At 71.9% G+C, this 223,633-nt stretch carries 211 protein-coding genes, 1 tRNA gene, 1 other RNA gene and 6 pseudogenes (1 of these 219 only partly in view); 109 read left to right on the top strand and 110 right to left on the bottom strand.

Going from position 1 to position 223,633, the window contains the following annotated elements; genetic code table 11:
* Nucleotides 1-449, bottom strand: the start of a protein-coding gene (fasR, locus tag ACWEQO_RS03195) for a fatty acid biosynthesis transcriptional regulator FasR (RefSeq protein WP_361448028.1). 757 nt of this gene lie to the left of the window's left edge; the window shows 449 of its 1,206 coding nt (coding positions 1-449); the start codon lies at nt 447-449; the stop codon falls past the left edge of the window.
* Nucleotides 450-519: 70 nt separating this feature from the next.
* On the opposite strand from fasR, the gene ACWEQO_RS03190 reads away from it, so the two are divergent.
* The 4 genes from ACWEQO_RS03190 to ACWEQO_RS03175 all read left to right on the top strand — a co-directional run bounded on the left by ACWEQO_RS03190 (nt 520) and on the right by ACWEQO_RS03175 (nt 3,517).
* Nucleotides 520-1,179, top strand: coding sequence for a pirin family protein (locus tag ACWEQO_RS03190; RefSeq protein ID WP_452978307.1), 660 nt, complete (start codon nt 520-522; stop codon nt 1,177-1,179).
* An 870-nt stretch (nt 1,180-2,049) separates the two neighbouring features.
* Nucleotides 2,050-2,532 (top strand): GNAT family N-acetyltransferase, encoded by a 483-nt coding sequence (locus tag ACWEQO_RS03185; RefSeq protein ID WP_361448034.1) that lies wholly within the window; start codon nt 2,050-2,052, stop codon nt 2,530-2,532.
* Between the two features lie 66 nt (nt 2,533-2,598).
* Nucleotides 2,599-2,871 (top strand): hypothetical protein, encoded by a 273-nt coding sequence (locus tag ACWEQO_RS03180; RefSeq protein ID WP_361448037.1) that lies wholly within the window; start codon nt 2,599-2,601, stop codon nt 2,869-2,871.
* Between the two features lie 424 nt (nt 2,872-3,295).
* Complete coding sequence (locus tag ACWEQO_RS03175) at nt 3,296-3,517, top strand: hypothetical protein (RefSeq protein WP_361448040.1); 222 nt, start codon at nt 3,296-3,298, stop codon at nt 3,515-3,517.
* 316 nt (nt 3,518-3,833) lie between these two features.
* Here ACWEQO_RS03175 and ACWEQO_RS03170 read toward each other — a convergent pair whose 3' ends face one another.
* Together ACWEQO_RS03170 and ACWEQO_RS03165 are read right to left on the bottom strand one after the other, a co-directional pair.
* The gene (locus ACWEQO_RS03170) at nt 3,834-4,049 is read right to left on the bottom strand and encodes a DUF397 domain-containing protein (RefSeq protein ID WP_452978301.1); all 216 of its coding nucleotides are present in this window, start codon (nt 4,047-4,049) and stop codon (nt 3,834-3,836) included.
* A complete protein-coding gene (locus ACWEQO_RS03165) occupies nt 4,009-4,857 on the bottom strand; it encodes a helix-turn-helix domain-containing protein (RefSeq protein ID WP_452978298.1) in 849 nt (282 codons plus the stop codon). Before ACWEQO_RS03165 ends, ACWEQO_RS03170 begins: the two co-directional genes overlap by 41 nt.
* 83 nt (nt 4,858-4,940) lie before the next feature.
* Here ACWEQO_RS03165 and ACWEQO_RS03160 point away from each other — a divergent pair, with 83 nt between their 5' ends.
* Nucleotides 4,941-5,384, top strand: coding sequence for an ATP-binding protein (locus tag ACWEQO_RS03160; protein WP_452978295.1), 444 nt, complete (start codon nt 4,941-4,943; stop codon nt 5,382-5,384).
* 238 nt (nt 5,385-5,622) lie between these two features.
* On the opposite strand, the gene ACWEQO_RS03155 is transcribed toward ACWEQO_RS03160, so the two are convergent.
* Nucleotides 5,623-5,934 carry a hypothetical protein gene (locus ACWEQO_RS03155; RefSeq protein WP_452978292.1) on the bottom strand — a complete coding sequence of 104 codons (312 nt, stop codon included), beginning with the start codon at nt 5,932-5,934 and terminating at the stop codon, nt 5,623-5,625.
* Between the two features lie 161 nt (nt 5,935-6,095).
* Nucleotides 6,096-7,667 (bottom strand): S8 family peptidase, encoded by a 1,572-nt coding sequence (locus ACWEQO_RS03150; protein WP_452978289.1) that lies wholly within the window; start codon nt 7,665-7,667, stop codon nt 6,096-6,098.
* A gap of 803 nt (nt 7,668-8,470) precedes the next feature.
* On the opposite strand from ACWEQO_RS03150, the pseudogene ACWEQO_RS03145 reads away from it, so the two are divergent.
* Nucleotides 8,471-8,725: pseudogene (locus tag ACWEQO_RS03145) on the top strand (monooxygenase); the annotation flags it as partial.
* A gap of 196 nt (nt 8,726-8,921) precedes the next feature.
* Here the strand turns inward: ACWEQO_RS03145 and ACWEQO_RS03140 are convergent.
* The 3 genes from ACWEQO_RS03140 to ACWEQO_RS03130 all read right to left on the bottom strand — a co-directional run bounded on the left by ACWEQO_RS03140 (nt 8,922) and on the right by ACWEQO_RS03130 (nt 10,938).
* Entirely contained in the window at nt 8,922-9,479 is a 558-nt protein-coding gene (locus ACWEQO_RS03140; protein ID WP_452978286.1) for a multidrug transporter, read from the bottom strand.
* Nucleotides 9,480-9,631: 152 nt separating this feature from the next.
* Complete coding sequence (locus ACWEQO_RS03135) at nt 9,632-10,453, bottom strand: serine hydrolase domain-containing protein (RefSeq protein ID WP_452978284.1); 822 nt, start codon at nt 10,451-10,453, stop codon at nt 9,632-9,634.
* A gap of 17 nt (nt 10,454-10,470) precedes the next feature.
* Nucleotides 10,471-10,938, bottom strand: coding sequence for a GNAT family N-acetyltransferase (locus tag ACWEQO_RS03130; protein WP_452978281.1), 468 nt, complete (start codon nt 10,936-10,938; stop codon nt 10,471-10,473).
* A 95-nt stretch (nt 10,939-11,033) separates the two neighbouring features.
* Here ACWEQO_RS03130 and ACWEQO_RS03125 point away from each other — a divergent pair, with 95 nt between their 5' ends.
* The 4 genes from ACWEQO_RS03125 (at nt 11,034) to ACWEQO_RS03110 (ending at nt 17,528) form a co-directional block, all read left to right on the top strand.
* A complete protein-coding gene (locus ACWEQO_RS03125; protein WP_361448067.1) occupies nt 11,034-11,489 on the top strand; it encodes a MerR family transcriptional regulator in 456 nt (151 codons plus the stop codon).
* 138 nt (nt 11,490-11,627) lie between these two features.
* Complete coding sequence (locus tag ACWEQO_RS03120) at nt 11,628-12,614, top strand: hypothetical protein (protein ID WP_452978276.1); 987 nt, start codon at nt 11,628-11,630, stop codon at nt 12,612-12,614.
* 43 nt (nt 12,615-12,657) lie between these two features.
* Nucleotides 12,658-14,520 carry an HSP90 family protein gene (locus ACWEQO_RS03115; protein ID WP_452978273.1) on the top strand — a complete coding sequence of 621 codons (1,863 nt, stop codon included), beginning with the start codon at nt 12,658-12,660 and terminating at the stop codon, nt 14,518-14,520.
* Nucleotides 14,521-14,522: 2 nt separating this feature from the next.
* Nucleotides 14,523-17,528, top strand: coding sequence for a hypothetical protein (locus ACWEQO_RS03110; RefSeq protein WP_452978270.1), 3,006 nt, complete (start codon nt 14,523-14,525; stop codon nt 17,526-17,528).
* A 108-nt stretch (nt 17,529-17,636) separates the two neighbouring features.
* On the opposite strand, the gene ACWEQO_RS03105 is transcribed toward ACWEQO_RS03110, so the two are convergent.
* From ACWEQO_RS03105 to ACWEQO_RS03095, 3 genes are all read right to left on the bottom strand, one after another.
* Nucleotides 17,637-18,074, bottom strand: a complete 438-nt coding sequence (locus ACWEQO_RS03105) for a VOC family protein (RefSeq protein ID WP_361448079.1) — start codon at nt 18,072-18,074, stop codon at nt 17,637-17,639.
* A 118-nt stretch (nt 18,075-18,192) separates the two neighbouring features.
* Nucleotides 18,193-19,041 carry a DUF4429 domain-containing protein gene (locus ACWEQO_RS03100; protein ID WP_361448082.1) on the bottom strand — a complete coding sequence of 283 codons (849 nt, stop codon included), beginning with the start codon at nt 19,039-19,041 and terminating at the stop codon, nt 18,193-18,195.
* A 67-nt stretch (nt 19,042-19,108) separates the two neighbouring features.
* The gene (locus ACWEQO_RS03095; protein ID WP_361448085.1) at nt 19,109-20,326 is read right to left on the bottom strand and encodes an alpha/beta hydrolase; all 1,218 of its coding nucleotides are present in this window, start codon (nt 20,324-20,326) and stop codon (nt 19,109-19,111) included.
* A gap of 407 nt (nt 20,327-20,733) precedes the next feature.
* On the opposite strand from ACWEQO_RS03095, the gene ACWEQO_RS03090 reads away from it, so the two are divergent.
* Nucleotides 20,734-21,039 (top strand): small hydrophobic protein, encoded by a 306-nt coding sequence (locus ACWEQO_RS03090; RefSeq protein WP_361448088.1) that lies wholly within the window; start codon nt 20,734-20,736, stop codon nt 21,037-21,039.
* Nucleotides 21,040-21,132: 93 nt separating this feature from the next.
* Here the strand turns inward: ACWEQO_RS03090 and aceE are convergent, their stop codons facing one another.
* Nucleotides 21,133-23,880, bottom strand: a complete 2,748-nt coding sequence (gene aceE / locus ACWEQO_RS03085) for a pyruvate dehydrogenase (acetyl-transferring), homodimeric type (protein WP_452978264.1) — start codon at nt 23,878-23,880, stop codon at nt 21,133-21,135.
* A 413-nt stretch (nt 23,881-24,293) separates the two neighbouring features.
* On the opposite strand from aceE, the gene ACWEQO_RS03080 reads away from it, so the two are divergent.
* The 6 genes from ACWEQO_RS03080 to ACWEQO_RS03055 all read left to right on the top strand — a co-directional run bounded on the left by ACWEQO_RS03080 (nt 24,294) and on the right by ACWEQO_RS03055 (nt 28,879).
* Nucleotides 24,294-24,731 (top strand): DUF3052 domain-containing protein, encoded by a 438-nt coding sequence (locus ACWEQO_RS03080; protein WP_361448093.1) that lies wholly within the window; start codon nt 24,294-24,296, stop codon nt 24,729-24,731.
* 169 nt (nt 24,732-24,900) lie between these two features.
* On the top strand, nt 24,901-25,359 hold the full coding sequence (locus tag ACWEQO_RS03075; protein WP_361448096.1) for a peroxiredoxin: 459 nt from the start codon (nt 24,901-24,903) through the stop codon (nt 25,357-25,359).
* 132 nt (nt 25,360-25,491) lie between these two features.
* Nucleotides 25,492-26,067, top strand: coding sequence for a TerD family protein (locus tag ACWEQO_RS03070; RefSeq protein WP_361448099.1), 576 nt, complete (start codon nt 25,492-25,494; stop codon nt 26,065-26,067).
* A gap of 133 nt (nt 26,068-26,200) precedes the next feature.
* A complete protein-coding gene (locus ACWEQO_RS03065; RefSeq protein ID WP_361448101.1) occupies nt 26,201-26,776 on the top strand; it encodes a TerD family protein in 576 nt (191 codons plus the stop codon).
* Between the two features lie 76 nt (nt 26,777-26,852).
* A complete protein-coding gene (locus ACWEQO_RS03060) occupies nt 26,853-27,989 on the top strand; it encodes a DUF475 domain-containing protein (RefSeq protein ID WP_361448104.1) in 1,137 nt (378 codons plus the stop codon).
* Nucleotides 27,990-28,141: 152 nt separating this feature from the next.
* Nucleotides 28,142-28,879, top strand: a complete 738-nt coding sequence (locus ACWEQO_RS03055; protein ID WP_361448107.1) for a TerD family protein — start codon at nt 28,142-28,144, stop codon at nt 28,877-28,879.
* 39 nt (nt 28,880-28,918) lie between these two features.
* Here ACWEQO_RS03055 and ACWEQO_RS03050 read toward each other — a convergent pair whose 3' ends face one another.
* Entirely contained in the window at nt 28,919-29,842 is a 924-nt protein-coding gene (locus tag ACWEQO_RS03050; RefSeq protein WP_361448110.1) for a TerD family protein, read from the bottom strand.
* A 184-nt stretch (nt 29,843-30,026) separates the two neighbouring features.
* On the opposite strand from ACWEQO_RS03050, the gene ACWEQO_RS03045 reads away from it, so the two are divergent.
* The 3 genes from ACWEQO_RS03045 (at nt 30,027) to ACWEQO_RS03035 (ending at nt 34,662) form a co-directional block, all read left to right on the top strand.
* Nucleotides 30,027-31,193, top strand: coding sequence for an HpcH/HpaI aldolase/citrate lyase family protein (locus ACWEQO_RS03045; protein ID WP_452978257.1), 1,167 nt, complete (start codon nt 30,027-30,029; stop codon nt 31,191-31,193).
* A gap of 89 nt (nt 31,194-31,282) precedes the next feature.
* The gene (locus ACWEQO_RS03040; RefSeq protein WP_452978254.1) at nt 31,283-33,850 is read left to right on the top strand and encodes a phosphoribosyltransferase; all 2,568 of its coding nucleotides are present in this window, start codon (nt 31,283-31,285) and stop codon (nt 33,848-33,850) included.
* Entirely contained in the window at nt 33,850-34,662 is an 813-nt protein-coding gene (locus ACWEQO_RS03035; RefSeq protein ID WP_452978251.1) for an HAD family hydrolase, read from the top strand. The genes ACWEQO_RS03040 and ACWEQO_RS03035 overlap by 1 nt, the downstream gene beginning before the upstream one ends.
* Nucleotides 34,663-34,727: 65 nt before the next feature.
* On the opposite strand, the gene ACWEQO_RS03030 is transcribed toward ACWEQO_RS03035, so the two are convergent.
* Nucleotides 34,728-34,955, bottom strand: a complete 228-nt coding sequence (locus ACWEQO_RS03030; RefSeq protein WP_361448122.1) for an FmdB family zinc ribbon protein — start codon at nt 34,953-34,955, stop codon at nt 34,728-34,730.
* 65 nt (nt 34,956-35,020) lie between these two features.
* Nucleotides 35,021-36,463 carry a hypothetical protein gene (locus ACWEQO_RS03025; RefSeq protein WP_452978248.1) on the bottom strand — a complete coding sequence of 481 codons (1,443 nt, stop codon included), beginning with the start codon at nt 36,461-36,463 and terminating at the stop codon, nt 35,021-35,023.
* Between the two features lie 184 nt (nt 36,464-36,647).
* Between ACWEQO_RS03025 and ACWEQO_RS03020 the strand changes: the two genes are divergently transcribed.
* Both ACWEQO_RS03020 and ACWEQO_RS03015 read left to right on the top strand, forming a co-directional pair.
* Nucleotides 36,648-36,719, top strand: a tRNA-Val gene (locus ACWEQO_RS03020).
* A gap of 149 nt (nt 36,720-36,868) precedes the next feature.
* A complete protein-coding gene (locus ACWEQO_RS03015) occupies nt 36,869-37,102 on the top strand; it encodes a DUF2277 domain-containing protein (protein WP_361448128.1) in 234 nt (77 codons plus the stop codon).
* Between the two features lie 43 nt (nt 37,103-37,145).
* Here ACWEQO_RS03015 and ACWEQO_RS03010 read toward each other — a convergent pair whose 3' ends face one another.
* From ACWEQO_RS03010 to ACWEQO_RS03000, 3 genes are all read right to left on the bottom strand, one after another.
* Nucleotides 37,146-37,748, bottom strand: a complete 603-nt coding sequence (locus ACWEQO_RS03010) for a DedA family protein (RefSeq protein ID WP_361448131.1) — start codon at nt 37,746-37,748, stop codon at nt 37,146-37,148.
* A gap of 291 nt (nt 37,749-38,039) precedes the next feature.
* Nucleotides 38,040-39,770, bottom strand: a complete 1,731-nt coding sequence (locus ACWEQO_RS03005) for an alkaline phosphatase D family protein (protein ID WP_452978245.1) — start codon at nt 39,768-39,770, stop codon at nt 38,040-38,042.
* A gap of 66 nt (nt 39,771-39,836) precedes the next feature.
* Entirely contained in the window at nt 39,837-40,481 is a 645-nt protein-coding gene (locus tag ACWEQO_RS03000; RefSeq protein WP_452978242.1) for an HNH endonuclease family protein, read from the bottom strand.
* 423 nt (nt 40,482-40,904) lie between these two features.
* Between ACWEQO_RS03000 and ACWEQO_RS02995 the strand changes: the two genes are divergently transcribed.
* Together ACWEQO_RS02995 and ACWEQO_RS02990 are read left to right on the top strand one after the other, a co-directional pair.
* Entirely contained in the window at nt 40,905-41,486 is a 582-nt protein-coding gene (locus ACWEQO_RS02995; RefSeq protein ID WP_452978484.1) for a TMEM165/GDT1 family protein, read from the top strand.
* 268 nt (nt 41,487-41,754) lie between these two features.
* Nucleotides 41,755-42,429 (top strand): HAD-IA family hydrolase, encoded by a 675-nt coding sequence (locus ACWEQO_RS02990; RefSeq protein WP_452978239.1) that lies wholly within the window; start codon nt 41,755-41,757, stop codon nt 42,427-42,429.
* Nucleotides 42,430-42,451: 22 nt separating this feature from the next.
* Here the strand turns inward: ACWEQO_RS02990 and ACWEQO_RS02985 are convergent, their stop codons facing one another.
* Nucleotides 42,452-43,684 (bottom strand): peptidoglycan-binding protein, encoded by a 1,233-nt coding sequence (locus ACWEQO_RS02985; protein ID WP_452978236.1) that lies wholly within the window; start codon nt 43,682-43,684, stop codon nt 42,452-42,454.
* A gap of 171 nt (nt 43,685-43,855) precedes the next feature.
* Here ACWEQO_RS02985 and ACWEQO_RS02980 point away from each other — a divergent pair, with 171 nt between their 5' ends.
* Nucleotides 43,856-45,997, top strand: coding sequence for a DHA2 family efflux MFS transporter permease subunit (locus tag ACWEQO_RS02980; protein ID WP_452978233.1), 2,142 nt, complete (start codon nt 43,856-43,858; stop codon nt 45,995-45,997).
* A 73-nt stretch (nt 45,998-46,070) separates the two neighbouring features.
* Here the strand turns inward: ACWEQO_RS02980 and ACWEQO_RS02975 are convergent, their stop codons facing one another.
* Nucleotides 46,071-46,562, bottom strand: a complete 492-nt coding sequence (locus ACWEQO_RS02975; RefSeq protein WP_452978230.1) for a GNAT family N-acetyltransferase — start codon at nt 46,560-46,562, stop codon at nt 46,071-46,073.
* Nucleotides 46,563-46,686: 124 nt separating this feature from the next.
* Here ACWEQO_RS02975 and ACWEQO_RS02970 point away from each other — a divergent pair, with 124 nt between their 5' ends.
* Both ACWEQO_RS02970 and ACWEQO_RS02965 read left to right on the top strand, forming a co-directional pair.
* Nucleotides 46,687-47,382 carry a hypothetical protein gene (locus ACWEQO_RS02970; protein WP_452978228.1) on the top strand — a complete coding sequence of 232 codons (696 nt, stop codon included), beginning with the start codon at nt 46,687-46,689 and terminating at the stop codon, nt 47,380-47,382.
* Nucleotides 47,383-47,387: 5 nt separating this feature from the next.
* Nucleotides 47,388-47,846: a hypothetical protein gene (locus tag ACWEQO_RS02965; RefSeq protein WP_452978225.1), complete on the top strand. Its 459-nt coding sequence runs from the start codon at nt 47,388-47,390 to the stop codon at nt 47,844-47,846.
* Between the two features lie 70 nt (nt 47,847-47,916).
* Here ACWEQO_RS02965 and ACWEQO_RS02960 read toward each other — a convergent pair whose 3' ends face one another.
* Nucleotides 47,917-48,354 carry a DnaJ family domain-containing protein gene (locus tag ACWEQO_RS02960; RefSeq protein ID WP_452978222.1) on the bottom strand — a complete coding sequence of 146 codons (438 nt, stop codon included), beginning with the start codon at nt 48,352-48,354 and terminating at the stop codon, nt 47,917-47,919.
* A 147-nt stretch (nt 48,355-48,501) separates the two neighbouring features.
* Here ACWEQO_RS02960 and ACWEQO_RS02955 point away from each other — a divergent pair, with 147 nt between their 5' ends.
* The 3 genes from ACWEQO_RS02955 (at nt 48,502) to ACWEQO_RS02945 (ending at nt 51,802) form a co-directional block, all read left to right on the top strand.
* Nucleotides 48,502-48,894, top strand: a complete 393-nt coding sequence (locus tag ACWEQO_RS02955) for an FHA domain-containing protein (protein WP_361448158.1) — start codon at nt 48,502-48,504, stop codon at nt 48,892-48,894.
* Between the two features lie 478 nt (nt 48,895-49,372).
* Nucleotides 49,373-51,469 (top strand): bifunctional glycosyltransferase 87/phosphatase PAP2 family protein, encoded by a 2,097-nt coding sequence (locus ACWEQO_RS02950; protein WP_452978219.1) that lies wholly within the window; start codon nt 49,373-49,375, stop codon nt 51,467-51,469.
* Between the two features lie 60 nt (nt 51,470-51,529).
* Complete coding sequence (locus tag ACWEQO_RS02945) at nt 51,530-51,802, top strand: hypothetical protein (RefSeq protein ID WP_361448164.1); 273 nt, start codon at nt 51,530-51,532, stop codon at nt 51,800-51,802.
* Between the two features lie 142 nt (nt 51,803-51,944).
* Here ACWEQO_RS02945 and ACWEQO_RS02940 read toward each other — a convergent pair whose 3' ends face one another.
* The 7 genes from ACWEQO_RS02940 to ACWEQO_RS02910 form a co-directional block, all read right to left on the bottom strand.
* The gene (locus tag ACWEQO_RS02940; RefSeq protein ID WP_361448167.1) at nt 51,945-52,361 is read right to left on the bottom strand and encodes an aggregation-promoting factor C-terminal-like domain-containing protein; all 417 of its coding nucleotides are present in this window, start codon (nt 52,359-52,361) and stop codon (nt 51,945-51,947) included.
* 359 nt (nt 52,362-52,720) lie between these two features.
* Nucleotides 52,721-53,572: an ECF transporter S component gene (locus ACWEQO_RS02935; protein ID WP_361448170.1), complete on the bottom strand. Its 852-nt coding sequence runs from the start codon at nt 53,570-53,572 to the stop codon at nt 52,721-52,723.
* A complete protein-coding gene (locus ACWEQO_RS02930) occupies nt 53,569-55,233 on the bottom strand; it encodes an ABC transporter ATP-binding protein (protein ID WP_361448173.1) in 1,665 nt (554 codons plus the stop codon). The genes ACWEQO_RS02935 and ACWEQO_RS02930 overlap by 4 nt, the downstream gene beginning before the upstream one ends.
* The gene (locus ACWEQO_RS02925) at nt 55,230-56,396 is read right to left on the bottom strand and encodes an energy-coupling factor transporter transmembrane component T (protein ID WP_452978215.1); all 1,167 of its coding nucleotides are present in this window, start codon (nt 56,394-56,396) and stop codon (nt 55,230-55,232) included. Before ACWEQO_RS02925 ends, ACWEQO_RS02930 begins: the two co-directional genes overlap by 4 nt.
* Complete coding sequence (locus ACWEQO_RS02920; RefSeq protein ID WP_361448176.1) at nt 56,389-57,048, bottom strand: SCO2322 family protein; 660 nt, start codon at nt 57,046-57,048, stop codon at nt 56,389-56,391. Before ACWEQO_RS02920 ends, ACWEQO_RS02925 begins: the two co-directional genes overlap by 8 nt.
* Nucleotides 57,045-58,307 (bottom strand): prenyltransferase/squalene oxidase repeat-containing protein, encoded by a 1,263-nt coding sequence (locus ACWEQO_RS02915; protein ID WP_452978211.1) that lies wholly within the window; start codon nt 58,305-58,307, stop codon nt 57,045-57,047. The genes ACWEQO_RS02920 and ACWEQO_RS02915 overlap by 4 nt, the downstream gene beginning before the upstream one ends.
* A gap of 811 nt (nt 58,308-59,118) precedes the next feature.
* Complete coding sequence (locus tag ACWEQO_RS02910) at nt 59,119-59,865, bottom strand: TetR family transcriptional regulator (protein ID WP_361448182.1); 747 nt, start codon at nt 59,863-59,865, stop codon at nt 59,119-59,121.
* Nucleotides 59,866-60,073: 208 nt separating this feature from the next.
* On the opposite strand from ACWEQO_RS02910, the gene ACWEQO_RS02905 reads away from it, so the two are divergent.
* From ACWEQO_RS02905 to ACWEQO_RS02895, 3 genes are read left to right on the top strand one after another with little or no spacing between them, the layout of a single operon-like run.
* Entirely contained in the window at nt 60,074-61,552 is a 1,479-nt protein-coding gene (locus ACWEQO_RS02905) for a glycosyltransferase family 4 protein (RefSeq protein ID WP_452978207.1), read from the top strand.
* Nucleotides 61,546-62,334 carry a class I SAM-dependent methyltransferase gene (locus tag ACWEQO_RS02900; RefSeq protein ID WP_361448188.1) on the top strand — a complete coding sequence of 263 codons (789 nt, stop codon included), beginning with the start codon at nt 61,546-61,548 and terminating at the stop codon, nt 62,332-62,334. The genes ACWEQO_RS02905 and ACWEQO_RS02900 overlap by 7 nt, the downstream gene beginning before the upstream one ends.
* Complete coding sequence (locus tag ACWEQO_RS02895) at nt 62,331-63,407, top strand: prenyltransferase (RefSeq protein WP_452978203.1); 1,077 nt, start codon at nt 62,331-62,333, stop codon at nt 63,405-63,407. The genes ACWEQO_RS02900 and ACWEQO_RS02895 overlap by 4 nt, the downstream gene beginning before the upstream one ends.
* 109 nt (nt 63,408-63,516) lie before the next feature.
* Here the strand turns inward: ACWEQO_RS02895 and ACWEQO_RS02890 are convergent, their stop codons facing one another.
* From ACWEQO_RS02890 to ACWEQO_RS02875, 4 genes are all read right to left on the bottom strand, one after another.
* Entirely contained in the window at nt 63,517-63,840 is a 324-nt protein-coding gene (locus ACWEQO_RS02890) for a hypothetical protein (protein WP_452978200.1), read from the bottom strand.
* Nucleotides 63,841-63,972: 132 nt separating this feature from the next.
* Nucleotides 63,973-64,773 (bottom strand): hypothetical protein, encoded by an 801-nt coding sequence (locus tag ACWEQO_RS02885; protein WP_452978197.1) that lies wholly within the window; start codon nt 64,771-64,773, stop codon nt 63,973-63,975.
* Nucleotides 64,774-64,915: 142 nt separating this feature from the next.
* Complete coding sequence (locus ACWEQO_RS02880; RefSeq protein WP_452978194.1) at nt 64,916-65,923, bottom strand: N-acetylmuramoyl-L-alanine amidase; 1,008 nt, start codon at nt 65,921-65,923, stop codon at nt 64,916-64,918.
* Between the two features lie 67 nt (nt 65,924-65,990).
* Nucleotides 65,991-66,641, bottom strand: a complete 651-nt coding sequence (locus tag ACWEQO_RS02875) for a class I SAM-dependent methyltransferase (protein WP_452978481.1) — start codon at nt 66,639-66,641, stop codon at nt 65,991-65,993.
* 207 nt (nt 66,642-66,848) lie between these two features.
* Between ACWEQO_RS02875 and ACWEQO_RS02870 the strand changes: the two genes are divergently transcribed.
* Nucleotides 66,849-68,285 (top strand): MFS transporter, encoded by a 1,437-nt coding sequence (locus ACWEQO_RS02870; protein ID WP_452978191.1) that lies wholly within the window; start codon nt 66,849-66,851, stop codon nt 68,283-68,285.
* 244 nt (nt 68,286-68,529) lie between these two features.
* Entirely contained in the window at nt 68,530-69,273 is a 744-nt protein-coding gene (locus ACWEQO_RS02865; protein WP_452978188.1) for a class I SAM-dependent methyltransferase, read from the top strand.
* Here the strand turns inward: ACWEQO_RS02865 and ACWEQO_RS02860 are convergent.
* Complete coding sequence (locus tag ACWEQO_RS02860; protein ID WP_452978478.1) at nt 69,217-69,807, bottom strand: response regulator; 591 nt, start codon at nt 69,805-69,807, stop codon at nt 69,217-69,219. The genes ACWEQO_RS02865 and ACWEQO_RS02860 overlap by 57 nt on opposite strands.
* A gap of 95 nt (nt 69,808-69,902) precedes the next feature.
* Here ACWEQO_RS02860 and ACWEQO_RS02855 point away from each other — a divergent pair.
* A pseudogene (locus ACWEQO_RS02855) lies at nt 69,903-69,998 on the top strand (3-alpha,7-alpha,12-alpha-trihydroxy-5-beta-cholest-24-enoyl-CoA hydratase); the annotation flags it as partial.
* Nucleotides 69,999-70,286: 288 nt separating this feature from the next.
* Here ACWEQO_RS02855 and ACWEQO_RS02850 read toward each other — a convergent pair.
* Together ACWEQO_RS02850 and ACWEQO_RS02845 are read right to left on the bottom strand one after the other, a co-directional pair.
* Nucleotides 70,287-70,454, bottom strand: a complete 168-nt coding sequence (locus ACWEQO_RS02850) for a hypothetical protein (protein ID WP_452978185.1) — start codon at nt 70,452-70,454, stop codon at nt 70,287-70,289.
* 95 nt (nt 70,455-70,549) lie between these two features.
* On the bottom strand, nt 70,550-71,851 hold the full coding sequence (locus ACWEQO_RS02845) for a hypothetical protein (RefSeq protein ID WP_452978182.1): 1,302 nt from the start codon (nt 71,849-71,851) through the stop codon (nt 70,550-70,552).
* A 197-nt stretch (nt 71,852-72,048) separates the two neighbouring features.
* On the opposite strand from ACWEQO_RS02845, the gene ACWEQO_RS02840 reads away from it, so the two are divergent.
* The 3 genes from ACWEQO_RS02840 to ACWEQO_RS02830 are packed head-to-tail and all read left to right on the top strand — an operon-like array spanning nt 72,049 to nt 75,035.
* On the top strand, nt 72,049-72,966 hold the full coding sequence (locus ACWEQO_RS02840) for a Nif3-like dinuclear metal center hexameric protein (protein WP_452978179.1): 918 nt from the start codon (nt 72,049-72,051) through the stop codon (nt 72,964-72,966).
* A complete protein-coding gene (locus tag ACWEQO_RS02835; RefSeq protein WP_452978475.1) occupies nt 72,963-73,706 on the top strand; it encodes a zinc ribbon domain-containing protein in 744 nt (247 codons plus the stop codon). Before ACWEQO_RS02840 ends, ACWEQO_RS02835 begins: the two co-directional genes overlap by 4 nt.
* Nucleotides 73,707-73,718: 12 nt before the next feature.
* Nucleotides 73,719-75,035, top strand: a complete 1,317-nt coding sequence (locus tag ACWEQO_RS02830) for a bifunctional RNase H/acid phosphatase (RefSeq protein WP_452978176.1) — start codon at nt 73,719-73,721, stop codon at nt 75,033-75,035.
* Here the strand turns inward: ACWEQO_RS02830 and eda are convergent.
* From eda to ACWEQO_RS02810, 4 genes are all read right to left on the bottom strand, one after another.
* On the bottom strand, nt 75,010-75,687 hold the full coding sequence (eda, locus tag ACWEQO_RS02825) for a bifunctional 4-hydroxy-2-oxoglutarate aldolase/2-dehydro-3-deoxy-phosphogluconate aldolase (RefSeq protein WP_452978173.1): 678 nt from the start codon (nt 75,685-75,687) through the stop codon (nt 75,010-75,012). The genes ACWEQO_RS02830 and eda overlap by 26 nt on opposite strands.
* 72 nt (nt 75,688-75,759) lie before the next feature.
* The gene (yaaA, locus tag ACWEQO_RS02820; protein ID WP_452978170.1) at nt 75,760-76,542 is read right to left on the bottom strand and encodes a peroxide stress protein YaaA; all 783 of its coding nucleotides are present in this window, start codon (nt 76,540-76,542) and stop codon (nt 75,760-75,762) included.
* Nucleotides 76,543-76,591: 49 nt separating this feature from the next.
* The gene (locus tag ACWEQO_RS02815) at nt 76,592-77,191 is read right to left on the bottom strand and encodes a hypothetical protein (RefSeq protein WP_452978167.1); all 600 of its coding nucleotides are present in this window, start codon (nt 77,189-77,191) and stop codon (nt 76,592-76,594) included.
* Nucleotides 77,188-77,946 carry a MerR family transcriptional regulator gene (locus tag ACWEQO_RS02810; protein WP_452978164.1) on the bottom strand — a complete coding sequence of 253 codons (759 nt, stop codon included), beginning with the start codon at nt 77,944-77,946 and terminating at the stop codon, nt 77,188-77,190. The genes ACWEQO_RS02815 and ACWEQO_RS02810 overlap by 4 nt, the downstream gene beginning before the upstream one ends.
* Nucleotides 77,947-78,110: 164 nt before the next feature.
* On the opposite strand from ACWEQO_RS02810, the gene ACWEQO_RS02805 reads away from it, so the two are divergent.
* Nucleotides 78,111-78,689 (top strand): Uma2 family endonuclease, encoded by a 579-nt coding sequence (locus ACWEQO_RS02805; RefSeq protein WP_452978161.1) that lies wholly within the window; start codon nt 78,111-78,113, stop codon nt 78,687-78,689.
* Nucleotides 78,690-78,902: 213 nt separating this feature from the next.
* On the opposite strand, the gene ACWEQO_RS02800 is transcribed toward ACWEQO_RS02805, so the two are convergent.
* The 3 genes from ACWEQO_RS02800 to ACWEQO_RS02790 form a co-directional block, all read right to left on the bottom strand.
* On the bottom strand, nt 78,903-79,070 hold the full coding sequence (locus ACWEQO_RS02800; protein ID WP_452978158.1) for a hypothetical protein: 168 nt from the start codon (nt 79,068-79,070) through the stop codon (nt 78,903-78,905).
* 43 nt (nt 79,071-79,113) lie between these two features.
* Nucleotides 79,114-79,581: a hypothetical protein gene (locus tag ACWEQO_RS02795; RefSeq protein WP_452978155.1), complete on the bottom strand. Its 468-nt coding sequence runs from the start codon at nt 79,579-79,581 to the stop codon at nt 79,114-79,116.
* 86 nt (nt 79,582-79,667) lie between these two features.
* The gene (locus ACWEQO_RS02790; protein ID WP_452978152.1) at nt 79,668-80,768 is read right to left on the bottom strand and encodes a helix-turn-helix domain-containing protein; all 1,101 of its coding nucleotides are present in this window, start codon (nt 80,766-80,768) and stop codon (nt 79,668-79,670) included.
* A gap of 191 nt (nt 80,769-80,959) precedes the next feature.
* Between ACWEQO_RS02790 and ACWEQO_RS02785 the strand changes: the two genes are divergently transcribed.
* The 3 genes and pseudogenes from ACWEQO_RS02785 to rnpB all read left to right on the top strand — a co-directional run bounded on the left by ACWEQO_RS02785 (nt 80,960) and on the right by rnpB (nt 83,111).
* Nucleotides 80,960-81,793: an AraC family transcriptional regulator gene (locus tag ACWEQO_RS02785; protein WP_452978149.1), complete on the top strand. Its 834-nt coding sequence runs from the start codon at nt 80,960-80,962 to the stop codon at nt 81,791-81,793.
* A gap of 19 nt (nt 81,794-81,812) precedes the next feature.
* Nucleotides 81,813-82,640: pseudogene (locus ACWEQO_RS02780) on the top strand (DMT family transporter); the annotation flags it as partial.
* Nucleotides 82,641-82,707: 67 nt separating this feature from the next.
* Nucleotides 82,708-83,111: RNase P RNA component class A (rnpB, locus tag ACWEQO_RS02775), an RNA gene on the top strand.
* A gap of 122 nt (nt 83,112-83,233) precedes the next feature.
* On the opposite strand, the gene ACWEQO_RS02770 is transcribed toward rnpB, so the two are convergent.
* Nucleotides 83,234-84,076 (bottom strand): hypothetical protein, encoded by an 843-nt coding sequence (locus ACWEQO_RS02770; protein WP_452978146.1) that lies wholly within the window; start codon nt 84,074-84,076, stop codon nt 83,234-83,236.
* Nucleotides 84,077-84,207: 131 nt separating this feature from the next.
* Nucleotides 84,208-85,356 (bottom strand): M50 family metallopeptidase, encoded by a 1,149-nt coding sequence (locus ACWEQO_RS02765; protein WP_361448313.1) that lies wholly within the window; start codon nt 85,354-85,356, stop codon nt 84,208-84,210.
* Between the two features lie 229 nt (nt 85,357-85,585).
* Here ACWEQO_RS02765 and ACWEQO_RS02760 point away from each other — a divergent pair, with 229 nt between their 5' ends.
* Complete coding sequence (locus tag ACWEQO_RS02760; RefSeq protein WP_361448316.1) at nt 85,586-85,882, top strand: hypothetical protein; 297 nt, start codon at nt 85,586-85,588, stop codon at nt 85,880-85,882.
* A 1,361-nt stretch (nt 85,883-87,243) separates the two neighbouring features.
* Complete coding sequence (locus ACWEQO_RS02755) at nt 87,244-87,783, top strand: manganese efflux pump MntP (RefSeq protein WP_452978141.1); 540 nt, start codon at nt 87,244-87,246, stop codon at nt 87,781-87,783.
* Here the strand turns inward: ACWEQO_RS02755 and pqqE are convergent.
* The 11 genes from pqqE to ACWEQO_RS02700 all read right to left on the bottom strand — a co-directional run bounded on the left by pqqE (nt 87,743) and on the right by ACWEQO_RS02700 (nt 98,784).
* The gene (gene pqqE / locus ACWEQO_RS02750; RefSeq protein WP_361448322.1) at nt 87,743-88,873 is read right to left on the bottom strand and encodes a pyrroloquinoline quinone biosynthesis protein PqqE; all 1,131 of its coding nucleotides are present in this window, start codon (nt 88,871-88,873) and stop codon (nt 87,743-87,745) included. The two genes, ACWEQO_RS02755 and pqqE, sit on opposite strands and share 41 nt — an antisense overlap.
* Nucleotides 88,866-89,195 carry a pyrroloquinoline quinone biosynthesis peptide chaperone PqqD gene (gene pqqD, locus ACWEQO_RS02745; RefSeq protein ID WP_452978137.1) on the bottom strand — a complete coding sequence of 110 codons (330 nt, stop codon included), beginning with the start codon at nt 89,193-89,195 and terminating at the stop codon, nt 88,866-88,868. The genes pqqE and pqqD overlap by 8 nt, the downstream gene beginning before the upstream one ends.
* 5 nt (nt 89,196-89,200) lie before the next feature.
* Nucleotides 89,201-89,911, bottom strand: coding sequence for a pyrroloquinoline-quinone synthase PqqC (pqqC, locus tag ACWEQO_RS02740; protein WP_452978134.1), 711 nt, complete (start codon nt 89,909-89,911; stop codon nt 89,201-89,203).
* A 4-nt stretch (nt 89,912-89,915) separates the two neighbouring features.
* On the bottom strand, nt 89,916-90,803 hold the full coding sequence (pqqB, locus tag ACWEQO_RS02735) for a pyrroloquinoline quinone biosynthesis protein PqqB (RefSeq protein ID WP_452978131.1): 888 nt from the start codon (nt 90,801-90,803) through the stop codon (nt 89,916-89,918).
* A 105-nt stretch (nt 90,804-90,908) separates the two neighbouring features.
* Nucleotides 90,909-91,007, bottom strand: coding sequence for a pyrroloquinoline quinone precursor peptide PqqA (pqqA, locus tag ACWEQO_RS02730; protein WP_109382866.1), 99 nt, complete (start codon nt 91,005-91,007; stop codon nt 90,909-90,911).
* A gap of 47 nt (nt 91,008-91,054) precedes the next feature.
* Nucleotides 91,055-92,755 (bottom strand): PQQ-dependent dehydrogenase, methanol/ethanol family, encoded by a 1,701-nt coding sequence (locus tag ACWEQO_RS02725; RefSeq protein ID WP_452978128.1) that lies wholly within the window; start codon nt 92,753-92,755, stop codon nt 91,055-91,057.
* A gap of 12 nt (nt 92,756-92,767) precedes the next feature.
* On the bottom strand, nt 92,768-93,229 hold the full coding sequence (locus tag ACWEQO_RS02720; RefSeq protein ID WP_279336313.1) for an MSMEG_3727 family PQQ-associated protein: 462 nt from the start codon (nt 93,227-93,229) through the stop codon (nt 92,768-92,770).
* A gap of 419 nt (nt 93,230-93,648) precedes the next feature.
* Nucleotides 93,649-95,940 carry a catalase/peroxidase HPI gene (gene katG, locus ACWEQO_RS02715; RefSeq protein ID WP_452978125.1) on the bottom strand — a complete coding sequence of 764 codons (2,292 nt, stop codon included), beginning with the start codon at nt 95,938-95,940 and terminating at the stop codon, nt 93,649-93,651.
* Nucleotides 95,941-95,978: 38 nt separating this feature from the next.
* Nucleotides 95,979-97,373 (bottom strand): LytTR family transcriptional regulator DNA-binding domain-containing protein, encoded by a 1,395-nt coding sequence (locus ACWEQO_RS02710; RefSeq protein ID WP_452978122.1) that lies wholly within the window; start codon nt 97,371-97,373, stop codon nt 95,979-95,981.
* A 502-nt stretch (nt 97,374-97,875) separates the two neighbouring features.
* On the bottom strand, nt 97,876-98,271 hold the full coding sequence (locus tag ACWEQO_RS02705) for a DUF2267 domain-containing protein (RefSeq protein WP_361448345.1): 396 nt from the start codon (nt 98,269-98,271) through the stop codon (nt 97,876-97,878).
* A gap of 90 nt (nt 98,272-98,361) precedes the next feature.
* Nucleotides 98,362-98,784, bottom strand: a complete 423-nt coding sequence (locus ACWEQO_RS02700) for an Hsp20/alpha crystallin family protein (RefSeq protein WP_452978472.1) — start codon at nt 98,782-98,784, stop codon at nt 98,362-98,364.
* A gap of 356 nt (nt 98,785-99,140) precedes the next feature.
* Here ACWEQO_RS02700 and ACWEQO_RS02695 point away from each other — a divergent pair, with 356 nt between their 5' ends.
* The gene (locus ACWEQO_RS02695; RefSeq protein ID WP_452978119.1) at nt 99,141-99,422 is read left to right on the top strand and encodes a type II toxin-antitoxin system Phd/YefM family antitoxin; all 282 of its coding nucleotides are present in this window, start codon (nt 99,141-99,143) and stop codon (nt 99,420-99,422) included.
* Nucleotides 99,423-99,426: 4 nt separating this feature from the next.
* Nucleotides 99,427-99,708, top strand: coding sequence for a type II toxin-antitoxin system RelE family toxin (locus tag ACWEQO_RS02690; RefSeq protein ID WP_361448351.1), 282 nt, complete (start codon nt 99,427-99,429; stop codon nt 99,706-99,708).
* A 653-nt stretch (nt 99,709-100,361) separates the two neighbouring features.
* On the opposite strand, the gene ACWEQO_RS02685 is transcribed toward ACWEQO_RS02690, so the two are convergent.
* Entirely contained in the window at nt 100,362-100,577 is a 216-nt protein-coding gene (locus ACWEQO_RS02685; protein WP_452978115.1) for a DUF397 domain-containing protein, read from the bottom strand.
* On the bottom strand, nt 100,574-101,518 hold the full coding sequence (locus ACWEQO_RS02680) for a helix-turn-helix domain-containing protein (RefSeq protein WP_452978112.1): 945 nt from the start codon (nt 101,516-101,518) through the stop codon (nt 100,574-100,576). Before ACWEQO_RS02680 ends, ACWEQO_RS02685 begins: the two co-directional genes overlap by 4 nt.
* A 147-nt stretch (nt 101,519-101,665) precedes the next feature.
* Between ACWEQO_RS02680 and ACWEQO_RS02675 the strand changes: the two genes are divergently transcribed.
* Nucleotides 101,666-102,244, top strand: coding sequence for an ATP-binding protein (locus ACWEQO_RS02675; protein WP_452978109.1), 579 nt, complete (start codon nt 101,666-101,668; stop codon nt 102,242-102,244).
* A gap of 115 nt (nt 102,245-102,359) precedes the next feature.
* Here ACWEQO_RS02675 and cutA read toward each other — a convergent pair whose 3' ends face one another.
* Nucleotides 102,360-102,683: a divalent-cation tolerance protein CutA gene (cutA, locus tag ACWEQO_RS02670; protein WP_361448363.1), complete on the bottom strand. Its 324-nt coding sequence runs from the start codon at nt 102,681-102,683 to the stop codon at nt 102,360-102,362.
* 405 nt (nt 102,684-103,088) lie between these two features.
* Here cutA and ACWEQO_RS02665 point away from each other — a divergent pair, with 405 nt between their 5' ends.
* Complete coding sequence (locus ACWEQO_RS02665) at nt 103,089-104,084, top strand: polysaccharide deacetylase family protein (protein WP_452978105.1); 996 nt, start codon at nt 103,089-103,091, stop codon at nt 104,082-104,084.
* Between the two features lie 249 nt (nt 104,085-104,333).
* Nucleotides 104,334-104,900, top strand: a complete 567-nt coding sequence (locus ACWEQO_RS02660) for a GNAT family N-acetyltransferase (RefSeq protein ID WP_452978102.1) — start codon at nt 104,334-104,336, stop codon at nt 104,898-104,900.
* 37 nt (nt 104,901-104,937) lie between these two features.
* Here the strand turns inward: ACWEQO_RS02660 and ACWEQO_RS02655 are convergent, their stop codons facing one another.
* Both ACWEQO_RS02655 and ACWEQO_RS02650 read right to left on the bottom strand, forming a co-directional pair.
* The gene (locus ACWEQO_RS02655; protein ID WP_452978099.1) at nt 104,938-105,744 is read right to left on the bottom strand and encodes a thioesterase family protein; all 807 of its coding nucleotides are present in this window, start codon (nt 105,742-105,744) and stop codon (nt 104,938-104,940) included.
* A gap of 84 nt (nt 105,745-105,828) precedes the next feature.
* Nucleotides 105,829-106,608: an IclR family transcriptional regulator domain-containing protein gene (locus ACWEQO_RS02650; RefSeq protein WP_452978096.1), complete on the bottom strand. Its 780-nt coding sequence runs from the start codon at nt 106,606-106,608 to the stop codon at nt 105,829-105,831.
* A 276-nt stretch (nt 106,609-106,884) separates the two neighbouring features.
* Here ACWEQO_RS02650 and ACWEQO_RS02645 point away from each other — a divergent pair, with 276 nt between their 5' ends.
* From ACWEQO_RS02645 to ACWEQO_RS02625, 5 genes are all read left to right on the top strand, one after another.
* The gene (locus tag ACWEQO_RS02645) at nt 106,885-107,850 is read left to right on the top strand and encodes an ABC transporter substrate-binding protein (protein ID WP_452978093.1); all 966 of its coding nucleotides are present in this window, start codon (nt 106,885-106,887) and stop codon (nt 107,848-107,850) included.
* Between the two features lie 26 nt (nt 107,851-107,876).
* Nucleotides 107,877-108,680: an ABC transporter permease gene (locus ACWEQO_RS02640; RefSeq protein ID WP_452978469.1), complete on the top strand. Its 804-nt coding sequence runs from the start codon at nt 107,877-107,879 to the stop codon at nt 108,678-108,680.
* On the top strand, nt 108,677-109,468 hold the full coding sequence (locus ACWEQO_RS02635; protein ID WP_361448381.1) for an ABC transporter permease: 792 nt from the start codon (nt 108,677-108,679) through the stop codon (nt 109,466-109,468). Before ACWEQO_RS02640 ends, ACWEQO_RS02635 begins: the two co-directional genes overlap by 4 nt.
* Nucleotides 109,469-109,506: 38 nt before the next feature.
* On the top strand, nt 109,507-110,355 hold the full coding sequence (locus tag ACWEQO_RS02630) for an ABC transporter ATP-binding protein (RefSeq protein ID WP_452978466.1): 849 nt from the start codon (nt 109,507-109,509) through the stop codon (nt 110,353-110,355).
* Between the two features lie 488 nt (nt 110,356-110,843).
* Nucleotides 110,844-112,196, top strand: a complete 1,353-nt coding sequence (locus ACWEQO_RS02625) for an MFS transporter (protein WP_452978463.1) — start codon at nt 110,844-110,846, stop codon at nt 112,194-112,196.
* A 75-nt stretch (nt 112,197-112,271) separates the two neighbouring features.
* On the opposite strand, the gene ACWEQO_RS02620 is transcribed toward ACWEQO_RS02625, so the two are convergent.
* Nucleotides 112,272-112,871: a TetR/AcrR family transcriptional regulator gene (locus ACWEQO_RS02620; protein WP_361448384.1), complete on the bottom strand. Its 600-nt coding sequence runs from the start codon at nt 112,869-112,871 to the stop codon at nt 112,272-112,274.
* Between the two features lie 118 nt (nt 112,872-112,989).
* On the opposite strand from ACWEQO_RS02620, the gene ACWEQO_RS02615 reads away from it, so the two are divergent.
* Complete coding sequence (locus ACWEQO_RS02615; RefSeq protein ID WP_452978089.1) at nt 112,990-113,811, top strand: SDR family NAD(P)-dependent oxidoreductase; 822 nt, start codon at nt 112,990-112,992, stop codon at nt 113,809-113,811.
* Between the two features lie 207 nt (nt 113,812-114,018).
* A complete protein-coding gene (locus ACWEQO_RS02610) occupies nt 114,019-114,396 on the top strand; it encodes a VOC family protein (RefSeq protein ID WP_361448390.1) in 378 nt (125 codons plus the stop codon).
* A 648-nt stretch (nt 114,397-115,044) separates the two neighbouring features.
* Here ACWEQO_RS02610 and ACWEQO_RS02605 read toward each other — a convergent pair.
* Nucleotides 115,045-115,515, bottom strand: coding sequence for an ATP-binding protein (locus ACWEQO_RS02605; protein WP_452978086.1), 471 nt, complete (start codon nt 115,513-115,515; stop codon nt 115,045-115,047).
* Nucleotides 115,516-115,811: 296 nt separating this feature from the next.
* Between ACWEQO_RS02605 and ACWEQO_RS02600 the strand changes: the two genes are divergently transcribed.
* The 4 genes from ACWEQO_RS02600 (at nt 115,812) to ACWEQO_RS02585 (ending at nt 118,669) form a co-directional block, all read left to right on the top strand.
* Entirely contained in the window at nt 115,812-116,876 is a 1,065-nt protein-coding gene (locus ACWEQO_RS02600) for a hypothetical protein (RefSeq protein WP_452978083.1), read from the top strand.
* A 187-nt stretch (nt 116,877-117,063) separates the two neighbouring features.
* Nucleotides 117,064-117,315 carry a hypothetical protein gene (locus ACWEQO_RS02595; RefSeq protein ID WP_452978080.1) on the top strand — a complete coding sequence of 84 codons (252 nt, stop codon included), beginning with the start codon at nt 117,064-117,066 and terminating at the stop codon, nt 117,313-117,315.
* Nucleotides 117,316-117,608: 293 nt separating this feature from the next.
* Nucleotides 117,609-118,478 carry a helix-turn-helix domain-containing protein gene (locus tag ACWEQO_RS02590; protein ID WP_452978077.1) on the top strand — a complete coding sequence of 290 codons (870 nt, stop codon included), beginning with the start codon at nt 117,609-117,611 and terminating at the stop codon, nt 118,476-118,478.
* Nucleotides 118,475-118,669 carry a DUF397 domain-containing protein gene (locus ACWEQO_RS02585; protein ID WP_452978074.1) on the top strand — a complete coding sequence of 65 codons (195 nt, stop codon included), beginning with the start codon at nt 118,475-118,477 and terminating at the stop codon, nt 118,667-118,669. The genes ACWEQO_RS02590 and ACWEQO_RS02585 overlap by 4 nt, the downstream gene beginning before the upstream one ends.
* Before the next feature lie 76 nt (nt 118,670-118,745).
* Here the strand turns inward: ACWEQO_RS02585 and ACWEQO_RS02580 are convergent, their stop codons facing one another.
* Entirely contained in the window at nt 118,746-119,006 is a 261-nt protein-coding gene (locus ACWEQO_RS02580; protein WP_361448405.1) for a hypothetical protein, read from the bottom strand.
* 542 nt (nt 119,007-119,548) lie between these two features.
* Between ACWEQO_RS02580 and ACWEQO_RS02575 the strand changes: the two genes are divergently transcribed.
* On the top strand, nt 119,549-120,289 hold the full coding sequence (locus ACWEQO_RS02575; protein WP_452978071.1) for a lytic polysaccharide monooxygenase: 741 nt from the start codon (nt 119,549-119,551) through the stop codon (nt 120,287-120,289).
* Between the two features lie 94 nt (nt 120,290-120,383).
* Here ACWEQO_RS02575 and ACWEQO_RS02570 read toward each other — a convergent pair whose 3' ends face one another.
* The 6 genes from ACWEQO_RS02570 to ACWEQO_RS02545 all read right to left on the bottom strand — a co-directional run bounded on the left by ACWEQO_RS02570 (nt 120,384) and on the right by ACWEQO_RS02545 (nt 126,166).
* Nucleotides 120,384-120,797 carry a MazG-like family protein gene (locus ACWEQO_RS02570; RefSeq protein ID WP_361448411.1) on the bottom strand — a complete coding sequence of 138 codons (414 nt, stop codon included), beginning with the start codon at nt 120,795-120,797 and terminating at the stop codon, nt 120,384-120,386.
* A 76-nt stretch (nt 120,798-120,873) separates the two neighbouring features.
* A complete protein-coding gene (locus ACWEQO_RS02565) occupies nt 120,874-121,995 on the bottom strand; it encodes a PP2C family protein-serine/threonine phosphatase (RefSeq protein ID WP_452978068.1) in 1,122 nt (373 codons plus the stop codon).
* A 308-nt stretch (nt 121,996-122,303) separates the two neighbouring features.
* Nucleotides 122,304-123,338, bottom strand: coding sequence for an SPFH domain-containing protein (locus tag ACWEQO_RS02560; protein WP_361448416.1), 1,035 nt, complete (start codon nt 123,336-123,338; stop codon nt 122,304-122,306).
* A gap of 4 nt (nt 123,339-123,342) precedes the next feature.
* Nucleotides 123,343-123,774: an NfeD family protein gene (locus ACWEQO_RS02555; RefSeq protein ID WP_452978063.1), complete on the bottom strand. Its 432-nt coding sequence runs from the start codon at nt 123,772-123,774 to the stop codon at nt 123,343-123,345.
* A gap of 454 nt (nt 123,775-124,228) precedes the next feature.
* Complete coding sequence (locus tag ACWEQO_RS02550) at nt 124,229-124,771, bottom strand: DoxX family protein (protein ID WP_361448421.1); 543 nt, start codon at nt 124,769-124,771, stop codon at nt 124,229-124,231.
* A gap of 393 nt (nt 124,772-125,164) precedes the next feature.
* The gene (locus tag ACWEQO_RS02545; RefSeq protein ID WP_452978059.1) at nt 125,165-126,166 is read right to left on the bottom strand and encodes a Gfo/Idh/MocA family protein; all 1,002 of its coding nucleotides are present in this window, start codon (nt 126,164-126,166) and stop codon (nt 125,165-125,167) included.
* 140 nt (nt 126,167-126,306) lie between these two features.
* Here ACWEQO_RS02545 and ACWEQO_RS02540 point away from each other — a divergent pair, with 140 nt between their 5' ends.
* From ACWEQO_RS02540 to ACWEQO_RS02530, 3 genes are all read left to right on the top strand, one after another.
* Nucleotides 126,307-127,671, top strand: a complete 1,365-nt coding sequence (locus tag ACWEQO_RS02540; RefSeq protein WP_452978056.1) for a multidrug effflux MFS transporter — start codon at nt 126,307-126,309, stop codon at nt 127,669-127,671.
* A complete protein-coding gene (locus ACWEQO_RS02535; RefSeq protein ID WP_452978053.1) occupies nt 127,623-128,801 on the top strand; it encodes a serine hydrolase domain-containing protein in 1,179 nt (392 codons plus the stop codon). The genes ACWEQO_RS02540 and ACWEQO_RS02535 overlap by 49 nt, the downstream gene beginning before the upstream one ends.
* 109 nt (nt 128,802-128,910) lie before the next feature.
* Nucleotides 128,911-129,885, top strand: coding sequence for a small ribosomal subunit Rsm22 family protein (locus tag ACWEQO_RS02530; protein WP_452978460.1), 975 nt, complete (start codon nt 128,911-128,913; stop codon nt 129,883-129,885).
* 9 nt (nt 129,886-129,894) lie between these two features.
* Here the strand turns inward: ACWEQO_RS02530 and ACWEQO_RS02525 are convergent, their stop codons facing one another.
* A complete protein-coding gene (locus ACWEQO_RS02525) occupies nt 129,895-130,140 on the bottom strand; it encodes a DUF6243 family protein (protein ID WP_361448430.1) in 246 nt (81 codons plus the stop codon).
* A 120-nt stretch (nt 130,141-130,260) separates the two neighbouring features.
* On the opposite strand from ACWEQO_RS02525, the gene ACWEQO_RS02520 reads away from it, so the two are divergent.
* Nucleotides 130,261-130,896: a TetR/AcrR family transcriptional regulator gene (locus tag ACWEQO_RS02520; protein WP_452978050.1), complete on the top strand. Its 636-nt coding sequence runs from the start codon at nt 130,261-130,263 to the stop codon at nt 130,894-130,896.
* A 195-nt stretch (nt 130,897-131,091) separates the two neighbouring features.
* Entirely contained in the window at nt 131,092-131,829 is a 738-nt protein-coding gene (locus ACWEQO_RS02515) for a bifunctional DNA primase/polymerase (protein ID WP_452978048.1), read from the top strand.
* A gap of 29 nt (nt 131,830-131,858) precedes the next feature.
* On the opposite strand, the gene ACWEQO_RS02510 is transcribed toward ACWEQO_RS02515, so the two are convergent.
* From ACWEQO_RS02510 to ACWEQO_RS02490, 5 genes and pseudogenes are all read right to left on the bottom strand, one after another.
* Nucleotides 131,859-132,884: a hypothetical protein gene (locus ACWEQO_RS02510; RefSeq protein WP_452978045.1), complete on the bottom strand. Its 1,026-nt coding sequence runs from the start codon at nt 132,882-132,884 to the stop codon at nt 131,859-131,861.
* Nucleotides 132,850-132,978, bottom strand: a pseudogene (locus ACWEQO_RS02505) (iron transporter); the annotation flags it as partial. The pseudogene ACWEQO_RS02505 and the gene ACWEQO_RS02510, both read right to left, overlap by 35 nt.
* 53 nt (nt 132,979-133,031) lie before the next feature.
* Complete coding sequence (locus ACWEQO_RS02500; RefSeq protein ID WP_452978043.1) at nt 133,032-133,853, bottom strand: heme ABC transporter ATP-binding protein; 822 nt, start codon at nt 133,851-133,853, stop codon at nt 133,032-133,034.
* Complete coding sequence (locus ACWEQO_RS02495; protein WP_452978040.1) at nt 133,850-134,977, bottom strand: FecCD family ABC transporter permease; 1,128 nt, start codon at nt 134,975-134,977, stop codon at nt 133,850-133,852. Before ACWEQO_RS02495 ends, ACWEQO_RS02500 begins: the two co-directional genes overlap by 4 nt.
* On the bottom strand, nt 134,974-136,041 hold the full coding sequence (locus ACWEQO_RS02490) for a heme/hemin ABC transporter substrate-binding protein (protein ID WP_452978457.1): 1,068 nt from the start codon (nt 136,039-136,041) through the stop codon (nt 134,974-134,976). Before ACWEQO_RS02490 ends, ACWEQO_RS02495 begins: the two co-directional genes overlap by 4 nt.
* A gap of 110 nt (nt 136,042-136,151) precedes the next feature.
* On the opposite strand from ACWEQO_RS02490, the gene ACWEQO_RS02485 reads away from it, so the two are divergent.
* The 3 genes from ACWEQO_RS02485 (at nt 136,152) to ACWEQO_RS02475 (ending at nt 140,061) form a co-directional block, all read left to right on the top strand.
* A complete protein-coding gene (locus ACWEQO_RS02485) occupies nt 136,152-137,612 on the top strand; it encodes an HtaA domain-containing protein (protein WP_452978037.1) in 1,461 nt (486 codons plus the stop codon).
* Between the two features lie 128 nt (nt 137,613-137,740).
* Nucleotides 137,741-139,327: an HtaA domain-containing protein gene (locus ACWEQO_RS02480; RefSeq protein ID WP_452978034.1), complete on the top strand. Its 1,587-nt coding sequence runs from the start codon at nt 137,741-137,743 to the stop codon at nt 139,325-139,327.
* Between the two features lie 89 nt (nt 139,328-139,416).
* Nucleotides 139,417-140,061, top strand: a complete 645-nt coding sequence (locus ACWEQO_RS02475) for a PhzF family phenazine biosynthesis protein (protein ID WP_452978031.1) — start codon at nt 139,417-139,419, stop codon at nt 140,059-140,061.
* An 8-nt stretch (nt 140,062-140,069) separates the two neighbouring features.
* Here the strand turns inward: ACWEQO_RS02475 and ACWEQO_RS02470 are convergent.
* Nucleotides 140,070-140,546 (bottom strand): annotated as a pseudogene (locus tag ACWEQO_RS02470) (MFS transporter); the annotation flags it as partial.
* 125 nt (nt 140,547-140,671) lie between these two features.
* Complete coding sequence (locus ACWEQO_RS02465) at nt 140,672-141,973, bottom strand: DUF1479 domain-containing protein (protein ID WP_452978028.1); 1,302 nt, start codon at nt 141,971-141,973, stop codon at nt 140,672-140,674.
* A 90-nt stretch (nt 141,974-142,063) separates the two neighbouring features.
* Between ACWEQO_RS02465 and ACWEQO_RS02460 the strand changes: the two genes are divergently transcribed.
* Entirely contained in the window at nt 142,064-143,206 is a 1,143-nt protein-coding gene (locus ACWEQO_RS02460; RefSeq protein ID WP_452978025.1) for an ROK family transcriptional regulator, read from the top strand.
* A gap of 272 nt (nt 143,207-143,478) precedes the next feature.
* Nucleotides 143,479-143,838 carry a hypothetical protein gene (locus tag ACWEQO_RS02455; protein ID WP_452978022.1) on the top strand — a complete coding sequence of 120 codons (360 nt, stop codon included), beginning with the start codon at nt 143,479-143,481 and terminating at the stop codon, nt 143,836-143,838.
* 33 nt (nt 143,839-143,871) lie between these two features.
* Here ACWEQO_RS02455 and ACWEQO_RS02450 read toward each other — a convergent pair whose 3' ends face one another.
* Entirely contained in the window at nt 143,872-145,023 is a 1,152-nt protein-coding gene (locus tag ACWEQO_RS02450; protein WP_452978019.1) for a serine hydrolase domain-containing protein, read from the bottom strand.
* Nucleotides 145,024-145,399: 376 nt separating this feature from the next.
* Between ACWEQO_RS02450 and ACWEQO_RS02445 the strand changes: the two genes are divergently transcribed.
* Both ACWEQO_RS02445 and ACWEQO_RS02440 read left to right on the top strand, forming a co-directional pair.
* A complete protein-coding gene (locus ACWEQO_RS02445) occupies nt 145,400-145,618 on the top strand; it encodes a hypothetical protein (RefSeq protein ID WP_361448463.1) in 219 nt (72 codons plus the stop codon).
* Nucleotides 145,619-145,727: 109 nt separating this feature from the next.
* Entirely contained in the window at nt 145,728-146,222 is a 495-nt protein-coding gene (locus ACWEQO_RS02440; RefSeq protein ID WP_452978016.1) for a GNAT family N-acetyltransferase, read from the top strand.
* A gap of 83 nt (nt 146,223-146,305) precedes the next feature.
* On the opposite strand, the gene ACWEQO_RS02435 is transcribed toward ACWEQO_RS02440, so the two are convergent.
* The gene (locus ACWEQO_RS02435) at nt 146,306-146,926 is read right to left on the bottom strand and encodes an HAD-IA family hydrolase (protein ID WP_452978014.1); all 621 of its coding nucleotides are present in this window, start codon (nt 146,924-146,926) and stop codon (nt 146,306-146,308) included.
* A 148-nt stretch (nt 146,927-147,074) separates the two neighbouring features.
* Here ACWEQO_RS02435 and ACWEQO_RS02430 point away from each other — a divergent pair, with 148 nt between their 5' ends.
* Complete coding sequence (locus tag ACWEQO_RS02430; RefSeq protein ID WP_452978011.1) at nt 147,075-147,371, top strand: hypothetical protein; 297 nt, start codon at nt 147,075-147,077, stop codon at nt 147,369-147,371.
* A gap of 104 nt (nt 147,372-147,475) precedes the next feature.
* Nucleotides 147,476-148,018: a DUF1707 SHOCT-like domain-containing protein gene (locus tag ACWEQO_RS02425; RefSeq protein WP_452978008.1), complete on the top strand. Its 543-nt coding sequence runs from the start codon at nt 147,476-147,478 to the stop codon at nt 148,016-148,018.
* A gap of 372 nt (nt 148,019-148,390) precedes the next feature.
* Here the strand turns inward: ACWEQO_RS02425 and ACWEQO_RS02420 are convergent, their stop codons facing one another.
* From ACWEQO_RS02420 to ACWEQO_RS02410, 3 genes are all read right to left on the bottom strand, one after another.
* Entirely contained in the window at nt 148,391-149,332 is a 942-nt protein-coding gene (locus tag ACWEQO_RS02420) for an aminoglycoside phosphotransferase family protein (protein ID WP_452978005.1), read from the bottom strand.
* An 88-nt stretch (nt 149,333-149,420) separates the two neighbouring features.
* Entirely contained in the window at nt 149,421-149,624 is a 204-nt protein-coding gene (locus ACWEQO_RS02415) for a DUF397 domain-containing protein (protein ID WP_452978002.1), read from the bottom strand.
* Nucleotides 149,621-150,505 carry a helix-turn-helix domain-containing protein gene (locus ACWEQO_RS02410; protein WP_452977999.1) on the bottom strand — a complete coding sequence of 295 codons (885 nt, stop codon included), beginning with the start codon at nt 150,503-150,505 and terminating at the stop codon, nt 149,621-149,623. The genes ACWEQO_RS02415 and ACWEQO_RS02410 overlap by 4 nt, the downstream gene beginning before the upstream one ends.
* A gap of 191 nt (nt 150,506-150,696) precedes the next feature.
* Here ACWEQO_RS02410 and ACWEQO_RS02405 point away from each other — a divergent pair, with 191 nt between their 5' ends.
* The 3 genes from ACWEQO_RS02405 to ACWEQO_RS02395 are packed head-to-tail and all read left to right on the top strand — an operon-like array spanning nt 150,697 to nt 153,126.
* Entirely contained in the window at nt 150,697-151,320 is a 624-nt protein-coding gene (locus ACWEQO_RS02405) for an ATP-binding protein (protein WP_452977997.1), read from the top strand.
* A gap of 44 nt (nt 151,321-151,364) precedes the next feature.
* Nucleotides 151,365-152,549 carry an AAA family ATPase gene (locus tag ACWEQO_RS02400; protein ID WP_452977994.1) on the top strand — a complete coding sequence of 395 codons (1,185 nt, stop codon included), beginning with the start codon at nt 151,365-151,367 and terminating at the stop codon, nt 152,547-152,549.
* Nucleotides 152,539-153,126, top strand: coding sequence for a DUF4276 family protein (locus ACWEQO_RS02395; protein ID WP_452977991.1), 588 nt, complete (start codon nt 152,539-152,541; stop codon nt 153,124-153,126). The genes ACWEQO_RS02400 and ACWEQO_RS02395 overlap by 11 nt, the downstream gene beginning before the upstream one ends.
* 13 nt (nt 153,127-153,139) lie before the next feature.
* Here ACWEQO_RS02395 and ACWEQO_RS02390 read toward each other — a convergent pair whose 3' ends face one another.
* Together ACWEQO_RS02390 and map are read right to left on the bottom strand one after the other, a co-directional pair.
* A complete protein-coding gene (locus tag ACWEQO_RS02390) occupies nt 153,140-153,808 on the bottom strand; it encodes a biliverdin-producing heme oxygenase (RefSeq protein WP_452977988.1) in 669 nt (222 codons plus the stop codon).
* A 143-nt stretch (nt 153,809-153,951) separates the two neighbouring features.
* Entirely contained in the window at nt 153,952-154,809 is an 858-nt protein-coding gene (gene map, locus ACWEQO_RS02385; RefSeq protein ID WP_361448472.1) for a type I methionyl aminopeptidase, read from the bottom strand.
* Nucleotides 154,810-154,869: 60 nt separating this feature from the next.
* Between map and ACWEQO_RS02380 the strand changes: the two genes are divergently transcribed.
* Nucleotides 154,870-155,109: a hypothetical protein gene (locus tag ACWEQO_RS02380; protein ID WP_452977984.1), complete on the top strand. Its 240-nt coding sequence runs from the start codon at nt 154,870-154,872 to the stop codon at nt 155,107-155,109.
* 26 nt (nt 155,110-155,135) lie between these two features.
* Here ACWEQO_RS02380 and ACWEQO_RS02375 read toward each other — a convergent pair whose 3' ends face one another.
* Nucleotides 155,136-155,735, bottom strand: a complete 600-nt coding sequence (locus tag ACWEQO_RS02375; RefSeq protein WP_452977981.1) for a hypothetical protein — start codon at nt 155,733-155,735, stop codon at nt 155,136-155,138.
* Between the two features lie 140 nt (nt 155,736-155,875).
* Here ACWEQO_RS02375 and npdG point away from each other — a divergent pair, with 140 nt between their 5' ends.
* The gene (gene npdG, locus ACWEQO_RS02370; RefSeq protein WP_452977978.1) at nt 155,876-156,610 is read left to right on the top strand and encodes an NADPH-dependent F420 reductase; all 735 of its coding nucleotides are present in this window, start codon (nt 155,876-155,878) and stop codon (nt 156,608-156,610) included.
* Nucleotides 156,611-156,666: 56 nt separating this feature from the next.
* Nucleotides 156,667-156,885 (top strand): hypothetical protein, encoded by a 219-nt coding sequence (locus ACWEQO_RS02365; RefSeq protein WP_361448484.1) that lies wholly within the window; start codon nt 156,667-156,669, stop codon nt 156,883-156,885.
* Nucleotides 156,886-157,118: 233 nt separating this feature from the next.
* On the opposite strand, the pseudogene ACWEQO_RS02360 reads toward ACWEQO_RS02365, so the two are convergent.
* Nucleotides 157,119-157,241: pseudogene (locus tag ACWEQO_RS02360) on the bottom strand (site-2 protease family protein); the annotation flags it as partial.
* 703 nt (nt 157,242-157,944) lie between these two features.
* On the opposite strand from ACWEQO_RS02360, the gene ACWEQO_RS02355 reads away from it, so the two are divergent.
* Complete coding sequence (locus ACWEQO_RS02355) at nt 157,945-161,271, top strand: AfsR/SARP family transcriptional regulator (protein ID WP_452977975.1); 3,327 nt, start codon at nt 157,945-157,947, stop codon at nt 161,269-161,271.
* 261 nt (nt 161,272-161,532) lie between these two features.
* On the opposite strand, the gene ACWEQO_RS02350 is transcribed toward ACWEQO_RS02355, so the two are convergent.
* From ACWEQO_RS02350 to panB, 3 genes are all read right to left on the bottom strand, one after another.
* Nucleotides 161,533-162,408, bottom strand: a complete 876-nt coding sequence (locus ACWEQO_RS02350; RefSeq protein ID WP_361448492.1) for an ABC transporter permease — start codon at nt 162,406-162,408, stop codon at nt 161,533-161,535.
* Nucleotides 162,405-163,439, bottom strand: a complete 1,035-nt coding sequence (locus tag ACWEQO_RS02345) for an ATP-binding cassette domain-containing protein (protein ID WP_361448495.1) — start codon at nt 163,437-163,439, stop codon at nt 162,405-162,407. The genes ACWEQO_RS02350 and ACWEQO_RS02345 overlap by 4 nt, the downstream gene beginning before the upstream one ends.
* A gap of 241 nt (nt 163,440-163,680) precedes the next feature.
* Complete coding sequence (panB, locus tag ACWEQO_RS02340; RefSeq protein WP_361448498.1) at nt 163,681-164,556, bottom strand: 3-methyl-2-oxobutanoate hydroxymethyltransferase; 876 nt, start codon at nt 164,554-164,556, stop codon at nt 163,681-163,683.
* 244 nt (nt 164,557-164,800) lie between these two features.
* Between panB and ACWEQO_RS02335 the strand changes: the two genes are divergently transcribed.
* From ACWEQO_RS02335 to ACWEQO_RS02320, 4 genes are all read left to right on the top strand, one after another.
* On the top strand, nt 164,801-166,390 hold the full coding sequence (locus tag ACWEQO_RS02335; protein ID WP_361448501.1) for an MFS transporter: 1,590 nt from the start codon (nt 164,801-164,803) through the stop codon (nt 166,388-166,390).
* Between the two features lie 102 nt (nt 166,391-166,492).
* The gene (locus ACWEQO_RS02330) at nt 166,493-167,140 is read left to right on the top strand and encodes a TetR/AcrR family transcriptional regulator (RefSeq protein ID WP_452977970.1); all 648 of its coding nucleotides are present in this window, start codon (nt 166,493-166,495) and stop codon (nt 167,138-167,140) included.
* A gap of 231 nt (nt 167,141-167,371) precedes the next feature.
* The gene (locus ACWEQO_RS02325; RefSeq protein ID WP_361448507.1) at nt 167,372-168,424 is read left to right on the top strand and encodes an endonuclease/exonuclease/phosphatase family protein; all 1,053 of its coding nucleotides are present in this window, start codon (nt 167,372-167,374) and stop codon (nt 168,422-168,424) included.
* A gap of 152 nt (nt 168,425-168,576) precedes the next feature.
* Nucleotides 168,577-169,857, top strand: a complete 1,281-nt coding sequence (locus ACWEQO_RS02320; RefSeq protein ID WP_452977966.1) for an MFS transporter — start codon at nt 168,577-168,579, stop codon at nt 169,855-169,857.
* On the opposite strand, the gene ACWEQO_RS02315 is transcribed toward ACWEQO_RS02320, so the two are convergent.
* Entirely contained in the window at nt 169,766-171,589 is a 1,824-nt protein-coding gene (locus tag ACWEQO_RS02315; RefSeq protein WP_452977963.1) for an NAD+ synthase, read from the bottom strand. The genes ACWEQO_RS02320 and ACWEQO_RS02315 overlap by 92 nt on opposite strands.
* 148 nt (nt 171,590-171,737) lie before the next feature.
* On the opposite strand from ACWEQO_RS02315, the gene ACWEQO_RS02310 reads away from it, so the two are divergent.
* On the top strand, nt 171,738-172,193 hold the full coding sequence (locus tag ACWEQO_RS02310) for an RrF2 family transcriptional regulator (protein WP_361448516.1): 456 nt from the start codon (nt 171,738-171,740) through the stop codon (nt 172,191-172,193).
* Nucleotides 172,194-172,248: 55 nt separating this feature from the next.
* Here the strand turns inward: ACWEQO_RS02310 and ACWEQO_RS02305 are convergent, their stop codons facing one another.
* Nucleotides 172,249-173,439: a globin domain-containing protein gene (locus ACWEQO_RS02305; RefSeq protein ID WP_452977960.1), complete on the bottom strand. Its 1,191-nt coding sequence runs from the start codon at nt 173,437-173,439 to the stop codon at nt 172,249-172,251.
* A gap of 351 nt (nt 173,440-173,790) precedes the next feature.
* Between ACWEQO_RS02305 and ACWEQO_RS02300 the strand changes: the two genes are divergently transcribed.
* A complete protein-coding gene (locus ACWEQO_RS02300) occupies nt 173,791-175,152 on the top strand; it encodes a glutamine synthetase family protein (RefSeq protein ID WP_452977957.1) in 1,362 nt (453 codons plus the stop codon).
* 39 nt (nt 175,153-175,191) lie between these two features.
* On the opposite strand, the gene ACWEQO_RS02295 is transcribed toward ACWEQO_RS02300, so the two are convergent.
* Both ACWEQO_RS02295 and ACWEQO_RS02290 read right to left on the bottom strand, forming a co-directional pair.
* Nucleotides 175,192-175,410 carry a DUF397 domain-containing protein gene (locus ACWEQO_RS02295; RefSeq protein ID WP_452977954.1) on the bottom strand — a complete coding sequence of 73 codons (219 nt, stop codon included), beginning with the start codon at nt 175,408-175,410 and terminating at the stop codon, nt 175,192-175,194.
* A complete protein-coding gene (locus ACWEQO_RS02290; RefSeq protein ID WP_452977951.1) occupies nt 175,407-176,282 on the bottom strand; it encodes a helix-turn-helix domain-containing protein in 876 nt (291 codons plus the stop codon). Before ACWEQO_RS02290 ends, ACWEQO_RS02295 begins: the two co-directional genes overlap by 4 nt.
* Before the next feature lie 231 nt (nt 176,283-176,513).
* Between ACWEQO_RS02290 and ACWEQO_RS02285 the strand changes: the two genes are divergently transcribed.
* Both ACWEQO_RS02285 and ACWEQO_RS02280 read left to right on the top strand, forming a co-directional pair.
* Nucleotides 176,514-176,888 (top strand): type II toxin-antitoxin system RelE/ParE family toxin, encoded by a 375-nt coding sequence (locus ACWEQO_RS02285; protein WP_452977948.1) that lies wholly within the window; start codon nt 176,514-176,516, stop codon nt 176,886-176,888.
* The gene (locus tag ACWEQO_RS02280) at nt 176,885-177,253 is read left to right on the top strand and encodes a helix-turn-helix domain-containing protein (RefSeq protein WP_452977945.1); all 369 of its coding nucleotides are present in this window, start codon (nt 176,885-176,887) and stop codon (nt 177,251-177,253) included. Before ACWEQO_RS02285 ends, ACWEQO_RS02280 begins: the two co-directional genes overlap by 4 nt.
* 203 nt (nt 177,254-177,456) lie before the next feature.
* On the opposite strand, the gene ACWEQO_RS02275 is transcribed toward ACWEQO_RS02280, so the two are convergent.
* A complete protein-coding gene (locus tag ACWEQO_RS02275; protein WP_452977942.1) occupies nt 177,457-178,395 on the bottom strand; it encodes a TauD/TfdA dioxygenase family protein in 939 nt (312 codons plus the stop codon).
* A gap of 698 nt (nt 178,396-179,093) precedes the next feature.
* Here ACWEQO_RS02275 and ACWEQO_RS02270 point away from each other — a divergent pair.
* A complete protein-coding gene (locus ACWEQO_RS02270; protein WP_452977939.1) occupies nt 179,094-179,825 on the top strand; it encodes a response regulator transcription factor in 732 nt (243 codons plus the stop codon).
* An 8-nt stretch (nt 179,826-179,833) separates the two neighbouring features.
* On the opposite strand, the gene ACWEQO_RS02265 is transcribed toward ACWEQO_RS02270, so the two are convergent.
* The gene (locus tag ACWEQO_RS02265; protein ID WP_452977936.1) at nt 179,834-182,410 is read right to left on the bottom strand and encodes a LuxR C-terminal-related transcriptional regulator; all 2,577 of its coding nucleotides are present in this window, start codon (nt 182,408-182,410) and stop codon (nt 179,834-179,836) included.
* A complete protein-coding gene (locus ACWEQO_RS02260; protein ID WP_452977934.1) occupies nt 182,407-184,830 on the bottom strand; it encodes a LuxR C-terminal-related transcriptional regulator in 2,424 nt (807 codons plus the stop codon). Before ACWEQO_RS02260 ends, ACWEQO_RS02265 begins: the two co-directional genes overlap by 4 nt.
* Before the next feature lie 673 nt (nt 184,831-185,503).
* Here ACWEQO_RS02260 and ACWEQO_RS02255 point away from each other — a divergent pair.
* From ACWEQO_RS02255 to ACWEQO_RS02240, 4 genes are all read left to right on the top strand, one after another.
* The gene (locus tag ACWEQO_RS02255; RefSeq protein WP_452978454.1) at nt 185,504-186,076 is read left to right on the top strand and encodes a thiocillin family RiPP; all 573 of its coding nucleotides are present in this window, start codon (nt 185,504-185,506) and stop codon (nt 186,074-186,076) included.
* Nucleotides 186,077-186,188: 112 nt separating this feature from the next.
* Nucleotides 186,189-187,961, top strand: coding sequence for a LuxR C-terminal-related transcriptional regulator (locus ACWEQO_RS02250; protein WP_452978451.1), 1,773 nt, complete (start codon nt 186,189-186,191; stop codon nt 187,959-187,961).
* Nucleotides 187,962-188,333: 372 nt separating this feature from the next.
* Complete coding sequence (locus ACWEQO_RS02245) at nt 188,334-189,176, top strand: PAS domain-containing protein (RefSeq protein ID WP_361448546.1); 843 nt, start codon at nt 188,334-188,336, stop codon at nt 189,174-189,176.
* Between the two features lie 71 nt (nt 189,177-189,247).
* A complete protein-coding gene (locus ACWEQO_RS02240; protein WP_361448549.1) occupies nt 189,248-189,988 on the top strand; it encodes a response regulator transcription factor in 741 nt (246 codons plus the stop codon).
* A 57-nt stretch (nt 189,989-190,045) separates the two neighbouring features.
* On the opposite strand, the gene ACWEQO_RS02235 is transcribed toward ACWEQO_RS02240, so the two are convergent.
* Complete coding sequence (locus tag ACWEQO_RS02235; RefSeq protein ID WP_452977929.1) at nt 190,046-190,510, bottom strand: VOC family protein; 465 nt, start codon at nt 190,508-190,510, stop codon at nt 190,046-190,048.
* A 251-nt stretch (nt 190,511-190,761) separates the two neighbouring features.
* On the opposite strand from ACWEQO_RS02235, the gene ACWEQO_RS02230 reads away from it, so the two are divergent.
* Nucleotides 190,762-193,764, top strand: a complete 3,003-nt coding sequence (locus tag ACWEQO_RS02230) for a bifunctional [glutamine synthetase] adenylyltransferase/[glutamine synthetase]-adenylyl-L-tyrosine phosphorylase (protein WP_452977926.1) — start codon at nt 190,762-190,764, stop codon at nt 193,762-193,764.
* Here the strand turns inward: ACWEQO_RS02230 and ACWEQO_RS02225 are convergent.
* Together ACWEQO_RS02225 and ACWEQO_RS02220 are read right to left on the bottom strand one after the other, a co-directional pair.
* Nucleotides 193,761-194,780 carry a phosphatase PAP2 family protein gene (locus tag ACWEQO_RS02225; RefSeq protein WP_452977923.1) on the bottom strand — a complete coding sequence of 340 codons (1,020 nt, stop codon included), beginning with the start codon at nt 194,778-194,780 and terminating at the stop codon, nt 193,761-193,763. The genes ACWEQO_RS02230 and ACWEQO_RS02225 overlap by 4 nt on opposite strands.
* Before the next feature lie 121 nt (nt 194,781-194,901).
* Nucleotides 194,902-195,936, bottom strand: coding sequence for a LacI family DNA-binding transcriptional regulator (locus ACWEQO_RS02220; protein WP_361448561.1), 1,035 nt, complete (start codon nt 195,934-195,936; stop codon nt 194,902-194,904).
* 488 nt (nt 195,937-196,424) lie between these two features.
* Here ACWEQO_RS02220 and ACWEQO_RS02215 point away from each other — a divergent pair, with 488 nt between their 5' ends.
* From ACWEQO_RS02215 to ACWEQO_RS02185, 7 genes are all read left to right on the top strand, one after another.
* Nucleotides 196,425-197,696: an extracellular solute-binding protein gene (locus ACWEQO_RS02215; RefSeq protein WP_452977920.1), complete on the top strand. Its 1,272-nt coding sequence runs from the start codon at nt 196,425-196,427 to the stop codon at nt 197,694-197,696.
* Nucleotides 197,697-197,790: 94 nt separating this feature from the next.
* A complete protein-coding gene (locus tag ACWEQO_RS02210; RefSeq protein WP_452977917.1) occupies nt 197,791-198,795 on the top strand; it encodes a carbohydrate ABC transporter permease in 1,005 nt (334 codons plus the stop codon).
* Between the two features lie 13 nt (nt 198,796-198,808).
* Entirely contained in the window at nt 198,809-199,720 is a 912-nt protein-coding gene (locus ACWEQO_RS02205; protein WP_452977914.1) for a sugar ABC transporter permease, read from the top strand.
* A 149-nt stretch (nt 199,721-199,869) separates the two neighbouring features.
* Complete coding sequence (locus ACWEQO_RS02200; protein WP_452977911.1) at nt 199,870-201,576, top strand: glycoside hydrolase family 13 protein; 1,707 nt, start codon at nt 199,870-199,872, stop codon at nt 201,574-201,576.
* Between the two features lie 400 nt (nt 201,577-201,976).
* Nucleotides 201,977-203,350: an alpha-amylase gene (locus tag ACWEQO_RS02195; RefSeq protein ID WP_452977908.1), complete on the top strand. Its 1,374-nt coding sequence runs from the start codon at nt 201,977-201,979 to the stop codon at nt 203,348-203,350.
* 204 nt (nt 203,351-203,554) lie between these two features.
* Nucleotides 203,555-208,969, top strand: coding sequence for a pullulanase-type alpha-1,6-glucosidase (gene pulA, locus ACWEQO_RS02190; protein WP_452977905.1), 5,415 nt, complete (start codon nt 203,555-203,557; stop codon nt 208,967-208,969).
* A gap of 53 nt (nt 208,970-209,022) precedes the next feature.
* The gene (locus ACWEQO_RS02185) at nt 209,023-209,385 is read left to right on the top strand and encodes a 5-carboxymethyl-2-hydroxymuconate Delta-isomerase (protein WP_361448597.1); all 363 of its coding nucleotides are present in this window, start codon (nt 209,023-209,025) and stop codon (nt 209,383-209,385) included.
* Nucleotides 209,386-209,439: 54 nt separating this feature from the next.
* Here ACWEQO_RS02185 and ACWEQO_RS02180 read toward each other — a convergent pair whose 3' ends face one another.
* Nucleotides 209,440-210,135 (bottom strand): TetR/AcrR family transcriptional regulator, encoded by a 696-nt coding sequence (locus tag ACWEQO_RS02180; RefSeq protein ID WP_361448600.1) that lies wholly within the window; start codon nt 210,133-210,135, stop codon nt 209,440-209,442.
* A gap of 63 nt (nt 210,136-210,198) precedes the next feature.
* Nucleotides 210,199-212,169, bottom strand: coding sequence for a hypothetical protein (locus tag ACWEQO_RS02175; RefSeq protein WP_452977900.1), 1,971 nt, complete (start codon nt 212,167-212,169; stop codon nt 210,199-210,201).
* A 169-nt stretch (nt 212,170-212,338) separates the two neighbouring features.
* Between ACWEQO_RS02175 and ACWEQO_RS02170 the strand changes: the two genes are divergently transcribed.
* Nucleotides 212,339-212,782 carry a hypothetical protein gene (locus tag ACWEQO_RS02170; RefSeq protein WP_361448606.1) on the top strand — a complete coding sequence of 148 codons (444 nt, stop codon included), beginning with the start codon at nt 212,339-212,341 and terminating at the stop codon, nt 212,780-212,782.
* Between the two features lie 132 nt (nt 212,783-212,914).
* Here the strand turns inward: ACWEQO_RS02170 and ACWEQO_RS02165 are convergent, their stop codons facing one another.
* From ACWEQO_RS02165 to ACWEQO_RS02135, 7 genes are all read right to left on the bottom strand, one after another.
* Nucleotides 212,915-214,483: a DUF1996 domain-containing protein gene (locus ACWEQO_RS02165; RefSeq protein WP_452977897.1), complete on the bottom strand. Its 1,569-nt coding sequence runs from the start codon at nt 214,481-214,483 to the stop codon at nt 212,915-212,917.
* A gap of 349 nt (nt 214,484-214,832) precedes the next feature.
* On the bottom strand, nt 214,833-215,486 hold the full coding sequence (locus ACWEQO_RS02160) for a response regulator transcription factor (protein ID WP_361448612.1): 654 nt from the start codon (nt 215,484-215,486) through the stop codon (nt 214,833-214,835).
* Nucleotides 215,471-216,754, bottom strand: coding sequence for a sensor domain-containing protein (locus tag ACWEQO_RS02155; RefSeq protein WP_452977894.1), 1,284 nt, complete (start codon nt 216,752-216,754; stop codon nt 215,471-215,473). Before ACWEQO_RS02155 ends, ACWEQO_RS02160 begins: the two co-directional genes overlap by 16 nt.
* A 97-nt stretch (nt 216,755-216,851) precedes the next feature.
* Nucleotides 216,852-217,880: an NAD-dependent epimerase/dehydratase family protein gene (locus ACWEQO_RS02150; protein WP_452977892.1), complete on the bottom strand. Its 1,029-nt coding sequence runs from the start codon at nt 217,878-217,880 to the stop codon at nt 216,852-216,854.
* 79 nt (nt 217,881-217,959) lie between these two features.
* On the bottom strand, nt 217,960-218,616 hold the full coding sequence (locus ACWEQO_RS02145; RefSeq protein WP_452977889.1) for a winged helix-turn-helix domain-containing protein: 657 nt from the start codon (nt 218,614-218,616) through the stop codon (nt 217,960-217,962).
* Between the two features lie 513 nt (nt 218,617-219,129).
* The gene (locus tag ACWEQO_RS02140; RefSeq protein WP_452977886.1) at nt 219,130-219,810 is read right to left on the bottom strand and encodes a hypothetical protein; all 681 of its coding nucleotides are present in this window, start codon (nt 219,808-219,810) and stop codon (nt 219,130-219,132) included.
* A 121-nt stretch (nt 219,811-219,931) separates the two neighbouring features.
* Nucleotides 219,932-220,306 (bottom strand): ArsC/Spx/MgsR family protein, encoded by a 375-nt coding sequence (locus ACWEQO_RS02135; protein ID WP_452977883.1) that lies wholly within the window; start codon nt 220,304-220,306, stop codon nt 219,932-219,934.
* A 240-nt stretch (nt 220,307-220,546) separates the two neighbouring features.
* On the opposite strand from ACWEQO_RS02135, the gene ACWEQO_RS02130 reads away from it, so the two are divergent.
* Nucleotides 220,547-220,861: a hypothetical protein gene (locus ACWEQO_RS02130; protein ID WP_361448627.1), complete on the top strand. Its 315-nt coding sequence runs from the start codon at nt 220,547-220,549 to the stop codon at nt 220,859-220,861.
* A 47-nt stretch (nt 220,862-220,908) separates the two neighbouring features.
* Here ACWEQO_RS02130 and ACWEQO_RS02125 read toward each other — a convergent pair whose 3' ends face one another.
* Both ACWEQO_RS02125 and ACWEQO_RS02120 read right to left on the bottom strand, forming a co-directional pair.
* Nucleotides 220,909-221,181, bottom strand: a complete 273-nt coding sequence (locus tag ACWEQO_RS02125; protein ID WP_361448630.1) for an SCO2583/SCO2584 N-terminal domain-containing protein — start codon at nt 221,179-221,181, stop codon at nt 220,909-220,911.
* Between the two features lie 265 nt (nt 221,182-221,446).
* On the bottom strand, nt 221,447-221,710 hold the full coding sequence (locus ACWEQO_RS02120; protein ID WP_452977880.1) for a hypothetical protein: 264 nt from the start codon (nt 221,708-221,710) through the stop codon (nt 221,447-221,449).
* 184 nt (nt 221,711-221,894) lie between these two features.
* Here ACWEQO_RS02120 and ACWEQO_RS02115 point away from each other — a divergent pair, with 184 nt between their 5' ends.
* The 3 genes from ACWEQO_RS02115 to ACWEQO_RS02105 are packed head-to-tail and all read left to right on the top strand — an operon-like array spanning nt 221,895 to nt 223,587.
* Nucleotides 221,895-222,398 (top strand): hypothetical protein, encoded by a 504-nt coding sequence (locus ACWEQO_RS02115; RefSeq protein ID WP_452977877.1) that lies wholly within the window; start codon nt 221,895-221,897, stop codon nt 222,396-222,398.
* The gene (locus tag ACWEQO_RS02110; protein ID WP_452977874.1) at nt 222,395-222,787 is read left to right on the top strand and encodes a DUF6907 domain-containing protein; all 393 of its coding nucleotides are present in this window, start codon (nt 222,395-222,397) and stop codon (nt 222,785-222,787) included. The genes ACWEQO_RS02115 and ACWEQO_RS02110 overlap by 4 nt, the downstream gene beginning before the upstream one ends.
* Nucleotides 222,784-223,587, top strand: a complete 804-nt coding sequence (locus ACWEQO_RS02105) for a hypothetical protein (RefSeq protein WP_452977871.1) — start codon at nt 222,784-222,786, stop codon at nt 223,585-223,587. Before ACWEQO_RS02110 ends, ACWEQO_RS02105 begins: the two co-directional genes overlap by 4 nt.
* Nucleotides 223,588-223,633: the final 46 nt, after the last annotated feature.

The raw sequence follows: 223,633 nt of genomic DNA, 5'->3' as shown, positions 1-223,633 counted from the left end.
TACACCTGGGCGGTGGCGAAGGCGATCTCCCGCGCGTACACGAGGAGCGCCTCGCGCAGCACCGCCTCGTCGCCCGGCGCCGCCACCTCGTCGATGGCGGACTCCATGACCTCGATGGTGGTGCGCACCATCTCCACGGTCTGCCGCAGCGTGATGGCCCGGGTCAGCTCGCGCGGCGCGGTGCCGAAGACGTCGGTGGAGATGGCCTGCGGGGCGTCGGGGCGCCGGAACCACTCGGTGAAGGCGGCGATGCCCGCCTGCGCGACCAGCCCGATCCAGGAACGGTTCTCCGGGGGCATGGCCCGGTACCAGGGCAGCGTCTCGTCCATCCGCGTGATCGCCTGCGCCGCCAGGCTGCCGGACGACTGCTCCAGCCTCTTCAGCGTCGCGGCGTGCGCGTGGACGGGGCGTGCTACGGCGTCGTGGGTACTGGTCTCGGGTTCGGGCACGTGGACAAGACTGCCTTATCCGGACGGGTGAACGGGCCGGGGGTCCACGGGGCAGGTCTACGGTGGACCGGTGATATACGTACGGCGTGCGCACGAGCGCTACCGGGGCGGCGATCCGGCGGCCGGGATCGAGACCCGGCACGCCTTCTCCTTCGGCCCCCACTACGACCCCGACCACCTCCGCTTCGGCCAGGTCATCGCCTGCAACGAGGAGCACCTGGCCCCCGGCGCCGGCTTCGACGAGCACCCGCACAGCCACACCGAGATCGTCACCTGGGTCGTCTCCGGCGAGCTGACCCACCGCGACTCCACCGGCCGCGAGAGCGTGGTCCGCCCCGGCGACCTGCAACGCCTGAGCGCCGCCTCCGGCGTCCGCCACGTGGAACGCAACGCCGGCCCCGAACCCCTGACCTTCCTCCAGATGTGGCTGACCCCGCTGGAGCCCGGCGGCGACCCCTTCTACGAGATCGTCCCCGGCATGACCGACTCCACCCCGTACGCCCTCCCGGAGGCCGGCGCCACGTTCCACGTCCGCCGCCTCGCGGCAGGCGGGCGAACCGCGATCCCGGACGCCGCGTACGTGTACGCCCACGTCGTACGCGGCGAGGTGACCCTGAACGGCGAACCCCTCACCCCGGGCGACGCGGCCCGCATCACGGACGCGGAAGGCATCGAAGCGGTCGCGGAGACCGCATCGGAACTCCTGCTGTGGGAGATGCGCCCGACGTGACCGCCCCGACGCTCACCGAAGCGCAGAGAAAGTCACACACCCCTCGAGGGTGAGCAGAGTTAGTTACACCTAGGCGTAACTAACTCTGCGAAACCGCGTGATCATCTCCGCACGGATCCGACTGAACAGCTTGCCGTGCTCTCGGACGCGGAGCCTCGTGCCCTGGAGCCGATCCGGCCCCAGAGGGCACCTCGGCCTCCGAGGTGCTGGGCCTGCCGGTGTGGTGTGGTTGAAAGCGTGAGCAGTTGGCGGGCAACTGTCACTTGAGCGCTCAAATGAGCGGGGTGTGGACAGTTAGGGTCGAAGTGCTCACGCTTTTCGAGTTGCTCCATGCAGTCGGCGGGGGCCCGCTGATGGGGAGTGACGAATGCTGCGCGTCAGTTCGAACTCTCCTGCCGTCTGTTGATCCGAAACTCAAAGAGTTCCATCCGAGGTTGTAGTGAACGTGCGGGCCGCCGAGGTGGCCAGCGAGCGGGTTGCCCGTGCGGCTCGCGATGGGGGTGCACCGCTTGGCGCTCCAGGTGCGGCCGGTGTCCTGGTCGGAGCGGATGCCGACCTGGTCGGTGGCTTGGGTGGCGATGGCGAGGTGGGTCTGCTCGTAGTCCTCGCGGCGTCCGGTGTAGCGCTGAAGCGGACGCCACTGCTTGTACTCGGCACGTGCAGGGCCGGCGCGCGGGCCGCCGCCCAGGGCGGGGCGAGTTCTTCGAGGAACTCCCCGAAATGTGCGCGGGAGACACGGGACAGGGCAGGATGGGTACGAGCCGTACGGTCCCAGGTCAGCTTCACAACTCGCCCAGCCTGTAAAGCCCTTTGCATGTCACGGCCGACTCACTCCCGTCCTTCCCCCCCCAGGTCGTTAGGGTCGGGTTCATGGCTTCCACAGATATCTCCCTGCGTCCCGTGCACCCCAGCGATCTGCCTGTGTTCTTCCGGCACATGAGCGACCCCGAGTCGAATCGGATGGCCGCCTTCACCGCCGAGGACCCGACGGACCGGGCCCACTTCGACGCACATTGGAAGCGCATCCTCGCCTCGCCCGACGTCGTCACCCGTACCGTGCTCGCGGACGGCGATGTGGTCGGGCACGCGGCCGTGTACGGCGAGCCGGGCGAGCGGGAGGTCACATATTTCATCGATCGCTACTACTGGGGGCGGGGCATCGCGACCGCGGCACTGCGGGGGCTGCTCGCCGAGGTCTCCGAACGCCCGCTGTTCGCCCGGGCGGCGGCGGACAACACCGGATCGGTGCGGGTCCTGGAGAAGTGCGGCTTCGAGGTCGTCGGCGAGGACCGGGGCTTCGCGAACGCGCGGGGAGCGGAGATCGACGAGCTGGTGCTGCGGTTGGATGGATAATTTTCCCCACCCCCGTAAACGTGTTGGTCGAATTAGCGATATAGCCAAGTGGACAGTTGGTATGGGATGAATCAGGTCGACCTGATTGAACTCGCGGGGCGTGTCTCTTCCGAGATGCACGTGGGGAGTGTTGTTTTCTCCGGGATCATGTTCCCTGTGGGGCTCGTTATCGCCTGCAACATCGCGCAGATGGCGGATCGAGTGTTCCTGTTCCTGGCGGGCGTGCTACCCGGTCCTGTGGAGAGGGCTACTCCGGGGTCGCTCCGGTTCGCCGCCGGTAGTGTGGCATTCCTGTCTCTGATCGGTTTGGTGGTCGAGATTCGTATGGGTCTCACCTGACGCGGGGCACAGGACGGCCCATCGACAAGAAGGTGTTCCTCAATCGCTCTTGGAACGTGCGGGTCGAACAGGGGTCCTGAGCGGGCGATCTTCTGGTGGCGCGGGCATGAAGGCAAGGCTTCTCGGTAGCTCGGAGGTGCGAATCAAACCGAGCAGCACGGGGGAGGCCCTGTTGTCCTTGTTGTGCGCGTCCACGCCCGCTGGCTTCAACCTGGATCCACAGCCCGACCGTCACGCGGTGGATCCAGGCTGAGGTGGGTGGCGGAGCTGGCATCGAGGGGGGAGTGGAAACGGGCATCAAATACACCTGGGGATGCTCGCTGCGGCTCCGTTGCAGCTGAGGAAGAACCTTGTGCCGCCGGGCCAGGACTAATTTCCTCTCGGGCCGACGGCCTCCGATTCAGGCGCAGAAAGGTAGTTTTTCATGTTTATTGTTCCCCTGCTCCTTGGACTTGCTTGTCTTGCCTTTGGCCTGGCGCTGGCCAAAAACCATCGTGGGTTCCGGGACCGACTGGTGGCATCGCCCGTCAACTTGGCCTTGGGTGATGACAAGGTTCCAGGAACGTTCAAGGCTGTCGGTGTGATGGCGGCCATCCTGGGGGTCTTCATGACGACCTTCGGAGTGATCTTTGCAATCTTCTCGTAGGCCTATTTGTCCATTGAGCCGCTCGTGAACGGAGATGGGTGAGCACATGGAAGTATTGAGCCGGAACTGATGGGTTTCCTGCCCGGCACAGCGCCGACCGTCACGAGCACCACGGCGATCACCATGATGCCGAGCCCGATGAACAGCAGGTGCGAGGCGTGCCGCCGGTGCGCAGCCAGGACGTGGCGAGTGGTCCCGAAGTCCACCGCCACTGCAGGGACCTTCGGGACCCGTACCTCGGACGTCACAACCCCTCCCTGGAGAAGCGACCGCACAGCGTGGCGCTGCCCGGCCACGCTTCAGAAGAGATGGATGTTCAGGCGTGCCGTGTCGGTCGACGCAGGCCGCCGACGAACGCCTGCCAGGCAAGGGCGCCGACCGTGACGATCGGACCGGCCGGGTTCTTGCTGTCACGCACCGGGACGGCACCGTCGAGGCAGCCGTCGGCCACCTCAACGCACTCGCCACCGGTGTTGCCGCTGTAGCTGGACTTACGCCACTGGCTGTTCCTCGGGCTGGGAGCGGTGTCCATAGCGTTCCTCCATCAGGCGGGCGATCAGTTCCGCCGAATCCTCCAGCGAGAGGGCGGCGGCCTGAACGCGAGCGTAACGGAGGGCTGCTTCCTTGACAGTCTCGGGATTGGCCGTCATATGGCCGGAGATAAGGTCTTCGGTGTAGACGATGTCGGGGTCGTCCTCGAAGCGCATGGCGGTGAACGAACCAGCCAAGCTAGCGTGTTCACCAACCTTGTTCGGTAGCACCTGCACATGCATCCACCGGTGGCCGGTGAACTCCAACAGGTGGGCCAGTTGCTGACGCATGACCTCCTGGCCGCCGATCGGCCGGAGCAGCACTGCCTCGTCCAGTACCAGCCAGGTGAGCGGTGGCTGTTCACGCTCCAGAATCCGCTGGCGTTCCACGCGGGCCGCCACGAGGCCTTCCAGGTCGTCCGCCATGCCGGTAGCGAGTACTGCTCGTGCGTAGTCCTCTGTTTGCAACAGGCCATGGACCAACTGCGCCTGGTATGTGGAGATGTACGCCGCCTTCGCCTCCATTTCCGCGTACGGCTGGAACCACGTGGGCAGTTGGCTGCGCAGGACCAGACCGATCAGGCGGGAGAACAACCCGTCCGTGCCGAGGGCGGCGTCCACGCGTTCGGAGAAGTCGCGGGTGGGGATCTTCTTCGTGGTCTCGATCTGGCAGATCAACGAGCCCGTGCAAAAGATGATCTCGCCGAGTTGACCCTGCTTGAGGCCGTGGGCCTCGCGCTGGCGGCGCAGTTCCCAGCCGTAGTAGTCGAGCGGGGACGCGGTGGGATCGAGCGTCTGGATGTTGGCCACGGTGGTGCCTCCGGCCTGAAACGCCTCTCGGCGTTGATTTCGGTGCGTAGTCGAGCGTATGCAGTAAGTCGCAATCTGGTGGGGTGAATCAGACAACTGGTCCGCGTGCAGCGGACTTCGAGACGCACTACCGGGCCGAGTTCGCGTTGGGTGAGCACTCGGTCCGGCATCTGCGCCGCATCCTGCGGCTCTACCTCAAGGGCTCGGGCCTGCTGGAGGTGGCCGACGCGGCCGAACTCGCGGTGTCGGAACTCCTCGCCAACGTCATCCGGCACGTACCCGGCCGCCGTTGCGGCATCTGCTTCCTTCTGCAGCCCGGCGGCGTGCGGGTGGAGGTCTCCGACAGGTGTCCGAGACTGCCTGTTCCGGGAGCGGGGGACACGCTTGCCGAGGGCGGGCGCGGACTGCTGCTCGTCGGGGCGGTGACCGATCGGTGGGGTGTGACGCCGCATCCCGCCGACGGCGGCAAGACCGTGTGGTTCGAGTGCGGTCGCAGTCCCGCACCCCGACCGACACCGCGCCCGTGAAGGGGTGTGGCGGTGGTGCAGGAGGCCTCGCAGCGAGGTCTTCCAGCCGGGGGTGCCGATCCGGGAGCGGTGAGCCTGCTTCGGTGAGGGGTGTCCGGCGCGGGTTCCGGCGTCGGCGGTCGGGCGCTTGGTGGGCGCGTAACTCAAAGAAAACTTTAGTTCTGTGCGTAGCTGTGGCAGGTAACTGAAGTGCTCTGTGCAGTTTCATGATCGACCAAGGCTGCCCCGCCGTAACGTGTCAGAACCCCGCCATGGACTTGTCGAGCACTCCACCCAGCGCACCGTAGATACTGCATCGGGCAGAGTGTCCTGCTCTGCGGCGGAGGCCGAACCCCAGGGCGAACGAGCACGCGAAGAGTCCGCCGAGGACCGCGGTCATGGCCGGGTCGTAGACGAAGTGCACGAAGCATGCGATGCCGACCCAGAGCAGGATCGGCAGGAGCGAGCCACGCAGCACCGCCCGGAACCTGAGCTGTACCGCACCCGGGGGCAGTACGCGTTCGTTCCACACCTCGATGTGGTTCCTGGTCCCGCAGTGCTCAGGCTGCATGCCGGTCAGGCTAATCGGGCGTGGACCCGGTCGCGGTTCTCACGTACGACGGTGAATCCGGCCGATCGGTGGCTGAGGTGTACGGCGTCATCTCGGGCAGACAGAGGCCCCGCCCCCGGCGCGGTGGACCGTGCCGGGGGCGGGGCGGGAGGGCTGGGAGGTCAGAACGTCAGGCCCCAGCTGTTGATGTAGCCGGTGTCGCCGGAGTAGCTGTCCGTGACCCGGAGCTTCCACGTGCCGTTGGCCGTCTCCGAGGAGGCGTTCACGGTGTAGGTGGTGTTGATGTTGTCCGTGGAGCCGCCGGTGCCGGACGACTTGAGGGTGTAGACCGAGCCGTCGGGCGCGACCAGCTGGACCGTCAGGTCACCTATGTAGGTGTGGACGATGTTCACCGGCACCTGCAGGGCCGACGGGGCGTTGCCGGAGACACCGGTGACGGTGATCGGGGACTCGACGGTCGACCGGTCGCTGATCGTGTAGTCCGTGGAGTTGGTGAAGGTCTTGCCGGACGGCGGAGGGGTGGTGTCGCCGCTGCCGACGTACAGCAGGCGGTTCGGGGAACCGGTGCCCGGGTTCGTGACGGCGCCGGAGACGGAGCCCGCGACCAGCGCGGAGGCGACCTGCGCGGGGGTGGCGGACCGGTTGGCCGCGAGGTACAGCGCCGCGGCGCCCGCGACGTGCGGGGTGGCCATCGAGGTGCCGGAGATGGAGTTGGTGGCGCTGTCGCCGGTGTGCCAGGCGGAGGTGATGGACGAGCCCGGGGCGAAGATGTCCAGGTTCGAGCCGTAGTTGGAGTAACTGGCGCGGGCGTCCGTGCTGGTGGTGGCGCCGACGGTGATCGCCTCGGCCACCCGGGCCGGCGAGCCGGTCGCGGTGGTGGACTCGTTGCCCGCGGCGACGGCGAAGGTGACGCCGGCGGAGATGGCGTTGCGCACCGCGTTGTCCAGCGTGGTGCTGGCACCACCGCCGAGCGACATGTTGGCGACGGCCGGGAGGACCGCGTTGGCGGCGACCCAGTCGACGCCCTTGATCACACCGGCGGTGGTGCCGGAGCCGTTGTTGTCGAGGACCCGGACGCCGACGATGGAGGCCTTCTTGGCGACACCGTAGGCACTGCCCGCGACGGTGCCCGCGACATGGGTGCCGTGGCCGTTGCCGTCCTGGGCGACGTTGTCGTTGTCGACGGCGTCGTAGCCGTTGCGGGCGCGGCCGCCGAAGTCGCTGTGGGAGATGCGGACGCCGGTGTCGATGATGTAGGCGGTGACGCCCTGGCCGGCCGAGTCCGGGTAGGTGTACGAGCTGTTCAGCGGCAGTGCGGTCTGGTCGATCCGGTCCAGGCCCCAGGACGGCGGGTTGGTCTGCGTCGCCTGGGTGGTGACGGTGCGGTTCTGCTCGACCAGCGCGACCGACGGGTCGGCGGCCAGCTTGGCGGCCTCGGCCTCGGTGGCCTCGACGGTGTAGCCGTTGACGGCCTCGCGGAAGGTGTGCTCGACCTCGGCGCCGTACTTCTTCGCGACGCCCTTGCCCTGGGCGGAGCCGGCCTCGGTGCTCGGCTTGAGGGTGACGATGTAGCTGTCCTCGACCGCGTTCGGCGCGTCCGCGTAGGCGATCGTCCCGACGGGCTCGGCGGCGCTCGCGGGGAGAGCGGTGAAGAGGCCGCCGGTGAGCGCGGCCGCGGTGACGGAGCAGATTCCGACGAGCGTTCTCCGCTTGGTGTTTCGCATCACTGCCATCTGGGGGGTTCCTTCTCGACAGGTGGGGAGTGGGGTGGGGGGAGGTGCGCCGGGTGGGGCACACGAAGCGAACGCCTGTGCCGGTTCTTCCTCCGGACAGGAATAGGTCAGGTTCATGCCAAACGCGGACGCTGTGGCCGTGTCTGCTTTTCCCTGTCGCCAGCCGAAAGATTGAACGCTCTACGCGGATTGCACAAGAGGTTCCAGCACGCCTTAACTTCCGTGCCACAAACGGGGAGTGACACAAGGTCACCAAACACCCCAGATGCGTTGGGTAAACGAGATCACTGTCACACCGGGCCTCGCGGAATCGTGCCGATGTCTTCCGGCGGCCTCTCCGAAGGTGCCTGCCGTTCGCCCTCGTGCCTTGGAGACCTGCTGTTCGACACCACGTGGGGGAGGGCCGAGCTGCGTTTGAGCCATTCCGGTTCACCCGGAGCCCGTGCGTGGAACTGGCGCTGTCATGTTGCACAGGGTGTTCCCATGGGCCGTGCCCCCGGGAGCCCTCTGCCCAGGCCGGTGATACGACCCGCGGGGCACGTTCGCCTCCGGCCTCCACGCGTTACGGCCCGGACCGGCGACTTTCGGCCGTGTGCCGACCGGACGGCTCGTCTCCCCCGCTGCGGCTACCGCTTCCGAGCTCACGCCGGCCCCTTGGGCCGTCCCGGCCTCGTCCGCCGCGAGCCCCGTCGAGGGTGAGCGCGGGCTGTTGCTCGTCGAGGCGGTGACCGATCGGTGGGGTGTGACGCCGTCTCCCACCGGTGGTGGCAAGACCGTGTGGTTCGAGTGCGACGTGAAGCCCGGCCGCCGCCCTCGTCGAACCGTCGCGCGAGGCCGAGGACGCCTGGCTCGCCGCCCTGGCGAAGGACGCCCCCGACCACGAGTGGTTCCCCGCCGAGTGCACCCCCGGTCACTGCAACCGCGCAGGCCGCGGCCGCCCCAACGAACCCGCCGCCCACCCCCACGGCGCCCACGCCTTCCACCGGCTCCTGAGGCGCTGGCGCGAGGACTCGATGAGCGAGATCCTCCAGCCGAGGACACCGGCTCGGGACCGGTAGGCCGGCTCCGGTGAGGGGTGCCCGGCGCGGATTCCGGCGCCGACAGCCGGGCCCTTGGCGGTCGCGCGACTCAAAGAAACCTTGGTTCTGTGCTGAGTCCCGTAGCAAACCCGAAGGAGGCCGTCCAACAGACCGTCGGAGGGCTCGAGCAGTGCCGCGGTATCGGCCGCGAGCGCGGCGGTCACGCGCAGCACACTCAATGCCTGGCTCTCACCCCATGTGCGCCGGAGGTGCGGTGCTGTCGCCGGACACGTGTCACAGAGTGGACCCGCAAGTCCTCGGACAAGTGTGATCTGCGCAGACGCCGACTGCGCAGCAGCCTGCGCCAGTCCGCCCGGGTGTCGTGCATCAGTTGCAAGTGGAAGTAGTTGACGTACTCGGCCAGAGCCAGCGCATACAGGACCAGGCCCGGTATCCATGCCGCTCCGGGCTGTCCTGCCACGGAGGTGGCGATCACCACGAGTCCGACGGCCAGACCCGCCGCACACACCGGACGCAGCCGACGGAACACAGCGATCAGCGGCGGCCGGGGCAGCGCGTCACGCAGTTGACGCAGTTTCACCGCCCAGTATCCGGCACCCACGACCAGATGCCCGGTCACCAGCACGTACCCGGCTGTGTTCGCCGCGCTGGCCGGGGCGTCGAGGGACACGAACACGACCCAGCCGATCAGAGCCGTGTTCACCAGTTCCAGGGTGGCCAGGGTGCGCAGCCGGGTCGTGAGCGCCGCCCGGGAGCGGATCATGGACGTCATGTCCCCCAGGATGGCGTACGCACCCGGCCGGAGGATCGACGATCTTGACGGCTCGGTCACGTACGAGCTGCCGTCCATGAACGGGAAGGCGCCTTGCGTGCCTGCCGCGGATCACGGGGTGGTCGTTCGAGGTGTCTGGCGTCCAGCGATGTTCAGCCGCGCAGCTCCGCCAGCACCGCGTCCGTGAAGGGCGGCCAGGCCTCCACCGCCCAGGGGCCGAAGGCGCGGTCGGTGAGGGCGGCGCAGGCCACCCCCGCCGCCGGGTCGATCCACAGGAACGTGCCCGACTGGCCGAAGTGGCCGAAGGTGCCCGGTGAAGACGAAGCGCCCGTCCAGTGGGGGGACTTGGAGTCGCGAATCTCGAAGCCGAGGCCCCAGTCGTTGGGGTTCTGGTGGCCGTAGCCCGGCAGGACGCCCTTGGTGCCCGGGTACTGGACGGTCATCGCCTCGGCGACGGTGCGCGGGTCCAGGAGGCGCGGGGTCTGGGTCTCGGCGGCGAAGCGCAGGAGGTCGTCCACCGTGGAGACGGCGTCCTTCGCCGGGGAGCCCTCCAGCGACGTCGACGTCATCCCCAGCGGCTCCAGCACGGCCTGCCGCAGGTACTCGGCGAACGGGATCTCCGTCGCCTTCGTGACGTGGTCGCCGAGCTGCTCGAACCCGGCGTTCGAGTACAGGCGGCGCTCGCCGGGGGCGGAGGTCACCCGGTGCTCGTCGAAGGCGAGGCCCGAGGTGTGGGCGAGGAGGTGGCGGACCGTGGAGCCGGAGGGGCCTGCCGGCTCGTCCAGCTCGATCGCGCCCTCCTCGTACGCCACGAGCACCGCGTAGGCGGCGAGCGGCTTGGTGACCGAGGCGAGCGGGAAGCGGTGTCCGGCCGGTCCGTGGGTGCCCAGGACGGTGCCGTCCGCCCGGACGACACCCGCCGCGGCGGTGGGAACCGGCCAGTTCTCGATCAACGCGAGGCTCTTCAACGACATGCGTCGAGCCTAAGCGCTCAGAGCCGCAGCTCCAGCAACGGGTCCGGCCTGCGCATGAAGCCCAGGGAGGCGTACAGCGGCTCGGCCTGCGCGGACGCGGTGAGGCGGATGCGGCGGGCGCCCCGCTCGCGGAACCACTGGAGCAGCGCCTCCATGCAGGCGCGCGCGTGGCCCCGGCGGCGGGCGTCCGGGTCGGTGGCGACGCTGAACACGTAGCCGTCGATGCCGTGCGGGTTGTGCGCGCCGCCGATGCGGTAGTCGATCGTGCCGGCCGCCAGCGTCGCCAGCCCGGGCCGGTCCGGGTGGTCCACCACGAAGGCCGCGAAGGTGCCGTCCGTCTCGGCCAGCCTGGCGCGCAGCACGGGCAGGGAGTCGGCGTGCCAGTCCGTGGAGGGGGAGGCCTGGGGCATCGAGTCGATCATCACCTGGCGCAACCGCAGTACCTCTTCCGCGTCCCCGGGCACCGCGCGGCGTACGAGAGTCATGCCGCCATGCTATTCAGCGGGTGCGCCCGCCCTCACGCCGTTTCGCACCGGCCACGGTTGCCTGGAGTGCGCTCCAGGGATCTAGCGTGGGGTGCATGACGGTGACGGAGACCATGGGCGAGGGCACGGGGGCCAGGGCCGACATCTGTGCCGGTCCGGCGCGGGGCGAGCGGCGGGCGGACGGCCGGGACACGTACACGATCAGCGAGGTCGCCGCCCTGACCGGGCTGTCGGCCCACACCCTGCGCTGGTACGAGCGCATCGGCCTGATGCCGCACATCGACCGGTCGCACACCGGTCAGCGCCGCTACAGCAACCGCGACCTCGACTGGCTGGCCCTCGTCGGCAAGCTCCGCCTGACCGGTATGCCGGTCGCGGACATGGTCCGGTACGCGGAACTGGTGCGGGAGGGCGACCACACCTACGGCGACCGCCTCGCACTGCTCACGACGACCCGCGAGGACGTGCTCGCCCGGATCGCGGAACTCCAGGGCACCCTCGCCGTACTCGACCGGAAGATCAGCTTCTACGCGGACGCCGGACGGGAGTAGCCCTTCCGGGGGCCTGTACCCCGCCGCCCCCGCGCCCCGCCGGCCCCGTGAAGTGCTGGTGAAAAAGCCGTGGAAGCGATGTCGGTGGGGCCGTTTATGCTGCACCGATTGATCACGCGGGGCCAGGGAGGGCGCGGCATGTTCGGCAAGCTGTTCGGCAGGGGCGGGGAGAGACCGGCGGGGGCGGGTCCGTACGCCCTTCCGGTCCCGCGCAAGAAGAACGGGATGTACACGCTGCGCGCGCTCGGGGACACCCGTGTACTCGCGCTGGTGGAGGCGGCCGACGCGGGTGAGTGGGAGGCGGTGAAGGAGGCGCTGGCCCCCTTCGACCTCGGCCGCGACCACCACGTCCTCGGTGAACTGGCCGAGCTGGACGGTGTGGAGGAGTGGATCGGCCGCGCCGTCGAGGAGGACAAGGAGCACCGGGCGGAGGCGCTGCTGATATCCGGGGCGCGCCACGTCGTCTGGGGCTGGGAGGCGCGTACCTCAGCGCGTGCCGTGGACGTCTCGCGGGAGCAGTGGCAGGTCTTCCACGAGCGGCTCCGTGTCGCCGAGGAGCAGCTGTTCGAGGCCGCGGAGCTGCGGCCGGAGTGGGTCGCACCGTGGCGTCGCCTCCTCACCTCCGGTCGCGGTATGTCGCTGGGCGACGCCGTCAACGAGACCCGGTTCGACGCCGCCCTGCGTCGCGAGCCGCTGGACCTGGAGATCCACCTCGAGCGGCTGTCGCAGTTGCAGCCCCGCTGGGGCGGCGAGCAGGGGCAGGCCCTGGCGTTCGCCCGCGAGGCGTTCGCCCGTGCGCCCGAGGGGCATCGCCTCGGCTGTGTGATCGCCATGGCGCACATCGAGGACTGGGTCGAGTCGGACGACGGGGACTGCCTCGAGACCCCGGAGATCCAGGCGGAGTTGCGGGAGGCGGCCGACCGCAGCATCCTGCATCCCGCCTACACCTGGCGTCCGGGCTGGCAGCACGACTTCAACATGTTCGCCATGGCCCTGTCGCTGGCCGGTGAGAGCCACACGGTCCGGCGCGTCTTCCTGACGCTCGACGGCGCCTACACCAGCTGGCCCTGGACCTACTTCGCGGAGCCCGAGAAGCAGTTCGCCCGCCGTCAGCGCCGCGCCTGAGCCCGCACCCGCCCCTCTCGAACTCCTCACCCGGGACTGCCCGATGACTCTGCACGACACTGACACCGCCACCGGCCCGGCCGGCGCTGACCGCACCTTCCAGGTGGATCTGCGCGGCCTCGTCGATCTCCTCTCCCATCACCTCTACTCCAGCCCCCGCGTCTACCTGCGCGAACTGATGCAGAACGCGGTGGATGCGCTGACCGCTCGGCACGGCCTCGAACCCGCCGCCCCCGACGAGGCCTTCGGCATCCGCCTGTACGCCGACGGTTCGGTGGTACGCGTCGAGGACGACGGCGTCGGTCTCACCGAGGCCGACGTGCACACCTTCCTCGCCACGATCGGCCGCAGCAGCAAGCGCGCCGAGCAACTCGTCGAGCAACGCGGTGACTTCATCGGCCAGTTCGGCATCGGTCTGCTCTCCTGCTTCCTGGTCGCGGACGAGATCCACGTGCTGAGCCGGTCCGCCCGCACCCCCGACGCGCCCGCCGTGGAGTGGCGGGGGCGCGGCGACGGCAGCTACACCGTCCGTACCCTGCCCGCCTCCGCCCGGCCCCGGCCCGGCACCACCGTCACGCTGACGCCGCGCGCCGACGCGGCCGAGTGGACCCGTCCGGCCCGAGTGCAGTCCCTCGCCCGGCACTTCGGCTCGCTACTGCGCCACCCGGTGACCTTCGACGACGGCACAGGCGGCATAAACGGCCCGGGCACGCCGGTCAACCCCGAGGCGGCGCCCTGGGCGCGTACGTACCCGACGCCGGGCGCCCGTGCCCGCGCGCTGGCCGCGTACGGCGAGGAGGTCTTCGGGTTCACCCCGCTGGACACCATCGAGCTGGACCTGCCGGCCGTGGGCCTGAAGGGCATCGCGTGCGTGCTGCCCGAGGCGGTGCCGGCCGGGCGGCGCCACGGCCACCGGGTGCACGTCAAGGGCATGCTGCTGTCCGAGCAGGCCGAGGAGATCCTGCCCGAGTGGGCGTTCTTCGTCCGCTGCGTCGTCGACGCCGAGAGCCTGCGCCCGACCGCGTCCCGCGAGTCCCTGTACGAGGACGACACCCTCACCGCGGTCCGCGACGCCCTCGCCGAACGGCTGCGCGCGTGGATCGCCCGGGCCGCCGCCAGCGACCCGGAGCTGCTCGGCCGGTTCCTCCAGACCCATCACCTGGCCGTGAAGTCGCTCGCGGTGCACGACGACGAGATCCTGCGGATGCTGCTGCCCTGGCTGCCGTTCGAGACCACCGACGGGCACTCCACCCTCGACGAGTTCGCGCGCACCCACCGCACCGTGCTGGTGACGTCGAGCGTGGAGGAGTTCCGGCAGGTCGCTGCGATCGCCTCGGCGGCCGGGCTCGGCGTCGTCAACGGCGGCTACACCTACGACCGCGAACTGGTGCACCGGCTGCCCGAGATCAGGCCCGAGGTCACCGTCGCCGACCTCGACCCGGCGACCCTCACCGCCCACCTCGACCCCGTCGACCGGGAGACGGAGCTGGCCGCCGCGGCCTACCTCGCCCTGGCCCGCGACGCCCTCGCCGTCTTCGACTGCGACGTGGCGCTGCGCACCTTCCAGCCCGCCTCCGCCCCCGCCCTCCTCGTCGACAGCCGTGAGGCCCGGCACGAGCGCACCCGCTCCCAGCTCGCCCGCGAGCAGGAGGGCGGCCTGTGGGGCGACATCCTCGGCGCCCTGCGCCAGGAGGCGCCGCGGGCCCAGCTGATCCTCAACCAGCTCAACCCGCTGGTGCGCACCGCCGTCGCCATCGACGAGCCCGAGCTGGCCCGCACCAGCGCCGAAGCCCTCTACGGGCAGGCCGCGCTGCTGTCCCGGCGTCCGCTCCGGCCCGCCGAATCGAGCCTCATCAACCGCTCCTTCCTCGACCTCCTCGCCCACGCCCTCCGCAAGGACAGCTGACGATGCCGATCACATCCCCTCCCCAGAACACGGACGAGCTGTACCAGGCGCTCCGGGAGAACGACCGGCGCCCCTATGGCCGCACCCGCACCGTCACCGCCGAGGAACTCGTCGACGCGGCCGAGCAGTTCGCGGAGCCCGTCCCGCTGATCGATGCGCTGCTCGAACTGCACGAGGCCTACACCTACGGCTCCGAACCCCGTAAGTCGCCCGTCGTCTTCGCCCGGCTGCTCACCCTCTTCGACGAGCAGCCGGACGTCTTCGACGAACGCCTGCGCCACCAGCTTTTCTGGCGGTTCAAGTGGGTCGCGGGCGCCCTGCGCGCGCTGCCCGAGATACCGCTGGCCAGCCTGCGCCAGTGGCTGACGGAGATGCGCGACCGGTACGAGAAGGCCGGCCTGGACCTCCAGCCCTACTACGGGCAGGCCTACCGGCTGGCCGCCCACGTCGGTGAGGACACCGCCCTCGCCTACGAGTTGTGGGCGGGCCGCTCCCGCTCCCGGCTCAGCGACTGCGAGGCCTGCGAGATCTGCGACCGCGCCCTGTACCACCTGGCGGCGGGCGACGACGAGCGGGCGCTGAGCACCTGGGAGCCCGTCCTGGCCGGCCAGGAGTCCTGCCAGGAGGAACCGGCCCGCTCCGCCTCCTACGCCCTGCTGCCCCTGCTGCGCACCGGCCGCACCGACGAGGCGCGCGGACTCCACCTCGCCGGCTACCGCGGCTGCCGCCGCAACCCCTCGATGGCCGGGGTGGTCGGCCGGCACCTGGAGTTCTGCGCGCTGACCGGCAACGAGGCGCGCGGCCTGGAGCTGCTCGCCGAGAACCGGAACCTCTTCGACGAGGTGGACTCGCCGTACGACCAGCTCGACTTCCTCACCGGCGTGGAGGTCCTCCTCCAGCGCGTCGAGGCCCTCGGCCACGGCGAGCTGCCCGCCGCCGGGTTCCCGGGCCGCACCTGGACCGTGACCGGCCTGCGTGCCGAGGTGCGTGGCCGCGCCGCCGACCTCGCCGCCCGCTTCGACGACCGCAACGGCACCAGCGCCCACACCGACGGCCGGAACGCCCGCCTCGACCGGGCCCCGCTGATCGACGCGCTGGAACTGACCCTGCGCACCCGCAGCCTCGACGACGTGACCCCGGCCACGTCGGTCGCCACCCCGGTCACCCCGGCCGCCGTGTCGGCGTCCACCGCCCGCACGACCGCCGCCGTGCCCGAGTCGCTGACCGAACTCATCCTTCAGGCACGGTCGTTGGAAGAGGAGGCACATCCGGACGCACAGGCCTGCTGGGCGCGGCTGCGCACGCTCGTCGCCTCCCGCGACTACACCCACCCCGACGACCCGGCCGTGGGTCCGCTCCTGCGGCTGCGCGCGGACCTGCTGGCCGACGAGGCGAACTGGGCGGGGGACCGGGACGAGTCCGCCGACGCCGCCGCCCTCCACGAGGAGGCCGCGGGTCTGTACGACGACGCCGGGCTGCCGGGGCATGCGGCACTCTCCCGCGCCTGCGCCCTGCTCGCCACCGCCGAGATCCCCACGAAGGACGCCGACGGTCCCGAGGCGAAGGCCCGGGCGAAGACCGAGGCGCTGACCACCGCCCACACCTCCCTGGTGCGCCTGCACGAGGAGACGTCCGGTCTCACCCCGCACCAGGAGGCCCGCCTGCTGCGGCTGCGGGCGACCGCGCTCGGCCTGCGCCTGCAGACGTCGGGGAACTCCGGGAACTCCGGGAACTCCGGGAACGAGGAGCACGTCGCGCCGCTCCTCGCCGAGGTGGACCTGCTGCACGCCTTCGCCACCCGGCATGAGATCACCGGGCAGATCGCCCGGGCCCTGCTGCTGCGGGCCACCACCCACGCCCTGACCGGCGACCTGCCCGCCGCACTCACCGAGACCGACGGCCTCCTCGACCGGCTGAAGGAGCACGGCCCGGCCTGGCACCTGCCCCGCGTGCTGGCCCTGAGGAGCAGGCTCCACCTCGGTCTCCAGGACGCGCAGGCCGCGCACGCGGACCTGTCCGAGGCCCTGCGGCTGGCCGCCGACTGGCCGGCCGACGCGGTCGACACCCCCCGCCTGCACGCCGAACTGGCCGAGGTCTGCATGCACCTGGGCCGCCCCGAGGAGGCGCTGCGGCACCTGACGCGCTCCGCGGAACTGGACCTGCGCCGCGGCAGACGGGTCGACGCGTTCTGCACCTACAGCAACGCCGCCCAGCTCAGCCTCGACCTGGGCCGGGTCGAGGACGCCATCGCGCTGCTCGACTCCCTGCTGGCCGAACCGGACGTCGTCGCACGGGAGCTGGACGACCGGCTCACCGCCCAGCTGCGCCTGACCCGCGCCCGCGCACTGCACGCGGGGGACGACCTCAAGGCCGCCACGGCGGAGTTCGCCGCCCTCGCGGCCGAGTCGGCCGGCTGGGACGACGACCCGGGAAGCCACGCCATGATCGCCGCGGAGACGGCCGTCCTCCTCGGCGAGTCCGGCGAGTTCGGCCCGGCCCGCAAGGCCGCCGACCAGGCACTCGCCGCCCACGCCCGGGCCCCGCGCCACGAGCACCTCAGCAACACCCTGCGCGAACTCGCCCGCCTCCAGGCCCAGCAGCAGGGCCCCGACGGCCTGGCCGGCGCCCGCGCCTTCCTCACCGACGCCGGCCGGGTCGCCGACGAGGCCCGCGCCGCCGGGTACGAGGCCCACGGCCGCTCCCTGGACACCGCCCTGGCCTACGAGCACGGACGGGTCAACGCCTACGCCGGTGCGTACGACGAAGCCCTGACCGCCCTGGAGCAGGCCCTCACCCTGCTCGGCGAACCGGGACCGGAGCGGCACCGGGCCGGCGAGTGGGCCGAGTGCGTCCGCCTCGCCGCCGCCGTGGAGGGCATCTACCTGGAACGCCCCGCCCCCGCCCTCACCCGCCTCGACGCGGCGGTCGCCCGCCTGACCGCGGCGGGCCACACCGAGGAGACCGAGCAGCTGACGGCCTTGGCGGCGAGACTGCGCGACGAGGAGTGACCCGGCGCTCCCGGCGCCCGGGGCCCCTACGGGTCGACGCGACCCACAGGGCCCCGGGCACCGGGAGCACCGCACTCGCCCTCACGACCCCGCCGCCTCCAAGGGGGCTCAGTCGAGACAGAACTCGTTGCCCTCGACGTCCTGCATCACGAGGCACGACTCGTTGAAGCCGTCGGCGCGCAGCAGTCGTACCCGTACCGCGCCGAGCGCGACCAGCCGTGCGCACTCGGCCTCGAGAGCGGCCAGGCGCTCTTCACCCACGAGCCCGGTGCCGACCCGCACGTCGAGATGCACCCGGTTCTTGACGGCCTTGCCTTCGGGAACACGCTGGAAGAACAGTCGCGGGCCCACCCCCGAGGGGTCGACGCACGCGAACGCCGAACCCTGACGCTCAGGCGGCAGCGCGCGGTCGAAATCGTCCCACGTGGCGAACCCCTCCGGCGGCGGCGGTACGACGTACCCCAGCACCTCGCACCAGAAACGAGCGACGCGCTCAGGATCCGCGCAGTCGAAGGTGACCTGGAACTGCTTGACCGATGATGACATCGGCCCACCGTAACGGGAGCGACGAGCAGGCGGGGCCTGTCCGGCAGGATCCGCCGGACAGGCCCCGAAGCTCCGCCAGGCCCTAGAGCTCCGCCAGGCCCTAGAGCTCCGCCAGGCCCTAGAGCTCCGCCAGCAGCTCCGCTTTCTTGGAGGAGAACTCCTCGTCCGTCACCAGGCCCGCCTGGTGCAGCTCGCCGAGGTGGCGGATGCGGTCGGCGATGTCGGCGGGGTCGCGGCGCACGGCCGCCGCGACCACCGCGGGCACCGGCTCGCAGGTCCGTACCGCCGCCAGCACCGCCGCCGCGAACGGCAGCGACTCGTGCACCGGCCCGTAGCCCAGCCCGAACACCACGGCCGCCGGGTCCTGGTCGGCCTGGGGCGGCGACGCCGGCTCGTCCCGGCGCAGCAGCCGCAGATGCCCCTCGAACACCTCGGGCGACCGCCACTCCACACCGCTCAGCTCACCCACCGGGAAGCGCTGGTCACCGGCTTTCCACTTCGCCGACGAGGCGCCCGTCCAGAACCAGTGGAAGGAGACCGTCGTCCCGTCGAAGGAGGCCCTGCCGTCGTACGCCTTGAACCGCAGCGGCACCTCGGGGGCCGGCACCAGGTGGCGTTCGGCGGGGCCGGACTCGGTGAGGCGGGCGAGGAGTTCGTCGGCGTAGTACTCGGCGAGCGTCTCGCGCTCGGCGGGCAGCACCAGCCGGTAGGGGTCGGAGCTCTCCTTCAACTGCCCGGACGCCGCCTCCATCAGTGGATCGGCCCCGGGCCGGGGCTCGAGGCGCAGCACGACACTGCCGCGCCTGCCGGGGGTCAGCGTCACCCCGGCGACGGCCTCCAGGGGGATGCGCCGTTCCCCGAGTGCCTGGAACAACTTGGGTGTTCGAATGCCCCTTTCGTAGCGGATGAGCACGGAGTCGGAATCGAACTCCCAGGCAGCGTGAAATCCGGCCAGTACGTCACCCATGCGGCTCATCGTATGCGGCACGAGCTTTTTCGTCCCCTCCCCGTGCATACCGTGGTTCCTCCCTTCTCTACGCGCGTCCCGGTGACCGGGTACAGGACAAACCCGCCCGGCATACGCCGTTCTCGTGTGCGCAGGCCACCGCCCGGTACGAGCCAACGCCGATCTCGGCGAAGTTACGCAGACTGTCCGTGCCCGGTTCGAAATACCCGCTGTGTCCCCGGGCCTCACGGGCCGACAGGACCCGCGCCCCGAAAGCGGGGGAGACCGGGTCGGCGCCGTGGCCCAGTCCGCCGACCTCCAGATAGGGCACGTCCTGGATCCAGTCGTCGGCGTCCCGCATGGCCCACACGCGCGCGCGGGTGCGCAGCGCGGAGGCCGTCTCGGCCCGCATGCCGGGACTGCCGGCCACCGCGATGTCGGACACCCGGCCGGGCAGGGTGCGCGCGGCGAGCCCGCACACCACGGAACCGTAGCTGTGGCAGAACAGCGCGACCGGGGCCGTGCCGGGCAGCGCGCGCAGCAGCGCGGCGAGCCGTACCGCGCCGTCCTCGGCGCGCCCGGCCATGGCCGCCTCCATGCCGACTCCGCCGGGCGAGGTGTAGTCGGCCCAGGCGATCACGGCGGTACGGGTGGAGGGGTCCGCCTCGTGCTCGGCCGCGTGCAGCGCCTCGGCCATGCCGACGGGGGCCGAGTAGCGGCGGTAGGTGCGCTGGAAGGTGAGCAGATCCGTGTCGACGCCGGGGACGACGACCGAGATGCGTTCGGCCTCCTCCAGGTCGCCGAAGACCTCGGCCACGCGGCCCGGCCCCGACGGGTCGAAGGCGAGGATCTGGCGTCCCGGTTTCAGCAGTGCCCCGAGGCGGTTCATCCGGCGGCCCGCCTGATGCTGCCCCGCGGGCGTGAGCCGTGCGTCGCGCATCCGTTCCCGCTCGATCTCGCGGGCCTGCTCCATCGCGATGCGGTTGGCGCGGTACCGCAGACCGGCCGGGGCGCCGTTCATGTTGCCGACCGCGAGGGGGAAGCGGTGGGCGAGGTCCGTGCGCTGCGCCTCGGTGAGGGAGGCGAAGAACCGGGCCAGCCTGCCGGGCGCGGACCGCGGGTCCGGCAGCTCGCGGCCCGCCGCGCGGCCGTGCTCCCAGGCGGTGAGCGAGGCGGACAGGGGCGCCGCCTCCCGCTGCTGGCGCAGTGCCGACCAGCCGGTGGTCGCCAGCATCACGAAGACGACGGCGAGTGCGAGGAGCGCGCGCCCGGCGTTCAGATGGGGAGAGGAGTCGAAGGAAGTCACTGCCGGGACACATTAGGAGAACGAGAGGGTCTCGCGTCGGCCGAGTGACAGGTATCACGTTTCGATGCGCCGGATTGTGAGCAATGGTCACCCCACCAGGGCGTGGGCCGTGCGGATCTCCGCCGGAGACGGCCGCATCCGGCGGGCCCCCGGAGCGAGTTCGCTCATCAGGGTGAACACATGGGGTGAACCCTCCCTTCCGGTGGGCGCCGCAGGTCACAGTGGGTCAAGTCCTCCGTAGGGCATGGAGGCTGTGGCTGCGGCGCGCTGCTGGAGGGGGGCAGCGCGCGGGCAGCGCCCCCTCCAGTCGTCCGCGCAGCCTGAATTCACCGCCGAAGCGGGGGTACCCGTCTCTCGAAGAACCCCGAATACCTCCCCAACCAGACAAAGCCTCCAGGGAGTTGACGATGGCGAGCTTCGGACACGGTACGCGCGGGCACTCCCGGTCGGGTGGCCGCGGATGGTCGGCGACGAGGCAGGATCGCGCGACGCTCGGAATCATCGGGGTCGTCTGTGCGGTCGCCGGATTCTTCGTGCTGGGGATCGTCCTCGGCCCCGCGGCGATCGTCTGCGGCTGGCTCGCCATGGGCCGCAGCTGGGCGGGGTCCCGCCCGGCGCCGGCCCTGGTCGCCCTCGTCCTGGGCGCCGTCGACACGCTCCTGGCCGTCGTCTGGCTGGCCGGGGCGGCCACCCCGGGCCTCGGAATGTTCTGACGGACCCGGGACCGGACGCGAGGAGGGCCTCCGGCGACTCGCCGGAGGCCCTCCTCGCCTCTTCGGGGCTCCGTCACGCCGCCCGGCGCGACGTCACGCGTCGCCGCCCGCCGGGCCCGGGTCGGCCGCGGTGACGTCGAGCAGCTGGTAGCGGTCGATGGCCTGCTTCAGCACCGACCGGTCGAGGTGGCCCTCGCGGACCAGCTCCGTCAGCACCGCCACCACGATCGACTGCGCGTCGATGTGGAAGAACCGACGGGCCGCCCCGCGGGTGTCCGCGAAGCCGAAGCCGTCCGCGCCCAGCGACTGGTACGTCCCCGGCACCCAGCGCGAGATCTGGTCCGGCACCGACCGCATCCAGTCCGACACCGCCACGACCGGACCCTGCGCCGAGGCCAGCTTCCGCGTCACGTACGGGACGCGCTGCTCCTCCTCCGGGTGCAGCAGGTTGTGCCGCTCGCAGTCCACCGCCTCGCGCCGCAGCTCGTTCCAGGAGGTCGCCGACCAGACGTCGGCCCTGACGTTCCACTCCTCGGCGAGGATCCTCTGCGCCTCGGCCGCCCACGGCACCGCCACCCCGGACGCCAGGATCTGCGCCGGAAGGGAACCCGCCGTGCCCTCGCTGAAGCGGTACAGGCCCTTCACGATGCCCTCCGCGTCCACGTCCGCGGGCTCGGCCGGGTGCTGGATGGGCTCGTTGTAGACGGTCAGGTAGTAGAAGACGTCCTCGCCGTGCGGGTGCTGCTCGTCGCCGCCGTACATCCGGCGCAGGCCGTCCTGCACGATGTGCGCGATCTCGTAGCCGAAGGCCGGGTCGTAGGCGACGCACGCCGGGTTCGTGGACGCCAGCAGCTGCGAGTGCCCGTCCGCGTGCTGGAGGCCCTCACCGGTCAGGGTCGTACGCCCCGCGGTCGCGCCCAGGACGAAACCGCGCGACAGCTGGTCGGCCATCTGCCAGAACTGGTCACCGGTGCGCTGGAAACCGAACATCGAGTAGAAGACGTACACCGGGATGAGCGGCTCGCCGTGCGTGGCGTACGCCGAGCCGGCCGCGATCAGCGAGGCCGTGCAGCCGGCCTCGGAGATGCCGTCGTGCAGCATCTGCCCGTTCGGCGCCTCCTTGTACGCGAGCAGCAGCTCCCGGTCCACCGACTCGTACTGCTGGCCCAGCGGGTTGTAGATCTTCGCGCTCGGGAAGAACGAGTCCATGCCGAACGTGCGGTACTCGTCCGGCGCGATCAGCACGAACCGTTTGCCGATCTCCTTGTCCCGCATGAGCTCCTTGAGGAGCCGGACGAAGGCCATGGTCGTCGCGATGGACTGCTGGCCCGAGCCCTTCTTCACACTCGCGTACGTCTTGTCGCCGGGCAGTGCGAGCGGCTTGGAGCGCACCACGCGCGTGGGCACGTATCCACCGCAGGACTTGCGGCGGTCGTGCATGTACTGGATCTCCTCCGAGTCGCGGCCCGGGTGGTAGTACGGCGGCAGGCCGGACTCCAGGTCCTTGTCGGCGATCGGGAGGTGCAGGCGGTCCCGGAAGCCCTTGAGGTCGTCGACCGTCAGCTTCTTCATCTGGTGCGTGGCGTTGCGGCCCTCGAAGTTCGGGCCCAGCGTCCAGCCCTTGACCGTCTTGGCGAGGATCACCGTCGGCTGGCCCTTGTGCTCCAGGGCCGCCTTGTAGGCCGCGTAGATCTTCCGGTGGTCGTGACCGCCGCGGCCCAGGTACAGGATCTGGTCGTCGGTCATGCCCTCGACCATGGCGCGCAGCCGGTGGTCGTCGCCGAAGAAGTGGTCGCGGATGTACGCCCCGGACTCGGTGGCGTACGTCTGGTACTGGCCGTCCGGAGTGGTGTTCATCCGGTTGACCAGCACCCCGTCCCGGTCCTGGGCGAGCAGCGGGTCCCAGGAGCGGTCCCAGACCAGCTTGATCACGTTCCAGCCGGCGCCCCGGAAGATGGACTCCAGCTCCTGGATGATCTTGCCGTTGCCGCGCACCGGCCCGTCGAGGCGCTGCAGGTTGCAGTTGACGACGAAGGTCAGGTTGTCCAGGTTCTCCCGGGCGGCGATGGACAGCTGCCCCAGCGACTCGGGCTCGTCCATCTCGCCGTCGCCGAGGAACGCCCACACGTGCGACTTCGAGGTGTCGGCGATGCCGCGCGCCTGCATGTAGCGGTTCATCCGGGCCTGGTAGATCGCGCCGATCGGGCCGAGGCCCATCGACACCGTCGGGAACTCCCAGAAGTCCGGCATCGACCGCGGGTGCGGATACGACGACAGCGCCTCGGGCGCCTTCGACTTCTCCTGCCGGAAGCCGTCCAGCTGCCGCTCGGAGAGCCGGTCCAGCAGGTAGGCGCGCGCGTAGATGCCCGGCGAGGCGTGGCCCTGGAAGAAGACCTGGTCACCGCCGTCGCCCGCGTCCTTGCCGCGGAAGAAGTGGTTGAAGCCCACGTCGTACAGCGAGGCCGAGGAGGCGAACGTGGCGATGTGGCCGCCGACGCCGATCCCGGGCCGCTGCGCGCGCGAGACCATCACCGCGGCGTTCCACCGGGTCGCGTTGAGGATCTTGCGCTCGATCTCCTCGTTGCCCGGGAAGAACGGCTCCGCGCGGGTGGGGATCGTGTTGACGTAGTCCGTGCTGCGCATCTCGGGCACGGCCACGCGCCGCTCGCGCGCGCGCTCGATCAGCCGCAGCATCAGATAGCGGGCCCGTTCCCGGCCGCGTTCGTCGACCGCGGCGTCGAGGGAGTCGAGCCACTCCTGTGTCTCTTCGGGATCGAAGTCAGGAACCTGACTCGGAAGGCCACCAATGATGATCGGGTTGCGATCGGATGCGGAAGCCACGCTGTTCCTTACCTGTCAGAGGGCCGTGAGGGCCACTGCTTCACTGATTTAGCCGTCTGCGCGCTCCCATCGTCCACCCGGGGGCCGCGCGCGTCATCTCTACCGATAGGTAACCCGACCGCGACCCCGGTACGGTGGCATACGGAACGGGCCACGGGCTCGTGCGAGTCTCGTACTCGTATACGGTTCCCAAACGCCCATAGAGGGCACAAGGGTGTGGTGTGTATCACTGTGGGCCAGGATGATGTGCCTGGAGTTGCGGTGACCCGGCCAGGATCGTCACCGTTTCGACGGTCCCTGCGGCCGGGTACTTGCGCGAACCGCCCCGCCCGTGTGGACTACGGCCACAACCGCGCGCCCGCGCGCGGTTGTGACAACTGCGAGATTCCCAAACCATGATCAGGAGGCAAACCGTGAGCGCGACCGCGGACCACGCGGAGGAGCGGACGAACCCTGCCGCCAGGCTGGGGTTCCAGCCCGGGCAGGTGGTCCAGGAGATCGGCTACGACGACGACGTCGACCAGGAGCTCCGCGAGGCCATCGAGGGCGTCATCGAGAACGACCTGGTCGACGAGGACTACGACGACGTGGCTGACGCCGTTGTGCTGTGGTTCCGCGACGACGACGGCGACCTGACGGACGCGCTGGTGGACGCCGGCACGTACATCGAAGAGGGCGGTGCCATCCTGCTCCTCACGCCGAAGACAGGCCGTCCGGGCTACGTCGAGCCGAGCGACGTCTCGGAGGCAGCCACCACGGCGGGCCTGACGGCGGCCAAGAGCGTCAGCGTGGGCAAGGACTGGAGCGGCAGCCGGCTGGCCACGCCGAAGGCCGCCAAGTCCAGGAGGTAGAGCCACGGCGGAGGCGGTCCCGGCGGCATCCCCGCCGCCGGGACCGCACCCCGTCCGAACCCGGACGGGTCGACTGGATCGGCCCGCCCGGCTCACTGTCGTACCCCGTGCGTAGGGTGGTCCCCGGGAACGAACCGGGAACAGCACCCCCGAAGGGACGAACGAGGCGATGGCGATCCAGGTCGGCGACAAGGCCCCCGACTTCGAGCTCAAGGACAACCACGGCGCGCCCGTACGACTGTCCGACCACCTCGGACAGCGGAACGTGGTGCTCGTCTTCTATCCCTTCGCCTTCACCGGCGTGTGCACCGGTGAGCTGCGCGAGCTCCGCGACAACCTGTCGCTCCTCGCCGACCGCGACACCCGGCTGCTCGCCGTCTCCAACGACTCCATCCACACCCTGCGCGTCTTCGCCGAGCAGGAGGGCCTGGAGTACCCCCTGCTGTCGGACTTCTGGCCGCACGGCGAGGTCTCGCGCGCGTACGGCGTCTTCGACGAGGGCAAGGGCTGCGCCGTGCGGGGGACCTTCGTCATCGACCGGGAGGGCATCGTGCGCTGGACGGTCGTCAACGCGCTGCCCGACGCACGTGACCTGAACGAGTACGTCGAGGCGCTCGACGCGCTGTGATCAGGTCCGACACCCCGTGATCCTCCGCCCCGGGGCCTGCGGCGGCCGGGAACCCATCACTAGGATCGACACGTTGATCGGACATCCAACGCACGACGGGGCTTCCCGCCCCCGGACATCAATGGAGGACTCGTGGGAGTCAGCCTCAGCAAGGGCGGCAACGTATCGCTGACCAAGGAGGCGCCGGGCCTGACCGCGGTCATCGTCGGACTGGGGTGGGACGTCCGCACCACGACCGGCACCGACTTCGACCTGGACGCCAGCGCGCTGCTGGTGAACAACACCGGCAAGGTCGCCAGCGACGCCAACTTCGTCTTCTTCAACAACCTCAAGAGCCCCGACGGCTCGGTCGAGCACACCGGCGACAACCTCACCGGTGAGGGCGAGGGCGACGACGAGCAGATCAAGGTCAACCTCGCCGGTGTCCCGGCGGAGGTCGAGAAGATCGTCTTCCCGGTCTCGATCTACGACGCCGAGAACCGCCAGCAGTCCTTCGGCCAGGTGCGCAACGCCTTCATCCGTGTCGTCAACCAGGCCGGCGGCGCCGAGATCGCCCGCTACGACCTGTCGGAGGACGCCTCCACGGAGACCGCCATGGTCTTCGGCGAGCTGTACCGGCACGGCGCCGAGTGGAAGTTCCGCGCCATCGGCCAGGGCTATGCGTCGGGCCTGCGCGGCATCGCGCAGGACTTCGGAGTGAACGTCTGAGACGGTCACGCCCCGGGCGCCGCCCGGGGCCGACAGCCTCGCACGGCCGTTCCGTCCGGCGCCACACGGTTTACGTGTGGCGCCGGACGCGCAGGACCACCTGAGAAACAGCATTCGGGGAGGGATCAGCATCATGGGTGTCACGCTTGCCAAGGGAGGCAACGTCTCCCTGTCCAAGGCCGCACCGAACCTCACACAGGTGATGATCGGGCTCGGCTGGGACGCGCGCTCCACCACCGGAGCCCCCTTCGACCTCGACGCCAGCGCACTGGTGTGCAGTGACGGCCGGGTCATGGGGGACGAGTGGTTCGTCTTCTACAACCAGCTCACGAGCCCGGACGGCTCGGTGCAGCACACCGGGGACAACCTCACCGGCGAGGGCGACGGCGACGACGAGTCCCTGCTGGTCGACCTCTCCAAGGTGCCGGCCCGGTGCGACAAGATCGTCTTCCCGGTCTCCATTCATCTGGCCGACGACCGCGGCCAGGCTTTCGGCCAGGTCAGCAACGCCTTCATCCGTGTCGTCAACCAGGCGGACGGGCAGGAACTCGCCCGGTACGACTTGTCGGAGGACGCCTCCACCGAAACCGCGATGATCTTCGGCGAACTCTACCGCTATCAGGGCGAGTGGAAGTTCAGGGCGGTGGGACAGGGGTACGCGTCCGGGTTGCGGGGCATCGCTCTAGACTTCGGAGTCAATGTTTCGTAAAGCCGACTTCGGCAGCGGGGAGAGTCTCCTCCGGAGATCGTCCGGGGGGAGCCCCCCACACATGATGGGGTAGCCAGTGGTTCTGAAAACCTTCGGCTGGTCGTTCGCGGTCACCGCGCTCGGTCTGGTCGCAGCGATCCTTTTCGGGGGGTGGACCGCCTTCGGCATCGTGGCGATCCTGTCGATCCTCGAGATCTCGCTGTCCTTCGACAACGCGGTGGTCAACGCCGGGATCCTGAAGAAGATGAATGCCTTCTGGCAGAAGATCTTCCTCACCATCGGCATTCTGATCGCCGTCTTCGGTATGCGGCTGGTCTTCCCCGTCGTGATCGTCGCCCTCAGTGCCCAGCTCGGTCCGATCGAGGCGGTCAAGCTCGCCTTCGACGACAAGGACCAGTACCAGCAGCTCGTCACCGACGCCCACCCGTCGATCGCCGCGTTCGGTGGCATGTTCCTGCTGATGATCTTCCTGGACTTCGTGTTCGAGGAACGGGAGATCAAGTGGCTGACCTGGATCGAACGCCCCCTCTCCAAGCTCGGCAAGGTCGACATGCTGTCGGTCTGCGTCGCGCTGATCGTCCTGCTGATCGCCTCCGTGACCGTCGGGGCCAACGCCTACCAGCACGGCGGCATGCACGTCGACAAGGCGGAGACCGTCCTCCTCGCCGGTATCGGGGGTCTGATCACCTACATGATCGTGGGCGGGCTCTCCGGCTACTTCGAGGACAAGCTCGAAGAGGAGGAGGAGCGCGAGCACGAGGCGGAGGAGAAGGCCGCGCGCGAAGGGAAGCCCCGCACCGCGGTCGCGATGGCCGGCAAGGCCGCGTTCTTCATGTTCCTCTACCTCGAGGTCCTGGACGCCTCCTTCTCCTTCGACGGCGTGATCGGCGCCTTCGCCATCACCAACGACATCGTGCTGATGGCCCTGGGCCTCGGCATCGGCGCCATGTACGTCCGTTCGCTGACGGTCTACCTGGTCCGCCAGGGCACCCTCGACGAGTACGTCTACCTGGAGCACGGCGCGCACTACGCCATCGGCGCGCTCGCCGCCCTGCTGCTCATCACGATCCAGTACGAGATCAACGAGATCATCACCGGCCTGATCGGTGTCGTCCTGATCGGTGCCTCCTTCTGGTCCTCCGTGCGCCGCAACAAGGCGATCGCGGCGGCCGGGGGGACTCCGGAGAAGACCGAGGTCTCGTCCGGGGTGTGACAGCCCTCCGGGTGAGGAACGCTCTGTTCGGGGCGGTCGTCGAGGAACCACTCCTCGGGGCCGCCCCGTCGGCCGTTGCGGGGACGGCGCGGCAGCGGGACGGCACGGCAAGCGGGGCCGGGCGGGGGCACACGAGCGGACTTGGGGCGGGAATGGGCTTTCTGGACGGACTGTGGCGCGGGAAAGAGACGGCCTTCGACTCGGGCAACGCGGCCACCAACGCCATCGAGCTGACCAAACGGTATGCGCGGGTGTCCCTGACCAAACAGGGCGCGGCCAACGGCCACCTGCGGATCAACCTGAGCTGGCGGATGCGGACCTCCGACCTGGGCGGCTCCCAGCGGGAGAGCCTGCTGCGGCACCCGCTCAAGGCGCTCAAACCCCCGGAGGTCGTCGCCCACAGCCAGAGCATGGTCAACGTCGACCTGGACCTGGGCTGCCTGTACGAACTCCAGGACGGCACCAAGGGCGTGGTCCAGCCGCTCGGCGGCCTCCTCGGCGACGTCAACGCGCCGCCGTACGTCAAGCTCAGCGGCGACGACCGGTTCGGCTCGGGATCCGGTGAGACGATCTACGTCAACCTGGACCAGCGTGAGCACATCAAACGCCTGCTGGTCTTCGCGTACATCTACGACCAGACGCCCGCCTTCGACCGCACGCACGCCGTCGTCACGCTGTTCCCGAGCAGCGGCCCGCGGATCGAGATCGGCCTGGACGAGCGCCATCCGCAGGCCCGCTCCTGCGCGGTGGTGATGATCGAGAACGTCAAGGGCGAGATCGTGGTCCACCGCGAGGTGAAGTTCGTCTACGGCTTCCAGGCGGAGCTCGACCGGCTGTACGGGTGGGGCCTGCAGTGGGGCCGCGGCTTCAAGTCGAAGGCGGACCGCTAGGGCCCCGCCCGGACCGGGGCCCGAGTCCCGGGCCGGGGCCTACCGCCCGATGAACTGCGGCCCCTGCGGGGGCAGGCGGAAGTCGGGGTCGGGGACGCCGGGAGCGGGCGGCGGGTAGCCGTAGCCGGACGGCGCCCCCGCCGCGGCCGCGGGCGAGGTCTGCGGGTAGCCGTAGGCGGGCCGACCGGTCGTCTGCGGGTAGCCGTACGCCGGCTGTGCGGCCGGGGGCTGCTGCGGCGGATACCCGTACGCGGGCTGGGCCGGCACCCCCGCCGGCTGCTCGGGCGGCAGCGGCCCGGACAGGTCCGCCGCGGCCGGGGCCTGCGGCTGGGTCAGCGCGTCGGGAGGGGCCGGGGCGCCGGTCGAGGCGGACGTGTCCGGCCGGTCGGGGTCGGCGGCCGAGGGGTCCTGCGCCGCCTCCGACTCGTCCACCGAGATGCCGAAGTCCGTCGCCAGGCCCTTCAGCCCGTTCGAGTAGCCCTCACCGAGCGCCCGGAACTTCCAGCCCTCCCCGCGCCGGTACAGCTCACCGCAGATCAGCGCCGTCTCCTGGCCCGTCTCCGGTTTGACGTCGAAGTACGCCAGCGGCTCCGCGTCGGGCGCCTGTGCGTCGAACAGCAGGATGCGCAGCGTGTGCACCTGGTCGAAGGCGACGCCGTCCGCCGACGCCACCAGCAGGATCCGCCCCACGTCCTCCTCGACCCCGTCGAGGTCTGTCTGGATCGTGTCGGTCAGACCCTCGGCGACCGGCTTCTTGCCGAGCCGCCACACCGTGCCGGACGGGTGCCGGGGCTGGTTGTAGAAGACGAAGTCCTCGTCCGAGCGCACCCGGTCGTCGGGCCCCAGGAGCAGCGCGGACGCGTCCACGTCCGGTACACCCTGCCCCGGGGACCAGCGCAGGACGGCGCGTACCGTGGTGGCTTGGAGCGGGACGTTCGACCCCTTCAGCATGGCGTGCGTCATGCGGTCATCCTGCCCTCTCCGTCCTGGCCACGACAATGCGGGGGTAGCGAGACGGCATGGGAACGACACGGCCGGGACACCCGGAGTTCACACCGGGCGGGAACCGCCGACATCGTTCCGTACGTACTATTACCGGCCACCTTCCGACATTCCACAGCACGCCCAACGGCCACGGGGGAGTTCAATGCGTCACTTCGGACAGATCGCCCCGGCGGTGAGGAAACGTCTCTTCCACCGGGAGCCGGGCGTGTTCACGCAGGAGTCACCGGCCCACCTGCTCTCCACGGCCCTCGGCGCCACGCTGTACAGCCCCGCGACCCGCCCCCGGCTCGCCGACGACGTGGTCAAGCAGGCGGGACGCGGCGTGGTCTCGATGGTGCTGTGCCTGGAGGACTCCATCGGCGACGAGGACGTGATCGCCGGCGAGGGGAACCTCGTCCGCCAGTTCGCCGACCTGGCGACCCGGCCGGCGGCCGATCTGCCGCTGCTGTTCGTCCGGGTCCGGACCCCCGAGCAGATACCGGACCTGGTCCGGCGTCTCGGCCCCGCCCTCCCGCTGCTGTCCGGATTCGTCCTGCCGAAGTTCACCGAGGAACGCGGCGTGCCCTTCCTGGAGGCCCTCGCCCTCGCCGAGGCCGAGAGCGGGCACCGCCTCTTCGCCATGCCGGTACTGGAGTCGCCGGAACTGCTCTACCGCGAGACACGCGTGGAGACCCTCGAAGGCATCCTCCGCGCGGTCGACAAGTACCGCGACCGGGTCCTGGCCCTGCGTCTCGGCGTGACCGACTTCTGCTCCCCGTACGGGCTGCGCCGCGCCCCCGACATGACCGCCTACGACATCCAGATCGTCGCCTCCGTGATCGCCGACGTGGTGAACATGCTCGGCCGCGCCGACGGCACCGGATTCACCGTGACGGGACCGGTCTGGGAGTACTTCCGGGCCCAGGAGCGCATGTTCAAGCCACAACTGCGGCAGAGCCCCTTCCTGGAGGTACAGGCCGTGGAACTGCGCGCGACACTGATCGAGCACGCCATGGACGGCCTGCTGCGGGAGATCTCCCTCGACCGGGCCAACGGACTGCAGGGCAAGACCTGCATCCACCCTTCGCACGTGCTGCCCGTGCACGCGCTGTCCGTGGTCAGCCACGAGGAGTACAGCGACGCGCAGGACATCCTCCGGCCGGAACGCGACGGCGGGGGCGTCCTGAGGTCGGCGTACACGAACAAGATGAACGAGGTGAAGCCGCACCGCGCCTGGGCCGAGCGGACCCTGCTGCGCGCCGAGGTCTTCGGCGTGGCCAACGAGGACATCGGGTTCGTGGAGCTGCTCGCGGCCGGCCTGGCGGAGTGACGTACCGGAGCGACGTACCGCGGCGACCCACCGCAGCGACGGCAAGAGTTCCCTCGTAGCGAAGGCAGTGAGAAGGCAGTGAGAAGGCAGTGAACGAGGCAGTGCGCCGTGAGGCGCGCGACGGGGCGCCGGCCGGCGAGGACGTCTGGTCCGGGAGCTGGGTCGCGGAGCGGCTCGGCGTCGAACTGGCCGGCGACGACCGGCTGACCGGGCTGCTCGGTCTGGCCCTGCGCCGCAACCCCAAACGGGCCCACCTGCTGGTGTCCAACGTCCTCGGCAAGCACGTACCCAGCCCGCCGTCCGTCGTGTACGGCCACGGTGTCGCCCTCGGCCGCCGGGTACGCGACCTGCTGGGCGGCCAGGCCCACCGGGCCGTGGTCCTCGGGTACGCGGAGACCGCGACCGGCCTCGGCCACTCGGTCGCCGACGGTCTGGGCGTCGCCCCCTGCCTGCACTCCACCCGCCGCCCGGTCGCGGGGACGGCCACGGCCGGGGGCTTCGAGGAGTCCCACTCGCACGCGACCTCCCACCTGCTGCTCCCCGAGGACCCCGGGCTGCTGGCCGGGGACGGGCCGCTGGTCCTGGTCGACGACGAGTTCTCCACGGGCAACACGGTGCTGAACACCGTGCGCGCTCTGCAGGCGCGGTACCCGCGGACGCGGTACGTCGTGGTCGCCCTGGTCGACATGCGCTCGCCCGCCGACGCCGGGCGGCTGGACGAGTTCGCCCGCGAGATCGGGGCGCGCATCGACCTGGTGACGACCGCCTCGGGCACGGTGCGGTTGCCAAAGGGCGTCCTGGAGAAGGGCCAGGAGCTGGTGGCGCGCCACGGGAGTGCCACGGGGGGCGGTCGGTCGACCGCGGCGCCGTCGGGAACCGGGCGATCGCCCCAGGGCGGTCCGCACCCGGGCCACGCGCCCACGCGGGTGGAGCTGGGCTGGCCTTCCGGCCTCCCCGACGGCGGACGCCACGGCTTCACCCCCGCGCACCGCGCCCGCCTGGAGAGCGCACTGCCCGACATGGCGGCCCGCCTCGCAGCGGCGCTCCCCGACGGCGCGCACCGCGTGCTCGTCCTCGGCTTCGAGGAGCTGATGTACGCCCCGCTCCGCCTCGCCCACGCGCTGGAACAGAGGGGCGTCGAGGTGCGCTTCTCGACCACCACCCGCTCACCCGTCCTCGCCGTCGACGACCCCGGCTACGCGATACGCACCCGGCTGGTCTTCCCCGCCCACGACGACCCCGCCGACGGCCCCGGCGAGCGCTACGCCTACAACGTCGCGGGCGCCGGCTTCGACACCGTGGTCGCGGTCGTCGACTCGGCCGCCGACACCCCCGCGCTGCACGCGCCCGGCGGTCTGCTGGCCGAGCTCGCCGCACACACCCCGCAGGTCCTCCTCGCGGTCATACCGTCGTACGTCCCCGCGCCCTCCCACGGACCCGCCGGACCCGCCGGACCCGACACACCCGCCGGACCCGACGCCCTCGAAAGGCCCGCCTCCATGCTGCCCGAGCCCCTCCGCGGCCCCGCCTTCTCCTCATACGCGCCCGAGGAGGTCGGCTGGCTGCTCCAGGACCTCTCGGACGTCACCCTGGAGGCGCCGACCGAGGAGCGCGAGGAGGCCATCCAGAGCGGCGGCGCGCACTACGCCGAGTCGCTGCCCGTCGAGTACCAGCCGAGCGAGCAGTACCAGCAGCTGTTCCACGCGGCCCTCAAGACCTCGGCGGCCCGCCTCGCCCACGCGGTCGGCGTGGTCACCGAGACGGTGCTCGCCGAGAGGTCCCCCCGCCCGGTCCTGGTCTCCCTGGCCCGCGCCGGCACCCCCGTCGGCATCCTGATGCGCCGCTGGGCCCGGCACCGGCACCAGCTCGACCTCCCGCACTACGCCGTCTCCATCGTCCGCGGCCGCGGCATCGACGCCAACGCGCTGCGCTGGCTGGCCGACCACCACGACCCCCGGGACGTCGTCTTCGTCGACGGCTGGACCGGCAAGGGCGCCATCACCCGTGAACTCGCCCAGGCCGTCGAGAAGTTCGAGGAGACCCACGGCGTCACCGGCTTCGACCCGGAGATCGCGGTGCTGGCCGACCCCGGCTCCTGCGTACGGACCTACGGCACCCGCGAGGACTACCTGATCCCCTCCGCCTGCCTCAACTCGACCGTCTCCGGCCTCGTCTCACGCACCGTGCTCCGCGCCGACCTGGTCGGCCCGGACGACTTCCACGGCGCCAAGTTCTACCGCGAGCTCGCCGGCGCGGACGCCTCGGCGGCCTTCCTGGACGCCGTCTCCGCCCGCTTCCCCGAGGTCACGGACGCCGCCTGCGCCCAGGCCAAGGAACTGCTCGCCACCGACCGCACCCCCACCTGGGAGGGCTGGGCCGCCGTCGAACGCATCAGCGAGGAGTACGGCATCCACGACGTGAACCTGGTCAAGCCCGGCGTCGGCGAGACCACCCGGGTGCTGCTGCGCCGGGTGCCCTGGAAGATACTGGCGCGGGCCGGGGCGGGCAGCGACCTCGACCACGTCCGGCTGCTGGCCGAACAGCGGGGCGTCCCCGTCGAGGAGGTCGACGGGCTCCCGTACACCTGCGTCGGGCTGATCCACCCCCGCTACACGCGCGGCGCGACCGGCGCCGACGGCAAGGCGGTGACCCGCTGATGTCCGTCCTCGTCGCCAGTGACCTCGACCGCACGCTCATCTACTCCAACGGCGCCCTCGCCCTGGCCGGGCCCGACGCCGAGGCGCCCCGCCTGCTGTGCGTGGAGGTCTACGAGAGCCGCCCGCTGTCCTTCATGACGGAGACGGCGGCCGGACTGCTCACCGAACTCGGTGGCAGCGCGGTGTTCGTGCCGACGACCACCCGCACCCGCGAGCAGTACGGGCGCATCAGCCTCCCCGGCCCCCCGCCGGCCTACGCCATCTGCGCCAACGGCGGCCACCTCCTGGTCGACGGCGTCTCCGACCCCGACTGGCACGCCCGGGTGACCACCCGCCTCGCCGCCGAGTGCGCCCCGCTCTCCGAGGTGCAGGACCACCTGCTGCGGACCGCCGAACCGGCCTGGACCCTCAAGCACCGGGTCGCCGAGGACCTCTTCGCCTACCTCGTCGTCGAGCGCCGGCTGCTGGACGAGGGGTGGGTGAAGGAACTCGCCGTGTGGGCGGAGAACCGGGGCTGGACGGTCTCCCTGCAGGGCCGCAAGATCTACGCCGTGCCGAAGCCGCTCACCAAGAGCGCGGCCGTGCGCGAGGTCGCCCGCCGCACCGGCGCCGAGCTCACCCTCACGGCCGGCGACTCCCTCCTCGACGCCGACCTGCTGCTCGCCGCCGACCGGGGCTGGCGACCCGGCCACGGCGAACTGGCCGACGTCGGCTGGACGGCCCCCGGGATCACGGCACTGCCCGAGCGCGGGGTGCTGGCCGGCGAACGCATCCTGCGGGAGTTCCTGCACACGGCCCGCACACCGCGCTGACGGCACCGGCGGGGACCCCGCCGAGGACGGGGTCCCCGCCGGTGACCGGGGAGCGGCCGGGGCAGTCAGCCGCAGCAGCCCCCGCCGCAGCAGCCTCCGCCCCCGCCGCCCCCGCCCGCGCGGGGCGCGGCGGCCGGGGCGGAGGCGGTGCCTCCCACGGCGACCGTGGACAGGAGCTTCACCGTGTCGTCGTGTCCCGACGGACAGTCGGCCGGGGCGGCGGACTCCGCCATGGGACGGCTCAGTTCGAAGGTGTCGCCGCAGGTCCGGCAGCGGTACTCATAACGAGGCATGCGCACAGGCTAACCGGCCGCCCCGGTTCGTGGCGGGGGAGCGGGCCGCCGGAGCGACGTGCCGGTCAGCCGGCGGAGCCGCCGCGCTCCTCGCGGATCAGGGCCACCACCTGTGCCACCGACTCGCGGACCGCCTCCGTCTCCGTCAGGAAGTGCCAGTAGTCGGGGTGACGGCCCTCGAGGGAGTCGACGGCCCGGTCCAGGCGGGCCACGGCGGCGTCCAGCGGGTGGGCGTGGCGCGGGTCCGGGGTGTGGCGGCCGGCCATGGCCAGGCGCTGGGCGTCCCGGATGGCGAAACGGGTGCGTTCGATCTCCTGCTCGGGGTCCTTCTGCACGGCGTTCAGCCGGTGCAGCCGGTCACCGGCGGCGGACACCGCCTCGTCGGTCGTGTTCAACAGCGCCCGCACCGTCGACAGCAGGGCGGTCGCGTCCGCCCAGCGCTGCTCCTCGCGCGCGGTTCTCGCCTCGGCGAGCCTGCCCTCGGCCTGGCGCAGGTTCTCCGCGGCCACCTCGGGGACGCGCTGCAGGTCCTGCCAGCAGGCGATGGTGAAGCGGCGGCGCAGCTCGCTGAGGACCGGTTCCACCTGCGCGGACCGGGTGGTGAGGGCTTGGGCGCGGGTCCGCAGGGAGACCAGCCGGCGGTCGGTCTCGGCGGCCCGCTCCGGCAGCCGCTCGGCCTCCGCGCGGACGGCCTCGGCCCGGCGGGTGACCTGCTCGGCCCGCTCCAGGGTCCCCGGCACACCGTGCTGCCCGGCGCCCTGGTTCAGCTTGGTCAGCTCCGGGGAGAGCGCGGCGAGCCGGGCGGCGAGGTCGTCGGCCCGCAGCCCCGACCCGCGGGCGGTGTCCAGCGCGTTCGACGCGGCGAGCAGGGCCTGCCGGGCCCGCTCCACGGCGGGCGCGAGCCGGGCCAGCTGGGTCTCGGCCTTGCCGAGGAGGGGACCCAGCCCGTCGGTGAAGCGGTCCAGTTCCCGCTTGACCCGGTCGAGCTCGTCCTTGGCGGCGGTCAGCTCGGCGCGGGCCCGGGAGGCGGCCGAGGCCTCCAGGTCGTCGCAGTCCAGGTCATGGGCGTCGACGGCGTCGATGTACTGGTGGCTGGCCTCGTCGATACGGCGGCCGAGCGCCTCGAAGTCGGCGACGGCCCGCCGGGCGGCGGGGGAGCTGTCGACGGCGGTGATCGTCTCGATGGAGATCCGCAGGTCCCGCTGGGCGGTGTCGAGCTCGTAGAACGCGGCCGCCGCCGCGTCCTTGGCGGCCTGCGCCTCGGCCCGCTGGTTCTCGGCCCGCCCGCCGAACCAGCGCCGGGTGCCGCCGCCGGCGAACGCGGCGGCCAGCACCGGCGCCGCCACCAGCGGCAGGGTCATCAGGGCGAACGTGTCCCGGAGCGGACCGGTCGCCCGGCGGAGGCGCACCGTGCGAGGGCGTGGCCACGAGGGAGGAGACAGAACACCACGCGTGCGGTGCACGCGTGGTCCCGACGGCGAGTACGGCTGCCCTGGTGTCGCCGTCACATCCCTCTCCCGTACTGTCGTTCGCCCTGCCGGTGCCATTGTCCCACCGGTGGAGAGCGAACACACGGGTCGGTCGGTTCGTCGTACGGACCGTGGAGCTTCCGTCGCCGGAGCAGGGGTGTGCCGGACCGCGCCCCGGGCCATGTAGGCTGTCGGTTCGGCCTGGGCGGTGCGTCCGGGTCCCGGGTGCGTAGCTCAGGGGTAGAGCGCCTGCCTTACAAGCAGGATGTCGGCGGTTCGAAACCGTCCGCGCCCACCGCATGGCGATCAAGGGCCTCCGGAGACGTTCCGGAGGCCCTTCTCGCTGTGCTGCGGACGGCGGCGCCCTCACGGGGACCCCGTTCGATGCCCTCCGGCGGTCCGCCCTCGTAGCCCGCAGGGGCCCGGCGGGGAGAGACTGGGGGCATGTGCCGGAGTATCAAGACCCTGCGTCCGCCCGCCCTGCCCGAGGAGGCCACCGAGGACGAGATCCGGGCCGCCGCCCTGCAGTACGTGCGGAAGGTGTCCGGCTTCCGGGCGCCGGCCGCCCACAACCGCGAGGTCTTCGACCGGGCCGTGGAGGCGATCGCCGAGGCCACGGCCGAACTGCTGGACGGCCTGGAGGTGCGCGGCGCGGGCGCGGCGCGAGAGGCGGGGTGAGCGGGCGGCTCCGGCCCACCGCGACGCCCCGGCCGCTCCGCCCCTACGAGGCCTCCACCGGTACCGGGTGCCGGCGCACCAGGTAGGTCGCTCCCGCGCCCGCCGCGAACAGCGCGGCGACCGACACCGCGGTGCCGAGCCAGGACGCGCCCAGCCAGTGGGCGCCGAAGTAGCCGAGGGCCACGCTGTAGGCGGCCCAGGACAGGCCCGCCAGTGCCGACCAGGGCAGGAAGTCGCGGGCCCGGCGGCGGGCGGCGCCGGCGCCGAGCGAGACCAGCGAGCGGCCCGCCGGGGCGAAACGGGCGAGGACGACCAGGCCGCCGCCGCCCCGGGCCAGCGCCGAACCGAGACGTTCCTGCGCGCCGGTCAGCCGGCGCGACCGGGCGATCGCCCGGTCCAGACGGGCGCCGCCGCGCCAGGCGAGACGCCAGGCGACCAGGTCGCCCAGGACTGAGGCGGTGGCGGCGCAGAGGATCAGCGCCAGGATGTCGGGCACGTCGGTCGCGGTGCCCGCGGCGGCGGCCGTGGCCGCCGTGATCACCAGGACCCCGCTCGGCAGCACCGGCAGGAACACGTCGAGCAGCACCGAGAGGGCCACCACCGCATAGACCCATGGACTGCCGACCAGCGACCCGAAACTCTCCACCCGAACTCCCCTGGCTCCCCCGTGGGCCAGACCGTGCCGCGTTGGCGCGGGGGAGCGGCAGGGGTGGCCTTGACAGCCTACGAGCCTACGCCGGGGATGTGACGGAAAGGTCACGGGAGGTTCATGTGCCCGGTGCCCGGAGTCGGTGTTCCGGACTGCCGGACCGTCAGGCGGCGACCGGGACCTGCTCCGTCGGCTTCCGCCCCGGCTGCCGCCGACGAGTTCGATCAGGTTCGCGTCACGGTCGTCCCGCAGTGAACTCGCAGTCACATCACTGGAGCTGACGAGGCGTCACCTGACTGCTTTCCCCCGCTGATCGCTCAGCCGGACCTCCGTCACCGTCCTCAGCCGCGCCCCCGTCCGCCGTCCGCTTCCGGTCTCCGGCCTTGTCTCCCGCGGCTTCTCCGTGTGGGCCTGGTCCAGTCGCAGCACCGCCGAACGTCCCCGCATGGTCAGCGTCATGAGCTGGTTGCCGAACCACGGCCCGCCCGTCCTGCGCCACGCGACCGGCGGCCTCCCCGCTCCCCCGTGCCGGGCGAAGACGCGGCCCAGGGCGCGGGCGGCGGCGCTCCAGCCGAAGCGGAAACCCCACCGGATCGACGGGGGAATGGAGTTGTGCACGGGGGAACAGGTCAGCTGCGTCACCCGGGCGTCCGGCTCCCGCCCCGGCCAGCTCGGCTCGGCCGTGTAGGCGTGGTGCACATCGCCGGAGAGCACGGACACCGTCGCCGGGGCGTCCGGCCCCGTGCCGGCCTCGGCGATCAGCTCCGCCAGCTCCCCGAAGGACTCCGGGAACGCCGCCCAGTGCTCCAGGTCCGCCGCGCGCCGCAGCCGTTCCCCGAACCGTGCCCACCGGGGGCCCTTGTCGCCCCGGCACAGCACGGAACTCCACGCCTCGACGTCGTGCACCAGGTGCGGCAGCAGCCAGGGCAGGGAGGTGCCGATGAGGAGGTGGTCGTACGAACCGCGCCCGTCCCGTACCCGGTCGCGCAGCCATGCGGCCTCGCCCGGGTCGAGCATCGAGCGCTCGCCCTCCGTCAGGACGCGGGCCGCCCTGCTGTCCACCATCAGCAGCCGCACCCGGCCGAAGTCGCGCCGGTAGCTCCAGCGGGTGGAGGCCGGGTCCGCCTCGGCCTCGGCGGCGAAGGCCCGCAGCGCCTCCGTACCGTCGGGGTTCTCCCGGACGGACGCGTACAGGGGGTCCGCCGCCAGCTCACGCGGGGAGAGGTTGCCCAGGTGCTGGTACACCCAGTACGACATCAGGCCGCTGCGCACCCGCTCCCCCCACCAGGAGGTGGCGCGCATGTCGGCGACCCAGGAGGCGGAGGTGTTCCAGTCGTCGGCGATGTCGTGGTCGTCGAAGATCATGCAGGTGGGGACGGTGGACAGCAGCCAGCGCACCGGGGGGTCGAGCCAGGACTCGTCGTAGAGGTGGGTGTACTCCTCGTAGTCCGCCACCTCGGCGCCCGGGGGGGCGTCGAGGCCGCGGCGGGCGGCGAGGTACGCGCGGGTCGCCTCGGAGGTCTCGTCGGCGTACACCTGGTCGCCCAGGAGGAGCAGTACGTCGGGCCGCTCCCCGGCCGGGTCGGCCGCGACGCGGGTGGCCAGGGCGTGCAGCGCGTCGGGGCCGACGGGGTCGTGCTCGCCGGTGGGCGGGGCCGCCCAGTGGCAGGAGCCGAAGGCGACGCGCAGGCCGGGGCCGGTGTCGGCTGTGGGGTCGGAGGCGGGAGCGGGGGTGGCGATGACGGAGGGCGGGAGGGACCGGAAGGGCTCCTCCCCGGGCAGCGGCCACACCCGTCCGTCGTCGAGGAACACCTCGTACGGCGTCGCCGTGCCCGGGGTCAGGCCGGTCACCTCGACCAGCGCGTAGTGGTGGCCCGCGACCTGGAAGGTGCGGGCCGTCCCGCCGGACCCGTCCGCGCAGCGCACCTCGGCGGTACCCGGCCGGCTCGTCTCGACCCAGACGGTCGCGGACGAGCCGTCGACGTACCTCAGCAGCGGTCCGAGGCGCAGTGCGGTCATGGCGTCACCTTCCTCCGTCGCCCCGTACGGTACGCAGCGACGGAGGCCGGTGGGGGAAACCGGTGCTCAGCAGCTCGCGAGGTACCCCTGGAGGGCGGACTTCTCGGTCGAGTCGACCGACAGGCCGTAGTAGTACTTCACCTGGACCCAGGCGCGCGCATAGGTGCAGCGGTAGGCGGTGCGGGACGGCATCCACTCCGCGGGGTCCTTGTCGCCCTTGGACTGGTTGACGTTGTCCGTGACCGCGAGCAGCTGCGGACGGGTCAGGTCGTTGGCGAAGGCCTGGCGCTGGGCGGTGGTCCAGTTCCGGGCGCCGGAGTCCCAGGCCTCGGCGAGCGGGACGAGGTGGTCGATGTCGACGTCGGAGGCGGCGGTCCAGGTGGCGCCGTCGTACGGGGAGTACCAACTGCCGCTGGTGGCCGCGCAGGAGGAGTCGGTGACGACGTTGGCGCCGTCGCGCTTGAGGACCGTCTCGCGGGTGTTGCAGGTGCCGCTGACGGTGATCCAGTGGGGGAAGAGGTCGCGGTTGTAGCCGGTGCGGACCTCCGCGGCGACGGGCAGCGAGGCGAGGTAGGTGCGGGCGGTGGAGGCGCTGACCGGGGTGGGGAGGGCGGCGGAGGCGCTCGTCGCGTTGAGCATCCCGGCGGAGGCGATGAGTCCGGTGAGCGCCGCGACTATGCTCAGCCGTCGACGCGCGTAGAGCTTCGGCATGTGCGAACTCCTCTGTGGGGCGGGTCCGTTGAAGTGCGAGCAGGGGAATGCTCGGCCCGCGGTGTTACGGGGAGGGGTGGGTCGGGTGAGAAGTTAATGACGCGACCATGACATGTCCAGGGTCGGGGCGGTGCGGATGTGGTGCGGGTGTGATGTGTCCGCGCCCACAGACGGTCCGCGGAGCCTCGCGTACCATGGACGGCGCAGAGGGGGAGTAGCCCTTCGCCGGACCGTCGACATACTGCTCAGAACCGTCTGAGCCGGCGCCCGGAGGCAGGTCCCGCAGGGGCCGGCCGGCGAGACCTTCGGCAAGCAGTGCACCACCCGTGCCCCTCGGCGCGGGCACCACGTGTGCTGCCGCGCCGAGGTGTCCGCGAACGCACAGCACTCTCGGTGGGGCAGCCCCGACCGATCGAGGAACCGTTGATCAACCTGACCGTCACGGCCGTCGTCTTCGGCGTCGTCTTCCTGGCCGAACTGCCGGACAAGACCGCGCTCGCCGGCCTCGTCCTCGGCACCCGTTACCGGGCCTCCTACGTCTTCGCCGGCGTCGCCGCCGCCTTCGCGGTGCACGTCGCGCTCGCGGTGGCGGCGGGGAGCGTGCTCACCCTGCTGCCGCAGCAGGTCGTGAGCGCGATCACGGGCGCGCTCTTCCTGGGCGGTGCGGCGGTGCTGCTGTTCAGGAAGGACGAGGACGAGGAGGAGATCCGCAAGCCGGAGAACCAGTCCTTCTGGAAGGTCTCCGGGGCGGGCTTCATGCTCATCCTGGTCGCCGAGTTCGGCGATCTCACCCAGATCATGACGGCCAACCTCGCCGCCCGGTACGACGACCCGCTCTCCGTCGGCCTGGGCGCGGTGCTCGCGCTGTGGGCGGTGGCCGGACTGGGCATCGTCGGCGGGAAGGCACTGATGAAGCGGGTGCCGCTGAAGCTGATCACGCGGATCGCGGCGCTGCTGATGCTGGGGCTCGGGGTGTGGAGCCTGTGGGAGGCGGTCACCGGCTGACGACCGGTCCGAGGGCCGCCCGGGGTCCGGGTGCGGGGCGCCCGGACCCCGTGAACGTGAAGGGGCGCGGGAGCGACGGCGGGGCCAACGAATTGTGAACGGTTGGGGGAGGGGGTGGCGGGATGCCGGACGGGTTTTGTACCGTGGATGAACAAAGTGGCTCCCGCTCGTTCTCCCTGACCGGCGGGCGGGGCCGCCTTGTCTCCGCCGGTCCCCGCTCCCGGCCCGCACCCGGGCCCGGTCCCACCCCCGCGCTCTGGAGCTGCCGATGACGGCCACCGCCGTACTCACCGCCCGCGCCCTCCTGCTGGACATGGACGGCACCCTCGTCAACTCGGACGCCTCGGTCGAGCGCGTCTGGCGGCGCTGGGCCGAGCGGCACGGGCTCGACGGGGACGAGGTCATGAAGGTCGTGCACGGCCGGCAGGGCTACGCCTCGATGGCGCTGCTGCTGCCGAACAGGCCGATGGCGCAGAACCACGCCGACAACGCGCGCATGCTCGCCGAGGAGACCTCGGACACCGAGGGCGTCGTCGAGATACCGGGCGCCCGTGACTTCCTCGCCTCGCTCGACGGCCTGCCGCACGCGCTGGTGACCTCGGCCGACGTCGGCCTCTCCACGGCCCGGATGGCCGCCGCCGGACTGGCGCTGCCCGAGGTGCGGGTGACCGCCGAGTCCGTCGGCGCGAGCAAGCCCGACCCCGAGGGCTTCCTCAAGGGCGCGGCGGAACTGGGCGTCGACCCCGCCGACTGCGTGGTCTTCGAGGACTCCGGGGCGGGCATCGCCGCGGGGCGCGCGGCCGGGATGCGGGTGGTCGGGATCGGCCCCCGCGCCGGATTCCACGCCCCGGACGTGGCGGTACGGGACCTGACCCAGGTACGGGTCGAGCGCGAGACGGACGGGACGCTGCTGCTGCACGTCACCGGAGCCGTAGGCGCGTGACGCTCGCGCCCGGCCCGCCGGGCTACGGTTGCCGGGTCTCCGACTCCAGTCGGCTCCGGGTCTCCGGTCCGTACACGCCCAGCTCGTCGCCTCTGATGCCCCGGGACCACTGGTAGGTGCGCAGGGCGTCCTCCACCCGGCGGTTGAACCGGCCGTGGATCTCGCTGTTGTACAGGCGCAACTGGCGCAGGCGCTGCTGGAGTTCGATCACCTCCGGCCCGCGGTCGCCGCGGCGCAGCACGGCGCCGGGGACTTCGGGCTCCGCCTCGTCCGCCCCCTCCTCGAGGGTGTCGGCCGGGGCGGTGGTGGGCGCGGCGGACGACGGCTCCGCCGTGTCCGACGGGGTCGCCGAAGCGTCGGCCTCCGACGCCGAGTCCGAGGGCGAGGCCGACGCCGAGGGGCTCGCGCTCTCGGACGCCGAGGCCGAGGACGACACCAGGAGTGACGGTGAGGCCGTCGGGCCCGTGCCCTCGGACGGCGAGGCCGAGGCCGAGGACGAGGCCGCCGGGGCGTCCGGCACGCTCACCCGCACGTCGTCCGGCAGCGCGCCGTCCCGGGACGGCGCCTCGTACGCGAACAGCCCGCTCGCCCACCCGGCGGCCCCCGCCACCGCCACGACGGCCCCGGCGGCCGCGAGCAGCGCGGTACGGCGACGGCGGCGGTTCCGGGGGGTGGGCCCCCCGGCGTCCGCGACCGGGCCCGCGGCCGGACCTGCCGCGGCGGGCACCGCCCGGAGCGGGCGGGTGGTCTCGAACAGGTGGAGGTCGGTGGCGTTCGGCTCGGTCGTGGGCGGAGCGAGCGGCGAGGTGAGCGGTGTGGGGCCGGGCGCGGACGAGGGTTCGGGCCCGGGCTCGGGCGCGGCGGAGGGGGGCGCGGATGCCGCGTCCGGTGGGAGGGCGCGCAGTTGCACGGTCGCGTCGGCGGCCGGCGGCGCGACCGGTCGGCCCTCGGCCGGGGCGGAGGGCGCGGTCCCTTGTCCAGCTTCCGGCTCGGGGGCGTGCTCGACCCCGGCGTCGGGCCCGGGCGCGGCGCCGTGCCCCGGTGTGGCATCCGGCGCAGTCGCCGGCGTTTCCTCGTCGAACTCCACGTATGGGCGTATGCGGAGCGGATGGAAGTCCTCCACCGCCGCCGCCTGGGCGGTGCGGGCGTCGCGGAGGGCGTCGGACGCCCGCGGACCGCAGGCGCAGGCGGGAGTGTTGTCCCTGTTCCTGGGCGTACCGCACTCCGGGCACGGGGTTCCCGTCGGATGATCCACGCGTTGTCCCTCCCCTCGCGATCTCCAGAGATTATGCAGATCTTCTCCACGCCCCGGTGCACAAGCCCCCGGAACGTGGGCTTCCGGGGATGCCCAACGGGCCGCTCGACAGGAGAAAAACGGTCATACCGATCACGATGGACCCGGAAACCAGAACCTGTGGAGGTCGCCATGGCCGGGGACGCGCACGGCAGGACGGAGCGGGCGGGCGGGACACGGCCCTCACCCGGTGCCGGCTCCGGACCGCCGCCGCCCGCCGCCGGGCCGCCGCCCTCCGCCGCGGGCCCCCCGGAGCAGGCGCCCAAGAACCTCGTCGTCTCGATCAGCGCCCTGCTCCTCGGTCTGCTCCTCGCCGCCCTCGACCAGACCATCGTGGCCACCGCGCTGCCCACCATCGTCAGCGAACTGGGCGGTCTGGAGCACCTGTCCTGGGTGGTCACCGCGTATCTGCTGGCCTCGACCGCGGCCACCCCGTTGTGGGGCAAGCTCGGCGACCAGTACGGCCGCAAGCGGCTGTTCCAACTCGCCATCCTCATCTTCCTGCTGGGCTCCGCGCTGTGCGGCGCGGCGCAGGACATGTCCCAGCTGATCGCCTTCCGCGCGCTGCAGGGACTGGGCGGCGGCGGACTGGTCGTGCTGTCCATGGCGATCGTCGGCGACCTCGTCCCGCCCCGTGAACGCGGCAAGTACCAGGGCATGTTCGGCGCGGTATTCGGCACGACGAGTGTCCTCGGGCCGCTCCTCGGCGGACTGTTCACCGAACATCTGAGCTGGCGCTGGGTGTTCTACGTCAACCTGCCCCTCGGGGTCGTCGCGCTCGCCGTGATCGCGACGGTGCTGCACATCCCGCGCAGATCCACCCGGCACGTCATCGACTACCTCGGCACCCTCCTCATCGCCTCCGTGGCCACCTGCCTGGTCCTGGTCGCCTCCCTCGGCGGCACCACCTGGGGCTGGGGCTCGCCGCAGGTCGTCGTCCTCGCGGTGCTGGGCGTCGTCCTCGCCGTCGTCTTCGTCGCGGTGGAACGGCGGGCGGCCGAACCCGTACTGCCGCTGAAGCTGTTCCGGATCCGCACCTTCACGCTCTCCGTCGTGATCAGCTTCATCATCGGTTTCGCCATGTTCGGCGCGCTGACCTATCTGCCGGCGTTCCTCCAGATGGTCCACGGGGTGAGCCCGACCATGTCCGGCGTGTACATGCTGCCGATGGTGTTCGGCACGCTGTCGGCCTCGACCGTCTCCGGACAGATCGTCAGCCGCACCGGCCGCTGGAAGGTGTTCCCCATCGCGGGCACCGCCGTCACCACCGTCGGCCTGCTGCTGCTCCACCAGCTCGACGAGCACAGCTCCACCGCCGTGATGAGCGCCTTCTTCCTCGTCTTCGGCCTCGGGCTCGGGCTGGTCATGCAGGTCCTGGTGCTGATCGTGCAGAACGCCGTCTCCTACCAGGACCTGGGCGTCGCCACCTCCGGCTCGACCTTCTTCCGCTCCATCGGCGCCTCCTTCGGCGTCGCCGTCTACGGCACGATCTTCGCGAGCGGCCTCGGTGACCGGCTCACCGACGCCTTCCGCGGCGAGCGGCTCCCGCCCGGCGTCTCCGTCGACGCGCTGCAGGCCGACCCGCGCGGCATGGCGGACCTGCCGGCCGCCCTGCGCCCCGAGGCCGTCCACGCGTACGCCGCCGCCATCACGGACGTCTTCCTGTACGCCGTCCCCCTCGCCCTCCTCGGCTTCGTCCTGGCCTGGCTGCTCAAGGAGGACAAGCTGCGTTCCTCGGTCCCCGCGCCCGACGGCGCCGGGCCGCAGGGCGACCGGCCGGCGGAACGGCCCTCCCCCGACGAGGCGGGCCGCGCGCTGTCGCTGCTCGGCACCCACGAGGGACGGCGCGAGATCTACCGGACGACCACCGTCCGCGCGGGCTGCGACCTGCTGCCCGCGACGAGCTGGCTGCTGCTGGGGATCAGGGAGCGCGGCCCGGTGCAACCCGCCCTGCTCGCCGGAGGCAGCACCCTCCCGCCCGCCGTCGTCCTGGAGGCCGCCCGCCAGGCCGAGGCGCGGCACCTCGTCACACGCGAGGGCCCCGGCCTGGTCCTGACCGACGACGGGTGCGCGGTCGTGGAGCGGCTGGCGCGGGCGCAGGAGGAGTTCCTGGCCGAACTGCTCGGTGACCGGTGGGGGCCGGACCGGCCGACCGACCTGGTGCGGCTGGCGCACGAGCTGACGGAGGAACTGGGCGCACCACGAACCGGAGACCCGCACGACGACAGCCCGGAAGGCCCGCACGACGAGCGACCGGAGACACCCGTCGGCTGAGCCGGGTGGTTCCGGCCGGGTGGTCCGGACGGGACAGGAGGGCGGGACAGGCGGGCGGAGCAGGCGGGTGGGCTCATACGAGGTGCTTGGCGAACCAGTGCTCGGCGTACAGCCCCGCGTTGTGCGGCTCGGTCTCGGTGAAACCGAGCCGGGCGTACAGGGCACGGGCCTCCACGAGGTCCGCACGCGTGTCGAGGATCAGCTGGGTGGCCCCCGACGCGCGGGCCGCTTCCTCGGCGGCGCCCACCAGGAGCGCCGCACCACCCCTGCCGCGCATCGCCTCGTGGACGAAGACCCGGGTGAGTTCGGCGGTCGCGGCGTCCAGCAGCCGGACCCCCGCGCTGCCCGCCGGTTCGCCCGCGTACCGCGCGACCAGCAGGTGTCCCCGCGGCGGCACGAGGTCGGCACCCGACTGGGCGGCGACCTCGCGCTCCAGCTCCGCCGGGTCGGTCCGGCGTCCCTCGTGCAGCAGGTACCAGCGGTCGCTGAGCTCGGTGTAGTACGCCCGCCAGAGCGCGGCAGCGGCGGGGGAGTCGGGGAGTTCGGGGCGGACGGTCCACGTCATGGCCGCATTCTGCTTTCCTCCGCAACCGGATGCGCAACTCTGTTTGCGGGCGGGGTTTTCGGCTACCCGTTCGGTGAACCGGCGCGTGAGGAGCGCCGGTTGGCCGACACACGGGAAGGCATCCATGTCCACTGGCCTGATCATTGCCGTGATCGTGATCGTGGCGGTCGTTGTCGTCGCGGTGGCACTACTGACCCTGCGCGCCCGCGGTCCGTACCACGGCGCGCACCTGAAGCGGCGCTTCGGACCCGAGTACGACCGGGCCCTCGCCCGGCACGACGGGGACGCCGAAGCCGCCGAACGCGAACTGGCCGAGCGGGTACGGCTCCACGGCGACCTGCGGACACGACCGCTGGAGCACGCCGAACGGGAGAGGTACGAGGCGAGCTGGACGGCCGCGCAGGAGCGGTTCGTCGACTCGCCGAGGGACGCGGTCGCCGAGGCGGACCGGCTGCTCGCCGACCTCGCCGCCGCCCGGGGCTTCCCCGGCGGCGGACAGTACGAGGAGCAGCTCGCCGCGCTCTCCGTGCACCACGCCCGGCACGTCGACGGCTACCGGCGGGTGCACCGGGTGGCGCAGGCCCGCACCGACGGCACGCACGGCGCCCACGGCACGCACGAAGGCGGTGCGGACACCGAGGAGATGCGTGAGGCGATGGTCGAGGCGCGCGCCCTCTTCGACGACCTGGTGCGGCCGTCCCGCCACGACGGCGGAGACCACCGCGCCGGCCCGCACGGCGCCCGCGGGAAGACGGCCGCACCCGGCCGCTCCCCCCACATGCCGTCGTTGCTCCACCGGCGACAGGCGAAGGAGAGCTGAGCGAGATGAGCGAGACGACCGACACGACCCGGCGCCCCGGCAACGCACCGACGGGCGAGGCGCCCCCCACCACGACCATCGGCCCGGTCGGCCGAACGACCGCTCCCGGAACCCACGACGGCCTTCCCGAGGACGTGCACGGCGCCGGTCTCCTCCGGGACGACCACCGGCGCGAGCTCTCCGAGCAGTTGCAGCACGCCGTGGCCGGGTTCGTGGACGCCCCGCGGGACTCCGTGGAGCAGGCCGACCACGTGCTGGAGGAACTCGCCGCCCGCCTCACCGACGCGGTGACCGAGCGGCGCCGCACCCTGAGCCGGTCCTGGCGGACCGCGGACGGGGGCGAGGGCCCGGACACCGCCGCGACCGGCGCCGGGACCGCGACCGGTGCCGGAACCGACACCGAGCAGCTGCGTCTGGCCCTGCGGGACTACCGCGGGCTGGCGGAACGGCTGCTGCGCACCTGACCGAACCAGACCGAACCAGACCGAACCGGACCGGGCCGGACCGGGCCGGTTCCGAGGAACCGGCGGGCCGTCAGGCGGGCGGGCCCTGCGGCCCGTCCCCCGCCCTCCCCGCCCGGCGCTCCCGCCACTGCCGTACGACGTCCTCGACGTCGTACGGCTTCTTGCCCAGCGGGGGGCCGGGCGGGGGCTTGAACATCATGTCGCGGATCTTGACGTTGACATCCGTGATGATCTTCCGGACGAGCCGTTCGGAAGGGGCCGCGTAGGCCGCCGCCAGGGCGTCCTCGGCCTCCTTGCGCAGGGCCAGCGTCGGCGGCAGCACGGAGTGGCCCTCGCGGGCCAGCTTCCGCCTGACCCACCACAGCTCGTCGTACGGGGACTCCATGTCGGCGGGCAGCGGCTTGCCCGCCCCCGGCAGCCGTTCGAACTCCCCGCGCGCCTCGGCGTCACGGATCTGCCTGTCCACCCAGGATTCGAAGTCGACGCCCGGCGGCTTTCGCTCGGTCATACGGCCATTGTGCCCACCAGGCAGACGCGGTGGAACCGGGCGTTTTATCATTCGGCGGCAGCGAGCGCGTCGTACGGTCGCCGCACCGGTCCGTCGTGGCCACCGGGGGCGGCCCCGGCCCGCCAGAACGTCTCAGGAGGAGCGCACGTGCTCGAACTCACCATGGCCGCCGTGTCCGCGGAGGAATCGGGGGCCACGGCCGGCATGCTCATGGCCGAAGCGCCGAGCGAGCCGGGCGCCGTGCTGCGGGTGGGACGGGACAGGTCGGTGTGCCGGCTCTCCACGCCGGACGACTGGCTGTTCGTGTCCAGGGTCCATCTGGAGTTCCAGTGCGCCCAGGACGGCACCTGGTACCTGAGCTGGCTGCGCGGCTCGCTGCCCGAGCCGTCCTCCGAGGTCCGGCTGACCGTCGGCGAGCAGGTCCACCCGGTCGCCTACGGCGGCAGCGTCGCGCTGCCCCGGGGCGGCAACGGCGAGGTCGTCATCCTGGACCGCTCCGCCCCGCGCAGCGTCAACGTGGGCTTCTACCACGAGGTGTGAGGCCGGCGGGCACCGCGAGGGCCCACCCGCCCGCTCCACCACCCGCGCCGGCGCGAAGCCCTCGTAGCCCTCGCCGCCGACCGTCCGGACCGCCGTAGCGGTCAGCCGCGGGTGGTCGGCGATCAGGTCGAGGGCGGCGCGGATGCCAGCACGTCCGGCGCAGCGACTCCAGCGCCGGGCCACCCGCACCTCGACGGTCCCGTCCAGGCCCGCCCGGCCGGTGTCCCGGGTGGCCGCCGCCTCGGCGTGGCGCGGCTCGTGCTCCGGCGTGATCGGCCGCCCGTCGGCCGGGAGGGCGCGGGCGGCCCGGCCCTCCGGCCGAAGGCAGGGCCGAAGCCGGACCACAGCGGGACGGACGTCAGGTGAAGCGGGGGTTGCCTGCGTCTCCTTCCGGGGGCGGCGCGAGCCTCATAAGGTTTGCGGAGGTACCCCCACGCGCGGGACGTGTGGGACCTACGGGGCGGGAGGCCGACGAGGCGTGGCGAACGCGGAACACAAGGGGCGACCGGCGAAGGCGTTCGGAGCCACGACCGTCGACGGTGCCCGGACACGTCTGCACACGGTGCGCCTCGGACTGTGGCTGCTCGCCGCCGTCCTGGCCGTACGACAGGTCGCCGCCGTCCTGGCCACCCCGCGCGGGGAGCGGCTCACGGACCTCGAGACCTGGTTCGGGCACGACGGGGTGCTGCAGGTCGGCGGCCCGCTCTACGAGTCGACCCGCTTCACCGGCACCCCCTTCGGCGGGCTCGTCCTCAAACCGCTCAGCAGAGCCGCCGAACAGGCCCTGGGCTGGGGGTGGACCTTCGGCACGCTGCTGCTGGTCGTCGCCCTCGGTCTGGTCGCCGTCCGCGCCCTGCCGCACCCGGTCGGCCGGCGCACCGCCCTGCTGGCCGCGCCGGTCGCGATCAGCCTGCTCATGCTGTCGCTGCCCGTGCGCAACACGCTGTGGCTCGGCCAGACCAGCATCATCCCCGTCCTGCTCGTCCTGCTCGGCTGCTTCGTCGCCCACGGGCAGCGGACCGGCGGGGCGCTGATCGGTGTCGCCGCCGCCCTCCAGCCCACCCTGCTGCTCTTCGCCCCGCTGCTGTGGTTCACCGGCCGCCGCCGGGCCGCCGCGGCCTCCGGCACCGCCTTCGCCGCGAGCACCGCGCTCGCCTGGGCCGCGATGCCGCAGGACTCGTACACCTACTGGGTGCACCACATGGCGGGGGTGGGCCTGGGCGGCCGGGCCGACGACCTCGCCAACCAGTCCCTGCACGGCGCCCTGCTCCGCCTCGGCCTCGAAGGCCCCCTCGAGATCGGGCTCTTCCTGCTGCTCGGCGCGGCCGTCGCGACCCTCGGTCTGCGCCGCGCCGTCCGCTACGCCCACGACGGCCAGCTGCTGCTCGCGGTCGCGATCACCGGCTGCGCCGCCATCGCCGTCTCCCCGACCGCGTGGCAGCACCAGCTGCTGTGGGTGCTGCTCGCCCTCGTCGGCATCGTCGGGAAACGTGCTTCCGACCGGCTGCTGTGGCCGGTGGCGGTCGTCCTGGTGATGACGCTGCCCGCCCGGATGATCCTGCCGAACCTGGCGGTCCTGCACCCCGTCCGCGACAACGCGGTGCTGCTCGCCGCGCTCGCCGCCGCCACCGCGATCCCGTTCCTGTCGCGGACCTCGCCGTACTTCGACTCACCCGTCCCGACCCGGTACGCGCCGCCGGTGCCGACCCGCTTCCGGTACGTCCCGCTGCTGCCGTTCCTGCGCCGGGTCCTGAGCCGCCCCAACCTGCTGCTGGAACTGCTGCTGATCCGGGTCACCTACGCCGCCTACTCCCAGGTGCGGCTCGCGGCGACCGGCGGCAGGGAGCGCGCGGAGGAGCACGCCCGGCAGATCCTCGACCTCGAGCGCGTGCTCCACCTGGACATCGAGCACGCGGTCAACCACGCCGTCGTGGGGGTCGGCTGGCTGCGGCACTTCTTCGACTTCTACTACACGTCGTTCCACTTCCTCGTCCCGCTCACGGTCCTCGGGCTGCTGTACTGGCGCCGCCCGGTCGACTACCGCTGGGCCCGCGCGAGCCTGGGCTTCGCCACCCTGCTCGCCCTGCTCGGCTTCTGGCTCTACCCGCTGGCCCCGCCGCGCCTGATGCCGAACCTCGGGATCATCGACACCGTGCACGGCGTCCAGGACTTCTCCAAGCCGGACTACGGCACCCTCACCGCCCTCACCAACCAGTACGCGGCGATGCCGTCCCTGCACTTCGGCTGGTCCCTGTGGTGCGGCGTGGTCATAGCGATCATCGCCCCGAAGCTGTGGATGAAGGCGCTCGGCCTGCTGCACCCCCTGTTCACGGCCGCCGCGATCGTCGCCACCGGCAACCACTGGATCCTGGACGCGGCCGGCGGCGCGCTCGTCGTCGCCGCAGGCTTCGGCCTGACCCACCTCCTCCAGGGCCCCCGCGCCCGCACGACCACACCCCCGCCGCCCGGGGCCGAGGGCCCCCCGGCGGTACCGCACCAGGCGGCGAGCCCGGAGCGGTCGGAGAGCCCACACCATGCGGAGAGCCCGGAACGGCCGGAGAAGGAGCGCGCCTGACCGGCCCGACCTCGTCTGTGAGGGCTGCAGGAGTGCATACGTGGGCGCATACTCCTCCCCATGGCCGATGCGACGATTCGGGTGCCCGCCGAGGTGCGGGACCGGTTGGCGGTGATCGCGGAGTCCCGGGGGACATCGATCCGAGCACTTGTCCAGGAGTACGCGGAGTCGACGCTGACCGAGGACGAGCGCCGGGAACGGGCCGGGCGGGCGCGGGCCCACCTCGCCGAGCACTTCGGCGTCGAGGTGACGGACGACGAGAGCGCGGCGATGGGACGCAGGCTCCGGGAGGCGTTCGCCCCGCAGGGCGAGCGCCCTCGTCGCCGCCTTTGATGCGAAGGCATGCAAGGGGCGTGGTGTGCCGGTGCTCGATCTCGAGCGCTGAGTGCGCCGAGGTCATGGAGCGAACGGCGAAGGCGGCGGCCCCGGGGATCGGGGGCCGCCGCCTTCGGTATGGGGGCTGGTGCCGGGTGGGTCAGTACCAGTTGTTGGACTGCCAGAAGTCCCAGGCGTCGCAGGGGCTGCCGTAGCGCTCGTTCATGTAGCCGAGGCCCCACTGGATCTGGGTGGTGGGGTTGGTCTTCCAGTCGGAACCGGCCGAGGCCATCTTGGTGGCGGGCAGGGCCTGGACCAGGCCGTAGGCGCCGCTGGAAGGGTTGGTGGCGGTCGGGTTCCAGCCGCTCTCCCGCTGGACGATGTTGGAGAAGCACTGGTACTGCGCCGAGTCACCGATCATCTGCTGCGCGGTCGCCTGGGCCGAGGCCGCGGCCGTGGGGGCCGCCTGTGCGGGGGTGGCGGCGATCAGCGTGCCGCAGGTCGCGGCGGCGAGGGCGGCACCGGCGAGGGCCTTCTTCGGGGTGGCGACGCTGCGGAGGATGGAAACGGCGGACACGTGGGGCCTTTCTTCGGGTACGGGGCGGTCGCCGTGAGCCCGGTGCCGGACCGCATGAGGTGCGGGGCGGGGCATACGTCGGCGCCGCGGCCCGTGGGGGCTCGTCGGCGCCTGGCGACTGCTCCACAGAAACAGCCCGGGGGTTCGTCGCGCAATGTCCGTGTTTACTAGCTGTGGTCGCATTTCGTGCGCATTGCCGGAATGTGGTCCACGGGCGGGCGCGCAGGTCGGGGCTGGTGGGGGACGGGGGGCGGAGGCGGGCCGAGGACTACGACGCCGCTTCGTATGTGATCCGGACCATGTGGGGTGGTTCACCGTGGCGGGCCGTCGCCGTCACCCTGGGCGTGCGGTGCGGTTACTCAGGGGTGCCCCGTGAAGGTGACCGGCGTCTCGAAAGCCGCCCGGCGGGTGGCGCGGCGCAGGGCGCGGAGGACCGGGGCGCCCAGCGTCAGGGCCAGGACGACGGTGAGCAGGGCCCGGCCCAGGTCCCAGCCGAGGGACGTGGCCAGGCAGTACGCCACGAAGCGGGCCAGGTTGGCGGGGACCGACGCGTCCGGGTCGAAGGAGATGTTCGAGGCGAGGGCGGCCATGAAGGGCCAGCCCGCCATGTTCATCACCGTGCCGTAGGCGAAGGCCGCCAGGAAGCCGTAGGCGGCGAGCATCCACAGCTCGGCGCGGCCCCGGAGGCGGTCCGGGCCCGGGAGCAGGCCCGCGCCCATCGTGAACCAGCCCATCGCCAGCATCTGGAACGGAAGCCACGGGCCGACCCCGCCCGTGAGCAGCGCGGACGCGAACATCGTCACCGAGCCGAGCACGAAGCCGAAGCCGGGACCGAGGACCCGGCCGCTCAGCACCATCAGGAAGAACATGGGTTCCAGACCGGCCGTCCCCGCGCCGATGGGGCGCAGGGCCGCGCCCGTCGCCGCCAGGACGCCCAGCATCGCGACCGCCTTCGGGCCGAGACCCGACTCCGAGATCGTCGCCGCCACCACCGCGACCAGAAGCACCAGCAGCCCCGCGAAGAGCCACGGCGCGTCCTGCGCGTGGGCGTTGAGGGTGGAGGCGGGCGGGGCCAGGAAGGGCCAGCCGAAGGCGGCCACGCCCACCGCGCTCACCAGGCCCAGCGCCAGCAGCGAACGCGGTCCCAGCCGGACGGCCCGCACCTGGCGCTGCGCGCCGGTGACGGTGCTCGGGGTGCGTGCGGGGGTCATGACAGGGCCGCCCGCACCTGGGAGACCGTGAGCCACTGCTGCGGGGCCAGGATCTTCGCCACCTGGGGGGCGAAGGACGGTGACGCGACGACCACCTCGGCCGCCGGACCGTCGGCGATGACCTCGCCCTCGGCGAGCAGCACCACCCGGTGGGCGAGTTCCGCCGCCAGTTCCACGTCGTGCGTGGCCAGGACGATGGCGTGCCCCTCGGCGGCCAGCCCCCGCAACACGGAGACCAGGCGGGCCTTCGCCGCGTAGTCCAGGCCGCGGGTCGGCTCGTCGAGCAGGAGCAGGGGCGGGCGGGCGGTGAGGACGACGGCCAGGGCGAGGGTCAGGCGCTGGCCCTCGGACAGGTCACGGGGGTGCGTGTCGTCGGTGATTCCGGGGAGCAGCTCCGACAGCAGGGCACGGCAGGTGCCCGCCTCCGCCTCCGCGTCCCGGTCCGCGGCGGCGCACTCCGCGCCGACCGTGTCCGCGTACAGCAGGTCGCGCGGCTCCTGCGGGACGAGTCCCACCCGGCGGACCAGGTCGCGCGGGCGGGCGCGGTGGGGTACGGCACCACCGGTGCGGACCGAACCGGCCGACGGTTCCACCAGACCGACCAGGGCGCCGAGCAGCGTCGACTTCCCGGCGCCGTTGCGGCCCATCAGGGCGACCGTCTCGCCGGGGGCGACCGTCAGGTCGATGTGGCGCAGGGCCCGGACGCGGTCACGGCGGACGGCCAGGGAGCGGACTTCCGCCACCGGGGCGGGAGCCGAACCGTCGGCCTCGGCGCGTGTGAACAGGCGCCGGCCGGAGGGCACGGGCGCCGGAGCCTTCGGAGCGGGCTCCTGCCGCGCCGCCGCCTCGGCCAGCCGCTCCCGCAGCCCGGCCGCCCGACGGCGCGCGTCCCGCACGGTCAGCGGCAGCGGGGACCACCCCGCGAACCGGCCCAGCGCCACCACCGGCGGGAACACCGGGGAGACGGCCATCACCTCCGCCGGCGTGCCGAGCAGCGGGGGCTCGCCCCGCCCCGGCAGCAGCGCCACCCGGTCGGCGTACTGGATGACGCGTTCCAGCCGGTGCTCGGCCATGAGGACGGTGGTGCCGAGGTCGTGGACCAGGCGTTGGAGGACCGCGAGGACCTCCTCGGCCGCCGCGGGGTCCAGCGCGGACGTCGGTTCGTCCAGGACCAGCACCCGCGGGTGCGGGGTGAGCACCGAGCCGATGGCGACCCGCTGCCGCTGGCCGCCGGAGAGCGTCGAGATGGGGCGGTCGCGCAGGCCGGCCAGGCCCAGCAGGTCCAGGGTCTCCTCGACGCGGCGCCGCATCACCGCCGGGGGCAGTCCCAACGACTCCATGCCGTAGGCGAGTTCGTCCTCGACGACGTCCGTCACGAAATGGGACAGCGGGTCCTGGCCCACCGTGCCCACGACGTCGGCGAGTTCGCGCGGCTTGTGGGTGCGGGTGTCGCGGCCGGCCACCGTGACCCTGCCGTGCAGGGTGCCGCCGGTGAAGTGCGGGACGAGGCCGCTGACCGCGCCCAGCACGGTGGACTTGCCGACCCCCGACGGACCGGCGAGCAGGACGAGTTCGCCCTCCGGCACCTCGAAGTCGACGCCCCGCACGGAGGGTTCGGGCAGGCCGTCGTACGTCACGGAGACGTTCTCGAAACGGATCACGACGGCTCCTCGCCGGTGTCCTCGGGGGCGGGTGCGACGAAGGCGGGGAGCAGGCCGATCAGTACGGCCGCCGCCGGCCACAGGGGGAGCGTGGGCGCGACCAGCGGCACCACACCGGGGTGCAGGGCCGCCGGATCGCGCGCGGCGGCGAGCGCCAGCAGCGCCGCGACCGCCGCGCCGGAGCCGGCGACCAGCCAGGCGCGGGCGTCCCAGCGGTCCGGGCGGTACCGGGTGCGCAGGGAACGCCGGCCGCCCAGCCACAGGCCCGCGAGCGCGGCGGCGAGACCGGCCAGGAGCACGGGCAGGCCGTGGACGGCGCCCTCGGCGGTGAGCAGCCCGTACGTTCCGGCGCAGACGCCGAGCAGCCCGCCGAGGGTGAGGGCGGCGGTGGTGCGGCGGATCCCGGCCGGGACCTGCGCGCTGCGGCCGTAACCGCGGGCGTCCATCGCGGCGGCGAGCGCGACCGAACGCTCCAACGCGCCCTCCAGGACAGGAAGTCCGACCTGCAGCAGTCCCCGGACACCCCGGTCGGGACGGCCCCGCAGCCGGCGGGCGGCGCGCAGCCGCTGGACGTCCGCGATCAGGTTCGGCGCGAACGTCAGCGCCACGACGACGGCCACCCCCGTCTCGTACAGGGCGCCGGGCAGGGACTTCAGCAGGCGGGAGGGGTTGGCGAGGGCGTTCGCGGCGCCGACGCAGATGAGCAGCGTGGCCAGTTTCAGGCCGTCGTACAGGGCGAACGTGAGGGCCTCGGCCGTGACCTCGCCGCCCAGGCGGATGCCCTGCGCCCAGTCGGGGAGCGGGACTTCGGGCAGATCGACGAGCACACGCGTGCCGGGCACGGGGGAGCCGAGGACGATCGCGAAGAGCAGGCGGACGGCGAGCACGAGGAGCGCCAGCTTGACGAACGCGCCGTAGGAACGGGCCCAGGGCGCGTTCGGACGGCGGGTGGCCACGACGTACGCGGAGACGGTGACGAGGAGGGCGAGCAGCAGCGGGTTGGTGGTACGGGTGGCGGCGACACCGAGCGCCAGGGCCCACAGCCACCAGGCGCCGGGGTGCAGGGAGTCGCCCCGCCGGCGGCGCGGGACGGGGGCGGCCGTCGGCACCGGACGTTCGGCGCCGGTGCCGACGTGCCCCCGTGGCCGGGCGCCGCTAGCCACGGCGGCGTACCTGCCGGACCGCCGCCGCCCCCAGCAACGCCACCACGGCGATCCCGGCGACCAGACCGAGCGAGGGGCCGCCGTCGCCCTTCTCGGTTTCCCCGGTTTTCCCGGGCTTCTCGGCCTTCTCGGCCGCCGGTGCGCCGCCGCCCGACGACACCTGCTCCCCGCAGCCCTTCTCCGGGTAGCCCGCGATCGCGCACAGCAGGGCGCTGCTGTCGTAGCGCAGGGGTTTGGCGACGGAGGCCAGGGCCTCGGCCGTCGTGGCGTCCGCGGGGACCCGGGCGCAGGCGGTGCGGCCCTCCGGCGGGGTCTCGCCGGAGGGGGCGTCGGCGGCCGTACCGAAGTCGATGACCAGGGCCACCCGCTTCTCGCCGTCCTCCGCCGGGGTCTTCGCGCAGATCGCGGCGAAGTCGGCGGCGCCCCGGGGCCGCGTCGCGTCGGCGGAGTCCTCGCTGACGGCGAACCGGAAGCCCTGGACGTCGCCGTCGGCGGGACGGGCCGTGGCGGGTCCCTGGGTGGCGTACGTCCACGCGTCGCCGTCCAGCTCCCAGAACGACCAGTACCGGTAGCCGGCGGCCTGCGCCTGGCCCACGCCCGCCAGCAGCGGCAGGAGCGCGGCCAGGAACAGCACGGTGGCCCGGCGGATCACGACTGCTGCCTCCTGCTCCGGCCGCGCAGCAGGAAGCCGGCGCCGACGGCGGCGACGAGGCAGACACCGACGATCGAGAGGGTCCACCAGAGGCCGGACCCGGAGTCCGACCCGTCCTTCGCCTCGTCCTTCTCGTCCTGCCCGGCCTTGCCGTCGGCCGCCGTCGGCGAGGACTTCTCGGCGGCCGGGCCGGTCGCCGAGAGCTGCTTCACCAGGTCGGTGCCGCCGAAGGCGCGCGGGTCGGTGCCGGTCGCGTGGGCGGCGAAGATCAGCTGGGCGTAGGCGGCGGGACCGCTCTGGGCCGCCCATTCGGCGGCGTTCTCCTCCAGCCAGGCCGCGGACTTCGCGGCCTGCCCGGTGACGCCCTGCGCGGCGAGCGCGACCACCGCGTCGGCGGTGTTGCCGTAGTCGGGCTGGTCCTCGGAGCCGGGGAGGGCGGAGACGAGGTGGTCGTCCTCGGCGAGCACGCCGGCGAGGTGGGCGGCGCCGTTGGCGGCGGCCTGCTCGGGCGTGTCCGCCTTCTTGCAACCGGCGTCCTTCGACCCGCCCTTGCCGGGCTCGACCACCAGGCCCGCGCCGAGGGAGCCGAGCACGCCCGCCGCCGTGGCGTCGGCGTTGGCGACCAACTCGCCCTTCTTGTCCGGCTGGAAGGCGAACGCGCCCGCACCGTCCCCCTCGGCGTCGCACGGCAGCGCCAGCTCCAGCAGGGCGTCGTAGGGGGACTTGCCGCCCTTGACCACCTCGGCCGGCTCCTCGCCCGCCGCGGCGAGCGCGCCGATGACCACGGAGGTGGAGTTGGCGTCGCTGTCCCCGCCCGCCGTGTAACCCCAGCCGCCGTCCTTGTTCTGCACGGACTTCAGCCAGTCGACGGCCTTGCCGGTGACGGCGTCGTGCCCGCCGAGAGCGGCGAGGGCCTGGACGGCGGCGGCGGTCTGGTTGGTGTCGACCATGGTCTCGGCGGCGCACGCCGTGCCGGTGTCCGCACGGTACGGGGCGAACGAGCCGTCGGCGCACTGCTGCCCCGCCAGCCAGTCGACGGACGACTTCGGCGGCTCGACGCCCGCCGTGTGCTGCGCGAGCAGGGCGAGCGACTGCCGCCACACGCCGTCGTACTGCGGATCGCCGTCGCCGTACAGGGCGGTCGGCAGGGCCTGCTGGGACGGCGAGGGGGACGGGGACGAGTCGGCGGCGGCCGGTACGGCGGCGCCCATCACGACGGCGACGGCGGCCAGCACCGCTGCGCTGTTACGGACGTTCATGATCGGCGGATGCCTCTCTCCCAGGGGGAGCCAGGCAGCACGGGACATCCCGGCGGCTCGGCTCCGTATACCTCGACGGTGCCGCGCCCCGGCAGGCCGCCGGGCGCGTGAGCCGGTCACGAACCGTTCGGGGCGTTCCGGCTCGCTGTCCCGGGGGACGGCTCACGGTTGCGGGTCAGCGCCGGAATTGCACCGGCTTTCCCCCGTACGGGTGATGACGACGCCGTCACTCTACCCGTACGTAAGAAAGTGGTCGGAAGCGGCGTGAACCGAGGCGGCCGAGGTCACGTCACCGCGGACCGGTCCGCGGCCGGTGGTGCGGGAGCGGGGTGGTGAGGGCGCGGTGCAGGCGCCGACGCTCGGGGGCGCCGTGCCGCCGTTCGTCATCACGGTGAATCCGAAGCCGGTCGACGCCCCGGCCGCCGGTGAGCCGTTGCCGTTCGGCCGCATCGTCATCACGTTGCCGCTGCCGTCCCAGGCGGGAAGCCGTTCCAGGCGGCCGAGATCTTCTGCGGGGGCGTCACCGTGACGGTCGCCGACCAGTTGCCGACCGCCGAACTGCCCGCGGTGACGGTCCCCTTGCCGTTGAATCGGTCACCCCACAACTCCGCCCTGCTGTAGAAGGCGGCGCGGGCCGCGCCGGGCGTGCCCGGGCCGCCGGGGCCGCCGGGGCCGCCGGGATCAGGGGAGCCGCCGAGTGCGCTCAGCGCCGCGTGGCAGGCGGGCTGCTCGGTGTGGTTGCCGTCGAACAGCAGGGGCGTGCCGCCCGGCCGTCACGAGCGCTGGTCCGGGATGCCCCACACCGTCGCTCTCACGGCGCTTCGCTCCCCGGAGCCGCCCAGTCGATCAGGCGGCACGCCGTCTCGATGTCGATCCTGACCTGGGCGATCGAGGCACGCCCGGACAGCCAGGTGATCAGGGCCGAGTGCCAGGTGTGCTCGATGACGCGGACCACCGAGAGCTGGTCCGGCGTGGGGTCCCCGAGGCCCATGGCGTCCAGGATGATCATCGTGGTCCGGCGGGAGACCTGGTCGACCTCCGGGCTCACGCTGCGGTCCGCGAAGGTCAGCGCGCGCACCATCGCGTCGGCCAGCTGCGGCTCGCGCTGGAGCGCGCGGAAGGCCAGCATCAGGGTCCCGGTGACCCGTTCCGCGGCCGTGTCGCCCGCCGGGGGCTTCTTCCGCAGGGTGCGGTGCATGCGCTCCAGCTGGTCCTGCATCGTGGCCACCAGCAGGTGGACCTTGGACGGGAAGTAGCGGTACAGCGTGCCCAGCGCCACCTGCGAGGACTCCGCCACCTCCCGCATCTGCACCGCGTCGAAGCCGCCCCGGCCGGCCAGTCGGGCGCTCGCGTCCAGGATGCGGCGCCTGCGCGCCTCCTGCCGCTCGGTCAGGGGCGACGTGGGGGAGGCCCCGGTGGGGCCGGTGTCCACGAGCGCCACCCTGCCCGCCCCGTCGGCGCCGCCGGCCTTGTCGGTCCTGTCGGCCTTGTTCGGCTCGGGCGGCATCGCCGTCCTGGCCGTCTTGGCCGCCTTCTCGGTGTGGGCTTCCGCGGGCATGGGCCCCGTTCCGTGACCGTCGGTGAGGGTGGGTGATCGGACAGCATGGCACGCGTCCCGTCGTGGCGTGAATCACCTGATCCACTGCTTCCGGCGTCCTTACCTGCCGGTAGATTCGGAGCTGCGGAACGATCAACTCTGAAACTTGTTCCAGGTTAACGTCCCGACGTAGAGTCGCGGGACCGTGCAGGGAGATAGGGGGCCCAGGGTGACCGCTGAGGCCAGTCAGGCCGGGCCCTCACGGGGTCCCTCCGCCGCCGACGGCTTGCGACCGCTCCGCATCGCACTCCTCACCTACAAGGGGAACCCGTTCTGCGGCGGGCAGGGCGTCTACGTACGCCACCTCTCCCGCGAACTCGCCCGCCTCGGACACCAGGTCGAGGTCATCGGCGCCCAGCCCTACCCCGTCCTCGACGAGGGCCACGACGGGCTGAGCCTCACCGAGCTGCCCAGCCTCGACCTCTACCGCCAGCCCGACCCCTTCCGCACCCCGGGCCGCGACGAGTACCGCGACTGGATCGACGCGCTCGAGGTCGGCACGATGTGGACCGGCGGCTTCCCCGAACCGCTGACCTTCTCCCTGCGGGCCCGCCGCCACCTGCGGGCCCGGCGCGGCGACTTCGACGTTGTGCACGACAACCAGACGCTCGGCTACGGCCTGCTCGGCGACCTCGGCGCGCCCCTGGTGACCACGATCCACCACCCCATCACCGTCGACCGGCAGCTGGAGCTGGACGCCGCCGGGAGCAGGCGGCGCCGCGCCTCGGTGCGCCGCTGGTACGCCTTCACCAGGATGCAGAAGCGGGTGGCCCGCCGGCTGCCCTCCGTGCTCACCGTCTCCGGCACCTCCCGCGAGGAGATCGTCGACCACCTGGGCGTACGGCAGGACCGGATCCACGTCGTCCACATCGGCGCCGACACCGACCTGTTCTCGCCGGACGCCTCGGTGCCCGTCGTGCCGGGCCGGATCGTGACCACGTCCAGCGCGGACGTGCCGCTCAAGGGCCTGGTCTTCCTCGTCGAGGCGCTGGCGAAGGTCCGCGTCGAGCAGCCCGAGGCCCACCTCGTCGTGGTCGGCAAGCGCCCCGCCAAGGGGCCCGTCGCCGACGCCGTGGAGCGCTACGGGCTCGAGGGCGCCGTCGAGTTCGTCAAGGGCATCTCGGACGCGGAACTGGTCGACCTCGTGCGCTCCGCCCAGGTCGCCTGCGTGCCGTCGCTGTACGAGGGCTTCTCGCTCCCGGCCGCCGAGGCCATGGCCACGGGCACCCCGCTGCTCGCCACGACCGGCGGCGCGATCCCGGAGGTGGCCGGCCGCGACGGCGAGACCTGTCTGGCCGTCCCGCCCGGCGACGCGGGCGCGCTGGCCGCCGGACTGAACCGGCTGCTCGGCGACCCCGAGCTGCGCGCGCGGCTCGGCGCGGCCGGCCGGGAACGGGTGCTGCGGCACTTCACCTGGGCCCGCGCGGCCGAGGGCACGGTGGCCCGCTACCGCGAGGCGATGGCCCGCGCGGGGACCGCCGGGACCACGGAGGCCGCAGAAGCCGCCGGGACCGCAGCGACCACGGCGACCGCAGCGACCACGGCGACCGCAGGGGCCGATCCCGTCGGCGCCGGTCCTGCGGAAGCCGCGGCACTCGTCGCAGAAGAACCCGTCACCTCCCACCGCGAAAGCAGGGCCACGTGCTGACCGTCGACTTCTCCCGGTTCCCGCTCGCCCCGGGCGACCGTGTCCTGGACCTCGGTTGCGGAGCCGGTCGGCACGCCTTCGAGTGCTACCGGCGCGGCGCGCGGGTCGTGGCACTGGACCAGAACGGCGAGGAGATCCGCGAGGTCGCCAAGTGGTTCGCGGCGATGAAGGAGGCCGGGGAGGCGCCCGCCGGGGCCACCGCCACCGCGATGGAGGGCGACGCCCTCGCACTGCCCTTCCCCGACGCGTCCTTCGACGTCGTGATCATCTCCGAGGTGATGGAGCACATCCCCGACGACAAGGGCGTCCTCGCCGAGATGGTCCGCGTGCTCAAGCCCGGCGGCCGCATCGCGGTCACCGTCCCGCGCTACGGGCCCGAGAAGGTGTGCTGGACCCTGTCCGACGCCTACCACGAGGTCGAGGGCGGCCACATCCGCATCTACAAGGCCGACGAGCTGCTGGCCAGGATGCGCGAGGCCGGCCTGCGCCCCTACGGCACCCACCACGCGCACGCGCTGCACTCGCCGTACTGGTGGCTGAAGTGCGCCTTCGGCGTGGACAACGACAAGGCGCTGCCGGTGCGGGCGTACCACAAGCTGCTGGTCTGGGACATCATGAAGAAGCCGCTGGCCACCCGCATCGCGGAGCGGACCCTGAACCCGGTGATGGGCAAGAGCTTCGTGGCGTACGCGACCAAACCGCATCTGCCGCGCACCGAGGCCGGGGCGGGAGCCGATGCCGACACGGGGGCGGGCACCGAGGCCGGGGCGGCCGCCAAGTGACCACCCCCCGGACAGAACACCTCGTCCTGCCCGGGGTCCTCACCGCCGGGCAGGCCGCCGCGACCGTCGCGGGCATCCTCGCCGTGCAGCGTGAGGACGGGGCGATCCCGTGGTTCCGCGGACACCACCTCGACCCGTGGGACCACGTCGAGGCCGCCATGGCGCTGGACGCCGCGGGCGCCCACGAGGCCGCCGAGCGGGCCTACCTGTGGCTGGCCAGGCACCAGTTGGCGGACGGCTCCTGGTACGCGGCGTACGCCGACGGCGACCCGCTCGACGTCACCGACCGGGGCCGGGAGACCAACTTCGTCGCCTACATCGCCGTCGGCGTCTGGCACCACTACCTCTCCACCGGCGACGACACCTTCCTGGACCGCCTGTGGCCCACCGTGTACGCGGCGGTGGAGTACGTCCTGCAACTGCAGCAGCCCGGCGGGCAGATCGGCTGGCGGCGCGACGACGACGGCACGCCCACCACCGACGCGCTGCTCACCGGCTGCTCCTCCGTCCACCACGCGTTGCGCTGCGCGCTGGCCATCGCCGAGCAGCGGGAAGAGCCGCAGCCGGACTGGGAGTTGGCGGCGGGCGCACTCCGGCACGCGATCCGGCACCACCCGGAGCGGTTCCTCGACAAGGACCGCTACTCGATGGACTGGTACTACCCCGTACTGGGTGGCGCCCTCACCGACACGGAGGCCAAGGCCCGGATCGCGGAGGGCTGGGACCGTTTCGTCGTCCCCGGACTCGGGGTGCGCTGCGTGATCCCCAACCCGTGGGTGACCGGCGGCGAATCGGCCGAACTCGCCCTGGCCCTGTGGGCGATGGGCGAGTCCGACTGGGCGCTGGAGATCCTCCAGTCCATCCAGCACCTGCGCGATCCGGAGAGCGGCCTGTACTGGACGGGGTACGTCTACGACGACGAGGCGATCTGGCCGGTCGAGCTGACCACCTGGACGGCCGGCTCACTGCTGCTGGCCGTCGCCGCGCTCGGCGGCCACGAGGCCACCTGCGCGGTCTTCGGCGGCGACCGCCTCCCCCGGGGCCTCGCCCCGGACTGCTGCGCCCTGGACTGAGCGGCTCGGACGCCGGGAAGGGACGGGGGGACGCCCCCGGACCCCCCTGGTCACGCGACCAGCCGCTCGGGCGGTCGGGGCGTGGGCCGGAGGGGCGTGGGGGCGTGGATCAGCGTCGGTGGAGGCGGTCGGCGATGGCGTGGCCGATGAACAGGTAGACGACCGCGGCCAGTCCGTATCCGGCGACCACCCGCGCCCACTCCGCGTCGAACGTGCTGTGTTCTCCGGGGGACACCCCCGGACCCCCCTGGTCACGTGACCAGCCGGCCAGCCAGGAGGCCGCGTCATGGACGAACCGCACCAGGTCGTTGGCCCGGTCGGCGTCCAACAGGTACATCAGGATCCACAAACCGAGAACGACGGCCATGATGTCCGCGATCACCGCGACGACCGTCCCCGCGGAGGTGGAACCCGTGCGATGTCGAGGGGACATGATGTCCGTCTGGCCCCGGAATCCCGATGCGAACCCGGACGACGGCCGACACCGCGAATTCCGCGGGGATCCAGTCGCACGACAACGGCCCCCCGCCCGGCAGGGCGAGGGGCCGTACGGCAGGGAGCGGGGTCAGCCGCGCTGGATGCCGGAGGTGTCCTGGAGCACCCCGCGGCGGCCGTCCTGCGTCTGGGCGACGAGAGCCGCTCCGCGCTGCTCGACGGCCAGGTACCAGGTGCCGGGGGCCAGTTCGGCGATCGGCGTCTGCGAGCCGTCCTCCGGGAACAGCGGCCGGGGCACCGGCACCGCGAACCAGAACGGCGAGAAGTCGGCGGCGGGCGGCGCGGCCGGCTGACCGCCGAACGGCTGACCGGGCTGGCCCGGCTGCGGCTGACCGCCGAAACCGGACTGCTGCGCACCCGGGTAGCCGTAACCGGCGGGCGGCTGGGCGCCGTAGGGCTGCGGGGCGGCGGGACGGGGCGCCGGCACGAGGGGGCCCTTGAGGGCGGGGACCAGGGGGGTGGCGACGGCGGCGGCGGCCAGGAGGAGGGCGGCGATCAGGCCGAGGATCAGGCCCGCGCCGGTGTCGGGCTCCTTGCCACCGAAACTGGAGAAGACCTCGTCGAACGCCCCCGACGGGTCGATGATCGTCCAGAAGGACGTCCACGCGGCGAAGATCGTCAGAGCCACACCGAACTGACCCAGGTCGAGACCGGCGACCTTGGGCGGCTGGGGCAGCATGCGGGCCATGACGACGAGAGCCGCACCGGCGATGCCGGCGATGTACAGGCTCATCACCATGCCCAGGTTGTCCCAGGCGTTGGGGATGTTGTCCTCGTCGCCGCCGAACGTGTCGAGGAACGACGCGATGAACAGCAATACCGCTGCTCCGATCACCACGCCGTCGCCTCGAGTGAGGGAGCGGATATTCACTTCAGGTCCTTCTGGGTCGTCTCGTCGTCGGTAGAGGCGTCGCTGTCACCACCCCGCCCTTCGGGGCCCGGTGTGAAGCGCGGGGGTGACCCCTCGTCGTGGAACGACACTATCGTCCGCACGATCGGGCTGTCCGCCTGGATCAGCGCGCCGGTCCCTGCCCGCGCAGGAAACCCACGATTCCCTCGGAGATCCCCTGCGCCGCTTTCTGCCGCCAGGCACCGCTGGTCAGAAGTGCCGCGTCCTTGCTATCGCGCATGTTGCCGCACTCGACGAACACCTTGGGAACCGTTGACAGATTGAGACCGCCCAAGTCCTTACGCGTGACGAGACCGGTGCCGTCGCCCACGTAGTTGGAGGGCGCGTTGCCGGTGACGCGTACGAAGTTGCCCGCGATGCGCTCCCCGAGTTCACGGGAGGGCTCGACGATGGCCCGGGTGTCGGCGGCGCCGGAGTTCACGGAGCCGGGCAGGATCACGTGGAACCCGCGGTTCCCGGCGCCCGAACCGTCCGCGTGGATCGACACCACGGCATCGGCCTTCGCCTTGTTGCCGATCTCGGCCCGCTCGTCGATGCACGGCCCGAACGGGCGGTCGGCGTCCTGGGTCAGCTTCACCGTGGCGCCCTGCTCCTCCAGGAGATCGCGCATCCGGTGGGCGACGTCCAGGGTGAACTTCGCCTCGGCGTAACCGTCGTCGGTGGAGGTGCCGGTGGTGTCGCACTCCTTGGAGTTCGTCCCGATGTCCACCTGGCGGTTGATCTCGGCGGTGTGCCGGAAGTTGCCCGGATTGTGCCCGGGGTCGATGACGACGACCTTCCCCTTGAGCGGCCCGGACCCGGCGGGCGCGGAGGAGGACGCGGGACCGGAGGGGGCCCCGGAGGTGGCGGAGCCGCCCGGCTTTCCGCCGTCCGGGTCACCGGACCCGTCCGACGGGGAGGCGCCGGCGGAGGACGGCGCACGCGACGAGGCGGATGTCGAGGACCCCGCGGCCCCCGGGGCGGCGCTCCCGCCGCCCGACCCGCCCACGGTCGTGTAGACGGCCCATCCGAGCAGCGCCCCCGGCACGAGCGCGGCCAGCGCCACGGTCAGGAGCCTCCTCCGGGAGCGGCGGGCGGGGGGCGGTTCGAAGCCGGGTCCGGTGTACGACACCCGGCCACCCTAGCGGCCGCCGCGCACCGCCATCGTCCCCGTGGGACGGCCTCCGGACCTCCGCGCCTCAGATGCCGTGCCCGGTACGGCGCAGGACGCGCAGCGAGCCCGTGGCCGAGACCTCCGTGAAGGCGCCGGAGGCCAGGGCGCGGAGGTGGACGCGGTGGGGGGCCTGGCCGGTGAACTCGTCGACCGGGTCGGGGAAGACGTCGTGGATGACGAGCAGACCGCCCTCGGCGACGTGCGGGGCCCAGCCCTCGTAGTCGGCCGTGGCGTGCTCGTCGGTGTGGCCGCCGTCGACGAAGACCAGGGCGAGGGGGGAGCTCCACAGGGCCGCGATCACCGGGGAGCGGCCGACCAGGGCGACCACGTGGTCCTCCAGGCCCGCCCGGTGCAGCGTGCGGCGGAAGGCGGGGAGGGTGTCCATCACCCCCAGCTCGGGGTCGACCGTCTCCGGGTCGTGGTACTCCCAGCCCGGTTGCTGCTCCTCGCTGCCCCGGTGGTGGTCCACGGTGAGCGCGGTGACGCCGGCCGCGCGGGCCGCGTCGGCCAGCAGGATCGTCGACCGGCCGCAGTAGGTGCCGACCTCCAGCAGGGGCAGGCCGAGCCGTCCCGCCTCGGCCGCCGCCGCGTACAGGGCCAGGCCCTCGTCCGCGGGCATGAAGCCCTTCGCCGCCTCGAACGCGGCCAGGATCTCGGGCTCGGGTGCCGGGGGCATCGGCGTCGGCATCGGTTCCGGCGTCCTCTCGCTCGCACGCGTCCGGTCGTACGCGTCTGGGGGTGCCCATGGTGCCGTACCCGTCGGGAGCGTCGGACGGGGGGCTCGTGGCGCCTGCTGCGGGCGGCTCCGGGGCGTCCTAGGCCGGAAGGACCAGGACCCGTCCCGGCGAATTCCCGATGCAAGGGGTGCCCGCCGGTTGAGACCATGACGTCCATGCTCAAAGTCCCGGACACCACCGTCACCCGTACTCCCCGCCGCAACGCGCCTCCTCCGTGGCTGGCGGTGGCGCTCGCGTGTGCCGGGCAGTTCCTCGTCGTGCTCGACATCTCCGTGGTCAACGTCGCGCTGCCGTCGATGCGGACCGGTCTCGGGCTCAGCGGGCAGGGACTGCAGTGGGTGGTGAACGCGTACGCCATCGCCTTCGCCGGTTTCATGCTGCTCGGCGGACGCGCCGGTGACCTCTACGGACGCAAGCGGATGTTCCTCGTCGGCCTCGGCCTGTTCACGCTGGCCTCACTGGCCGGCGGACTGGCCCAGGAGGGCTGGCAGCTGCTGCTGGCGCGGGCGGCGCAGGGGCTCGGGGCGGCCGTCCTGGCGCCCTCCACCCTGACCATCGTCACCTCGGCGGTCTCCGAGGGCGCCGCCCGCGCCCGCGCCATCGCGACCTGGACCGCCGTCGGGGCGGGCGGCGGCGCGGCCGGCGGCTTCGTCGGCGGGGTGCTCACGGACGCCCTGTCCTGGCGGTGGGTGCTGCTGATCAACGTGCCGATCGGGGTGGTGGTGCTGGCCGGAGCCGCCTGGTGGCTGGCGGAGGGCCGGGCCGGGGACGGACGGCGGCTCGACCTGCCCGGCGCGCTGCTCGTGACGGCCGGCCTCGCCACCCTCGCCTACGGCATCTCCCAGACCGAGGCCGAGGGCTGGACGGCGACGCCCACCCTGGTGCCGCTGCTCGCCGGGCTCGCCCTCATCGCGCTGTTCCTCCTCGTCGAGGCGCGGGCCAAGGCCCCGCTGATGCCGCTGGGACTGTTCCGGGTGCGGTCGGTGTCGTCGGCGAACGCGGCGATGTTCCTGAGCGGCGCCGCGATGTTCTCCATGTGGTTCTTCATGATCCTCTACGCGCAGAACGTCCTCGGCTACACCCCGCTGGAGGCCGGGCTCGCCCTGGTGCCGAGCTCGCTCGCCGTGGTCGTCGGCTCCAAGGTCGCGCCCCGGCTGATGCGGGTGACCGGGGCGCGCACCGTGGCCGTGCTCGGCACCTTCGTCGCGATGACCGGCTTCGCCTGGCAGTCGACCATGACGGCCGACGGGACGTATCTGACGGCGATCATGTTCCCCGGCATCCTGATGATGCTGGGCGGGGGCCTCGCGGGCACCCCGCTCGCCGCCCTCGCGACCTCCGGCGCGGCCCCCGAGGAGGCCGGCCTGGTCTCCGGACTGATCAACACCTCCCGCACGATGGGCGGTTCGCTCGGTCTGGCCGTCCTGTCGACGATCGCGGCGGCCCGCACGGGAGGCAGCACCACTCCGGAGGCCCTCACCGAGGGGTACGCCCTGTCGTTCCGTACGGGGGCGGTGGTGCTGGCCGCCGGGATGGTGCTGATGTGGCTCTGGCTGCCCCGGAGAACCACGGCGGCGCACTGAGGGAGCAGTGGGGGGAGACCGGGCGGAGAAAGCGGGCGCCGGGCCGGTCGGAGAGGCGCCGTGACGGCCCGCGGAGGGGGCCGGCACGGATGTTCCTCCCCACCCCCGAACGGCCCCTCGGCGCCGGTCGCGCCAGCCCCTCCCAGGGGCCGCCGGAGCCTTCACGAAATCCCCAACAAGCCCTGCTGACCTGGGACTTCACGCCTCCGGCGGATACGGTCGACGCATACGGAAGGGGGCCCGGATGGACCGGAGCACACGCACCGTGGACGACGTACTCGACCTGCTGGACGGCCTGTTCGCACCGGAGGCCGACCGGTGGACGGAGCAGGGCGCCGACTGGTGGAGCGGCTTCTACGCCGACCGCTCCCGGCCGGTGCCGTTCTTCGCGGCGAAGCCGGACGAGAACCTGGTGTCGTACGTCGAACGGGGCCTGCTCACCGGGGGCAGGGCGCTGGAGGTGGGCTGCGGCCCCGGCCGCAACGCGCTGTATCTGGCCGCCCGCGGCTTCGAGGTCGACGCGGTCGACCTCTCCCCGGCCGCCGTCGACTGGGCGCGGGAACGGGCCCGCGAGACGGATGCGCACGGCGTACGGTTCCACTGCGGCGACGCCTTCACCCTCACCCGGGACGGCGGCGAACTCGCCGGACCGTACGACCTGGTGTACGACTCCGGCTGCTTCCACCACCTGCCCCCGCACCGCCGGATCAGCTACCTCGCGCTGCTCGACCGGGTCCTCGCCCCGGGCGGCCGGTTCGCGCTCGCCTGCTTCGCGGCGGGCGCCATGGGCTCGGAGCTGTCCGACGCGGAGTTCTACCGGGGGCAGGGCGGCCTCCGGGGCGGGCTCGCCTACACGGACGAGTCGCTGCGCCGGATCTTCTCGGACCTGACCGGGATCGAACTGCGCCGCATGCGGAAGGAGCCGGAGGACTCACCGCTCTTCGGGGAGGACTTCCTCTGGACGGCACTGTTCCAGCGGAACGCATGACGGCGGGACCGGGGCGGAGCCGTGGGCCGTGAGCGGTGGCGGCGGAACGCTGGTGGTGGCGGCGGCGGCGGTGGTGTCGGTGGCGGTGGTGTCGGCCGCCGCCACCGCGGCGAGTGCGGGGTCGATCACCGTCTCCCCGGCCAGCACCCGGCGGATCGCGGAGGCCAGCTCCCGCACCGACCCGTCCTTGACGAGGAAGCCGGCGGCCCCCGCCGCCATGGCCCGCCGCAACCGGTCGGGCCCGCCGGCCGTGGCGAGGATCAGCACCCGGCAGTCGGGCACCTGGTCGCGCAGCGCGGCGGCGGTCTCCAGACCGCCCGGACCGTTCGGACCGGCCGGCCCGAGGTCGAGGAGGGCGACGTCGGGGCGGTGGGTGAGCGCCGCCTCCACGACCGAGCCCCCCGCCGCCACCTGGGCCACGACCTCGATGCCCTGCTCCATCCGGAGCAGTAAGGCGAGCGCCCCGTGCTTCGCACCGGGATCCTCCGCGAGCAGGACCCGGACGGAGGTGGCGGGCCGGTGGTCCCGGGGCATCTCGTTCACGGACGAAGCCTAGGACGAACGGGCGGAACGTGCCGCTTCACGACCTCACGTCCTGACCCGAACGCGTTCCAGAACCGGGAGGCCCCCTGCCCGTCGACGCAGCCGGGGCGCTCGCCGCCGCACCCCGGACCGGCGAGCCCACCCGGGGGCGCGAGGACGTCCAGCTCCACCACCTCGGCATCGACGTCGACCTCGCCCGCGTCCGTCGCCACGACACCCGGGTCGCCGGGATCGTCCATCCGGGCGAGACGCCGCGGATCCGCATGGGGTGGGGTCCGGCGGGGTGCGGGCGGCCGTGAGCACCCCGGACAGGGGCGACGCGCCCGTGCTCGCCGACACCGTCGTCGCACACCTCTGAACCGGCCCGCGGCCGAAGGGGACATGCCGGAACAGGAACGGCCCCTCCCGTCGTGCGACGGAAGGGGCCGGTCACCGATCCACCTGATGTCCGACTGACACCTGACGTGCCGTCAGGCAGCCTGCCCCGACTGCTCGTTCTCCTCGGCGGGCCTGCGGTGACGGCCCCGGGGGGCCACCGTGGAGTCCTGCTGGGAAACCGGTCCGCGGTGCCTGCCCCGCCCGGCAGCGATCTGCCCGCCGTCGGCGGTCTGCGGCTGGTTCGTGCTGGCATCGTTCATGGAAGGAACTCACCCCGTAAAACTGATCTTCCTGCAACCGGGTGAGTCTAACCGGCGGGTCACGGTGCGCATCCAGGCGACCACGCCGACCGCCGCTACTTCGTTACAAGCGCTCCCAGCGGCGCCTGTTGCAAGGGAACGGGGCGGGGCGCGGACACGGTCGTCCGCATCGCGGGGCCGACCGCGGACACGGGCGCCGGGGACTCCGCCTCCGACGGGACGTACGGGCCGCTCTCCCCGTGCTGTCGCTCCGGTGCCGGCGGGTACAGCAGGGCCACCGCGCACGGCACCGCCGGTGTGGCGCACGGCAGCCGCAGCACCCCGTCCGCCGTCCACAGCCCGGTGCCGGCCAACCACCCCTCGGGCGCCGGGAGATGGCGCAGCTGCCGCAGCCCCGGCCGCCACACCCCGACCCAGCTGCCGAGCACGCCGTCCGCGTCGTCCGCGCTGTCGACGCGCAACGCCACCGAGCAGCTCTCCGGCGCCGGCGCCCGGCCGGACCGGATCGCGAACGGGGTGACCGTGCAGTCCGGCAGCCGCAGGCACTCCGGGAAGCGCACCGGCAGCGTGCTGCCCAGCACCCCCCAGCCCAGCCGGGCCCGGCCCGGTGAGGGCGCGTCCGAGCGGATCAGCAGCAGCCCGCTGTCCGGGTCGGCGAGCAGGACCCGGTCGTCGCTCTCCGGGGTGAGCTGCAACAGGGGCGACACCTCGCCCCCGCGGCCCAGGTCCACCACGACCGACTTGGTGCGCCCGCCGGCCTCCCGGTCCAGGGCCAGCATCCGGCCGGCGCGGTCCAGCCACGCCCCGCCCGAGCAGCGGCCCGGGATCTCGGCCAGCTGCTCGGGCCCGGAGGCGCCGCCCGCCACCAGCCACAGGGCCGTCGACCGCGGGCCCACGGCCACGGCGTACGCCCGCCGCCCGCACGGGGCGGGCGGCAGCAGCCGCAGCCGGGTCCCCTCGTCCGGGCACGCGATCGCGCCGAGCGCCAGTTCGCCGGTCCCGGAGCCGGCCGGGTACAGGAGGGAGAAGGTGTGCCTCCCGGGGCGCCCCCCGCCGTGCGGCCCGTCCGCCGGCCGGTGGACGAGGACCCGCCCGTCGCCCAGCGGCTGCACCTCGGTCCCGGGCACCTCGGGCCGGCCGCCGGGCAGCGGCACCGCGCAGGGCTCGGGGCCGTCCAGGGTCCAGCGCTCCGGGACCAGGGAGCCGTCGACGGGGGCGAGGCGTGCGGCGTAGGAACCGTCGGAGGTGAGGACACAGCCCGGCGCGGGTCTCCCGTCCCCGTGCTCCGTACCGCCCTCGCCCTCCGTACGGGACCTGCGCTCCGTGTCCGCGTGCCCGGCGTCCGCTTGCCCGGTGTCCGCGTGGCCCGTCGAAGGCTCGATCGCACACATCGTCATCGTTCGGTCACCTCCGGCGACGAACGTAGTTTTCGTACGCGCGGCCGGAGGACCCGGTGGCCCCCGCTTCACACATAAGGGTGTTCCAGGAACGATTCACCTGAGGAAAGGGGGGCTTATGTGCTCGCCGGCGTCGGGTCCGTCCCAGGTGCCCGCACCGGTACTGCAGCGCCAAAGGGGCAGGTAGCCTTGCGCTTGTGCCCCGTCTGTCTGAAGTCATCACCGCGCTGGAGACCCTGTGGCCCGCCGAGCGGGCCGAGTCCTGGGACGCGGTCGGCACCGTCGCGGGCGACCCCGACCAGGAGGTCACCCGGGTCCTGTTCGCGGTCGACCCCGTCCTGGAGGTCGTCGACGAGGCGGTGAAGCTGAACGCCGACCTGCTGGTCACCCACCACCCGCTCTATCTGCGCGGGACGACCACCGTCGCGGCCTCCACCGCCAAGGGCCGCGTGGTGCACCGGCTCATCAAGAACGACATCGCGCTGCACGTCGCCCACACCAACGCCGACACGGCCGACCCCGGGGTGAGCGACGCCCTGGCCGGCGCGCTCGACCTGCGCGTCGTACGGCCGCTCGTGCCGGACACCACCGACCCCGAGGGCCGCCGCGGGCTCGGCCGGGTCTGCGAACTGGACCACCCGCTGACCGTCCGCGAGTTCGCCGCCCGCGCCGCCGAACGCCTCCCCGCCACCGCGCAGGGCATCCGCGTCGCCGGCGATCCCGAGGCGATCGTCCGCCGGGTCGCCGTCAGCGGCGGCTCCGGCGACAGCCTCTTCGCCCACGTCCGGGCGGCCGAGGTGGACGCGTACCTCACCGCGGACCTGCGCCACCACCCGGCGTCGGAGTTCGCGGCGGACCACGCCGCCCACCGTCCCCTCGCGCTGCTCGACGCGGCGCACTGGGCCACCGAGTGGCCCTGGTGCGAGCTGGCCGCAGCCCAGCTCGACGAGATCTCCGACCGCCACGGATGGGGCCTTCGGGTCCACGTCTCCGCCACGGTCACCGACCCCTGGACCGCCCACGCGGCGTCCTTCGTCCACCCGTCGTCCACCACCCCTGCGGGGAGCGCTCCGAGCGTCCCCTCCCACTCCGATACATCTGGAGCCCCCAACTGAACGCCGCGTCCGCCGACCAGATCCGACTCCTCGACGTCCAGGACCTCGACGTCCGCCTCCAGCAACTCGCGCACAAGCGGAAGTCGCTCCCCGAGCACGCCGAGCTCGAGTCGCTGACCCGGGACCTCGCCCAGCTGCGCGACCTGCACGTGGCCGCGCAGACCGAGGAGAGCGACTGCGCCCGCGAGCAGACCAAGGCCGAGCAGGACGTGGACCAGGTGCGCCAGCGCGCCGCCCGCGACCAGCAGCGCCTCGACTCCGGCGCCGTCTCCTCGCCCAGGGACCTGGAGAACCTCCAGCGCGAGATCGCCTCCCTCGCCAAGCGTCAGGGCGACCTCGAGGACGTCGTCCTGGAGGTCATGGAGCGCCGTGAGTCCGCGCAGGAGCGGGCCGCCGAGCTGGCCGAGCGGGTCACCTCCGTCCAGTCGCGGATCGACGACGCGACCGGCCGCCGGGACGCGGCCTGCGCGGAGATCGACGGCGAGGCCGCGACGGTCACCAAGGAGCGCGCCGTCGTCGCCGGAGCCGTTCCCGCGGACCTGCTCAAGCTGTACGAGAAGCTGCGCGAGCAGCACGGCGGCATCGGCGCGGCGAAGCTGTACGCGCGCAGCTGCCAGGGCTGCCGCCAGGAGCTCGCCATCACCGAGCTGAACGAGATCCGCCAGGCCGCGCCCGGCACGGTGGTGCGCTGCGAGAACTGCCGCCGCATCCTGGTCCGCACCGCCGAGTCGGGGCTGTAGGGGTTGCTTCCGGTGCGGGAGTTCATCGTCGAGGCCGACGGTGGGTCACGGGGCAACCCCGGGCCCGCGGGCTACGGGGCCGTGGTGAGCGACGCGGCGACGGGGGAGACGCTGCGGGAGGCGGCCGAGTACCTCGGCGTCGTCACCAACAACGTCGCCGAGTACTCGGGCCTGCTGGCCGGCCTGCGGGCCGCCCGTGAGCTGGACCCGGAGGCCACGGTCCACGTCCGGATGGACTCCAAGCTCGTCGTCGAGCAGATGTCGGGCCGCTGGAAGATCAAGCACCCCGGCATCAAGCCGCTGGCCGCCGAAGCGGCGCGGATCCTCCCGCCCGGCCGGGTCACCTACGAGTGGATCCCGCGCGAGCAGAACAAGCACGCGGACCGCCTGGCCAACGAGGCGATGGACGCGGGGGCGCGGGGTGAGGCGTGGAGCGCGTCGGACTCGCGCGCCGCACTGGACACACCGGCGGCACGGCCCGTGACGCCGGAGCCGCTGGAGCCGTCGGGGCCGTCCGAGCGGCCAGGACCGTCCGGGGGCGCGGACGCGGCCGCCGCCGACGTCCGGGCCGCGCAGGCCGTGGCAGCCCCCGGCACCGAGACGGCCGCCGCTCCCGTCGGCACCGAGACGGCCGCCGCCCGAGGTCCGGCGTCGGCCGCCACTCCCTCCTCCACCCCCTCATCGGGCTGGGCGCCCGCCGACATGGGCCCGCCGGCCACCTTCGTGCTCCTCCGGCACGGCGAGACCCCGCTGACCCCCCAGAAACGGTTCTCCGGCAGCGGCGGCAGCGACCCCTCCCTCTCCGACATCGGCAGGGAGCAGGCCGAGAAGACCGCCGCCCACCTCGCCCGGCGCGGCACCGTCCAGGCGATCGTCACCTCGCCCCTGGCCCGCACCCGCGAGACCGCCGGCGTCATCGCCGCCCGCCTGGGCCTCGACGTCACCGTCGACGACGGGCTGCGCGAGACCGACTTCGGCGCGTGGGAGGGCCTCACCTTCGCCGAGGTGCGCGAACGCCACCCCGACGACCTGAACGCCTGGCTCTCCTCCCCGGACGCCGAACCCACCGGCGGCGGGGAGAGCTTCGCGGCCACCGCGAACCGGGTGGCGGCCGCCCGGGACCGGCTGACCGCCGCGTACGCGGGCCGCACGGTCCTGCTCGTCACCCACGTGACCCCGATCAAGACCTTCGTACGCCTCGCCCTGGGCGCCCCGCCCGAGGCCCTGTTCCGGATGGAACTGTCGGCGGCCTCGCTGTCGGCGGTGGCGTACTACGCCGACGGCAACGCCAGCGTCCGGCTGTTCAACGAGACGTCCCACCTGCGCTGAGGCCACCTGCGCCGAGGTCCGCCGCCGCGCGGGCCAGTCGTTCGATCCGGGCCCAGTCGCGAGCCGCCACGGCGTCCGGCGGGAGCATCCAACTGCCGCCCACACAGGCGACGTTGGGCAGCGCGAGATAGTCCGGCGCGGACTCCGGGCCGATCCCGCCGGTCGGACAGAAGCGGGCCTGGGGGAGCGGCCCGGCGATCGCCTTCAGATACGCCGTGCCGCCCGCGGCCTGCGCCGGGAAGAACTTCATCTCCCGCACCCCGCGCTCCAGCAGCGCCACCACCTCCGAGACCGTCGACACTCCCGGCAGGAACGGCACCCCGGACGCCCGCATCGACTCCAGCAGTACGTCCGTCCAGCCCGGACTGACCAGGAACCGCGCCCCGGCAGCGACGACCTCGCCCACCTGCCCCGGTGTGATCACCGTGCCGGCCCCGACCACCGCGTCCGGCACCTCGGCGGCGATCGCGCGGACGGCGTCCAGGGCGGCGGGCGTCCGCAGGGTCACCTCGATCGCGGTCAGCCCCCCGGCGACCAGCGCCCGCGCCAGCGGTACGGCGTCGACGGCGTCCTCCACCACGACGACGGGCACGACGGGCGCGAGGTCCAGTACGGAGACGGAGGGGGCCGGCGAGGGCAGGGGTGAACTCATGAGCGTCATCCTGCCTTCACTGAAGCGCCCTGCGCAAAAGGCGTTGCGATGTGCGCAACGCGACCGATGTCGTCAGTGGATCTCCTCCACCAGCACATCCAGCGCCCAGGGCGTCCCCGCCCGCTCCGGCGCCTGTGCCTCCACCACGTACCCGAGATCCCGCAACGCCTCCACCAGGGAGGCGGGGTCCTCGGGCGCGGTCCCGGCCGTCAGCAGGCTGCGGACGATCCGCCCCTTGGTCGCCTTGTTGAAGTGACTGACCACCTTCCGGGTCGGCGCGTGCAGCACCCGTACCGTCGCCGTACGCGCGGCCACCTCGCCCTTCGGCTTCCACGCCGCCGCGTACGCGGCCGACCGCAGGTCCAGCACCAGACCGCCGCCGGCCGCCTTCGGCAGCACCGAGGCCATCGGCGCACGCCAGTACGCCCCCAGCGCCCCGAGCCCCGGCAGCCGTACGCCCATCGAGCAGCGGTAGGACGGAATCCGGTCGGTGACCCGGACCGCACCCCACAGCCCCGAGAACACCAACAGCGAACGGGCGGCCCTGCGTTTGGCGGCCGGGTCGAGCGAGGCCAGGTCCAGGGCGTCGTAGAGCACCCCGGTGTAGATCTCCCCGGCGGGCCGGGCCCCGGCGGTGCGCAGCTCCACGTTCTTCGCGACCTCGCCCCGCAGCCCCTCGCTCAGCCCCAGCACCTCGCGCGCCTTGTCCTCGTCACCGGCGCACAGGTCCACCAGCTCGGCGAGGACGGCCTCCCGGGCCTCGGCCAGCCCCGGCAGCGACAGGGACTCCGGCTTCAGCGGGGCGCCGCGGCCGGAAGCGGCCTTCCCTTCGGACGGCGGCAGCAGGACAAGCACGCGTTGCTCCTCACGGTAGAACCCAGCCGACAGCGTACGGTGCCGGGCCCTACGCCTGAGGGGCCCACCGCCCCGCCGCCAGCGCCCGGACCAGGGCGTCGGGCTCGTCGGCGTGGAACCGTACGATCCGCACCTCCCGGAGCCGCCCGAAGAACGTGACATGGGTGACCGGCTCCGTGAGTTCCAGCGTGACCGTGGTCTGCGAGCCGACCTCGACGTTCAGCTCACCGTCGGCCCGCTCGTGGCTCATCCGCAGCTCATGCCGGACGGAGGCGATCCGCTCCAGCGGTATCCGCAGGTCGACGTGGACGGCCCCGCGGATCCGCAGCGTCCCGGAGCCCGGGTCCAGTACATGAGGGCGTACGACGTTGGCGGCGTGCAGCGCCACGACGATGACGACCGTGTACACGTCCAGGAACAGCACCACCGCGTGGACCGTCGGCCAGTCGAGCAGCAGCACGGACATCACCACCGTCTCGACCACGCACACGAACGCGAACCCGAACATCACCGCGCCGTGCCCCCGCGCGTACCCGAAGGCCGTCCCGCCCCCGACACCGTGCGTCCGCCGCGCCAGCCACAGCACCAGGCTCACCATCAGCCGCAGCTCGTGCCGGACGAGAATCCCGACGCCCCTGACGGCTCTCATGACCGCCCGCCCTCCACGACGATCCGCATCATCCGGCGGATCGCCTCCGCCTGGGCGGGGGCGAAGTCGGCGTAGAAGGCACGCAGGAAGCTGTGGTCCTGGTCGACGGCGACGTCGTCCGGCAGCAGCCCGGGCGGCAGGCACGCGGCGAGGGCACGGGCGGCCTCGTCCACCCGGGGATCGTCCGGCGCGGCGTCGACGAGCGCGTCGAGCAGCGCGTACGCGGCGAGCGCCCGCTCCATCCCGCCCGGAGCCCCCATCACACCGCTGAACAGTTCCATGAACCGCGCCCGTTCCTCCGGGTCCGCCGTCGTCTCGATCAGTGCGAGCATCTCCCGGTCCTTGACGGCCATGGGGGAGCCGGACACGTCCGGCATCTCCCGGAAGAGTGTGGCCAGTTCGGGGGAGACCGGCCCCTCGGCGGTCAGCCCGCCCTCCGTCTCCAGCAGGGCCCGCAGCCGCGCCCGGCGGTCCCGGAGCGCGGCCTCCTGCCGGGCCAGGTCCTCGTCCAGCTCGGTCAGCACCTCGGCGAGGTCCTTCCCGGCGTCGTCCGCGAGCACGTCCCGCACCTCGGCCAGCCCGAGCCCCAGCTCGGTCAGCCGCCTGATCCGCGCCAGCACGACGGCGTGCCGCAGCGTGTAGTCCCGGTACCCGTTGGCCCGCCGCTCCGGCTCCGGGAGCAGCCCCAGATGGTGGTAGTGCCGCACGGTCCGCGTGGTGACACCGACGGCCGTGGCGAGTTCTCCGATCCGCATGCCCTCAGTAGAAACGTTGACGCCGCGACAGGGTCAAGCGAACGCCTGTGGCGTCTGACGTGGGACGCGTTCCTGTGCCACGATCGAGGGAACGGTTCCCGATCTCATGGACAGGTGATCAGCCGATGTCCCAGTCTGGCGAGCGACCGAAGGGGGGACGTGACATGACTGCCATGGCCCATGAACCGCTCACGCGGGAAGAGGTCCTGCTGGAGGGCTTCCTCGCCCTGGACACGCCAGAAGGCTTCCGGGCCGAGCTGATCGAGGGGGAGATCGTTGTGACGCCGCCGCCGGACGGGGATCACGAGGACTACATCGGACTGATCGTGGAGCAGGTGCTGGAGCGTTCCCGGATCAGGATGCAGTTCTCCGGGAACAAGGGGCTGAAGCTGCGGAGCGGCGGTGGCTGCCCGAAGGACCGCGTGATCCCGGACGGCACTTTTGCCCCGAGGGAGCTGCGGCTCTACCGGGGAGCCGATTCCTGGATGCCCTGTGACGGAGTCGCCCTGGTCCTTGAGGTGACCTCCTCCAAGCCGAAGGCCGACCGAGAGGCCAAGCGCCGCTGCTACGCCCGCGGCGGTATCCCTCTCTACCTCCTCCTCGACCGCGAAGCCTCCTCGATCACCCTGTTCAGCACCCCGGAAGGCGACGAATACCGCGAGCAGTGCACCCGCCCCTTGGGCAAGTCGCTGCCCCTCCCAGACCCGCTCGACTTCGACCTGGACACGGCCGACTTCCTCTGACCGGCGACCACCAGCCAGGAGCAGCTTCGTAGCATTTCGTAGTCGAGCGCGCGCAAGAAGGCGTCATAGGTTGGGCTCAGCATCAGAACAAGGCTGCGCCCAGCGCAGCAACCCCTATGGCCGCCCTTCAGGATTCTGGGGCGGTTCAGTGCGTGCCGTGCCGATCGCGATGCGGTCCGTGGTCAAGGGATCGCAATTGACCAGTGCACCGCGTTACAGCAGCCGGGCCGTCGTCGCCGCGAGGACATCGGCCACCTCCGGGTCCTGGTCGAGGATGTGGCGGGCGGGGAGCTCCAGGCGGCCCCAGCCGGAGTCGGCGGCCTGGGCGAGGACGCCGTCCAGGGGACCGGAGCCGCGGGACAGGCCGGCGTACGACAGCACGCACTCCGGTGCGGTCGTACCGGAATGAACTGCCAGAGAGGTCTCACAACAGCCCGTTCTTCCTCGCCCACTCGAGGAAACCTCCGTGTCCGCACGGGTAGCGTGCACCCGTCGCGAGCAGCGCGTCGACCAGGGTGGACGCCACATATTCCGTTGCGCGGCCGTCCCGCACCCCCTCCGCGATCACCCGGAGCGTCCCCCACACGGTGAGGCCTCCGGCGCGCGCCGCCTTGCGCGCGTCCAGGTCGTCGACCACCGCGACCGCTCCGTGCACGTCGGCCCAGGCGAGCACGGTCGCCTCACCGTGGTTGGACTTCTGCCCGGAGACGCGTTCCATCCACCGCACCAGCGCGGTGAGCTCGGCGAGGCCGTCCACGTGCTGGACTTCGAGCCAGCCCAGGCTCGAGATGTCCAGGTCGTAGTGGCGCAGTTCCTCGATGACCGCGGCCGTGGTGACATTGCGGCGGGGTAATCCCCGGCATTCGGTGGCGAGGTCCGCCAGGGTGTCCACGCGTCCGGCTTTGATCGCGTGATGCAGTGGCGACGTGTCCCATACGAGGAGCTGTCCGGCCGAACTTGTTCCCTCCCTTTGGATGTTCACGGCCCGACGTCCTCCAAGCCCTGCTCCGGCAGCTCGTTTTCCTGCAGGGCGCCGTACAGCAACTCGACCGTGCGTGCCGCCGACACCGCCCCGGCCTTCCAGGCGGCCAGGACCGCCTGTCGCCAAGCCGTTCCGGTAGCCCCCGTTTCGAGATCCGGTACAGGCTCGGCACCACGGACTGCCAGGAAGTCGCCGCGTACCGGCGTATCGGCCTTGAGGCGGTGAGCCGCACCCTTGTCCACCAGCCCGAGCCACCGTGCCCTCGACACGGTGGACGACCAGGAGATCCTGTAGTCGGCGGCGATACCGATCAGGGCTTCCCGGGGGGAGACGCCTCGGCCGACTGCTTGCTTCCAGGCGGAGTCGAATTCGTCCCCGGGGAGCAGGAACTCCCCGGCGAAGTCGTCGATGGCCTGTTCCCGCTCGTCCCGGCTCGCGGAGACCCCCGCATCGCTGTGGTACTCGTCCCGCAACAGATGGTGCCCGAGCTCGTGGGCGGCAGTCCAGCGTCGGCGACCAGGGGCTGAGTGGCCACTGATCACACTGACCCCGTAGGCGTCCAGCAGGAGCGAAGCGCCCTCGGCGGGTTCCGGGGCGACGGTGAGATACAGGCCGAAGCGTTCGACCACTGATGCCATCGGTCCCAGCGGCCCTTGAGGAATGCCGGCCACTCGTCGTGCTTCACGTGCCAGCGTGGTCGGATCGGCCTCGGTGCAGCCGTCGAGAGCGTCCGGGCGGGGCGGGGTGAGGAACCCCTGCGTCACCAGCCACTCCGCGTTGCGTGCGTGTTCCTCCAACCGGATGTCCAGCCGGTAGCTGTCACGCGTGGCCGCGTCGGCAGGGGAATCGAGCGTCTTGCGGCGGGAGACGAGGGCCGTGGGTGGCCGAGTGAGGAAGTGCGCGGGTGGCGCGTCCAGGGTTTCGGCGATCCGGAAGAGCTCGAGCGCGGACACCTTGCGCTCGCCCTGTTCCATGCGTACCACCGCAGTGCGGTCGACCCCTATGCGTGAGGCCAACTCGCCCTGGCTCAAACCGGCTGACTCCCGGGTCTGGGCGATACGGTCGCCGATCTCTGCCCAGCTCTGCACGCTCTCCATGTGTGCAATTTTCGCACACCTGGGATCGTGTCGAGCCGGTTGCGGCCGCCTGGGCGCGAAGGAGTGAGTGGGGAGGGCGTCAACAGGGCCGCCGGTCGGGGGTGCGCGCTGCGGTGGTGGCCGGCTCGGCCGAAGCGGGTGATGCTGGACACCGCCGACTTCCTCTGGTCCCCTGTGGCCGGAGGTGCGGGGTGACGAACGTACGGGAGCAGGCCAGCTGGGCCAGGGCGAGGCTCGGGAGGTGCGGGCCCTCCGTCGACCTGCTCACCGCCTGCTTCGACCGGCACGAGTACGCCCCGCACGCCCACGACGAGTTCACGGTCGGCGTGACCACCGGCGGCCTGGAGGCCATCGCGTACCGCGGTGGGCGCATCGTCTCCGGACCCGGCTCCCTCGTCGTCCTCGAACCCGGCGAGATGCACACCGGCGGCCCCGCCGCCCCCGAGGGCTACGCCTACCGCGCCCTGTACGCCGTGCCCGCCCTGCTCACCGACGGGACCCGCGGCACCGGCCTCCCGCACTTCCGCGAGCCGGTCCTCCACGACCCCGAACTGGCCGGCGCCCTGCGCCGTGCGCACACCGAGGTCAGCGCCTGCCCCGACCCCCTGGAGGCGGAGTCGAGGCTGCCCTGGCTGCTCACCGCCCTCGCACACCGCCACTCCACCGCCCGCGCGGACACCGGCGCGGTCCCCGGCGCCGGACGCATCGCCCTGGCCGTCCGCGAGCGCCTCGCCGACGAACTGCTCGCCCCGCCCTCCCTCGCGGCCCTCGCCACCGACCTCGGCCTGTCCCGCTACCAACTGCTGCGCGCCTTCCGCACGACGATGGGGATACCGCCCTACGCCTGGCTCGCCCAGTACCGGGTCACCAGGGCCCGCGGCCTGCTGGAGGCCGGGCTGCGCCCCGCCGAAGTGGCCGGGCTCGTGGGCTTCGCCGACCAGGCGCACCTGACCCGCTGGTTCCGCCGCGTCCTCGGGGTGACCCCGGCGGCGTACCGCAACAGCGTTCAAGACCCGGGGCGCTGACCCGGCCGAGACTCGCCGCATGACTGCACGCGGCTGGTTCCTGTTCTCCCTGATGGGAGTGGTCTGGGGCATCCCCTACCTGATGATCAAGGTGGCGGTGGAGGAGGTGTCCCCGTCCGGGGTCGTCTTCACCCGCTGCGCCCTCGGCGCCCTGCTCCTGCTGCCCTTCGCCCTGCGGCAGGGAGGCCTCACCGGGACCGTCCGCGCCCACTGGCGCCCCCTGCTCGCCTTCGCGGTCATCGAGATCATCGGCCCCTGGTACACCCTGACCTCCGCGGAACGCCACCTCTCCAGCTCCACCGCCGGCCTGCTGATCGCGGGCGTCCCCATCGTGGGCGTGGCGCTCGCCAGGTTCTTCGGCGACACGGAGCGCCTCGGTGCACGCCGTCTCACCGGCCTGGGGCTCGGCCTGGTGGGCGTCGGCGTCCTCACCGTTCCGCACCTGACCGGCGGCGACGCCCGTTCGCTCGCCGAGGTGCTGGTGACGGTACTGGGCTACGCCATCGCCCCGCTGATCGCCGCCCGCCATCTGAAGCAGGTCCCGTCCCTCCAGCTCACCGCAATCTGCCTGACCCTGGCGGCGCTCGTCTACGCCCCGGCCGCCGTGCTCACCCGGCCGGCCGAGCTGCCCTCCGCCGGGGCGCTGACTGCCCTCGCGGGCCTGGGCGCCGTCTGCACGGCGATCGCGTTCGTCGCCTTCCTGGAGCTGATCAAGGAGGCGGGGCCGACCCGGGCGACCGTCATCACGTACGTCAACCCGGCGGTCGCCGTGACGGCCGGGGTGCTCCTCCTGGGCGAGCCCCTGACCGCGACGGTCCTGGCGGCCTTCGCCCTGATCCTCGCCGGCTCGGTCCTGGCGACGGCCGCGGCACCGGGGCCCCGCTCGCGCCCGGTACCATGGTCGGCACGGCAGACGAGCCGGGCGGGCGGCCGCGTGGAGTCCCTTGCGGGGCTTCCCGAGGAACGTCCGGGCTCCACAGGGCAGGGTGGTGGCTAACGGCCACCCGGGGTGACCCGCGGGACAGTGCCACAGAAAGCAGACCGCCGGGGATCTCGGTCCTCGGTAAGGGTGAAACGGTGGTGTAAGAGACCACCAGCGCCTGGGGTGACTCAGGCGGCTAGGTAAACCCCACCCGGAGCAAGGTCAAGAGGAGCGCCGTGAAAAGCGCTCTGCGCGGACGTTCGAGGGCTGCCCGCCCGAGTCCGCGGGTAGACCGCACGAGGCCGGCGGCAACGCCGGCCCTAGATGGATGGCCGTCACCGGAGGGCCCGCGAGGACCCACCGGAACAGAACCCGGCGTACAGCCCGACTCGTCTGCCGCCCCAGGTCGCTGACCTGCGAGAGCACCCTGCTCCGCGGCGGCTCCGGTCCCGTTCTTCGGCCGCCTCCCTCTCCCGTGGGCGGTGCCGGCGGCCCGCGGGGTGCTTCCCGCTCGGCCGTCAGGGTGCGTCGGGGCGGGACTCGTAGTGCAGGGTGTGGAAACGGCCGGCCTCCTCGCGCCCCGCGGGGTCGCCGCCCAGTGCCCGTACCGCCGCGATCGCGTACCGCCGTTCCTGCTCGTCGGTGAAGAGGCGCTGCGGATAGGTGCGGGAGACGTCGACGGTGGTGCTCAGACCGTGGACGGCCAAGGCCCGGACGATCGGTCGGTACGACACCGTCCGCAGCACGAACGCGCTGACCCACACCGGTCTCCGGACGCCGTCCAGCAGCGCCGTGAACGTTCGGGCGGTGACGTAGCTGCCGCCGCCGGTCAGCGTGATGAGGCCGACCTCGGCGAGCGCGCGGCTCAGCCCGGGACCGGGCGGGCCCTGTTCGAGGTCGTCGGTGAAGGCGGCGTCCAGGAGCCCCGCTTCGAGCGCGTAGTGCACGGCGGGCGCCGAGACGTCCAGGCCGAAGACCGGCACCGCGTCCGGTCGACGCCGCTCAGCGTAGAACTCCTTGTCCCGTGCCGCCAGTTCCGCCGTCGACACCGTCCGGTGAGCGGGGGAGGTGTAGCGCTCGTACATCTCCGCCAGCGTCACGTCGTGGTTGAGCAGCGCGGCGTTGATCCCGTACGAGCAGCACACGTCCAGCACCGCCGGGCTGTGCGGCCGGCCGTCGTCGAGCGCGGCCCGTTCGGCGGCGACCTGCCGGAAGACCGGCTGGGCGTGGTGCGGGATCTCGTACTCCAGCGGGGCCAGCCGACCGAAGTACGCGCGCGGATCCGGCCGGTCGTAGATGTCGTCGAACCGCGCCTTGCCTTCCCCTGCGCCCTCGGTGCCGCCAGAGCCTGACCCGGCCATGCCGTACTCCTCCTCACGGAACACGTCTGTACTTCACGTCCATCATGTCCCGCTTCCGACGGCCCGGGACGTCTGCCGCACCCGGGGCTCGCGAGGGCACCCGATCGCTCCGGCACGGAAGCCGAACGTCCTCACGGAGGCCCGGAGGGCGGCGGGGGCGCCGACGAGAGCCGAGAGTGCCGGCGGAACCGGTCGATGTCGTGCGCGGTGATGATTCCGCTCAGCCGGCCGCCGTCCATCACGAGGATCGGCAGGAGGACCCCGGTGGTGCCGAGGCGCTCCAGGACGGAGTTCAGCAGCTCGTCCGGTGCGGCGAGCGTGCATCGGGACAGCGGGGTCGCGAAGTCGCGTACCCGCAGCGACGCCCGCTTCTCGAACGGCAGGCCGGCCAGTCGGCGCAGTGGTACGACGCCGCTGGGGTGGCCCTCGAAGTCGAGCAGCGGCAGCACCGAGTGCCCCGCCTGCGCGGTCACCTCGGAGAGGAAGCGGTCCACGGTCAGCCAGTCGGGGCCGGTGACCACCGGAGTGGTCATCGCCTGCCCGACCCGTACGCCCCGCAGGGCCGTGACCAGCTCGGCCCACCGGCGTTCGGCCGCCGCGGCGCCCGCCACGAACAGGCCGACGACGATCAGCCACAGTCCCGCCGTCAGTCCCCGCGCGAACGCCAGCCAGCCCAGGACGGCGAGCGCCATGCCGACGACCTGGCCACCGCGTCCTGCCGCCCGCTGAGCCCGCTCGCGATCCCCCGTACGCCACCACAGCAGGGCCTGCGTCAGCCGGCCTCCGTCCAGGGGCGCGGCGGGCAGCAGGTTGAAGACGCCCAGCAACAGGTTCGTGCCACCGAGCCAGCCCAGGACGGCGACCGGGATCCGCCAGTCCAGCGTCGCCGCGACCGCGGCAGCCGCGCCGATACCGACGGCGCCGAGCAGCAGGCTGGCGAGCGGCCCGCTGGCGGCGACCAGGAAGGCCGTCCGTGGTGTCGTCGGCTGGTCCATCCGAGTGACCCCGCCCAGCGCCCACAGGGTCATGTCCTGTACGGGGATCCCCGCCCTGCGAGCCGTCAGCGCGTGCGCGGCCTCGTGCACCACCAGACTCGCCAGCAGCAGCACGGCTCCGGCCACTCCGGCGACCGCGTACACCACCGGCGCCAGGCCCGGCACGTAACCGGGCAGTGTCCGGGCCGCCAGGCCGTACGCGAGGAGCAGCATGAGCAACGGCACGCTCCAGTGCGCCCGCAGCGCCAGGCCCCGGATACTTCCGAGCCGGATCGAACCCTTCATCGCCCTCACCGCCGACGACTCCCGCCCCCGACTGCACTGCCTTCTGCCCTTCTCCCTTCTCTCCCTTTCCATGGTCTGCCGTCGGCCCCCGTAATGGGAAACGGTCCGTGCGACCGGGCCTGCGAGCCGAGATCGGCGGCGCCGGTGTCCCAGGCAGCAGAGATCGTGCCGCGGGCCTACGGTGGTTGAAGAGCTCGGCGAGCCGACCGGTGTTGCGGAGGAGGCTGCGATGGAAGAGCACTTCGTCTGGGTGACGACGCGGCGCATTCGGCCGGGCACCCTGGAGGACTTCGAGACGGCGTGGCAGCCGGAACCCGCCCCGCAGGGGCTCCGCCGCGCCTACGCCTACTGGTCCGAGGACGGACAGGAGATCACCGGGGTGTCGTTCTGGGACTCCCGGGAGACCTGCGACGCGTGGCGGTCCTCCGAGGCGGAGGGGCGACGGCGTGCGGCCATGGCCCCGTACGTCGCCGAGGAACGGGAAGGTTTCTACCGCGGCCGCGAACTCGGCATCCCCCAGCGGTAGCACTGCGTCGAGCCGCTCCGGCGGCATGACGCGGCCGGCCTTCGTGACCCCGACGCGTAGTGCAGTGAGGACCGGTACCTCTCGCTGTCGTCTGCGGCAGGCCTCATGACGCGGCAGTGGATCAGGCGGGCTGTCCGCGAGAGACGACGGCGGGCGCGGCCGGTCTCGTCCCTCGTGCCGCCACCCCGGCCGGAGCGAGCATGGAGAAGAGGGGACATGGCACGGATCCTGGTGCAGGGCGACGACCTCGTGATGCGCCTGGCGTGGTGGGAAAAGGCTGCCGCGCGCCGCGGAGGTGTGCGCGTGCCGCTGACGGCCGTCCGCCGGGTGACGGTGGAGCCCAGCTGGTGGCGGGCCCTGCGCGGAGTGGTCCTGCACGGCGTCTGGATTCCCGGCGTGCTGTGCGTCGGCAGGCGGAGCCACCCCGGTGGGCAGGACTTCGTGGCGGTACGGCCCGGCAGGCCCGTGGTGTGCGTCGAACTGCGGCCCACGGCTCCCTTCAGCCTCCTGGCCGTCTCGGTGCGGGACGACGCGGAGGCCGTGGCGGAACGGCTGCGGCGTTGCACGCCGGACAACGACGCCTCCACCCCTTGGCGGCAGCCCCTTCCGGCAGCCGAGGAGACGGAGAACTCCTGGAGGGCACTGGCCAGGGAGCCACGCCGACGACGGAGGTCGTCAGTTCATGGCCGAATTTCCCTTCCCGCTGAGTCTTGTCGTTCGATTTCGGCCCGCCGGGCCATTGCGCTGAGACAGACCTCCAGGGCAGGAGGAACTTGTCGTTCGGCAGCCCGAACCAGCCGGCGAGCGCCGGTGAATCGGGCACAGGGTCCCATCCCTCACCGAGTGGGGCTCCAGGAGACGACGCCCGCGGGCCGACAATCGAAGAGGAGGCGCGGACGGCATACTCGGTGAGTACCGAAGGAATCAAGGTGAAGAATGCCGGGAACAGGCTCATCTTCATCTGTCGCGGCACAGGCTCGATCCGCCTGCCGGCCGGCCGTTGATTCGTACGCCGGATGGACATTTCTCGGAGTCAGTTCCTCGGCTGATTAATCGCAGGCTCTCGTCCGTGGGGGGCTTCCGGATCGGGCGGATTTCCGTCGACGCGGAAGTGTTTCCGGGAGCAGGCCGTCGTGAGGTGAAGAGCCCCGCGCGCGGCAGCGGACGGACCGCCGCGAATGTGCTCGTCAGGTGCCCCGGCAAGCCTGCGAACCACCGTCGGACGAGTAGTGCCGGAAAACTGTCGGAAATCGGCATACTGGGTTTATTTCGCGGACTGTCTGGGATATCATTTCCGACATGGCGCATGCTAGCCGAGGTGAAACTGGCGGTGTCGCGCGTCATCGGGCAGTGACTTCGCCGTGATCGGGGAAATACTGGTCCTGGGTTTCGTACTCAGTCTCGACAATTTCCGGGTGGCGATCGCGCTCGGCACCGTCCCCTTCGGTCTGAAGCGCGCGGTGCAGGTCGCGCTGACCTTCGGGCTGTGGGACGCGGTCATGCCCCTGATCGGGCTGTTGGTCGGTCACCGGATCGGGGAGTCCGTCGGGGATGTCGCCGAGCTGATGGGCGCGGCCGCGCTCGGCGGATACGGTCTCTACCTCGTCATCTCGGCCCTTCGGAACCCCGAGCCGGAGGAGCTGGACCAGCCGTGGGCGCTGTTCGGCATCCCGTTGACGCTGAGCCTGGACAACCTGTTCGCCGGAGCGAGCCTGGGGCTCCTGGGGCTCTCGCCGTGGTTCTCGGCCGCCGTCTTCGGCGCCGTGACGGTGGTGATGTCGCTGGTCGGGCTGCGGCTCGGGCGGGCCGCGGCGCGCCTCATCCGGATCCGCTCCGACCTGCTGAGCGGGATCACCCTGATCATCGCCGCTGTGGCGCTGCCGCTGGTGTTCGGCGGTTAGCCCGGTGGATGCGGGGGATCAGTGGAAGATCGTCGGCCCGCGAGTCGGCGTTGGCGGCCTCGACCGCCCGGGCGACCAGGGCGTGGTCGGGCGACAGGTGGCAGACCGGGTCGGTGCGGGCGGCGTCGCCGGTGAGCAGGAACGCCTGGCAGCGGCACCCTCCGAAGTCCAGCTCCCGCCGGGGGCAGCTCCGGCAGGGCTCCGGCATCCAGTCCGTCCCCCGGAACGCTTTCATCACCGGGGAATCGGCCCAGATCCGCTCCAGCGAGTCCTCCCGCACGCTGGCCCGCGGCAGCGGCAGGGAGTGGGCGGCCGGGCAGGGCAGTACGTCGCCGTTCGGCGTCACGGTCAGCTGCCGGGAGGCCCAGCCGCCCATGCAGGGCTTCGGGTAGCGGCTGTAGTAGTCGGGAATGACGTAGATGATGTCCATGCGGTCCCGCAACCGCTCGCGGGCGGCCCGCACGACGACCTCGGCCGCCTCGAGCTGGGCCCGGCTCGGCAGCAGCGCGTCACGGTTCCGCCAGGCCCAGCCGTAGTACTGGGTGTTGGCCAGCTCCACCCGGTCGGCGCCCACCTCCTCGGCAAGCTCGAGCACGTCGGCGACGCGGTCGATGTTGAGCCGGTGCAGCACCACGTTCACGGTGAGCGGCCAGCCCAGCTCCTTGACCACGCCCATCGCCTCGATCTTGCGTCGGAAGGACGGGGTCCCGGCGATCCGGTCGGACACGGCCGGATCGTCGGACTGGACGCTGATCTGCACGTGGTCCAGGCCGGCGGCCCGCAGCTGCTCGGCCCTCGGACGCGAAAGCCCGAGAGCGCTGGTGATGAGGTTGGTGTAGAGGCCCAGGTCGTGGGCGTCCGCCACGATCTCCACCAGGTCGCGCCGCAGCAGCGGTTCCCCGCCGGACAGGTGGCACTGCAGAACCCCCAGGTCACCGGCCTCGGCCAGCACCCGACGCCACTCGTCGGTGGCCAGCTCGTCCTGGTAGCCGGCCAGGTTCAGCGGGTTGGAACAGTACGGGCAGGCCAGCGGGCAGCGGTAGGTGAGCTCGGCGAGCAATCCGAACGGGCTGTCCAACGGGCTATCCATCGGCGATCTCCACGTAGCGCCGGGCGACGAGCCGGGTCAGGAACTGCCGCACCTCGTCGTCGGGGACGGTCCGGTAGCGCGCGCCCAGCTCGGCCACGATCTCGGCCACGGTGTGCCGACCGTCGCACAGTTCGAGGATGTCCGCGCCGCTGCCGTTCAGAACCACCACCGTCTCGGGGAGCTGCAGGGTCTGACGCTGCCTGGTCCGGCAGAAGGTCAGGCGGACATGGCGCGCCAACCGGGGCCGGTCCGAGCCGGACACCCCGAGGCCGGGCCGGGTGCCGCTTCCGGTCCGGGTCGTTCCGGTCTGGGTCGGGTCCATGACGGTCACTCCGGGTAGGCCTGGTCGATGGCGTCCATCAGGCTCCACAGGACGTCGCACTTGAACGACAGCGCGTCGACGGCGCGCGCCCGGGACTCCGCGGAGAGGCAGTGCGCGGTGACCACCTCCAGGGCGTGCTCGCAGTCGCGGGGAGCCTGCTCCAGGCGGGCGCGGAAGTAGGCGAGGCCCCCGGGGTCGATCCACGGGTACCACCGCTCGAACGCGGCCAGCCGCGCCGCCATCAGGTCGGGCGCGAACAGCTCGGTGAGCGAGGACGCCACCGCCTCCACCCACGGGCGGGTCCGGGCGAAGTTCACGTAGGCGTCGACGGCGAACCGCACCCCGGGCACCAGGTGCCGGTGGTCCCGGACCTCCTCGCGGGTCAGCCCGGCGGCCTCGCCGAGGCGCAGCCACGCCTCGATGCCGCCCTCGCCGGCGGCGGTGCCGTCGTGCTCGACGATCCGCCGGATCCAGCGGCGGCGGACCTCGGGGTCGGGGCAGGCGGAGAGGATCGCGGCGTCCTTGCGGGGGATGTTCTCCTGGTAGTAGAAGCGGTTGGCCACCCAGCCCCGGATCTGCTGGCGGCTCAGTCGGCCGGCGTTCATCCGGACGTGGAACGGGTGCTGGTCGTGGTACCGCCGCGAGTGGGCCCGCAACGTCTCGACGAAGGCGTCGGCACCGGTTCCCGTAGTTGTTCCCGTGGTTGCTGTCGTCACGGCTCTACACCTGGACCTCGAGGCCGTCCATGGCCACTTCCATGCCGCTGTCCTCCACGATACGCCGCTCGGGCGCGTCCTCCAGGAGGACCGGGTTGGTGTTGTTCATGTGCACGAGGACCGTCCGCCCCACGTCCAGCGACGGGAGCTGCGCCAGGCTGCCGTCCGGGCCGTCGATGGGCAGGTGACCCATTTCCCGGGACGTTCTGCCGGACAGGCCGAGCCGTACGAGCTCGTCGTCGCTCCAGCAGGTCCCGTCGATCAGCAGGCATGCGCAGCCCTTGATCTCCACACGCAGCGCCGACGTCAGCGACTGCACTCCTGGCAGGTACACCAGCGTCCCCCCGCTGCGCTCGTCGGTCAGCCGGTAGCCCACGACGCGGCCGTGGTCCACCCCGGCTCCGAACCGATCGCGCTTGACGGTGGGCACGTCGAACGCCCGGCAGGACAGCCCGTCCGCCAGGGCGAGGTCGGCGCCGGGGCTCACCGCCCGCCACTCGACCGGACAGTAGCGCTCGAGCGTGCGCAGGATCCCCGAGCCGACACACAGGGTCTCGCGCACCGCAGGTGTCGCGTACAGCCGCAGGGCGCGTGCCTCGCGCAGCAGGAGCAGGCCCAGCGTGTGGTCCAGCTCGGCGTCGGTGAGCAGCACCGCCTCCAGCGGCGTCGTCCGGTCCGCGTGCGGGTGCAGGCCGGAGAAGGCCTCGAACTGGGTGCGGACGTCGGGCGAGGCGTTGAGGAGGAACCACCGGCGGCCGTCGGCGCTGACCGCGACCGAGGACTGGGTGCGCGAGAGGCCGGCCCCGGAGCGGACCGCGGCGCACACCGGGCAGCCGCAGTTCCACTGCGGGGAGCCGCCCCCCGCCGCCGAGCCCAGCACCCGCAGCAACACGCCGGCACTCCGTTCGTCGAAGATCCGGGTCCGTCCTCGGCCCGGCCGTCCGTCGCCGACCCGAGCCCTCGAGCGGCGCCGGACCGGGTCCGGCGCCGCCCCGCGTCACTCGTCCTCCAACCGAGCGACATACATGGTCACCTCGGCCGCGACTCCGATCTCGTCGAACTCGGGGGTTTCCCACACAGCGAGCTGGGACTCCATCGATTCACCTCCTCACTGCCCGAATTGCGGCAGGCTCCGGTCACGCACTACGACGATTCCGGAAGGGCGAAGGCGATCAGGGCGCTTCCGTGCCCCGCGCCGAGCATGCCGGGGAGGAACCCCTCGGCCCATCCGCCCCAACCGACCGGCACGACGACGTACTGCCTGCCGTCGACCATGTAGGTGGTCGGGTTGCTGTGGTGGCCGCTCCCGCACTGGAACTGCCACAACTGCTCCCCGGTGCGGGCGTCGAGTGCGTTGAACTCCCCGGAGGGTTCACCGGCGAACACCAGGTCACCGCCGGTGGCCAGCACCGAGGCGCACATCGGGAGGTCGTTGCGCCAGCGCCACTTCTCCTCGCCGCCCGCGTCGAACGCGCTGATGGACCCCGCCATGTCCTCGATGTCCACCTGAACGCCCGCGCCCCAGTACGGAATGCTCTCCTTGAACTCCCGGCGCCGCCGGGTGGCCGTGGCGCCGGTGTCCTGGACCGGGACGTAGAAGAGCTCGGTCTTCGGGCTGTAGGCCGCGTGGGTCCATTCCTTGGCGCCGGCCGGACCCGGGTAGAAGTGGACCGGGTCCCCCTCCTTGTCCGGGTACACCTTGGCCGTCACCTGGCCGTCCCTCGTGATCGCCCCCCAGGTGATGCGGTCCACGAAGGGGGTGATCCGGACCCTCTCGCCGTTCGTGCGGTCGAGGACGAAGAAGTAGCCGTTCTTGTCGAAGTGCCCGAGCAGTTTGCGCCCGTCCTGCTCGAACAGGATGCACTCGGCGATGCTGTCGTAGTCCCACACGTCGTGCGGGGTGCACTGGTAGTGCCAGCGGATCTGACCGCTGTCCACGTCCACGGCGATGACGCTGTCGGTGAAGAGGTTGTCGCCCTCGCGGACGTCTCCGTCGAAGTCGGGCGCCGGGTTGCCGGTGCCGACGTACAGCAGGTTCGTCTCCGGGTCGAAGGTGCCGGTGACCCAGCAGTTCGCCCCGCCCCGCGCCCAGGCCTCGCCCTCGGCGGGCCAGGTCTCCGAGCCGGGCTCCCCGGGCTTCGGCACCGTGTAGCAGCGCCACTGGTGCTCGCCGGTCTCGAGGTCGAACGCGTCGAGGTGGCCGCGTACGCCGAACTCGCCGCCGGAACTCCCGACGATGACCATGTTCTTCACGACCAGCGGGGCGACCGTGGCGCTCTCCGCGGCCCGGACGTCTCCGTAGGTCTTCTCCCAGACCCGCTTGCCGGTGGTGGCGTCGAGCGCGAGCACACGGGCGTTCGCCGTGACGAAGAAGACCTTCCCCTGAGCCACGGCGACCCCGCGGTTCACGTTCCCGCAGCACAAGGAGACGTCGAAGGGGACCGCGTGCTTGTACCGCCAGATCTCCACACCCGTCTTCGCGTCGATGGCCCAGAGCCAGCCGTCCCAGCCGGAGACGAACATGATCCCGTCGACGACGACCGGGGCGGCCTCGAACGAGTAGGTCGACGCGCCCGCGATCAGGCCGGTCGTGCCGGCCTGGAAGACCCATGCCGGGGCGAGGCGCTTGACGTTCTCCGTGTTGATCTGGTCCAGCGGGCTGTACCGCTGCCCGTCGTAGGCGCCGTAGTAGGTGAGCCAGTTCTGGGGTTCCTCGCGGGCGTTGAGGATGCGCTCGTAGGTGACGTCGGCCACCACCGGTGGCGCGACGTCCGCCCCCGGGGTCTTGTAGTTCAGGGTTCCCTGGTCGACAGCCTCACCCGCGTCCACGTATGCGACAGTCATTGCCTCCTCCTTCTACGGCCGCGGCTGTTCGGGACGGTCGAGGCGGGCCTCCGGCGGGGCGTCCCCCAGGACGACGATGGCCCCGGTCAGCCCCCGGCCCTCGTCATTGCCCGTGGGCGAGCTGAACCAGTAGTAGCCCGGCCCGTCGAGGTTGAGGGTGGCCCGTCCTCGCGAATGGTTCACCAACCAGATGAACTTCCGGTCGCCATTGCTCGGCAGGAGCGCGCAGTGCGTGTTCAGGTCGTCATTGACGAGTTCGAGTTCGATATCGCCTCCATGGGGCATGACCAGAATGGAGGGATCCCAGATCAGTTCATCCGGATTGATGCGGACGGTGGCCTGCATGCGGCCGTCCGATCCCTCAGTGGCCTGCCCGATGTTCCCGGTTGCCAGCACTTGACCCAGCGCTGCTTTGTTCTGTGCGGCCAACCCGATCTTGTCCAGCAGGTCGGCTCGCTCCTGCGCGGTCGTCATCGGGGCTTCACTCTCCTCGTCCCGAATCTCTGTGTCCACTTCGCACCGGCTGCGCTGAGGGCGGCACGCCGCGGCCGGTTGCACACCTCCGTCCGAAAAGAATTCTCCGAATGGGGCTCGAAATTTCTTTTTCTTTTCGCTCGGCGCCCGACTGCAATTGTGGCCGAGGGGCGTGCTGTTCCGGATGAATCACACCGAAAAGGGTGTGGAATCCTTATTCAATAAGCACGTTACGCCGGACGGATCACACCGACAAGGGTGAGCTCCGTTCCGGGCCGGCTCATGCCGTTCGTCCGCGAACAGCCACCGTTCGTACCGGATGTGCCACCGTCGGGAGGAGCCGGGCCGCATGGCGCCGCGTCGCGCCGGGACCGGTGGCAGCCCCGGTCGATCGTCGCCCGTCGGCACCGGCTGACCGGTCACGACGCCTCCTCCGGTGTCCGGTCCCCGGTGGAGGATCGAGCGAGGTCGTACCGATCGAGGTTCATGACCTTGTTCCACGCGGCGACGAAGTCCCGCACGAACTTCTCCCGTGCGTCGTCGCTCGCGTAGACCTCCGCGACGGCGCGCAGTTCGGAGTTCGAACCGAAGACGAGGTCGACGCGGCTACCGGTCCACTTGACCTCGCCGGTGGCGCGGTCGCGCCCCTCGAAGGTCTCCGCGGCCGCGGAGGTCGGCCTCCATTCCGTGCCCGTGTCGAGCAGGTTCACGAAGAAGTCGTTGGTGAGCGACCCGGGCGCCGAGGTGAAGACGCCCAGCGGCGACTGCCGGTGGTTGGCGCCCAGCACCCGCAGGCCACCCACGAGGACGGTCATCTCGGGCGCGCTCAGGTTCAGCAGGTTCGCCCGGTCGACCAGCAGGTGCTCCGACGGCAGCCGCAGGTCGCCCTTGCCGCGGTAGTTGCGGAACCCGTCCGCGGCCGGCTCGAGCGGGGCGAAGGACTCCACATCGGTCCACTCCTGCGTGGCGTCCGTGCGTCCCGGGGTGAAGGGGACCTGGACGTCGTGGCCGGCGGTCCCGGCGGCCTGCTCGACGGCGGCGGCTCCGCCGAGCACGATGAGGTCGGCCAGCGAGATCTTCCTGCCCCCGGCCCGGGAGGTACGGGAGCTGTTGAAGGACTCCTGGACCTCCTCCAGGGTGCGCAGCACCTGTGCCAGCGTGTCGGGGTCGTTGACCTCCCAGCCCCGCTGCGGCTCGAGGCGGATGCGCGCGCCGTTCGCCCCGCCCCGCTTGTCGCTGACGCGGAACGTCGAGGCCGACGCCCAGGCGGTCGAGACGAGCTGGGAGACCGACAGCCCGGAGGCGAGGATCCGGCTCTTGAGCGCGGCGATGTCCGCCGCCCCGACGAGCTCGTGGTCCACGGCGGGGACCGGGTCCTGCCAGCGCAGCGTCTCCCGGGGGACCAGCGGTCCGAGGTAGCGCTGGATCGGGCCCATGTCGAGGTGCGTCAACTTGAACCAGACCCGGGCGAACGCGTCCGCGAGCTGGTCCGGGTTCTCCAGGAAGCGCCGCGCGATCGGCTCGTAGACCGGGTCCGACCGCAGCGCGAGGTCCGTCGTCAGGATCGTCGGGGCATGTGTCGTCGACGGGTCGTGGGCGTCCGGCACGGTGCCGGCCCCGCCGCCGTCCCTCGGGATCCACTGCCACAGGCCGGCGGGGCTCAGCTCCAGGTCCCACTCGTAGCCGAACAGGGTCTCGAGGAAGCTGTTGTCCCATGTCGTCGGGGTGGGCGTCCACGTGCCCTCGAGCCCGCTGGAGATGGTGTCCGCGCCCTTCCCGGTGCCGTAGCCGCTCTTCCAGCCCAGGCCCTGCTCCTCGAGGGGGGCGCCCTCGGGTTCGGGGCCGAGGTGGGCGTCCGGGTCGGCCGCGCCGTGGGTCTTGCCGAACGTGTGGCCGCCCGCGATCAGCGCGACGGTCTCCTCGTCGTCCATCCCCATGCGCCGGAACGTCTCGCGGATGTCCCGGGCCGAGGTGAGCGGGTCCGGGACGGTTTTCGGTCCCTCCGGATTGACGTAGATGAGGCCCATCTGGGCGGCGGCCAGAGGGTGCTCCAGGTTCCGGACGCCGCCGTGGCGCTCGTCGCCGAGCCAGGCGTGCTCGGGACCCCAGTAGACGTCCTCGTCGGGCTCCCAGACGTCCGCCCGGCCGCCGGCGAAGCCGAAGGTCGTGAAGCCCATCGTCTCCAGGGCGCGGTTGCCCGCGAAGATCATCAGGTCGGCCCAGGAAATCTTGCGGCCGTACTTCTTCTTCACCGGCCAGAGCAGCCGACGCGCCTTCTCGAGGTTGCGGTTGTCCGGCCAGCTGTTCAGCGGCGCGAAACGCTGCATGCCGGCCCCCGCGCCACCGCGGCCGTCGTGGATGCGGTACGTCCCGGCGGAATGCCACACCATCCGGATCACGAGCGGTCCGTAGTGGCCGAAGTCGGCCGGCCACCACTCCTGCGACGTCGTCAGCACCTCGTCGACGTCCCGCGCCAGGGCGTCGAGGTCGAGCGTTTGGAACTCCGCGGCGTAGTCGAAGTCCTCGTCCATGGGGTCGGCCACGGCGGGGTGTTTCCGGAGGATCCTCAGGTCGAGCCGGTGCGGCCACCAGTCGCGGTTGCCCGGGCCCCCGGTCGGGCGGCCGGGGTGCCCGGCCGGGGCAGGGAGGCCGAGGCCGCCCGCGCTCCCCGCGTTCCTCTGGCCGCCGACGGCGCCCGGACTGTCAGACACGGGATTCTCCTTCCGGGACACAGGGGGTGCCGGGAAACTCAGAGGTCCAGCGCGCGACGCACGGTCGGCGCGTTCCGCCGGGAGACCGGCACCATCTCCTTCCTCCGGTCGTCCATGACCAGAGACAGCTCGCCCTTGGGGCCGCGCTCGATCTCCCGGATGCGGCTGAGGTTGACCACGTACCGGCGGTGCACCCGCAGGAAGCCGACATCCGCCAGCTCACCGTCGAGCTTGTCCAGGCTCGGAGAAGCGGCTCGCAATCGCCCCTGATCGGTGGAGAGCCACACGTCGTTTCCCTGCGATTCGGCGAAGGAGACTTCCGGCAGCCGCAGCAGCACCATCCGGTTGTCGCGCGTCGCGACCAATCGGCGCGGCTGCATCCGAGGGTGCGCGGACCCCTCGGCCTGGGGGAACCGAGCTCCGTCGGAGGCACCGAACGAGACCAGGTTCCCGATCAGGTGCCCGGACGAGAAGACGGGTCGGATGCTGATCGATGTCGGCTCGTCGGCGGGGTGGGCGAGAATCTGCGTCGAGCCGATCCAGTCGGGATCGTGGGCTGCCTGCCTGGTGGCGTACCGGGCGGCTGCGATCAGTTCCGGCATCCCGGCGTTCCACCTCAGCGTGGGGTCGACCGCCGGGGTCGATGCCGGGACGCCCAGGAGCATGCTCGCCGTCTCGTCGGCCATCACCACCTGGCCCGCGGTGTCCACCGCGGCGAGCGCCGCACCGGAGCGTGTCCTGGCCCGGGTGTAGGACGCGACCAGCTCGGCGCCGCTGTCCCGGGCGCGCCTCCTCAGCGGGTGCTGGGTCATGGTGACCGCGTTCGCCAGCCAGCTCTCCGCGGACGCGGGAAGCCGGCTGCGCCAGCAGCAGATGTTCAGGACCGCGATCGGTTCCCTGGTCACCACGTCACGCACCGCGATGCCCGCGCAGACCCAGTCGTGGAACGCCTGGCACCAGTGCTCCGCGCCCCTGATCGCCACCGGGCCGTGCGCCTCGAGCGCCGTGCCCATGCCGTTCGTGCCGACCGCACACTCGGACCAGCAGAACCAGGGTGCCAGGTGGAAGTCGCAGGCTTTGGCGAGCGTGGCCTGGTCACCCCACTCGGCCAGGATCCGGCCAGTGGCATCGGCGACGGTGACGACGCCACCGAGGTTGCCCACCTCATGTGCCACGGAGGCGGCACGAAAACCCAGCTCGGCGAAGACGACATCGTGCTCGGGCGTACGGTCGGGCGCCGCGACGGCCACCGGAGCCTCTGTGAGGTGAGGATCGACACGGTACTGCTCCCGGCAGCGATGCCAGGAGAGCGCCACCAGGGGCCGGACACCCGGGACCTGGTCCTCGCCCTGCACGAACCGTTCCCACGCCGCGAGCACGGGGCCGCTGTCCAGGTTCGCCGAGATGGGCTCGAGCCGATGTACATCCCTCATGGTTCAGAACCACCCTTGGTCCATCCCCAACGCCCGACGGCGTGCGCGCGGTCCGCGTCGGTCGCCGTTCGTCGCGGCCGACCTGCAGCGGACCGGGTACTGCGTCGCGCGTCTTCCTGCTTCGTCACTGGTTCCGGGCTGTGCCACAGACCTGCACTCCCGCACCCCCCACCCTAGGTACCGTTGTCGGGCTGCGCACGTCCCGCTCCGGGCCGCGTGTGCGACATACCGCTCCTCGTCTCCCGGCCGGGCCCGGACAGCACACCCGCGGGCAAGGCGTGCGGCTCGCAGCAGTCGGCCCACCCGGTGGGCCGGTGCTCGGAGCAACGCCTGTGCCCGGCCGGACACGCAGGGTTTCCGCCGGCATGGGCTTCCGGTGAGCCACGCGATGCGCCGGGCCGGGCCGACAGGCGAGTCCGGAGCCACGGTGAGCTGCGTCCCGGAGACCGGTCCCTGCCACTGCGCCGTGCCCGGTCACGTCCCCGCTGGGATGGTGCAGTGGTCAGGTCGGCTGGGGGCGGCCGAAGAGCAGGTCGTAGCCCGGCGGCAGCTGGAGCAGGAGGCGGTCGACCAGGTCGTCGCCCGCGACGTCGGACACCACGCTGAGGACGGCACTGACGTCCCACGTCGCGGTCTTCTCGGTGGCGCCTTCGATCCAGGCCGCAGTCGCCCGGATGAACCGCTCCGGCGAAAGCGGTTCGTGCGCCTGGAGGGGGTTGAGCAGGACCAGCGCCAGCGTTTCCGGCAGCCGGGTGGCCAGCTCGGCGCGCACTTCGCCCACCAGATGAGCGCCCAGCAGGCCGAGAACGACGCGAGAGGATCGTTCCGCCTCTTCCTGGGTGGGGTATTCGCCGCGTTCTTGGACCGCAGAGAGGAACGCGTCCCAGCGCAGGTTCATGACGTCCTCCGAAGTGGACCGACCGAGGTCGAGCGGGGTACGCGGGCGGGAGTCCCCGGCCCGGGTTCCCGCCCGCCTCGTACTGCGGGTTCAGCCGTTGATCTGCTTGGGCGAGTCGCCGCCGCTGATGGCGATCCTGCGGGGCTTGGCCTGCTCGGCGACCGGGATGCGCAGCCGCAGCACACCGGCCTCATAGGAGGCGTCGATGTGGTCGGTGTCCAGGGTTTCGCCGAGGAAGAGCTGGCGGCTGAAGGACCCGGTGGGCCGCTCCGCGATCACGACCTCGCTGTCCTGGCCGACGCTCGGACGGCGTTCTGCCTTGACCGTCAGCACGTTGCGCTCGATGTCCAGGTCGATCGACTCAGGGGCCACGCCCGGCAGATCCAGTTCGACGACGAAGGTGCCGCCGTCGCGGAAGGCGTCCATCGGCATGGCCGTCGGCCTCGCGGCGGTGCCGAAGACCTGCTGGGTGAGCCGGTCCAGCTCGCGGAAGGGATCGGTTCGCATGAGCATCATCGGTCACTCCTCTCCCGAGACGGGATGCACATGGCGACAACACCTCTATATCTCACCTCAGTAAACTTGACAAGCATCGACTCAAAGCTCTTGGGGTCGAACGAAGCAGTGATCGAGGGCGGCAGCGACGCTGCGGTAGGCGCTGCCGTCGGCCAGGACGGGAAGTGCGCCGCGGGGCGAGCCGGCCGGTGCGTCGGCGGCTCGGGCACGGCCCGAACCCGAACGCCGTGACGTCCGCTCCGGGGTGGCCTGGCGTAAAGCGGTGACCGGCTCCTCCGCCTCGGCTTTCCCGCGCTTGGCTTTCCCGCGATCGGGCAGCCGATGTGTTCATGTACATCTGCTACATTCGTGACATGAGTGATCCGGTGATTGCGTCCATGGCCGAGGTGCGAGGCCACCTCGCCGACGTCATCGACCGCGCCCGGCGCGAGGAGATCCCGACGATCATCACGCGGCGCGGTAAGCAGGAAGCCGTTGTGATCGACATCGAGGAGTACCGGCGGCTGCGCGGGATCGCCGAGGAGGCCGAAGAGGCCTGGCTCAACAGGCTGGCCGACGAGGCCGAGTCCGAGGGGGTGGAGGGGTCGGTCTCGATCGAGGAGATGGCCGCCATGCTCCGGGACGGGCAGAACTGACCGCATGGGATACGTCACCCGCTTCACGCCGCACGCGCAGCGGGACATGCTCAAGATCCCGCGTCCGGATGCGCTGCGGATCCTGTATCGCCTCACCGAATTGCAGAAGGCCATGGACTCGGGGGACACGGCGGCATTCGACATCAAAGCTCTGCAGGGCCACAGCGCCCGATGGAGGCTCCGTGTCGGTGACTACCGCGTCGTCTACACCGTCGAGGACGGCCGACTGATCGTATGGGTCATGGCCTTGGGCAATCGCCGCGACGTCTACTGGCAGGTTCCCTGACGGGCGGCCGAGTACCGCACGGTTCGACGAGCAGGTGGCTTCGCGCTCGGGGGCCCTGGGCCTGTGGCGACACCCCTGCGGAAACCGCTCGACCACCGAACGGTCCCGCTTCTCGAGCAGAGCCACGGCCGCGGCCGGCGCGAGGAGCCCACTCGGTGAGATCAGTGGCCGAGTCGAGGCCGGTGATCCGGCCGTTCCTGGTGAGGCCCCGGAGCAGAGCGAGCGCGGCCGTGCTGGTTCCCGCACCGGTTTCCCCATGCAGCAGCAGGAGCTGCCGTTCGGTCAGCCGCTTCCAGCAGGAGACGTAGGACGGGGGACCCGCGAGGGCGCGCAGCCGGGAGACGACGTCGTCCGGAGGGTAAGGGCTCTCGCGGAAGCGCGGCTTGACGGCCTCGCCGTCCGCATCACCGTCGATGACGTTGCTGGTGATGCCCCCGGTGAACGACCCATGGCTGCGAGCCCGCGGCTCACGTGCTGTGTGTTGCTGTCGTACGTCGCCGGCGGATCCGGCGGGGCCCACGGGTGCCGCCCCGAAGGTCGCGAGCCGCCCACTGTGAGACCGGTCAGGGGACGGGAGCCGGTCAGGAACCCCGCGCACGTGAGGGCCCTGCCGTCCCGGAGGAACCGGCAGGGCCCTCACGCCCGTACGTGCGTCAGAGGCTCCGCGCCGACAGGGCCGACCCGACGAACCCCGCCCACGCGCCACGCGACACCGTGAGGAAGGGCCCGGGGGCGGCCTTGGAGTCCCGGACGTGCACCGCAGCCGTAGCAGCAGCGACCTCTACGCAATCGCCACCTTCGGCTCCGCTGTAACTGCTCTTGAACCAGGCGAGGCCGGACGCGACGGTCGAGGACTCAGCGTTGTTCATAGCGATCTCAGCACCCCTTCGATGAATTCCATTGACTCTCGGGAGGGGAGAGTTTGTGATCGGATAATCCCATATCGGGCGGCGGCGAGAGTCGTCTGTTCCGGGTCAGTTGTGAGAGCGCTGGTTCCCTGGACCTCGGCGTACAGGAACTTCTTGCCGTCCTTGCGTGTGACGATCGTGAACGGCCCGTCCACACCCGCGCTTTCCTCGCAGGACAGCGGCATGATCTGGATTTCGACGTTCGGCTTCTGGCCGATGAGCAGGAGATTCTCCAACTGCCCGCGCAGCACATCTCTTCCGCCGTACGGGCGCCGTAACACCGACTCGTCCATCACGAAGCTCAATAAGGGAGCGGGCCAGCGCTCGAAGATGTGCTGCCTCGCCTGACGTGCGACCACCCGCTGTTCGATCGTCTCAGGGGCAAGGACCGGGCGGCGCATCGCCAGCAGCGCCCTCATGTACTCCTCGGTCTGAAGCAGCCCCTTGACGACGAGGGTGTCGTACGAGACCAGCTCCACGGCCTCCTTCTCCAGCACCGCCATCCCCTGGAAGAACACCGGATACTGGGCCCGCTCCATCTCCTCCTTCCACAGGCGCAGCAGTCCGCCCGCGTTCAGGATCTCGTCCGCGCGGTCGATGGTCGCCGGGGACGGGATCCTGCGGCCCTGTTCGAAGGAGGCGACCGTGGAGGCCGAGTAGCCGAGGCGGTTGCCGAACTCCTGGCGGTCCAGGCCCTCCCGCAGCCGGAGCGTCTTCACGGTCTGCCCGAAGGCGGTGACCACGCCCTTCGCGGCGCCGTCCTCCGGACGCCGCGGGCCCCCGCCGTCGGCGTCGCCGTGCTCCCACCCGTCCCCGGGACCCACGACCGTGGCCGCGGTTTCGGCGTCATCGGGGGCCGTCCTCGTCCCCGTCGTCCCGTCCGTACCCGTGCGTTCCGTCATGGCTCACTGCCTCCTCTGCGAGAGCGCCCTGCCCGGGGCATCGCCACGCCGCACACCCCGTACCGGTGGAGACACCACACGTACAGACGATCCACGTCGGTGCGTCACCCCTGGTCACGCTACGCCACCAAAGGCACCGTGATCCGTATGACAGGAAAACCCGTCGACCCCACCGACACGGTCCGCACCACCACCCCCACACCCCACTTGACCCCCACTCAGGACGCGGGCGGGCAGGCGGACCAGGGCCGGGCCCCGCTCGCGGAGCGCACCTTCGCGATGCGCTTCACCTCCACACCGCGCGGGGCCCGCCTCGCCCGCCGCCTGACGGCCGTCCGCCTGGACGCCTGGGGCATCCCGTACGACACCGAGGCCCACGAGGCGATCGTGCTGATCGTCGCGGAACTGACCGCCAACGCGGTGGTGCACGGACACGTCCCCGGACGGGACTTCCACCTGCGGGTGCACGCCCCGGCCGACGGCCGTACCGTCCGCGTCGAGGTCTCCGACGCCCGCGCCGAACGAGCGCCCCGGAGCCCCGCCGTCGGCCCGGAGGCCGCAGGCGTCGAGGAGGCCGGTGGTCGAGGGCTGCTGCTCGTCTCGCATCTGGCGGCGAGCTGGGACTGGCACCCGCGGGCCGGCGCTCCGGGCAAGACGGTGTGGGCGCAGTACCTGCTCTCCGGCCGGGCCGCGCCGAGCGGGTCCGCGCCCTCGCGCGCGCGGTAGCACCGCGTACCCCATGGAGGCGACGGCACGTGAGTTCGACCAGAAGCCGCTGTCCCCGCAGCACGGTGCGGCGCGGGGCCTCACGGAGGGCAGCGGCGTGGCACTCGCCGCCTGATCAGCCCTTGGCCGTCTCCTCGCTCACCCAGGAGAGGTAGGCATCACTGCCGTGCGTGACCGGGGTGGCGATGATCTCCGGTGTGTCGTAGTCGTGCACCCGCTTGAGGTGCGCCTCCAGCTCCGGGTACCGCTCGGCGGTCGTCTTGTACAGCACGCGCCATTCCTGGTCCTCCCGTACCGCGCCCTCCCACCGGTACACGCTGGTGACCGGCCCGTCGATCTGCGCGCAGGCCGCCACCCCGGCCTCCACCGCGCCGGCGGCCAGGGCCCGGGCCTTGTCGGCGGTGTCGGTCGTGGTCAGAACGGTCAGGTACTCAGCCACAGTCGGTCTCCTTCGTACGGCGTCCTCGGACCGTACCCGGATGTGGCAGGTTCCCGGTCCAGGGATGTCCGGTTCCCGCTCGTCGATTCGGTCGGCCGGCTGCGTCGGCGTGCCCGCCCATGCCGAGGGGTCCGAAACTTTCGCTCGATAGTTTCGCCATTTCTGTCAGCGTCGTGAACGTTCTCTGTCGTAGGTGTTCAACTTGCGGCAGTTGGGTGCTTGAGCTGGTGTTTTGACTTCACTTCGCCTCTGGGAGGGTGTCGAAGTTTTCGAAACAACTACCGAAAGCATTGACGTTTGACGCGTGCAGGCCAAAACTGGCGCCGTCGTGGAACCTCCAGGAGAGGAAATCCCCCCATGAACGTGCTCGCCCAACCGAGGTGCCGCAGAGGAGGACCCACTCGTATGCGCACCAGACTCCGTTCGTCCTTACGTTCCCTGGTCACCGGGATGGCCGTCGCCGCGCTGGCCGCAGCGGGCACCGTCGTCGCCGACGCCGCTCCGGCGCAGGCCGCCGCCTGCAACGGCTATGTCGGACTCACCTTCGACGACGGCCCGTCCAGCGGCAACACGCAAGCCCTGCTCAACGCGCTGAAGCAGAACGGGCTGCGGGCCACCATGTTCAACCAGGGCCAGTACGCGGCCCAGTATCCGTCCCTGGTCCGGGCCCAGGTCGACGCCGGCATGTGGGTCGGCAACCACAGCTACACCCACCCGCACATGACCCAGCAGAGCCAGTCGCAGATGGACTCGGAGATCTCCCGGACCCAGCAGGCCATCGCGAGCGCGGGCGGTGGTACGCCCAAGCTGTTCCGCCCGCCGTACGGCGAGACCAACTCCACGCTGCGGTCGGTCCAGGCCAAGTACGGGCTGACCGAGGTGATCTGGGACGTCGACTCACAGGACTGGAACGGCGCCAGTACCGACGCGATCGTGCAGGCTGTCTCCCGGCTGGGCAACGGGCAGGTTATCCTCATGCACGACTGGCCCGCCAACACGCTCGCGGCCGTCCCGCGCATCGCGCAGACCCTGGCGGGCAAGGGCTTGTGCTCCGGCATGATCTCGCCGCAGACCGGCCGCGCGGTCGCTCCCGACGGAGGCGGCGGCGGTGACGGTGGCGGTGGCGGTGGCGGCGGTGGTTGTGCCGCGACGCTGTCGGCGGGTCAGCAGTGGGGCGACCGGTACAACCTCAACGTCTCGGTGAGCGGGGCCAGCAGCTGGACCGTGACGATGAACGTGCCGTCCCCGGCGAAGGTGCTGTCCACCTGGAACGTCAGCACGAGCTATCCGAGCGCGCAGGTGCTGACCGCCCGGCCCAACGGCAACGGCAACAACTGGGGTGTCACCATCCAGACCAACGGCAACTGGACCTGGCCGACGGTCTCCTGCAGCACGGGCTGACCGGCGCCTGTGGCGCGGTGGTCTCCGGCCGCCGCGCCACAGGTACGCGGCGCGCCCTGCCGCGGGCGGTGGTGGTGAGGAGAGCACCCGCGGCGCCTGTGGTGCCTGCGGTGCCCGCGGTGTGAAAAATCAGCGGACCCGGGAGTGGGCAGCGGGTTATGTTCCCTGGTGTTCGAAGGGGGCCCGACATGGCGAAGTCGAAGTGCATGGCCGTCAGCGCCTGCAGTCGAGAGTGAAGTGGTGGGCGCCATGAGCGACATGTGGACCGGTGAGAAGGTGCGCCTGCGAGGTGTCGAGCCTGAAGACTGGCAAGGCTTTCGTGACCTCACCCGGAACACCTTCGACGTCCGCAACGCCGACCTGGTCGATCCTCCGCGTTCTGCTGAGAGTTTCCGTTCCTGGACCGCTGAGCGGGCCGGGCGTCCGCCGGGGGGTGACGCGTTCCGCCTGGTGGTCGAGGTGCTGGCCGACCACGCGTTCGCAGGCTCTGTCACCGTCGGAGAGACCGACAGCCGTGCGGGACGCTTCAAGACGGGCATCGAGATCGGCCGCGAGCACCGCCGCAGGGGATACGCGGCCGAGGCAACCGCACTCGTCCTCACCTACATGTTCGCCGAACAGCGCTACAACAAGTGCGAGGTGGAGGTCCACGCCTTCAACGACGCCTCCCTCGCCCTCTACCGCAGGCTGGGCTTCGTCGAGGAGGGGCGGCTTCGCCAGCACGAGTTCTTCGCCGGTGGCCACCACGATGTCGTGCTGCTCGGCATCACCGCCGCCGAACACTGGGCCGCACACCAGCGCCCATCGGTGCGGTGATCTCCGCGTCACCCCTCCCCGCGTATGCGGCAGATCCTCATGCCCCCGGCTGGGGCCGGACGGTGAGGATCTGCTGGGCCTGGCCGACCGGGCCGTCGACGTCGTGCAGGACCGTGCTGGTGAGCCCCTGTCCGGACGGGCCGAAGGTGACCGTGGTGTCCAGTCCCGTCCAGGCGCCTCGTGGTGGGCGGTGGAGGTGGACGGTCAGGTCGACGTTGGGGAACATCCACGCCGTGGGCGGCTGCCGGGCGGCTATGCCGTTGGCGGTGTCGACGAGGGCGAGGTACGACGCGAGGGGGCTGACGGGCTCGCCGGCGACCAGGTCGAGCGGCGTGGAGAGCCAGGCGGTCGTACGTCCCGGCCGGGGCGGTGCGACCGGGCGGACGTCCAGGGAGGCGACGTAACCGCCGGACCAGACGTCGGACATCGGCCACGTGGCGAGCGACTCGGGCGGGGTGAGGCGGTCGTCGGGGCCGCCCGCGACCGCGGTGGTGTCGAGGCCGGCCAGGAGCCAGGCGCGGGCCCGGACGACCGGGCGGCCGGCGATGCGGACGACCGCTTCGAGGAGTTCGATGGTCCGCCCGGGACGGACGGTCTCCACCTGGATCTCGCACTCGTCGAGGGCGAGGCGGCCGAGGATGTCGTAGCTGATCCGGGAGAGCACCAGACCGTTGTCCGGTCCGGCGGCCCGATGGCGGTCGATGGCGTGGACCACGAGTCCGCCCAGCGGGCTGAAGTGCTGTTCGTCCGGGGCCCAGGCACCGCCCGCGTGCGTCGTCGGCTTGTAGCGGTGGTCGTCGACGGGCTCGAAGTAACTGTCCCGGGGCGCGGCGGGGGTGGACAAGGTCGTTTCTCCTTCGGTGACACAGGCGTTGCGGACGGCCGGGGCTCCACGTTCCGGAAGCGGAGCCCCGGCCCGTGCGGAACGTCAGCGGCGGACCACGTGCAGGTCCGCCTCGATGCGGGCCACGGTCGCCAGGAGGGCGGGCAGCAGGTCGCGGCGTACCGAGTCGACGGAGTTGCGGCTCGCGTGCACGGGGATGTTGACGGCGGCGACGACGGTGCCGTCCCCGTCGCGGACCGGGGCGGCCACGGTGCGCAGACCCACCTCGAGCTCCTGGTCCATGATGGCGTACCCCTGCTTGCGGACCCGCTGGAGCTCGGCGCGCAGCTGCGGCGGGGAGACGATGGTGCGGGGGGTCAGCGGGCGCAGCTCGCACCTGGCGAGGTGCCGGTCGAGCTGCTCGTCCGGGAGGTGGGCGAGCAACACCCGCCCCACCGAGGTGACATGGGCGGGGAACCGGGTGCCGACGGTGATGGTGGCGGTCATGATGCGGGCGGTGGGCACGCGGCTGACGTAGACGATGTCGTCGCCGTCGAGCACGCAGAGGGAGGAGGACTCGCGGACCTCTGCGACCAGTTTCTCGAGGTGGGGCTCGGCGATGTCGGGCAGTGAGGAGCCGGCGAGATACGCGTAGCCGAGTTCCAGGACGCGCGGGGTGAGGCGGAACAGCCTCCCGTCGGTGGTGACGTAGCCGAGGTCGGCGAGGGTGAGCAGAAAGCGCCGGGCGGCCGCGCGGGTCAGGTCGCAGATGCGGGCGACGTCGCTGAGGGTCAGTTCGCGATGCTCGCCGTCGAAGGCGCGGATGACGGCGAGTCCGCGCTCCAGGGACTGCACGAAATGGGCTTCCCGTTCCTGTCCACCCATCGGCGACCTCCCCGTTTGCATGCCGAACGTCGGTGCGGTGACAGAACGTTATGGCGGCGGCCGGTGACCGTCAACCGGTGCCGGACGACGGTTCCGACGGGTGCTGACGGTCGATGACCGCCCATTTCAGAGGTGGTCGAAGGTTGTTGAAAGTTGCCCTTGCCGAGGGGTTGACCCGCCATGGGGCGAACCATAGGTTCCCGGCAAGAACTCGGGTTCGGTCCGCGCACACATGTCTGCGCACACATCGAGAAGTGCATCTTTTGGGGAGGCCTTGTGCGTCGTCTGTCAGCCGGAGTCGCTGCCGTCGCTCTGCTCACGCTCACCGCGACCGCTTGTGGTTCGTCCGAATCCGGGTCCTCCGGCAAGTCGTCCGACGGCACCACCGCAGTGAAGGTCGGCGTGATCCCGATCGTCGACGTGGCCCCGATCTACCTCGGTGAGAAGCAGGGCATCTACAAGAAGCACGGACTCGACCTCACGCTGGAGTCCGGCCAGGGCGGCGCCGCGATCGTGCCGGGCGTGGTCAGCGGCCAGTTCCAGTTCGGGTTCAGCAACACCACCTCGCTCCTGGTCGCCCAGAGCCAGAACGTGCCGGTGCGGGCGGTCGCCAACGGCGTCGCCTCGACCGGGAAGGAGGGCGCCGACGTCGGTGGCGTCGTCGTCAAGGGCGACAGCCCGATCAAGTCGGCGAAGGACCTGGCCGGCAAGAAGGTCGCGGTCAACACGCTGAAGAACATCGGCGACACCTCCGTACGGGAGTCCGTGCGCAAGGCCGGCGGCGACCCCGAGAAGGTCCAGTTCGTGGAGCTCGCCTTCGACCAGATGCCCGCTGCGCTGCAGGCCGGACAGATCGACGCCGCCTGGGTCGTCGAGCCCTCCCTCGCCGTTGTCAAGGGCCAGGGCGGCCGGGTCGTCGCCTCCAACTTCGTCGACGTCTCGCCCGACCTCACCATCGCCCTCTACTTCACCTCCGACAAGCTGGCCCAGCAGGACCCGGAACTGGTGAAGAAGTTCGCCGAGGCGACCCGCGAATCCCTCACCTACGCCAACAACAACCCCGACGAGGTCCGCGAGATCCTCTCCACCTACACCAAGATCCCCGAGAAGACGCTGAAGGAGATGACGCTCCCCGGCTGGCCCGAGGAGCCGAACCGCGCCTCCATCGAGCGGCTGGGCGAACTCGGCCGGAAGGACGGCCTGTTCGAGAAGGCCCCCGACCTGGACAAGCTGCTGCCGTGACACAGGAAACCGCGACACGGACAGCCGTGAAGACCGACACCCCGGGCGCCCGCCGCCCGGGGCCGGGCAACGCCCTGCTGGGCCTCGCCGGCCTCGGCGGCTTCCTCGCACTGGTCGAGGCGGTGCCCCGGCTCGGCCTGGTCTCCCCCGACTACCTGCCGCCCACCAGCACGATCGCAGCCGCCCTGGCGGACGAGATCTCCGACGCCGCCTTCTGGACGGCGCTCGGCGACACCCTCACCGGCTGGGCGCTCGGACTGCTCATCGCCACCGTCGCGGGCATCGCCGCCGGCGTGCTGATCACCGTGGTCCCGTACCTGCGCGAGGCGACGGCCAGCACCGTCGAGTTCCTGCGGCCGATCCCCTCGGTGGCGCTGATCCCCCTCGCCGTGCTGCTCTTCGGCACCGATCTGCGCTCCACGCTGCTGCTGGTCGTCTACGCCGCCTTCTGGCAGGTCCTCGTCCAGGTCCTCTACGGAGTCCAGGACCTGGACCCCGTCGCGGAGGAGACCGCCCGCTCCTACGGCCTGGGCACCTGGGCCAGGATCCGCCACGTGCTGTGGCCGACCGCCCTGCCGTACGTCATGACCGGCGTCCGGCTCGCCGCCGCCGTCGCCCTCGTGCTCGCGATCACCGCCGAACTCATCATCGGCACGCCCGGTCTGGGCTCCCGCATCGCCGTCGCGCAGAGCTCCCACGCCGTCCCCGACATGTACGCGCTGGTCGCCGTCACCGGACTGATCGGCGTCCTGATCAACCTGGGCGCACGTGCCGTCGAGCGCCGCTCGCTGGCCTGGCACCAGTCCGTCCGGGGCGAGGTGATCCCGTGAAACGCCCGACCGTGCGCACCGCGGCCCGGCGGCTGCTGCTCGCCGCCGGACTGCCCGTCCTCCTCGCGACCGTCTGGTGGTTCGCCTCCGCCGGCAGCACCGACGTCTACTGGCCGCCGCTGAGCACCATCCTGGAGACCGGGCGCGAGGTGTGGACCGCCGAGCGCATCGCCGCCGACGTGGTGCCCAGCGTCACCCGGCTGCTCCTCGGCTACACCGGCGCGGCCGTCCTCGGCGTGGCGCTCGGCATCGTCATCGGCTCCTTCCCGCGCGTACGGGCCACCACCGAACCGGTGCTGGAGTTCCTGCGCGCCGTGCCGCCGCCCGTTCTGGTGCCCGTCATCATGCTCTTCGCCGGGATCGGCGACACCATGAAGATCGTCGTCATCGTCTCCGGATGCGTCTGGCCGGTGCTGCTCAACACCGTCGAAGGCGTACGGGCCATCGACGGCGTGCTGGCCGACACCGCCCGCTCCTACGGCATCGAGGGCCGCGCGCGCCTCGGCCACCTGGTCCTGCGCTCCGCCAGCCCGCAGATCTTCGCGGGCCTGCGCCAGGCGCTGTCGATCGGCGTCATCCTGATGGTCATCAGCGAGATGTTCGCCGCCAGCAACGGACTCGGCTTCGCCGTCGTCCAGTTCCAGCGCAGCTTCGCCATCCCGGGCATGTGGAGCGGCATCCTGCTGCTCGGACTGCTCGGCGTGCTGCTCGCCCTGGTCTTCCAGACGGTCGAACGCCGGGCCCTGGCCTGGTACCACGGCCTGCGCCGGTCCCAGAGGGCGTCATGAGCAAGGAAAGCGGCGTGAACGCCGGAAAGGGACAGCACATGCTCGACGTAAGAGGCCTGCGGAAGGTCTACGAGGGACACGGCCGGCACGTCGAGGCGGTGCGCGATCTCACCTTCTCCCTCGACGCCGGCGAACTGGTCTGTCTCGTCGGTCCGTCCGGCTGCGGCAAGACGACGCTCCTGAAGTGCATCGCCGGCCTGCTCGAACCCACCTCCGGAGAAGTTCTGCTGCAAGGTGACCGGATCACCGGCCCGCCGCCCGGCATGGCCGTCGTGTTCCAGGAGTACGGCCGCAGCCTCTTCCCGTGGCTGCGGGTGCGCGACAACGTCGAACTGCCGCTGCGCCAGAAGAAGCACCTGACGAAGGCCCGCCGCCGCGAACTGGTCGAGCACGCCCTGCACGCCGTCGGCCTCGACGACGCCGCGGGCGCGTACCCCTGGCAGCTCTCCGGCGGCATGCAGCAGCGCGTCGCCATCGCGCGCGCCGTCGCCCACGAGCCCGAAGTGCTGTTGATGGACGAGCCGTTCGCGGCCGTCGACGCCCAGACCCGCGCCGACCTCGAGGACCTGATCCGGCGGCTGTGGCAGGAACTCGGGGTGACCGTCCTCTTCGTCACCCACGACATCGACGAGGCCGTCTACCTGGGCGAGCGGGTCGTCGTCCTGTCCTCCTCCCCGACGGTGGTCCAGGAACAGCTGACGATCGACCTCCCGGCCGAACGCGACCAGCTGCACACCCGGGCCGACCCGCGCTTCACGGAACTCCGGACGCGGGTGTACGAGCAGATCCAGGCGGCGAAACGGGCGACGGGCGCCGTGCCGACCCGGAAGACGGACGAGGCCGTGGCCCCCGCGCCATCCACCCCGGCACCGGACAAGAAGCCCTGACCACCCCCGCTCCCGGCGGGCGGCCCACCGGGCTCCGGCGACACCCCGGAGCCCGGCCCGACGCCACCTCGTCCAGCGGCTCGCCGGGCGGCCCGCGCCCCAGGAGAGCAGCGCGGTATCCGGTGGCCCGCTGTGAGAGCCCCCGCCTCTCTGGACCAGGCCGGACAGTGGGGACCGGGGTCCGGGGCCATGAGACATCAGGCGGATGCCCGACCCGGGCGCCCTCTCCCTGATAGCGTCCACGGCATGTCTGCTGCTTCGTGCGCGGTCGCTTGCGCCGCGGTGACCAGGACGTCCCGCTAGCGGCGGGGCGTTCGACTCACCCACATCCTTCCCGGACGTCCAGCCGCTTCGTGATCAGACCGGAGCGGCACGTTCGTGCTGCTCGGAGCTTCCTCTGAGCAACGGAGCACCCGATGTTCCCGGACATCCTTTCCTCACGCGGGCACAGCCCGTCCCCGGCACGCGCACGGTTGGTGCTGTGCGCGATGTCCCTGCTGCAGTTCCTCATCGCGGTCGACGTGACCGTGGTCAACATCGCCCTGCCCTCGATCGGCACCGGCTTCGACGTCGAGGGGCACACCCTGACCTGGGTCGTGGTCGGGTACACGGTCATCGGTGGCGGGATGCTGATGCTCGGTGGCCGGCTGGGCGACCTGCTCGGGCGGCGGCGCGTGCTGCTGCTCGGCACCGGCCTGTTCGGTGCCGCGTCCCTGCTGGCCGGCCTGGCTCCCACGTTTGCCCTGCTGGTGGTCGCGCGCCTGCTGCAGGGCGCCGGTGAGGCCATCGCGCTGCCTGCCGCGATGGCCACCATCGTCCTGATGTTCCCCGACGGCCCGCGCCGGTCGCGGGCCCTGAGCGTGTGGGCTGCGGTGGCCAGCTGCGGTCTCGTGCTCGGCTTCGTCCTGTCCGGGCTCATCACCGCCCACCTGGGGTGGCGGTGGATCTTTTTGGTCTCGGTCCCGTTCATCCTGGTCGTACTGCTGGCGGCCGTCTTCCTGCTCGAGGGTGGTCGGCCCGTGGCCCAGGACGCCCCGCCGCTGGACCTTCCCGGCGCGCTGCTGCTGACCGCCTGCCCGTTGCTGTTCACCTTCGGCGTGGTCGAGGCGGGTGAACCCAAAACGCCCGCCTGGGTGGTTTCGGGGGCGCTGGCCGGGGCGGTGGCCGCGGGGGCCGGGTTCGTGCGGGTCGAGGCACGTTCGCGCAACCCGCTGCTGCCGTTGCGCTTCTTCGCCCACCGCACACGGGTGGCGGCCAACCTGACCACGATGCTGCTGAGCGGGGCGTTGTCGACCTCGTTCCTGCTGTTCACCTTTTATCTGCAGGACCGGTGGGGCATCGGCCCGCTGGGCGCGGGCCTGACCATGCTGCCGCTGGCGGTCTCGCTGATCGTGTTCTCCGTACTGGTGCCCCGGCTGCTGGGCCGCTGGGGAGCACGCGCGTGTGTGCTGGCCGGCATCGGGTTCACCGCGGCCGCGATGGCCGCGATCGCGCTCGTCTCGGCCCTGGGGGCGGGTGGGGTGGCGCTGATCCCGGCCATGCTCCTGATCGCGGCCGGGATGGGGTTCGGCCTCGTGGGACTGCAGTACGTCGCGGTCAGCGGTGTCACCGAGGACGACGCCGGGATCGCCTCGGGCGTCCAGCGCGCGGCTGACCAGCTGGGTGGTGCGACCGGGGCGGCGGTCTGCGTAGGGGTCGGATTCGCTCCGACCCTGCACTCCCTCGACCCGTTCCTGGTCGCCACCGTGCTGGCCGGCGTGGGGCTCGTGACCGGTGCGGTCGTGGCCTGGCGCATGCCCGCGCCGACTCCCGCAGCGGACCTGCGGGAACAGGCCGGGTGACCTTCGCCCCGCCGCATGAGGCCGGAGCCTCTGCGGCGGGGCCCAGCCGCTCAGCGGGTGTCGACCCACTCCTGTTCAAGGACCGAAAGCTCTGAGGGTCGCTTCGACGAGCGAGTCGGCGTATGCGGCGGTCAGCGGACCGCTGCGGTGCAGCCACCGCTGGAAGAGGGGGGCGTAGAGCACTTCCAGGGCCAGGTCGAGGTCGGCGTCGGCGTCGAGCTGGCCGGCCTCCTGGGCGCTGCGCAAGCGCGCCCTCTTCGCCTCTTCCAGCGGCTGGGCCAACTTCTCCCGGTACTCGGCCGCCAGTGCGGCATCGTTGGCGATCTCGGTGTTGAGGGCCCGGATCAGCCTGTCGAAGGCCGGGTCGGCGAACTCCTCCACCGTGGCGCGCATGACGAGCTTGAGGTCGGCCTCGAGGTCGCCCGTGTCCGGCAGCGCGACCGACTGCCCGTCCGCATCCTCACTCAGCGCCAGAAGGGCGGCGAAGACGACCGCGCTCTTCGACGGCCACCGCCGGTAGATCGTCTGCTTGCCGACGCCGGCACGGGTAGCGATGGCCTCGATCGTGACCTTCTCGTACGCCTCCTCTGCGACCAGGGCGCGGGTGGCCGCGAGGATCGCCTGCCGGGATCGCTCCCTGCGCCGGGAGTGGTCCGGCCCCTTCTCGTTGGACATGCGGTCAGCCTAACCTCGAAACGAAACGAGACGCCCCGTATTGATAGATCCGGAGGTCGCGCCTAGACTCAGTAAACGAATCGATACGAACCGTTTCGTTTACTGAGAGTGAGGAATCGTGGCGAACGTGAGGGTCTGGTTCATCACCGGCGCGTCCCGCGGCCTGGGCAGGGCTTTCGCCGAGGCCGCCCTGGCGAGCGGCGACCGCGTAGTGGCTGCCGCCCGCAACGTCGAGCCCCTGGAGGAACTGACCGCGAAGTACCCCGACTGCCTTGTCCCGCTTCCGCTGGACGTCACCGACCGCCGGGCCGTGTTCGACGCGGTGGAGCGGGCGGCAGCCGCGTTCGGCAGGCTGGACATCGTCGTCAACAACGCCGGCGCAATGCTCTACGGCATGGTGGAGGAAGCCACGGAGGAGCAGATCCGGGCGCATCTGGATGTGAACTTCTTCGGCGCCGTGTGGGTGGCTCAGGCGGTCCTTCCTCATTTACGCGCCCAAGGCGGTGGACGGCTCCTCCAGGTCACCTCGATGGGCAGCGGCGGCGGCATGGCCACCGTCGGCTTCTACGGCGCGGGCAAGGCCGCGCTGGACTCGGTCAGCGAGGCACTGGCGATGGAGGTCGAGGGGTTCGGCATCAAGGTCACCATCGTGCAGATGGGCGGCTACGACACCGGCCTGTTCACCACCGGCACCACGACCACCGAACCCCTGGCGCAGTATCAGTCCCTGCGCACCGAGATGGAGGCGATGTGGGGCGACGCCGTCGCCCCGGAGCCGGGCACCGCCGCTCCCGTCATCATGGAGCTGGCCGCACTGCCGGACCCGCCCCGGCGGCTGATCATCGGCAGCCGGTCCTTCGACCACGTCCTGGAGATGGACCGGGCCCAAGCGGATCTGTACCGGTCCTGGGAGCACCTCAGCCGCATCGCCCCGGGGTGACCGGGGCCGCCGCCACGGCATTCTCCCGCCCGTACCTGCTGCGTGGTTGCGGGTACGGGCGTGTTCCGAGGCCGCTGTTCGGCCGAGCGGAATTCGAACCCCCAAGCAAACACGTCCTGTTGGCCTGACTGAGCGTCGCCGGCCAAGTCCCGGGTTGCGCCGACCAATGCGTCGCGGGCGTCCGGTGCCGCGATCTATGGTGCTCGGATGCTGACGTTCACCGATGTCATCCTCGACTGCCCCGACCCCTGGAAGCTGGCCGAGTTCTACGCCGAGCTGCTGAGCTGGGAGATCAACACCGACATCAGCACCGAGGACTGGGTCAACCTGCGTAACGACGGCGTCGAGCTGTCGTTCCAGCGGGTGGAGGACTACCAGCGGCCCAGCTGGCCGGGCCAGGAGCACCCGCAGCAGTTCCACCTCGACTTCGAGGTGGACGAGTTCGAGCCCGAGCACCGCCGGGTGATCGAGCTGGGTGCCACCTTCCAGAAGAGCTTCGTCGGCGAGTCCGGCTACGGCTGGCAGGTCTACACCGACCCGGCCGGACATCCGTTCTGCCTCTGCCGCAACCGTCCCCGGTCCTGACCGCACGCGACGGGAAACCGCCCCGGCTCCGAACGGAACCGGGGCGGTCCGGCAGTTGGAGACATCGGCAGGAGCCGCACCCGGTTTGGCGCCCGGTACAGCACCGCGACACCTGCGACGTCGCAGGTGTGGTGGTCGGCCGGAGCGTTGTGGACCGGGGCGTGGGACGCGGCTCCGGAGCCGCCCGAGCCGCCGGGGTGTCGTGAGGGGCTCGGTGCGGCAGAGGAAGGGCGAGGGCTCGCCCCCGGTGCGGGCTCGCGCCGACATCTGAGGTCGGCGGCCGCCGGCCAGGGACGGCAACCAAGGCAAGCTCGTGCCGGTGTGACCTTGTGGCGGGGCGACGCGTCGACCATGCCGACCGGGTGAGGAGGACTGATGGTCGGATCGGCGCAGGTGAGGCCTGATGCGGATGGCGTTCCGTCGGATGGTGTGGGAGGCCCTCATGGTCCCGGGACTGCGGGGGCGGAGGCGGGTGCCTTGTGGGAAACCGTGAGCAGTCGGCGGGTATGTGTCACTCAAGCGCTCAAACGAGCGGCATCGGGACAGTAGGGGCCGAAGTGCTCACGACCTTGGGACGGTGTGTCCTCCCCGGGACGTGGACGCGTGTCCCGACATCACACACGTCGAGGTCGCCGTCCTGCCGGGCGGTCAACGGATCGACGAGCAGCCGACCTCGGCCCACACCACTTTGCCGGGGGCGGTGTGGCGGGGCACGACGCCCCAGCGGCTCGCGAGGGCGTCGACCAGGAGCAGGCCTCGACCCGACTCCTCGTCGGGCGGGTCGGCCACCGGAGCGAGCCGCGGCTGCCGCTCGGTACGGGTGTCCGACACCTCCACCGTGACGGTGCCGGGCACGAGCGACAGCCGGAGGTGGAAATCCCGGCCGGGGACCCGGCCGTGGGTGACCGCATTCGTGGTCAGCTCCGCTGTGATGAGGGTGACGGTCTCGTTCACGGGGGTGCCGTACGGGTGCCCCCACTCGTGGAGCCGGTGTGACACGAGGTGGCGGGCCAGGCGGGCGCCGCGCGGGGTGGAGGTGAAGTGCATGGCGAACTCTTCGGCGCGCGAGGGTGCCTGCGTCTCGGCGCGCTGAGTGGGCGCGGCGGGGTGGATGTCCATGGGCCCACGGTCCCGCCCGCCGCACGCCGGTGAACAGGTACGACGCGCCTACGGTGGGGAGCCGTATGCAACGGGGCGGTTGGTGTGGGCGGCGATCGGCGGCCTCCTGAGGGCGCCGTCCGCCGGTGGTCATTTCCCGATCTTCGGCCCGATGCAGGCGATGCGCAATGCCCCATCCTCCGGTACGAGCCGAAAGTGCAGACGCCCCGCACCGGGAGTGAACCGTCCGTGCCAGTGATGCCATCCGGTTGTTCGGCGCCGATCGTGTTGTCGGTGGGGTCCGTTACCTTCGGGCCATGTCGATCACCGCACAACTGCGCGACTCGGTGAGGCTGCCGGGTGGAGGCGCGCTGGTCCACGGCTTCGCGCTGGAGAGCCGCGGGGACGGTTCGCGCCGCGCCCTCCTCCGGAACGGGTACGAGCTGGAGGTCTACGACCTCCACGAACTGCTCGCGGGGGAGCGTGCGCCGACGGCCGTTTTTCCCCTTCCCTGGCCGGGGTGGGACCGCGGCGTCCACTCGGTGAGTCCCGAGGGCACGTTCGCGGTGTTCTCGGGACAGCGTGCGGTACGGGCCGTGGGCGCGGGCGGGGAGACGCTGTGGGAGTACCGGCACGGCTGCTGGGGTCCCGAGCTCGATCACCCGCACACGGGGGACGAGCAGGAGGTGTGCCGTGGTTCGGAGCACGGCTCCTGCCGGATCTCGGACGACGGCCGGTTCGTGTGGGCGCATGTCGTGGCCGAGCCGGAGTGGGGCGACTGGGAGGAGCGCTGGGTCGTCCTCGACGCCCGTGACGGACGGGAGGTGGCCCGGCTGCCGCTGGACAGCGCGGCGGCCGGTTCGAACCACCTCTCCCACCCGGACGGTGTCCACATGGGGTTGGGTATCGGCATGGGCCAGGACGGCATCCTGCTGCAGTGGGCGCGCTGGGACGGCGAGAAGCTGACCGTCTGGGACCTGAACGAGGGCCTGGACCGCATCCTCACGGACGTCCACGAGGAGTATCCGGGCTTCCTGACGGTCGAGCACTACGGAGCGGACCTGCGACTGCATGCCCTGGACGGCACCGTGCTCGCCGAGCGGGAGCCCGATCCGGCCGACGACGAGGACCCGCCCTACTGGGACTACGGTTGCGGCTTCGTCGACGCCGACACGGTCATCGCCTCGACGGCCGACTCCGACGAGGACCCGGAGCGGGCACGCCACTGGCTGCTCGACGCCCGTACCCTGCGGATACGCGGGATGGTCACGTACCCGACGGGCCCCGTCGACAGCGACGTACGCCCGCTGGGCGACGGGACCTGGCTCACCTACGACGACGGGGACGGGACACTCAACCGCTGGACCCTGGCGTCGCCTTGAGCGAGAGGGCGAAGGGAGGCGAACACGTCATGGAGATCAGGGCGGCGTTCCCTCCGACCCGGACCACTCCCGGAGGGACCGCCGTACGGCGGACGGCGGAGGAGACAACATCTTGATCATCCAAGGCGCGAACGTCGCCCCCAAGGCTTCGGGATTTGTGTGGAGCAGAGGGGACGGCATCGCATGAGTGACCGTCGGTGAATCATCGTGGGCCGTGCTGTGCCTGGCCGGCCTCGCCGCCCTCGACGCCGAGCCGTCCGCGAACGCGCCGGAGTCCCCCGCGGGGGAAGCGACGCCGAGCGGCACGTACGCCGTCGACTGCCAGGAGATCGCCGACCGCATTGTGCAGGCCCGCGCCGAGCGTGAGCGGCGGGAGGCGTCGACCCGTCCGCGGCCCCTGCGAACCCGAGGCTGGTCATCACGGACCGAGCGGTGCTGAAGGAGTGCGTGGACGAACTCAAGGATCGTGACCTGAAGGATCGTTGAGGGTGATTCCGGTCCCTGTGGCTGCGCTCGCCCCCGGTACCGGCCTCCAGGGCCTTCAGCACTCGTTCTGGTGAACCGTGATCGTTCACCGGTTCCCTCGCGTTCCGCGTTTTACGTTGGCGCCTGGTGAGACCGACCGGGGGCGTTGTAGGCGTTCCGGTGGCGTTTGTAGGCGGGCCGGGCCGTGTCCCTCAGTGAGGTGGGGAGTTGGGCGAACCGGCCGGTAGGCGGCGGAGGTGGACGGCGATGAGCGAACTGGTGCGGGAGCCGGGGGAGACGACTGCGGAGCAGGGAGAGGCGGAGGTGGCTTCTCCGGAGCCGGGGTCGGGGATCCTGCGGGTGTTCGGGCGGCAGATGAAGCGGTTCCGGCTACGGGCGGGGCTGGACCGGGCCGAGTTCGGCGGGCGGACGGGGTACTCGACGGCGACGATCGCGGCGTACGAGCAGGGGAGGCGGGTGCCGCCTCCGAGGTTCATCGATGTGGCGGACGAACTGCTCGACGCGGGCGGGGTCCTCCAGGAGATGAAGGATGAGGTCGCGCGGGCTCAGTACCCGGCGTTCTTCCGGGACGCGGCCCGGTTGGAGGCGGAGGCGGTTGAGCTGCACGCCTACGACACACATGTGGTGAAAGGGCTGTTGCAGACCGAGGAGTACGCGCGCGCTGTCTTCACCATGCGGCGACCTCTCCTGGACGAGGAGACGATCGAACAGCGAGTCACAGCCCGCATGTTGAGGCAGGAGATCTTTTCGCGATGGCCTGCGCCGCTGATGAGTTTTGTCATCGAGGAAGCCGTGCTCCGACGGCCCATCGGTGGCGCTGGAGTCCTACGTGGGCAACTGGAGCAAATCTTGTTGATCGGACAGAAGCGCAACGTCGAGATTCAAGTCATGCCCATGGTGAGGGAGGATCACGCAGGACTTGCAGGGCCGTTCACTCTGATCGAGACCAAGAGCGGGCAGCGCATCGCGTACGCGGAAGTTCAGAAGAGCAGCCACCTCTACACGGAACGGACGCCTGTTCGGGAGCTTGAGGCGCAGTATGGGATCATCCGGGCCCAGGCTCTCACTCCGCGAGAGTCGACGGCCTTCGTCGAGGGGTTGCTGGGAGAGGTATGAAGGCTGCAACGGAACTGGCTTGGTTCAAGAGCACTTACAGCAGCGGTGAGGGCGGTGACTGCGTGGAGGTGGCCACCTGCCCGCACGCCGTGCACGTGCGGGACTCGAAGGACACACGCCGTGCGGGTCTGGCGGTCGGTTCGGAGGCGTGGACCGTGTTCGTCGGGTTCGCCGCCGACCGGATCGGCTGAGTCGCTGCCTTACCGCTGTGCCCTGTGGCTCCGAGGCGAGTCACAGGGCACAGGCATGTCCGGGGCGGTTCGACGGTCAGGTGCTCAGGGCGGCGACGAGGAAGATCGGGTAGAGCACGCCCAGGGAGCCGGTGACGAGGCCGAGGGCGCACCGGCCCCGGTGGAGTCCGCGGCCCAGGCCGAGGAGTGCGAAGGTGACGGCGAGGCTGCCGAACAGGAGCGGGATCGCGATGCCGACGAAGCCGGCGAACACCGCGGCCGACAGAGCAGCGCTGCCGAGGACTACGGAGACGGGCCCGTAGAGCGTCGCGGGGCTGTCCGCGGATCCGGTGGACATGTCGGGCTCCTCGCCCTGGAGTGTCGGCCCGTTCGGCCCACAGGTGTGCGATCCCTGGGTCCCCATCATGGCGCTCCCGGGCCTGTTTCCGGGCCCGTATTTCATGGAGGGACGCCCCCGTGAGAGCAAGTTCACGCGCAGGTGCGATGCCGCCGAGGTGCGGGCCACGGTCGACGGCTCGAGTGGTGGTCGGCTGCCTGCGATGGTCTCACCTGCCCGTATGCCGTCTCCCCCGTAACCGGAGCGGTGCTCCGAGGCAAGCCGGTCACTCCCTGTCAACTTCCCTCTGCGGAAGTGGACTTGACGGTTCCAGGTTCCTCGCTATGGTCTAGACCTACGAACGCCGGTCTAGACCGGTCTTCGTCCCCGTCCCGGCGCTTTCGTGGGCCGGGGTGAAAGGTGGTGTCCGCCACGGCGGCGCGACCGCGCGCTGCGCCCTCGTCGGCGCAGGCGCGCGTGACATGCGCGGTGCACCTCGGGTGCGGTCGGCGATGTCGTGCTCCGTGGCCGGTTCTCATGTACGCCGAAGAAAGAGTCATTTCATGGACATGAAAAGGCGAGCGTCCCTGGCTGTCGGAGCCCTGGTCGCCCCCCTCCTCGCCGTCAGTCTTCCGGCGGGTACGGCCAGTGCCCACGGTTGGGTGACCGACCCCGGCAGCCGCCAGGACCAGTGCGCCAAGGGTGTCGTCGACTGCGGTCAGATCAAGTACGAGCCGCAGAGCGTCGAGGGCCCCAAGGGCCTGCGCAGCTGCAGCGGCGGCAACGCCCAGTTCTCCGACCTCGACGACGACAGCAAGCCCTGGCGGGTCGCGCAGGTCGGCAAGTCGCACACCTTCAACTGGCGCATCACGGCACGGCACGCCACCGACACCTGGCAGTACTACGTCGGTGACCGGAAGATCGCCGAGTTCAACGACCGGGGCGCGCAGCCTCCCGCCGAGGTCAACCACAAGGTCGACTTCGGTGACCTGACGGGCCGCCAGAAGGTCCTGGCCGTCTGGAACGTGGCCGACACCTCCAACGCCTTCTACGCCTGCATCGACATCAACGTCACCGGCAATGGCAACGGTGGCGGTGGCGGCAATGGCGGTGGCAATGGCGGTGGAGGCGGCAACGAGCCCGGCTCCTGCGCCGCGCCGACCTGGAACGCCGGTGCCGTCTACAACAACGGCGACACCGTCATCCACAACGGCCGCACCTACCGCGCCAAGTGGTGGACGACGAACGAGCAGCCCGGCGCGGCCGGTGACTGGGGCGTCTGGGAAGACCTGGGCGCCTGCTAGATCCGCTGAGTGAGACCGGTGCGGCACGCCAGCCCCACGCGGCGCCTGCCGCACCGGTTCTGCGGGTCGTAGGGACCTCGGCCCCGTCGGCTCCCTACGACCCGCCGCAAGATCGACCGGCGGACGGACCCTGGCGGGGAGCTCCGAGGGAGCGTTGCGTGAGCCGGTCCAGGTGGCGGGTGAAGACCTCGCGGGCGTCGGGGGTGAGACCGCGCAGCGCCACCAGGGCCGTGAGCGCCACATCGCACAACTCCGCCTGGACGTCGTCCCATCCGTGCGTGACGCCCTTGCGAGGGTTCTGGCCGGTGGCGCCGATCACCGCCTCGGCGACCTCGCCGACCTCCTCGGACAGTTTCAGGATGCGCAGCAGCAGACCCTCCCGGCCGTCGACCGCACGGTCGGCGTCCAGCCAGGCGTGCAAGGCGTCGACGGAGTCCCAGAGACCGGCCGACGGCACGGCGGGGGAGAGGGCGGGGGACGCGGAGAGGTTCGTGCTCGGATCGCTCATGCCGCAGACCCTGGCACAGGCCACGGACAGCGCCCGGCGGTCCTTCGCGCGGGGCCGGCGGGGCAGCGGGGTTTCCTCAGACGCGACGGCTGTCGTCCGCGTGGCGGGGCAGACCGATGGCGAGGAGCGCGATGTCGTCGTCGAGGTGCTCGGCGGTGTACCGGTACAGGTCGGTGAGCAGGGCGTCCAGCACGTGGTCCGGGTCCGGCGGGAGCGGGCGGGACAGCCGCGGGACGGGATCGTAGAAGACCCCGCGGTGGTCGCGGGCCTCGACGACGCCGTCGGTGAACAGTACGAGAACCGCCCCGTCGGGCAGGGTGTACTGGTCGACGGGGACGTCCGGGAGGACGTTCCGGGCGTCGAGGTCGGCCAGGCCCAGCGGCAGTGAGGGCGTGCCCGGCTCCAGCGGGCGGGCCCGGCCGCGGTGGACCAGCAACGGCGGCGGGTGTCCCCGGTTGGCCATGCGCAGGGTGGAGCCGTCGGCGGACAACTCGGCGATGACGGCGGTGACGAACATCTCGAGCCCGGTTCCGTCCTCGGTGAGCTTGGCCTCCCGCATCCGCTCCTCCAGCCAGCGGACCACGCCGGGCAGGTCCGGAGCGCGCCGGGTGGCCTCGTGGAAGGTGCCCAGCAGCGCGTTGACGGTCCGGATCGCGCCCAGGCCCTTGCCCCGGACGTCGGCGATCATCAGCCGGATGCCGTGGGGAGTGGGGTGGATCGCGTACAGGTCGCCCCCGATGGCGGCTTCCCGCGCGGCGGCCTCGTACCGGACGGCCACGGCCAGCGGCCCGATCCGTCCGGGCGGGGAGGGGAGCACGGCGCGCTGGACGGTCTCGGCGACCTCGCGGGCGTTCTTCAACTGCCGCCGCTCGCGGACCAGCAGCCGGTTCACGACCGCTGCCAGGAAGGTCAGGATGACGAAGGTGGAGAACGGGACGATGTCGTCGACGCCGAACGGCAGCCGGCCTCTCACCAGGGGCAGGAGGACCGCGGCGAGGAGCGCCGCCCCGCCGGTGGCGATCGTCCCGGTCAGGGTGAGCCAGGGCGCGACCAGGACGGGGGCGGCCGCCAGCAGGGGGAAGACCCGCATGCCGCGCGGGGTGAGGAGGTCGAGGGCGAACACGCCGAGGATCAGCGCGGCGGGCAGCCATCGGAACCACCGCCTCTCGCGGGGTGATAACGCGTGGCTGGGGCCCATTCTCCTGCGCTCCGGGGTGTTCCTGGACGGAATCCGGGTTCCAGTCTCTGCCGCATCCCCGGCCACGGCGACCGGAGCACCGCGTGCGAGGTACCGGGTCCGTGCAGTGGAGTGGTCCGTGCAGTGGAGTGGCCGGCCGCCGCCGGCGGCTGCTTCCCGCGGGGCGGGGGAGGAAGGAGGAGCGCCGACCGGTCCCGCCCCCTGCCGGACCCGGGTGGGGGCCGACGTGCAGCCGGATACCGCCGCCCTTGTCGGCACCGAGAGGACGGGCCCGGTCCAGGGGCGAGACGCCGGCAAGGGGAGGAGGCTCAGGGAGCCGGGCGGGGCGGGAGGCGGTCGGCGGAGGTGGCGCCATCGGCTTGTGCGGCGTCGGCCAGGGCCTCGGCAGCGGCTTCCTCCGCCCGGGCCTTGTCGCTGGCGGCCAGGTCGTCGAGCGGCGGCTTCTCACGGGTGGCCGACGACGGGGGCAGCACCTCGGTGAAGGCGCGGGAGACGCCCTGCAGCGCAGAGGTGATCTCGCTGGGGATCACCCAGAAGTTGTTGCCCTGGCCCTGTGCGAGTTGGGGCAGTGCCTGGAGGTACTGGTAGGCGAGGAGCTTGGGGTCGGGGTCGTTGCGGTGAACGGCCTGGAACACCTCGTCGATCGCCCGGGACTGGCCCTCGGCCTGGAGGATCGCGGCGGTACGGTTGCCCTCCGCACGCAGGACGGCGGCCTGCTTGTCCCCCTCGGCGGTGAGGATCTGCGACTGGCGCTGCCCCTCGGCGCCCAGGATCGCGGCCCGTTTGTCCCGCTCGGCTCGCATCTGCTTCTGCATCGCGTCCTTGATGGACTGCGGGGGGTCGATGGCCTTGATCTCCACCCGGTTGACCCGGAGCCCCCATTTGCCGGTGGCCTCGTCCAGCACGCCGCGGAGTTGGCTGTTGATGGTGTCCCGTGAGGTGAGCGTCTTCTCCAGGTCCATGGAGCCCACGACGTTGCGCAAGGTGGTGACGGTGAGCTGCTCGACGGCCTGGAGGAAGTTGGCGATCTCGTAGAAGGCCGCTCGTGGGTCGGTGACCTGGAAGTACAGGACGGTGTCGATCTCGACGACCAGATTGTCCTCGGTGATGACCGGCTGCGGTTTGAAGGAGACGACTTGCTCCCTCAGGTCGATCAACGGGTGCACGCGGTCGATATAAGGGATGACGAGGTTGAGTCCGGGGCTGAGTGTCCGGTGGTAGCGACCGAGCCTTTCGACGTTGCGCGCGCGTGCCTGGGGAACGATACGGACGGCCCGCACCACAGTGAAGATCGCGATGGCCGCGACGATCAGTCCGACGATGAGAGGTGCTGAAAAGTCCATGGCTTCATTCCCGGGGGTAGACGAATGCGGTGGCGCCACTGATCTCTATGACGTCGACGGTCGCTCCGGACGGGATCACCAGCGTTTCGTCGTAGGCGCGGGCCGTCCACTCCTCGCCGTCGATGCGCACTCTGCCCCCGGATCCCGTCACTTCCGAGACGACGTAGGCGGCCTTGCCGACCAGTGCGTCGACACCGAAACGTGCCGTCGGTGGCTTCAGCACGTGACGCACCGCGAGGGGGCGTACGAACAGCACGGTGATGCTGGCGACGACGGCGTACACCACCAGTTGGAGGGCCGGCGGCAGCCCGATGGCGGCGGAGCCCGCAGTGACCAGGGCAGCCGCGCTCAGCATTCCGAGCGCGGCGGTGAGCGTGAAGATCTCTGCCACGGCCAGAACAGCTGCAACGATCAACCAGATCAACCATAGGTCCATGACGCGCTTCTTCTCGCAGATGAGGGCGTTGACTGCCGGTGCTTTTCTCCATTCTGCCCTGATCGCGGATTACGACTCCTTTGCCCGGAGTCTCCCGGCTCGGTGAGTGCTCCGGTTCCGTCGCGCGTCCTCGTGCCGGGCCCCTGTCGGCCCGTGCGCAGTCGTGGGCGCGGAAGGAGTGCCGCGGGGCCGTCGACGCGTGCAGCGCGGTCACCCGGCGGCGGACGCCGAGCAGTCCGGTACCGCCGGCCTCGTCCGTGCCGACCCGGCCCCGGTCCCGACGGTCCGCGTCCAGCCCCGCGCACAGGCCGTCGACGGAGTCCGCGGGCCGACCGGACCGACGGCCGGGCCCGGAACCAGGACCGGATCCGGAGCCGTGACCCGATGAGGGGGCGGACGGTCGCCCGTGGGGCAGAGCCCGACCCGGGGCGGCCGGTGGCCCCGGTGCTCGGTACTACTCGAACAGCGCCTCCTGTTCGCCCTCCCGCGCCTTCCGCAGCCGCCGGCTGCGCGCCCCCACCGTCACCGCCGTGGCCGCCGCGGTCGCCGCGAAGGCCACCGGGACCATCCAGCCCCGGTCGGCCGTGTGGCCGAGGGCGTGGTCCACCGAGAGGCGGCCGGGCCCCGCGACGGCGATACCGGCCGCCGTCAGACCCAGGATCGCGGCGTGCTCGTAGCCGCCCTCCTGGTTGAAGAAGCCGTTGGGCGCGTGCACGGCGGCCGCGCCCGCCATCGCGCCGGCCGCCGCCGCACCCGCCGCCGGGGTGGCCAGGCCGAGCGCGAGCAGCGCGCCGCCGCCCGTCTCCGCGAGGCCCGCCGCCGTCGCGCTGGCCTTGCCGGGCGCGTAGCCGATGGTCTCCATGAACTGGCCGGTGCCCTCGATCCCGCCACCGCCGAACCAGCCGAACAGCTTCTGCGCGCCGTGCGCCGCCAGTGCACCGCCGGTCCCCAGCCGGAGCAGCAGCAGGCCCAGATCGCGTCGGTCGTAACAGGTCACGTCGTCTCCCGGGGCAGTCGCTTCGCGTGACCACCGTCGCATTCCGGTGTCCGGTCCGGCCCGCCGCCGCCCGCCGTTCGGGTGGCGGCGAGCGGCGGGGCGAGCGCGGGAGCAGCCGCTCCGGGACCGGCGAGGCCTGATCACGGCAGCCGTTCCACCCACCGGCGCGTGACCCGCGGTCCCACGCGGGGCCACCCCCCTGCCGGTGCGGTGGAACGGCTGCCCTCCCCCTGGAAATGGCCTGCGGAAGCCTGCCGCCTCAAGTGTGAAGCTTTGGTGCAGGAGAGTTGAGCATATGTCCGCTCTGGGCCGCAATGCTGCGGATGTTCGTATTCCGCTTGTGTGGATCAGAGGGGGTCGGCGCTGCCCGACGGGCCGTCGGCGGGGCGGGGTTCACGCGGCGTCCCCCGGGTAGCGGACGCCGATGCGGTCGCGGATCGCGTCGAGCGTCCGCATCACGGCGAGCGTGCCGTCCAGCGGGACGAGCGGTGACTCCGTCTCACCGGCCCGCAGGGCGCGCATCACCTCGGCGGCCTCATGGGAGAGCGTGTCGCGGCGCCCGTCCGCCGGGTCGGCCGCGAACTTCTCGGCCTCCCGGCCCTCCCGGTGCAGCACGAACCCGTCCGGGAAGAAGAAGCCGTACGGGATGTCGATGCGGCCCTTCGAACCGGTGATCGACGCCGAGGTCTCCGTACCGCCGACGAGGGAGCAGTGCACCGAGGCGAGGGCGCCGTCGTCCCAGGAGAGCAGCGCGCCCGTCTGGAGGTCGACCTTCTCCTCGGAGAGCGTCGCCCTCGCCACGACGTCCGACGGCTCCCCGAGCAGCAGCTGCGCGAACGACACCGGATACACGCCGAGGTCCAGCAGCGCGCCCCCGCCCAGCGCGGGGTCCCGCAGCCGGTGCGTGGCCGGGAAGTTCCCCGCCAGCCCGAAGTCGGCGCGCACGGTGCGGACTTCGCCGATCGCGCCGTCGTCGACCAGTGCCTTCAGCCGCCGCACCATGGGATGGCAGTACATCCACATGGCCTCCATCAGAAAACGTCCCCGGTCGCGCGCCAGGGCGACCAGTTCCCCGGCCTCGCGCGCGTTGAGCGTGAACGGCTTCTCGCACAGCACGTTCCGCCCGGCCTCCAGGCATAGTCCGGCCGCCGCCCGGTGCGCCGAGTGCGGAGTGGCGACGTAGACCACGTCGACCTCCTCGTCCCGTGCGAGCGACTCCCAGTCGCCGTACGCCCGCCCGATCCCGAACCGGTCGGCGAACGCCCGCGCCGACTCCGCCGACCGGGAGGCCACCGCCACGATCTCCGCCTCCGGCAGGTCTTCCAGATCCGCCGCGAACCTCGCGGCGATCCCGCCGGTCGCCAGGATTCCCCAGCGCACGTTCCGCCCTGTCATCCGCCCCACCCCTGCTCGTGTCGTCGGCACATCGGCCGCGGAAACCCGTGGAAGCGCTCCCATGACGTCGTCGTCGACGCCGAGCACTCCGTACGAGCTGAGAGCATAGGGAGCCGATGAGGCGGAAAGGGAGGGGTCACATGCCCGAGGGCGGGGCGTCCATATCGAATCCGACGGCGAACTCGACGGCGAGAACGGACTCAACGGAAGAATCGGCGACGAGCCCGGCGGCGGACCCGGCGGCGCGTCCGACCGCGAGCGCGGCGCCGCCGCTCCGCGCGACCGCCGGCCGCACCGGCCTGCTGGTGACCTTCCTCCTGGGCGGTCTGACCGCCACGCCCCCGCTGGCGACGGACATGTACCTCCCCGCCCTTCCGGAGGTCACCCGGTCCCTGCAGGCGTCCCCCGCCACCGTCCAGCTCACGCTCACCACCTGTCTGGCCGGCATGGCGCTCGGGCAGCTGGTGGTCGGCCCGATGAGCGACCGCTGGGGACGCCGCCGCCCGCTGCTCGTCGGCCTCGCGGTCTACGTCGTCGCCACCGTGCTGTGCGCGCTCGCGCCGACCGTCGGACTCCTCGTCGTCCTCCGGCTGCTGCAGGGTCTCGCGGGCGCGGCCGCCATCGTCATCGCGCGGGCGGTGGTCCGCGACCTGTACGACGGCGTGGCCATGGCCCGCTTCTTCTCGAACCTCATGCTCATCTCCGGTCTGGCGCCGATCATGGCGCCGCTCATCGGAGGGCAGGTCCTGCGGGTGACGGACTGGCGGGGCGTGTTCGTCGTCCTCGCCGTCCTCGGGGTGCTGCTGGCGGCCCTGGTCTGGGTGAAGCTGCCGGAGACGCTGGCCCCCGCCGACCGCCACGGCGGCGGCTTCGGCGCGGCCCTCGGCTCGATGCGCCGGCTGCTCGCCGACCGGGTCTTCACCGGCTACATGCTCACCGGGGGATTCGCCTTCGCCTCCCTCTTCGCCTACGTCGCGGCCTCCCCGTTCGTCGTCCAGGAGATCTACGGGGCCTCCCCGCAGACGTTCAGCCTGCTGTTCGGGCTCAACTCGATCGGCCTGATGATCATGGGGCAGATCAACGGCAAGGTGCTGGTCGGCCGGGTCCGGCTGGACCGGGTGCTCGGTTTCGGGCTCTGCGTCGTGGTCGTCGCCGCGGTCGCGCTGCTGCTGATGTCGCTGGGTGTGTTCGGCGAGGTCGGGCTGGTGCCGGTGGCCGCCGCGCTGTTCGTGCTGATGTCCGCGATGGGCATCACCATGCCCAACACCCAGACCCTCGCCCTGGTGCGCACCCGGCAGGCCGCCGGTGCCGCCTCGGCCCTGCTCGGCACGGCGTCCTTCCTCGTCGGCGCGATCGCCTCCCCGCTGGTCGGGATCGCCGGGGAGGACACCGCCGTCCCGATGGCCGTCGTCCAGCTGACCGCCGCCCTGGTGGCGCTGGCCTGCTTCACGGGCCTGTGCCGCCCCTGGAAGAGGCGGGCGAGTACGGAGGGGGAGGGCTTCTGAGCGCCCAGAGACTGCGCCACGGCACCCCCGAACGGGCCGGGCTCGACCCCCGCGAACTCCGGGCCCTGGTCCGCGAGGTGCACGCCGGCACCACCGGGGAACGCCCCTGGGCGGCGGGCGCCGTGGTGGCCGTCGGCCGCGGCCCGGTGCTCGCCGTGCAGGAGGCGGCGGGCTGGGCCGTGCGCTACGCGGCGTACGACGAACACACGGACACCGCGGTGGAACTGCCCCCGGACGACCGGGTGCCGATGACCGTGGACACCCCCTTCGACCTGGCCTCCCTGACCAAACTGTTCACCTCGGTGGCCGCCGTGCAGCAGATCGAGCGGGGCACCCTGGGCATCGACGCCCGGGTGGGCGCGTACCTGCCGGACTTCCCCGCGGCCGTCCGGCACGGCATCACCGTCCGGCAGCTGCTCACCCACACCTCCGGACTGCGCCCCGAACTCCCCCTGTACGACTGCGCCGACGACGCGGAACGGCTCGCCCTGCTGCGCGCCGAGCAACCGGTCGCGGCGCCCGGCGCGTACCGCTACTCCGACCTGAACATGCTGCTGCTCCAGCACCTCCTGGAACGCCTCACCGGCCGCACCCTCGACACGCTCGTCCACGACGGCATCACCCGGCCGCTCGGCATGACCGCCACGGACTTCGGCCCGTGTCCGGGCGCGGCGGCCACCGAGGACCAGCGGCGACCGTGGGCCAAGGCGGACCGGGGGATGCTGCGCGGCGAGGTGCACGACGAGAACGCCTGGGCGCTCGGCGGGGTCGCGGGCCACGCCGGCCTCTTCTCCACCGGCCGCGACCTGGCGGTCTTCTGCCGCGCCCTGCTGGCGGGCGGCGCCCACGGCCCCGCCCGCATCCTCGGCCCCGACTTCGTGGACCTGCTCCTCGCACCGCCGGGCCTGGGTTTCGCCGTGGACCAGCCGTGGTTCATGGGGGAGCTCGCGGGCCGCGGAGCGGCCGGCCACACCGGTTTCACGGGCACGTCCCTGGTCCTCGACCGTGCCACCGACACCTACCTCGTCCTGCTCGCCAACACGGTCCACCCCCGCCGCCCCGCGGCCCCGGCCAACGGCCCCCGCGCCCGTGCGGCCACGCGGGTGGCCCGCGCGGTCCGGGGGAGGTGAACCCGGCCGCCAGCCCGCGCCATAGAATTTCCAGGTGAACGACCCCGCTCCCGCCCCCGCCTCCTCTGCTTCTCCCGTCTCCTCCGGCTCACCCGCCTCTCCCGCCGACGTGCTGCGCGGCGCGCTCGCCGGGCTGCTCGACGGGCTCCCGCCGCGGCGGGCCGCGCAGGCCGTCGAGCGGCTGATCGCCACCTACCGGGGCGCCACCCCGACCGGGGCGCCCATCCTGCGGGACCGCGCGGACGTCGCCGCCTACGCCGCGTACCGCATGCCGGCCACCTTCGAGGCCGTACGGTCGGCGCTGGCGGCGTTCGCGGACGCCGTGCCCGGGTGGACGCCCGGCGACCACGTCGACGTCGGCGGCGGGACCGGCGCCGCCGCCTGGGCGGTGAGCGCCACCTGGGACGGGGAGCGGCCGGTGACCGTCCTCGACTGGGCCGAACCCGCACTCGCCCTCGGCCGGGAACTCGCCGCCGCGCACCCCGCGCTCAGGGACACCCGTTGGCACCGCTCCCGGATCGGCCCGGAACTCACCCTCGACCGCACCGACCTCGTCACCGTCTCCTACGTCCTCAACGAACTCACCGCCGCCGACCGCGCCGCCCTCGTCGACGCCGCCGCCGGCGCCGCGCAGAGCGTCGTGATCGTCGAACCCGGCACCCCCGACGGCTACACCCGCGTCATCGAGGCCCGCGACCGGCTGGTGTCGGCCGGCTTCCGGATCGCCGCCCCCTGCCCGCACGGCCTCGCCTGCCCCATCGTCCCCGGCACGGACTGGTGCCACTTCGCGGCCCGGGTCAGCCGTTCCTCACTGCACCGCCAGGTCAAGGGCGGTTCCCTGCCCTACGAGGACGAGAAGTTCAGCTACGTCGCCGCCACCCGCCTGCCCGCCGCCCCTCCCGCCGCCCGCGTCGTCCGCAAGCCGCAGATCCGCAAGGGCCAGGTCCTCCTCGACCTCTGCGAGAGGGACCCGGCCCTGAACCGCGCCACCGTGACCAAGCGCCACGGCGACCTGTACCGGGCGGCGAGGGACACCTCCTGGGGCGACCCCTGGCCGCCGGCGGCCGACGACAACGGGGACTGACGAGGGGAGTCAGGGCCGGCTTTCCCGCCCGGAGCCCCCTCCCTCCCGGTCCTCCTGCTGTGCCTGTTGTTCCTGTTGCTTCCGCTGTTCCTTCCGCTGCTCCTGGAACTTGCGCAGCAGCTCGCGCTTCTGGGCCCGGGGATCGAGGCCGCCCCCGACGCGGCCGTCGCGTCCCCCGCCGCGCAGGGCCTTGCGGCCGAGGTGCTTCCGGGTGCCGCCGACGCCCAGCATGTTTCCGGCTCCGCCTCGGGACATGGTGATCTCCTTCCGGTGAGCGCCCTCCGCGGACGCACGTGACGAGACGTATCGTCTCGATTCGGCCTCCCTCACTGTCAGGCGAGACGCGCCGTCTTGTCAACCTGATAAATTCGACCCATGGCCACGAACAGCCCCGCACTCCCCGACTCCACCCGCCGCAGTGAGCGCTCCCGCCGTGCCATCTACGACGCGGCCCTCGCCCTGGTCGTGGAGATCGGCTACCCGAAGACCACCATCGAGGGCATCGCCGCCCGCGCCGGCGTCGGCAAGCAGACGATCTACCGGTGGTGGCCGTCGAAGGCGGACGTCCTGCTGGAGGCGTTCCTCGACCTGGGCGAGCAGGCGGCCCGTGCCGCCGGGCAGGGGCCGGGGAGCGGCGAGAAGTACGGGATCCCGGACACCGGGGACCTCGCCGCCGACCTCAAACTCGTCCTGCGGGCCACGGTCGACGAACTGCGCGACCCGGCGTTCGAGGCGCCGTCCCGCGCGCTGGCCGCCGAGGGCGTCGTCAACGAGGAGCTCGGCCGGAGGTTCGTCGCCAAACTGCTGGAACCGTCGCTCCTGCTGTACGTCGACCGGCTGCGCTCCGCGCAGGAGGCCGGAGAGGTCCGTCCCGACGTCGACCCGCGCATCGCCCTGGAGCTCTTCGTCTCCCCGCTCGCCCAGCGCTGGCTGCAGTACACGGGGCCGATCAGCCACGAGTACACCGACACCCTCGTCGACTACGCCCTGAACGGCCTCGCCCCTCGCTGACCGGGGGCGCCCGCGCTGTCCGCCCGGTCACACCGGCGCACCCCCGGGGTGTACCTTTCGCCCCTCGGGGCGCCTCTCGTCCGGTCCGTGCACCGCTTGTCCCAGGTGCGCCTATTGTGGGCCCCGGCCCCCGATGCGCACGACGGTGGGACCATAGGGCATGCTGAGGAGCACGAGGGCGAGGCGAGGAGTTAGATGAGCGCGGAGTTCGGCGGCAGGACCGGCAAGCAGGGCAAACTCTCCCGGTGGCTGCGCGGCCGCCGCCCGGAGCCGGCCGCCGACGGAGGCGGCCGTGAGGAACTGCTGCTCGCCGCCGCCGACGCGGGACTGCCGCTCGCGCCCGCCGCCCACCCCGCCGCCGGATACCGATGTTCGTGCGACCGCGTCGGCTGTCCCACCCCCGCCCGGCACCCGGTGTCGTTCGCCTGGCAGACGCAGTCCACCACCGACCGCGCCCAGATCGAGCGCTGGGCCCGCCACCAGCCGCAGGCCAACTTCATCACCGCGACCGGCATGGTGCACGACGTACTCGACGTGCCCCTGAACGCCGGTCGCGAGGCGTTGGAAGGCCTGCTGGCGGCAGGGGTCGAGGTCGGGCCCGTCGCGGAGAGCGACGACGGCCGCATACTGTTCTTCACCCTCACCCGGGGCACCCCCGAGGACGAGGACGAGTGGTGGCCGTGCGAGCTGGACTGCCACCCCGAGACCATGGACGAGCACCCCGGCCTGCGCTGGCACTGCCGGGGCTCCTACGTCCTGGTACCGCCCGCGCGGCTGCCCGGTGACGACGGCCGCTCGGTGCACTGGGTACGCGGTCCGGAGCATCCGCTGCCCGACCCGCTGAGCCTGCTGGAGTACCTCACCGACGCCTGTGCCCGCCACGCGGTCGAGCACCCCGACCAGGCGACCACGGCCTGGCCCCTGCGCCGTTAGGTTCCCCCGCCCGGAGCGTGCCGACGGCCCTACTCGCCCTTCGCCGAGGTCAACCCCTGGATCCGGCCCAGGATCTCCACCTCGCCGTCGCCCGGGTCCAGCGCCACCTCGTTGGAGACGAACTCCATCGTCAGAGCCTGCCGGATCTCCCCCGTGGTCAGCGCCAGCACGTCCTTGTTCGGGGTCGGCACCGTCGCCCCGTCCGCGGCGGTCTGCTTCTCGAAGTGGCGCGTGGTGAAGAACACCAGCGCCCCGCCGCCCTCGGTGCGCAGCGCCAGGGGCGCGTAGTCGCCGTTCGTCAGCGGTTCGTCGATGTACTGCGTGGCCAGCCCCGGCCGCTCCGACTGCTTGGTGCGCAGCGCCCGCCACGCGCTGGTGTGCGGGCCCTCGGCGAAGGAGGCGCCGCCGCCCTTCCCGTCCGCGCCGCCTGCGCCGTCCCCGCCGTCCTTCAGGTACGTCGCGTAGGTCGCGCTCAACTCGCCGGGCGGCACGGTGAGATCGGTGGCGTTGGCGGGGACGGCCTCGGCCCAGCCGTCCTTGTCCAGCGGGAACCCGGGTATGTCGTCCGGGGCCACCAGCGTCAGGTAAGCCGCCTGCCAGGTCTCCTCGAGACCGCTGCGGGTGAACACCAGCAGCCAGCGCACGTCGCCGCCCTTGTTGCCCGCCGCGTCCGCGAGGAACCAGCGGGGCCAGCCGGCCTTCTTGGGGATGGTGAACTTCGCGTCCGTCAGCTTCAGCGGCGAGTGCCCGGGGTTGCCGTCCGGGTTGTTGGCCTTCCCGGCCGTCAGCCGCGCCTTGTCGATGTCGCCGAGCGCGCCGGTGGTGTACTCGGCGTCCAGGGAACTGTCGTACGCCTCATCGGCCTTGTTGTAGGCGGCCGTGAACTCCTGGAGCGCCAGCGCGGCTTCGGCCCGGGTGGTGGCCGGAAGCACCTCGCGCTCGCCGTGCACCACCACACAGCCGCTCGCCGTCAACGACAGAGCGGTCACCGAAGCCGCGAGCAGCGCGCCCCGGTCGAACCCGCGGAGCCTTCGAAGGCCGAGATCCCTGCTCATCCGCTTCCTTCACCTTCCCCGTCCCGGAGGCGAACCCTACCGGGACGGGGGACAGCGCGAACATGCGGACGGGACACAGCGGCCACACCGTGACCGGGCCGGAGCGAAGGCGGGAGCGGGAAGCGGCCGGGCCGGGTCCCGCCGACGTCAGCCGTCCCTGGTGGGGAGGACCAGGACCGCGCCCGTGCGGGGGTGCGGAAGGACCTCGACGGGCTGGTCGTACACCTCGGACAGCAGCCGCTCGGAGAAGACCTCCCGCGGCGGCCCGTCGGCCGCCACCTCGCCGGAGCGCAGGACCGCCACCCGGTGCGCGTAGGCCGCCGCGAGTCCCAGATCGTGCAGGACGACGACCACCGCGTCACCGGCGAGCGCCCGTGCACGGCACAGCCGCAGCACCAGCTCCTGGTGCCGGAGGTCGAGGGCGGCGGTCGGCTCGTCGAGCAGCAGCAGCGACGTGCGCTGGGCGAGCACCCGGGCGAGGGCGACCCGGGCCCGCTCGCCGCCGCTGAGTGCGGAGAACGGGCGCGCGGCGAAACCGGCCACCTCGGTGGCGGCCATCGCCTCGGCCGCGGCCGCGTCGTCCTCCTCGGGGCGGACCGCGGCCCAGGGCGCACGGCCCATGCGGACCACCTCCTCCACCGTGAACGGGAAGGAGAGCGACGCGGACTGGGGCAACACCGCCCGACGCAGCGCGAGTTCGGGCGCGGACCAGTCCGACGCCGGGCGCCCGTGGATCCGTACCGCCCCCGCGGTGGGCGGGAGATCGGCGGCCAGGGCGCTCAACAGGGTGGACTTTCCCGCCCCGTTGGGCCCGACCAGGGCCAGCACCTCACCGGCCCGGACGGTGACGTCCACCCCCGCGAGCACCTCGCGGGCGCCGAGCCGGACGGACAGCCCCTCCGCCCGGGCGAGCACCTCGCCGGCTTCGGGAGCGGGCGGCGGGACGGGACGGTTGCGCAGCCGGATCATGCCCAGCCTCCTTGCCTGCGGCGGGTGCGGCGGAGCAGCCAGAAGAAGAACGGGCTGCCGATCAGCGCCGTGAGGACGCCGAGGGGGAGTTCGGCCGGCTCGGCGACCGTACGGGCCGTCAGGTCCGCGGCGAGCAGCACCAGCGCCCCGAGCAGCGCACTGCCCGGCAGGAGGAACCGGTGCCCCGGACCGGCCGCCATCCGCAGCAGATGCGGGACGACCAGACCGACGAACCCGATGATCCCGGAGACGCTGACGGCCGCCGCGGTCAGCAGCGCGATGACCAGCACCAGCACGATCCGCAGCCGCTCCACGTCCACCCCCAGATGCCGGGCCGGCCGCTCGCCGAGCGCCAGCAGGTCCAGCCGGCGGGCGTACAGCGGGGCCACGGCCAGCCCGAGCGCCGCGCAGGGCAGGACGGCGAGCACCTTCGGCCAGGTCGCCTGGGACAGCGAACCCAGTTGCCAGAAGGTGATCTGGTTGACGGCCGCGGTGTCGGCGAAGAAGAGGAACAGTCCGATCAGCGCGCCCGCGAAGGCGTTCACGGCGATACCGGTGAGGATCAGCGTCACCACCTCGGTACGGCCGCCCGAGCGGGACATCGCGTACACGAGCAGGACGGTGACCAGGCCGGCGGCGAACGCCAGGACCGGCACCGTCCAGTTGCCGGCGAAGTTCAGCCCGAGCGCGATCGCCCCGACCGCGCCGACCGCCGCGCCGGAGGAGACGCCGATGACGCCCGGTTCGGCGAGCGGATTGCCGAACACGCCCTGCATCAGGGCGCCTGCGCAGCCCAGCGAGGCGCCGACGAGCAGTGCGAGCACGATCCGCGGGAACCGTACGTTCCACAGCACCGACTCGGCGACCCGGTCCCACCGCGTGCCACCGGCCCCGAGCCGGTGCTGGACCGAGGCCAGGACGTCGCCGACGGGCACGTGGTAGGCGCCGGTCGCGGCGGCCACGGGGATCAGGACCAGCAGACCGGCGAGGAGACCGGCGGTCAACAGCCAGGCGGTGGTGCGACGTTGCCGGGGCTTCGCGGGGACCGCAGTGGTCGGGGGCGCGGAAGCCGACTCCGGCTCCTGTCCCGGTTCCGGTCGTGCGGGCTTCTCCAGAAGCGTCACGCGCCACCGCCCGAGTCCGAGTCCGTGTCCGTGCCTGAGTCCGTGCCGTACAGCTGCTCGACGACCGAGGTGAGCACCTGGTCGGTGCGGGGACCGTAGGTGAGGAGCACCCCGTCCTCGACGGAGACGATGCGCCGGTCCATCCCGGCCGGGGTCTGTGCCACGCCGGGGATCTCGACCAGTCCGTCCACGCCGCCGACGGACTCGAGTCCCTTCGCCATGACGAGGATCGCGTCGGGCGCCGCCTTCACGAGCGCTTCACTGGTGATGGCGGTGAAGTCCTTCTCCAGACCGGACTCGGCACCGGCGTCGACCGCGCCGGCGGCCTCGATCAGCGAGGTCGCTCCCGAGCCCCTGCCGCCGATGAGGTACACGGAGGCCGAACCGCGCAGGTAGAGGAAGGCGACCCGGGGCCGGGGGCCCTCGTTCGGGACCGAGTCGCCGACGGCGTCGATCCGCTGCTCGGAACGGGTGGTCAGTTCCCTGCCCGCGTCCGGTACGCCGAGCGCGTCGGCGACGGCCCGGATGCGCGGGCCCACGTCGTCGAGGCCGGCCGCCGGAGCGACGACCAGGACCCGGATGCCGGCGGCGCGGATCTGGTCCATCGCCTCGGCCGGTCCGCTCGTGGCCTCGGCGATCACCAGGTCGGGGCGGAGCGACAGCACGCTCTCCGCGGAGACGTCGTGTCCCCTGGTGACGACGGGGAGTTCGGAGGCTTCTTCGAAGGTGGCGGTGACGTCGCGGGCGACGACCCGGTCCCCGAGGCCGAGGGTGAACACGATCTCGCCGAGACTCCCGGAGAGCGGCACGAGCCGGTCGGCCCGTTCGACGGTCACCTTCCGGCCGTCGGCGGAGCGGACGGTGGCCGGGAGTTCGGGGCGCGGGGTGTCGGCGAGGGGCTCCAGGCGGTCGGAGACCGGGGAGGTGTTCCGGGAGCCCTGCGAGGGGCCGTCCGCCCCGTCCGCCGTCGTTGCGGAGCCCGTGCCGGAAGGGCCTGCGCAGGAGGCCGTGGTGAGGGTGAGGGCGAGCACGGACAGCAGCGCTCCTGCCAGTCCGGTGCGCAAGGGTCGCACGGTTCCGTCCGTTCCTTTCGTCCACTGCGGATGTCGTTCGCGATGTAGTTTAGGTTAGCCTTGCCTAACTTTCTACTGGTCGTCGCCCCGGAGGAACCGTCATGTCCACCCGCCTGCGTGCCCTCGTGACCGCGTTGTGCGCGGCCGTCCTGGGGTCTCTCCTCCCGGCCGCCACCGCGCACGCCGAGAGCCGCACCGTCCAGGGCGGACGGCTCGACTGGGGCATCAAGTCGTCCTTCCAGAGCTACGTCACCGGGCCCGTCGCGCAGGGGAGTTTCTCCCTCACCGGCGGCGCGGCCACCGTCGGCGGCAGCGGCTTCCGCTTCCACTCGGCGACGGGCGCCCACGACGGGGAGACGGGAAGCTTCCGTGCCTCCTTCTCCGGCGGAGTGCGCTTCCTCGGACACGCCACCGAATCCGGCGGCCACCAGCTCGACCTCACCATCAGCTCGCCCACCGTGAGCGTCACCGGCTCCTCCGGCACGCTCTACGTGGACGTCGTGAGCAAGGCGAGGGGCACCGGGGCGGTCACGACGTCCCGTCAGGTGCCCTTCGCCTCCCTCTCCCTGGGCGGCGTCGACCTGCGCGGCGGCGGCACCTCCGTCGTCCTCGACAACCTGCCCGCCACCCTCACCTCCCAAGGCGCCCGGTCCTTCGCCGGCTACTACACCGCCGGCACCGCACTGGACCCGGTCAGCCTCTCGGCGGACATCCGGCAGGCGGCGCCCGAGCCGTCGGGCACACCGGAGCCGAAGTCGCCCGGGCCGAAGACGACGGAGGAGGCGAAGAAGAAGCCGGCCGCGAAGGACGGGACCGAGCTCGCCGACGGCGCCGTCGACTGGGGCGTGCGCCGCACCTTCCGCGAGTACGTCACCGGCGACATCGCCAAGGGCGAGTGGACCCTGTCCTCGGGCGCCCTGGACGGCGGCGCCCTCTTCCGGTTCCCCGGCGGCGAGGGCACGTTCGAGGACGGCGACCTGACCGCCGCCTTCGAGGGCACGCTCCGCTTCACCGGCGAGCAGGGTCTCGACCTGCGGCTGAGCGCCGTACGCGTCACCGTCGAGGACGACGAGGGCACCCTGTACGCCGATGTGAGGAGCCCGGACCACAGCGGGAAGAAGGTGCCGCTGGTCACCTTCACCGCGAAGGACCTCAAGACGAAGGACGGCCTGGCCCTCCTGACCGAGGCACCCGCGAAGCTCACGGCGGACGGCGCCGAGGCGTTCGGCGGGATGTACCCCGAGGGCACCGCGATGGACCCCGTCTCCCTGGCCCTCGCCCTCACCGACGACGCCGGACTCCCCGCCCTCCCCGACCTCGGCAGCACCCCGACACCGGAGGCCGCACCGTCCGAGACCGCGGCCGACCCGTCCGCCGAGCCCGTCGCGAGCACAGCGAAGGACGACGGCGGCCTCCCCACCCTCTTCCTCGCCCTGGCGGCCGGACTCCTGGCGGCGCTCGCCGCGGTGGCCGCGTTCCTCGTCCGCAGGCGCCGCGCACGACCGGCCGCGGACACCACCCCGCAGGAGCCCGCGCAGGGCACCTCGCAGAACACCCCGTAGCAGAACACCCCGTGAGGAGGCCCGCGCGAGGCACCTCGCGGGACGTCCCACGAGGCCCCCTCGCGGAACAACCCCACAGGGCACCCCGCAGGACCACCCCCGAACCCACACCAAGGAGAAGCCCGACCATGTCCGCAAGACGAAGCCGCTCCACCGCCACCGTCATCGCCGCCGCCGTGGCCACGGCCGCCGCCCTCGGCGCCACCGCCCTCACCGGAGCGACCTCCGCCGCGGCAGCCGAAATCCCCCTCACCGGATACGAGTTGACCTGGGGCATCAAGCAGTCGTACCGCACCTACGTCGCCACCTTCGCGAAGGGCGCCTTCACCCCCGCGGACGGCGCGACCCAGGCCGACGGCAACGGCGTCTTCACCTTCGTCAACGGCACCGGCAGCTACGACTCCACCTCGCACCGGATGCGGATCGGCTTCGAGGGCACCCTGGCGATCCAGTCCGAGGCGCACGGTTTCGCCCTCACCCTCTCCGACGTCAAGTTCGACAGCACGGCCGCCGAGATCACCGCCGACGTGACCCGGAACGGCAGGATCGAGGACGACGTACCGCTCGCGACCGTCACCGTCACCCGGGCGATGACGGACATGGCGACCGAGCTGACCGCGGAGGCCGGCGAAGTCTTCGGCAGCGCGAGCTACGCGGGCGCGGCCGGCGACCCGCTGACGGTCGTCCAGAAGACCAGGCCGACCCCCACGGACCCCGAGCCCACCGAGCCGGAGCCCGGCACCGACCCCGACCCCGAACCCGAACCCACGGACGAGCCCACCTCGCCGGAGCCGACGGGCGAGCCGACCGCACCGGAGCCCACGGACGAGCCGTCGTCCCCGTCGCAGTCCCCGTCCCCGTCCCCGTCGAAGTCGTCCCCCTCCTCGTCCCCGTCCCCCTCGGCGTCCGCCCCCTCCGACGGCGACACCCCCGCGCCCGCCCGGGGTGAGATAGCCGACGGCATCCTCGGCTGGGGCGTGAAGGAGTCCTTCCGCACGTACGTGGTCGGCCCGGTCGCCAAGGGCAAGGTCACCGCGTCCGGCGGTGCGTCCCAGGCATCCGGCAACGGCGCCTTCACCTTCACCGACGCCTCCGGCACCTATGACACGGACGCGGGCATCCTGAAGGCCGCCTTCAAGGGCGCGGTGAACTTCAAGGGCCACGAGGAGAACGGCGCGTACGGCCTCGACCTCACCCTCACCGACCTGAAGGCGACCCTCGACGGAGGCTCCGGCACCCTGTCCGCCGACGTCACCAAGCTCGGCGAGCGCTCGCAGGACGTGGTCCTGGCCGACCTGAAGGCCAAGACGTCCGGCCTGACCACGAAGAACGACGTCATCACCCTCAACGACGTCGCCGCGACCCTCACCGAGGCCGGCGCGAAGGCCTTCGGCGACTTCTACACCGCCGGCACCGCCCTCGACCCCGTCGACCTGTCGGTCGCCCTGAGCGACGACGCCGGCCTCCCGGGCGGCACGGGCGGCAGCGGTACCGGCGGCAGCGGCGGCGGCACGGGCGGGGCCGGCACGACCGGCGGCACCGGCGGCGTCATCGGCTCCACGACCGGCTCCGCCACGGGTGGCCTGAACGGCGCCCTGGCCAGCACCGGTTCGGACATCCCGGTCGCGGCCGTCGGCGGCGCGGCGGCAGCGGCGGTCGCCGCGGGCGCGGCCGTGGTCTTCGCCCTCCGCAGGCGCAGCTCGACGACCGAGTAGCCGACGGGGAGCAGCCCTCGACCGGTTCTCCCGGGTCGAGGGCTGCTCGACCTCGCGAGGCCGCGGACGCGCGATGCTTGAATGCCCCCGTGACTGACTACGACGTGGTGCGCGTCTTCTGCGGCCCCCAGGGCGGGTACGGCAACGAACTCGGCGTCGTCCGCGACGGCTCCGTGATGCCCGAGCGGAGCGACCGGCAGGAGTTCGCCGCGAAACTCGGCTTCAGCGAGACCGTGTTCGTCGACGACCCCGAGCGCGGGGCGATCGACATCTACACCCCGACCCTGCGCCTGCCCTTCGCCGGCCACCCGTGCGTCGGCACGGCCTGGCTGCTCGACGTACCCGAACTCGTCACCCCGGCGGGGGTGGTGGGCGCCCGGCAGGACGGGGAGTTCTGCTGGATCGAGGCGCGCGCGGAGTGGGTGCCGCCGCGCACCCTGCGCCGCTACGCCACCGCCGCCGAGGTCGACGACCTGGCGGTGCCCCCGAAGGGAGAGTGGATCTACGCCTGGGCCTGGGAGGACGAGGCGGCGGGCCGCGTCCGCGCCCGCGCCTTCCCCGGCCGGGACGACGGCGTGGACGAGGACGAGGCGACCGGCGCCGCCGCCCTCCTGCTCACCGACCGGCTGGGCCGCGCCCTGAACATCACTCAGGGCGCGGGCTCCCAGATCCTGACCGCACCGCAGCCGCACGGCTGGACCGAGGTCGGCGGCCGGGTGCTCCTGGAGCGCTGAGCCTGGGCTCAGCCCATCTCCTCCAGCGTCCTGCCCTTGGTCTCCGGCACCCACGTGAGGACGAACGGGACCGCCGGCGCGGCGAAGACCGCGTAGATCACGTACGACCCGGACAGGTTCCACTCCGACATGCTCGGGAACGTCGCGGTGACCAGCCAGTTGGCGATCCACTGCGCGCAGGCGGCGACGCCGAGCGCGGCCGCGCGGATGCGGCTGGGGAACATCTCGCCGAGCAGCACCCAGACCGCCACGCCCAGCGACATGGCGAAGAAGAGGACGAAGGTGTGGGCGGCGACCAGCGCGACGGCGGCCTGCGTGTCGGGCAGCGAGATGCTGTCGCCCGTTCCGGTCTTGTGGGAGAACGCCCAGGCGACGGCCGCGAGGGAGACCGCCATACCGGCGGAACCGATCGAGGCCAGCGGCTTGCGGCCGATCCGGTCGATGAGCACCATCGCGATCACCGTTCCCACGATGTTGATGACCGAGCCACCGTCCGGGAAGGACCGATCTACGGAGGCCCGGGCGCCGCCCTGTCCGTGTCATGTGGAGTCACACCGGGTCGTGCCGGCTGAGAGGTCACGGCGCCGACCCGGTGCACGGGGCGGGTCCGTCAGTCGTCGAGGCCCAGGCCGCGGCGGCCCGTCTCGTTGAGCCGGTCGACGTCGAAACGGTCGGGCCAGGCGCGCTCGTAGTGCTCCTCGGGGAAGTCACCGGGGCTGGAGCCGGTCAGGAAGGCCTCGCGGACCTTCGCCGAGTACGCCTCGTTGCGGGGGCACCAGGGGGCGGCGGGGATGTACATGACGTTGCCCCAGCCCTTCTGGTCGGTGACCGGCGCGACGCTGTGGATCATGTCGCAGTGCCACCAGACGGAGTCGCCCGCCTTGATGTCGGGGATGCCGGTGAGGGCCTCCATGAGCAGCGGGTGCCACTTCTCATCGGCGGGGAAGACCTGGTTGGTGGTCACCCCGCACATGTCGTCCTCCGGGACGTCCGACAGCAGCGGCCGCAGCATGAGGTACGCCATGGCCTCGGGGATCGGGACGGTGTGCAGGACGCCCTGGTCGTGGTCCATGTCCGACAGGGCGGTCCAGCCCTGGAAGGTGCGGAACGCCGAGCACATGGTGGAGCCGGGGTACTGGGGGCCGGCCGTGCGGTGGGCGGCGTCCCAGGGGTCGTACTCCTCGACGCTGCCGTCGAACAGGTGGCGGAACGCCTGCTGGTAGGCCCGCGTCATCCACAGGTCGAGGGTGCCGGGGTCGAGGTGGGTGCCGAGCCCGCCCGAGTCGGCGCCCGGGGGGCGGCGGCGGATGCGGTCGGGGTACAGCGCGTCGCGGTTCGGGTCGAACCACTGCACGCCCTCGGACTCGTGCTTCCACAGGGAGTTGAGGAAGGACTGGACGCCGGCCATCCGGTCGCTCTGGCGGGCCTCCATCTGGGCCTGCGACCAGTAGATGGGGTAGATCTCCGGCTTGGAGCCGACGCTGCCGAAGAAGTCGTCGCCGGGGCCCCGGTAGTTCTCGAAGAACTCGTTGCGCTCCACGTAGTCCACGATCGAGGTGTCCCAGGCGAGGGCCTGCTCGCGCTCGAAGTGGCCGCGGACGACGAGGCAGCCGCGGCGGCGGAGCTTGTCGAGCTGCTCCGGGGTGACGGTTCCGTTCGCGATGTCCGCGTAGTCGATGACCGGCCACACGCTCTCGCCGCGCTCCTCGTCCGCCCGGATCTCCGCCAGACGGGCGCGGACGCGCTCCTCGACGACGGCGAAGACCTCCTCGACGGTGCGTCCGGAGGCCTCGATGCGGGCGCGCAGCGCGGGCTTGATCTCGCGGATGGCGGCGGCCAGGTCCTCGGGGGTGTTCTCCCAGTGCGGCAGGGCGGGGAGACCGGCCTGCTGCGTCTCGGTTGCCAGCGTCATTGCTCGGCTCCTTTGGTCAGGACTCCTTACTAAAAGGCAAGCTAGCCGCCCGCCCGCATTTGGGCAAGAGTCCTGACTAAAATCTTCGGCATGTCACTGGCCAAGCCGTCACTCGAAATGCTGCGCGCGCTCACCGACGAGAACGTGCTGCGCGCGCTGATGGAGGAAGGGCGCCTGACCCGCGCGGAGATCGCCGCCCGGACCGGGATCTCCAAGCCGACGGTCTCCGACAGCGTGCGGCGGCTGAGCGAGGCCGGCCTGCTCGCCGACACGGGCGAGCGCACCACCGGCCGCGGCCGGGTCGGCACCTACTACTCACTGGCCGCGGACACCGGGGCGGCCCTGGTGGCGAGCATCAGCCCCGAAGGCGTCGTCGCGGAGACCGTCGACGCCTTCGGCACCGCCACCGCCCGCGCCGAGATCGGCCTGGGCCGCGCCCCGGGCCCGCACGCGACCGCACAGGCACTGACCGAGGCGGTCGCGCTGGTCCGGCCCCGGGTGCCCGGTCCCCTGCGTACGGCCGTGGTCAGCGCGGCCGATCCGGTCGACCGCGTCACCGGACGCCTGGTGCACCTGCCGGACGCCCCGTTCCTGGTCGGGGACCTGGACCCGGCGGCGGTACTGGCCGGCGCGGTGGACGGGACGGTCCTGGTCGACAACGACATCAACTGGGCCGCCCGCGCCGAACGCGCCACCGGACGCGCCCTCGGCGTCGACGACTTCGTCTACGTCCACCTCGGCGAAGGACTGGGCTGCGCGGTGGTCACCGACGCGGAAGTCCGCCGCGGGCACCACGGGTTGGCCGGAGAGATCGCCCACCTGTACACCGTCGGCCCCCGGGGCACGGCGCTGCCCCTCATCGAGGTCTTCGCCGAACTCGGCCTGCGCCGCGCCGAGTCCACCGCCATCGACGTCGACGCCCTGCGCGCCGCCACCCTCGGCGACTCCGCGACCGCCCGGCGGACCCGCGGCGCGCTGGCCCGCGCGGTGGGCGGCGTGCTGGCGGCGGCGGTCGCGCTGGCCGACCCCCGGCTGATCGTCCTGGGAGGCGCCTGGGGCGCCGAGCCGCACATCGCCGAGGCGATCCGCGCACACTTCGCCGAACTGCCCCGCAGCGTCCCGGTCACCACGGCCCAGGTCCCCGAACCCGAACTCGCCGGCGCCCGCACCCGCGCCGTGGAGGCCCTGCGCACCGCCATCATCACCACGCCCCGCCCGCAACCGTCCACCTGACCCGAGGCATCGGTGACGCGCCGGGACGGGCGCGACGGCGACTTGCCGCGCCTCCTCGGCCGGGTTCCCCTGGAAGGGGAGCCGCCACGACAGGAGTCCGCCATGGCCGAGTCGGTTTCACCCCCTTCCCCCGTGGACGCGGCCCACGCCGAACCGTCCGCCGACGAGGCCGCGTCCGGCGCCGCAGTCAAACCGGTCCTCCGCATCGGCTGGGACGACCGCGGCGCCGCCGGCACTCGACATGGACAGGCCATGTCACCCCCCGTAGCCTGGTGATCATCTACGAAGGGGGCGGAGTGAACGGCAATCCGCTGTACCACTGGATGGCCTTGGCGGTGTTCACGGCGCTCGCGCTGCCGTGGTCGGTGGCGGTCCTGGCCGAGTGGACGCCACCGCGGATGCGGGAGCGCCAGGCCGGGATGCGGCTCCGCGCCTACGGGATGCTGTGCATGTACGGCCTCGCGCTCGCCAATGCCATCCCCCGGATCGCCGACGCCTCCATCGAGACGGTCCTGGCCTTCACGAACGTGGGGTTGGGCTTCGGCGCCGCCGCCGTGGTCCTGTTCCTGCTCTCGGTCCGCAAGGGTGCGGTCGCCCGGAGAACCGGCCCGGCCGAACCCGGGGAAGGCTGAGAGACGCCTCGCCGCGCATGCGTCGGGCGCGCCCTAGCGGTTGAAGGCGGGCAGGGCGAACCGCGCGATGAGCGGGAAGCCGTCCTCCCGTGCGCTCTTGGCGTTCACCGAGTAGACCACCGTCCGGGACAGGTCGCGGGTGGCGGCCAGCACCGTGTGGTAGCCGGGACGGGACCCGGTCTTGCCCCAGATCTCCGTCCCGTTGTGGACGAAGCGCTCCAACGCCATGCCGTAGGTGGCCCCTTCGACGTCGGGGACGGTGAGCATCTGGTCCAGCAGCGGCTGCGGCACCACCCGCCCCCGGAACAGGGCCACCAGGAACCGTTCCAGATCGGCGGTGGTGGAGATCATGTTGCCGACCACCCAGCGGTCGGACATGTTCCACTCCGTGACGTCGGTGGTCCGGCCCCCGATGTCCGTGTAGGCCCGGTGGTGCGGGCCGTGCACAAGCGGATCCGGCCCGACCGGGAAGCTCGTGTGCCGCATGCCCAGCGGACGGAAGATCCGCGCCTCGGCCCGGTGCTCGTAACGGTCGCCCGTCACCTTCTCGATCAGCAGGCCGAGCACGGTGTAGTCGATGTTCTGGTACGCCTGCCGTTCCCCGGGGGCGAACGCGGGCCCCTTCGCGACCGCGGTGGCCACCACCTGCTCGGGGCTGAGGGTGCGGAACCGGTGGGGGTACATCTCCTCGGTGGTCGAGCCGAGGTTCGCGCCGGGCCGCAGGCCGCTGGTGTACGTGAGCAGGTGCCGTACGGTCGGCGGCTCGGTGAAGGAGTCCGGCAGCAGACCGGGCAGATACCGGGTGACGGGCGCGTCGAGCTCCACCCGCCCCTCCGCGACGAGTTGGAGCACCAGCGCCGCGGTGACCACCTTGGTCGTCGACCCGGCCCGGAACCGCGTGTTCTCCAGGGCCGGCGCCCCGTTCCGCAGGTCCCGCACCCCGGCGGTCCCCGTCCAACTGCCCTTGCCTCCCACCCGGACGAGGGCGGCGGAGACGTCCCCGTCGGGGATCCCGACGAGGGCCTTCTCCAGAGCGGCGACATCGGGCCCTGCGGAGTCCGGCACCGCCGCCGCGGGAGCCGTTCCGACGGGCTGGGCGGCGGCCGCTCCGGCAGCGGGACCGAGAGCCAGACCGGCTAACAACGCGGAGGCGACGGCGATACGGACATGGCGATGAGCATGCATGAAGGGGTTCTCCTGCTTCCCAGGGGGCGTGCTTCCGACGAACCCCATCCTGGTGATCACGTACGCCACCGAGATCCTGCGCGGAGAGGAGACCGACCCCTCATCTTCCGGGCCCGGCTCTCGGGGCCATCCCTGAGATCGGGAGCCTCGCTCCTACTGGGGGACGGCACGGGGGGAAGAGGGCTGCGCCCCGAAGGAGCCGTCGGTCCGGTGGGCAGTGCAATGGCCTTTGGCCAGCTCAGGAGCGTATTTCGGCCTTTCCCGGAGAGGCTGCCCGAAGCGCGCTCCCTGCCTGCCGGGACGACCCTATGCTTCTACGCGTTTGTAGAAACAGGCCTGGGCGAGGTTCGGGCCGTGCACCCTGGAGGCGACACCCATGGCTTCGATCGATCTGGACAAGGTGCTGGACAAGGCGTGGGCGGACAAGAGCCTGACGGAGATACTCGCCGCCCCGGTGGCAGCGCTGAAGGGGGTCTCTGACCGCGACGGCGAGCTGCTCCAGGAGGCGTTCGGAGTCAAGACCGTCGCGGACCTGGCCGAACTGAAGTACGTCCGCTGGGCGCAGGCACTCGCCGCCCTCGAAGCGGCCGAGTAACCGGGCGGCGGACAACCGTGATGCCATTCGCCCGCTCGCCGGTCGGATGGCACCACCCTCAGGGAACGCACGTACGTACCAGGAGTGGACGCCGTGAGATGGTCGAGGCATGAGCGCCCTCCAGGCCCAGGCCATCGGCACCGGGCGGCTGGACCTGCTGCCGCTGGGCGTCGAGCACGCCGAGGAGATGGCCGCCGTGCTGTCCGACCCGGCCCTGCACACCTTCATCGGCGGCACTCCGGACACCCCGCACGCCCTGCGCTCGCGCTACCGGCGCCTGGCCGCAGGCTCCCCCGATCCGGCCGTGTCCTGGCTGAACTGGGTGGTCCGGCTCCGTGACGCGTCCTGCCTGACGGGCACCGTCCAGGCGACGGTCAGTCCTTCCGGCCATGGTCCCATCGCCGAGATCGCCTGGGTGGTGGGTACCCCGTGGCAGGGAAGAGGCATCGCCGGCGAAGCAGCCCGAGGACTCGTCGCCTGGCTCACCCGGCAGTCGGTGCACACCGTCACCGCCCACATCCACCCCGACCACCGGGCATCCGCCGCCGTCGCCACAGCCGCCGGGCTCACCCCCACCGGCGAACGGCACGAGGGTGAGATCTGATGGCGCCGAAGCCTCGGACGATGACTTCGGCGATCGACACATCTCACTACAACTCAGCTCCGTCTGCGGCGAGGGCTCTTGCTTCAGAGCCCGACCAAAAGCCCTTCTGTGACCAGTAGTTCCTGCACCTCGGCCAAAGAAGCGGCGCACATATGCGCCTGCCGAAGGGACGCTTCCGCATGCGTGGTGGTCAAGCCGATCACCGTGCAGCCCGCCGCCACTGCCGCGCTCACTCCTGCCGGCGCGTCCTCGACGACCAGACACGCAGCGGGCGCCACGCCAAGTCGTGCGGCAGCAAGGGAGAAACAGTCCGGTGCGGGCTCGGCGTGTTCCACGTCGCTGCCGTAGACCTGCACCGCGGGGAGGGGAAGACCGGCCGCCGCGAAACGCTCCGTGACGGAGTCCCGGTCGCCGGAAGTCACGATCGCCCAAGGGCTGTCGGACAACGCCTCCAGCAGATCGGCGGCTCCTTCGACCGGCGGGAAACTGCCCCTTTCCTGGGCCAACAGCTCATCGAGCGCCTTTCGCTCGGTGGTCGGGTCCAGATGCGGAGCCGCGTCCCTGACGGTGTCCTCGGGGCGCCGTCCGAAGGTGAGCGTCCAGACCTTCTCGGGATCGAGTCCCCGTGCCTGCGACCAGGAGGTCCAGACCCTCCGGTGAGCGGCTGCGGAGTCCAACAGGACTCCGTCCACGTCGAAGAGCACGGCAGAGATCGTCATACCGGCATGATTCCAGGCGAGACCAGGCACGGGGCCCGGAATTACAGGTACGAGAGGTCGCCCCTCCACGCGGCCCGTCGGGGAGCCGCCCCTCCCCTCGTCGACAGTGGTTTCCGGGTGGCATTCTGGGGCCATGCGACCCTGGACCCTCTCCACCGAGAGCGACCTTCGGCATCTGCTCAACGAGTGGGATCCGGTCGGCGTCGCCGACCTCGTGCAGGACGAGTACGACTGCATGCTGGTCCCTTTGCTCCGGCGGCTCCGTGGTGGTGCGAGCCGGACGGAGGTCGGTGAGTTCCTGCGGCGTGAACTGGAGGACCACTTCGGGCTCGACCCTCTGGGACTGCGGCCCGAAGCGATGGCCGCCCGAGTGACCGCCTGGTGGACAGTCACCGGCCAGTGCTTTGACCACACGGGTTCGCCGGATTGAGAGAGCAAGGTCATGAGGGCGAGCAGTCGGCCTCCGTATCGGATGCCTTGCCTGCTTCGGATCTCGGCACATGCACACCGTCGAAGCGGAACTGGAGTGAGGCAGTGACCTCTCCGCAGGAAGATCCGTCGCCACTACTCGATGAAGACGACCGCGAGACAGCCCTGCAGCGTCTGCAAGAGGCATACGCCGGTCAGCGCATCTCGCACGAGGAGATGGACGAACGTCTCGACCAGGTGCTCCTCGCCAAGACGCGCAGCGAGCTCGTGTCGGCTTTGGCCTCGCTTCCGGAGGAGCACACGGGCACCACATCGACGATCGCTGCCGCCGGCGGACGGATCCAGCGGCGAGGCGCATGGCGGGTACCACGGACCCTCAAGGTCGAGTCCGCATACGGAAGGGTGCGCCTGGACCTGTCCCGGGCGATCATCGAGCATCCGGTCCTCGACATCGAGCTGCAACTAGGAACCGGCGGGGCCAGGATCACGGTGCCTCGCGATGCGGTCGTTGATGTCGGGGGTCTGCGCACGGGGTGGAAGGACCTGCGCTACAAGGCCCGGCGACCTTCCCGCCCCGGCGGGCCGAAGATCCGAATCTCCGGCACCATGGGATTCGGACGTTTGAAGATCCGCCACGCTTGGCGTTGAGGCTCTGTCCGGCACCAAGAGCTGCTGATGGAACGGTTGGTGACGCACCTGTCGGCGTACCTTGCCGAGTACGGGGGTACGCCGACAGGCCGGCGCCTTTTCTCGGATGGTGTCCCTGCGGCTGGTGCAGGGGGTCTCCGAGGTCCCGGGACTGCGGGGCCGGAGACGGGTGCCTTGCCGAAAAGCGTGAGCAGTCGGTGGGAAAGTGTCATCAGGGCGCTCAGATGAGCGGCACCAGGGCAGTGGGGGCCGAAGTGTTCACGCTTCCGGGAGGGTGTGTCACGCCCGGGGCGCGGGCGCCTGTCCCGGCCTCGCATGGCTTCGGCCGAGCCGCCCCGTACCTCCTGGATCCTCACCTCCCGAGCATGCCTTTCACCCTCCTGCCGGGGTGCCCGTTCGCCGGTGGACCGTTGCGGTGAGGCGTTGGAGTGCGGCGTGGGCGGGTGGGCCCCAGGTGGGCTTGCCGCCGGGCCGGCCGTGGACGCCGGCGTCTCCGATGTGGATGCCGGCCAGGGCGCGCAGCACCGCCCAGCCGCGGGCGCGGCGCAGGGTCGCGGTGTCCGCGGCCGGCCGGTAGGCCGCGTGGAAGAGGTCGGCGGCGCCGTCCGGCAGCAGGATCCAGGCGGCGGCCAGGTCGCAGGCCGGGTCGCCGGCGAAGAGGTCGCCGAAGTCGATCACGCCGCAGAAGGCGCCGTCCGCGGTCAGGACGTTGGCCGGGTGCAGGTCGCCGTGGAGCCAGAGTCGTGGGCCCGCCCACTCGGGCGCGGCGGCGGCGTCCTCCCAGACGGCGCGGACGGCGTCCGGGTCGGGGATCAGCCCCAGTTCGGTGGCCGAGGCGAGCGAGTGCGTGAAGGGTTCGGCGGTGTCGGCCAGCGGGCCGCTGCGGTCCCGGCCTGCGGGTGCCCCGTCGGGGGCGGGGCGGTGGAGGGCGGTCAGGAAGTCTGCCAGGGCCACGGCCGCCTCCGCGGGGCGCGTGGCGGGGGCGCGGTCGGCGGGCTCGCCTGGCACCCAGGTGGTGACGATCCAGGGCCGCGGGAACCGTGCGGAGGGCTCACCGAGGCGCTGCGGGACGGGAACCGGCAGCGGAAGGTGCGGGGCGAGGAGGGGCAGCCAGGCGTGTTCCTTGCGCAGCAGCGCGTCCGCGGTCTGTGTTGCCCAGGGCAACCGGACGGCGAGGTCGTCGCCGAGCCGCCACACCTGGTTGTCCCAGCCGAGTGCTCCGAGCTTCAGGGGGCGGTCCGCCAGGTCGGGGTGCTGCTCGCGCAGCAGATCCCGGATCAGGTCCTCGGTGATGTCCGTCGCGGTAGCCGTCATGCGGAGCCACAGTAGTCGGGGAGCGGCCTGCCCAGGTTCCGGCGTGCAGGCAACTCGTCCTGATCCCGCACTCCTTGTCCGGTCGGCGTCAGCCCAGGTGCGCGACGAAAGCGCCCCAGGCGGCACGGCTGAAGGGGATGACCGGCCCGCTGGAGTCCTTGCTGTCGCGGACCGGGGCGAGGACGGGGACGTTGTGGGCGAGTTCGAGGCACTCGCCCTGTCCGCCGCTGTGGCTGCTCTTGACCCATATGGCTTCGGTCAGGTCAAGGGCTGCGGAGCGTTCGAGGCTCATACGGTGAACTCCTCGGCGGTGCGGCGGATGAGTGCGAGCGATTCTGTCGGCGGCAGCGCAACAGTGCGTGCGTCGTCGAAGAGGGCCCGGTAGTAGGTTACTTCGGCTTCCTGCTCCATCCAGAAGTTGCCCGTGGGTGCCTCTGTCAGCACGAGATCCTGCGCCGTCGCTTGAGGAAAGCTCATCAGCAGATACGGGCCGAACATACCCGAGTGGGCACCGCGTGAGAACGGCAGGACCTGGACTGTCACGTTGGGCTGCTCAGCCATGGCGACGACGTGGTTCAGTTGCGCACGCATGACGTCCGGCCCACCGACCTGCTGATGGAGGATTCCCTCGGCGAGTACCACCCAAAGAGTCAACGGGGCCTCGCTGGTGAGGCGCTGTTGGCGAGCAAGTCTCACTTCGACGAACTGATCGATTTCCGCGGACGACTGCCAGGCACGCGAAGCGACTGTCACAGCTCGGCTGTACTCCGGCGTCTGGAGCAAGCCGGGGATCAACTGAGCCTGGAACGTCTTGATGGACTCGCAGATGGACTCCATCTCGATGTAGTCCTTGTACGTCTCGGCCAGTACCGAGCTGTACTGGTGCCACCAGCCCTCGCGACGGCGGCGGTTGGCCGTTCTGGTGAGGAGGGTCAGTCGCTCGCGGGTCTCGGAGTCGTTTACGCCGTAAGCGTGCAGCAGAGCGACCACATCTGGTGTGCGCACCAGAACGCGACCGTTCTCCATCCTGCTGATCTTGCCCTTCGTGCAGTCGAGAGCCTCGGCAGCCTGGGTGGTGGTGAGGCCTGAAGCCTCACGGTAGCGACGCAGTTCATCGCCCAACTGGCGCCCAAGGACGGTGGAAGGGCGGTCGGTTGTACCTCGTGTGGTCATGCCTCTCTTCTAGCAGAGACGTATACCTGCGAGCCCGGCACTTACTCGAAAGAATGAGAAAAGCCCTGGATGTTCTGTGCAACGTTGCGAGCCGAATTCGAGTGTGGGAAATCTACTGAACGTGCAATTCCAACTGGAGTCGTGCCGCGGGGGACATCACTGCTTGCCCCGAACTCTGAGGAGGCTGCCTCATGACCTCATCGAACGACATCACCTTCCGCCTCTCCCGCAGCCGCGGCAGCGTGCCCCGGGCGCGGGCGCTGCTGCATGCGGTGCTCGGAGGCTGGGGAGTCGACCAAGAGGTAGCAGGAGATGCCGAGCTGGTGCTCTCCGAGCTGGTGACCAACGCGCTGCGCGTCCCCGTGCCGAGTGACCGGCAGGTAGGGGTGCGGATCAGGCGCTCCGTCACGGAGGGGCTGCTGCGCCTGGAGGTGAGCGACGCCGGGGGCGGCCGGCCCGAGGTCCGGGAGCCCGGCGAGGGCGAGACCGGTGGGCGGGGGCTGCTGCTCGTGGCGGCGCTCGCGCAGCGCTGGGGTTATGAGGAGCGCGCCGCCGGGATCGGGAAGACGGTGTTCGCGGAGTTGAAGGCCCCGGACATCGTGGTCGAGCCCGCGACGCGCGAGATGGCGGCGGTCATGGTCCGGGCCGGGCAGGTGGTGCGGGTTCGGGGTGCGTGGCGGACCGTCCTCGGTGTGCGGAGTGACCGGTACACGGCCGGCGGACCCGCCGTGGTGCTCGAGCTCGCCGATGGCACGTCACTGCGGGTCCATGCTGCCGAACCGTTGACCGTACGGACGGGCGAGTGCTCCGGATAATGTGGCGCCATGCGCATGTGGCCGTGCCGAGAGGAGGTGGCAGGGTGATCACGCGGATCGAGATCGACGGGTACAAGTCGTTCGACGGGTTCGCCCTCGACCTGCTGCCGTTCACTGTCCTGGTGGGAGCTAATGCCTCCGGCAAGACGAACCTGCTGGAGGCCGTCGACCTGCTCGGGCAGCTGATCCGGGAGCCGACGGGGCAGACGCTGGTGGACCACGCACGCCGAGGCGGCCCGAAGGAACTGTTCCGGCGCGGTCCGGACGGCGTCCCAGTCGGGGTCATGCGCATCGCGGCCCATGTCCTCGTGCACGGCTACGCCGGGTACTGCCACATCAGGATCGAGGCGCGGGTGACGTACGCGGATCCGCCCGATCCCCTGCGCGTCGACACCGAGGTGCTCAACGTGCACGACCACTATGCGGGGGACCCGGACTGGAGCCCACCCGCCCTTCCGCCCTTTCATGACGAAACCGATCAGGTGCACTGCACGGAGGTCCCTGTCCGGGACGCCGCGTACAGCAGGGAGCTGGCCCGGGCCACTGGCAACTGGCGGATCCTTGAGCCCTCGCCCAGGGCGATGCGCGTCGTCTCCTCCACATACGACACCGCGCCCCTCGCGGAGGACGGCAAGAACCTCGGGGCCGTTTTGGGCCGGATCGCCCGGGACCCCGAGAGCTGGTACGACTTCCGCGCTGACGCCGTGGCCCTGCTCCCCGACCTCGTGGACATCACGGTGGCGGCCAACGCCGAATGGGGCCAGTGGGACGTCTGGCTCCAGCACCAGCACGAGCACCGGGTACCCCCCGGCGCCGCCTCGGCGGGCACCCTGCGCATTCTGGCCCTGCTCGCTGCGGCCCACGACCCCGCCCATGCGGGGCTCCTCATGATCGAGGAGCCCGAGAACGGTCTGCATCCCACCCGGGTCCCGCACCTGCTGTCCCGGCTGAAGGGCAGGACCAGCGATCCGGCAGCGCTCACCTCTGGTGACGGACAACAGATACTGATCACTACCCACTCCCCGGTTGCGCTCGCCGCAGCTCTGGAGGACGCCCCGGCTTCGGTGGTGTTCCTGGATACGGTGACGCGGTTCCGCGACGGACTTCCGCCCCATCGGCTGACCCGGGCCCGGAAGGTGGCCGACAGCGGTGAGCGCGGGACGTTCGTCACCCCCCTGGAAGTGCGGAAGTACCTCGACCCGGTGGGGCGGTACGCGCGTGGGGCGTAGACATCTCAGCCTTGCCCTGCTGACGGAGGGGGCGAGCGACCAGTGGTTTCTTGTGCCGCTGATCGACCGACAGGTCGCCGAACTCGCTCTCAAGGCATCGGTCGGCTTCGACTACTCGGGAGTGGTCGCCGGAGAGTGCCACACCGTGGCGCACCGGGATTTGGTGACGCGTGAAGTGACCGACCTGCTCCACTACTTCGACATCGTGGTGATCCACCACGACCACAACGAGCGGAGCAAGGTCGAGGCGATCCGCGAGCGCTTCCCCGGCGAGGCCCACCGGATCGTGGCCCTGGTGCCGGTGCGGGAGACCGAGGCGTGGATGCTTGCGGACCCCGAAGCACTCAGGGAGTCGGCGCCCACGCGCGACGCTGCGTGGAAGGTGCCGCGCGACGTGCAGAAGATCGCCGACCCTAAGGCCGTGCTGAAGGCGGCACTGGGCGGGCGGCGCGACGCGGAGCACGACTTCGCCCGGCTGGGACAGACGGTCGCGCTCGATGCGCTGGGCAAGGTTCCTGCGTACCGGCGCTGGACCGCCGAACTGCGCGCGGAGATGGGGCGTCAACGGCTGCTGTGACGCGGGGCGGGCGTCACGCCGACAAGGGGAACTCCTCGCCCAGGGCGTGGAAGACGTCCGTGTTCAGGGCGAAGGCGCGCTTGCACTCGGTGATGATGCGCTGCTTCTCCAGGTCGTCCGCGCGGACGCCGTCCAGCAGTTCGCGGTACTCGCGCTTGAAGGCGGCGGGGTTCGAGATGCCCTCGAAGACGTAGAAGCGGACGCCGTCGCCCTTCTTGGGGAAGCCCCAGGTGCGCTCCGCCTTGTCGCGGATGATCTGGCCGCCGGAGAGGTCGCCGAGGTAGCGGGTGTAGTGGTGGGCGATGTAGCCGGTCGGCCAGCCCCGGGCGCACTCGGCGACCCGGTCGGCGTAGGCCCGGGTGGCGGGCAGGGCGGTCAGGGTCGAGCGCCAGTCCGGGCCGCGCAGGTGGGCCAGGTCCTGCTCCAGGGAGGGCAGGCGCAGCAGTTCCGGGCGGATGAAGGGGCCCGCCACCGGGTCCGACGCCAGCTGCCGCGCGCCCGCCTCCAGCGCCTCGTACACGAACCACAGCTGTTCGGTGTAGCGGGCGTACGCGTCCACGCCCAGTCGGCCGCCGAGCAGGTCGCTCATGAACGTCGAGGTCTCCGCCTCCACGTGCTGCTCGTGGGAGGCGGTGCGGATGAGGGTCGAGAAGGTCGGGGAGGCCGCGAAGGAGGAGTCCATGAGTCCAGATCTTCTATGGTTAGGCTTACCTAAGTCAATACCTTGCCGACGGTTTGTCGGTATCCCTCTACCCCGTTGCGGAACGACGGAAGCCCGCCCTCCGAGGAGGGCGGGCTTCGAGGCCGAGGGGCTGATCGGCGGGGTCAGGGCAGGGTCAGGATGTCCGCGCCCGTGTCCGTGACCACCAGGGTGTGCTCGAACTGGGCCGTTCGCCTGCGGTCCTTCGTCACGACCGTCCAGCCGTCGTCCCACATGTCGTACTCGTGGGTCCCCAGGGTCAGCATCGGCTCGATCGTGAACGTCATGCCGGGCTGGATGACCGTCGTCGCGTGCGGACTGTCGTAGTGCGGGACGATCAGGCCGGAGTGGAACGAGGTGTTGATGCCGTGGCCGGTGAAGTCCCGCACCACGCCGTAGCCGAAACGCTTGGCGTACGACTCGATGACCCGGCCGATGATGTTGATCTGCCGGCCCGGCTTGACCGCCTTGATCGCCCGGTTCAGCGCCTCCCGGGTGCGCTCCACCAGCAGGCGGCTCTCCTCGTCCACGTCGCCGACCAGGTACGTCGCGTTGTTGTCGCCGTGCACCCCGCCGATGTACGCCGTCACGTCCAGGTTGACGATGTCGCCGTCGCGCAGCACCGTCGAGTCCGGGATGCCGTGGCAGATCACCTCGTTGACCGAGGAGCACAGCGACTTGGGGAACCCGCGGTAACCGAGCGTCGACGGGTACGCGCCGTGGTCGCACATGTACTCGTGCGCCACCCGGTCCAGTTCGTCGGTGGTCACGCCGGGGGCGATGTGCTTGGCGGCCTCCGCCATCGCCCGCGCCGCGATCCGCCCGGCGGTCCGCATCGCCTCGATCGTCTCGGGGGTCTGCACCTCCGGACCGGCGTACGGCGTGGGAGCGGGCTTTCCGACGTACTCGGGGCGACGGATGTTTCCGGGTACGGAACGGGTGGGAGACAGCTCCCCTGGGATGAGCAGCGACTGGCCAGACATGCCGGCGAGTCTAATTGAGCGGCTGCGGGGGACCATCTTCCGTGACGAGAGGAGCCGGTCATGCCCCTGTTCAAGAAGCGGACGGTCGGGAAGCCGGGCGAGTGGTTCTACTGCCTGGAGCACCAGAAGGTCGAGGAGGGCCCGGAGTGTCCCGCCAAGGACCGCTTCGGCCCCTACACGAGCCGTACCGAGGCCGAGCACGCCATGGCGACGGCGCGTGAGCGCAACCTCCAGTGGGAGAACGACCCCAAGTGGCACGACATCCCCGAGGGCGGCCCCGAGGGTGGTCGCGCGGACTGAGCGCGGACGGGGCCCCGCCGCTCCCGCTACCAGCGGGCCGGGGGCGGGGCCGTCAGGAGGTCCGCCAGCCGGGACAGCCGGTCCCGGAAGCCGCGGCGGCCCCGCGCCGGCAGCGCGTTCTCCCCGGCCGCCGCGCTGACCAGGTGCTGCACGGTGTCCAGGTCCAGCTCGGCACCCTCGGGGACGGCCAGCGTCTCGTGGGCCAGCGCCGGGAGCTCACCGTCGCCGGCGCCGAGGGACAGCAGCGTCGCACCGGCCCGGCGGGCGTCGGACACCCGCTCCAGCAGCGGGGCCGTGGGCTCCCCGGGCGCCACCACCAGCAGCGTCTCGCCCCGCCGCGCCGCCTCCAGCCGCCCCAGGCCCACCGCGAGGTGCGCGGGATCCGAGGGGCGCGCGCCGTGCCGTACCAGCGTCGGGGCCAGCTCCGGCGTGCCCGACCAGGCGGCCTCGTCCACCAGATGCGCCGCCAGGTGCCACGGCTCGTACTCCGGTGTGCCCACGATCAGCAGCCCGCCCCCGTGCGAGACCACCGATCCCCGCAGCGTCCCCGCGAACCGCCGGGTGGCGCCCAGCCACTCGGTCCCGGCGAGCACTTCGCGCAGCAGCGCGACCCGTACGGCGTCCACGGCACCGCATCCTGCCCCCGGCCGGGCCGCCGCGTCCCGGGGTTCGCCGCGGATTCACCGGCCCGGGGGACACGGAGAACAGCGGGGTGACGGAGCTCACGCGGCCGGAAACGGCGCCGCCGCGCACATAGAGTCGGGCCATGACTTCCAGTACCCCCAGCGACAGCGCACAGCAGCCCGGAAACACCCCCGCGAAGGCCCCCGCCAAGGACCCCTGGGACCTGCCCGACGTCTCCGGGCTCGTCGTCGGTGTGCTCGGCGGCACCGGACCGCAGGGCAAGGGCCTCGCGTACCGGCTCGCCCGGGCCGGCCAGAAGGTGATCATCGGCTCGCGCGCCGCCGAACGCGCGCAGGCCGCCGCCGAGGAACTCGGCTACGGCGTCGAGGGCGCCGACAACGCCGAGACCGCCCGCCGCAGCGACATCGTGATCGTCGCCGTGCCGTGGGACGGCCACGGCACGACCCTGGAGTCCCTGCGTGAGGAACTGGCCGGCAAGCTCGTCGTCGACTGCGTCAACCCGCTCGGCTTCGACAAGCAGGGCGCCTACGCGCTCAAGCCCGAGGAGGGCAGCGCCGCCGAGCAGGCCGCGGCCCTGCTGCCGGACTCCCGGGTCACCGCGGCCTTCCACCACCTGTCCGCGGTACTGCTCCAGGACCCGGAGATCGACCGGATCGACACCGATGTGATGGTGCTCGGCGAGGTCCGCGCCGACGTGGAGATCGTGCAGGCGCTGGCCGGGCGCATCCCGGGCATGCGGGGCGTCTTCGCCGGGCGGCTGCGCAATGCCCACCAGGTGGAGGCGCTGGTCGCCAACCTGATCTCCGTCAACCGCCGCTACAAGGCACACGCCGGGCTCCGCGTCACGGACGTATGACCCCATGGGGGACACTGGTCGACGAAGCAGTGTCCCCCGACAGGAGCCCAGCCGCCATGCCTCGCCTCGCTCTCTACGCCTCCATCGTCTGCCTCCTCACCGTCGCCGCGGCCGTCGTGTCCTTCGTCCGGGGCAGCTGGGGGCTGGGCATCGTCTGGATCCTGCTCGTGGGTCTGTCGTCCAACATGACCTGGTACTACGTGCGGCGCGCCCGGGCGCAGAAGGAGCTGCGGGCGGCGCTGGCCGCCCAGGCGGACCACTCCGCCACCTGCTGACGGGCGGCCCCGGCGCCGACCGCCGGCGGCCGGTGCCGTCACGCGACGACCGAGCAGAGCCCGTGCGTGTCCTGCCAGAAGCGGAACAGTTCCAGACCGCAGTACGTCTCCACCTCGTGGATGCCCAGGGCCGACAGGATCGAGTCGACCGCGTCGAAGAACACGCCGTTCACCGCGGGCAGCCACAGCAGCGCGAACACGAGCAGCAGACCGAACGGCGCGATCGGCTCCACCTGCCGCCGGAACCCGTGCGACAGCCAGGGCTCGAGCACGCCGTAGCCGTCCAGCCCCGGCACCGGCAGGAAGTTCAGGATCGCGGCCGTCACCTGGAGCAGCGCGAGGAACGCCAGCGCGAACCGGAAGGGGACCGGTACGCCGTCCAGCGCGCCCAGCCAGAACGGCGCCGTGCACACCACCGCGAACAGGACGTTCGTCAGGGGGCCCGCCGCCGAGATCAGACTGTGCCGCCAGCGCCCCCGGATCCGGCCCCGCTCGATGAACACCGCCCCGCCCGGCAGACCGATGCCCCCCATGATCACGAACACCACGGGGAGCACGATGCTCAGCAGGGGGTGGGTGTACTTCAGCGGGTCCAGCGTGAGGTAGCCCTTCGCGCCGATCGAGATGTCGCCGCTGTGCAGCGCGGTGCGCGCGTGCGCGTACTCGTGCAGGCACAGCGAGACGATCCAGGCGGCGGTCACGAACAGGAACACGGCCAAGCCGGTCCGGTCCGCGAACCCGGTCCAGGTGGCCCATCCCGCCACCGCCGTGACGGCCAGGATGCCCAGGAAGACAGGGCTGATCCTCCGGTCGCTGCGGCGGGTGGCGGCGGTGGTCATGGGGCTCCCTGGACTGCTCGTCGGGCGCACGGCGGCACGCGGGGCGGACTGCCCGACCGTACCGGGCGCACCCGGAAAACGTCTCGCCTCGGCCACCGGTTCCGGAGAGGGTGGGACGGGGGCGCCCGGTACGGCCCGCCACCGCCCCGACCCGCCACCGCCCCGGCCCCGAAGGGGCCACCGGCCCCGGCCCGTGATCGCCCCCGTACCACCGGAGACAATGGACCCCGTGCGCTATCGCATCCTCGGCACCACACAGGCATTCCGCCCCGACGGCACCGCCGTCCCGGTCGGCGGGGCGCGGCTGCGTGCGCTGCTGACCGTGCTCGCGCTGCGGGCCGGCCGTACGGTGCCGGTGCGGCTGCTCGTCGACGAGGTGTGGGACGGCGACCCGCCGGCCGACGCGACGGGGGCGCTGCAGGCGCTGGTGGGGCGGCTGCGCCGGGCGCTCGGCGCGGACGCGGTGGCCTCCGACGACGGCGGCTACCGGCTCGCGGCCGCGCCCGACGACATCGACCTGCACCGGTTCGAGCGGCTGGCCGGAGAGGGGCTGCGCGCGCTGTCCGACGGGGACCCGGCCAAGGCGGGCGCCGTGCTCGACGACGCCCTCGCCCTGTGGCGGGGGCCCGCCCTCGCCGACCTGCCCGACCGCACCGCGGAGGCGGTCCGGCTCGACACCCGGCGCCTGGACGCCCTGCGCGCCCGGCACGGCGCGGCCCTCGCCCTCGGCCGGGCCGAGCAGGCGCTGCCCGAGCTGACCGCCCTGTGCGACAGCCATCCGCTCGACGAACCCCTGCAGGCGCTGCGGCTGCGCGCCCTGCGCGACGCGGGCCGCAGCGCCGAGGCGCTGGCCGCGTACGAGGACGTACGGCGGCTGCTCGCGGACCGCCTGGGCTCCGATCCCGGCAGCGAACTGCGCGCACTGCACGCCGAGCTGCTGAGCCCGGACGGACCCGTACCGGACGGACCGGCACCGAGCGCGCCCGCACCGGACGGACCCGCACCGGAACCGCCGTCCAAGGACTCCCGGCCACCCGGCAACCTGCGGGCCCGGCTGACCTCCTTCGTCGGCCGGGAGGCCGACATCGAGGCGATCCGCCACGATCTCGCCGCCGCCCGGCTGGTCACCCTGCTCGGGCCGGGCGGGGCCGGCAAGACCAGGCTGTCGCAGGAGGCCGCCGAGGCCGTCCGGCAGCACAGCCCGGACGGAGTGTGGCTGGCCGAACTCGCCCCGGTCGACGACCCCGCCGACGTCCCCGAGGCGGTGGTCACCGCCGTCGGCGCCCGCGAGACCGTGCTGTACGGCGCCGGCGCCGAGAGCATGCGGGCGGCAGGGGTCGACCGCGGTGACGACCCCCTGGACCGGCTCGCCGAACACTGCGGCAGGCGCCGCATGCTGCTCGTCCTGGACAACTGCGAGCACGTCGTGGACGCCGCCGCCCGGCTGGCCCAGGCCCTGCTGGAACGCTGCCCCGGCCTCACCGTGCTCGCCACCAGCCGCGAACCCCTGGGCATACCGGGGGAGTTGCTGCGCCCGGTGGAGCCGCTGCCGGAACCGGTCGCGCTGCGGCTGCTCGCCGACCGCGGGGCCGCCGCCCGCCCCGGCTTCCGCGTCGACGACGATCCGGAGGCCTGCGCGGAGATCTGCCGCCGGCTCGACGGGCTGCCCCTCGCCATCGAACTCGCCGCCGCCCGGCTGCGGATGCTGACCCCGCGCCAGATCGCCGACCGCCTCGACGACCGCTTCCGGCTGCTCACCTCCGGCAGCCGCACCGCACGGCACCGCCAGCAGACCCTGCGGGCCGTCGTCGACTGGTCCTGGGACCTGCTCGACGCGGACGAACGCGACGTGCTGCGGCGGCTGTCCGTCTTCGCCGGCGGCTGCGACCTAGCCGCCGCCGAGGCCGTCTGCGGGCCGGTGGCCCTGGACGCGCTCGGTTCGCTCGTGGACAAGTCCCTGGTGGTGGCCGCCCCTTCGGGGGACGCCGGGATGCGCTACCGGCTGCTGGAGACGGTCGCGGAGTACGCGGCCGAACGCCTCGACGAGGCCGGGCAGCGGGCCGACGCCGAACGCGCGCATCTGACGTACTACCGCGAACTCGCCCGGACCACCGACCCGTTGCTGCGTGGACCGGAGCAACTCGGGGCCGTCCAGCTGCTGGAGCGCGAGTACGAGAACCTGCGCACCGCGCTGCGGCACGCCGTCGCCGCGCGCGACGAGCACGAGGCGCTGTGCCTGACACTGTCGCTGGTCTGGTACTGGCAGATGCGCGACCAGCGGATCGAGGCCCGCAACTGGTGCCGTGAGGTCATGGCGCTCGGCCCGGACCCGTTCGCCGAACCGGTGCGCCCCGCCACCGCGTTGTGGCAGCGCTGCACCGAGGCCCCGCCCCCGCTGACCGACGAGGTGCTCGCCGAGGCCCGGCGTGGCGTTCACCTGGCCCACATGGCGTGCATGGACACGGAGCTGGACGACTGGCAGACCCCACGGGCACAGCACAGACTGCGCCTGATCGCCGCCGCCTACGAGCCCGGCCTGCCGCAGACCTGCCGTCCGCCCGGCACGTTCTGGGCGTTCTCCCTGATGCTGACCGGCAACATGAGCACGCTGCGCACCGTCCTCGACGACAACGTCCGCACCTGCCGGCGGACGCCCGGCTTCGAGTGGGAGCTGGCCTCCACCCTGCAGATGCGGGCCAACCTGCTCGCCAACCGCAGCGACTGGGCGGGCGACGCGCGGCGCGACGCCGACGAGGCCCTGGAGATCTACCGGCGCCTCGGGGACGCCTGGGGCACCGCCGAGGCGCTCTCCGCGCGCGGAGAGGCACGCGAACGCGGCGGCGAGTACCGGCTCGCCGCCGCGGACTACGAGGCGGCGATCGAGTACGCCGAACACCTCGGGGCCCGCACCCAGGTGGCGGTGCTCACCGCCCGGCTGGGCAGCGCGCTGCTGGAGGCAGGTGACGAAGAGGAGGTGGAGCGCGGCGAGCGGCTGTTGCGCGAGGTCATCGACCTGCCGGGGGACGGGCACAACGAGGCGCTGCCCGCCGCCCGGCTCTTCCTGACCGGCTGGCTCGGCATGACCGGCCGGACCGCCGAGGCGCGGGACCAACTGCGGGCGCTGCGCCAGGAGTTCCGTATCGCGCACTACGTCGTCTTCGACGCGTTCATCCTCGGGGCGGAGGGCTGGCTGGACATCGTCGACGGGCACGACGAGCAGGCGCTGGTCACCATCCGCGCGGCGCTCGCGCGGTCCGGCGATCCGCTGACCGTGGCCATCGCCTCCCACATGCGCGCGGCGTACCTGACCATGGGCGCCACGGCACTGGCCGTGGTGGACGGCGGACGGCGCGCCCGGGACGCGGCCCGCTGCCTCGGCGCCGCCGACGCCCTGCTGCCGCCCGGCCACGTCACCGCCCGCATGGAGCGCGAGGTGCGCGCCCTGGCCGAACGGCGGACCCGGGCCGCCCTCGGCGATTCGGCCTACGAGGCCGCGTACACCGAGGGCACCGCCCTGTCTCCGGAGAAGGCCGCCACCCTGGTCTGAGCCGGCGAGGTTCCCGGTACGACGGGGTGCTCGGCCCGGTACGGCACGCCACTCGGCCCGGCGGGTCGTGTGGTCCCGGGCGGGTACGGCACCCGGTCCGCCGGGTCGCCCGGCGGACCGGTGCGTTTCCCGGCACGACACATCCCCCGGCACGGTGGGTCACCCGACCCGGTGGCCCGCTCGGCAGGGTGAGCGGTCCGGCCCGGTGGAGCGACCGCCGGGCCGGACGGCCGGACGGCCGGACGGCGCGGATCCGGGCGGTCAGCTCTTGGTGCGGAACTTGTGGATCGCGACGGGCGCCATCACCGCGGTGATCCCCACCGACCAGGCCAGCGTCATCCACAGGTCGTGCGCGACCGGGCCGCCCACCATCAGCCCGCGCGCGGCGTCCGCCAGCGAGGAGAGCGGGTTGTACTCGGTGAAGCTCTGCAGCCAGCCCGGCATCGACCCGGTCGGCGCGAAGATCGACGAACCGAACTGCAGCGGCATCAGCACCAGGAAGCCCATGGCCTGCACCGACTGCGCGTTCTTCATCGCCACGCCCAGCGTGATGAAGATCCACATGAGGGCGGAGCCGAACACCACGGACAGCCCCACGGCGGCGAACAGCCCCGGCCAGTGGGTGATGTCGAAGCCGACCAGGACACCGACGACCAGGAGGATCGTGGTGGCGATCAGCATCCGCAGGATCTCGACCGCGATCTTGGCGAAGAGCACCGAGCCGCGGCCGATGGGCAGCGAACGGAAGCGGTCCATGACACCGGTGTTGAAGTCCTGGTTGAAGCCGGTGCCCACCCCCATGGCCATGTTCATGCCCATCATGGCCATCAGGCCGGGCACGATGTACTGGACGTACTCCTCCTGCCCGCCGCCCAGCGCCTGCCCGATCGAGCCGCCGAAGACGTACACGAACAGCAGCGTGAAGACGATCGGGAACAGCACGGCGTCGAACATGGACTCGGGGTCCTGCCGGATCCACAGCAGGTTGCGGCGGACCAGCGCGCCGGTGTGGCGCAGATGGGAACGGAGCGGGATACGGCCGTCCGCACCGGGCGCGGGGGCCGGGGCGGCCGCACCGGCCGCTCCGGGCACGGCGGGCGCGTCGCCGGAAGTGGTCACGGTCGTCGCGGAGCTCATGCGGCGGCCTCCTCGTGGGTCTCGGCGGTCTCGGCGGACCCGGCGTCCTGCGGGGCACCGGCACGGTGGCCGGTGAGGGACAGGAACACCTCGTCCAGGCTGGGCAGTTCGGTGGTGATGGAGGCGAGGGTGAGGCCGCGCGCGGTGACGGCGCCGACCACCGCGGTCAGCTGCTCGTCGCTGAGGATCGGGACCAGTACGGCACCCCGCTCGGTGTCCACGGCCGCGCTCGCGAGCCCGGTGATGCCCAGGCCGTCGAGAGCGTCGGCGAGCGGGCGCAACTGGAGCGGATCGGCCGGACGGATGCACAGGGTACGGCCGCCGACCCTGGCCTTCAGCTCCTCGATGCCGCCGTTCGCGATGACCTTGCCGCGGTCCACGACGGTCAGCTCGGAGGCGAGCTGCTCGGCCTCCTCCATGTACTGGGTGGTCAGCAGCACCGTCACCCCGTCCCCGACCAGCCGCCTGACCTCGACCCACACCTCGTTGCGGGTGCGCGGGTCCAGTCCGGTGGTCGGCTCGTCCAGGAACAGCACGGTCGGCCGGCCGATCATCGAGGCGGCCAGGTCCAGCCGGCGCCGCATGCCGCCGGAGTAGGTGGCCGCCGGGCGCCGGGCCGCCTCGGTGAGCGAGAACCGCTCCAGCATCCCGTCGGCGCGGGTGCGGGCCTCCTTGCGGGGCAGGTCGAGCAGCCGGCCGATCATGTAGAGGTTCTCCCAGCCGGAGAGCTTCTCGTCCACGGAGGCGTACTGCCCGGTCAGCCCGATCACCCGGCGCAGCTGCCGGGGCTGGCGGACCACGTCGTAACCGGCGACGGTGGCCCGGCCGGCGGTCGGGGCGAGCAGGGTGGACAGGATCCGCACGAGGGTCGTCTTACCGGCCCCGTTCGGACCGAGCACCCCCATCACGGTGCCCTCGCGGACCTCCAGGTCCACACCGTCCAGCGCCTTGGTCTCGCCGTAGTGCTTGACCAGCCCCCGCACGCTGACGGCACTGCCCGCGCCCCCGGAGTCGTTGTCGTTTCGCGTCATGCCCCCGAGACTGTCATCCCCCACTGACAAACCCCCGACAGACCTCCGACAGGCACGGAAAACCTTGTCGGCGAGGGGCGGGGCATCAGCCCGTCCGGCGCTTGAGGACGAGGCCGTTCAGGCCGAGGGGGGGGTCCGGGGGCGCAGCCCCTGGAGACGTCGGCCCTCAAGGCGACGGGCCCGCCGATTGGGGGAAGATCGGCGGGCCCGTCGTGGTGCGGCGTTGGCTCAGTGGCAGCGCCTAGTGGACGGAGTGCTCCTCCTGCGGGAACGTTCCTCCGACGACGTCCTCGGCGAAGGCTTTCGCCGCGCCGCCCATGACCTCCCGCAGGTTCGCGTACTGCTTGACGAACTTCGGCACCCGGCCGCCGGTCAGCCCGAGCATGTCGGTCCACACCAGTACCTGCGCGTCGGTCCCGGCGCCCGCGCCGATCCCGACGGTGGGGATGTGCAGGGTCCGGGTCACCTCGGCGGCCAGCTCGGCCGGCACCAGTTCCAGTACGACGGCGAAGGCGCCCGCGTCCTGCACGGACTTGGCGTCCCGCAGCAGCTGCTGCGCGGCCTCCTCGCCACGCCCCTGGACGCGGTAGCCCATGGCGTTCACGGACTGCGGGGTCAGGCCGATGTGCGCCATCACCGGGATGCCGGACTCGACCAGCAGCTCGATCTGCCGGTGCGAGCGCTCACCGCCCTCCAGCTTGACGGCGCCGACCCCGGCCTCCTTCACCAGCCGGGTCGCCGAGCGCAGCGCCTGCACCGGCCCCTCCTGGTACGAGCCGAAGGGCAGGTCGGCGACGATCAGGGCGCGCCGGGTGCCGCGGACCACGGCGGCGGACAGCATGGTCATCTCGTCGAGGGTGACGGGCACGGTGGTCTCGTACCCGAGGTGGCAGTTGCCCGCGGAGTCGCCGACGAGCAGGACCGGGATGCCGGCCTCGTCGAAGACGGACGCGGTCGCCGCGTCGTAGGCGGTGAGCATGGGCCACTTCTCGCCGCGTTCCTTGGCGAGGGCGATGTCGCGGACGGTGATACGGCGGGTGCCCTTGCCTCCGTACAGCGTCTTGCTGCCGTCGGAGGGGACTGCCTTGCCAGTCTGGGCAGCCGAAAGCTGCGTCATTGCAACGGCTCCTAACAAGTCATCTCGAGGCGCCCTTACGGCGTCCCCGGATCCCCTCCATGGTGGCATTCCGAGCGGGCCGGTGCCTAGAGCAGGGTCGGGGCCCGGGGCAGGGCGCCGTCGGTTCCGCGTGACCGGGGGTACGCAAAGCCCCGCGAAAGGCGGCGCAATGCCCCGGCAAGGTCTCGGCAAAAGGGTTTCGATACGAGACGGTCTCGTATCGGAACGGTCCTACGGTGGCCGTATGACTTCTCCCGCCGCCCCGGCCCGCCGCATACCGGAACACGTGCACCGGCGCCGCTGGGTGATCCTCGGCGTGCTCATCCTGAGCCTGCTGATCGTCGTCCTGGACAACTCGATCCTGAACGTCGCCATCAAGACGATCTCCACACCCGCCCCCACCGGCCTGGGCGCCACACAGAGCGAGCTGGAGTGGGCGATCAACGCCTACACGCTCGTCTTCGCGGGCCTGCTGTTCACGGCGGGCCTGCTCGGCGACCGGCTCGGCCGCAAGAAAGTGCTGCTCGGGGGCCTCACGGTGTTCGGCATCGGCTCGGCGCTCGCCGCGTTCTCCGGCACCCCGGCGGAGCTGATCGGCTTCCGCGCGCTGATGGGCCTTGGCGCCGCTTTCGTGATGCCGGCGACACTGGCCGTGCTGATGAACGTCTTCGAACGCGAGGAGCAGCCGAAGGCCATCGGCATCTGGGCGGGCGGGGTGGGGCTCGCCATCGCGATCGGCCCGGTCACCGGCGGACTGCTCCTGGAGCACTTCTGGTGGGGCTCGGTCTTCCTCGTCAACGTGCCGATCGTGCTGACCGCGCTCGCCCTGATGCTGTGGCTGGTGCCGGACTCCCGCGACCCGGACCCCGGCCGGATCGATCCCGTCGGCGTCCTCCTGTCCGTGGTCGGTCTGGTCCTGCTGGTCTACGGCATCATCAAGGGCGGCCAGCTCGCCGACTTCACCGACGCCACGGTGCTGGCGACCACCGGCGCCGGCCTCGCCGTGCTCGCCGCGTTCGTGGTGTTCGAGAAGCGCAGCACCCACCCGTCCATCGACATGGCGTACTTCGGGAACAAGGTCTTCTCGGCCGCGATCGTCGCGATCGCGCTGGTCTTCTTCGCGCTGCTGGGCGTGATGTTCTTCGCGGTGTTCTACACACAGAGCGTGCGCGGGTACACGCCGCTGGAGACCGGCCTGCTGATGCTGCCGCTGGCCGCCGCACAGATGATCTTCGCACCGCGGGCCCGGCTGCTGGTGGACCGCTTCGGCAACCGGGCGACCACCACCGGCGGCATGCTGCTCCTGGCGGCGATGCTGGCCGGATTCGGCCTGCTGGACGGGGACACGCCGATCTGGATCCTCGAGGTGATCTTCTTCCTGATGGGCGCCGCCATGGCGAACATCATGACGCCGGTCAGCGTCGTGATCATGCAGACGCTGCCGCGGGAGAAGGCGGGTTCCGCCTCCGCGCTCAGCAACACCTTCCGCCAGCTCGGCGGCGCCCTGGGCATCGCCGTCCTCGGTTCGGTGCTGTCCACCGCGTACCGCTCGCACATCGAGGACAAACTGGTCCTGCTGCCGCCGGGCCTGCGCGAGACCGCCGGCGAGTCCATCGAGGCCACCCTGGGCGTCGCGGCCCGGCTCGGCCCGCGCGGTGACGCCCTGGTCGGACCGGCGAACGACGCGTTCCTGCACGCCATGCACATCACGGCACTGGGGGGAGCGGGCGTCGCGGTGATCGGCGCGATCGTCGTCGGGCTGTTCCTGCCGGGCCGGACACCGGTGCCCGAAGGGGACGAGAAGAAGGAGGAGTTGGTGTCGACGCGGGAGTGACGGCCGAGGGATGGTGGGCCGGCCCGCCGGACACCGGGGAGAATCCTCCCAGCCGGTCGTTCCGGCCGATCACCCCCGGTCCCAGGGAAAGGACGCAGCGACGTGAGCCTCGCCGACACCGACACCGGTACCGGTGCAGACGCCGATCCCCGGCCGTGCGGGCCCGCCCGGGGCCGCCCCCGCAGCGAGGCGGTGGAACGCGCCATCATCGAGGGCGCGATGAAGCTCCTGGAGGACGGGGTGCCCCTGGCGGAGCTGTCCATCGAGCGGATCGCCCGCACCGCCGGCGTCGGCAAGGCCACCATCTACCGCCGCTGGAGCGGCAAGGAGGAACTCTTCGTCGACGTCCTGCGGGCCGCCGAACCGGTCGACCCCGAACTCCCCGGCACCTCCATGCGCGACGACCTCGTCGTCCTGCTGGAGTCCCTGCGCCGGCGCGGCCTCGCCAGCAGGTCCTCGGTGATCCTGCACAACGTGCACGCCCAGATGAAGAGCAACCCGAAGATCTGGGCCGCCTACCACAGCACCGTCATCCTGCCGCGCCGCCGGCTCGGCCTGGAGGTGCTGCGCCGCGGCCGGGAGAACGGCGAACTCCGCGCCGACGTCGACCTCGAACTGCTGAACGACATCATCGTCGGCCCCCTGCTGGTCCGCACCCTCCTGCGCCCCGACGCCGGACTGCCGGACGGCCTCGCCGAACAGGTCGTCGACACCCTGCTCCAGGGCCTGCGCCCCGTCGACGCGGCCTGACCGCCCGGCCGGGCCCGTCACCACACCCGTCACGCCCTGCCTCAGCCGCCCCGATGTGCGCATTCCGTCACAGAGTGCGCTTTCCATGATCCCGTCCGGAACTCCCGGAGCCCTCCCGCTCGTCCTCGCCTCCGTACGGCCGTCGACGGACGGCGGGAAAGGCGTCGATCATCCCCTAGGGTCTTGCACACGGGGGGCGACGGTGTGCACGGCAAGGTGTGAGGCGACGGTATGGCGCAGCAGGCGTACGCGACGGAGACGGACAACGGAGGTTCGGGACCCGAGCGTCGCGCTCCCGGGCTCCGGCGCCTGTGGGACCGTCTGACCCGGGGCTGGCGCGGGGACCGCCGCATCTGGCGCCGGGGCGTGGTGCTGACCGTGTTCGCGGTGCTGCTCGCGCTGGTCATGATGGCCCGCTCCCACATCCCCAACGTGGTCGGCAACCTGGGCAGTCTGATCGAGACGTTCCTGCCCTGGCTGGGGCTGGCCGTCCCGGTCCTGCTGCTGCTGGCCCTGGTCCGCAGGTCCGCCACCGCCCTGATCGCGGTGCTGCTGCCCGCGGTCGTCTGGCTGAACCTCTTCGGCAATCTGCTCTTCGACCGGACCGGCCCCGGCGGCGACTTCACGGTGGCCACCCACAACGTCAACGCCGAGAACCCGGACCCCTCCGGCACCGCCCGCGACGTCGCCGCCTCGGGGGCGGACGTCCTGGCCCTGGAAGAGCTGAAGGCGTCCGCGGTCCCGGCGTACGAGAAGGCGCTGGCGCCGACGTACAAGTACCACGCGGTGGTCGGCACGGTCGGGCTGTGGAGCAAGTACCCGCTGAGCGACGTGAAGGCCGTCGACATCCGTCTGGGCTGGGAGCGCGCGATGCGGGCCACGGTGACGGCGCCCGAGGCGCAGGTCGCGGTGTACGTCGCCCACCTCCCCTCGGTGCGCGTGAAGTTGGAGGCCGGCTTCACCGCGCGTCAGCGCGACAAGAGCGCCGACGCACTGGGCTCCGCCATCGCCCGGGAGCCGCTGGAGAACGTCGTCCTGCTCGGCGACCTGAACGGCACGATGAACGACCGCGCCCTGAACGCCGTCACCTCCCAGATGCGGTCCACCCAGGGGGCCGCGGGCAGCGGGTTCGGCTTCAGCTGGCCGGCGGCGTTCCCGATGGCGCGCATCGACCAGATCATGGTCAAGGGCGCGGAGCCGGAGAGCTCGTGGTCGCTCCCGAGGACGGCGAGCGACCACCTGCCGATCGCGGCCCGCGTGAAGCTCGCCACACCGGGCGACTGAAACCCCAGGTCAACCCCGTCCGTACGGCCGTCGGCAACCTGGGCGTCGATCACCGGAACACCGGACCTGAGAGGCTTTGTTCCGCACTTGAACATATGAACGCGCGGAACGGCGCGGAACAGCGCGGAACCCAGCCCCGAAAGGTCCCCCTCATGCCCCTGGCCCTGCTCGCCCTCGCCGTGGGCGCCTTCGGCATCGGCACCACCGAGTTCGTGATCATGGGATTGCTCCCGGACGTCGCGGACGACCTCGGCATCTCCATCCCGAGCGCCGGCCACCTGGTCTCCGCCTACGCCCTCGGCGTGGTCGTCGGCGCCCCGCTGCTCGCCGCCGCGACGGCGAGGATCTCCCGGCGCACGGTGCTGATCGCCCTGATGGTCCTCTTCGTCGCGGGCAACGCGCTCTCGGCCCTCGCCCCCGACCACACCTGGCTGCTGGCCGCGCGCTTCCTCAGCGGTCTCCCGCACGGCGCCTTCTTCGGCGTGGGAGCGGTGGTCGCCGCCGACATGGTGACCCCCGACCGCAAGGCCCGCTCGGTCTCCCTGATGTTCCTGGGCCTGACGACGGCCAACGTGGTGGGCGTGCCCGCCGCCACCTTCATGGGCCAGCACCTCGGCTGGCGGGTGACCTTCCTCGCCGTCAGCGCGATCGGCCTGGCCGCCATAGCCGCCCTGGCCCTGCTGGTCCCGGCCGACCACACCCCGGCCGCCCCCACGGCCGGGCTCCGCGGCGAACTGGCCACCCTGCGCTCCCTGCCCGTCTGGCTGGCCCTCGGCACCACGGTGGCGGGCTTCGGCGGACTCTTCGCGGCGTACAGCTACATCACGCCGATGCTGACGGACTCCGCCGGCTACGCCGAAACGAGCGTGACGCTGCTGCTCGCCCTGTTCGGCGTCGGAGCCACGGCCGGCAACCTGCTGGGCGGCCGGCTGGCCGACCACTCCCTGCGCGCCACCCTCTTCGGCGGCCTGGCCGCGCTGACGGCGGTCCTGGCGCTCTTCCCCCTCCTGATGCGCACCGGGGCCGGGGCGGCCGTGGCCGTGACCCTCCTCGGCACGGCCGCCTTCGCCACCGGCTCCCCGCTCCAGCTGATGGTGATGGAGAAGGCCGCGGCGGCCCCCTCCCTGGCCTCGTCCGCCAACCAGGCGGCCTTCAACCTGGGCAACGCCGGAGGCGCCTGGGTCGGCGGCCTGACCCTCGCGGCCGGCTTCGGGACCACCTCCCCGGCCCTCGCGGGCGCCCTGCTGGCCGCCCTCGGCATCGGCGTGGCCGCGGTGGCCCGCACGGTGGACCGCAGGACGTCACCCACCGCGGCCCCGGCCCCGAACCGGGACCGCGTCGTCACCGGTCACGTACCCCAGCAGACGCAGTCCCCGGCTCCCCGGCAGACTCAGACGCAGGCCCCGGCCGCTGCTCCCGCCAGCCGCTCGTGATCGGCAGCCGGCGGTCCTTGCCGAACCCCTTCGGGGAGATCTTCGTCCCCGGAGGGTACTGCCGCCGCTTGTACTCGGCCCGGTCGACCATCCGCAGCGTCTTCGCCACCAGCTCCGCGTCGAACCCGCCCGCGACGATCTCGTCCGCCCCGCGGTCCCGGTCGACGTACAGCTCGAGGATCGCGTCGAGCACCGGGTAGTCCGGCAGCGAGTCCGTGTCGACCTGGTCCGGCCGCAGCTCGGCACTGGGCGGCTTCGTGATCGAGTTCTCCGGGATCGGCGGCGTCTGCCCCCGCTCCCGGGCCACCCGGTTCCGCCACTCGGCGAGCCGGAACACCGACGTCTTGTACACGTCCTTGATGGGCCCGTACGCCCCCACCGAATCCCCGTACAGGGTCGAGTAACCGACGGCCAGCTCCGACTTGTTGCCCGGCGCCAGCACGATCTGGCCCTCCTGGTTGGAGATCGCCATGAGCGTCGTCCCGCGCAGCCTGGACTGCAGGTTCTCCTCCGCCAGCCCGGACAGTCCCAACGCCCCCATGGAGGCGTCGAACATCGGCTCGATGCTGACTGTCCGGTAGTTCAGCCCGGTCCGCCGCGCCAGTTCCGCCGCGTCGTCCTTGGAGTGCTCCGAGGAGTACTTGGACGGCATCGAGACGCCGTACACGTGCTCCGGACCCACCGCGTCGCAGGCGATCGCGGCGACGAGCGCCGAGTCGATGCCGCCGGACAGTCCGATCAGCACGGACTCGAACCCGTTCTTCTCGACGTACGCCCGAAGTCCCGTGACCAGCGCGGAGTACACCTCCTCGTCGTCGTCGAGCGGCTCGGCCCGCGTCCCCTTCCGCTCCGCCGGGTAGGCGGGCAGCGGCGCCTCGGACAGGACGACGCGGTCGATCCGCAGCCCGTCGTCGACGACCTCGCCGGAGGCGGGCGCGTCGGCGGCGGCCGCCGGCAGGTCGAGGTCCAGCACCACGCACTCCTCGGTGAACTGCGGTGCCCGCGCCACGACCTCGCCGTCCTGGTCGACGACGATCGAGTCCCCGTCGAAGACGAGGTCGTCCTGCCCGCCGGTCATCGCGAGGTAGGCCGTCGTGCACCCCGCCTCCCGGGCCCGCCGGCGCACGAGCTCGAGCCGGGTGTCGTCCTTGTTCCGCTCGTACGGCGAGGCGTTGACCGACAGGAGCAGCCCGGCCCGCGCCGACCGGGCGGCCGGCACCCGCCCGCCGTCCTGCCACAGGTCCTCGCAGATGGCGAAGGCGACGTCCACGCCGTGCAGCCGCAGCACGGGCAGGGTCTCGCCGGGCACGAAGTACCGGAACTCGTCGAAGACGCCGTAGTTGGGCAGGTGGTGCTTGGCGAAGCCCAGCACCACCTCACCGCCGTACAGCACGGCCGCCGCGTTGCGCGGCGCACCGGCGGGCCGGCCGTACCTCGGCCGGTCGGCGGCGCTGCGGTCGAGGTAGCCGACGAGGACGGGCAGCTCCCCGAACCCCTCCTCGGCGAGCCGCACGGCCAGGGATCGCAGGGCCGCGCGGGAGGCCGACACGAAGGACGACCTCAGGGCGAGGTCCTCGACGGGGTACCCGGTCAGCGCCATCTCCGGGAACGCCACGAGGTGGGCTCCCTGCTCGGCGGAGTGCCGGGTCCAGCGGACGATCGCCTCGGCGTTGCCGGCGAGGTCGCCGACGCGCGAGTCGATCTGGTTCAGGGCGAGACGTAGTTGAGGCACGCGGCCCAGTGTAATCACCTGTAATCGTCAAACCGACGCGATGGGGTGGGAGGCCATGCCGGGGCGGCCACGGACCCCGCCCGAAAACTCCACAGAACTCCCGTCGGATAATTTGTATGCCGGATGCGCATTACCTACCCTGCCCGGTATGAGGCTGCTGCGCTCCACCGACCTCGCCCTGCGGGTCCTGATGCGCCTGGTCGTGGCGGGCGACTCCCACCCCGGCTCCCACCCGACGACGCGCGATGTCGCGGCGGCCGTCGACGTGCCCTACACCCACGCCGCCAAGGTCGTCGCCGAACTCCAGCACATGGGACTGCTCACGGCCCGGCGCGGCCGGGGCGGCGGCCTCGCCCTCACGGAGCGGGGCCGCACCGCCTCGGTGGGCGCCGTGGTCCGCGCCTTCGAGGGGGAGGGCGACGTCGTCGACTGCGAGGGCACCTCGTCCCTCGCGGCCTGCCCGCTCCGTTCCGGCTGCCGGCTGCGGGGCGCGCTGCGGCGGGCCCAGGAGGCGTTCTTCGCCTCGCTGGACCCGCTCACGGTGGCGGACCTCGCCACGGGCCCCACGGGCCCGCTCCTGCTGGAGATCTCCCGGGCGCCCTAGGCCTGCCCGTCCGGTGGACGCCCCCCGTCCACCAGGCAGTCCTCCCGGGGCGTGCTCAGCCCCGCTGGGCCAGCCACAGGTCCGGCCCGAACACCTCGTAGTGGATGTCGGCCGGGGCGACGCCCTTGCCGATCAGCTGCTCCCGCACCGTCCGCATGAACGGCAGCGGACCGCACAGGTAGGCGCGCGTACCCGGCGCCACCGGCACGTCCGTGAGGTCGACGTAGCCGGTGGAGGCGCCGGCCGGGGCGTCCTGCTCGTACCAGAAGTGCACGCTGGAGTCCGCCAGCTTGGCCGCGTACCCCTCGTGGTCGGCGCGCAGGGCGTGGTCGGCGGGGGAGCGGTCGCCGTGCACGACGGTGACCGGGGCCCGGTGCCCGCCGTCGGCGAGGTGCGCCAGCATCGCGGTCATCGGGGTGACCCCGATCCCCGCCGAGGCCAGCAGGAGGGGGGTGTCCGGCTCGGCGTCGAGGACGAGGTCGCCGTACGCCTCGGACAGCTCCAGGACGTCACCGGCCCGCACCCGCGCGTGGAGGTGGCCGGAGACCTCGCCCTCGGGCGTTCCGTCCTCGTCGTGCACGCGCTTGACGCTGAACTGCCGCTCGCCGGGACCGGGCGCCCCCGACAGGCTGTACTGGCGGATCTGCCGGGCGCCGTCGTCGAGGGCGACGCGGACGGAGACGTACTGGCCCGGGCGGAAGTCCCGCACCGGACCCCCGTCGACCGGGCGCAGCCGGAAGGAGGCGACGTCGGCGGTCTCGGTGACCCGCTCGACGACCTCCCAGGCCCGCCAGCTCGGGCCGCCCTGCTCCTCGTAGAGCCGCTTCTCGACGGCGATGAGGGCGTTCGCCATCAGCCAGTAGACCTCCTCCCAGGCGGCCGCGACCTCGGGGGTGACGGCCTCGCCCAGGACCTCCGCGATGGCGGCGAACAGGTGCTCGTGGACGACGGCGTACTGGTCCGGGGTGATGCCGAGGGAGGCGTGCTTGTGCGCGATGCGCTGCAGCATCGCGTCGGGCCGGTCGTCGGGGTGGTCCAGCAGGTGCGTGGCGAAGGCCGCGATGGAACCGGCGAGGGCTTCGCGCTGGGTGCCCGCGGCCTGGTTGCCGCGGTTGAACAGGTCGCGCAGCAGCTCGGGGCGGGCGGCGAACATCCCGGCGTAGAAGCGCTCGGTTATCTCGCCGAGGGCCGCTCCGACGGCGGGGAGCGTGGCACGGACGGTGACGGCGGACTGCTCGGACAGCATCAGGTCTCCTCGTTCTCGACTGCCTGCGCCTCCCATTAAAACTTGCATCTGAAATACCAATTAAGGGGGGTGGGGTTGAGCCGGTCATGGGGACCCTGCTGAAAGGCGCCGCGCCGACGACAGGGCGCCGACGGCGTACCGGAGCCGCGCCCGCCGTTACGCACACCGGCCCGAACGGGCAAGATGGACAACGGGCACGAGGAACCACGGGGCCGTCGGGCGATCATGGTCGGCAACATGCGTGAAACCCGGATGTGGTGGGATGGCCCGACTGCCCGACCGCAGCCCGAGGAGGCCATCCGTCGAGGCACAGAAGAGGCGGTCCGACCGGCGATGATGGGGAAGCGGAAGATGGACAAGCAGCAGGAGTTCGTGCTCCGGACGTTGGAGGAGCGCGACATCCGGTTCGTACGGCTGTGGTTCACGGACGTGCTGGGCTTCCTGAAGTCCGTGGCCGTGGCCCCGGCCGAGCTGGAGCAGGCCTTCGACGAGGGCATCGGCTTCGACGGCTCGGCGATCGAGGGCTTCGCCCGGGTGTACGAGTCCGACATGATCGCCAAGCCGGACCCGTCGACGTTCCAGATCCTGCCCTGGCGTGCCGAGGCGCCCGGCACGGCCCGCATGTTCTGCGACATCCTCATGCCGGACGGCTCCCCGTCCTTCGCCGACCCGCGCTACGTCCTCAAGCGCGCTCTGGCCCGCACCTCCGACATGGGCTTCACCTTCTACACCCACCCCGAGATCGAGTTCTTCCTGCTGAAGGACAAGCCCCTCGACGGCAGCCGCCCGACCCCCGCCGACAACTCCGGCTACTTCGACCACACGCCGCAGAACGTCGGCCAGGACTTCCGCCGCCAGGCCATCACGATGCTGGAGTCGATGGGCATCTCGGTGGAGTTCTCCCACCACGAGGGCGCCCCCGGCCAGCAGGAGATCGACCTGCGCTACGCGGACGCGCTGTCCACGGCCGACAACATCATGACGTTCCGCCTGGTCATGAAGCAGGTGGCGCTGGAACAGGGCGTGCAGGCCACGTTCATGCCGAAGCCGTTCTCGGAGCACCCGGGCAGCGGCATGCACACCCACCTCTCCCTCTTCGAGGGCGACCGCAACGCCTTCTACGAGTCGGGCGCGGAGTACCAGCTCTCCAAGATCGGCCGCTCCTTCATCGCGGGCCTGCTGAAGCACGCGGCGGAGGTCTCCGCGGTCACCAACCAGTGGGTCAACTCCTACAAGCGCATCTGGGGCGGTTCCGAACGCACCGCCGGCGCCGGCGGCGAGGCCCCCTCGTACATCTGCTGGGGCCACAACAACCGCTCGGCCCTGGTGCGCGTCCCCATGTACAAGCCCGGCAAGACCGGCTCGGCCCGCGTCGAGGTCCGCTCGATCGACTCCGGCGCCAACCCGTACCTGACCTACGCGCTCCTCCTGGCCGCCGGCCTCAAGGGCGTGGAGGAGGGCTACGAACTCCCGCCCGGCGCCGAGGACGACGTCTGGGCCCTCTCCGACGCCGAACGCCGCGCCCTCGGCATCGAACCCCTCCCGCAGAACCTCGGCGAGGCGCTCACCCTGATGCAGCGCAGCGACCTGGTCGCCGAGACCCTCGGCGAACACGTCTTCGACTTCTTCCTGCGCAACAAGAAGCAGGAGTGGGAGGAGTACCGCTCCGAGGTCACGGCCTTCGAACTCCGCAAGAACCTGCCGGTGCTGTAACGCTCCGCTGCGGCGCGGAAGGGGTGGCCGCGCTGGCGGTCACCCCTGGCCCGCGAACCCTGCCCTTCCCAGGAAGTCCGCCCAGGCGGCCGGGGTGAGTGTGAGCCGGGGTCCCTGGCTGTTCTTGGAGTCCCGGACGAGGACGGTGTCGGGGGATATGGCGACCTCGATGCAGTCGTTGCCGTCGCCGCTGCTGCTGTAGCTGCTCTTGAACCAGGTGGGCGCGGTGGTGCTCCGGGCGGGAGGGGTGCCGGTCATGACTCTCCAAGCATCTGTTCGATGAAGGCCCGTGACTCTCGGGGCGTGAGGGCCTGGGCGCGGATCATTCCATAGCGGAGTTCGAGGATTCTCAGCTGTTTCGGGTCGGTCACCGGGCGTCCGGCGAACGCCCCGTCGGAGCGTCCGACCGCCGTTCCGTCGGAGAACTTCAGCACCTCGATCAGTCCGCCCGTCCCGAAGTGGTCCTCGCAGTCCGTCGGCATCACCTGAATCGACACGTGTCGCAACTTGCCGAGTTCCAAAAGGTGTTCGAGCTGTCGACGCCACACTATTGTGCCTCCGACCGGACGGCGGAGCGTCACTTCTTCCTGGACGAAGCTGAGGGCGGGTGCCGGTGACCTGTCGAAGACAGTGCGCCGGGCCAGCCGGGCGGCCACCATGCGTTCAGTCTGCTCCTCGGTGTGAGCCGGAAGCCAGATGTCGAAGAGTGCCCGCATGTGCTCCTCGGTCTGCAACAGGCCGTGGATGTTGTGGTTGCTGTAGAGCCCGATCTCGACCGCGCCGGCTTCCAGCTTCGCCAGTTCCCGCACTTTTTTCGGGTACCTGACCTTCGCCACGTCCTCCGACATCGCGGCGAGCAGTCCGCCCGCGCCCAGTACCTCATCGGCCTTCTCCAGGTACTCGGGGCGGGGGATGCGGTTGCCGGCCTCGACCTTGTAGGCGAGGTCCTCGCCGTATCCCATCGCCGCCGCGAAGTCGGCGACCCGCATGCCCACGGACTCCCTCCGCAGCTTCAACTGCCGCCCCACCGTGGTGATGACGGCCACTCCCCACTCGTCGTCCGGGTCGACCTCCCAGCCCGGCTCGTCCGTCTCGTCCCTGACCTGGACCGCCTCATCGTCCACCGACATCCGCACCCCTCCGTCGTACGCGTCGCGTTGCGAGGCCTCTCACGTTAGGTGTGGCGATGACGGTGGGTGAGGGACAGAGGGGAGCGGTACACCTACGAGTGATCCGGGGGTTGGTGAGACCGCGCTCAAGGCGGCGAAGGCGGTGCTCGAGAGGGGTGGCGGGGGAGCGCCGCAGGTGGCACGGCGTACCTCCCATCGGCGCCTCATATAGATTTCTGTATAGTGGTGAGCGTGGAAGATCGATGGTCGATCGAGATCGAACCGGAGGTTCGGCGATGGCTGGAGCTCCTGGCGGACGCGCATTACGACAAGGCTGAACGTGCTGTTGACATGCTCGCGGACCAGCCGACCACTCTGGGGGAGCCGTACGCTCGTCACCTCGGCGGCAAGGTGCGAGAGCTGCGCTTCACCATGGATGGCAATGCCGTCCGTATCACGTACTGGCTCGCTCCCGACCGGCGCATTGTGCTGCTGACGGTGTTCCGCAAGGCCAAGCAACGTGAGAGTGGCGAGGTCGAGCGTGCCCAGCAGGTGCAGAAGGTGTGCGAGGCCGAGCATGGTCCTGCCGAGCACGGCTACGACCGGACGGAGGAAGGGAACCCATGAACCACTCCGAGTGGAAGACCCGCCGGACCAGGAAGCTTCTGGGAGAGACGGTCGAGGAATCCGCCGCCTACGTCGAAGCCGGTTACGCCTTCGCCCTCGGCCAGGCTGTCCATGACCGGCGTACCGCGCTCGGCCTGTCGCAGGCCGAGCTGGCGCGGCGGGCGGAGATGACTCAGCCGCAGATCTCCAACATCGAGGGCGGAGACTCCGTACCGACTCTGCCGCTGCTCACCCGTCTGGCCAAGGCTCTGGACGCGGCGCTGACCATCGACCTGGATCGTGACACGTCGGCTTTCACCTTCACCCCGCACGGACGCCATCAGCCGGAGGAAGCGCTGCCGGATGGACGAGACTCGGCAGCTTGAGTCACGTCCGCAGGGTGAGACCGGTCTCGGCAACGCCGAACTCATGCCCAGGCTGGAGGACATGTACCGCGCCTGTACGGAACGGGAGGACCGCGCCGAACTCACCGAGACCACCAGCCTGCTCCACGCCCTCGCGGTCTCGGCTGCCCGGCCCCGTCGGCCGTGCGGGGGCGGGAACCCTGCACGGCCGACGGGGCCGGTGATCAGAAGGGGCGGTCGCCCGCGATGGCGACGCGTTCGGCGACTCGGCGGTGGGGGCCGTAGTCGTTGACCGCGTAGTGCTGGGTGGCACGGTTGTCCCAGAACGCCACGTCGCCGGGCTGCCAGCGGAAACGGACCTGGTACTCGGGGACGTGCGCCTGCTGGAAGAGGTAGCGCAGCAGGCGGTTGCTCTCCTCCTGGGGCATGCCGGTGATCCGGGTGGTGAAGGAGACGTTCACGAACAGCATGCGCCGCCCGGTGTCGGGATGGGTGCGCACGACGGGGTGCTCCACGGGAGGGAAGTGATCCTGGTGGGGCGCGAGCCGTTCGGGACCGTAGAACCGTGCGAAACCGGGGATGAAGTCGTGGACGGCGCGGGCGCCGTCGATGCGGTCCTTCACCTCCTGCGGGAGGTTGTCGTAGGCGGCGGCCATGTCGGCCCACAGGGTGTCGCCGCCGGCCGGCGGCACCTCGCGCAACTGGAGGACGGCGCCGAGCGCCGGCCGCTCGCGGAAGGTGACGTCGGCGTGCCAGACGTTCTCGAACGTCGGAGTGGAGCCGCTGCCCTTGTCGAAGCGGACGACGTCCTCGCTGGAACCGGCGGCGAGCAGCGGGTTGGTCTCCAGCTCGCCCCAGTGGCGAGCGAAGGCGCGCTGCCGGTCGGAGGCGAGGTGCTGGCCGCGGAAGAACAGCACCTTCCACTCCAGCAGGGCCCGGTGGAGTTCGGCGCGCAGCTCGGGGCCGAGCGGGCGGGACAGGTCGACCCCTCTGATCTCGGCGCCGATCGTGCGCGCCTGCGGCTCGAGCTCGAACAGCTCGTAGGGCCGCTCCTCCCAGCCCTCGGGCACCCGGCGCAGGACGCGCCGTCCTTCGTAGAGGCCGTCTCCGGGGATGCGTGCCTCACGCAGGGTGGCGGGCGGTGCGGTGTTCGTGACGGTCATGGGAGGTCCTTCCTCTGTACACGGGGTACGGGGTACGGGGTTCGAACGGGCCGGCCGTTTCGGGGCGCGGAGCACGGGCCGTCCCGGCGTCGCGTACGCCGAGGGGCACACCCGCCGTGCGCGGGTGTGCGGGATGGATTGCCGGGGGGCCCGGGAAAGGGGTGGTGCGGGGCCGTCGGTCGGGAAGACGGGGGCGGGCCCGGGAGGTGAGGGGCCGGGCCTGAGTCAGAGGGTGCGGTCGGCTATCGGCCGGAGCGCTCGCAGCCGGTTCGATCCGGGACGCGCAGCGCCACCGACATCCTGACGAACCAGTACGTGGTCATGGCGACGATTGTGTGATCTTGCCCGTGTTCTGTCAACGGGTCCTGTCCGGCGGCCGTGCTCGCGACACCGGTTGGGACCGCCCGGTCCTGTTGCTTCTGCCTGCGGAGCGGGTTCCGGTGGTCTTCGGGTTCTTCGGCTCGAGTTTGTTCCGTGAGGCCGCGGTGGGCGGGCAGGTGTGTGGATGGCCGAGATCTTGTGGGTGGCGGGTGAGGGTGGGGGTGGAATGACCGTATGTCGCGGAGTGGTGACTGGATCGTCGATCTACTGCAACCCTCGCGGTGGCGCAAAACCGCACCCTGCCGGGACATAATCGCTGGGATTGTGCGACGGGGGCTCGGTGGGGGAGCCGGTCGGCGGATGGACAGGGGCGCTGGATGAACCAGGGATCGGTCAGGGTCGCGGTCGTGGCGCGGGGCGAGGTCGCGCGCAGTGGGCTCGCAGCCGTGCTGGAGGAGGCGGCCCACGTGAAGCAGACCACCGTCTTCCGTCCCGAGGAGTTCACCACGGCCTCACCCGAGGACGCCGTCCAACTGCTCATCCTCTCCTGCGACGTGCTGGTGCTCTGGTGTGTGAACGGCACCGGGGAGGGCGAGGACGCGTGGGCCGCCGAGCTGGCGGAGGTCGTCCGCCGCAACGGGGTCCGGGTCCTGCTGGTGCTGCCCAGCGCCGAGGTGCGGCGCGCCGTGTCCGGCACGGTCGTGGCCTGTGACGGAATCCTCGACCAGGACGCCCTGACCGGCGAGGGGCTCGACGAGGCCCTGCGGAAGGCGGCCGAGGGGATCCGGCCGGCGGTGCCGGCCGGGCGGACGGTGGCCGCCCCCCGGTCCTCCCGGCCCGTCCGGTCCGCCCGGGGCGCCGTCGGGCCGCGGAACCGGTTTCCGCGGAGGCAGCTCACCGAGCGGGAGACGCGGGTGCTGGAACTGCTGGTCGAGGGGCTCAGTAACCGGCAGATCGGGCAGGCCCTCGAGGTGTCCGAGCACGTCGCCAAGCGCACCGTCGCGCTCGTGCTGGCCAAGCTCGACTGCCCCAACCGCACCCAGGCCGCCGCGGTCGCCCTGCGCGAGGGGCTCGTGGGCACGGGTCCGGGGGAGGCCCTGGGCGCGTAGGGGCGTGCTCACGGGTGGCCCAGCGCCACCGCGAGGTCGGGGCGGCCGTTGATGCCCAGGGCGCGGTAGGTGCGCGTCAGGTGGAGTTCGACGGTGCGGACGCCGATCGACAGCTCCTTGGAGATCGCCGTGTTCGACCGGCCCTCCGCCGCCAGCAGGGCGACCCGCAGCTGAGCCGGACTCAGCCGTGCCCGGTTCGAGCCGGGCCGGCCGGCGAGCCGGGCGGCGACCTCCTCGGTGAGCGGGAACGGCCGGCCCTTCCGGACCGCCTCGTCGAACAGGCGCCGCGCCTCCGTCGGCCGGCCGGCGTCGAGCAGGGCGGAGGCCAGCGCGACCAGCGCCCGGGCGTACAGTCTCCGGGCCGGCATGCCGGCGAGCAGACGTACCGCGGTCCGCAGGTGCCCGAGCGCCGTACGGTCGGGGAGGGCCGGTCCCGCCCAGAGGTGGACGGCGCCGACCGCGCCCGGCGCTCCCCAGGACCGGGCCGCCGTGAGGCTCTCGGCCACCAGGCGCTCCGCCGCCTGCGGGGCCGCGCAGGCCGCCTCCGCCATGGCGAGGTGCGAACGCCAGGGAAGGACGGCGGGGTTCACACAGCCGAGGGGCCGCAGAATCCGGCCGCACTCGCGCAGCTGCGCCCTCGCCTCGGAGCTCCGGCCGGTGCGCAGGCAGAGGACGCCCCGGGCGAACAGCAGGTGGGCACGGCCCAGACCGTGCCCGTTGCGGTCCGGCGGGGCCTCCGTCCGGGCCGACCGCGCCAGCACCGACTCCGCCAGGTCCGTCCGTCCGGACTCCAGGGCGACGAGTGCCTCCACCGCGGTCAGTCTCGGCAGCGCCCGCGGATGCCAGTGGTGCCTGGGCACTTCGGTGACCGCCTCTGCCAGCCGCTCCCTGGCCTGCTCCAACTCGCCTGTGCGTAAGGCGATTTCCGTGAGTCCCAGCAGTGCCTGCCCGGTCACGGGGCTCACTTTTTGCCGTCGCGCCTCGGCCGTGAGCCGCTGCAGCCCGGACCGGGCCAGCGCCACGTCCTCGGTGACGGCGAGCACGCGCGCGGCGAACAGCCGGGGAGTGAACAGCCCGTTCTCCGCCTGGAGCAGCACGGTCCCGGCCAGTCGGCGGGCCTCGCCGATCTTCCGCCCGGCCAGACAGTGCCGCCAGGCCCCGGCCGCGGCCCGGGTCGCGTCGAACTCCGGCGTCCCCCGGTCGTCCCGCGGGCCGGGGGCCAGGGCCTCCGGTGCCGGTCCGGGCGGGCAGGTCTCCGCGGCCAGTGCGTGCAGGCCGCGCAGCGTGCGCCGCTCGGCCTCCGACGTCGTCCGCGCCGCCGCCGCGCCGAGCGCCGCCGCCGCGTCGTCCCCGGCGCGCAGCGCCAGCATGTCGGCGGCGAACAGCAGGGCCCCGGACCGGTCCGGGACGTCGGTCTCCCGCAGGATCCGCCGGAATCCGCGCTCGGCCGCCGTCGGCCGCCGCGACGACTGCGCCTTCGCCAGTTCCAGCAGGACGTCCGTGCGCAGCCGGCCGGCCGCTCCGCGGTCCAACGACCGTTCGAGGAACACCACCGCCGCGTCGTCCTCGCCGGACCGGCGCGCGGCCGCACCCGCCGCGTGGAGCGCGCCGGGCACCCAGGGCTCGTCCAGCGAGGTCCGCGCGGTCAGCCGGCCGAGCACGTCCTGCGGGAAACCCTCGCGGTGCGCCAACCGCGCGGCACACTCGTGGAGTTCGCGGCGCCGGTCGCCGTCCAGGAGGCCGAGTGCCCGCTCGGCCACCAGCGGGTCGTACAGCCGGGGCCCTGCGGCGGCGGAGTCGAGCAAACCGGTGACGGCCGGTTCCGTGCGCGCCTGCTCGCCGTCCGGCACGGAGAGCCCGGCCAGCTCGCAGACCTGGCGGAACGAGAAGTGCCCCGCCGCCACCGCGCTCGCCGCAATGAGCGCGGAGGCCCGCGCGGACGCCCGCGCCAGTACGGTCCGCAGATGGTGCCGGCCCGTCCGGTCGGCGAGTGCGGCGAATTCGGCGGCTTCGGGGGGCGGTCCGGGCCGGCGCCGGAGCGCGGCGCACAGGACCGCCGGGTTGCCGCCGGTCGCGGCGGTCGCGGTCGGCAGGAGCGAGTCGGCCGCCTCCTCGCCGTACGCCCGTACGAGCAGGGTCCGTACGGCGTGCTCGGTCAACGGGCGCAGCGACAGTTCGTGTGCGGGGCCGGTCCGTGCGCCGAGCGGCGCCGGCCCGGAGTTCTCGGAGCCCTCGACGACCACCCACAGCGCGGGTCGCGGCTCCGGGTGGCCCGCGGGGGGTGTGGGCCCCTTCGATGTGCTCCGGGTGTCGTCGGTGAACAGGGCCGACGGGCCGCCGGGTGAGGCGGGTCCGGTCGGTCCTGGTGCGGTGAGGACGTGCAGGCCGGCCTGCCGGGCGAGGGCCGCGCCCTCGGCGAGCAGGGCGCTGCGTCCGGTGCCCGGGCGGCCGCGCACCAGGACGGTCGCCGTGTCGCCGTCCGCGACCCGGCGCACGGCCCGCTCCAACGTGGCCAGTTCCCCGGCCCGTTCCAGGAGCCCGTCGGGACCGCCGGATGAACTCGGTTGCTGGAGAGGCCGGTTCACCGCGTCCCGCCGGGCACTCGCGCCTCGGCGGGCCGCGGTCCGTGCGCCGGGAACCACTTCACGAGGCCGGCCCGCCCGGGGACGCCGAGCTTCCGGTACACGTTCGTCAGGTGGTACTCGACCGTGCGTACCGTCAGGTGCAGGGCGTCCGCGATCGCCCGGTTCGACTTCCCGGCCGCCGCCAGTTCCGCCACGGGACGTTCGGCATGGCTGAGCGCCGCCAGGGTGTGCCGGCCCTCCGCCGAGCGGAGCGCGCACCGTGCCTGTTCGGCGACGGAGGTCAGGCCGTACCGCACGGCGATCGCCAGCGCCGCGCGCAGACGGGCGGGCGCACCTTGGTCAGAGCGGTGCAACAAGGCTTTCCCGAGGCGGAGTTCGGCCAGGGCGTGGGACTGCCGGTCGGAGCTCTGCGCCAGGACCCGGGCGCTCTCGGTGAGCAGTTCGACGCAGCCGGCCGGGTCGGCCGAGACGCCCCGGGCCAGCAGACCCAGTCCCGTGCTGCGGGCCGTCGGCCATCGCTCGGCCAACTGCATTCCGAACTCGGCCCGTCGGGCGGCGGCACCCGGTCGGCCCAGCCGCATGAGCAACTCGGTGCTGTGCACCCACCAGAGGCTGAACACCGGATTGTCCACGCCGGCGGCGGCGAGACCGGCCCCGGACCGCTCGAGCAGACGCAGGGCCTGCTCGGGCCGGCCGCGGCCACGTTCGACCAGGGCCAGGGCCGTCAGACGGTGGTGGTGCTCCCAGACGCAGTCGTCGAGCCGGCGGCCGTCGAGCCGGAGCAGCACCTCCTGTGCCCGGTCGAGGTCGCCCCGGGCGACCAGGGCGCGGGCGAGGGTGATCGACGCCAGCCGGCTCCGCCCCGAGGCGCCCTCCGTCTCGGAGAGACGGGACGCGGCCGACGCGGCCTCGGCGGCCTCGGCCGCCCGGCCCGATTCGAGCAGCACCAGGGCCCGCGCCGACGCCGCGTGGCACTCGGCCCAGGTCTCCTCGCGTTCGGCGCTGTCGGCGGCGGTCCGCTGCAACTGGTCGAGTGCGGTCGCGGTGTCGTCGGCCAGTGCGAGGACCTGCGCCGCGGCGACCCTGGCCCAGGCGGTGTGCGGCCGCCCGGACCAGAGGACCCGACGGGCCTCGGCGACCGCCGTCTCCCGCGCCTCCGGCCCGGGGGCGGTCAGCGCGGTGCGCAGCGCGCGGACGGCCAGGACCATGCGCTCGGTCGGGTGGTCGGTGAGGACCGGGACGGCGGAGGGGACGGGGGCGGGGACAGTACCGGTGGTCGGGGCCCGTCGTGCCCGACCGGTCGGCGGACCGTCCTGAGGGCCGGGGCCCAGCTCACACAGCAGCGCGTCGAGCGCGGCGGGGGTGCCGGAGGTGCCGTGCACCATGAGGGAGGTGAGCCGGAGCAGGTCGGCGGCACGGGCCCGGACCGGAGGATCGTCCGTGCCGGGGGGCGTCCCGGCGAGGTGGGTGAGGTGTTCCCGGGCGGCCAGGGGATCGATGTCGACCAGCGCGGTGGCGAGGTCCATGCGGACGGCGGCATCCTCGGGGTCGGCGGCGTGGAGCCGCGTCAGGTAGGACACCGCGGCAGCAGGGCGGTCGTGCCGGGCGGCTGCCGCCGCCTCCTTGAGGACGGCACGCATCCAGGAGCGGTCCAGCGTGCTCTGCCCGAGCAGCAGGCCGGCCACCTGCTCGGCCGGCTTGGCCGCGTCGTTGAGGATCTCGGCGGCCTGGGCGCGCATGCGCTCCCGCTCGGCCTCGGGCAGGGTGCCCAGCAACGAGGGGGTGCCGCGGGCCGGTACGGGCCCGGGGAGCAGGCCGTGGGCCCCGGCCTCCGCCAGGAGCCGGCCCGTCGCCTTGGACGGGAGCCCGGCCAGGGCGCCGACGAGGTCCGGGTCGGTGCTGCCGAGTGCCGCCGCCGCCCGGGCGACCTCGAGCAACCGGGGATCGTGCAGGGCGAGTTCGGCCAGTTCGTCGTCGGCCGGCCGGGCGGTGTCGGCGGGCCGGAGGCCCACGGCGTCGATGACCGTGCAGTAGTCCCGCGTCGCCAGTTCGTGGAACGCCGCAGCGGCGGGCCCCGGCAGTCCGGGAGGCAGGTGCAGCAGGACGGTCAGCGGCTGCCGGTGGGTGGTGCGCATCAGGTGGTCGATGAAGCGGAGCGTGCCCTCGTCGCACCACTGCGCATCGCCGATGGCGAGGACGAGCGGCCCGCGCGCCAGCAGCCCGCAGACCAACGAATGGGTCGCGTAACGGACTTCGTGCCCCGGCGGCGAGGCGCCGAGCAGGCGGCGCAGCACGGCGTGCTCCGTGCCGGCCGCCTCACGCCGACAGCCCACGCGCCGTACGTTCGCCTCCCGTCCGTACGTGGCACTGACATGGCGGACGATGGCGTCCACCGAGCCGCGGCCGGGGGAACCCAGCATCACCACGCAGCGTGCGCCGCGGTGTTCGCCACGGACCGGACAGGCGGACGGCCCGCATGGCGTGGCGGCCGGACCGGCGGCGGTTCCCGTTCCGAGCGGGCGGGAACGGGAGGCAGGGAACGAGAGGACCGAGGGGACCGGGGCAACCGGATGCGCCGACTCTGATCGTCTCGAACTCATAATCATTACGATATGACAGTGCTGTGACTTTTTGTTGAGGGCGCCGGGTCTTCGTGTCCAGGCGGCTCGCTGGGGTCAACCGGCCAGGAATGGGCCGTACTTGGCCGGCTCCGCTGATGAATGGAGGCTCCGTGCGGCTCCTGGAGCGGATGAAGGATCTCGACACGGTCCACCACGCGATGAACGGTGCGCAAGCAGGCGACAGCGTGCTCATCGCGGTCACCGGAACTCCGGGCACGGGGCGTTCGTCCTTCCTCGACGCGGTAGCGGCCCACGCGGAACGGCACGGCTTCCTCGTACGGCGGGCCCGGGGCAGCCGACTGGAACAGGGCCTGCCCCTCGGCCGCCCCGGCCCGGCCCGGCCGGACCCCCCCGGCCGCCCGGTCGCGTTGCTCGTCGACGACCTGCAGCGGGCGGGCGAGCCGGCCCTGACCCGGCTGACCGCGTTGCTCGCCGACCCGGAGCCGGGCTCGCTGTTCACGGCGGTCGCCGTGTGCGAGGGCGAGTTCGCCACCGAGACACCGGGTGTGCAGGAGATCCTGTCGGCCGCCGACCAGGTGATCCGGATGGGACCGCTCGACCCGGAGGGAGTACGTGTCCTGCTCGGGGAACGCGGCATCGTGCTCCCCGACGACCAGGTCCACGCCTGGACCCGCGCCACCGGCGGCAACCCGACGCTGATCATCTCCCTGCTGGAACGGCTGGAACGGCTGGAACGGCTGGAACGGCTGGAACGGCTGGAACGTGCGGGCCGTGGTGCCTCCGCGTCCCTGCTCGACACCGCCCGCGCCCGGCCCGCGCCCTGGAGCCTGCGTTCCCGGGTGGCCGCGGCCCTGACCGGTCACCCGGAGTCCGTCGGCCGGCTCGCTGCCTGCGCGGCGCTCCTCGGCGGGGAGAGCGGGACGCACGTCCTCGCCCGGCTGGCGGATCTGGACCCGGTCGAAGGGGACGCGGCGGCCAGGGCGCTGATCGGACTCGGCTGGGCCGCCGACCGCTGGACACCGCCCGTCCTGTGGGACTGCGTACGGGAGGTCGCCGAGGAGGGGATCTCGCTCGCCGACCGTGACCGGCTGCACCGCCGGGCTGCCGAGCTGCTCCATGACTCGGGCGCACCGGCCGAGCGGATCGTTCCCCATTTCCTGGAGGTCGGCCCCGGCGACTGGACCGAGGCCGCGCGGATGATGCGGGAGACCGCCCGCGAAGTGTGGCGCGGTGGCGACGACGCGCTCGCGATCCGCTGTCTGCGCCGGGCCCTGCGCGAGTTCCCGCCCGACAGCCCTCGGCGCGGCGACCTGCTGGCCGTCCTCGCCGACCTGGAACAGGACTCCGACACCTCCGCGATGCTGCGCCACGTCGGCCAGGCGCTCCCCCTGCTGGACACGGGCCCCGAACGCGCCGCGGTCGTGGCCCGTGTGCCGCTCACGCTGTTCCTCTCCGCCTCGCACGCGGCGTCGGAGATGCTGGAACAGGCCACCCCGAAGACACCGGAACCATCGGGGACCTCGGAGAAGACGGAGACCTCGGAGACCTCGGAGGCGGCGGACCTCGGGCTGCGGCTGGAGGCCCGCGTACGGCTCTCGCGGCTCGGCGACCCCGCGGCCCGGACCGCCGCCGTCCAGCGGCTGCGAGCCCTCGACGCCGGACCGTTCCCCGGGACCGGCGCCGATTCCGGTCCCGGTACCGCGGCCCGGCGGGAGCTCACTGCGGTCCTCGTCTTCGCGGGCGTCCTCGACGGCCGGCTGCCCGCCGCCGAGGTCGCCGACCGCACGCGGTGGCTGCTGGAGCACGAACCGGCGTCGGCCGCCTCGGAGTACGGCGCGTCCGCGCTGACGGTCGCCTGCGCGGCCGCCGCGGAGGCGACCGAACCGGCGCGGTGCTGGCTGGACACGGCACTGGAGACGGCGCTGCAGCGCGACCACCGGCGGCTGCGCACGGCCGTGCTGAGTCTGCGCGCGCTCACCGCCGTGCACGCCGGCCTGCCCGCCGACGCCCGGGCGGACGCGCGGGAGGCCTGCGCGACAGCCCCCGACCCGGCGCGGGACCCGGCGGAGGACTCGCTGGAGGACCACGACTGGCTGACGGTGCTCAGCCTGACGTCCGTGGCGGTCGAGACGGGTGACGCCTGGCTGGCGGAGCGGCTGCGCGACCGGCTGGCCCAGGGGCAGGGCGCCGGGCAGCCGGTGTGCGGGCTCGCCCTGCGGGTGCTGCAGATCCCGCTGACCGCGGAACGCGAACTGCCCGCTCTCGCAGCCGATGTGGAGGACGTCGCCCGCCGCGCCGAGGCGGCGGGCTGGTGCGGCCGGACCCTGTTCCCGGTCGACGTGTGGCGCGTGCCCCTGCTGCTCCGCCTCGGCGACCCGGAGGGCGCGCTCCGGCTCCTCGCCCGCGCCTGCGACCGGGCACGGCACTTCGGGGCACCGGCCGCACTGGGCCGGACCCTGCGCATGTGGGGCACCGTGGTGCGCGGCCGCTACGCCCTGTCCCTGCTCGCCGAGTCCGTCACCGTGCTCAGGGAGAGCTCCAACCACCTGGAGCTGGGCCGGTCGTTGACGGCGTACGGGAACCGGATGCGGGCCGCCGGACGGCCCGGCTCCGAGGAGATCCTCGCCGAGGCGGACCGGATCGCCGAGGCGACGGGCGAGACGGTGCTGCGGCGCTGGAACGCCTCGCCACCGCCCTCCCCGCACGGGGCGCCGCCGTGCGGAGGCGTACCGGTGGCCGGCGGGGTGCTCAGCGACACCGAGCGGCGGGTCGCCTCCCTGGTGGCCCTGGGCCACACCAACCAGGACGCCGCCGAAGCGCTCGGCGTCAGTCGGCGGGCCGTGGAGAAGAGCCTCACCAGGCTGTACCACCGGCTGGACGTGGACGGCAGGGCCGGCCTGGTCCCGGCGGTGCGCCGCATGGCGGGAAAGGCGGTCTTCGGTTCGGGCGTGCTCGCCGAACGGCTGTGACCCGGTGGTCCGGGGCGTCGGCGTGGGCAGGGACGCCGGGGCGGGCGCCCGTGTCGGGGCCGGTGACCGGGGGCCGGTGCCCGATCGGTGCACCGAACGGGCTACTCGCGGGTAAGCCGGACGGGCCTCGTCCGGCAATGGAAAATGTGGGTGGAAATGCCGGTAATCCGTGGACGACCGGAGGTTGCCGAGCGGTGTCGTGGGCCGTTTCCCGCCGCTTCCCCGCCCCCGCCGCGACGGTCTCTCCGAACCCGCGGGACGGCGACCACAGTCTTTCGCGGGGCTTCCGGATTCCATTGCACGTCAACGCCCGTGCTCCGTAGGCTGGCTCGCAGCCAGTGAAAGATTCGGGAGAGGGAGGAAGAGACTTACATGGCCCACGCAAAGATCAGTACGGTGGGCGGGCTCCTCCGGGTGGCGGAGGCGCATGCTCATCTGCCCGGGGGAAGCCCGTGTTCCGCCGAAACGCTGCATGAAATAGATTCCTCGCTGTTCGACGCGGAAATCGGGAGCGAGAAGTACCGTGATGCGTTCCTTTCGCTTTTCGAGCGCTCCGGAATCGCTCTCGCCATCCTCGATCTGAATCTTCGGGTGCGTTCCGTCAACAGTCCCGTGATGCCCCGGTGCGCCCGGCGGGCGGACGAACTGCGCGGTCGTGAATTCGTGGAGTTCCTGCACCCGAGTGTGCGACAGCACCTGCTGCGTCAGTTCGGCCGGCTCGTGCAGGGGCACCGCACCCGTCTCGTCGGTCACCCCGTGGTCCTGTCCGTCCACGGCAACACGGTCTCCGGCAGGATCACCGCGTTCCCGGCGACCGACGGCGCGGGCCGGGTCGAGATGATCGTGGTGCAGTTCACGCCGGAGGAGACAGCCGTCGACCACGAGGCGCACGACGACTCGCCGTGGAAGCTGGCCCCGCTCAGCGCGAAGGTCCTGGAGGGCGTCGCGGCGGGTGATCCGACCGTACGCCTGGCGGCCAAGCTGTTCCTCAGCCGGCAGGGCATCGAGTACCACGTCGGCACGCTGCTGCGGCAGTTCCAGGTGCCCAACCGGACGGCACTGGCGGCGAAGGCGTACTCGATGGGCATGTTCAGCCTCGGCAGCTGGCCGCCGAGGGTGCTCCCCGACTACATCCGCTCGGACCGGCAGGCGACGGGGAACGGATGGGACGAGACACGCGCACGCCCGCGGCAGCGCCAGACCTCGGGACGCTGAACGCTCCAGGACGCCGAGCAGGCCAGGACCACGCCGGAACCACGCCGGAACCACGCCAGAACGAGGACGATGTGAAACTACTGGTCGTTGAGGCCAACGAACGGGTGTCGGCGGCTCTCGGGGCAGCTCTGGAGGAGCAGGGCCTGGAGGCGGTGTGCGCGTCCACCGGCAGGGCCGCGCTCGAGTTGCTGGACCGGACCCGCCCGGACGTCGTCCTGCTCGACCTCGCCCTCCCCGACTGCGACGGCTTCGGGCTGTGCGGCGCGATGCGGGCCGCCAGCACGGTCCCGATCCTGGTGACCACCGCGCGCGGGGACCATCTGTCCTGCGTACGAGCGCTCGACCTGGGCGCGGACGACCACCTCGTCAAGCCCTACAACCTGGCCGAACTGCTGGCCCGGGCCAGGGCGGTGATGCGCCGCGGCCGACTCGCCGAGCCCGCCGCCGATTCCGGAACCGCCGTCCCCGCCGCAGCCGTTCCCGACGAGCCCTTCGAGGAACCGCCGGCAGACCTGCTGCTGGCCGGGCGGATACGCATCGACCTGCGGGAGCGGGCCGTCCTGGTCGACGGCGTCCCGACCGAACTGCCGGACGACGAGTTCGACATCCTGGCCGTGCTGGCCCGGCGGCCGGGACGGACCCTGCGCGCCGACCAGCTCGTCGAGGAGATCCTGCGCGCGCACCGGGCGTCGCTGCGCACCACCCTGCCGACCCGGATCGCCTCGCTGAGGGAGCGGCTCGGACCGTCCCGGCTGGTCGAGTCCCCCGAGGACGGGCACTACCGGCTCCCGGCCCCCGAACCGTACGCCTGACGTTCCCCTGAAGTCTCCTGACGTACTCTCAAATCCCCTTGCTTGCCCGGGGGTTGATCACTGCCGGCCGTCGGCCCGGTCCGCCCGTCCCGCCAGGCTCGACAGGAGCCGGTGCAGCGGCTCCGTCGCCCGGCGGCGGTACTCCTGGACGGCCCAGCCGTTGCCGTCCGGGGCCTTGAAGTACATGAACGTGGCGCCGTCGTCCGGGGCGTACTCGACCGGTTCGGAGACCTCCAGGCCGCGGGCGGTCAGTTCGGCACGGGCCGCCTCGATGTCGGCGACGCAGAGCTGGAGGCCCTGGTAGGAGCCCGGGGTCGGCGGGGTGTCGCCCGCCATCTTCCAGATGCCGTCGCCCAGCGCGATCGAGCAGCCGGAGCCGGGGGGCGTCAGCTGGACGATGCGCATGCCCGGCATGACCTCCTGGTCGATGTCGACGTGGAAGCCGACCTTGTCCCGGTAGAAGTCCCGGGCCCGGTCGACGTCACTGACGGGCAGCGGCAGCACTTCGAAGGTCATGTCCATGGGCGCAGCTCCTGATGTCGGTCTCGGCGGCACGCGAACCGCCACCTCGCCCGGCTGAACGGCTCCCCCTCACCGAAGCCGAAAACGGTGCGCGGCGCCACTGAAAACGGGACAGCGTGTCCTGGACCGTGGTGGCTCCCGCGCGCTCTCCCGGAACCCGTCGCCCGCCGTCCCGGGGCCGGGCCCCGCAGGTGCCGATAGGCTCGTCGCCAGTACGACCACCGTGATCCGAGGACCGAGGGAGGCCGGGGATGACGTCGGCGCCGGGGCGCAGGAGCAGTACCTTCACACGGCTGCTGCGGCACGGTTTCACCGACCCGTCCGCCGCCGAGCGGCTGCTGGACGGACCCGAGCTGCTGCCCGTGCGCGCCGACCCGGTGCTGCTGGACGCGCTCGGCGCGACCGCCGACCCCGATCTCGCGCTGCACGGGCTGGTCCGGCTGCTGGAGGCGCAGACCACCGCCACCGACCGGCAGGAAGTGCTCGACACGCTGATCGCCGCCAAGCCGCTGCGCGACCGGCTGCTCGGTGTGCTCGGCTCCTCCGAGGCCCTGGCCGACCACCTCGCCCGGCACGCCGGCGACTGGCGGGCACTGGTCACGTACGAGGCGCGGGACCTGCACCCCGGCCTGGCCGAGTTCGAGGACGGTCTCGCCGGCGTCACCGACCCCGTGTCGCTGCGCGTCGCCTACCGGCGCTGCCTGCTGTCCATCGCCGCCCGGGACGTCTGCGGCACCATCGAGGTGTCCGAGACCGCCGCCGAACTCGCCGACCTGGCCACCGCCACCCTGCGGGCCGCCCTCGCGCTCGCCGAGGCCGAGGCGCCCGGGGACACCGCCCTGTGCAGGCTCGCGGTGGTCGCGCTGGGCAAGTGCGGCGGACACGAGCTGAACTACGTGTCGGACGTCGACGTCATCTTCGTCGCAGAGGCGGTGGGGGACGCCGACGAGGACAAGGCCCTGCGCGCCGCGACCCGGCTGGCCTCGCACATGATGCGGATCTGCTCCGAGAACACCGCCGAGGGCACCATCTGGCCCGTCGACGCCAACCTGCGCCCCGAGGGACGCAACGGCCCCCTCGTCCGCACCCTCGCCTCGCACCGCGCCTACTACCAGCGCTGGGCCAAGACCTGGGAGTTCCAGGCGCTGCTCAAGGCCCGCCCGGTGGCCGGCGACCTCGCCCTCGGCGAGGAGTACCTCGCCGCCCTCCGGCCGCTGGTGTGGCAGGCCGCCGAGCGGGAGAACTTCGTCGCCGACGTCCAGAAGATGCGCCGCCGGGTCGTCGAGAACATCCCCACCGCCCAGGTCGACCGCCAGCTCAAGCTCGGTCCCGGCGGGCTGCGCGACGTCGAGTTCGCCGTGCAGCTGCTCCAGCTGGTGCACGGCCGCACCGATCCCGCCCTGCGCAGCGGCACCACCCTCGACGCGCTGAAGGCCCTCGCCGCCGGCGGCTACGTCGGCCGCGCCGACGCCGCCCAGCTCGACGCCGCCTACCGCTTCCTGCGCTCGCTCGAACACCGCATCCAGCTGTACCGGCTGCGCCGCACCCACCTGGTCCCGGAGGACGAGGCCGAACTGCGCCGCATCGGCCGCTCCCTGGGCATGCGCAACGACCCGGTGACGAGCCTGACCCGCGAGTGGAAGCGGCACGCCGCCGTCGTACGGCGGCTGCACGAGAAGCTGTTCTACCGGCCGCTGCTCGACGCGGTCGCCCAGCTCGCCCCCGGCGAGGTCCGGCTCAGCGCGGAGGCGGCCCGGGAGCGGCTGGTCGCCCTCGGCTACGCCGACCCCGGCGCCGCCCTGCGGCACCTGGAGGCGCTGGCGTCCGGCGTGACCCGCAAGGCGGCCATCCAGCGGACCCTGCTGCCCGTGCTGCTCGGCTGGTTCGCCGACTCCGCCGACCCGGACGCCGGTCTGCTCAACTTCCGCAAGGTCTCGGACGCGCTCGGCAAGACCCCCTGGTACCTGCGGCTGCTGCGGGACGAGGGCGCCGCCGCCGAGAACCTGGCCCGGGTGCTGTCCGCCGGACGGCTCGCCCCCGACCTGCTGATGCGCGCCCCCGAGGCGGTGGCCCTGCTCGGCGACGGGGAGGCCGGGGGCCTCAGGCCCCGTTCCCGCGCCCACCTGGAGCAGGAGATCCTCGCCGCGGTCCACCGCGCCGACGGCGCGGACCAGGCGGTCACGGCCGCCCGCGGGGTGCGCCGCCGCGAGCTGTTCCGCACGGCCGCTACCGACATCGTCGGCTCCTACGGCACCGAGTCCCAGCCCGCCGAGGCCGACCAGGGCGCCCTGGTGGACCTGGTCGGCGGCGCCGTGTCCGACCTGACCGCCGCCACCCTCGCCGGCACCCTGCGCGCGGTCGTCCGGGAGGGCTGGGGGGACACCCTCCCCACCCGCTTCGCGATCATCGGCATGGGCCGCTTCGGCGGCCACGAGCTGGGCTACGGCTCCGACGCGGACGTCCTGTTCGTCCACGAACCGCAGGGCGGCGCGGACGAACGGGAGGCGGCCGACGCGGCCGGCAAGGTCGTCGCCGAGATGCGCAGGCTGCTCCAGCTCCCCAGCGCCGACCCGCCCCTGCTCATCGACGCCGACCTGCGTCCGGAGGGCCGGTCCGGGCCGCTGGTGCGTACCCTGAAGTCCTACGAGGCGTACTACCGCCGCTGGTCCCTGGCGTGGGAGCGGCACGCGCTGCTGCGCGCCGAGCACGTCGCCGGGGACGCGGACCTCGGCCGCCGCTTCATCGAGCTGATCGACCCGCTGCGTTACCCGGCCGCCGGGCTCGACGAGGAGGCGGTGCGCGAGATCCGCCGTCTGAAGGCCCGGATGGAGTCCGAACGGCTGCCGCGCGGCACCGACCCCAAACTGCACGCCAAACTCGGTCCGGGCGGCCTGTCCGACGTGGAGTGGACCGTGCAGCTGATGCAGCTGCGGCACGGCGCGCGGGTGCCCGCCCTGCGCACGACCAGGACCCGGGAGGCGCTGGCCGCCGCCCACGCGGCGGAGCTCGTCTCCGCGGAGGACGCGGCCACCCTCGACGAGGCGTGGGTGCTGGCCACCGGCGTGCGCAACGCGGTCATGCTGGTCCGCGGACGGGCCGGCGACACCTTCCCCACCAACCCCCGCGAACTGGCCGCCGTCGGCCGCTACCTGGGCTACGGACCGGGCCACGCCGGCGACATGCTCGACGCGTACCGACGCACGACCCGCAGGGCGCGGGGCGTGATGGAGGAACTGTTCTACGGCGGTTCCTAGGACCTGTCCGGGGCGTGGGAACCGCCCGGGGCGAGGGCGGAGTCCGGCGTGCGGGGGGCCACCACGCCCGCCCTCCCGCCGTCCGGGACCACCCGGCCGTCGGGGCCGTCCGTGCCGTCCGGGTTCGCGCCGCCGGGGTCTTCGGCGGTCCCGCCTCCGCCGCCCGGACCGGTGGGGCTCCCGCCGCCGTGGTCCGGCACGAGCCTCGGCAGGGCGTACGGGCGGCGGCCGTACCAGACCGTCGCCAGCGCGTAGCCGAAGGCGAGGCAGAGCAGGCCGCCCACCGCGTCCAGCCAGAAGTGGTTGGCGGTGGCGACGATGACCACCAGCGTGCCCGCCGGATACAGCAGCCCCAGGACCCGCGCCCACGGGACGGCCGCCAGCGCGAAGACGGTCAGCCCGCACCACACCGACCAGCCGATGTGCATCGACGGCATCGCGGCGTACTGGTTGGACATGTTCTTCAGGTCGCCGGAGGCCATCGACCCCCACGTCTCGTGGACCACCACGGTGTCGACGAAACCGCCGCCGCTCATCAGGCGCGGCGGGGCGAGCGGGAACAGGTAGTAGCCGAGCAGGGCGACGGCCGTGGTCGAGAACAGCACCGTCCGGGTCGCCGCGTACCGGCCGGGATGACTGCGGTAGAGCCACACCAGGACACCGAGCGTGACCACGAAGTGCAGCGTGGCGTAGTAGTAGTTCATGCCGACCACGAGCCAGGTCACCGAGTTCACCGCGTGGTTGACCGACTGCTCGAAGGCGAGACCGAGCTGCTGTTCCAGCTCCCAGAGCCGGTCCGCGTTGCGCAGCGCCTTGGCCTTCTGCTCCGGCACCGCGTTGCGGACGAGTGAGTACGTCCAGTAACTCACCGCGATCAGCAGGATCTCGAACCACAACCGCGGTCGGCGGGGAGCGCGCAGACGCCACAGCAGCCTCTGCCCCGCCCCGTTTCCGACGGGGTCCGCTGCGGACCGGTCCTCCCGGCCTTTCAGCGTGGTCACCGTCGTTTCACCCATGGGCACAGAGTCTGCCAGAAAAGCCCCTCCCGCAGATCATCCCCCGGTCGGTACCGACCCGCATGTCCTCCCCGGGACAGCGGCCCACGGCCTCCTCCCGGAGCAGGACGCGTCCTCCGCCCTAAGGACGATTCCGGTCCCCGGGGGCCGAAGCGGTCGAACCGCGCACCACCAGCTCCGGCATGAACACGAACTCGCTGTGCGGAGCGGGCGTCCCGCCGATCTCCTCCAGCAGGGTGCGCACCGCGGCCTGGCCCATCGCCGGGACCGGCTTGCGGACCGTGGTCAGCGGCGGGTCGGTGAAGGCGATCAGCGGGGAGTCGTCGAAGCCGACCACCGAGATGTCCCTCGGCACCTCCAGACCGCGCTGCCGCGCCGCCCGTATCGCACCCAGCGCCATCATGTCGCTGGCGCACACCACCGCCGTGCACCCGCGGTCCATGAGCGCGCTGGCGGCGGCCTGGCCGCCCTCCAGGGTGTACAGGGAGTGCTGGACCAGCTCCGTCTCCACGGTCCGGGCGTCCAGGCCCGCCTGCTCCTGCATGGCGCGGACGAAGCCCTCGATCTTGCGCTGCACGGGCACGAACCGCTTCGGCCCGAGCGCCAGCCCGATGCGGGTGTGGCCGAGGGAGGCCAGATGCGTGACCGCGAGCGCCATCGCCGCCCGGTCGTCGGGGGAGATGAACGGCGCCTGCACCTCCGGCGAGAAGCCGTCGACCAGCACGAACGGCACACCCTGGGCGCGCAGCCGGTCGTAGCGCTGCATGTCGGCGGTGGTGTCCGCGTGCAGCCCGGAGACGTAGATGATGCCGGCCACCCCCCGGTCCACGAGCATCTCCGTCAGCTCGTCCTCCGTCGACCCGCCCGGGGTCTGGGTGGCGAGCACCGGCGTGTAACCCTGGCGGGTCAGCGCCTGCCCGATGACCTGGGCCAGAGCCGGGAATATCGGGTTCTCCAGCTCCGGGGTGATCAGACCCACCAGACCCGCGCTGCGCTGCCGCAGCCGCACCGGGCGCTCGTAGCCCAGGACGTCGAGGGCGGCGAGCACGGACTGGCGGGTGGTGGCGGCGACGCCCGGCTTGCCGTTGAGGACGCGGCTGACGGTCGCCTCGCTCACCCCGGCCTGAGCAGCGATGTCGGCAAGACGTGTGGTCACAGCACCGGACTGTATCGGCCGGCCCACTCGTTGCACACCGGACGGACGCCTGGTGCGCGCCGTCGAACGGCCCGCTGCGGGCTGCTGGGTCATCGCTGTCCCTCTTGTCGTGGCATGTCGTGGCACACCACGGCATGTCGTGGTCGGCAGGTCGTGATCGGCGTCCGTGCCGCAAGGGATGATTCCCCCGACGGAAACGGATGGCAAGTACTTGCAGAGTCTTGCACAACAGTCCGAAGCCCGGTCCTGCGACCGGAAACCCGGGGTCGCACGGTGGTCGGAGACCCTCCGGAGCGGGTCAAGGGGAGGTCACGGCGCCATAACTGTCGAGCCTCCTTGCAAAATTTTTCAGCAAAGTCTTTCGGATCGGTTGCATCGCTGTTACGTTCACGTCGCCCGGCGGCCCCATCGGCGCGGCCGGCAGTCGGCAGGGCGGCAGACGGGGCCGCACCCTGCACACCCGGGCTTCACACCCTCAAGGAGTACTCATGCGGCGTGGCATAGCGGCCACCGCGCTGGTGGCGTCCCTCGCCCTCACAGCGACGGCCTGCGGCGGAGACAGCGACAGCGGCGACAAGGCCGACGGCCCGGTCACCATCACCTGGTGGGACACCTCCAACGCGACCAACGAGGCACCGACCTACAAGGCCCTGGTCAAGGAGTTCGAGGCGGCCAACAAGGACATCAAGGTCAACTTCGTCAACGTCCCCTTCGACCAGGCGCAGAACAAGTTCGACACCGCCGCCGGTTCCAAGGGTGCCCCCGACGTGCTGCGCTCCGAGGTCGGCTGGACCCCCGCCTTCGCCAAGAAGGGCTTCTTCCTGCCGCTGGACGGCACCGAGGCGCTGAAGGACCAGGCCGCGTTCAAGCCCAACCTGATCGAGCAGGCCAAGTACGAGGGCAAGGTCTACGGCGTCCCGTTCACCACGGACACCCTCGCCTTCGTCTACAACAAGGAACTGTTCGAGAAGGCCGGCGTCGAGGCTCCCAAGACCTGGGACGACCTGAAGAAGGCCGCCGCCACCATCAAGGACAAGACCGGCGTCGACGGCTACTGGGGCTCCACCGCGGGCTACTACGCCCAGTCGTTCCTCTACGGCGAGGGCACCGACATGGTCGACGCCGACGCCAAGAAGATCACCGTGAAGTCGGCCGAGGCCAAGAAGGCCTACGGCACCTGGCTGGACCTCTTCGACGGCAAGGGCCTGCACAAGGCCGACGTCACCGCCGACGCGTACACCCACATCCAGGACGCGTTCGTCAACGGCAAGGTCGCCTCGATCATCCAGGGCCCGTGGGAGATCACCAACTTCTACAAGGGCTCGGCCTTCAAGGACAAGGCGAACCTGGGCATCGCCACCGTCCCGGCCGGCTCCACCGGCAAGGCGGGCGCCCCGACCGGCGGCCACAACCTCTCGGTCTACGCCGGCTCCGAGAAGGCGAAGCAGGAGGCCGCGCTGAAGTTCGTCAACTTCATGACCTCGGCCAAGGCCCAGGAGACCATCGCCCTGAAGAACTCCACGCTGCCCACCCGCGACGACGCCTACACCGACGAGGTCAAGGCCGACCCGGGCATCGCCGGCTACCAGACGGTCCTCGAGGCCGCCCAGCCGCGCCCGGCGCTGCCCGAGTACAGCTCGCTGTGGGGTCCGATGGACGACGAGCTGCCCCAGATCGCGGGCGGCAAGAAGTCCCTGGACAAGGGGCTGAACGACGCGGAGCTCGCCATCACCAAGCTGGTGCCGGACTTCAGCAAGTAACGCCCGCGTGGCCGCCGGACCCGCTCCCAGGAGGGAGGGCCCGGCGGCCACCGGCCTGTGCCGAACCCCTTGATCATCCAGAAGGTGCCGAACCATGACAGTCGCCATCGACCGCGCGACCGGCAAACGCCGCGGTGACCGCGCGCCCCGCCCCGGCCCGGTCAGCCGCCTGAAGCACGCCTACCAGAAGCACTGGTACGCCTACGCCATGATCGTGCCCGTGGTCGTCGTGCTCGGCACCATCGTGCTCTATCCCCTGGCCTACGGCTTCTACCTCACCCTCACCGACGCCAACAGCCTCAACTCGGCCCGCACCATCGGCGTCAACGAGATCGAGGCCACCTACAAGTTCATCGGCCTGGACAACTACGCCGACATCCTGTGGGGCGAGACGGCCTACGACCGCTTCTGGTCGCACTTCATCTGGACGATCGTGTGGACGGCGGCCTGTGTCGTCCTGCACTACACCATCGGCCTGGGCCTGGCCCTGCTGCTCAACCAGAAACTGCGCGGCCGCACCTTCTACCGGCTGGTCCTGATCCTGCCGTGGGCCGTGCCGACCTTCGTCACCGTCTTCGGCTGGCGGTTCATGCTCGCGGACAGCGGCATCATCAACTCGGGCCTGGGGTCCCTGGGTCTGCCGACACCGCCGTGGCTGGAGGACCCCTTCTGGCAGCGGTTCGCCGCGATCATGGTCAACACCTGGTGCGGTGTGCCGTTCATGATGATCTCCCTGCTCGGCGGACTCCAGTCCATCGACGGCGCCCTCTACGAGGCGGCCGAGATGGACGGCGCCAACGCCTGGCAGCGCTTCCGGCACGTCACCCTGCCCGGCCTCAGGTCGGTCAGCTCCACCGTCGTGCTGCTCGGCGTCATCTGGACCTTCAACCAGTTCGCCATCATCTTCCTGCTGTTCGGCAACACCGCCCCGGACGCCCAGATCCTCGTGACCTGGTCCTACTACCTCGGCTTCGGACAGCAGCCACGCGACTTCGCGCAGTCCGCCGCCTACGGCATGCTGCTGCTGGCCATCCTGATCGTCTTCACCTCCTTCTACCGCCGCTGGCTGAACCGCAATGAGCAGCAGCTCGCGATCTGAGGCAGGAGCCCCCATGAGCACCACCATCGTCAAGACCGCGGCTCCGACAGACCGTCCGGTCGGCGAGAGGACCCCGCCCGTGAAGGTGCGCGGACGCGGGGAACGCGGCCCGCTCGCCCGTCTCACCTCGCACGGCATCCTGGCCGTGGCGAGCCTCGTCGCGCTGTTCCCGGTCGCCTGGCTGGTTTTCCTGTCCCTCGGCCCGGACAAGGACGACTACCTCCGCCCCGGCGGCATCTGGGGCAAGATGACGCTGGACAACTACGTGTTCGTGCTGCAGGAGACGAACTTCTTCCACTGGCTGAAGAGCTCGTTGATCGTCTCGCTCGGCACCACGGTCCTCGGCGTCCTCGTCGCCGCCACCACCGGGTACGCCGTGTCCCGGATGCGGTTCCCCGGGTACAAGAAGTTCATGTGGGCCCTCCTGGTCACCCAGATGTTCCCGGTGGCCGTCCTGATGGTCCCGATGTACCAGATCCTTTCCGACCTTCAGCTGATCGACACCTACTTCGGCCTCATCCTCGTCTACTGCTCGACCGCGGTGCCGTACTGTGCCTGGCTGATGAAGGGATATTTCGACACCATTCCGTTCGAGATCGACGAGGCGGGCCGGGTCGACGGGCTGTCCCCGTTCGGCACGTTCGCCCGGCTGATCCTGCCGCTGGCCAAGCCCGGCCTCGCGGTCGCGGCCTTCTACAGCTTCATCACCGCGTTCGGCGAGGTCGCCTTCGCCACGACGTTCATGCTGGACGACACGAAGTACACGCTCGCCGTCGGTCTGCAGAGCTTCGTCAGCGAGCACGACGCCCAGCGCAACCTCATGGCCGCCACGGCGGTCCTGATCGCGATACCCGTCTCCGCGTTCTTCTACCTCGTGCAGAAGAACCTGGTGACCGGCCTCACCGCGGGCGGCACGAAGGGCTGACCACCACGCCCTTCGTACGAGGACCCCCGCGCGCCCCGAGCGCGCGGGTGGCGGCCGCGGCGGCCCGAACCGACCCCGCCGGCCACCGCGGCCGCCTTCTCTCCTCACTCACCGCACGACCCCCACCCCGATGACACGAACAGGACGACATGAGCCAGCAGCACTCCACCGCCCCGGCACCGACCTCCCCGGACTCCCCGACCGAATCCGCCGCCGTCGCCACCGCCACCAGGCGGCGTGACTGGTGGCGCGAAGCGGTGATCTACCAGGTGTACCCGCGCAGCTTCGCCGACAGCAACGGCGACGGCATGGGCGACCTGGAGGGCATCCGCTCCCGCCTGCCGTACCTGCGCGACCTCGGGGTGGACGCCGTGTGGCTCAGCCCCTTCTACGCCTCGCCGCAGGCCGACGCCGGCTACGACGTCGCCGACTACCGTGCCGTCGACCCCATGTTCGGCAACCTGCTCGACGCGGACGCGTTGATCCGGGACGCCCACGAACTGGGCCTGCGGATCATCGTCGACATCGTTCCCAACCACTCCTCCGACCAGCACGAGTGGTTCAAGCGGGCGCTCGCCGAGGGCCCCGGCTCGCCGGCCCGGGACCGCTACCACTTCCGGCCCGGCAAGGGCGCGAACGGCGAACTGCCGCCCAACGACTGGGAGTCGATCTTCGGCGGCCCGGCCTGGACCCGGGTCACCGAGCCCGACGGCACCCTGGGGGAGTGGTACCTGCACCTCTTCGCCCCGGAGCAGCCCGACTTCAACTGGGAGCACCCGGCTGTCGGTGACGAGTTCCGCTCCATCCTGCGGTTCTGGCTGGACATGGGCGTCGACGGCTTCCGCATCGACGTCGCCCACGGCATGGTGAAGGCCGAGGGCCTGCCGGACCTGGGATCGCACGAGCAACTGAAGCTGCTGGGCAACGATGTCATGCCGTTCTTCGACCAGGACGGCGTGCACGACATCTACCGGCAGTGGCGCCTCATCCTCGACGAGTACTCGGGCGAGCGCATCTTCGTCGCCGAGGCATGGACGCCGACCGTCGAGCGCACCGCCAACTACGTCCGCCCCGACGAGCTGCACCAGGCCTTCAACTTCCAGTACCTGGGCACCCACTGGGACGCGGAGGAGCTGCGCGAGGTCATCGACCGCACCCTGGACGCCATGCGCCCGGTCGGCGCCCCCGCCACCTGGGTGCTGTCCAACCACGACGTCACCCGGCACGCCACCCGCTTCGGCAACCCGCCCGGCCTCGGCACCCAGCTCCGGCTGCCCGGTGACCGCGAACTGGGCCTGCGCCGGGCCCGCGCGGCGACCCTGCTGATGCTGGCGCTGCCCGGCTCGGCCTACGTCTACCAGGGCGAGGAACTGGGCCTGCCGGACGTCGTGGACCTCCCCGACGAGGTCCGCCAGGACCCGGCGTACTTCCGGGGCGCCGGCCAGGACGGCTTCCGCGACGGGTGCCGGGTGCCGATCCCGTGGACCCGCGCCGGTTCCTCGTACGGCTTCGGGTCCGGCGGCAGCTGGCTGCCGCAGCCGGAGAGCTGGGGCGAGCTGAGCGTCGAGGCGCAGACCGGGACGGCCGGCTCCACCCTGGAGCTGTACCGTGCCGCGCTCGCCGTGCGCCGGGAACAGGCCGACCTGGGCGCGGGCGACACGGTGGAGTGGCTCCCGGCCCCGGAGGGCGTACTCGCCTTCCGCCGCGGCGAGTTCGTGTGCGTCGCGAACACCACGGGGGAGCCGGTGACCATGCCGTCCTACGGCAGGGTCCTGATCACCAACGGCGAGGTGACCGTAACCGGCGACGAGGCGAAGGTGCCGGCCGACACGACGGTGTGGTTCACCACGGGCTGACGCTCACCGATGGGCGAGGGCCCGCCGCTCCCTGACCGGGGCGGCGGGCCCTCAGCCTGTGCGGGTGCTGCTCACTCCGCTCCGGGAACGGTCGGTACATCATCCAGGGCACCGGAACCGAGATGGTGCCGTGGCTGAGCGATGAGACGCCGACGCCCCGGAGTGCGTCCTGTGTTGCTTGAGGGGCGTGCCACCCTGTGCCCACCGGCCGTGACCCCCTCTGTCAAAGACGTCGCACAAGCCGGCGGACCGGATTTCTTGCCGCAACTTCGTTCGAGGTGCTGCCCTTTCGGAGGGTGAAGCTTTAACATCTGCGTCACGCAAGGTTTCTGAAGGTTTCAGCAAGAAGCTTCAGGGGCTTCGCACTCCCCACACCCTTCGATGAAGAAGGACACCCCACATGGCACGCAGAACCCTCGCCGGGGTCGCCGCGCTCGCGGTCGCCTCGGTTGTCATGACCCCGACTGTCGCGCAGGCCGCGCCGCCCGGGAACAAGGACGTCACCGCCGTCCTGTTCGAGTGGAACTTCAACTCGGTCGCCCGCGAGTGCACGAACACCCTCGGCCCCGCCGGGTACGGGTACGTCCAGGTCTCCCCGCCCGCCGAGCACATACAGGGCTCGCAGTGGTGGACGTCGTACCAGCCGGTGAGCTACAAGATCGCCGGACGGCTCGGCGACCGCACCGCGTTCCGGAACATGGTGAACACCTGCCACGCGGCCGGTGTGAAGGTCGTCGCCGACACGGTCATCAACCACATGTCCGCAGGCAACGGCACCGGCACCGGCGGCTCGTCGTACACCAAGTACAACTACCCGGGCCTGTACTCCTCGTACGACTTCGACACCTGCACCTCGGAGATCACCGACTACCGGGACCGCTGGAACGTCCAGAACTGCGAACTGGTCGGCCTCGCCGACCTCGACACCGGCGAGGAGTACGTCCGCAGGACCATCGCCGGGTACATGAACGACCTGCTCTCCCTCGGCGTCGACGGCTTCCGGATCGACGCGGCCAAGCACATGCCGGCCGCCGACCTCGCCAACATCAAGTCCCGGCTCTCCAACCCCGGTGTCTACTGGAAGCAGGAGGCCATCCACGGCGCCGGCGAGGCAGTCCAGCCCAGCGAGTACACGGGGAACGGAGACGTCCAGGAGTTCCGCTACGCCTACGACCTCAAGCGGGTCTTCAACAACGAGAACCTCGCCTACCTGAAGAACTACGGCGAGGGCTGGGGCTACATGAACAGCTCCGTCTCCGGCGTCTTCGTCGACAACCACGACACCGAGCGCAACGGCTCCACGCTCAGCTACAAGGACGGCGCCAACTACACCCTGGCCAACGTCTTCATGCTGGCCTGGCCCTACGGCGCCCCGGACATCAACTCCGGCTACGAGTTCTCCTCCACGGACGCCGGACCGCCGAACGGCGGTCAGGTGAACGCCTGTTGGCAGAACGGCTGGAAGTGCCAGCACGCCTGGCCGGAGATCAAGTCCATGGTCGCCTTCCGCAACGCCACCCGCGGACAGGCCGTCACCAACTGGTGGGACAACGGCAACGACGCCATCGCCTTCGGCCGGGGCAACAAGGGCTTCGTGGCCGTCAACCACGAGTCCGGCTCCCTGACGCGCACCTACCAGACGTCGCTCCCGGCGGGCACGTACTGCAACGTCCAGAACAACACGCAGGTGAGCGTGAACGGTTCGGGGCAGCTGACCGCCACCCTGGGCTCCAACACGGCCCTCGCGGTGTACGCGGGCAAGTCCTCCTGCTGAACGCGCGCCGGTCGCACCGCCGTTCACGGAGGGCGGCGCGACCGGCGTCCGCGTGCAAATCCTTACCGTTACTTTCACGACCCTTGCTGTAAAGCTTTCAACGGCGATAGCGTCACGCCCGGAGCCCGGTGACATGGCCGAAACAGGCCGCGCCGTGGCGTGGGGTCGGATCCACATGTGCCGTAATCACAAGGAGTTCACGCCTTGATACCCAGATGGCCCGCGCCCCCGGGGCGCCGCACCGTGCGGGGGAGGCGGGTCGCCGCCGTCACCGTGGCCGCGCTCGCCGTGGCCCTCGTGCAGCCGCTCTCCGCCGGAGCCGCCACACCGCCCAAGCCCCCGTCCGACGCCCACCTGGCGAAGGAGCCCGCGCGGCACGACCTGACCCGGGAGCAGTTCTACTTCGTGCTGCCGGACCGGTTCGCCAACGGTGACCCGAGGAACGACCGGGGCGGGCTCACCGGTTCGCGTCTGACCACCGGTTACGACCCCACCGACAAGGGCTTCTACCAGGGCGGCGACCTCAAGGGCCTCACCCGGAAGCTCGACTACATCAAGGGGCTCGGCACCACCGCCATCTGGATGGCACCCATCTTCAAGAACCAGCCCGTCCAGGGCGCCGGCAAGGACGCGAGCGCCGGCTACCACGGGTACTGGATCACCGACTTCACCCAGGTCGACCCGCACTTCGGCACCAACAAGGACCTCGAGACCCTCATCGACAAGGCCCACGCCAAGGGCATGAAGGTCTTCTTCGACGTCATCACCAACCACACCGCCGACGTCGTCGACTACGAGGAGAAGTCCTACGACTACCTCTCCAAGGGCGCCTTCCCCTACCTGACCAAGGACGGGAAGCCCTTCGACGACGCCGACTACGCCGACGGCGCGAAGAAGTTCCCGCGCGTCGACGCCGGTTCCTTCCCGCGCACCCCGGTCGTCCCCGCCGCGAAGAAGAACGTCAAGGTCCCGGCGTGGCTCAACGACCCGACGATGTACCACAACCGGGGCGACTCCACCTTCGCCGGCGAGTCCAGCGAGCACGGCGACTTCTCCGGCCTCGACGACCTGTGGACCGAGCGTCCCGAGGTCGTCGACGGCATGGAGAAGATCTACCAGCGGTGGGTGAAGGACTTCGACATCGACGGCTTCCGGATCGACACCGTGAAGCACGTCAACATGGAGTTCTGGACCCAGTGGGCCACCGCCCTGGACGCCTACGCGGCCAAGAGGGGCCGTGACGACTTCTTCATGTTCGGCGAGGTCTACTCCGCCGACACGGACGTCACCGCCCCGTACGTCACCGAGGGCCGCCTCGACGCCACCCTCGACTTCCCGTTCCAGGAGGCGGCCCGCCAGTACGCCTCCCAGGGCGGCAGCGCGCAGAAGCTCGCGGCCGTCTTCGGCGACGACCACAAGTACACGACCGACAAGGCCAACGCCTACGAGCAGGTCACCTTCCTCGGCAACCACGACATGGGCCGCATCGGGACGTTCCTCAAGCAGGACGACCCGAAGGCGTCCGACGCCGCACTGCTGAAGAAGGCCATGCTGGCCAACGAGCTGATGTTCCTCAGCCGCGGCAACCCGGTCGTCTACTACGGCGACGAGCAGGGCTTCACCGGCGCCGGCGGCGACAAGGACGCCCGCCAGACCCTGTTCGCCTCCCGCACCGCCGACTACCTCGACGACGACCTCATCGGCACCGACCGCACCCACGCCGAGGACACCTACGACACCGAGTCCCCGCTCTACCGGCAGATCAGCGCCCTCGCGAAGCTCCGCACGGCCCACCCCGCCCTCACCGACGGCATCCAGCAGCAGCGGTACGCGGCCGACGGCCCCGGCGTCCACGCCTTCTCCCGCACCGGCACGGGCAAGGACACCACCGAGTACGTCGTCGCCTTCAACAACGCCGACGAGGCCCGCAAGGCCACCTTCGCCACGAACTCGGCCCGCATGACCTTCCGCGGCATCCACGGCACCGACGCCTCCGTCACCAGCGGCGCCGACCGGAAGATCACCGTCACCGTCCCGGCCGGCTCGGCGGTCGTCCTCAAGGCCGCGGGCAGGCTCGACCGGCCCGCGGCGAAGCCCACGGTCACCCTCAAGGCCCCCGAGGCGGGCGCCACCGGCACCGTCGAGCTCACCGCCGACGTCGAGGGCGGACAGCTCAACCGCGTCGTCTTCGCCGCCCAGACCGGCAACGGCACGTGGCAGACCCTCGGCTCCGCCGACCACGCCCCCCACAAGGTCACCCACACCATCGGCGCGGACGTCCCCGCCGGCACCGCCCTGCGCTACAAGGCCGTCGTGATCGACTCGGCCGGCCGCACCGCGAGCGCGACGGCCGCCTCCACCACCGGCACCCCGCCCGTCGCGGAGCCGCCGTCCGCCGCCTCCCGCGACCACGCGATCGTCCACTACCGGCGCGCCGACGGCGACTACGACGACTGGGGCCTGTACGCCTGGGGCGACCTCGCCGAGGGCGAGGCCACCGAATGGCCGAACAGCCACCCCTTCACCGGCCGCGACGCCTACGGCGCCTTCGCCCACGTCAAGCTCAAGCCGGGCGCCTCGGACCTCGGCTTCCTCGTCATCGACAAGAACGGGAACAAGGACGTCTCCACCGACCGCACGATCGACCTCACCAGGACCGGTGAGATCTGGATCGAGCAGGGCGAGGAGACCGTCACCACCGAAAGGCCCGAGTACCCGGCGCAGGACACGACCAAGGCGGTCCTCCACTACCACCGGGCCGACGGGAACTACGACGGCTGGGGCCTGCACACCTGGACCGGCGCCGCGGACCCCACCGACTGGTCGAAGCCCCTGAAGCCGGTGAAGACCGATCCCTATGGCGCGGTCTTCGAGGTGCCGCTCACCGAGGGCGCCACCAGCCTCAGCTACATCATCCACAAGGGCGACGAGAAGGACCTGCCGTCCGACCAGTCGCTCGACCTCAAGGCCGACGGCCACGAGGTGTGGCTGCTGAGCGGCCAGGAGAAGTACCTGCTGCCGCAGCCCGCCGGTTCCGCGGCCGCCCTCGACCTGGCCACCTCCAAGGCGGTCTGGATCGACCGGGACACCGTCGTCTGGAACGGCTCCGACGCCGCCGCCTCCACCCAGCTCCTCGCCTCCCGCACCGGCTCGATCAGGGCGCAGGACGGCACGCTCACCGGCGGCGACGACATGCGCGTGCTCCGGCTGACGAAGGCGTCCCTCACCGACGCCCAGAAGGCGAGGTTCCCGCACCTGAAGGACGACACCGCCTGGACCGTCGACCCGCGCGACCGGGACCGCGTACGCGAGGTCCTGCGCGGCCAGGTCGTCGCCTCCCAGCGGGCCGCCACCGGCGCCGTGCTCGCCGCGACCGGCGTGCAGACCGCGGGCGTCCTCGACGACCTGTACGCGGCCGGCGCGACCAAGGCGCAGCTCGGCCCCGTCTTCCGCGACGGCCGTCCCACGCTCTCCGTGTGGGCGCCGACCGCGCAGCACGTCTCGCTGGAGATCGGCGGCTCCACCGCCCGCATGGAGCGCGACGACGCCACCGGCGTCTGGTCCGTCACCGGTCCGAAGTCCTGGAAGGGCAAGCCCTACCGGTACGTCGTGAAGGTGTGGGCGCCCAGCACCCGCGAGATCGTCACCAACAAGGTCACCGACCCGTACTCGCTCGCCCTGACCACCGACTCCCAGCGCAGCCTCGCCGTCGACCTCGGCGACCGGGCTCTCGCCCCCGAGGGCTGGTCGAACCTGGCCAAGCCGAAGGCCGTACCGCTCAAGGACGCCCAGATCCAGGAGCTGCACGTCCGCGACTTCTCCGTCAAGGACCGCACGGCGAAGCGGCCCGGCACCTACCTCGCCTTCACCGACAAGGACAGCGACGGCTCGAAGCACCTGCGGGAGCTGGCGAAGGCCGGCACCTCGTACGTGCACCTGCTGCCCGTGTTCGACATCGCGACCATCCCCGAGAAGAAGTCCGACCAGGCCACCGTCGACTGCGACCTGGCCGCGTACCCCGCCGACTCCGACCAGCAGCAGGAGTGCGTGGCGAAGGCCGCCGCCAAGGACGCCTACAACTGGGGCTACGACCCGTACCACTACACGGTCCCCGAGGGCTCCTACGCCACCGACCCGGAGGGCACGACCCGCACGGTCGAGTTCCGGAAGATGGTCAAGGCGCTCAACGAGGACGGCCTGCGCGTCGTGCTGGACGTCGTCTACAACCACACCGCGGCGAGCGGCCAGGCGGACACCAGCGTCCTGGACCGGATCGTGCCCGGCTACTACCAGCGGCTCCTCGCCGACGGCTCGGTCGCCAACAGCACCTGCTGCGCCAACACGGCCCCCGAGAACGCCATGATGGGCAAGCTCGTCGTCGACTCGGTCGTCACCTGGGCCAAGGAGTACAAGGTCGACGGCTTCCGCTTCGACCTCATGGGCCACCACCCGAAGGCCAACATGCTCGCCGTGCGCAAGGCCCTCGACGCGCTGACCTCGAAGAAGGACGGCGTCGACGGCAAGAAGATCATCCTGTACGGCGAGGGCTGGAACTTCGGCGAGATCGCCGACGACGCCCGCTTCGAGCAGGCCACCCAGCAGAACATGGCCGGCACCGGCATCGCCACCTTCTCCGACCGGGCCCGGGACGCCGTCCGCGGCGGCGGCCCCTTCGACGAGGACCCCGGCGTGCAGGGCTTCGCCTCCGGTCTCCACACCGACCCGAACTCCTCGAAGAGCAACGGCACCGAGGCCGAGCAGAGGGCCCGGCTCCTGCACTACCAGGACCTGATCAAGGTGGGCCTGAGCGGCAACCTCGCCGAGTACCGCTTCACCGACACCGAAGGCAAGGAGGTCAAGGGCTCGCAGGTCGACTACAACGGCTCCCCGGCCGGATACGCCGACGCCCCCGGCGACGCCCTCGCCTACGCCGACGCGCACGACAACGAGTCCCTGTTCGACGCACTCGCCTTCAAGCTGCCGGCCTCCACGAGCGCCGACGACCGGGCGCGCGCACAGGTCCTCGCCATGGCGACGGCCACCCTGTCCCAGGGCCCGGCGCTCTCCCAGGCCGGCACCGACCTGCTGCGCTCCAAGTCCCTGGACCGCAACTCCTACGACAGCGGCGACTGGTTCAACGCCATCCACTGGAACTGCGCCGCGGGCAACGGCTTCGGCCGCGGTCTGCCCCCGGCCGCCGACAACGCCGACAAGTGGCCCTACGCCACGCCCCTGCTGGGCGCGGTGCAGGTCGGCTGCCCGCAGATCGAGGGAGCCTCGGCCGCCTACCGGGACCTGCTGAAGATCCGGACGACGGAGAAGGTCTTCTCCCTCGACACCGCGGGCCAGGTGCAGTCCCGGCTGTCCTTCCCGCTGTCCGGGAAGGACGAGACGCCCGGCGTGATCACGATGCGCCTCGGTGACCTGGTCGTGGTGTTCAACGCCACGCCGGAGCGGCAGAAGCAGCGCGTCGACGCCCTCGCCGGCACCGGCCACCGCCTGCACCCGGTGCAGGCGGTGGGAGCGGACCCGGTGGTGAAGACCTCGTCCTACGCGGCGAAGACCGGCACCTTCACCGTCCCGGCCCGCACGGTCGCGGTGTTCACCACGGCCGGCTGACGGACGGCGCGGGCTAAGGTGGGCCCTCCGACCTGCAACTGGAGGGCCCACCGATGCCGCAGATCACCGTCGACTACTCCGATCAGCTGAAGGCCGGCTTCGACTTCGACCGGCCCGCCTTCGCACGGGACCTGCACACCACCGTGGTGGAGATCGCGGCGGCCAGGCCGGCGGCGTGCAAGACTCGGTTCCGCCGGACCGAGGACGTCGTGGTCGGCCCCGACATCGACGGCCACGCCCTGGTGCACGTCCACATCGGACTGCTCCCCGGGCGGACCGAGGAGACCAAGGCCCGGCTCACCGAGGCCGTCCTGGAACTGGTCCGGCAGCACGTGAAGTCCCTCGACGGCACGATGCTGCACGCCTCCGCGGAGGTACGCGAGCTCGACGCTTCGTACCGGAAATTCGAAGAATAGGGGCGTAGGGGCGTAGGGGCGTGGGCGAGCAGCAGGAGCAGCGGCCGGCGACCGTCAGGACGAGGACGCCAGCGCGATCAGCCGGGTGACCAGGTCGGCGAACGGCCCGTCACCCGGCTCGTCCTTGAGCAGACCGCGCAGCAGCGTGCTCAGCTCCTCGTCGTGCGCCGCGGCGACGGCGGCGAGCGCCGCGAAGTCGTGGACCAGCTGGGCCTCCAGCTCGGCCCGCGGTATGCGCCGGCCGTCCAGCCAGATCAGCGCCGTCGACTCGGCGAGCGAGATCCAGGAACGCACCACCAGATCCAACTGCGCGGGCGGGTCCACCGCGCCCATGTGCGACAGGATCTGTTCGTACGCCCGCTGCCGCACGGAGTCGACCAGCGCGTTGGTGGTCGAGGAGCCGACCGCCGGGCCGCCGCGCATCAGGGCGGAGAAACCCGGCCCGTGCTCGTCGACGAAGTCGAAGTACCGGCCCATCACGCGCAGCAGCCGGGCCCCCAACGGGCCCTCGTGCGGCTCCACGAACCGCGACGCGAGATCGTCCGAGGCACGCCTCAACGCGGCCTCGTAGAGGCTGAGTTTGCCCGGGAAGTAGTGGTAGACCAGCGGGCGCGAGATACCGGCCGCCGAGGCGATCTCGTCGATGGAGACCTCGTCGGGCGAGCGACGGCTGAACAGTTCGAGGGCGACGCCGATCAACTGCTGCCGGCGCTCCTCGACTCCCATTCTGCGACGTACCCCGGTAGTCATACCTCCAGCCTACCGATCGATTCCGGACTCGAACGGTCCGGACCGGACGGCGTCATCACCGGGTCAGCCGAGGCCGGTGATCGAGCCCCCGTCCTTCAGGGTGCCCACAAGGTCGGCCCGGGCGCCCCGTTCGGCCTCGACGGTCAGCAGGTTGCCCCGCGCGGTGCCCTCGACACCGCCCGTCGCGGTGACGGACCTCGTGCCGCGACTGCCGGCGGCCAGCAGGTACCAGGTGCCCGCCGGGGACTTCCACAGCACCCCGGCCAGCACCCGCGGCTTCCGCGCCCCGCACTGCGGAACGTCCTCGGCCTTGGCCACCACCGTCCCGGACGGCCCGCCCGGCGTGTGGAACTGCGCCAGCACCCGGCTGCCACCGCCCCGCCAGGTCTCGGCCCGCGTGCACACCCACTCCGCCGGGCCTGCCGCGCCGTCCGGCAGCGGCTGCTCGGCGAACGCCCACGCGTTCACGCTCCGTACGCCCGCCGAACGCACCGAGGCCAGCGAGCACGCGAACGGCGCCCAGGCACGCAGCACCCCGTCGCCGGACGCCCCGCCGGCGGCCCCGGGCCGTCCCGCGGTCAGCCGGGCCGGGACCAGCTCGGCGAGGTCGGTCATCAGCCGGGTGCGGGTTCCGTCGGTCAGCTCCAGCACGTTCCACGAGGTGCACGAGCCGGCCCGTAGCGCCGGGCTGGCCAACGGCGAGGTGACCCCGTCGGTGAGCGTGAGGTCCTTCGCGCCGGCGTCGGGCTCGCGCAAGTCCCGGTAGCGGGCCTCGCTCACCCAAGGGGCCGCCAGATAACGGACGTTGCCGTCGACCCGGCTCAGCACCACCGCACTCGCCCCGGCCCGGTCCGCGCCGTCGACCCGGGCGAGGTCGAGGACGGCGCCCCGGGCGCCGCCCTCCGGCTCGGCGTACCTGGCGATGCGCAGACCGTCGTGGAGGATCACCACGCGCGCCCTGTCGACCGTCCCCGCGTACAGCAGCTGGGGCGGTCCGGCCGGGCCGCCGGACGGGGTGCCCGGCGTCGCCGACACCTGGACCCGCTCGCCGGGCCGGGCCCACACGGCGAGGGCGCGGCGCAGCAGGTCCCTGTCACCGGTCAGGTCGCCGCGGGCGGGCCACACGGAGAAGTCGGTGCGCGCGGAGACCTTCCAGAGGGCGGAGGAGACCCGGGCCAGCTTCGCCGGGTCCAGGGCGGCCCGCGCGGCCGGGTTCTGCGCGTACGACGGTGCCGCGGCGCCGTCCGGCCCCCAGCCGTCGCCCGGCAGCCCGAGCAGCGCGCCGCAGACCACGAGCGCGCCCCCCGCGGCCAGCGCGACCTTCAGATGCCGGCGGCGGCGCAGCAGATCGGTGGGCCGGGCCTGGAGCGAGCAGGGGTCGAACTCGGGGGAGTCGAGCAGCCGGTACTCGGCCGGCACCCCGTCGGCCTCACGCAGCGCGGCGGTCGCGTCGGCGACCCCCGCCTCGGTGAGCACCCTGCGCACGTCGTCGTCCGCGAGCCGCTCGAGGCCCCGCAGCACGTAGGCGGCGCGGGCCGGTCCGGGCAGGGCGGACAGCCGCTGGTCCAGGGCGAGTTCGTCGGCGCCACCGGGCCGCGGGTGCAGTCGCAGCCCCCACACCCGGGGCAGCGGCGGCGACAGCAGCGCCCGCCGGAGCGGCCCGCCGGCCCGCAGCGCCGTACGCACCACCTGCAGCCGGACCAGCGCGTAGCCGGGATCGCCGTCCGGCCCCGGGGGCGGGGCGGACGGCGGGGATTCGGCGGGCGGGGCGGACTGGGCGGCTTGAGCGGACTGGGCGGACTGGGCGGGGATCACCGGCGCCGTGGTGCGGCCGCGGGGCAGCGCGCGCTGGGCCAGGGCGTGCGCGGTCAGCACCCGCCTGCTCCGGCCCGTACCCGGCGGCAGCAGCAGGTAGGCGAGCCGGACGAGCCGCGGATAGTGCTCGGCGAGCGCGGCCTCGGCCTGTTCGACATCGACGACCGGGCCGTCGGGGGAGGGGTGCGGGGGGCGCTGGGCGGCATGCTGTGACTGCACGCCCAGCAGAACGAGCAAACCGGCCGGTAGGTCACTGGGCGGTCCGGACGGCGTCGACCGATTCGGTGGCGTGCGCGTTGAGCACTGCGCGCACCGGAGCCGTATCGAAGGCGGAGAGCCCTTTGCCGGGGCTCCGTGCGGCATGTCGCCGGAAGGACCGGAGGAACTGATGAGGCTGACCCGACAGATGCTCGCGCTGACCGGCGCGGTGGCGGTACTGGCGCTGGCGGGCTGCGGGTCCGGCGGAGCCGAGAGCAAGGTGCCCGAAACGGCCACCGGCAGTCTGGAGCACCTGGCCGCCGAGGCGAAGTGCAAGCCGGACATGCAGACCGACGCCGACACGATCCGTCAGGCCATCTGCAAGAAGGGCAAGGAGCAGTACGTCCTGGCCACCTTCGCCACCGACCGCGGCCAGCGCGAGTGGATCGACATGGCCAAGGACTACGGCGGCTTCTACCTCGTCGGGCGCAAGTGGGTCGCCGTCGGCGAGGAGAACGTGCTCGACGACCTGCGCGGCCGGCTCGGCGGCGACGTGGAGGAGGGCATCGACCACGCCAACATGGACCACGGCGGCGGTGCCCACGCGTCCGGCCACGCCGGGCACGGAGGCTGAACAGAGCACCCCGGACGCTTTGGGCGCACCGGGCACGTCGGTGCACACGAGAGGAGGGCCGGTGGCGGGATTCCCGCCACCGGCCCTCCTCTTTTCCCGGTGTCCCGGTGTCTCAGTGGGCGACCGAGAGGACTACGTGCACTTCTTGCCCTTGTTGATGCACTTGACGACCTTGTTCATCAGGCTCTCGTCCATGACGTTGATGAAGTCGTTGTGGTCGGTGATCGGCTTGTGCAGCTGCTCCGGGAAGCTGTCCACGGCGTACGGGTTCTTCACCTGACCGTTCTCGATGGTCGGGGTGGGAACGTCGTACACCAGGCGGACCTGGAGCTGCGGGATGGCCTTGAAGCCGTTCGCACAGCTGCCGTCCGCCTGGACGAACGCCACGTGGTCGCGGTGGTTGGCGCTGTCGGTGTTCTGTCCGTCCCAGCAGCTCTGGAAGTTGGACGTGCGCACGAGCTTGCTGCCCTCGGGGCACAGCACGTACTTGTCCGTGGACTGCCGGTCCTCGAAGCCGGTGCAGCTGTACGAGGTGTTGGCGTTCTTGAGACCGTTGGTGAACGCCTTGGCGTCACCGGTGATGATGCGCATCAGCTTCGGGATCGCGACGACCTTGCTCCGCTTGTTGCCGACGAACCGGAGCTGGGCCTCCTCGGCCTGCAGGATCCTGCCGACGTTGCCCTCGGCGCCACCGCCCTGGTCGGCCGCGTCGAACTCCTGGGTGCCGTCCTGCACACGCAGCACCGGCCAGAAGTACGAGGACTTGTCGCCCTGGTTCTGGCAGCTGGTCTCGGCGACGACCAGGTCGTCGTCGCTGGAGAGCGAGCTGTTGTTCTGGTTGCCGACGTAGTCGTGCACGTGGTGCGCGCCGTTCGCGACACCGGGGGCCACGATGATGTTGTCGCTGTTGTAGATCTTGTTCTCGTTGACGCCGCACTTGGTGGTGAAGCTGCCCTTGGAACCGGACCTGCCGTTGGCGGCCAGACCGTTCGGGAGGTTGCGGGAGTTCGGCGGGACGTCGTTGATGTCGATGAAGTCATCGGCGAACGGACCCGCGGCGCCGTTGCCGTTGTCGTTGGGCAGCTGCCCCTCGCCCTGGTCCTGACCGTCGCCCTGACCCTGGCCGTTGTCCTGGCCCTGGTCACCGCCCTGGCCGTTGTCCTGACCGTCGCCGTTCTGACCGTCGCCGTTCTGGCCGCCGCCGTTCTGGCCGTCGGTCGGCAGCGGCTGGTCGGCGGGACGGCCGGAGCAGGGGGCGAGCTCGTCCAGGTTCCCGGGAACCTGGCCGCCCGCGCGGCTGATCTCCAGCTTGATCCGGTCGAGGAGCACCTTACGACGGTCCTTGAGCGGACCCAGAATGGCGTTCTGGACGTACTGCGAGTCCCCGGCCTGAGCCTGGCGCGTGGTGGCCAGGCGCTGGTAGGCGTCGGTGATCTGCTGGTCCATCGAGGCCAGTTCGCCGTCGACCTCACCGCGGGCCTGGTCCGGCACGTCGGAGAGCTGCTGGCCGACGTCCGGGCAGTCGATCGTGGCGATCTGCGCCGCGCTCGCCTTGGTCTGGCTCTGCGACTGGTTCGACTCGCCGGCCGAAGCGTAGAAGTTCGCCCAGACCAGCCCGCCCCCACCGAGCGCCAAGGCCGCCGTTCCGGCCACGGCCTTGGCTGCCAACGGCATACGGCGTTTTCTTGTATTGCGTCCCATCATTCTCCTCGCAAGGGGGGCTCTCGGCCTTCCCGGTGCTCTGGTGATTTGTGCTGTGCCCCGCAAAGGGATCGGTTCGGGCTGGACCGCATCCTTCGGGCTGGAAGCCCGCCGCCTCAGCGGTGGGTGGAGTCACGGAACTCCTCTGACCTGGTTGAGGAGCACCCCCTTACGGGCATCGGATCGCCCAACGGAAGCGGAGCGGCTCCCTTGAGTACGGGAGCCGCCCCGGGGGTGTTCAACCGTCACGGAAATTGATGAGAAGTTCGTACGGCACTCTGGTTTCAACGCCCTCCGGAGCACGAGGAGTTGTCGATCGTGGACGTCGGGTGAGAGCGCGGGTCCGGTTTCACCGGCCCTGGTCGAGATAGGCGAGAACCGCCAGCACACGACGGTTGTCGTCGTCCGAGACCTCCAGTCCCAGTTTGGCGAAGATGTTCGCGGTGTGCTTGGCGATGGCCCGTTCCGTCACCACCAGCCGGCCGGCGATCGCCGCGTTGGAGCGCCCCTGTGCCATCAGCTCCAGCACCTCCCGCTCCCGGGGCGTCAGCCGCGCCAGCGGCCGGTCGTCCCCCGACCGCCGCGCCAGCAACTGCTGGATCACCTGCGGGTCCATCACCGTGCCTCCGCCCGCCACCCGCCGTACGGCGTCCACGAACTGCTCCGCGTCGAACACCCGGTCCTTCAGCAGATAGCCCACCGCGCCTCTGTCGTCGGCCAGCAACTCCCGCGCGTACAACTGCTCCACGTGCTGCGACAGCACCAGTACCGGCAGCCCCGGTCGACGGCGTCGCGCCTCGAGCGCGCACTGCAGCCCCTCGTCGGTGTGCGTCGGCGGCAGCCGTACGTCGACCACGGCCACATCCGGCTCCGACTCGGCCAGCGCCCGGGCCAGTTCGGGCCCGGACTCCACGGCCGCGGCGATCTCGAAGTCATGGGCCCGAAGGAGCCGGACCAGTCCGTCGCGCAGCAGGAACAGGTCTTCGGCTAGGACAACTCGCAAGGGATCTCCATGGTGACCATGGTGGGACCGTCCGCGGGGCTGCTGACGGCCAGGACGCCGTCGAATGTACCCAGCCGCCGCTCCACCCCGGCCAGCCCCGAGCCGGCCCCGATCACCGCGCCGCCCTTGCCGTTGTCGGTGACGTTCACCCGCAGATGGCCCCCGGTGTGGTGCAGATCGACCCAGATCCGGTCGGCGTCCGCGTGCTTCACCGCGTTGGTGAGCACCTCACTGACGGCGAAGTACACGGCCGACTCCACCGGTGCCCCCGCCCGGCCCGACAGCTCCACGTTCACCTCGGTGGCCACCGGCAGCCGCAGTGCCAGCGCCCGCACCGCGTCGCCCAGTCCGCGCTCGGCCAGCACCGGCGGATGGATGCCGCGCACCAGCTCCCGCAGTTCCGACAGCGCCTCCGCCGAGGACCTGCGGGTCTGCGCGATCAACTCCCTCGCCTGCTCCGGGTCCTTGTCGAGGAGTGCCTCGACGGTCCCCAGGTCCATGCCCATCGCGACCAGCCGGGCCTGCGCCCCGTCGTGCAGATCCCGTTCGATGCGCCGCAGTTCGGCGGCGGACGTGTCGACGGCGTCGCGCCGGGACTCGGTCAACACCCTGACCCGCTCGCTCAGTTCACCCTGGCTGGGGGAGAGGACGGCGCGGGTGAGCCGGTAGTGGGCGCTCAGCACCGACGGGGTGACGAAGTGGGCGAGGAAGAGCAGACCGAGGGCCAGTGCGCCGGCGCCGAGCGCGGAGGCCTGGTCGCCGACCGGGACGAAGCCGTACCAGTACGGGTCCGGCATCACCCGCCACAGCCCGGCCGCGAGCGCGAACCCCTCCAGCGGGTACAGCAGCAGCGTGGCCGGCAGCAGCGCGGTGACGACCCCCGCGGACATGTCGACCAGCAGCCACCACAGTTCCCGCCGGGTCGCCGGATCGCGCAGCATCCCGACCGTGCGCGCCCACGGGTCGGCGTCCTCGGGCAGCGGACGGTACGCGGGCGGGATGCGCACCCCGCCCCACTCGGCGGCCAGCACCCGCCGCCAGTTCGCGTAGGTGCGCACCCGGGTCAGCACGTACGGTGTCGTGACGACGCCGATCCCGAGGGGAATCAGCGCGATCGACAGCAGGGTCAGGGTGAAGCACAGCGCTGACAGCGGGAGCGACACCAGCCCCAGCCCCACCCCCCGCAGTGCGCCCTTCGCCAGGCCCTTCGTATGTCTGGTGCTGCTTCCCGTGCCGTCTGTCGTGCCGTTTCTCGTGTCGATGCTCATGCCGGCAGTCTGTCCGGGCACCGGCGCCCGGGTCACTGGCCCGAACCCCCGGTCATGGGGTGGTGCTAAGTACACCCGGCCGGGCCCACGGCTCGTCCTACGGCTCGCCCCGGCCTTCCTCCGCCGCGAGTACCTTCGCCTCCACCTCCGGGTCGAGCCCCCTGAACGTCCGGTCCGGACGCCGGGGCGCCGTTCCGCCGATGGCGCGCAGCCAGCGCCAGGTGTCGGCCACGGTCTCGGCGACGGGACGGCAGCGCAGCCCCGTCGCGACCGCCCGGGAGACGTCCGCTCGGTGCAGGGCGCCGTGCGCCTCGCTGTCCGGCGGCACCCACACCGGCAGCTGCGTCCACGGTTCGATGCCGGCCTGAAGAATCGCCTCCGGCTCGGTCCAGCGCAGTTCGGCGGCGCCCCCGGTCACCTCCGCGCACGCCTCCAGCAGCGCGCCGATCGTGGCGTGCCCCTGCGGGCCCCTCAGGTTGTACGGCCCGCTCAACTCCTGCTCGGCCGCCCCGAGGATCCACTCGGCGAGGTCGCGGACGTCGACGTACTGGACGGGCAGGTCACGCGGACCCGGAGCGAGGACCGGGCCGCCGCGTGCCATCCGGTTCAGCCACCAGGGCAGCCGGCCGACGTTCTCGTACGGCCCGAGGATCAGCCCCGCCCGCACCAGCACCGACCGGTCCGCGCCGAAGGCGTCCACGGCGGCCAGTTCGCCGCCCCGCTTGTCCTGCGGGTACGCGGTGCGGTCGGCGTCCGCGCGGGCGCCCGCCACCACCGGGGCCTGCTCGGTGTGCCCGGTGGGCGCGGGCCACTCGTACACCGAGCAGCTCGACACGTACACGTACCGCCCGGCGCGGCCCCGCAGCAGCCGCGCCGTGTCCCGGACCGCGCGCGGGGCGGCCGACCAGGTGTCGACCACGACGTCCCACTCGCCGGCCGCCTCGTCCAGGGCGGCCAACCCGTCGACGAAGCGGCCGGCGGTCCGGTCGCCCAGCAGCGACCGGACGCCCGGCGGGGCCGCGTGCCGCCCCCGGTGGAAGACGGTCACCTCCCAGCCCCGCCCGAGCGCCGCCTCCACCACGGCCCGTCCCGCGAACTCCGTACCGCCCAGCACCAGAAGCCTCATACCGTCCGACTCTGCCGGGCCGGGCGGGCCGGGGGAACAGGGATCTGCCGAGGGCAGAGCAGGACAGGGACAGCCGCCCTCAGGGCGTGTACTTGTAGCCGACCCGGCGCACGGTCTGGATCCTGCCCCGGTGCTCGGCGCCCAGCTTGCGGCGCAGCCGGGCGACGTGGACGTCGACGGTGCGGCCGTCTCCCACATGGCCGTAGCCCCACACGGTGGCGACCAGGTGGTCGCGGGTGTGCACCCGGCCCGGGTGCGCCACCAGATGGGCGAGCAGCTCGAACTCCAGGTAGGTGAGGTCGAGTTGCCGCCCGTCCACCTCGGCGGTGCGCCGCACGGTGTCGACACGGACTGCCCCGTCGGCCCCGTCGGCCCCGTCGGCTTCGGAGGGCGCGGCGGGCGCGGACGACGGGCCGGCGTCCGGTACCGCCACCGGGAACGGCGGCTGCTGGTCGGCGGGGACCAGCACCAGGTAGCCGACCATGGGCGGGCGCCCGGGCAGGACGGGCAGGGTGTGCTGCGGTGCGGGCAGCCAGGTGGCCCCCGGAGGGAGCAGGTCCGCGACCGTGACGACCTCGTCCGGGGCGACGGCCCGCAGCCGGTGACGGGGACGGCCGTCGGCCGGGACGGTGGACGAGGAGGGAACGGGCGTCACGGAGTTCGCAGCGTGCGCGGAGCGCGCGGGGTTCGCGGCGTTCGCGGGGTTCACGGGGGAGAGGGAACGAGTGGTCGCCATGAGGGGTCAGCTCTTTCGCGCGAAGGGTTCGTCGAGAGGACTCGACCGCCACGAGCTCGTGGTCGGGCCGGTCGAGGACGTACGCGGTTCGCGCCGGCGGAAGGCCGGGAAGTACGGCGTCAGAGGGCCGGCGCGGTCGTCGCGCGGCAACACTCGCGGTCGAAGTCGTCGTGCTGACGGGAGGGCCAGAAGGGCTCGAGGTCCTGGCGACCTGTCGTGAGGAGCACCCGGAAACCGTCCATGCCCCCATTGAAGCAGACCAAGGCCCTTGGCAGGAGCCCCGGTTCACCACGTGGACCGTGTGGACCGCGCGGGGCGGGCTTCCCGCTCCTCCCCGGACACAGGCCGGGAACAGGCCCGGACGCAGGGAGCCCTTCCCCGCTCTCGACGGCGGCCGAGCGGGGAAGGGCTCCCGTCACACCCCGGGGCGGCGACCCGGACCGGGACGGCACCGTGGTGCGCCCCGCCCCTCGAACCGGGTCATCGCCCCCGGGGGCCCGTGGCGACCCGGGGTCAGCCCACCTTCTCGATGAGCGCCCGGCGGATCAGGAACTTGCCGGGCTCCCGGACCTGTTCGAAGGCCGCGTCGTTGAGCAGGGCGCAGCTGCCGGACACCCCGGTGACCTCCACCGTCGTGGACTTGTTGTTGTCCAGGTTGGTGACCTTCAGCTTGGTCCCGGCCGGGAACTGGTTGCTGGACGCCGCAGGGGCGCCAGCCTCACCGGAGAGGGTGACCGTGGAGCCGTTGCACACCTGCTCGCCGGAGGCCGCCGCGCCGCCGCCGCCCGGGTTCTGCGCGGCGTCGTCGCCACCGCCGGCCTGCTCGCCGCCGGCCTGCTCACCGGGGGCGGGCTGTGCGGGCTGGGAGTCCTGAGCCGACTCCCCAACCGTGCACCCGGACGCCCTCTGCTTGAGCTCGATCTCCGCGATGACCGCTTCGCGGTTGGCGATCCGCGCCTCGGACTGCGCATCGGGATCGGCCCGTTGGCCCTCGATGAACTTCTGGTTGTTGCCGAGCGCCGTGGCGAGACCCTGGCAGACCGTCGAGTCGGCCGCCGACTTGGTGGTGGGCGCCGCGGTCTGGGAGGCGTTCGACGTGGTCGCCATGACGAAGGCGCCGCCACCGGCCACCGTCGCGGCGCTCAGCAGCAACGCGAGCTTCTTCTTGGGGCCGAGAGTTCTCCTGCGCGACATGCGCGCCTCCTGAAGCGGTAGGGGAACGTACGCCGCTATGTACGAGATGCCGAACGAAGTTACTCAGCGGTCCGACGGACTCCCCGGAGTGGCCTGCGTCACACGCCGTCCGCCTCGGGTGTCAGGCGTCCGGCGCCCGCCGGGACAGGGCGTCCCGTACCGCCTCCTCGCTGCGGGCCACGACCGCCGTGCCGTCCTCGGCCGTGATGATCGGGCGCTGGATCAGCTCGGGGTGCTCGGTGAGCGCCGCGATCCAGCGCTCCCGTGAGCCGGCGTCCCGCGACCACTCCTCGAGCCCGAGTTCCCCGGCGGCCGCCTCCCCGGTACGGGTGATGTCCCACGGCTCCAGCCCCAGCCGCTCCAGCACCTCACGGATCTCGCCCCGACTCGGCGCCTCCTCCAGATACCGGCGGACGGTGTAGTCGGCGCCCTCGGCGTCCAGCAGGGTGAGGGCGCTGCGGCATTTGGAACAGGCCGGATTGATCCAGATCTCCATGCCGCTCACCGTACGCCCCGCCGCCCCCCACCAAGCCGTTGTTCGAATTCCCCGCCACCTCGGAGGCACCTTCCGAACCAGGCGTTCCACGGCCGGAACCCCTTCCCCACCTGGGCGTTCTTCGACCTTTCCGGGGCCCCGGATGTCAGTGCCGGGCAGTAAACTGGAGGCAGTGTTCGAGGGTGTTGCCGGGATCGGCGTGGATCTCGGTGGGCACCCTGACCGCGACAGGAGGATGCCGTGCCCGCCGCCGCACTGAAGCCGAAGCCCCTGCCCACCCAGTCCACCGCGAAGCGTCCCGTCCTGCTCGAAACGCCCTGCGCGCCCGTCGCGAAGCGGCCGCTGCCGCCGGGCCGCCCGCGAGAGTGGTACGTCGCGCACAACCGCCGGCTCAAGGCGATGCGGCTGGCCATCGCCCTGCTCGACTCCGGCGTCTACCTGCCCGACCAGGCGTCCGACGAGACGATACGCGGCACGGCGGAACTGATCGGCATACACCCGCCGTCCCGCACGACCTGCCACATGGTCCGCTCCCTCATGCGCCACAACCGCTGAAGCGATACCGGGTCCGGGTGCTCCTCGTGGGGCGCCCGGACCTGTGATCAGTACGGGCGGAAGTTGATGTAGCCGAGGAAGACGATCACCGCGGCCACGCAGCCGAGGACCACGGCCGTGGACACCCAGGACGACGATCCCCGGGGCGACGACCGCCGGGACCCCCGGTGCTCCGGCTCGCCGCGGAACGGGACCGGGCCGGGCGGGTTGTCCTTCCAGCGCGCGGCGAGCATCCGGGCACGGGCCGACGGCTCCTTGTGCTCGGCCCCGTCCGCCCACTTGATGTCGAACTCGCGCTCCTCGTCGTCCCTTTCGGGCATCCCCGTGAACCTCTCTCGAACAGCAGTGTCAGTTTTCCATCATCCCTCTCCGGGCCCGCCGAGGAAAGCACGTTCCGGACACGCGAGACGCCCCTGCTCCCGCAAGCGGGAACAGGGGCGCCGAACAGCGGTGACGCGTGCGCGCCGGTGGATCACACGTCGAAGTACAGCTCGAACTCTGACAGTGCTTGATCCACCTGGGGAATTCGGCCCGATTGGGCTCTGACCTGCGGTAATGCTGCTAGTCGTGCCCAGTCGTGCCCGATCACGCCTGAGGGTCTTGCGGACTCTTTGCGGACTGCCCGTCGCCGTCACTCTGGGTCGACCACGCTCCGGCCGGCGGTCGCTCGGGGAGCTTGGCGCCGGGGCGCCTCATGTACCAGCGCATGAACTCCCGCAGCACCTTGCCGCGCGGGCTGCGACCTTCGGGGTAGATGGCGCGCGTCGCGGCCTCGAAGGGCGTCCATTCGCTGTCGGGCACGCGGAAGTTTCGCGCCGGGTCGTACTCGGTTTCCGTCTCGGGGGTCATGGCCCGAGGTTACAGCCTTGTGTGTACGAACGGCCAGAGACTCGTGGGTACAAGATTCTTCCGCAACGGGCTTGCTTTGTAGGTACAACGGGGCTAGCTTCGTACCTACAAGTCGGCCCCAACCCGGTGCTCGCAACACCGTGAAGGGGCCTGACGGATCACCTGCGACTACAGGAGAACCGCTATGGCCAAGTCTGCCATGCCCATCCCGTCCGTCGACCGCCTGATGGACGCCCCGCTGCCCGTGCTCATGAACGAGCTGGGCGTCACCCTCTTCGACTCCGACATCACCGACCGGGAGTTCTTCGGCGCGGTCGTCGAGCGGAAGACGGGTGAGCTGATCCTGTCGCTGCCCGCCGGCCGGTCCGAGCTGGAGCGCGACACGGTCGCCCGCTACCTCCTCGCCCAGGCGCTCGGGGTGAAGGTGGCGCCGATGCCGGCCCCGCTCGTCACCTCCCGCTCCGACGAGGGCGGCCCGGGGGACGTCGTGCAGGCCGCCCTCACCCCGGAGCAGGCCGACGGTCTCGCCTGCATCCACTGCGGCCGCATGGACACCCCGATGAAGCCGGTCGGCACCCGCGACGGCGTCCAGCTGTTCGCCTGCACCCCGGCCTGCCCCGCCGACGACGACTCCGACCCGGACATGGACGAGGCCCTGCGCCGCGTCCGCGGTGGGCGGTCGGCGTGAACGGGTCGCCGCTGCCGTTCGAGGCGGTCCGCACGGTCACCCTGGACACGCTCGACTCCGGCCCGGTCACGTTCGACTGCCCGGCCTGGTGCATCGGCCACGGCTGGCAGGCCGGCGCGGTCATCGGCCGGAACGACATCACGCACAACAGCGTGCGGGTGAAGGCGGCCGTCGACACGGAGTCCTACGGGCTGATGCCGGTGCTGACCGCGCGGATCTCGTGGGCGCCGTTCGTCGAGCTGGTGCCGCGGGTGGCGGTCGAGGTCGACCTGTACGGCGACTTCGAGGCCGAGGAGATCACGGGGGTGGCCGGCGCGCTGCGCACGGCCGCCGCCCGGCTGGAGAAGGTCGCCGCCGAAGCACTCCGCATGAGGGGGGACGCGCTGTGAGCGCCGTCGAGGAGCAGTTCAACGAGATCTACAACGAGTACTCCCGTCGGCTCACCGCGTGGGTCAGGTGGCATCTGCCGTCGAGTCTCGCCAGTCAGGCCGAGGACTTCGCCCAGGACGCGTTCATCTCCCTGCTGGAGTACATGCGCAAGGGCAAGCCGGTGGAGAAGCCCTACGGCCTGCTGATGAAGATGGCGCAGCGCAGGATCTGGGAGCGTCAGGCCCTGCACTCGACCCAGCACTCGTTCGTGTTCGACGTGAACAGCCCGGGGTACAGCCTGCTCGACGGCTTCAACGAGCACCGCTACGCGTCCGGGGATCCGGTGCTGGCGATGATCGCGGCGGAGCTGGAGACGGCGCACGAGCGGATGACGGCCGCGTCGGAGCGGTGGCGGAAGCTGCACCAGAAGGTGGCTTCGATGAAGCCGCGGGGTGCTGCGACGACCGACCCGGCGCGTATCGCCCGGAACGAGGCCCGGAAGGCTGAGGCGTGCCTGCAGCGGGATGAGGCTCTGACCGAGCTTCAGGAAGCCTGCCGGGTGGTCGGCCAGTTGCGGGGCGAGCTGGAGCAGGCCGGCGGGGGTAGCTGGCGGTCGTGCTCCGGGTGGCCGCCGCCGCGCTACTCGGGCGGGGTCCGCAAGGACGGTGTCGCGTCGGATCCGACGTCGACGGAGTGCTCGAAGGGGCACTGCCTGAAGGACTTGGAGCGGGTGAGTTTCACCGCGGACGGCACCAGGCAGTGCCGGGAGTGCAAGGCCGGTGCGAACGACCGGCAGCGCGCCGCCCGCGCCACCGCGTAACGGCACGTCGTTTCCCTAACGCCCCCCTCTCCGGAGGGGGGCGTTT

This window comes from Streptomyces sp. NPDC004051, assembly GCF_053604275.1.
Note: the sequence above shows the minus strand (reverse complement) of the source record. Positions and strands in the feature narration are given on the sequence as shown.

Bases quoted from the DNA above. Each gene is read 5' to 3' on its own strand.
- ACWEQO_RS03185 (WP_361448034.1), top strand. From the start codon at position 2,050: ATGGCTTCCACAGATATCTCCCTGCGTCCCGTGCACCCCAGCGATCTG.
- ACWEQO_RS03180 (WP_361448037.1), top strand. From the start codon at position 2,599: ATGAATCAGGTCGACCTGATTGAACTCGCGGGGCGTGTCTCTTCCGAG.
- ACWEQO_RS03175 (WP_361448040.1), top strand. From the start codon at position 3,296: ATGTTTATTGTTCCCCTGCTCCTTGGACTTGCTTGTCTTGCCTTTGGC.
- ACWEQO_RS03170 (WP_452978301.1), bottom strand. From the start codon at position 4,049: ATGGACACCGCTCCCAGCCCGAGGAACAGCCAGTGGCGTAAGTCCAGC.
- ACWEQO_RS03155 (WP_452978292.1), bottom strand. From the start codon at position 5,934: ATGCAGCCTGAGCACTGCGGGACCAGGAACCACATCGAGGTGTGGAAC.
- ACWEQO_RS03150 (WP_452978289.1), bottom strand. From the start codon at position 7,667: ATGGCAGTGATGCGAAACACCAAGCGGAGAACGCTCGTCGGAATCTGC.
- ACWEQO_RS03140 (WP_452978286.1), bottom strand. From the start codon at position 9,479: ATGACGTCCATGATCCGCTCCCGGGCGGCGCTCACGACCCGGCTGCGC.
- ACWEQO_RS03135 (WP_452978284.1), bottom strand. From the start codon at position 10,453: ATGTCGTTGAAGAGCCTCGCGTTGATCGAGAACTGGCCGGTTCCCACC.
- ACWEQO_RS03130 (WP_452978281.1), bottom strand. From the start codon at position 10,938: ATGACTCTCGTACGCCGCGCGGTGCCCGGGGACGCGGAAGAGGTACTG.
- ACWEQO_RS03125 (WP_361448067.1), top strand. From the start codon at position 11,034: ATGACGGTGACGGAGACCATGGGCGAGGGCACGGGGGCCAGGGCCGAC.
- ACWEQO_RS03120 (WP_452978276.1), top strand. From the start codon at position 11,628: ATGTTCGGCAAGCTGTTCGGCAGGGGCGGGGAGAGACCGGCGGGGGCG.
- ACWEQO_RS03115 (WP_452978273.1), top strand. From the start codon at position 12,658: ATGACTCTGCACGACACTGACACCGCCACCGGCCCGGCCGGCGCTGAC.
- ACWEQO_RS03110 (WP_452978270.1), top strand. From the start codon at position 14,523: ATGCCGATCACATCCCCTCCCCAGAACACGGACGAGCTGTACCAGGCG.
- ACWEQO_RS03105 (WP_361448079.1), bottom strand. From the start codon at position 18,074: ATGTCATCATCGGTCAAGCAGTTCCAGGTCACCTTCGACTGCGCGGAT.
- ACWEQO_RS03100 (WP_361448082.1), bottom strand. From the start codon at position 19,041: ATGGGTGACGTACTGGCCGGATTTCACGCTGCCTGGGAGTTCGATTCC.
- ACWEQO_RS03090 (WP_361448088.1), top strand. From the start codon at position 20,734: ATGGCGAGCTTCGGACACGGTACGCGCGGGCACTCCCGGTCGGGTGGC.
- ACWEQO_RS03075 (WP_361448096.1), top strand. From the start codon at position 24,901: ATGGCGATCCAGGTCGGCGACAAGGCCCCCGACTTCGAGCTCAAGGAC.
- ACWEQO_RS03065 (WP_361448101.1), top strand. From the start codon at position 26,201: ATGGGTGTCACGCTTGCCAAGGGAGGCAACGTCTCCCTGTCCAAGGCC.
- ACWEQO_RS03055 (WP_361448107.1), top strand. From the start codon at position 28,142: ATGGGCTTTCTGGACGGACTGTGGCGCGGGAAAGAGACGGCCTTCGAC.
- ACWEQO_RS03050 (WP_361448110.1), bottom strand. From the start codon at position 29,842: ATGACGCACGCCATGCTGAAGGGGTCGAACGTCCCGCTCCAAGCCACC.
- ACWEQO_RS03045 (WP_452978257.1), top strand. From the start codon at position 30,027: ATGCGTCACTTCGGACAGATCGCCCCGGCGGTGAGGAAACGTCTCTTC.
- ACWEQO_RS03035 (WP_452978251.1), top strand. From the start codon at position 33,850: ATGTCCGTCCTCGTCGCCAGTGACCTCGACCGCACGCTCATCTACTCC.
- ACWEQO_RS03030 (WP_361448122.1), bottom strand. From the start codon at position 34,955: ATGCCTCGTTATGAGTACCGCTGCCGGACCTGCGGCGACACCTTCGAA.
- ACWEQO_RS03015 (WP_361448128.1), top strand. From the start codon at position 36,869: ATGTGCCGGAGTATCAAGACCCTGCGTCCGCCCGCCCTGCCCGAGGAG.
- ACWEQO_RS03005 (WP_452978245.1), bottom strand. From the start codon at position 39,770: ATGACCGCACTGCGCCTCGGACCGCTGCTGAGGTACGTCGACGGCTCG.
- ACWEQO_RS03000 (WP_452978242.1), bottom strand. From the start codon at position 40,481: ATGCCGAAGCTCTACGCGCGTCGACGGCTGAGCATAGTCGCGGCGCTC.
- ACWEQO_RS02990 (WP_452978239.1), top strand. From the start codon at position 41,755: ATGACGGCCACCGCCGTACTCACCGCCCGCGCCCTCCTGCTGGACATG.
- ACWEQO_RS02980 (WP_452978233.1), top strand. From the start codon at position 43,856: ATGGCCGGGGACGCGCACGGCAGGACGGAGCGGGCGGGCGGGACACGG.
- ACWEQO_RS02975 (WP_452978230.1), bottom strand. From the start codon at position 46,562: ATGACGTGGACCGTCCGCCCCGAACTCCCCGACTCCCCCGCCGCTGCC.
- ACWEQO_RS02970 (WP_452978228.1), top strand. From the start codon at position 46,687: ATGTCCACTGGCCTGATCATTGCCGTGATCGTGATCGTGGCGGTCGTT.
- ACWEQO_RS02965 (WP_452978225.1), top strand. From the start codon at position 47,388: ATGAGCGAGACGACCGACACGACCCGGCGCCCCGGCAACGCACCGACG.
- ACWEQO_RS02960 (WP_452978222.1), bottom strand. From the start codon at position 48,354: ATGACCGAGCGAAAGCCGCCGGGCGTCGACTTCGAATCCTGGGTGGAC.
- ACWEQO_RS02945 (WP_361448164.1), top strand. From the start codon at position 51,530: ATGGCCGATGCGACGATTCGGGTGCCCGCCGAGGTGCGGGACCGGTTG.
- ACWEQO_RS02935 (WP_361448170.1), bottom strand. From the start codon at position 53,572: ATGACCCCCGCACGCACCCCGAGCACCGTCACCGGCGCGCAGCGCCAG.
- ACWEQO_RS02915 (WP_452978211.1), bottom strand. From the start codon at position 58,307: ATGAACGTCCGTAACAGCGCAGCGGTGCTGGCCGCCGTCGCCGTCGTG.
- ACWEQO_RS02910 (WP_361448182.1), bottom strand. From the start codon at position 59,865: ATGCCCGCGGAAGCCCACACCGAGAAGGCGGCCAAGACGGCCAGGACG.
- ACWEQO_RS02890 (WP_452978200.1), bottom strand. From the start codon at position 63,840: ATGTCCCCTCGACATCGCACGGGTTCCACCTCCGCGGGGACGGTCGTC.
- ACWEQO_RS02875 (WP_452978481.1), bottom strand. From the start codon at position 66,641: ATGCCCCCGGCACCCGAGCCCGAGATCCTGGCCGCGTTCGAGGCGGCG.
- ACWEQO_RS02870 (WP_452978191.1), top strand. From the start codon at position 66,849: ATGACGTCCATGCTCAAAGTCCCGGACACCACCGTCACCCGTACTCCC.
- ACWEQO_RS02865 (WP_452978188.1), top strand. From the start codon at position 68,530: ATGGACCGGAGCACACGCACCGTGGACGACGTACTCGACCTGCTGGAC.
- ACWEQO_RS02860 (WP_452978478.1), bottom strand. From the start codon at position 69,807: ATGCCCCGGGACCACCGGCCCGCCACCTCCGTCCGGGTCCTGCTCGCG.
- ACWEQO_RS02850 (WP_452978185.1), bottom strand. From the start codon at position 70,454: ATGAACGATGCCAGCACGAACCAGCCGCAGACCGCCGACGGCGGGCAG.
- ACWEQO_RS02845 (WP_452978182.1), bottom strand. From the start codon at position 71,851: ATGACGATGTGTGCGATCGAGCCTTCGACGGGCCACGCGGACACCGGG.
- eda (WP_452978173.1), bottom strand. From the start codon at position 75,687: ATGAGTTCACCCCTGCCCTCGCCGGCCCCCTCCGTCTCCGTACTGGAC.
- ACWEQO_RS02815 (WP_452978167.1), bottom strand. From the start codon at position 77,191: ATGAGAGCCGTCAGGGGCGTCGGGATTCTCGTCCGGCACGAGCTGCGG.
- ACWEQO_RS02810 (WP_452978164.1), bottom strand. From the start codon at position 77,946: ATGCGGATCGGAGAACTCGCCACGGCCGTCGGTGTCACCACGCGGACC.
- ACWEQO_RS02805 (WP_452978161.1), top strand. From the start codon at position 78,111: ATGACTGCCATGGCCCATGAACCGCTCACGCGGGAAGAGGTCCTGCTG.
- ACWEQO_RS02790 (WP_452978152.1), bottom strand. From the start codon at position 80,768: ATGGAGAGCGTGCAGAGCTGGGCAGAGATCGGCGACCGTATCGCCCAG.
- ACWEQO_RS02770 (WP_452978146.1), bottom strand. From the start codon at position 84,076: ATGGCCGGGTCAGGCTCTGGCGGCACCGAGGGCGCAGGGGAAGGCAAG.
- ACWEQO_RS02765 (WP_361448313.1), bottom strand. From the start codon at position 85,356: ATGAAGGGTTCGATCCGGCTCGGAAGTATCCGGGGCCTGGCGCTGCGG.
- ACWEQO_RS02760 (WP_361448316.1), top strand. From the start codon at position 85,586: ATGGAAGAGCACTTCGTCTGGGTGACGACGCGGCGCATTCGGCCGGGC.
- pqqE (WP_361448322.1), bottom strand. From the start codon at position 88,873: ATGGATAGCCCGTTGGACAGCCCGTTCGGATTGCTCGCCGAGCTCACC.
- pqqD (WP_452978137.1), bottom strand. From the start codon at position 89,195: ATGGACCCGACCCAGACCGGAACGACCCGGACCGGAAGCGGCACCCGG.
- pqqA (WP_109382866.1), bottom strand. From the start codon at position 91,007: ATGGAGTCCCAGCTCGCTGTGTGGGAAACCCCCGAGTTCGACGAGATC.
- ACWEQO_RS02725 (WP_452978128.1), bottom strand. From the start codon at position 92,755: ATGACTGTCGCATACGTGGACGCGGGTGAGGCTGTCGACCAGGGAACC.
- ACWEQO_RS02720 (WP_279336313.1), bottom strand. From the start codon at position 93,229: ATGACGACCGCGCAGGAGCGAGCCGACCTGCTGGACAAGATCGGGTTG.
- ACWEQO_RS02710 (WP_452978122.1), bottom strand. From the start codon at position 97,373: ATGAGGGATGTACATCGGCTCGAGCCCATCTCGGCGAACCTGGACAGC.
- ACWEQO_RS02705 (WP_361448345.1), bottom strand. From the start codon at position 98,271: ATGAACCTGCGCTGGGACGCGTTCCTCTCTGCGGTCCAAGAACGCGGC.
- ACWEQO_RS02700 (WP_452978472.1), bottom strand. From the start codon at position 98,784: ATGCTCATGCGAACCGATCCCTTCCGCGAGCTGGACCGGCTCACCCAG.
- ACWEQO_RS02695 (WP_452978119.1), top strand. From the start codon at position 99,141: ATGAGTGATCCGGTGATTGCGTCCATGGCCGAGGTGCGAGGCCACCTC.
- ACWEQO_RS02690 (WP_361448351.1), top strand. From the start codon at position 99,427: ATGGGATACGTCACCCGCTTCACGCCGCACGCGCAGCGGGACATGCTC.
- ACWEQO_RS02685 (WP_452978115.1), bottom strand. From the start codon at position 100,577: ATGAACAACGCTGAGTCCTCGACCGTCGCGTCCGGCCTCGCCTGGTTC.
- ACWEQO_RS02680 (WP_452978112.1), bottom strand. From the start codon at position 101,518: ATGACGGAACGCACGGGTACGGACGGGACGACGGGGACGAGGACGGCC.
- ACWEQO_RS02675 (WP_452978109.1), top strand. From the start codon at position 101,666: ATGACAGGAAAACCCGTCGACCCCACCGACACGGTCCGCACCACCACC.
- ACWEQO_RS02665 (WP_452978105.1), top strand. From the start codon at position 103,089: ATGCGCACCAGACTCCGTTCGTCCTTACGTTCCCTGGTCACCGGGATG.
- ACWEQO_RS02660 (WP_452978102.1), top strand. From the start codon at position 104,334: ATGAGCGACATGTGGACCGGTGAGAAGGTGCGCCTGCGAGGTGTCGAG.
- ACWEQO_RS02650 (WP_452978096.1), bottom strand. From the start codon at position 106,608: ATGGGTGGACAGGAACGGGAAGCCCATTTCGTGCAGTCCCTGGAGCGC.
- ACWEQO_RS02630 (WP_452978466.1), top strand. From the start codon at position 109,507: ATGCTCGACGTAAGAGGCCTGCGGAAGGTCTACGAGGGACACGGCCGG.
- ACWEQO_RS02625 (WP_452978463.1), top strand. From the start codon at position 110,844: ATGTCCCTGCTGCAGTTCCTCATCGCGGTCGACGTGACCGTGGTCAAC.
- ACWEQO_RS02620 (WP_361448384.1), bottom strand. From the start codon at position 112,871: ATGTCCAACGAGAAGGGGCCGGACCACTCCCGGCGCAGGGAGCGATCC.
- ACWEQO_RS02610 (WP_361448390.1), top strand. From the start codon at position 114,019: ATGCTGACGTTCACCGATGTCATCCTCGACTGCCCCGACCCCTGGAAG.
- ACWEQO_RS02605 (WP_452978086.1), bottom strand. From the start codon at position 115,515: ATGGACATCCACCCCGCCGCGCCCACTCAGCGCGCCGAGACGCAGGCA.
- ACWEQO_RS02600 (WP_452978083.1), top strand. From the start codon at position 115,812: ATGTCGATCACCGCACAACTGCGCGACTCGGTGAGGCTGCCGGGTGGA.
- ACWEQO_RS02590 (WP_452978077.1), top strand. From the start codon at position 117,609: ATGAGCGAACTGGTGCGGGAGCCGGGGGAGACGACTGCGGAGCAGGGA.
- ACWEQO_RS02585 (WP_452978074.1), top strand. From the start codon at position 118,475: ATGAAGGCTGCAACGGAACTGGCTTGGTTCAAGAGCACTTACAGCAGC.
- ACWEQO_RS02580 (WP_361448405.1), bottom strand. From the start codon at position 119,006: ATGTCCACCGGATCCGCGGACAGCCCCGCGACGCTCTACGGGCCCGTC.
- ACWEQO_RS02575 (WP_452978071.1), top strand. From the start codon at position 119,549: ATGGACATGAAAAGGCGAGCGTCCCTGGCTGTCGGAGCCCTGGTCGCC.
- ACWEQO_RS02570 (WP_361448411.1), bottom strand. From the start codon at position 120,797: ATGAGCGATCCGAGCACGAACCTCTCCGCGTCCCCCGCCCTCTCCCCC.
- ACWEQO_RS02565 (WP_452978068.1), bottom strand. From the start codon at position 121,995: ATGGGCCCCAGCCACGCGTTATCACCCCGCGAGAGGCGGTGGTTCCGA.
- ACWEQO_RS02560 (WP_361448416.1), bottom strand. From the start codon at position 123,338: ATGGACTTTTCAGCACCTCTCATCGTCGGACTGATCGTCGCGGCCATC.
- ACWEQO_RS02555 (WP_452978063.1), bottom strand. From the start codon at position 123,774: ATGGACCTATGGTTGATCTGGTTGATCGTTGCAGCTGTTCTGGCCGTG.
- ACWEQO_RS02545 (WP_452978059.1), bottom strand. From the start codon at position 126,166: ATGACAGGGCGGAACGTGCGCTGGGGAATCCTGGCGACCGGCGGGATC.
- ACWEQO_RS02540 (WP_452978056.1), top strand. From the start codon at position 126,307: ATGCCCGAGGGCGGGGCGTCCATATCGAATCCGACGGCGAACTCGACG.
- ACWEQO_RS02525 (WP_361448430.1), bottom strand. From the start codon at position 130,140: ATGTCCCGAGGCGGAGCCGGAAACATGCTGGGCGTCGGCGGCACCCGG.
- ACWEQO_RS02520 (WP_452978050.1), top strand. From the start codon at position 130,261: ATGGCCACGAACAGCCCCGCACTCCCCGACTCCACCCGCCGCAGTGAG.
- ACWEQO_RS02515 (WP_452978048.1), top strand. From the start codon at position 131,092: ATGAGCGCGGAGTTCGGCGGCAGGACCGGCAAGCAGGGCAAACTCTCC.
- ACWEQO_RS02510 (WP_452978045.1), bottom strand. From the start codon at position 132,884: ATGAGCAGGGATCTCGGCCTTCGAAGGCTCCGCGGGTTCGACCGGGGC.
- ACWEQO_RS02500 (WP_452978043.1), bottom strand. From the start codon at position 133,853: ATGATCCGGCTGCGCAACCGTCCCGTCCCGCCGCCCGCTCCCGAAGCC.
- ACWEQO_RS02485 (WP_452978037.1), top strand. From the start codon at position 136,152: ATGTCCACCCGCCTGCGTGCCCTCGTGACCGCGTTGTGCGCGGCCGTC.
- ACWEQO_RS02480 (WP_452978034.1), top strand. From the start codon at position 137,741: ATGTCCGCAAGACGAAGCCGCTCCACCGCCACCGTCATCGCCGCCGCC.
- ACWEQO_RS02465 (WP_452978028.1), bottom strand. From the start codon at position 141,973: ATGACGCTGGCAACCGAGACGCAGCAGGCCGGTCTCCCCGCCCTGCCG.
- ACWEQO_RS02460 (WP_452978025.1), top strand. From the start codon at position 142,064: ATGTCACTGGCCAAGCCGTCACTCGAAATGCTGCGCGCGCTCACCGAC.
- ACWEQO_RS02450 (WP_452978019.1), bottom strand. From the start codon at position 145,023: ATGCATGCTCATCGCCATGTCCGTATCGCCGTCGCCTCCGCGTTGTTA.
- ACWEQO_RS02445 (WP_361448463.1), top strand. From the start codon at position 145,400: ATGGCTTCGATCGATCTGGACAAGGTGCTGGACAAGGCGTGGGCGGAC.
- ACWEQO_RS02440 (WP_452978016.1), top strand. From the start codon at position 145,728: ATGAGCGCCCTCCAGGCCCAGGCCATCGGCACCGGGCGGCTGGACCTG.
- ACWEQO_RS02430 (WP_452978011.1), top strand. From the start codon at position 147,075: ATGCGACCCTGGACCCTCTCCACCGAGAGCGACCTTCGGCATCTGCTC.
- ACWEQO_RS02420 (WP_452978005.1), bottom strand. From the start codon at position 149,332: ATGACGGCTACCGCGACGGACATCACCGAGGACCTGATCCGGGATCTG.
- ACWEQO_RS02415 (WP_452978002.1), bottom strand. From the start codon at position 149,624: ATGAGCCTCGAACGCTCCGCAGCCCTTGACCTGACCGAAGCCATATGG.
- ACWEQO_RS02410 (WP_452977999.1), bottom strand. From the start codon at position 150,505: ATGACCACACGAGGTACAACCGACCGCCCTTCCACCGTCCTTGGGCGC.
- ACWEQO_RS02405 (WP_452977997.1), top strand. From the start codon at position 150,697: ATGACCTCATCGAACGACATCACCTTCCGCCTCTCCCGCAGCCGCGGC.
- ACWEQO_RS02390 (WP_452977988.1), bottom strand. From the start codon at position 153,808: ATGGACTCCTCCTTCGCGGCCTCCCCGACCTTCTCGACCCTCATCCGC.
- map (WP_361448472.1), bottom strand. From the start codon at position 154,809: ATGTCTGGCCAGTCGCTGCTCATCCCAGGGGAGCTGTCTCCCACCCGT.
- ACWEQO_RS02380 (WP_452977984.1), top strand. From the start codon at position 154,870: ATGCCCCTGTTCAAGAAGCGGACGGTCGGGAAGCCGGGCGAGTGGTTC.
- npdG (WP_452977978.1), top strand. From the start codon at position 155,876: ATGACTTCCAGTACCCCCAGCGACAGCGCACAGCAGCCCGGAAACACC.
- ACWEQO_RS02365 (WP_361448484.1), top strand. From the start codon at position 156,667: ATGCCTCGCCTCGCTCTCTACGCCTCCATCGTCTGCCTCCTCACCGTC.
- ACWEQO_RS02355 (WP_452977975.1), top strand. From the start codon at position 157,945: ATGGACCCCGTGCGCTATCGCATCCTCGGCACCACACAGGCATTCCGC.
- ACWEQO_RS02350 (WP_361448492.1), bottom strand. From the start codon at position 162,408: ATGAGCTCCGCGACGACCGTGACCACTTCCGGCGACGCGCCCGCCGTG.
- ACWEQO_RS02345 (WP_361448495.1), bottom strand. From the start codon at position 163,439: ATGACGCGAAACGACAACGACTCCGGGGGCGCGGGCAGTGCCGTCAGC.
- panB (WP_361448498.1), bottom strand. From the start codon at position 164,556: ATGACGCAGCTTTCGGCTGCCCAGACTGGCAAGGCAGTCCCCTCCGAC.
- ACWEQO_RS02335 (WP_361448501.1), top strand. From the start codon at position 164,801: ATGACTTCTCCCGCCGCCCCGGCCCGCCGCATACCGGAACACGTGCAC.
- ACWEQO_RS02325 (WP_361448507.1), top strand. From the start codon at position 167,372: ATGGCGCAGCAGGCGTACGCGACGGAGACGGACAACGGAGGTTCGGGA.
- ACWEQO_RS02320 (WP_452977966.1), top strand. From the start codon at position 168,577: ATGCCCCTGGCCCTGCTCGCCCTCGCCGTGGGCGCCTTCGGCATCGGC.
- ACWEQO_RS02310 (WP_361448516.1), top strand. From the start codon at position 171,738: ATGAGGCTGCTGCGCTCCACCGACCTCGCCCTGCGGGTCCTGATGCGC.
- ACWEQO_RS02305 (WP_452977960.1), bottom strand. From the start codon at position 173,439: ATGCTGTCCGAGCAGTCCGCCGTCACCGTCCGTGCCACGCTCCCCGCC.
- ACWEQO_RS02300 (WP_452977957.1), top strand. From the start codon at position 173,791: ATGGACAAGCAGCAGGAGTTCGTGCTCCGGACGTTGGAGGAGCGCGAC.
- ACWEQO_RS02295 (WP_452977954.1), bottom strand. From the start codon at position 175,410: ATGACCGGCACCCCTCCCGCCCGGAGCACCACCGCGCCCACCTGGTTC.
- ACWEQO_RS02290 (WP_452977951.1), bottom strand. From the start codon at position 176,282: ATGTCGGTGGACGATGAGGCGGTCCAGGTCAGGGACGAGACGGACGAG.
- ACWEQO_RS02280 (WP_452977945.1), top strand. From the start codon at position 176,885: ATGAACCACTCCGAGTGGAAGACCCGCCGGACCAGGAAGCTTCTGGGA.
- ACWEQO_RS02275 (WP_452977942.1), bottom strand. From the start codon at position 178,395: ATGACCGTCACGAACACCGCACCGCCCGCCACCCTGCGTGAGGCACGC.
- ACWEQO_RS02270 (WP_452977939.1), top strand. From the start codon at position 179,094: ATGAACCAGGGATCGGTCAGGGTCGCGGTCGTGGCGCGGGGCGAGGTC.
- ACWEQO_RS02260 (WP_452977934.1), bottom strand. From the start codon at position 184,830: ATGCTGGGTTCCCCCGGCCGCGGCTCGGTGGACGCCATCGTCCGCCAT.
- ACWEQO_RS02250 (WP_452978451.1), top strand. From the start codon at position 186,189: ATGATGCGGGAGACCGCCCGCGAAGTGTGGCGCGGTGGCGACGACGCG.
- ACWEQO_RS02245 (WP_361448546.1), top strand. From the start codon at position 188,334: ATGGCCCACGCAAAGATCAGTACGGTGGGCGGGCTCCTCCGGGTGGCG.
- ACWEQO_RS02235 (WP_452977929.1), bottom strand. From the start codon at position 190,510: ATGGACATGACCTTCGAAGTGCTGCCGCTGCCCGTCAGTGACGTCGAC.
- ACWEQO_RS02230 (WP_452977926.1), top strand. From the start codon at position 190,762: ATGACGTCGGCGCCGGGGCGCAGGAGCAGTACCTTCACACGGCTGCTG.
- ACWEQO_RS02225 (WP_452977923.1), bottom strand. From the start codon at position 194,780: ATGGGTGAAACGACGGTGACCACGCTGAAAGGCCGGGAGGACCGGTCC.
- ACWEQO_RS02215 (WP_452977920.1), top strand. From the start codon at position 196,425: ATGCGGCGTGGCATAGCGGCCACCGCGCTGGTGGCGTCCCTCGCCCTC.
- ACWEQO_RS02210 (WP_452977917.1), top strand. From the start codon at position 197,791: ATGACAGTCGCCATCGACCGCGCGACCGGCAAACGCCGCGGTGACCGC.
- ACWEQO_RS02205 (WP_452977914.1), top strand. From the start codon at position 198,809: ATGAGCACCACCATCGTCAAGACCGCGGCTCCGACAGACCGTCCGGTC.
- ACWEQO_RS02200 (WP_452977911.1), top strand. From the start codon at position 199,870: ATGAGCCAGCAGCACTCCACCGCCCCGGCACCGACCTCCCCGGACTCC.
- ACWEQO_RS02195 (WP_452977908.1), top strand. From the start codon at position 201,977: ATGGCACGCAGAACCCTCGCCGGGGTCGCCGCGCTCGCGGTCGCCTCG.
- ACWEQO_RS02185 (WP_361448597.1), top strand. From the start codon at position 209,023: ATGCCGCAGATCACCGTCGACTACTCCGATCAGCTGAAGGCCGGCTTC.
- ACWEQO_RS02180 (WP_361448600.1), bottom strand. From the start codon at position 210,135: ATGACTACCGGGGTACGTCGCAGAATGGGAGTCGAGGAGCGCCGGCAG.
- ACWEQO_RS02170 (WP_361448606.1), top strand. From the start codon at position 212,339: ATGAGGCTGACCCGACAGATGCTCGCGCTGACCGGCGCGGTGGCGGTA.
- ACWEQO_RS02165 (WP_452977897.1), bottom strand. From the start codon at position 214,483: ATGGGACGCAATACAAGAAAACGCCGTATGCCGTTGGCAGCCAAGGCC.
- ACWEQO_RS02155 (WP_452977894.1), bottom strand. From the start codon at position 216,754: ATGAGCATCGACACGAGAAACGGCACGACAGACGGCACGGGAAGCAGC.
- ACWEQO_RS02150 (WP_452977892.1), bottom strand. From the start codon at position 217,880: ATGAGGCTTCTGGTGCTGGGCGGTACGGAGTTCGCGGGACGGGCCGTG.
- ACWEQO_RS02145 (WP_452977889.1), bottom strand. From the start codon at position 218,616: ATGGCGACCACTCGTTCCCTCTCCCCCGTGAACCCCGCGAACGCCGCG.
- ACWEQO_RS02140 (WP_452977886.1), bottom strand. From the start codon at position 219,810: ATGTCGCGCAGGAGAACTCTCGGCCCCAAGAAGAAGCTCGCGTTGCTG.
- ACWEQO_RS02135 (WP_452977883.1), bottom strand. From the start codon at position 220,306: ATGGAGATCTGGATCAATCCGGCCTGTTCCAAATGCCGCAGCGCCCTC.
- ACWEQO_RS02125 (WP_361448630.1), bottom strand. From the start codon at position 221,181: ATGCCCGAAAGGGACGACGAGGAGCGCGAGTTCGACATCAAGTGGGCG.
- ACWEQO_RS02120 (WP_452977880.1), bottom strand. From the start codon at position 221,710: ATGACCCCCGAGACGGAAACCGAGTACGACCCGGCGCGAAACTTCCGC.
- ACWEQO_RS02115 (WP_452977877.1), top strand. From the start codon at position 221,895: ATGGCCAAGTCTGCCATGCCCATCCCGTCCGTCGACCGCCTGATGGAC.